Source organism: Streptomyces sp. NPDC051214 (assembly GCF_040682375.1).
GTDB lineage: Bacteria > Actinomycetota > Actinomycetes > Streptomycetales > Streptomycetaceae > Streptomyces.
In genome coordinates, this window is sequence record NZ_JBFBAT010000002.1 from 333,975 (window position 1) to 564,660 (window position 230,686).

Sequence of the window (230,686 nt, forward strand, 5' to 3'; positions counted from 1 at the left end):
GGGCGGCGACGTCCGTCGGCGCGTCGGATTCATTAGCGTTGCTTCATCCCATCATGCAGAGATCCGCGCTGGTCCTACATGGTCGGAGCGGGTGATCCTCGACGCATGCGTCCCGCCCATGTCCTCCTCGCCGTCCTCGTCGCCGCCGTCTGGGGCGTCAACTTCGTCGTCATCGAGGTGGGCCTCGACCACTTCCCGCCGCTGCTGTTCTCCGCCCTGCGGTTCCTGGTGGCGGCGCTGCCCGCGGTGTTCTTCGTGGGGCCGCCGAAGGTCGCGTGGAAGTGGATCGTGGGGGTCGGACTCGTCCTGGGGGTCGCCAAGTTCGGACTGCTGTTCATCGGCATGGACGCGGGGATGCCCGCCGGGATGTCCTCCCTCGTCCTGCAGATCCAGGCGGTGTTCACGGCCCTCTTCGCCTTCGTGGCCCTCGGCGAACGGCCCGGCCGCGTACGCGTCCTCGGCATGGTCATCGCGCTCGCGGGCATCGGCGTCGCCGCGGTCGACGAGGGGGAGGGCGGGCCGCTGACGGCCTTCGCGCTGCTGATCGGCGCCGCGGCCTGCTGGGGCGCGTCGAACGTCCTGACCCGCAAGGCGTCCCCGCCCGACTCCCTCAACTTCATGGTGTGGGTGAGCACGGTCCCGGTCCTGCCGCTGCTCGGGCTCTCGCTGCTGTTCGAGGGTCCGACCGCGGACCGGGACGCCCTGGCCGCACTGGACTGGCAGGGCGTCGGCATCATCGTCTACGTCGCCTGGATCACGACGGTCTTCGGCTTCGGCGCCTGGGGTTACCTGCTGCGCCGCCACCCCGCGTCGACCGTCGCGCCCTTCTCGCTCCTGGTCCCGGTGTCCGGGATGTCCGCCGCCGGACTCGTCCTCGGCGAGTCGGTGAGCGCCCTCGGGTGGTGCGCGGCGGCGCTCCTGGTCGGCGGGGTGGGCCTGGCGTCCCTTGCGGGGGCCGGGCGTGGCGGTGCGGCAGGTTCCAAGGCGGGCCTCAGGGCTGGCGGTTCAGGAGCCGTGACAGGAAGTCCCGGCCCTGGCCGAGAAGTTCGGGAAGCGGCTTCGCCTCCTCGTACCACCGCTTCTCGTACTCCCAGCACAGCCAGCCGTCCCGGTGCTCCCCGCTGAGCAGCACGTCCACGCACTCGGCGAGCGGCAGGACACCCTCGCCGAGGCCCAGCGGCGTCGTGTCGTCGGCCGACGCGATGTCCTTCACCTGGACGTAGCCGAGGTACGGGGAGAGCGCCGCGTGACTCTCGGCGGGGGTCTCGCCGCCGAGCCAGGTGTGCATCACGTCCCACAGGGCGCCCGCGTTCCGGTGGCCGACCGCGCCGAGCACGCGGGTCGCCGCGGCGCCGGTGCGGTGCGAGTCGTGGGTCTCCAGAAGGATGCGTACGCCGAAGTCCGCGGCGGACTCGGCTGCCGTGCCGAGCCGCCGTGCGGCTGTCGCGTCGGCCTCGTCCGCGCTCTGCTCGGTGCCGCCGCCGGGGAAGACGCGGATGAAGGGGGCGCCCAGGTCGCGGGCGAGGGTGAGCAGGGAACGTATCTCTTCGAGCACGGGCCCGTCGTCGCCCGGCTCGGCCACGCGCGCGTACCCGGAGATGCCGAGGATCTCGATGCCCGCGGCCTTGAACCGCGCGGCCACATCGGCCCGTTCGGCGAGGTCGAGCCCCGGGTGGACCGGCTCCTCGGGGTGCGCGCGCAGCTCGATCCCGTGATAGCCGTGGGTGGTGGCCAGGTGCAGCACGTCGGCGAGGGGGAAGCCGGGCACGCCGAGGGTGGAGAAGGCGAGTTTCATGTAGCAGACCCTAGGTGCAGTTGCCAGTCCTGCCCCACGAGGTCGACGCCGAAGGAGCGGTGCGGCTTCTCGTCGACGAGGACGAAACCGTGCCTCTGGTAGAGGGAGCGGGCGGCGCCGAGGATGTCGTTGGTCCACAGGACCATCTCCCGATAGCCCACGCCGCGCGCGAACTCGACGCAGGCGCCGACCAGTTGATCTCCGATGCCGTGGCCCCGCGCGTCGGGCTCGACGAGCAGGAGCCGCAGCCGGGCGGTCCCCGGCGCGTCGTCGCGCACGCACATCACGCAGCCCACGGGCCGCCCGTCGAGCTCGGCGATCCACGTCCGCTCCAGATGCGGGTCGTGATCCTCGGCGTAGTCGGCGATGATCCGGGCGACCAGGCCCTCGTAGTCGGTGTTGAAGCCGTACTCCGCCGCGTACAGGGCGGCGTTGCGCTGCACGATCCACCCGAGGTCACCGGCCCCGGGCTCGCGCAAGAAAGGGCGCGGAGGCTCCTTTCCCTCACGGTCGGCCAGGATCTCCCGGACGGTGCGCAGGGCGTCCGCGAGGCGGGGCCGCTCGCGGGCCGGGACGGTGGACAGCAGGTTCCCCATGGCCTCGTTGGACCGCTCGTCCAGCAGCCCCGCGGTCTCGCGCCCCCGCTGGGTGAGCGTGATGCGCTGGCGCCGCGGATCGCGCTCGGAGGGGGAGCGCTCGATGAGCCCCGCCTTCTCGAATTTGCCGAGGAGACGGCTCAAGTACCCGGCGTCCAGCGTGAGTTCGGCGCGCAGGTCGGCGGCGTCGGGACGGGACGAGTGGGCGATCTCGTAGAGGACCCGGGACTCGGTGAGGGTGTACGGGACGTACAGCTGGCGGCTGTAGTCGAGGGCGCCGATGAGGTTCGTGTAGAAGCGGTTGAAGGCGCGGATCTCATGGATCGGCGTCTCGGAGGAGTGTGACATGACCGTTCCCTCCCCGGGCGGCCAAGCGAGCCACCCTTGACTGAGTCAACGGTACGCCGCCCCGCCCATGACCGCCATGCCCTGGGCCTCACCGACGCGGCGGCGCCGTGGACCCCCGCACCATCAGCTCCGCCCCGATCGTCGCCACGCCCCCGGGCGGTGCCTCCTCCGCGCCCGTGGCCAGGCGGCCCGCGCGGGCGCCCGCCTCGTGCAGCGGCAGGCGTACGGTCGTCAGGGCGGGGACGGCGTCGATCGAGAAGGGCAGGTCGTCGAAGCCGGCCACCGAGATGTCCGCGGGGATGCGCAGGCCCTGGTCGCGCAGGGCGGCCGAGGCGCCCAGGGCGACCGTGTCGTTGGCGGCCACGACGGCCGTCAGGTCCGGGTCGCGGCGCAAAAGTTCGAGCGTCGCCTCGTAGCCGGACCGGCGGGTGTAGGGGCCGTGGACCGTGAGCGCGTCCGGGTCGCCCTTGTCCGCGCCCGACGCCGCGAGCGCGTCCCGGTGGCCTTCGAGGCGGTGCCGGGTGGTCGTGCGCTCCATCGGGCCCGCCACGTACCCGATCCTGCGGTGGCCAAGGGTCAGCAGATGCTCCGTGAGCCGCCGCCCGCCGCTGCGGTTGTCGAAGGTGAGCGTGGCCGCCACCGCGTCCGAGTCCTCGAGGGGCGGCCTGCCGCACAGCACGATCCGGGTGCCCGCGTCCGCGAGGCGCGCCAGCTTCGCGGACATCGCGGCGGCGTGCGCGGGGTCCTCCAGGGCGCCGCCGGTCAGGATGACCGCGGCCGCGCGCTGACGCTGCAGCAGGGTCAGATAGGTCAGCTCGCGCTCCGGTGAGCCGCCGGTGTTGCAGACCACGGCCATCCGCTCGCCGCCGGCGCGCCCGCCGGGGCCGCCGATCTCGGACTGGACGGCGCCCGCCATGATCCCGAAGAAGGGGTCGGCGATGTCGTTCACCAGGATGCCGACGAGGTCGGACGTGGCGGCGGCGAGGGAGCTCGCGGGCCCGTTGAGGACGTAGTCGAGGTCGTTCACGGCCCGCAGGACGCGCTCCCGGGTGGCCGCGGCCACGGGGTAGTTGCCGTTCAGCACGCGGGAGACGGTCGCGGGGGAGACCTGGGCGCGGGCCGCCACATCGGCCAGGGTCACGGTCATCTCGTCGTCCTCCGGTCACGGCTCTGGTCCGAAGCCCTTGTCCGAACCTTGTGCGGCAGGCTAGCTTCTTCTCGTATAGAAAGCGCTTGCTATACGCTTACCTGCGTACGGAGGGACCCCTGTGACTCGCAAGACGGTGCGCATCGCCATGAACGGTGTGACGGGACGGATGGGCTACCGCCAGCACCTCGTCCGCTCGCTGCTCGCCCTGCGCGAGCAGGGCGGACTCGCCCTCGGCGACGCCGACAACACGGTGCTGTGGCCCGAGCCGGTCCTGGTGGGCCGCAGGGAACACGCCCTGCGGGAGATCGCCGAGCGCCACGGACTTGACGCCGAGAAGGCCGTCTCGACCGACCTGGACGCGGTCCTCGCCGACCCCACCATCGACATCTACTTCGACGCGCAGGTCACCTCCGCGCGCGAGGAGGCCATCAAGCGGGCCATCGCCGCGGGCAAGCACGTCTACACCGAGAAGCCGTCCGCGACGGGCCTGGCCGGAGCCCTCGAACTGGCCCGCCTCGCCCAGTCCGCCGGCATCAAGCACGGCGTGGTCCAGGACAAGCTCTTTCTGCCGGGACTGCTCAAGCTCAAGCGCCTCATCGACGGCGGCTTCTTCGGCAAGATCCTGTCCGTCCGCGGCGAGTTCGGCTACTGGGTCTTCGAGGGCGACTGGCAGAGCGCCCAGCGCCCCTCCTGGAACTACCGCGCGGAGGACGGCGGCGGCATCGTCGTCGACATGTTCCCGCACTGGGAGTACGTCCTGCACGAGCTGTTCGGCCGCGTACGCAGCGTCCAGGCGCTCGCCGCGACGCACGTGCCGCAGCGCTGGGACGAGCGGGACAAGCCCTACGACGCGACGGCGGACGACGCCGCGTACGGCATCTTCGAGCTCGACGGCGGCGTGATCGCCCAGATCAACTCCTCCTGGGCGGTCCGCGTCAACCGCGACGAACTCGTCGAGTTCCAGGTGGACGGCACGGAGGGCTCGGCGGTCGCTGGCCTGCGCAACTGCCGCGTACAGCACCGGAGCAACACCCCCAAGCCGGTCTGGAACCCGGACCTGCCCGTCACCCACTCGTTCCGCGAACAGTGGCAGGAGGTCCCCGACAACCAGGAGTTCGACAACGGCTTCAAGGCGCAGTGGGAGCTGTTCCTGCGGCACGTGTACGCGGACGCGCCCTACCACTGGGACCTGCACGCGGGCGCGCGCGGCGTACAGCTCGCCGAACTGGGCCTGAAGTCTTCGGCCGAGGGCCGCCGCATCGAGGTGCCGGAGATCGCCCAGTGACGCTTCAGCTGCCGCGGCCGGACGGCACGACGTACGCGTACGAGCCGTGCCGCACCCCCCTGTCCGCCGACGCCGGAACCTCCCCCCTCACCTCCCGCACGGTCTTCTCGGCGGCCCACGTGGTCGCGGACCCCTTCGCCGACGTGTCCCCGGACTCCCCGGCGGCCGTCGACTGGGACGCGACCCTCGCCTTCCGCCGCCACCTGTGGGCGCAGGGCCTGGGCGTGGCCGAGGCGATGGACACGGCACAGCGGGGGATGGGCCTGGACTTCAAGGGCGCGGCGGAACTGATCACGCGTTCCGCGGCGGAGGCGAAGTCGGTGGGCGGCGCGATCGCCTGCGGCGCGGGCACGGACCAACTGACCGGCCCCGCGGACCTCCTGACGGTCCGCGGGGCCTACGAGGAGCAGCTGGCCCTGGTCGAGTCGAGCGGCGCCCAGGTGATCCTGATGGCGTCCCGGGCGCTCGCGGCGGCGGCGAAGTCGCCGGACGACTACCTGGAGACGTACGGCCACCTCCTGCGTCAGGCGAGCGAGCCGGTGATCCTGCACTGGCTCGGCCCGATGTTCGACCCGGCGCTGACCGGCTACTGGGGCAGCGAGAACCTGGACGCGGCGACCGACACCTTCCTGGAGGTCATCGCCGCGCACCCGGACAAGGTCGACGGCATCAAGATCTCCCTGCTCGACCCGGGGCGTGAGATCGCCCTGCGCCGCCGCCTCCCGGACGGCGTGCGCTGCTACACGGGCGACGACTTCAACTACCCCGAACTGATCGCGGGCGACGACCGGGGCTTCAGCCACGCCCTGCTCGGCATCTTCGACCCGCTGGCGCCGCTGGCCGCGCGGGCGGTGCGCCTGCTGGACACCGGTGACACGAAGGGGTTCCGCGCCTGTCTCGACCCTACGGTCGAACTGTCCCGCCACCTCTTCCAGGCCCCCACCCGCTTCTACAAGACGGGTGTGGTCTTCCTGGCGTGGCTGGCGGGCCACCAGAGCCACTTCACGATGGTGGGCGGCCTGCAGTCGGCACGTTCGCTGCCGCACCTGACCCGCGCCTACGAACTGGCGGACGGGCTCGGCCTGTTCCCGGACCCGGCCCTGGCCGAATCCCGTATGAAGTCCCTGCTCACCACGTACGGAGTCCAGCAATGAGCGTGTTCGGGAGCGGGGACCTGGCGCGGTTCTCCATCAACCAGATGACCGTCAAGCAACTGTCCCTGCCGGAACTGGCGCAATCCTGCACGGACTTGGGCGTCTCGGGGGTCGGCCTCTGGCGTGAGCCGGTCCAGGCCCACGGCCTCGAGGCGACCGCCAAGCTGATGCGTGACGCGGGCCTGACGGTGACCACGCTCTGCCGCGGCGGTTTCCTGACGGCCGTCGAGGCGCACGCGCGCGTGGCGGCCGTCGACGACAACAAGGCGGCGATCGACGAGGCCGCCGCCCTCGGCACGGACACGCTGGTCCTGGTCTCCGGCGGTCTGCCCGCCGGCAGCAAGGACCTGCACGGGGCGCGCTCACGGATCGCCGATGCGCTGGCGGAGCTCGCCCCGTACGCGGCTTCGCGGGGCGTCCGTCTGGCGATCGAGCCCCTGCACCCCATGTTCGCCTCGGACCGCTGCGTGGTTTCCACGCTGGCCCAGGCCCTGGACCTGGCGGAGCGGTTCCCGGCCTCGCAGGTCGGGGTCTGCGTCGACACCTACCACGTGTGGTGGGACGACACGGCTCCCGCACAGATCGACCGCGCGGGACGGGGCGGACGCCTGCACGCGTTCCAACTGGCGGACTGGGTCACCCCGTTGCCGGAGGGCGTCCTGAACGGGCGTGGCCAACTGGGGGAGGGGTCGGTCGACCTGCGGGCGTGGCGCGCCCTGGTGGAGAGGGCGGGATACGAGGGCCCCATCGAGGTGGAGCTCTTCAACGACACCCTGTGGGCACGTCCGGGCAAGGAACTCCTGGCCGAGACGGCCACGGCCTACACCGAGCACGCCTGCTGACCTCCCGCCCGCTGCCGGGCGTCCCGGCAGTGGCAGGGCTACCGCTTCTTGCCGCCCAGGATCTGGTTCAGGAGGTCGCCGATGCCGCCGCCCCCGGGGGAAGCCGTGGCGCCCGGCTTCGACGACGTCCGGGCCCGCTTCGTCAGGACCGTCAGAAGCACCGGGATCAGGAGTTCGATCACCCGGGTCACGGAGGCCGCGGGCAACCCCGTCTTCTTCGCCACCGCGGCCGCCACCGGCCTGCTCATCTTCGCAAGGACACCGGACAGCATCCCGCCCGCCGCGAGACCGCCGAACCCCCCGAACCCGGCGACCCCCTGCAAAGGAGGCTCGGCGGGCGCGGTCTCGGCGAGCGCCTGCTCGACCTCCGCCGCCTCCGCGGGGTCCTCCGCCTTCTCCTGAAGGTTCCCCGAGAGCGCGGTCACCGTGGTGCCCACCACGTCCTGGGCCCCCGCGGCGTCCGTGCCGAGGAGCCCCGCGATCTCCTCGAGCCTGTCGTCGCCGAGTTCGTCGAGGACGTCCTTCTCCAGCGAGGTCTCGGGCGTGGGGTTTTCGGGAAATTCTTCGCTCATGCGTTAAAAGTTACGTCTGCCCGAGTTCGTCGGCACCCCGAAAATTCTTCGCCTTGCCCGTGCAACCCTTCCCGCCCGACGCGGGTCGTACTGTGCGTCGGGACTTCCGTGGGGGGAGATCTGGGGGGATCAGCGGAGCTCCGGCAGGGGAGGGGAGACCCGAGGGGGCCCGGTCGAAAGACCGGGCCCCCTCGAAGTTGTCCACAGGCTTCCCGCGTTGTCGGCGCCGGGCGATAGCGTCGGCCCATGTCGAGTCCAGCCAGAGCAGCGGCCGCTTCGGCGGTGGTCGAGGGGGTCCTGGAGCGGATCACCTACGCGAACGAGGAGAACGGGTACACGGTCGCCCGCGTGGACACCGGACGCGGCGGCGGCGACCTCCTCACCGTCGTGGGCGCACTGCTCGGCGCCCAGGTCGGAGAGTCCCTGCGCATGGAGGGCCGCTGGGGCTCCCATGCCCAGTACGGCAAGCAGTTCACGGTGGAGAACTACACCACCATCCTCCCCGCCACCATCCAGGGCATCCGCCGCTATCTCGGCTCGGGCCTCATCAAGGGGATCGGCCCCGTCATGGCCGACCGCATCACCACCCACTTCGGCGTGGACACCCTCGACATCATCGAGCAGGAGCCGAAGCGCCTCGTCGAGGTCCCCGGTCTCGGCCCCAAACGGACCAAGATGATCGCGGCGGCCTGGGAGGAACAGAAGGCCATCAAGGAAGTCATGGTCTTCCTGCAGGGCGTGGGCGTCTCCACCTCCATCGCCGTCCGCATCTACAAGAAGTACGCGGACGCCTCCATCTCGATAGTGCGGAACGAGCCCTACCGCCTGGCCGCCGACGTCTGGGGCATCGGCTTCCTCACCGCGGACCGCATCGCCCAGTCCGTCGGCATCCCGCACGACAGCCCGGAACGCGTCAAGGCGGGCCTGCAGTACGCCCTCTCCCAGTCCACCGACCAGGGCAACTGCTTCCTCCCGGAGGACCGCCTCATCGCCGACGCGGTGAAGCTGCTCCAGGTGGACACGGGCCTGGTCATCGACTGCCTGGCGGAGCTGGCGAAGGAAGAGGAGGGCGTCGTACGCGAAAAGGTCCCCGGCCCCGACGGAGAGGAGGACGTCACAGCGGTCTATCTGGTCCCCTTCCACCGCGCGGAACTCTCCCTCTCCGCCCAGCTCCTGCGCCTCCTGAGGGCCCCGGAGGACCGCATGCCGGCCTTCCGGGACGTGGCCTGGGACAAGGCCCTGTCCTGGCTGGCCACCCGTACGGGCGCCGACCTCGCCCCGGAGCAGGAGGAAGCGGTCAGGCTCGCGCTGACGCAGAAGGTCGCAGTCCTCACCGGAGGCCCCGGCTGCGGCAAGTCCTTCACGGTCCGCTCCATCGTGGAGCTGGCCCGCGCCAAGAAGGCCAAGGTCGTCCTCGCCGCCCCCACGGGCCGCGCCGCCAAACGCCTCGCCGAGCTCACCGGAGCCAAGGCCTCCACGGTCCACCGCCTCCTGGAGCTGAAGCCGGGAGGAGACGCCGCCTACGACAAGGACCGCCCGCTCGACGCCGACCTCGTCGTGGTCGACGAGGCGTCCATGCTGGACCTGCTCCTGGCCAACAAGCTGGTGAAGGCCGTCGCCCCCGGCGCCCACCTCCTGTTCGTCGGAGACGTGGACCAGCTGCCGAGCGTCGGCGCCGGCGAGGTGCTGCGGGACATGCTCAGCGAGCAGAGCCCCGTCCCCGCGGTCCGGCTCACCCACATCTTCCGCCAGGCCCAGCAGTCCGGCGTCGTCACCAACGCCCACCGCATCAACTCCGGGGTGCCGCCCATCACCCAGGGGCTCTCGGACTTCTTCCTCTTCGTGGAGGACGAGACCGAGGACGCGGGCCGGGTCACGGTGGACGTGGCCGCGCGCCGCATCCCGGCGAAGTTCGGCCTCGACCCGCGCCGCGACGTCCAGGTGCTCGCGCCCATGCACCGCGGCCCCGCGGGCGCGGGCAACCTGAACGGCCTGCTCCAGCAGGCCATCACCCCCAGCAGACCCGACGTACCGGAGAAGCGTTTCGGCGGCCGGGTGTTCCGCGTCGGCGACAAGGTCACCCAGATCCGCAACAACTACGAGAAGGGGCAGAACGGCGTCTTCAATGGCACCGTCGGAGTAGTCACCTCGCTCGACTCCGACGAGCAGCGGCTCACGGTCCTTACGGACGAGGACGAGGAGATTGCGTACGACTTCGACGAACTGGACGAACTGGCGCACGCGTACGCGGTCACGATCCACCGCTCCCAGGGCAGCGAGTACCCGGCGGTGGTGATCCCCGTGACCACGGGCGCGTGGATGATGCTCCAGCGGAATCTGCTCTACACCGCGGTCACCCGCGCCAAGAAGCTGGTCGTCCTGGTCGGTTCGCGCAAGGCTCTGGGGCAAGCGGTGCGCACGGTCTCCGCGGGCAGACGCTGTACGGCCCTGGATTTCCGGCTCGCCGGAGGCCGTGGAAAGTTTTGATCGATCAAACGAGTAGGAAAGGTCACAGAGCACTTCCGCAACCGGGGCACAGGGGGCAGGATGAGTAGGTTGGCGGCACTCAGTGCCGCCAATAGGCCCAATGGTCGACCCCGAGTGCACTCTCCAGGGCCAAATGGGGGATGGTAGAGACAGTCAGGGCACCTCGAAGAAGAGGCACAACGTCGGTGAGGGATGACGTGAGCGACAACTCTGTAGTACTGCGGTACGGCGATGGCGACGAGTACACCTACCCGGTGATCGACTCAACTGTCGGCGACAAGGGCTTCGACATCGGGAAGCTCCGCGCCCAGACCGGTCTGGTGACCCTGGACAGCGGCTATGGCAACACCGCCGCCTATAAATCCGCCATCACCTACCTCGACGGCGAGCAGGGCATCCTCCGGTACCGCGGGTACCCGATCGAGCAGCTGGCCGAGCGCTCCACCTTCACCGAGGTGGCGTACCTGCTGATCAACGGCGAACTGCCGAAGGTCGACGAGCTCGCCAGCTTCAAGAACGACATCACGCAGCACACGCTGCTGCACGAGGACGTCAAGCGGTTCTACGACGGCTTCCCGCGTGACGCCCACCCGATGGCGATGCTGTCGTCCGTGGTCAGCGCGCTGTCGACGTTCTACCAGGACAGCCACAACCCGTTCGACGAGGAACAGCGCGACCTCTCGACGATCCGCCTGCTCGCCAAGCTTCCGACGATCGCGGCGTACGCCTACAAGAAGTCCGTGGGCCACCCGGTCGTCTACCCGCGCAACGACCTCGGCTACGTCGAGAACTTCCTGCGCATGACCTTCTCGGTGCCGGCCGCCGAGTACGACCTGGACCCGGTCGTCGTCTCCGCGCTGGACAAGCTCCTGATCCTGCACGCGGACCACGAGCAGAACTGTTCGACCTCCACCGTGCGTCTGGTGGGCTCGTCGCAGGCGAACATGTTCGCCTCGATCTCCGCCGGCATCTCGGCCCTGTGGGGCCCGCTGCACGGTGGCGCCAACCAGTCCGTCCTGGAGATGCTCGAGGGCATCAAGCAGGACGGCGGCGACGTCGACAACTTCATCCGCAAGGTGAAGAACAAGGAAGACGGCGTGAAGCTCATGGGCTTCGGGCACCGCGTCTACAAGAACTTCGACCCCCGGGCGAAGATCATCAAGGCGGCGGCGCACGACGTCCTCTCGGCTCTCGGCAAGGACGACGAGCTGCTGGACATCGCGCTCAAGCTCGAGGAGCACGCGCTGGCCGACGACTACTTCGTCGAGCGCAAGCTCTACCCGAACGTGGACTTCTACACGGGTCTCATCTACCGCGCGATGGGCTTCCCGACCGAGATGTTCACGGTCCTCTTCGCGCTGGGCCGCCTGCCGGGCTGGATCGCCCAGTGGCACGAGATGATCAAGGAGCCCGGATCCCGCATCGGGCGCCCGCGCCAGATCTACACCGGCGAGGTTCTCCGGGACTTCGTCCCGGTCGAGGGCCGCTGACCTTCGAGGCCGCCGGGCCAAGCGAAAAGCGCCCCGCCGTCGATCCCCCCACGGGTCGACGGTCGGGGCGCTTTCCTGTTTCCCGGTGCGGATTCCCCCCACGGGATCCGGCCGGGCGTCTGTGGTGGCAGCGCGCCAGTCGTACTGCGATCTGCCGGGACCCGTACGTACCGGGAGGGCCGCTCAAAGCTCCCCGGTGCACGTGTCCCGGCCAACGCATTCCTAGGAACATCCCCCAAGATGTCCCCGATGTCTAGAGACGTCCCCCAAGACGTCCCTGGCATCGTCCTCTTAGACTCGCGAGCCCCCCGAATGGTTACGTTGGGATCGCTGTGATCTGCGTCTCCTGCATATGTCCTGTACATGCGCAAGAGGCCCGATATGCCGATCGAGACTCAGGCGTGAGAATGCTGCGACCAAGATGTGAAGAGCTTATGTGAAGTTCCTGAGACGGAGGCTATTGGTGACAACAAAGACCGAGGAAAATGCCATCGCGGCTCCGGCGATCATCGGATTCAGGAGCCCGGCGGCGGCGAGCGGCAGCGCGGCGACGTTGTAACCGAAGGCCCAGAAGAGATTGCCCTTGATCGTGGCGAGGGTCTTCCGGGAGAGCCTGATCGCGTCGGCGGCTCCGCGCAAGTCCCCGCGCACCAGCGTCAGATCGCTCGCCTCGATGGCCGCGTCCGTGCCGGTGCCCATCGCGAGGCCCAGATCGGCGGTGGCCAGCGCGGCGGCGTCGTTGACCCCGTCCCCGACCATCGCGACGACCTTGCCCTCGTCCCGCAGCCGCCGCACGACGTCGACCTTGTCCTCGGGGAGCACCTCGGCGTACACGGCGTCCGCCCCGATGCCCACGGACTTTGCCACCGCTCGGGCCACGGCGCGGTTGTCGCCGGTGAGCAGCACCGGCGTCAGCCCCAGGGCACGCAGCTCGCGCACCGCGTCGGCGCTGGTGTCCTTGACGGTGTCGGCGACGGTCAGGACACCGCGGGCCACGCCGTCCCAGGCCACCAGGACGGCCGTACGGCCCGCCTCCTCGGCCCGCGCCCTGAGTGAGGCCACCGAGGCGAGTCCCTCGACTCCCGCGTCCGCCAGGAGCCGTTCACGGCCCGCGAGCACCAAGTGCCCTTCCACCGTGCCGCGCACGCCCGACCCCGCGATGTTCTCGAAGCCCCGCACGGCGGGCAGCGCGCCCACCGAGAGCCCCGACTGCGCGGCGGCGCCCGCGGCGACCGCTCGTGCCACGGGATGCTCGGAGGCGTGCTCCAGGGCCCCCGCGAGCCGCAGCAACTCCTTCTCCTCGGTCTCCCCGACGGCGTACACCTCCCGCAGGGTCATCCGCCCCGTCGTCACCGTCCCGGTCTTGTCCAGGACGATCGTGTCCACCCGCCGCGTGGACTCCAGGACTTCGGGGCCCTTGATGAGGATGCCGAGCTGCGCGCCCCGCCCCGTGCCGACCATCAGGGCGGTCGGGGTCGCGAGGCCGAGGGCGCACGGGCAGGCGATGATCAGGACCGCGACGGCCGCGGTGAAGGCGGCGGTCACGTCGCCGGTGGCGCCGAGCCAGCCGCCGAGCGTCGCGGTGGCGATCATCAGGACCACCGGCACGAAGACCCCGGCTATCCGGTCGGCCAGGCGCTGCACCTGGGCCTTGCCGGTCTGCGCGTCCTCGACGAGCCTGGCCATCCTGGCCAGTTGGGTGTCGGAGCCGACGCGCGTCGCCTCGACGACGAGCCGCCCCGATACGTTCGTGGTCGCCCCGGTCACCGCGTCGCCCGCGGCCACGTCCTGCGGGACGGACTCGCCGGTCAGCATCGAGACGTCGACCGCGGACGCGCCGTCGACGACGGTGCCGTCGGTCGCGACGGTCTCCCCGGGGCGTACGACGAACCGGTCGCCGACCACGAGCCGTGCGACCGGTGTGCGGACCTCCGTGCCGTCGCGCAGCACGGCCGCGTCCTTGGCGCCCAGTTCGAGCAGCGTGCGCAGGGCCGCGCCCGCCTTCCGCTTCGAGCGGGCCTCCAGCCAGCGGCCGAGCAGGATGAACGTGATGACGCCCGCGGCGACTTCCAGGTAGAGGGTCGAGGCGGCGTCGGCGCGCGAGACGGTGAACTCGAAGCCGTGCCGCATCCCCGGCATCCCCGCGTCGCCGAGGAAGAGCGCCCACAGCGACCAGCCGAACGCGGCGAGCGTGCCCACCGACACCAGCGTGTCCATGGTCGCGGCGCCGTGCCGCAGGTTCGTGAACGCCGCACGGTGGAAGGGGTGTCCGCCCCAGACGACGACCGGCGCGGCCAGCGTCAGCGAGAGCCACTGCCAGTTGTCGAACTGCAGGGACGGGACCATCGCGAGCAGGACGACCGGCAGCGAGAGCAGCGCCGAGCCGATGAGCCGCTGCCGCAGGGTGTCCGGCTCGGTGATGTCGGCGGTGGTCGCGGGGGCCTGTGGCTCGGGGGGTGCCGGGACGATCTCCGCCGCGCTGTAGCCCAGCTTCTCGACCGTCGCGATCAGCTGCGCGACCTCGACCCCTTGCGCGTACGAGACCTTCGCCTTCTCCGTGGCGAGATTGACCGACGCGGTCACGCCCTCCACGCGGTTCAGCTTCTTCTCGATGCGGGCGGAGCAGGAGGCGCAGGTCATTCCGCCGACGGCGAGTTCGACTTCGTTCATGGCTCTTTCATGCGGCTGGGGTGAAGCGGCTGCGGGCCCTGTGACGGTGTCACAGGGCCCGGGGTACCCGGCAGGGGGTGGGTCAGGCCTTGCTGACACCGGCGAGCTCGTAGCCCGCCTCGTCGACCGCGGCGCGGACCGCGGCCTCGTCGAGCGGGGCCTCGGAGACCACGGTCACCAGGCCGGTGGCGGCCACCGCCTTGACGGAGCTGACGCCGGCGATCTCCGAGATCTCCTCGCTGACGGCACCCTCGCAGTGACCACAGGTCATGCCGGTCACCTCGTACACGGTCGTCACGGCGCCCTGCGGCGTCCCGGCGGCGCCGTCGGAGTGGCAGGAACCGCTGGGGGAGCAGCAGGAGCCGGTGGTCTCGGCCTGCGGGAGCTCGGTCTGGGCGCTCATGTCGTTCTCCTCGATGAGGGTGCGGCGTGTGTGCGTGCCTGTATATGCGTCGTAATGTGCAGGAGTGGTCCCGGTGTTCCCGGAGACCTCCTGACACTCACCACTGTATACCCCTAGGGGGTACTCCTCAAGGTCAGTCTCTGCGCCCGCGGTTGCGGGGCCTCGCGGCGACCCAGGCCCGGATGGTGTCCGCGTACCAGTAGGGCTTCCCGGACTCCACGTGGTCGGGGTCGGGGAGCAGGCCGTGCTTGCGGTAGGAGCGCACGGTGTCGGGCTGCACCCGGATGTGTGCGGCGATGTCCTTGTAGGACCAGAGCTTGCGGTCGGTCATCAGTGGCACCTCCCTGCGATCGCCGCAGGGGCGGCTCGGGAAGAGCCGTCGGGGGAGCTGCGGCGTGACGCTGGCGATCAACTCAGCCTGTTCCCGGAGAACGACGCGGAGTGACCACCGGAGGGCGGCTGTCGACCGGCTGTGACGAGGAGCCCGCGTATACGGGACATGTGTGACAGAAAGAGGTTCTTTGTGACGCGTGTGATGCGAAAGCGGGCCGGAGGAGGCGAACCGGAGGAAGCGGGAACTAGGCGCCGCAGGAACGCAGATAGGAGCGGGTGCGCCGGGCGATGGGCAGCGGCTTGTCCGGCGGGCACGGGTACATGTCCTGCTCGACGATGGCGAACAGGTCGACGCCCAGCTTCTGGGCCGCTGCGAGGACCGGCTCGATCGCGGGTACCCCGGTCGGCGGCTCGCACATCACGCCACGGGCCACGGCGGGCCCGAACGGCATCTCCTGCGCGCGCACTTCGGCCAGGACGGCCGGGTCGACCTGCTTGAGGTGCAGATAGCCGATGCGCTCGCCGTACGTCTCGATCAGCTTGACGTTGTCGCCGCCGCAGTAGGCGTAGTGGCCCGTGTCCAGGCAGAGCGAGACGAGGTCGGGGTCGGTCGCGTCGAGGAAGCGGGTGACGTTGGCCTCGTCGTCGATGTGCGTGTCGGCGTGCGGATGGACGACCACGCGCAGGCCGTACCGCTCGCGCACCTCGTGCGCCAACCGCTCGGTCTGGCGCGTGAGCTGACGCCACTGCTCCGGGGTGAGCGTGCGGTCCTCCAGGACCTCGCCGGTCTTGTCGTCGCGCCAGAAGGAAGGGATGACGACGAGATGCTCGGCGCCCATCGCCTGGGTGAGCGCGGCGTTCTCGGCCACATGCGCCCACGTCTTGTCCCAGACGGCGGGGCCGTGGTGCAGGCCCGTGAAGACCGTCCCGGCCGACACCTTCAGGCCACGTTTGTGGGTCTCGGCCGTCAGCACGGCCGGATCGCTCGGCAGATAGCCGTACGGCCCGAGCTCGATCCACTCGTACCCGGAGTCCGCCACCTCGTCGAGGAAGCGGCTCCAGGGGACCTGGCCCGGGTCCTCGGGGAACCACACCCCCCACGAGTCGGGTGCCGAACCGATCCGGATGCGTGACAGCGTCGTCATGTCTTCAAGCTTTCAGGCCGCCGCGGAACGGTGTCAAGGAGTGGTCCGAATGTAAGGACAATGTGTTGACAGGGGTGATGGGGCGGAATAGACCTAGGGGTGGCCTCAAGGGGGCGATGTCGAGAGGGAGTGCAGGGTGACCGATCCGTACGACGTCAGCGATCCGCGCGGCGTCAGCGATCCGTACGACGTGATCACGATGGGCCGGATCGGGGTGGATCTGTATCCCCTGCAGGCCGGGGTGGCCCTCGCCGACGTCAGCACGTTCGGCAAGTTTCTGGGCGGCTCCGCGACCAACGTCGCCGTCGCCGCGTCCCGGCTCGGCCGCCGCGTCGCGCTGGTCACCCGCACCGGCGCCGACCCCTTCGGGGACTATCTGCACCGGGAGCTGCGGGAGTTCGGTGTCGACGACCGGTGGGTGAGCCCGGTCGCCGGACTGCCGACCCCGGTGACCTTCTGCGAGGTCTTCCCGCCGGACGACTTCCCGCTCTACTTCTACCGGCAGCCCAAGGCGCCCGACCTGGAGATGTACGACAAGGAGCTCGACCTGGACGCGATCGCGTCCGCCCGGGTGTTCTGGATGACGGGCACGGGGCTCTGCGCGGAGCCCAGCAGGTCGACGACGCTGGCCGCGCTGCGCCACCGGGCGAAGGCGGGACTCACCGTCTTCGACCTCGACTGGCGGCCGATGTTCTGGGAGCGGGCCGAGGAGGCGCGGGGCTTCTACGCCCAGGCGCTCGCGCAGGCCACCGTCGCGGTCGGCAACCTGGACGAGGTCGAGGTCGCCACGGGCGTGCGGGAACCGGAAGCCGCCGCCCACGCGTTGCTGGACTCCGGCGTCGAACTCGCCGTCGTCAAGCAAGGCCCCGCGGGGGTCCTGGCGATGAACCGCGCGGGCGAGCGCGCGCAGGTGCCGCCGCTGCCCGTGACGGTGCTCAACGGCCTCGGCGCCGGGGACGCCTTCGGCGGGGCGCTGTGCCACGGGCTGCTCGCGGGCTGGGAGTTGGAGCGGATCATGCGGTACGCGAACGCGGCGGGGGCGATCGTCGCCTCCCGGCTCGAGTGCTCCTCCGCGATGCCGTTCCCTGACGAGGTCGAGGCGGCCCTCGCGGCGGGAGCCGTGGCGCATGATTGACCTCGCCGAACTCATCCGCGTCAGGGCGGCGCACCCCGAGGCCATAGCCGAGGCCGCCGCCCGGCGCGTCCGGCGTCCGCTGCTCGGCGACAGCGGGCGGCTCATGATCATCGCCGCTGACCATCCCGCCCGGGGCGCCCTCTCCGTGGGCGGGGACCGGCTGGCCATGGCGCACCGCGGGGACCTGCTCGAACGGCTCTGTCTCGCGCTCTCGCGGCCCCGCGTGGACGGCGTGCTCGCCACCGCCGACATCCTCGAGGACCTCCTGCTGCTCGGCGTCCTCGACGGCAAGGTCGTCATGGGGTCGATGAACCGGGGCGGGCTCGCGGGAGCCTCGTTCGAGCTGGACGACCGGTTCACGGGCTACCGGGCCGAGGACATCGACCGGCTCGGGTTCGACGCCGGCAAGCTCCTGCTGCGGGTCGACTACGAGGACTCCGGGTCGCTCGACACGCTGCACTCCAGCGCCCGCGCCGTCGACGCCATGGCCGCCCGCAAGCTGCCCGTCTTCGTCGAGCCGTTCCTCTGCCGCCGCGCCCCCGAGGGCGGGCCGCCGCGCAACGACCTGAGCGCCGAGGCCGTCACCACGTCCATCGCCATTGCCTCGGGGCTCGCCGGGACATCGGCGTACACCTGGCTGAAGGTCCCGGTGACCGAGAATCCGGACGACATGGCGCGCGTCATGGAGACCTCGACCCTGCCCGCCGTCCTCCTGGGAGGTGACCTCGGTGACGACAGCGACGCCGCGTACGAGAAGTGGCGCGGGGCGCTGCAACTGCCCACCGTGCACGGCCTCGTCGCGGGGCGCACGCTGCTGTACCCGGCGGACGGCGACGTGGCGGGCGCCGTCGACACCGCTGTCGGACTGCTGTAGGAGGGCCACATGACGTACGTACCGAAGGGCAGTGCGGCCGATGGGCCGTACGCCGTCGAACTCGACCCGAAGCGGTCCGGTCTGGTCTATTCCGCGCTGCGCGTGGTCGACATCGAACCCGGCGCCACCCACTCCTTCGCCACCGGGGAGAGTGAATGGATCGTGCTCCCGCTGACCGGCGGCTGTACGGTGCACGCAGAAGGCGAGATCATTGAACTGCTGGGCCGTCGGAGTGTGTTCAGCGGGGTGAGCGACTTCGCCTACGTGCCTCGTGACGCCCAGATCCAGATCGCCTCCGGCGCGGGAGGCCGCTTCGCCCTGGCAGGAGCGAAGTGCGAGCGTCGACTCCCCGCCCGCTACGGCTCCGCGCCGGAGGTTTCCGTCGAGCACCGCGGCAGCGGCACCTGCGCCCGCGAGGTCCGCAACTTCGCGTCCGCCGACGCCTTCGACTGCGACCGCCTCATCGCCGTCGAGGTGATCACGCCCGGCGGCAACTGGTCCTCGTACCCGCCGCACAAGCACGACGAGCACCGTCCCGGTGTCGAGGCCGAGCTCGAAGAGATCTACTACTTCGAGATCGAGCCCGGGGAAGAGGGACAGGAAGGCTTCGGCTACCAGCGGGTCTTCCCCTCCCGCCCCGGCGGCACCGACGTCCTGGCCGAGGTCCGGACGGGGGACGCCGTGCTCGTCCCCGACGGCTGGCACGGCCCGTCGATCGCCCAGCCGGGGCACAGCATGTACTACCTGAACGTGATGGCCGGTCCCGGCGAGGAGCGGGAGTGGCGGATCTGCTTCCACCCCGACCACACGGAGGGATACCGATGACAGTGGAGGCCAAGCGATGACCACGAACAGGCTGACCACCGCGCAGGCCCTGGTCCGCTTCCTGTCCCGGCAGTTCACCGAGCGCGACGGCGAGCGGCAGCGGCTGATCGGCGCCACCTGGGGCATCTTCGGGCACGGCAACGTGGCGGGCATCGGCCAGGCGCTCGTCGAGTACGCCGACGACATGCCCTTCCACCAGGGGCGCAACGAACAGGCCATGGTGCACGCCGCCGTCGGGTACGCCCGCCAGTCCGGCCGTCTGTCCACGCACGCCGTCACCACCTCCATCGGGCCCGGCGCCACCAACCTGGTGACCGGCGCCGCGCTCGCGACCATCAACCACCTGCCCGTCCTCCTCCTGCCGGGCGACATCTTCGCGACCCGCCCCGCCGACCCGGTGCTCCAGCAGCTCGAAGTGCCGTACGCGGGCGACGTGTCGGTGAACGACTGCCTGCGCCCGGTGTCGAAGTACTTCGACCGCGTGACCCGCCCCGAGGCCCTGATCCCGGCCGCGCTCGCCGCGATGCGCGTCCTGACGGACCCGGCGGACACCGGCGCGGTCACGCTCGCGCTTCCGCAGGACGTGCAGGCGGAGGCGTACGACTGGCCGCAGGAGTTCTTCGCGGAGCGGGTGTGGGGCGTACGCCGTCAGGCACCCGATCCGCGCGAGCTGGACGCCGCCGCACGGGCCGTGCGCGCGGCGCGGCGCCCGCTGATCGTCGCGGGGGGCGGAGTCCACCACAGCGCGGCCGAGGAGGCGCTGCGGGGCCTCGCGGACGCGACCGGCATCCCCGTCGCCTCCACCCAGGCCGGGAAGGGCTCCCTGCGGTTCGACCACCCCGCGGACGTCGGCGGCATCGGGCACACGGGCACGCCCACGGCCGACGAACTCGCCCGCACCGCCGACCTGGTGATCGGCGTCGGCACCCGCTACAGCGACTTCACCACCGCGTCCCACACCCTCTTCACCGAGCCCGCCGTGCGCTTCCTGAACCTCAACATCACCGCGTACGACGGCCACAAGATGGCGGGCACGCCCCTGATCGCCGACGCGCGCGCCGGCCTGCAGGCGCTGACCGGAGCCCTGGAGGGGTGGCGCGTGCCGCCCGCCTACGTCGCCGAGTACACCGAGGACAAGGCCCGCTGGGAGCATCGCGTCGACGCGGCGTACGCGGCCGACGAACCCGACGTACGGCCCACGCAGCTCCAAGTGCTCGGCCTCCTTGACGAGTTGGTCACGGACGAGGACGTGCTCATCAACGCGGCGGGCTCGCTCCCCGGAGATCTCCACAAGCTGTGGAGGACGCGCTCGCCCCGGCAGTACCACGTCGAGTACGGCTACTCCTGCATGGGATACGAGATCCCCGCCTCGATCGGCGTCGCGCTCGCGGCGCCGGGCCGCCCGGTCTGGGCGCTGGTGGGCGACGGGACGTATCTGATGATGCCCACCGAAATCGTCACGGCCGTCCAGGAGAACATTCCGGTCAAGGTCGTGATCCTGCAGAACCACGGGTACGCGTCCATCGGCGGGCTCTCCGAGTCCGTGGGCGCCGAGCGGTTCGGCACGGCCTACCGCTACCGGGAGGCGGACGGCACGTACACCGGCGCCCCCCTGCCGGTGGATCTCGCGGCCAACGCGGCCTCGCTCGGGATGCGGGTGATCCGCGCCAGAACAGTGGCTGACCTGCGGGATGCCCTCGCGGACGCGCGGGCGGCCGACGGCCCCACATGTGTCTACGTGGAGACGGAAACGGCAGACACAGTGTCGCCCCCGCCCCCGGCGCAGGCGTGGTGGGATGTGCCCGTGGCTGAGACCGCGGACCGACCGTCGGCGGTCAAGGCCAGGAAAGAGTACGACCGGCACGTCTCAGCCCGACGCCGCCACCTGTGAGATGTGAGAGTAGGGATGCTTGTCATGACGAAGACCGTCAACCACTGGATCGGTGGCAAGACTGTCGAGGGCGCGTCGGGTACGTACGGTCAGGTGACCGACCCGGCGACCGGCGCCGTCACCACGCAGGTCGCCTTCGCCGACGTGGACGAGGTGGACGCCGCCGTCGCCTCCGCGCGCGAGGCCTACGCCACGTGGGGCAAGTCGTCGCTCGCCAAGCGCACCTCGGTCCTCTTCGCCTTCCGCGCGCTCCTGGACGCCAACCGTGACGCGATCGCCGAGCTGATCACCGCCGAGCACGGCAAGGTGCACTCGGACGCGCTCGGCGAGGTCGCCCGTGGCCTGGAGATCGTGGACCTCGCCTGCGGGATCACGGTCCAGCTCAAGGGCGAGCTGTCGACGGAGGTTGCCTCGCGCGTGGACGTGTCGTCCATCCGCCAGCCGCTCGGTGTCGTCGCGGGCATCACGCCGTTCAACTTCCCGGCCATGGTGCCGATGTGGATGTTCCCGCTGGCCATCGCGTGCGGCAACACCTTCGTGCTGAAGCCCTCGGAGAAGGACCCCTCGGCCGCGCTGAAGATCGCGGAGCTGCTGAGCGAGGCCGGCCTGCCGGACGGCGTCTTCAACGTCGTGCACGGCGACAAGGTGGCCGTCGACCGCCTCCTGGAGCACCCGGACGTGGCGGCCGTCTCCTTCGTCGGCTCCACGCCGATCGCCCGCCACATCCACACCACCGCGACCGCCAACGGCAAGCGCGTCCAGGCGCTCGGCGGCGCCAAGAACCACATGCTGGTCCTGCCGGACGCGGACCTCGACGCGGCGGCCGACGCGGCCGTCTCGGCGGCGTACGGCTCGGCGGGCGAGCGCTGCATGGCCATCTCGGCCGTCGTGGCGGTCGGCTCCATCGGTGACGAGCTGGTCGCGAAGATCAAGGAGCGGGCCGAGAAGATCAAGATCGGCCCCGGCAACGACCCGACGTCGGAGATGGGCCCGCTGATCACCGCCGCCCACCGCGACAAGGTCGCCTCGTACGTCACCGGGGCCGCGGCCGAGGGCTGCGAGGTCGTCCTCGACGGCACGGGCCACACGGTCGAGGGCTTCGAGGACGGCCACTGGATCGGCCTCTCGCTCCTGGACCGCGTGCCGGTGACGGCCGCCGCGTACAAGGACGAGATCTTCGGCCCCGTCCTGTGCGTCCTGCGCGTCGACACGTACGAGGAGGGTGTGGCGCTGATGAACGCCTCGCCCTTCGGCAACGGCACCGCGATCTTCACGCGGGACGGCGGCGCCGCGCGGCGCTTCCAGCTGGAGATCGAGGCGGGCATGGTCGGCGTGAACGTCCCGATCCCGGTGCCGGTCGGCTACCACTCCTTCGGTGGCTGGAAGGACTCCCTGTTCGGAGATCACCACATCTACGGAAATGACGGGACGCACTTCTACACCCGCGGCAAGGTCGTCACGACCCGCTGGCCGGACCCGTCGGACGCGCCGGAGGGCGTGGACCTGGGGTTCCCGCGGAACCACTGAGGGCGGGGCGGCCGGCCATGGGGGTCCCCCCTGCTCCTTGAGAGCTTGGGGGAGTTTGAGGACATCCGTGCGGGGCACGAGGGCCTGCCGTACCGCATCCGTGGTACGGCTCGCTCGTGTCCTACTCCTCAGGTAGGCAAGCGGGTTCAGACCACCGGCTGCCTCGTATGTCAGCCCTCGCCCGTACGGTTGACACATGGATCTACGACTGCCCAGGCGCAGACTGCTTGCCGCCGCGGCCGCCCTCGCCATCCTGGCGGGGGCCGGCACGTGGACGGCGGCGGCCTCGGACGACGGGCCCGCCGTGCACCGTGAGGACCGCCTCATGGAGATGCCCGGCGTGGACAAAACGGGCGGCGCGAAGATCGACACCTCGTACTTCACCGCGGGCGACCCGGACACGAGGCGCCCCGCCGTCCTCATCGGCCACGGCTTCGGCGGCAGCAAGAACGACCTGCGCGCCCAGGCCGAGGACCTGGCCGAAAAGGGATACGCGGTCCTGACCTGGTCGGCCCGCGGCTTCGGCAAGTCCACCGGCAAGATCGGCCTGAACGACCCGAAGGGCGAGGTCGCCGACGCCCGCCGCCTGATCGACTGGCTGGCGAAGCGCCCCGAGGTGCAGCTGGACAAGAAGGGCGACCCCCGCGTCGGCATGACCGGCGCCTCGTACGGCGGCGCGGTCTCCCTCCTGGCCGCCGGGTACGACGACCGGGTGGACGCCATCGCCCCCCAGATCACGTACTGGAATCTGAGCGACGCGCTCTTCCCGAACGGCGTCTTCAAGAAGCTGTGGGCCGGGCTCTTCATCAACACCGGCGGCGGCTGCGAGCGCTTCGAGAAGCAGCTGTGTGAGATGTACAACCGCGTCGCGGAGGCCGGGAAGCCGGACGCCGCCGCGCAGAAGCTCCTCACCGCCCGCAGCCCCGAGGCCGTCGGCGACCGCATCGACGTGCCCGCCCTGCTCTTCCAGGGGCAGACCGACTCCCTCTTCCCGCTCGGCCAGGCCGACCGCATCTCCCGGGCCATCCGCGGCAACCACGCGCCCGTGTCCGTCGACTGGATCTCGGGCGGCCACGACGGCGGCGACCGCGAGACGGGCCGGGTGGAGGCCCGCATCGGCTCCTGGTTCGACCGCTACCTGAAGGACGACAAGGGCGCCGACACCGGCCCCGCCTTCCGCGTGACCCGCACCGGAGGCATCGACTCCACCGACGGCGCCGCGCAACTGCGCGGCGCGAGCGGCGACCGGTACCCCGGCCTGGAGAGCGGGCAGCGGAAGATCGCGCTCAGCGGGCGCGACCCGCAGCGCGTCGAGAACCCCGCGGGCGCCGCGCCGCCCGCCATCTCCGCGCTCCCCGGCGCGGGCGGCGGCGGCCTCAACCAGCTCTCCTCGCTCGGCGTCGGCGTCTCCCTCGACTTCCCCGGCCAGCACGCCGCGTTCCAGTCGGCGCCCTTCAAGGACGACCTGCGGATCACCGGATCACCGAAGGTGCGGGTGCACGTCAAGTCCGACAGCGAGGACGCCGTGCTCTTCGGCAAGGTGTACGACGTCGGGCCCGGCGGCGGCCAGAAGGTGCTGCCCTCGCAACTGGTCTCGCCGATTCGCGTGGAGGGCGCGAAGGCGGGCAAGGACGTCACCCTCACCCTGCCCGCCGTCGACCACGACGTGCAGAAGGGCCACCGCCTGCGCCTCGTCCTCGCCTCGACGGACCTGGGCTACGCCTCCCCGGCGAAGCCCGCCACGTACACGGTGTCCGTGAAGAGCGACCTGGCGGTCCCGACGGCGCCCGGCGTGAAGACGGCGGCGGCCCCGCTGCCCGCCTGGGTGTGGTGGCTCCCCGCGGCCGCAGCGGTCATCGCGGTACTGCTCCTGGTCACCGCCAGGCGCCGCACGTCGGCACCGGCACCGGACCCGCAGCTCGCCGAAGTCCCCCTGGTCATCACGGACTTGAGCAAGCGCTACGCCAAGTCGACCGACCGTTACGCGGTCCGTGACCTCTCCTTCGGCGTCGAGAAGGGCCAGGTGCTCGGCCTCCTCGGCCCGAACGGCGCGGGCAAGACGACCACCCTGCGCATGCTCATGGGCCTGATCCGGCCCGACGCGGGCGAGATCCGCGTCTTCGGCCAGGCGATCAGGCCCGGTGCCCCGGTCCTCTCCCGGGTCGGCGCGTTCGTCGAGGGCGCGGGCTTCCTGCCGCACCTCTCAGGCCGCGAGAACCTGGAGCTGTACTGGAAGGCCACCGGGCGCCCCGCCGAAGACGCCCGCATGGACGAGGCGCTGGAGATCGCCGGGCTCGGCGACGCGCTCGCCCGCGCGGTGCGCACGTACTCGCAGGGTATGCGGCAGCGGCTCGCCATCGCCCAGGCGATGCTCGGCATGCCGGACCTGCTGATCCTCGACGAACCGACCAACGGCCTCGACCCGCCACAGATCCGCGAGATGCGCGAGGTGATGATCCGGTACGCGCGAGGCGGCCGCACGGTCATCGTCTCCAGCCATCTCCTCGCCGAGGTCGAGCAGTCCTGCACCCACCTGGTGGTCATGGACCGCGGCCGGCTGATCCAGGCCGGCCCGGTCGCCGAGATCGTCGGCTCCGGGGACACGCTCCTGGTGGGCCTCGCGGACGCCGTCTCCGACCCCATGGTCGACAAGGTGGCCGCCCTGCCCGGCGTCGCGTCGGCGGTCCGCGCGGACGGCGGCCTCCTCGTACGCCTGGACGGCACGGAGGCAGGCAGCGCGGCACGGCTGCTGCCCGAACTGGTGCGCCTGGAGCTGCCGGTGGAGTCCATGGGCCCGCACCGGCGCCTCGAGGACGCGTTCCTGACCCTGATCGACGGAGGCACCGCATGAGCGCCACAGCCACGGGGCCCGGCACGGAGCCGGGCATGCATCCGGGCACGCAGCGCGCCACGGCTCCCGGCTACCGCCCCGGCCGCACGCTGCCGCTGCGGGTCGAGGCGGTGCGCCAACTGAAGCGGCGCAGGACCTTGGTCATGGCGGGGGTAATGACCCTGCTGCCTTTCGTGCTCGTCGCGGCGTTCGCCATCGCCGGTTCGCCGGAGTCCCGGAGCGGCCGGGTGACGCTGATGGACACGGCCACGGCCTCCGGCGGGAACTTCGCGGCGACGTGCCTGTTCGTCTCCGCCGGTTTCCTCCTGGTCATCCCCGTCGCGCTGTTCTGCGGGGACACGGTGGCCTCGGAGGCAAGCTGGTCGTCCCTGCGCTACCTGCTGGCGGCTCCCGTCCCACGGGCCCGCCTCCTGTGGTCGAAGCTGGCCGTAGCGCTCGGCCTCAGCGCGGCGGCGATGATCCTGCTCCCACTGGTCGCCCTCGCGGTCGGGACGGTGGCCTACGGCTGGGGCCCACTGGAGATCCCGACCGGCGGCACCCTGCCCGCCGGTACGGCAGCGCAGCGCCTGGTGATCGTCGTGGCGTACATCTTCGTCTCCCAACTGGTCACGGCCGCCCTCGCGTTCTGGCTCTCGACGAAGACGGACGCGCCCCTGGGCGCGGTGGGCGGCGCGGTCGGCCTGACCATCGTCGGCAACGTCCTGGACGCGGTGACGGCACTGGGCGCCTGGCGCGACTTCCTCCCCGCGCACTGGCAGTTCGCCTGGGCGGACGCGATCCAGCCGAAGATGGAGTGGAACGGAATGATCCAGGGCTCCGCAGTCTCGGTGGCGTACGCACTGGTCCTGTTCGCGTTGGCGTTCCGCGGGTTCGCGCGGAAGGACGTGGTGTCGTGAGGGAGCTCTGACGGCCCCTCACCCTCCGGCCGCGTGGCGAACTACAGCCAGACCGGAGGTCTTTCAGCCCGTCCGGCGTTTGAGGACGAACTCGGCGGAGCCGGTGACCGAGGCGGCCAAGGCCCAGGGGCCCGTTCCCGCATTGAGACTCTTCCGCAATCCTCCCGAGCGAGCGTTCACCCCACCCCCCGCGTCACAGTCATGTGAACCGACGACGCGAGGGGGCCGGGATGCGGGTGCGGATGCGGATGCGGACCTGGAAAGTACGGCGGGGGCTGCTCGCCGCAGCCGTGGCGGGCGGGATCCTGCTCACCGGCTGCAGCTCCGGCGCCGAGAACACGGACGGGGCCGCCGACAAGAGCGGAAGGGAGCGGCGAGGCACGGCTCCGCTGCCCGCGCCGGGCCCCGCCTCGCCCGGCACCGGCGACGCGGCCACCCCCGGAGAGCAACAGGACGAAAAGGGGCGCGGTTTCACCCCGCGCCCCGACTACCTCTCCACGTTCGCCCTGGACGTGGACACCGCCTCCTACGGCTACGCCCGCCGCACCCTCGCCGAAGGCCGCCTCCCGGACCCGGCGACCGTACGCCCCGAGGAGTTCGTCAACAGCTTCCGCCAGGACTATCCGCGCCCCGACGGCGACGGTTTCTCGGTGAACGTGGACGGCGCCCGTACCGAGGACGACGACTGGTCCCTGATGCGGGTGGGCCTCGCCACCCGCGGCGACACGTCGGACGGTGAACGCCCGCCCGCCGCCCTCACCTTCGTGATCGACGTCTCCGGTTCGATGGCGGAGCCCGGCCGGCTCGACCTGGTCAAGGAATCGCTCGCGATCATGACCGACGAGCTCCGCGCCGACGACTCCGTCGCGCTCGTCACCTTCAGCGACAGCGCGGAGACCATGCTGCCCATGACCCGCCTCGGCGACCACCGCGGCAAGGTGCACTCGGCCATCAGCGCCATGGAACCCACCCAGTCCACCAACCTGGAGGCGGGCGTCCGCACGGGGTACGACACCGCGGTGGGCGGAAGGCGCGACGGCGCGACCAACCGCGTGGTGCTCCTCTCCGACGCCCTCGCCAACACCGGAGAGACCAGCGCCGACGCCATCCTGGAGCGCATCTCCGACGCCCGCCGCGAACACGGCATCACCCTCTTCGGGGTCGGCGTCGGCAGCGACTACGGCGACGCCCTGATGGAACGCCTCGCCGACAAGGGCGACGGCCACACCACGTACGTGTCCGACTCCGAGGAGGCCCGCAAGGTCTTCTGCGAGCAGCTCCCCGCCCACATCGAGCTGCGGGCCCGCGACGCGAAGGCGCAGGTCGCCTTCGACCCGCGGACCGTCAAGCAGTTCCGGCTCATCGGCTACGACAACCGCGCGGTCGCCGACGACGACTTCCGCGACGACAGCGTGGACGGCGGCGAGGTCGGTCCCGGACATACGGTGACCGCGCTGTATGCCGTACGGATGAGGCCGGGCGAGTCCGGGCATGTGGCGACGGCCAGCGTCCGCTGGCTCGACCCCGACAGCCGTGTCCCGCACGAGGAGTCGAACGAGATCGAGTCCGGGGACATGGAAGGCGGCCTGTGGGACGCCGACCGCGGCCTGCGCACCGCGGCGGTCGCCGCCTACTTCGCGGACGGGCTGCGGCACGGCACCGGCACGACGGGCGACGCCCCCGAGCCGCTGTCCACCTCCACCGGTTCACCCTCCCGGGAGCCCCTGCCGGGCGCGCGCTCCCTGGCCGAACTGGCAGGCAAAGCAGATGAGTTGTCATCGGACACCGACGGCGACAAGTCCCTGCGTGACCTCGCGACCGCCGTCCGCCAGGCGGACCGCCTGACCGGCGGCTCCGGCCACGGCGGCGGAGAAGAGGACGACGGCGAGATCACCGGCGGCCTCTAGGGTCAGCGGGACCCTAGCGCCGACCGCAGAGCTGACGCTCGGCCCGCACTGGGTCGTTGGGGAAGCGGAACGAGGTGCGCTCCCAGACGCCGGTGACGTTGCGCAGGAACCTGCCGGGCGTCATCGGGTCCCGCGTCGCCGCCCGCAGCTCGGCCAGCGGACCGCAGTCGAGCGCACGCCGGGCGGCGGCCACACCCGCCGGGTCGAGGCCCTCGGGGAAGGGGCCACGGCCACGGTCGGCGAAGATCCACGTGTCCGGCAGCCGCTTGTCGTGGCCCACCCGGCCGTCGATGCGCTCGGAGTGCGCGGCCAGCGGATAGGCGAGCCCGATCGGGTCGAGGGCGGCGCCGTCCAGGGGCACCACGGTCCCGCTGAAGCCGAGGGTGCTGTAGACGCCGGTGATCGTGGGGGAGTTGGCGCCGGCGGGGGTCCTGGCGAGGAACAGGGCGGGCGTGCCCGCACGGTCGGCCTCGCGGACGAGACGGGCGTACGCGACGTTGCTCGGGTAGCCCGCGAAGTCGTGGTGGAGGGGGTGGGCCGCCGCGTTCTGCTGGACGTACACACCGCGCTCGTCCGCGACGCCGCCGGGCCCGATCCGCCCCTCGTACGGAATCCGCAGCCAGCTCGCGCAGGCCACGGCCCAGATCCCGACGCCCACCGTGGCGATGGTCCACGCGCGCGTGCAGGGCACCAGGAAGACCGGCAGGAGCATGAGGAGCAGCCCCGGCAGGAACATCCGGCCGTGCATGAAGTCGCCGCCCACCTTGATGACGTAGGCCCAGCAGAGGAGCCCCGCGACGACGGGCGCGAGCGCGGGGACGAGGGAGGCGGCGTCCCGCCGGACGGCCGTGGCGGGTAGCAGCGCGGCGAGCAGGAACAGCGCGGGCACCCAGAGGAGATACGGCCCGGCGAAGTCCGCGAGATAGTCGAACCCGCGCCCCCACAGGCTCTGCGAGGCCTCCTTGGTCACCCCGGGCAGCGGCATCAGCTGCCCGTAGTACCCGATCCGGAAGATCTCGTACGCGACCGGCAGCGCGAGGGCCGCTCCCAGACCGCCGAAGGCGGCCCGCCGCGAGGGCCGCGCCATCAGCCACTGCGCACCGAGGAAGACGGCGGACACGAGCGCCAGGTCGGGCCGCACGAGAGGGCCGAGACCCAGGACCACGCACGTGCCGAGCGACCGGGCCCGGGTCACCAGGAGGAGCCAGGCGCCCGCGATCCAGCAGGTGGCGAGCCCCGTCTCCAGGCCCGATGTGGCGAAGTCCCAGACGGGCGGCAGCGCGAGCAGGACGAGGCAGCCGAGGGGAAGGACCGCCTGGGTCGTGTTGGTCGTGCCGTTCGCGTGGCGTGCGTACAACCGCAGCGCCCCGAGCGAGGCGAGCGCGAACCCGGCCGCGGTCAGCAGCAGCCCGCCGTACATCGCGGCCCTGGCGATGTCGAGGCCCGGCAGCCCCGCGAGCACGAGCAGCCACTGCCAGAGGGTGCCGGTGGAGGACTCGGCGCGTTCGCCCGCGTTGAAGACGGGGCCGTTGCCGGCCAGGATCTGCCGGACCGTGCGGACGTAGATGTGCCCGTCGTCGGACATCCAGCGCCGCTGGAACCCGGCGAACGCGACGACACAGGCCGGCAGCAGACAGAGGACGCCGCGCCAGAGCCTGCGCCCGGCGTCGCTTCGGCTGTTGATCAGCCCGAGGACGGCGTCGGGCTCACGGAGGGAGAGGTGCGTCGACGTCATGATCTTTTCATCGGCGCAGCTCAGGTGAGGCTTGAGGGATTTTCAGCCTGTCCGGCGTTTGAGGACGAACTCGGCGGAGCCGGTGATCCGTGGGGCGCGAGGCTTCGGGCCCGCGGCTTGCTCACCGCACGCCGCGTCAGCGAATCCGCCGCCCCCCCTCAGCGGATCTGCCGCCCCGAGATGGCCCGTGCGATCACCAGACGCTGGATCTCGCTCGTCCCCTCGAAGATCGTGTAGATCTTCGCGTCCCGGTACATCCGCTCCACCGGATGCTCCCTGCTGTACCCCGCGCCCCCCAGCACCTGCACCGCCTTCTCGGTCGCCGAAACGGCCAGCTCACCGGCCCGCAGCTTGGACATCGAGCCCTGCCCCGCGTCGAACGCCTTGTCGTTGCGCGCCATCCACGACGCCTGCCAGATCAGCAGCCGCACGGCCTCGATCTCGGTCCGCAGGTCGGCGAGCGCGAAGGCGATGGACTGGTTCTCGATGATGGGGCGGCCGAAGGCGACCCGGGAGCCCGCGTAGTCGAGTGCGTACTCGTACGCGGCCCGCGCGATGCCCAGCGCCTGCGCCCCCACCGTCGGGCGGCTCACCTCGAAGGTCGCCATGGCGGCCTGCGCGCGGCCTCCGGAACCGGATGTGGTCCCCTCACGGGCCCGCGCGAGCCGGGCGTCGAGGCGCTCCTTGCCGCCGAGCAGACAGTGCCCGGGAACGCGTACGTCGTCCAGGAAGACATCCGCGGTGTGCGAGGCCCTGAGCCCCAACTTCTTGATCTTCTTGGCACCTTCGAGACCGCGTGTGCCGGGCGGCACGATGAAGGCCGCCTGCCCCCGCGAGCCCAGCGAGGGGTCGACGGAGGCGACCACCACATGGACGTTCGCGATGCCGCCGTTCGTGATCCACGCCTTCTGGCCCGACAGGGTCCACTCGTCGCGTGCCTCGTCGTACGTCGCGCGCGTCCGCATCGCCGACACGTCCGAGCCCGCGTCGGGCTCGGAGACGCAGAACGCCGCGACCTTGGGGTCGTCCTCGTCGCCGAAGCACTGCGGCACCCACTCGGCGAGCTGATCGGGCGTGCCCGCCGAGAAGATCCCGGCGACCGCGAGCGACGTGCCGAACAGAGCCATCCCGATGCCCGCGTCGCCCCAGAACAGCTCCTCGTTGGCGATCTGCAGCGAGAGCCCGCTGGGGTCGCCGAACAGGTCGGCCAGGGACTCGAATCCGTACAGGCCGATCTTCGCGGCCTCCTGGATGACGGGCCAGGGCGTCTCCTCGCGCTCGTCCCACTCGGCGGCCGCCGGCCGCACCACGTCGGCGGCGAAGCCGTGCACCCAGCCGCGCAGATCCCGCTGTTCCTCGGTCAGTTCGAGCGAGAAGGCCATGCTGTGCTCCCTTCAGGGGGTCGGTCCAGACGTACGGGGTCAGGCCTTCGGGATGTCGAAGTAGCGGGTCAGACCGGCGGCGAACGCCACATCGCCCACGATCTTGAGCTTGCGCATCATGAACATCGTCACGGGGCTCGCGTTGCCGGAGACCAGCTTGAGGAACTCGGCGTCGGCCATCACGAGCGTGACGCGCGGCTCGGCGTCCGAACGGCCCTCGCGGACGGCGCAGGTGCCCCGGGAGATCTCCGTCTCGTAGACGGCCTCGTCGACCCCGGTGATCTTCCAGCGGATGAGCGCCTCGACGGTGCCCGCGGCCTCCGGCTTGAACTGCCGGCCCATCCGCCCGAACACCTCCTCCAGGACGCGGGCGCGCAGTTCGGCGTCCTGGGCGATCGCGGTGATCTCCTTGCCGGAGAGCCCCTTCACGATCTTCGCGAACTCCTCGGGGGTGACGCTCGCGAAGTCCAGTCCGGCCAGGCCCTCGGGGCCGCCGATGCCGTCCGCCATGGCGATCTCCTTACTCAAGAGTAAACTTACTAAAGGGTAAGGTAGCTCCGAGTCTGGGAGGCTGCAAGGGTGACGGTCAACGGGAGAACTGAGGGACGACGAAAGCGCGTTCCGCGCCAGGAGCGCGAGCAGCAGATCATCGATGTGGCGGTGACGGTCTTCGCCAAGCGCGGCTACCACGCCGCGTCCGTGGACGAGATCGCCGAACTGGCCGGGATCTCCAAGCCGATGGTCTATCTCTATCTCGACTCCAAGGAGGGGCTTTTCCTCGCCTGCCTGCGGCGCGAGGCCGACCGCCTGGTCGCCGCGTTCCAGGATGCGGCACGGGCCGGCGGCGAAGCGCCCGAACTGCGCCTGCACGCGGGTCTTTCGGCGTTCTTCGCCTTCGTCGCCGAGCATCGCGACAGCTGGGTCGTGCTGCACCGCCAGGCGTCGGAGCTGAGCGAGGCGATCGCGTCCGCCGTCGCCGACGCCCGGCGTGCGGTGATGGCGGAGGTCGCGGGCCTGGTCTGGGACGGCATCGCGCAGAATCCGGGCGGGTCCCAACTGGACGACGAGGACGCCGACTTCGTGGCGCACGCGCTGGTCGGCGCGGCGGACTCGCTCACCGACTGGATGGGCGGCCATCCCGGGCAGTCGCCGGAGGGGGTCACCCTGCGGCTGATGAACATGGTGTGGGTGGGGATGGGGCGGGTCCTCGAGGGGGAGGTGTGGGTGCCGGGGGGCGGCTCCTCCTCGGGGTGAGCGCTCCCCTCTCCCCGGTTCTTGTCATCCGGGTGCGGGTGGCTCGCTGATTTCTCTGCCGCCCAACCCATTGAACTTTCCCTACGCGTGGGTAAGTTGACCTCCCAGTAAGTACGCACCGCATCACCTCTGCACGTCAGTCGCCAGGCACGTCAGTTGCTAGGCACGTCAGTCGGTAGCCGGGAGCCGGGAGTCGTCATGGGCGTACGCAAGGATCTGAAACGGGCGCAACGCCACCGTGGCCTCGCGGAGCGCGCCACGGTGGCGATCGTCCGGGACGAGCACGGCACCGTGCGCGAGGCACGCACCGCCCCGCTCGCGGCCAGGCCCACCGCGGGCAGCACCGCCGACATCCCCTTCACCAACGCCGCCGAGGCGCCCGGCGCCATCGTCCTGCGCCGCAAGCAGGGCGACCAGTGGCGTCCGGTCACCGCGGCGGCCTTCGCGCAGGAAGTCACCGCCACGGCGAAGGGGCTGATCGCGGCCGGGCTCCAGCCGGGCGGCCGGGTCGCGCTGATGTCCCGTACGCGCTACGAGTGGGCCGTACTGGACTTCGCGATCTGGGCGGCGGGCGGGCAGACCGTGCCCGTGTACGCCACATCGGCGGCGGAACAGATCGAGTGGATCGTGCGGGACTCCGGCGCGACGCTGCTGATCGCGGAGACAGCGGAGAACGTCGCGACGGCCCAGGCGGCGGCCGCGGATCTCCCCGACCCGCCGCGCCTTCTCTGCGTCGACGACGGCGCCCTGCGCGAACTGGCGGACATGGGCGCGGAGTTGTCCGACGAGGAAGTGACCAAGCGCAGGTCCGCCCTCACCCCGGACTCGATCGCCACCCTCTGCTACACGTCCGGCACGACCGGCAAGCCCAAGGGCTGCGTCCTGACCCACGCCAACCTGCACGCCGAGGCCGCGAACACCGTCGACCTGCTGCATCCCATCTTCAAGGAGATCACGGGACAGGTCGCCTCCACGCTCCTCTTCCTGCCGCTCGCCCACATCCTGGGCCGCACCATCCAGATCGCGTGCATGCTCGCCCGCATCGAACTTGGCCACTGCCCGAGCATCAAGCCGGACGAACTGCGGCCCGAACTGCGTTCGTTCAGGCCGACGTTCGTCGTCGGCGTCCCGTACCTCTTCGAGAAGATCCACGACACGGGGCGCGCGACCGCGGAGAAGATCGGGCGCGGCGCGTCCTTCGACCGGGCCGAGGGGATCGCGGTGCGGTTCGGGGAGGCGTACCTGAACAAGTTCCTCGACGCGGGGGCGGGCGAGGGGCAGGGGGAGGGCGAGGCACAGGGGAAGGGCGAGGAGCAGGTAAAGGCGAAGGGGAAAGGCACGCGTGCCCCCGGCCCTTCCCTCGGGCTCTACCTCGGCTGGGCGCTGTACGAACTGCTGGTCTACCGCCGCATCCGCAAGGAGGTCGGCGGCAGGCTGCGCTACGCCATCAGCGGCGGCTCGCCCCTCGACCGGCGCCTGAACCTCTTCTTCTACGCCGCCGGAATCATCATCTACGAGGGGTACGGCCTGACGGAGACCACGGCCGCCGCGACCATCACGCCACCGCTCAAGCCACGGCCCGGGACGGTGGGCCTTCCGGTGCCGGGCACCGCCATCCGCATCGCGGACGACGGGGAGGTGCTCATCAAGGGCGGCATCGTCTTCGGCTCGTACTGGAACAACCCGGCCGCGACGGACGCCGTGCTGCGGGACGAGTGGTTCGCCACCGGTGACCTGGGTGCGCTCGACGGCGACGGCTACCTGACGATCACCGGCCGCAAGAAGGACATCATCGTCACGTCCGGGGGCAAGAACGTCTCCCCGGCGATCCTGGAGGACCGGCTGCGCAGCAGGGCGCCGGTCGGACAGTGCATCGTCGTCGGCGACAACCGTTCGTACGTCGCCGCGCTCATCACCCTGGACCCGGAGGCCGTCGAGCACTGGCTCGCCGTGCGCAAGCGCCCGAAGGACACCCCGCTCGCCGAACTGTGCCGGGACCCGAAGATGATCGCGGAGATCCAGAAGGCCGTGGACTACGCGAACGAGGCGGTGTCGCGGGCCGAGTCGATCCGCAAGTTCTCCCTCGTCGAGGGCGAGTTCACGGAGGACAACGGCCTGCTCACCCCCTCCCTGAAGATCAAACGGCACGCGGTGGCGGCGGCGTACAAGGACGAGATCGAGGCGCTCTACGGCGAGTCCGCACGGTGAGCGGCGAGCCTGACGGGGGTGAGGGCGCCTTCGACTTCGACGTACTGGTGGTCGGTTCGGGCTTCGGCGGTTCGGTGGCCGCCCTGCGCCTGACCGAGAAGGGCTACCGGGTCGGCGTCCTGGAGGCGGGGCGCCGCTTCACCCGCGACTCGCTGCCCCGGCACTCCTGGGACCTGCGGAACTACCTCTGGGCTCCGGCCCTCGGTCTCTACGGCCTCCAGCGCATCCACCTCCTGCGCAACGTCATGGTCCTCGCGGGCGCCGGGGTGGGCGGCGGCTCGCTGAACTACGCGAACACCCTCTACGTACAGCCGCCCGCCTTCTTCCGGGACAAACAGTGGGCGGGCATCACCGACTGGCAGGCGGAACTCGCCCCGTACTACGACCAGGCCCGGCGCATGCTCGGCGTACGCCAGAACCCGACCATGACCGAGGCGGACGAGCACCTGCGGGCCGCGGCGGACCGGATGGGCGTGGCGGACACCTTCCGGCTGACGCCTGTGGGCGTGTTCTTCGGCGACGGGGCGGACGCGGGCGGCTGTGGGGCGGCCGGGGCGGCTGGGGTCAGTGGCGGTACCGGCGGCGCCACCGGCTCCAGTCCTTCAACGGCCGGGGCGCGCACGGAAGTTCCCGATCCGTACTTCGGCGGGGCCGGACCCTCGAGGGCGGCCTGCACCGAGTGCGGATCGTGCATGACGGGCTGCAAGGTAGGCGCCAAGAACACGCTCACCGAGAACTACCTGTACCTGGCAGAGCGAGCGGGCGCGGAGATCCGCGCGATGACGACGGTGGTCTCGGTGCGGGAGGTGGCGGGGGGCCACGAGGTGGTGACGGTCCCCACGAACAGGCGCCGCAGAGGTGGCCGCACCGTGCTGCGGGCCCGCCACGTCGTCCTCGCGGCGGGCACGTACGGCACCCAGACCCTCCTGCACCGCATGAAGGACGAGGGGCTGCTGCCGGGCCTCTCCGACCGCCTCGGCAGACTCACCCGCACCAACTCCGAGGCGCTGGTGGGCGCGGTCACCTTCCCGCGCCGCTACCGCAAGAAACACGGCGCCGGCCGCCCCCTGGACTTCACGCGAGGCGTCGCCATCACCTCGTCGATCCACCCGAACCCCACCACCCACATCGAGAACGTCCGCTACGGCAAGGGCTCCAACCTGATGGCGCTGATCTGCGTCCCGCAGTACAGCCGGAACCTCCCCAAGCCGCTGGCCGCCGTCCTCGCCTTCCTCACCCACCCCGTGCTCGTGGCGCGCGTGGCGTCGACGCACCGCTGGTCGGAGCGCACGATCATCGGCCTCGTCATGCAGACCCACGACAACTCCCTCACCACCCGCCTGGGACGCCGCCGCCTGCTGACGGCCGAACAGGGGCACGGCGCGCCCAACCCCGTGCACATCGCGGAGGGCTGGGAGGCGGCGGGCCTGGTGGCGGAACGCATCAACGGCTTCGCGGGAACGAACCTGGGCGAGCTCCTCGACAAACCCCTGACGGCACACTTCCTGGGCGGCTGCCCGATCGGCGCATCACCGGACGAAGGCGTCATCGACCCGTACCACCGCCTCTACGGCCACCCGGGGATCTCCGTGGTCGACGGCTCGGCGATCTCCGCGAACCTGGGAGTGAACCCCTCCCTGACGATCACAGCCCAGGCAGAACGAGCCATGGCCCACTGGCCCAACAAGGACACCCCGGACACCCGCCCACCCCCAGGCACGCGGTACGCGCGCGTGCGGGCCGTAACCCCACAAAGCCCCACGGTCCCAAAGGGGGCTTTCGGGGAGCTGCGACTACCGGAGTGAGCCCCCCGGGTCAGGCGGGGCGCCGGTTGCCGTCGGAGTCGCAGGGCAGGTCGGCGGCGTCGTGGCGGGCCAGGAAGTCGCGGGTGGCCTGCCGTTCGACCTCGGCGATCGCGGTGGGTTTGACGTCGATGATGCCGCCGAAGGGCCGGTCGACGTCACGGATGATGCACAGCGTGGCCGTCAGGAGCGCGGTGATCACGGTGAGCACGACGATCTGGCCCCGCTTGTTCCTGCGGGGCAGACAGACGGCGAGTGCCACGACGGTGATGGTGAGGGTGGCGAGCAGGAACCAGAAGATGGCACTGGGGATGCTGGCCGTGGCCTGGGTGAGGCGTTCCTCGCGTTCGTCGGACCGCTTGTTGTCGGCGGCGACCAGCATGCCGAAGACGGGCTTGCCCTCCAGGGTGCGGAAGGAGCGGCGGACATCGGTGGACCATGTGCTGGGCGCGGCGGACCCCTTGCCGTCGGCCATGGCGGGCCACTCCTGCTTGCGGACGGCGCGGGCATAGCAGACGGCGTCCGCCTGGATGCGCTGCAGTTCGCCGGCGGGCGCGTACTCGGCGATCTCGGTGAGCTGGTCGAGCGCACGGGCCTCGCCGCGGGCGGCGACCTCGGCCTTCCCGTAGGAGCCGGAAGCGGTGACCAGCACGAAGGCCAGCAGGAGGACGGTCAGCGTCAGCAACGGCCCGACAAGATCCTTGACGGCCATCCCGGCATCGTCATCACCCATCAACCGAGGCCGCAACCACCGATTGGCAGCCAGCCCCGCGAGCAGGGCCAGCACGGCGACGGTGATGACGAGAAGCACGGCAACCTCCAGATCAAAAGCGAGGCCCCCAGCTCCGAGAAACCCCGCATGATCATGAACCGCCCACACACCCCACAAAGCCGCGAAACGCCCCCACCCGCCGCCACGCCTCCGAACGAGCGAACAACTTCCCCCGACCAGCAAAAAGGCCCTCCCAAGGGGAGGGCCGAACAGGACTCACATGAAGCGCCCCCGGCAGGACTCGAACCTGCGGCCAAGCGCTTAGAAGGCGCCTGCTCTATCCACTGAGCTACGGGGGCCGGATGGTGGCCGGTGGCCTGGAGCCCGGGTGAAGGGACGAGCCGTGACCTTGCCGGGGACAAGGATAGGGCTCCCGGGTCCTTGTCCCTGGTGCTTCGCCTCCGCGGCACTATGTGGAGGTTCAGTGAAGCGGTCCTGATAATCGCAGGCAGGTGCGAATCTCGCACCGCTTTTGGCGTCTCACGCCCCGGGTGTTGTGCACTCGTTATGCCTGCGCCCCAGTCGCCCCTTCCATCCCATGTGTCCGATCGGCGCGCAGGGGTGCCCATATGCTTCAGAAAGCCGCCAAAATTGGGCATTCTTCGCATGTGGTGACCTTGGACGTACGGCCTCAACTGCTCGACGCACTCTCCGCCCTGCGCGAGCGTGTCGCCGCCGCACGCTTTCCGCTCCCCTTGGCGGGGGCGCCACGCGCGCGTGCCAACCGGGTCGAGCTCCTTGCCCAGCTCGACGACTATCTGGTGCCCCGCCTGCGGGCCCCCGAAGCGCCCCTGCTCGCCGTGATCGGGGGTTCCACCGGGGCGGGCAAGTCCACCCTGGTGAACTCCCTCGTCGGGCGGCAGGTCAGCGAGGCGGGGGTGCTGCGGCCGACGACCCGCACCCCGGTACTCGTATGCCATCCGGAGGATCAGCACTGGTTCGCCGGCATGCGCGTACTGCCCGACCTCACGCGCGTGTGGGTGCCGCGTCCGGAGCCTTCGGCCGGCCGGGACGAGGACGACGACGGCAACGACGACCTGCTGCCGCTCGCGCCCGACGGCGAGCGCGCGCTGCGCATCGAGACCGCGGAGACCCTGCCCCAGGGGCTCGCGCTCCTGGACGCCCCCGACGTGGACTCCCTCATCTCCGACAACCGGATCCTCGCCGCCGAACTGATCTCCGCGGCCGACGTCTGGGTCATGGTGACCACCGCGTCCCGGTACGCGGACGCCGTGCCCTGGCACCTGCTGCGTACCGCCAAGGAGCACGACGCGACCCTCGTCACCGTCCTCGACCGGGTCCCGCACCAGCTGGTGGCAGAGGTGTCGCGGCAGTACGGGGCGCTGCTGCTCAAGGCGGGCCTCGGCGACGTACCGCGCTTCACCGTTCCCGAGCTGCCCGAGTCCACGGGCGGCGGCGGGCTGCTCCCCGCCACCGCCGTCGCGCCGCTACGGGCCTGGCTCACCCACCGCTCCCAGGAACCCACGGCCCGCGCGGAGGCCATCGCGCGCACGGCCCACGGCGTCATCCAGTCCCTCAACGTGCGGGTCCCGGAGCTCGCGGGCGCCGTCGCCACCCAGTACGCGGCCGCACTACGGCTCACCTCAGCCGTCGACGAGGCCTACGGACACGAGCACGCGCGCGTGCGGGAGCGTTTGCAGGCGGGCGCCGTCCTCGCGGGCGACGCCCTGAAGCGGTGGCGCAGCTATCCGCTGGACTGCGGCGCGGGCGAACTCCTCGACGCCGTCGCCGAGAGCCTGGAGGCGCTGCTGCTCTGCGCCGTGACCGCCGCCGACGAGCGGATCGACGAGGCGTGGCGGCGTGAGCCGGGCGCCGCGGCACCCGAGCTCGGCGGCCGCGACCGGTCCGTCCAGAACGGCGAGAGCGCCGAGAGCGCCGAGCACCGCATCGGGATGGCCGTACGACGCTGGCGACGCATCCTGGAGGAGTACGCGGAGGACGAGGTCCGCCAGCTCGACCGGATCGAGAAGAACCTCATGCCCGACCCCGAGATGGTGGCCGCCCTGCTCGCCACGGCCCTGCTCGGCGGGGACCGCGGACGCTCGGCGGGAGAGACGCTCGCCGAGCGGATCGGCGCCCAAGGAGCGCTCCGGCTGCGGGACCGCGGCGGACGCCTGCTCACCACCTACCTGGACAACGTCCTGGACGCGGAGCGCGAACGGCGCCTCGCCCCCCTCGACAGCCTCGACGTGAACCCCGAACCCCAGGCCGACCTGATCGCCGCGCTGTCCGTACTGCAGAAGGAGAGGTGACCGCGGTGACTGCCGTCACTGATCACACCGAGCACGAGCGCGACGAGCCCCCCGAGGAGCCGACGCCGACGGACCACGGAGGCGCCGCCGGGGAGGCCCGCGGTGACTCCGAAGTCGTCTGGGACGACGGGCTGATCGCGCGGCGCGGCGGAGCCACGCGCAAGGGCTCCGCGCAGGGGGCGGCGGGCGGCGCCGACGCGTACGCCTCCGCGGAAACCAGGTCCGCGGCATCCTCCGGCGCGCCTTCCCTTCCGCCTTCCGTTGCGCCATCCGGTGCTCATTCCGGTACGTCGTCCGAAACTTCCGCCGGAACGTCGACCAGTACGGCATCCGGTACGTCGTCCAGTACGTCGTCCGGCGTTTCGACCGCCTACGAAGGGCCCCTGCGCGCCCGGCTCGACGCCCTGCGGGAACTCGTGGGGCTCTCCCGCACCCGGCTGGACAGCGCCACGCTCGCCGAGGCGGGCAGGGTCCTGGACGAGGCCGCGGCCCGGCGCAGGCTCTCCGGCCGGCACACCGTCGTCGCCATCGCGGGCGCCACGGGGAGCGGCAAATCGACGCTCTTCAACGCCCTGGCCGGCGTGACGATCTCGGACACGGGCGTCCGCAGGCCCACCACGGCGGCCCCCATCGGGTGCAGCTGGACGGATGGCGCGGCCGGGCTCCTCGACCGGCTCGGCATCCCGGGGCGGCTGCGCAGGCGCCCGCTCCAGGGACCGGACCTGAACACCCTGGAGGGGCTCGTACTGATCGACCTGCCCGACCACGACTCGGCGGTCGGGGAGCACCGCGCGCACGTGGACCGCATCCTCACGCTCGTCGACGCGGTCATCTGGGTCGTCGACCCCGAGAAGTACGCCGACGCGATGCTCCATGAGCGCTACCTGCGGCCCATGGCCGGGCACGCCGAGGTCATGTTCGTGGTGCTCAACCAGGTGGACCGCCTTCCGGGCGACGCCGCCGACCAGGTGCTCGACGACCTGCGACGGCTGCTCGACGAGGACGGCGTCGCACTCGGCGAACACGGCGAACCCGGCGCCACCGTGCTCGCCCTGTCCGCGCTGACCGGCGACGGGGTCGACGAACTCCGGGAGACCCTCGGCCAGTTCACCAAGGAGCGAGGCGCCGCCGCCCGGCGGATCGCGGCCGACCTGGACGCCACCGCCGACCAGCTCTGGCCCGTGTACGCGGCCGGGGCCGGAGCCACGTCGCACGGCGGCCGGGGTCGCACGTGGATCGGGCTCAGCGAGGAGGCGCGCGAGGAGTTCGCCGACCGGCTCGCGGACGCGGTGGGCGCGGCCGCGGCCGGGCAGGCCGCGGAACGGGCCTGGCGGCGCAACGCGGGCAAGGCGTGCGGGACGCCGTGGCTGCGGCTGTGGCGCTGGTACGAGGCCCAGCGCTCGCCGCGTGGCATCGGCTGGCCCGTGGCGCAGGCGCCCGCGGACGAGGAGGCCACAGCCCGCCAGCGCGTCGAGCAGGCGGTGCGCACGGTGGCCGACGAGGCCGCCTGGGGGCTGCCGCAGCCCTGGGGGCAGGCGGTGCGGGAGGCCGCGGTGCGTGGCTCGGACGGGCTGCCCGAGGCACTCGACGAGCTGACGGCATCGGCCGGGGTGCCGGAGGGGAAGCCGCCGCGGCCCGGATGGTGGCCGGTCGCGGTCTTCGCCCAAGCGGCGATGACGCTGCTCCAAGTCGTGGGCGGGCTCTGGCTGGTGGCGCAGATCATCGGGATCGCCGTGCCGAACCTGGGCGTGCCGGTGCTGCTGATGCTGGTCGGCATCGTGGGTGGCCCCTGCGTGGAGTGGGCGAGCCGGATGGCGGCACGGGGGCCTGCGCGGCGCTATGGCCTGGACGCGGAACGGCGGTTGCGGGAGGCGGCCGCCGGGTGCGGGCGCGCGAGGGTCCTGGATCCGGTGGCGGCGGAGCTGCTGCGGTATCTGGAGGTACGGGAGCAGTACGTGCGGGTGACGGGGGCGGCGGTCGGCTGAGTCCTGTCCCAACGCCCTCTCTCGCCGACCCGCTCCTCGCCGCCCCCCCGGCCGACCCCCTCGTACGGGTGAGGGGGTTTTCCACAACTGCCCGGTAGACCACAGGGCTCAGCGGGGCCGGCCCGATCGGTCCACTCTGAGATCGAAGCCGCGGGAGCGATCACCGCGGCGGCGGAAGCGGAGTGGGACGAGTGGACGAGGGAGGGGTTCGACATGAACGAGACCTTGGTGACGGTGGTGGGGAACGTGGCGACGACGCCGGTGTTCCGGGAGCTGCCCTCCGGGCCGGTGGCGCGGTTCCGGCTCGCGGTGACGGCGCGGTACTACGACGCGGGGCGCAACGTCTGGGCGGACGGCCACACCAACTTCTTCACGGTGTGGGCGAGGCGAGCGCTCGGCGCGAACGTGCAGGGGTCGCTGACGATCGGCGAACCCGTCATCGTGCAGGGCAAGTTGAGGGTGCGCGACGAGGAGCGGGGAGGTCAGCACTGGACGTCGGCGGACATCGACGCGACGACCGTCGGCCACGATCTCTCGCGCGGGACGGCGGCTTTCCGGCGTGTGATGAAGGCCAATGCGGCGCTGACGGATCCGGCGACGGCGCGAGAGCGGGTGCCCGGTCATGAGCCGGAGCCCAGCCCTGACCCCGAGCCGGTGCCTGAGCCGGAGCCGGTCGGGTGATGAACCGTCAGAGGGAGGGCGACCGATGTGCGGCTTATCGGCGAATGGGTGCCGGTGATTTGTCGATAAGCCCAGTTCTGAAAGGTTGTTGGCGATAACGATTCCGAGTCGGATCGGTTATCGAACGGTAGGACGGGGGACCGTGGTGTGCCGCGTCCCTAGGATGCCGAAGGTAGCTCACGGGGCAGTTGGTAGTGGATGCCACGCAGGTGGCAGGTGATTCTGCCCCTTCAATCTGCTGGCGGGACCACCCCCCTCGACGTGAACGGGTCCCGTCCGGAGGGGAATTCTGTGTCTTTTGCACGTTCAGTGGTTTCCGCGTTCTCGGCGTTCCCGGCGTCCTCGGTGTTCTCGGTGCTCTCTGCCCCGTCCCGGGGGAGACGGGGCGCCGCGCGCCTCGCCGCGGTGACGCTGGCGTCCGGGGCCCTCGCGGCCGGCGCGATAGCCACCGCGGGTTCCGCCGCCGCGGAAGAGGTTCCGCAGCACCAGGGCGGAGCCGTCGCGACGCTGGGCGGGCTCCAGACGTACGGCCAGGCCGTCATCCGTGAGAACGGGACGGACCAGCAGGTGCCCGCCGGGCTCTTCGAGATGTCCGTCGACGGCGGCGGCACCCTGCAGACGTACTGCGTCGACATCCAGAACCCCACGCAGAAGGACGCGAAGTACCAGGAGACCCCCTGGAGCGGCACTTCGCTGAACAGCAACGAGGACGCGGGCAGGATCCGCTGGATCCTGCAGCACTCCTACCCGCAGGTGAACGACCTCGCGGCGCTGGCCCAGAAGGCGGGCGCGCGGACGCTCACCGAACAGGAGGCGGCCGCCGGCACCCAGGTGGCGATCTGGCGCTACTCGGACGGCGCCGAGGTGGACGCGGTCGACCCGGAGGCCGAGAAGCTCGCGGACTACCTCTACAAGAGCGCCCGCCGTGCGGCCGAGCCCAGGGCCTCGCTGACCCTCGACCCGCCCGCGGTCTCCGGACGCGCGGGGGAGCGAATCGGTCCGGTCACCGTGCGGACGGACGCGGACGCCGTGTCCGTGACCCCGCCCGCCGACGCGGCGACGAGCGGGGTGAAGATCGTCGGCAGGAACGGCAAGCCGGTCACCTCCGCGGCCAACGGCAGCCGGCTGTTCTTCGACATCCCCGAGGACGCCCCCGACGGCTCGGCGGCACTCGCCGTGCAGGCGTCGACCACGATCCCGGTCGGCCGGGCCTTCGCCTCCGAGAGCCGGAGCCAGACGCAGATCCTCGCGGGCTCCAGCGAATCCACGGTCTCCGCCACGGCGAGCGCGACCTGGGCCAAGAAGGGCGCGATACCGGCGCTGTCCGCCGAGAAGAACTGCGCCAAGAGCGGCGTGGACATCACGGCGAGCAACAAGGGCGACCAGCCGTTCACCTTCCGCCTCATGGGCCTCAAGCACACCATCGAGGCCGGCACCTCGCGGACGGTGACGATCCCGCTGCAGGAGGACCAGGCCTACGACTTCACGATCAAGGGCCCGAACGGCTACGAGAAGCGCTTCAAGGGCGTACTCGACTGCCGTACGGAGGCCAGCGCGATCGGCAACAAGACGGAACCGATGTCCGTCCCGAGCCCCGCGTCGGCAGGCGGCACCAGCACGGGCGGCGGCGACCTCGCGGAAACAGGCGGCTCAAGCGCGACCCCGATGATCGCCGGAATAGCGGTCCTGATGGTCGTACTGGGCGCGGCAGCAATGTTCCTCCTCCGCAAAAAGCCAACCCCCACCACCACGGACACGGAGCAGTCGCCCGAGGACTGAGCAGGAACACGGACTGTCGCTAGGCTCCGCACGTGAGTGAAGACTCCCTGCGCATGGCGAACTTCCGTGTCCACGTCGTGCCTGCGGTGCTGGCTCTGGCCAATCCGCCATGGCAGCGGGACGTGTGGCTCGACCCGTCGAAGTTCGAAAATCTGGACCACGTCTTTCACGCGCTCTTCGACGACTTCTGCGATGCCGACGAACCCGAGCGGTACCTCGGCACCAGCCTCAGGACTCAGGAAGAGGTCACTCTCATGAGAGAGCTCGGCGCCGCGCTGAACGCCGCCACGGCCGAGGCACCGAACGACACCGATGAGGAGTACCTCGGGGCATCCGTCTGGCCGGAGGTCGTGGCAGCGGCCGGCCGCCTCGCCCAGGTCATGGTCGCGAACGACCTCGCAGAACTCGTCGCCTCACAGCAAGCCGCCGATCGGGCCCAGTGGCCCTAACGCAGGGAGGCCAGGTCGGCTCGCATGCCGTTGCTGAGTGCCTTTCGCGCTTCGTTGAAAGCGTCCTCGACCGGCTGTAGCTCGGCGTCGCCGCCGTTTGCCCTGTCGATGACGGCGTCTCTGTAGGCGGTCAGTCGTCTGATGGCCTGGTATGACAGCTCGCCTATCTCCGGTGGTCCCACCAGGGAGACCTGATGCCGGACCGGGTGGACCTGGAAGTCCCGGAGGGAGTCCCGCGCCAAAGCGACGCGCTCGTCTCTGGGCAGCTCGTGCCACCGGCTCGCATGCCATATCTGCTCGCGCGCGGAGAGGAGAGCGGCGAGGTAGTCGGCGTAAAGGGCCGTGCGGCGGTCTCTCTCATGCCGTTGCTCGTCTCGCTTCCAGCGGCTTCGCTCCACGGTCCAGCCGGAAGCGACGGCGATGCCTCCACCGATCAGCGCGCTCACGGGAGCAGCCCAGTCCACCCGGCGACCGTATCTGTCGCAGCCACGCTTGTAGAGGGGCCCGCTGGGCCGGCCCTGGTCCGTGCGACGTTGCCCAGCAGCGACCGGCGATGACGGTCAGTGGCAGGTCAACTACCCAAGCAGCCGGAGAACGTCCAGGTCATGGCCCTCCAGCCATACTGGTTTCCCCCGGTAGGTGGCTGTCAGGCAAGATGGGGTGTATCTGCCCACTCACTGATTGCCGGACGGTTTCTCTTGGCTGAGTACATCTACACCATGCGCAAGACGCGCAAGGCGCACGGCGACAAGGTGATTCTCGATGACGTCACCTTGAGCTTCCTCCCTGGCGCGAAGATCGGTGTCGTGGGCCCCAACGGCGCCGGTAAGTCCACGGTGCTGAAGATCATGGCCGGGCTTGAGCAGCCGTCCAACGGTGACGCCTTCCTCTCGCCCGGTTACAGCGTCGGCATCCTCATGCAGGAGCCGCAGCTCGACGAGAGCAAGACCGTCCTGGAGAACGTCCAGGACGGCGCCGCCGAGATCATGGGCAAGCTCAAGCGCTTCAACGAGGTCGCCGAGCTCATGGCGACCGACTACTCCGACGCGCTCATGGAAGAGATGGGCAAGCTCCAGGAGGACCTGGACCACGCCAACGCGTGGGACCTCGACGCCCAGCTCGAGCAGGCGATGGACGCGCTCGGCTGCCCGCCCGGCGACTGGCCCGTCACCACCCTCTCCGGTGGTGAGAAGCGCCGCGTCGCGCTCTGCAAGCTCCTCATCGAGGCGCCCGACCTGCTGCTCCTCGACGAGCCCACCAACCACCTCGACGCCGAGTCGGTGAACTGGCTGGAGCAGCACCTGTCGAAGTACGCGGGCGCCGTCGTCGCCGTCACTCACGACCGGTACTTCCTCGACAACGTCGCCGAGTGGATCCTCGAGCTCGACCGTGGCCGCGCCCACCCCTACGAGGGCAACTACTCCACCTACCTGGAGAAGAAGCAGACCCGTCTCAAGGTCGAGGGCCGCAAGGACGAGAAGCGCGCCAAGCGCCTCAAGGAAGAGCTCGAGTGGGTGCGGTCCAACGCCAAGGGGCGTCAGGCCAAGTCCAAGGCGCGTCTGGCGCGCTACGAGGAGATGGCCGCCGAGGCGGACAAGATGCGGAAGCTGGACTTCGAGGAGATCCAGATCCCGCCGGGCCCGCGACTCGGGTCGATCGTCGTCGAGGTCGAGCATCTGTCCAAGGCCTTTGGCGACAAGGTGCTTGTCGATGACCTGAGCTTCTCGCTGCCGCGCAACGGCATCGTCGGCATCATCGGTCCCAACGGCGCGGGCAAGACCACGCTGTTCAAGATGATCCAGGGCCTCGAGGAGCCGGACTCCGGCACCATCAAGATCGGTGACACGGTCAAGGTCAGCTACGTCGACCAGGGCCGCGCCAACATCGACCCGAAGAAGACCCTCTGGGCCGTCGTCAGCGATGAGCTCGACTACATCAATGTCGGGCAGGTGGAGATGCCTTCGCGCGCGTATGTTTCCGCCTTCGGCTTCAAGGGTCCGGACCAGCAGAAGCCGGCCGGAGTGCTCTCCGGTGGTGAGCGCAACCGCCTCAACCTGGCGCTGACCCTCAAGGAGGGCGGCAACCTGCTCCTCCTCGACGAGCCGACGAACGACCTCGACGTCGAGACCCTGTCGTCGCTCGAGAACGCGCTGCTCGAGTTCCCCGGTGCGGCCGTGGTCATCTCCCACGACCGGTGGTTCCTCGACCGAGTCGCCACCCACATCCTCGCCTACGAGGGTGACTCCAAGTGGTACTGGTTCGAGGGCAACTTCGAGTCGTACGAGAAGAACAAGGTCGAGCGCCTCGGCGCGGACGCGACCCGTCCGCACCGTGCCACCTACAAGAAGCTCACCCGAGGCTGAGCACCATGAGTCGGCATATCTACAGCTGCCCCCTCCGGTGGTCGGACATGGACGCCTTCGGGCACGTCAACAACGTCGTCTTCCTGCGGTACTTGGAAGAGGCGCGGATCGACTTCATGTTCCGGCTCGCACCGGGGGACGGCAGCCCGTCGTTCTCGGGCGGGTCCGTCGTGGCCCGCCATGAGATCGACTACGTACGGCCGTTGGTCCACCGGCATGCGCCGGTGACCATCGAGTCGTGGGTGACGAAGATAGGCGCGGCATCGCTCTCCATCTCGTACGAGGTCAAGGACCCCGATCAGGTGTACGTGCGGGCCTCGACGATCGTCGTCCCGTTCAACCTGGAGCAGCAGCGGCCGCGGCGGATCACCGCCGAGGAGAAGGCCGTTCTGCTGACCTACATGGATGACGACGGCGATGTCGCCGGAGGCTCGGAGGCGCTCGTCGCATGACGGCGCAGCTGCACGTGGCCGACGCCGGGGAGGCGGGGGATCTCGCCGCCTTCCTGGCCCGGCTCATCCACTACGACAAGGCCGCCGCGGTCCGTCTCCAGGCGGCCGGCGACACGCTCGCCGTGTTCGGCCGCCCGCCGTCGTTCGAGGTGCTCGCCATCCGTACGGCGCGCCTCGCCAAGCCGTACGAGCACGGGCTGGACTCCTCCCTCGACGTCACCGTCTCCGCCGGTGAACTCCTGGAATCCGTGGGGGAGTCGGCGGATTCCGTCGATTCGGCCGGAGTGGTCGGCGTTCCGCAGGCCGTGACCGGGCCGCCGTGGGCCGGAGTTCTGCCGCCGCGCGGCGGCTGGCAGCCCGAGCGCGGCCTTCCGCAAGCGGACGCGGTGCGGGGCCTCGTGGCGGCCGCGGTCGCCGAATTCAAGGCGCGGGTCGAGGAGTTGCCGCAGGAGCGGCGGGTCCGGGCCGAGCTCGATCAGCTGGGACGGGAGATCTGGTCCCGGACCATCGGGGACACGGGACTGCCCGTGCGGGCCGCGCATGCCGCGCAGGCCCTGGGGTTCCTGCGGGGGGACACGCTCGACCTGCTGTCCTCCGGACCGTGGCTGCGCCTGCGCACGAACTACGGGTCGATCGCCGTGCGCCGGTCCGGTGTCGGCGGCCTCTCGGTGACGCCGGCCTAGGGTCCGTCACCGGGTCACCGAAAGGCGAGCCGAGAGCCGTCAGCCCTCGGAGTTCACCATGGACGCCGCCGCGTACGTCAGGTAGTTCCACAGCGTCCGCTCATGCTCCTCGGAGAGCTTCAGCTCCTCGACGGCGGCACGCATGTGCTTCAGCCAGGCGTCGTGCGCGGCCCTGTCGACGGTGAACGGGGCGTGGCGCATCCGCAGCCGGGGGTGGCCGCGGTTGTCGCTGTACGTGCGGGGGCCGCCCCAGTACTGCATCAGGAACAGCGCGAGGCGCTCCTCGGCAGGGCCCAGGTCCTCCTCGGGGTACATCGGTCGCAGCAGCGGGTCCTCCGCGACCCCCTGGTAGAAGAAGTGCACCAGGCGCCGGAAGGTCTCCTCGCCGCCGACCTGTTCATAGAAGGTCTGCTCCTGAAGCGTGCCGCGCGGGATCTCTATCACACCGTCCATGGTCTCAGACGGGACGACCGAGGACGGAAGACTTAGGACCGCCGGCCACCAGAGCGCGATCATCGGCCTCCGGACCGGGACCGCCGGCCTCCGGATCGGTACGTCCCGCCGCTCGCATCGCCGCCCATCCCGCAGCACAGTGGCTGTATGGGACCCACAGTCGACCCGCTCATCGCCGCCGAGGCCAAAGCCGCCCTGGTGCGCGAGATCGAAGCCGGCGGCGCCTGGGCGCGGGACCCCGGACTGCGCGCGGCCTTCGAACAGGTCCCGCGGCACCTTTTCGTGCCGTACTACTACGTCACGTCGTCGGGCGGCGGACACGAACGGCTCTGGGGCGAGGACCCCGACCCCGCACGCCGGGCACGCTGGCTGCGCGGCGCCTACGCGGACGTCCCGCTCGCCACCCGCGTACGCGACGGAGAGCTCCTCTCGTCCAGCAGCCAGCCCTCCCTGATGGCGAAGATGCTGGACGAGCTGGATCTGCGGGACGGGGACTGCGACGTCCTGGAGATCGGAGCGGGCACCGGCTACAACGCGGCCCTGCTCGCCCACCGGGTCGGCCAGGAGCACGTCACCACCGTCGACCTGGACCCGGAGATCACCGAGTCCGCGCGGCGGCATCTGACGGCCGCCGGGTACCACCCGGCCGTGGTCACCGGAGACGGGACCGCGGGGTGCCCCGAGCGGGCTCCGTACGACCGGATCATCGCGACCTGCACCCTGGCCTCGCTGCCGAGGCCCTGGCTGGCCCAGTGCCGCCCCGGCGCCCGCATCCTGGCCCCGCTGGCCACCGGCCTGATCGCCCTCACGGTGCGGGACGCCGAGCACGCGGAGGGGCGCTTCCTGCACACCCCCGCCTACTTCGTGCCGCTGCGGGGCGGCGGCAGAAGGGCCCCGCACGAGCAGCACCTCGGGGGGCTGCCGCGCAGGGCCCTGCAGAACGAGCTCTTCCGCTTCTTGCTGGAACTGACCGCGGGCAGCCTCGACCCGTACGAGGCCCTCGCCCTGTGGCAGCGCGAGGACCGGCCGGTGCGCGAGCGGTTCGGGGTCACCGTCAGCGGGCCGCACGAGTGGGCCTGGCTTGACGACCCCGAAGGGCCGTACGCCTGGCCCCTCGCGTGAGAAGGCCCTGAACGGACGCTCCTAGCTGTGCCGGATCGTGATCGTGGTCCAGGCGCCCACGTGCACCCGGTCACCGTCCTGGAGCGGTACCGGGACGAACGGCTGGATGGGCTCCTCGCCGTTGTTGACCGTGGTGCCGTTGGTCGAGTTCTGGTCGACGACCGCCCAGCTGCCGTCCGGCTGCTGGACCAGGACCGCGTGCTGGTGCGAGACGCCCGGGTCCTCCGGCGGCACCGACAGGTCGATGTCCGGGGTGTCGCCGGTGGAGTGCCGGCGGCGGCCGATGGTGATCTGGTTGCCGGCCAGCGGGCGCTGCTGCTCGGGCGAGTACGCGGGCAGGTTCAGGCCCGACGCCTCGGGGCCGCTGCGGTGCATCATCGCCATGAAGTACTCGCGGTCCGGGCCGATCGTCGCCGACCAGGAGACCGTGCCGGTGCTGGGCCCTGGCACCGCCTGATAGCCGGGAGGGCCCTGCGGCGCCTGCGTCTGCTGAGGCTGCTGCCCCTGCTGCTGATGGCCCCACTCGCCCTGCTCGGGAGCCTGCGGAGCGCCCTGTCCCGGAGCGCCCGGACCCGGAGCGGACGACGACGGCGGCGGGAGCACCCAGTCGTCGTTGCCGCCGCCGAAGGACGGGCCGCCGGGACCCGGGCCGGGAGGCGGCGGAGTCCCCGTCTCCTGCGGGAAGGCGGGCGGAGCCGGCGGACCCTGCTGCTGGAACGACTGCGGGGGCCGGCCCGACGGGTCGCCGCCGTAGGGCGGCGGAGGCGCCTGACCGGACGGGTTGCCGTTGCCGAACGGCGGGATCGGCTCGGCGGGCCGGTTCATCTGCGAGGGCCGCGAGCCCTGGTAGCCGAACGGGTCCTGACCGGGCTGGGTGCCGTGGGGCTGGCGGCCGGGCGGCTGCTGGAACTGCTGGGCCGGGTTCGGCGTCGGCGGATGCGGGGCGGCCGGGGTGTACGAGGTGGCCGTGTTCGTCAGGAAGTTCCAGCGGCACTCCTCGCAGAACGGCGCGTTCGCCTCGCGGGGCGTGCGGCACTGCGGGCAGAGCTCGGGCTCGGCGGCCTGGTCCGGCACGGCCGACAGGTGCGGCTGGCCCGGGGCCTGCTGGGGGTATCCGTATCCGCCGTCCTGGCCTTGCCCCGGCGGCGGGTAGCCGTAACCGGGAGCGGCCGGGGGCGGCGGGGGCGGGGGCACGGCACCGGCCATGCGGTGACCGCAGACCTCGCACCAGTCGTCGGAACCCGACTGGTGTCCGTTCGGGCAGGTCGGCATGTCGGCGCTTCCCCCTCTCCTTCTCCGGCCCAGCGGGCCGTACGTGCTGCTGTGGGGCTGATCATGGGTACGGGTGCTGCTACTTCTTCACGCGAACAGTCTTCGTCGACCGTGTCTCGAGAGTCATCTCATCGGCCTCGGCGACCCTCGCCTTCAATCGAACAGTACCTGCCACGGCATCGACCACGTCGACCACCTTCGAAAGCAGCTTCGCGGTGTCCTCGTTGCCCGAGGCGCTGGCGAGCTGCACGGCACGGCCCAGTTTGGCCGTGGCTCCGTCCATATCTCCCGACTTGCGCGCATCGAGGCCCTGCTGGATCACCTGGGCCAGTTCCGCCTGGCCGGTGTAGTGCGCCACCTGCGGGTTGATGGACGTCGATGCGGCCATGTCGTCCGTCCACACGGCCCGCACCAGGCCCTGCGAGAGCGTCTGGGCGCTGCCGTCCGGCTGCGGCACGATCAGCGAGACGCGGGCCGCGAGCATCTCCTGGCCGAGCTCGGCGTTCGGCACCTCCACGCAGACGTGGTAATCGCGGGACTCGTCGCCCCAGGACCCGGTGGGATAGTCGCCGGCGCGCGGCCCCGCCTCCGTGCGGCGGTCGGTCAACTCCTCGACCGTGGGCGCCACTTGCTTGACGAACTTGATCTCCGCGCCCAGCGGCGTCCACACCCGCAGGCTGACGTCGGCGACCTCCTTGCCCATCGCCGCCTCCATCATCTGCGTGAAGTCGGCGGCCAGGCCCGAGGGGTCGGCGACGATGTCGGCGGTGCCGAGGAGGGCGGACGCGATGCCCGTGACCTCTTTCACCTCCCAGTCGGTGCCGACACCGCGGGCGTCGCAGGTGAAGCGGCCCGCGCAGGCGTCGAGAGAGGCCCGCAGGTCCTCGGGTGACTCGTGTTCGTTGCGGCCGTCCGTCAGCACGATCCCGTGCCGTATCGAGACGTCGGCCGAGGCGAGCAGCCGGTCGGCCAGGCGCAGCCAGGTGCCGATCGCCGTGCCGCCGCCCGCGCTGAGCTTGCGCAGCGCCTGCTTGGCCTGCTCCCGGGTGGTGGCGTCAGCGACCGCGAGGCGGCCGTTGCCCGGATAGACCTCCTTGGCGACATGGGTGCCGCCGATCACCGCGAAGTGGACTCCGTCACGTACGGCGTCGATGGCGGCGGCCGTGGCGTCGCGGGCGCCGCGCATCTTCGTCGGCGGGTAGTCCATCGAGCCCGAACAGTCGACCATGATCGCCACGGCCGCGTCCGGGGTCTGCCCCGCCGAGTAGAGGTGCGGGGCGCTCACCGCGGCCCCCACCGTGCCCCCGCCCGTCGAGGTGACCGTGGCGATCGCGTTGACCTCGCGGCCGCCCTCCGGGAGGTACTCGTTCTGATAGACGTCGACCGAGAACTGCGGCACGTTCGACTTCGAGAAATTGGCCATGGATCTCTGCTCCCCCTAGACGTTCCCACCGGCTTCCCCAAGCCGGTGGGTGACAAGTGCGCGTGGCCGGCGCCCCGTTGCCGGGGGCCTTCACTAGGCGGATCCTGCCCCTTGCGGCACGACACGGAACGGCAGAATCGCCACTGTTACGTTGTCGTGGCCCCCGCCGTCCAGTGCGTGGCCGACCAGGACCTGGGCGCTGTGCAGCGGGCGCTGGGCGGAGTCGACGGGCACGGCCCGCGCCATGTCCTCCACCGCTTCCGCGTAGTTCCAGAGCCCGTCGGTGCATACGACCACTACACCCGCACGGTCCGGCTTGAAGGAAGCGGTGTGCGGCTCCAGTTCGTACGCGTCGGCGCCGAGCCACCCCGTGATGGCGTGCGCGCGCTCGTCCGCGTACGCCTCCGCCTCGTTCATCAGACCCGCCGCCACCATCTGCGCGGCCCACGAGTCGTCCTCGGTGAGGCGGGCCGTCGGGCCGGTGCGGTCGTCGGGCACCCAGTAGGCACGGCTGTCACCGACCCAGCCGACGACCAGCAGACCACCGGCGACGATCGAGCCGACGAGGGTGCACGCGGGGGCGTTCTGGTGCGGGGAGTGCTCCCTGGCCTGAGTGGGCTCGGCGGCAAGGGCGTTGACGGCGTCGGACGCCGCGAGGATCGCGTCGTGCATGGCCTGCTGCGGGTGCGTGCCGAGCGGCAGCGCGGCGAGCAGCGATTCGTTCGCCGCGCGGGAGGCGGCGAGCGAGGCCTCGTCGGGGCGGGTCGCGGACGAGACACCGTCGCAGACGATCGCGACGACGGCGGGGGATCCGTCCGGCAGCGCGGTCGAGGAGATGGCGAACGCGTCCTCGTTGCGGTGGTGGCGAAGACCCCGGTCGCTGACCGCGGCGACCGCGTCGAGTTCCTGCTCCATGTGGTCGCGCTCGCGCGGCTGTGCGTGCCCGCAGTTCTCGCAGTAGCCGTCCGGGTCCACGCGGCCCGAACGGCACGCCACGCAGAGCTTGGTGCCCGCGGGCGGCGTGGGGTCGGGCAGGGCCGTGCGGGGGTCGGCGGGCTCGGGCTCCGGCTGGGCGCCGGGGGCCGGCAGGGGGTACTCGTCCGGCTCGGCGGGGCGGGCCGCGGGGGCGTCCGTCCGTACCTCCCCCGCGTTCGGGGAGAGTTCGCCGCCCGACGACTCGGTGACCGGCAGGTCGGTGGGCAGGTGCGCGGGCACCGGCATGTCGGAGCTGTCCACGTCCGGGGCGACGGGCCACTGCGACGACGCGCCGGGGGACGGCGCCGGCGACGCGCCGTTCATCGCCACGGTGGGGCGGTCGTCGGACCCGGCCGGCTGCGCCGACAGGTCGTAACCGCACGCGCCGCAGAACAGGTCACCCGCTTCCAGCGGTTCTTCGCAGCCGGGGCACGTGGAACCTGCCCCGGCAGTCTGCTGGTGCATCTGCGACATCTTCACACCCACGTCCGAGGGCGGAAACGGTTGGCCCGCTCCACCAGTTCGATCCTTTCCTCGCCACCCTGTGCGAGCCGGGCAAGCGTGCGGTACGAGCGCTCCAGGCCGAACCGGAGGCCGCGCTCGTCCAGGTCGCTGCCGAGCAGCACGGTCCGCGAGCCGCCTGCCGGTGCAGCGGGTGCTGCCGGCGGGGCGGAAGCGTGACCAGGGTGCCTACCGGAGAGTACCCAGTCCAGCGCGGTGCCGAGGACCTCGGTGGAGAGCCGCTCGCGGCGCACCGCGTCGAGGCCGAAGCCCGCGAGGGCCTCCACCTGGCCCGCCGCGGCCGTCAGGTCGTCGAGGAAAAGCGCGCCGGGTGACGGCGCGGTGTCCAACGTCATACGGTGCCGCAGCCTCGCCCGCACGGCCGCGACGCGGGCCGCGGTGTAGTGGATCGAGGCTTCGGGCACCGACTCCAGGGTGTGCACGGCACCGCGCCGGTCGCCCGCGGCCAGCTGCACCCGGGCCAGGCCGAACGCCGCGCTGACATAGCTCGGGTCGGTGGCCCACACGAGGCGGTAGTACTCGGCGGCGTTGTCCAGTTGCTCCAGGACCTCCGCGCAGACGCCGAGGGCCAGCTTGGGGGCGGGCTCGCCGGGGAACGCGTCGTACACCGCGTCGAAGGACAGGGCCGCGCTCTCGTGGTCGCCGGTGGCCAGCGAGGCGACGCCTCGGTACCAGACCACCCGCCAGTCGTCCGGGTGCTGTATCTCCAGCTCCGTCAACGCCTGTGCGGCGGGCTCCGGTTCTCCCATGGCGAGGCGGGCGCGCAGCCCGCGCAGCCGCAGCTCCACCGAGTCGGTGGGCGCGGCCCGCAGCGCGGTGATCAGCTCGGCGGGCGCGGAGGCCATGAGCCCGGCGAGGAACCCTGCGTTCGGGTCGTCCGGGTCGACGCGCGGCACCGGCAGGGCGAGCGCCGTCGCGGGGGCGTCGAGGGACCGCACGATCCGGGCCGGCGGTGCGGCGGGCGGCACGGGCGGCGCGGTGATCGCCGGGGTGCCGTTGGCCGTGCCCTGGCCGTTGCCCGCCGTCAGCTCCGCGCGCCCCTTGCGCCGCCCCAGGGGCAGCACACGCGCGCCGAAGTGCGAGACGTCGCCGCTCAGTTCGGCGAACAGTTCCGTGTCCGTGACCTTCACCTCGGGCCCGAACAGCGTGGAGAGCGCGGGGCGCGGCCGCCCCGTCTGGATCGCCACGACCTCCCTGAGGACGCCGGTGAGCTGCTCCGCCATCTCCTGCGCCGAGGCGAACCTGCGGGCCGGGTCCGGGTCGGTGGCGCGCACGAGGAGACGGTAGAACGACTCGTACGTACGGAAGACCTCGATGTTGTCGGGGTCCGGCAGGGAGTCCACGAAGACGTTCGTGTAGCCCTGGAAGTCGAAGGTGAGTACGGCCAGGGTGCGCGCCACGGTGTAGAGGTCGGAGGCCACCGACGGGCCGAGATCGGCGACTTCGGGGCCCTGATAGCCGACCGTGCCGTAGATCGCCGACTCTTCGTCGTCCATGCGGCGGACCGCGCCCATGTCGATCAGCTTGAGCTGGTCCTCGGTCTGGATGGCGTTGTCGACCTTGAAGTCGCAGTACAGGAGATTGCGGCTGTGCAGATGGCCGAGGGCCTCGAGGGCCTCGATGCCGAACGCGCACGCCTGCTCCACGGGCAGCGGGTCGCGCTTGCCCTGCGCCGTACGGCGTTCGTTGGCGATCTCCTTGAGGGACTTGCCGCCGACGTACTCCATGACGATGTAGCCGTCCATGGAGCCCGTGCGCTGGTCGAGGTGCTCGACGAAGTTGTAGATGCGGACGATGTTGCTGTGCTCGATCTCGGCGAGGAAGCGGCGCTCGGAGATCGCGGCGGCCATCGCGTCCTGGTCACCCGTGTCGAGCAGGCCCTTGAGGACCACCCAGCGGTCGGAGACCGCGCGGTCGACGGCGAGATAGACCCAACCGAGGCCGCCGTGCGCCAGACACCCCACGACCTCGTACTGACCGTGCACGATGTCGCCGGGGTTCAGCTTCGGCACGAACGAGTACGGGTGGCCGCACTTGGTGCAGAACCCCTCGGTGCGCCCTGGCCGGTCACCGCGCGCGCGGCCCACCGGCGCCCCGCAGTCGGAACGCGAGCAGAAGCGCTTGCGCTCGGGAACCTCGGGGTTCTTCTGCACCGCCTGGCGCGGGTCGGGGCGCGGCACCTCGGGCACGAGGACCAGGCCCACGCCGAGCCTGCTGCGGGCGGACGTGCCGGCGGAGGGCCCTGAGCTGCGTACGGAGACCGAGCGGGACGTGGTGCTGCCGGAGAGGGAGCGCGAGAGCCGCCCCGACACCGATCTGCGCGAGGACTGGGAGCGCGACGAGCGGGACGAGGCACGCGAACTCGACCGGGAGCTGCTGCTGCCCGACCCCTTCCCGCCGCCGGTGATGCCGGTCGGGGGAGAGGACACCAGGCCGGTCGGGGAGACGACCGGGGCCAGGCCGCAGGTGTCGCAGTACAGCTCGCCGCCGCCCACGTCCTCGTACGACCCCGTGCATCCGGGTCGCTGGCACTTCTGCTGCTCACTCATGCTTCCCCCCTCCGGTCGGTGGGACCGCCCTGTTGCGGGACCCTCGATGCAAGGACTTCGGCCGCCGCCTGCTGATAACGAAGCACCGCCTGTTCGGCGACGCGCAGATCGCAGGGCGCGCTCCACAGCATCCGGCGCGCCGCGTCGTACCGTTCGACCAGAAGCGGGTCCTCCGCGTGGCCCAGGCGGGAGACCTTGGCCTTGTAGGCGTCCAGGCGGCCGCGCAGCTCCGCGCGGACCGCGAGGGGCTGGGTGACGGCCGTCAACGACTCACGGGCGCGCATGAGTTCGTCCTCGGCCTTCTCCTCGAGTGACTCCAGGAGCGGGGAGAGCCGGTGCCACTGGGCGTGCCTGCGGTAGTCGGACGCCATCGCGAGCTGCTCCTGCAGCGCGGTCGAAGGGCCGCTGACGGCGGGCACCTCGGACGCGGCGATCTTCGCGAGGACCTCGCCGCGCGCCGAGCGTGCCTCGGCCAGGGTGCGGTCCGCGCGCGAGAGCACGTCACGCAGCCTGCCGAGCCGCAGCTCGGCGTCCTGCCGGACGGTGAGCACCGCGTCGATCTCGCGGCGTACGTCCTCCAGGGCGCGGGCCTCGCGGTCGTACCGCTCGGTGTGCGGACGGCCGCCGCCGGGAGCCGAACTGCCCTTCGCGGGCTGCCAGAAGGCCAGCGGGTCGGACACCACCTGCTCGCGCAGGAGCGTCAGCTCCGACGTGATCCGCTCCAGGTCGTCGCCCGCCGGGTGCTCACCCGGGCGTACTCCCACGGAGTGGGCGAGCCGGCGGGTGCGGTGCAGCTCGGCGGCCAGGAGGTCGATCCGGGCGGGCAGCGCGGACCAGACCGCGTCGGCGGCGACGACCATGTCGAGCGAGTGCGCGTACAGGTCGTTCATCCGGGAGACGAGGTCGATGAGCGTGAAGCGCTCGGTGAGCTTGGCCGGTCCGGTGATCGAGGCCGACGGCGCGGGGGCGGCGCCGCCGGCGACGGTGACGCTCTCACCGCGCAGCAGCTCGGTCAGCTCCACCAGATCGTCCCGGTTGGGCCAGCGTCTGCGGGCCCGCACCTCGTGCGCGGCGCGCAGGGCGGCGGCGTACGCGTCGAAGTACGCCCAGAGCAGGGTGATCTGTTGTTCGGTGGACTGCCAGCGCTCCTGTGTGGTGCCGGTGAGAGCGGCGCCTTCGAGGAGGCGGCGGCCCGCGTGATCCTGGAGGGCGAGCAGCGAGGTCTCGATCGCCTCGTGCTCTGCGTCGAGGCGCGCCAGCGCACGGTCCACCTCGTCCCGGTCCATCACCGGACCGGGGGGTCCCGCGACGCTCATCGATCACCTCTCCGCTCTGCGTTGCCGTACATGTCGGGATCAGTCGCTGTACTTCGGTGCGGGCGGGCCCGCCGATTCGCCGAGGCCCGCCTTCAGCCACTTGTCGTACGACTTCTGCCAGCCGTTCTTGTCGTCGTCGCGGTAGTCCTCGAGGACTTGGTTGACCCGTCGCACCAGGTCGTCCCCGCCGTTCTCCGGCTTCTTCATCGCCACGCCGTAGTACTCGGTGTTGAGCGGTGCGTCGCCCTTGAGTTCGACCGTGGGGTCCTGCGCGGCCTGGCTCGCGGCGAGCGCGCTGTCGGTGACGACCGCGTCCACCTCACCCAGCTGAAGCCTTACCAGGCAGTCGAGTTGGTTCGGCACCGTCGTACCGATGTCGGCATCCAGGCCCTTCTTCTTGAGCTCCTCCAGCTGGGTGAGTGCCGTGGAACCCTTCGCGGAGCAGACCTTCTTGCCGTCGAGGGAGTCGTCGAACCCGGTGATGTCCGAGGACTTGGGGGCGAGGACCTGCTGCCCCGTCTTGAAGTAGGCGGTGGAGAACGTGACGTCCTCCTCCCGCTCGCAGGTGATGGTCATGGTCCGTACGACCATGTCGACCTGGCCGCTCTGTATGGCCTTCACGCGCTGGTTGGTGGGGATGGCGCGGAAGAGGACGGCGTCGCGGTCACCGAGGATCTCCTCGGCGATCTTGTGCGCGAGGTCGATGTCGAAGCCTTCGAGCGTGCCCGACTTCTTGTTCGGGTCGCGATAGCCCCAGCGGTAGCTGTTCTGGTCGACGCCGACGATGAGCTTCTTCACGTCGCGTTTGCGGATGGCCTCGATCGTCGGGCCGTCCTTGTCGTCCGGCGAGAGGCTCTCCTCCGGGGTCTTGCACTCCTCGGCGCGCGCGGGTGCGGCCGCCGACGAGCCGTGGGCGGCCCGGCTCTCGTCCTTGCCCGAACCGGCCGAACCGCCGGCCTCCGGCAGCACGAGCACGAGGGAGCCCGTGAGCGCGCAGGCCACCGCCATGGCGGCAGCTCCGCCCCAGCCGCGCATCCTCGCCAGTCCTCGCGTACGCATCGTCCGCTCGCCCCCTCTCACCTGTACTCCGACAGCCTGCGCCCGACGCCGAGCACGGCGCCCGCCGCGGCGAGGACGGCGAGCACGGCGGCGCCCACCGGGAGCCCGCTCATCGCTCCCTTGCCGTCCTTCGCGGCCTGCTGGAACTCGGCCCGCTCGTGCGTCAGCGCCGCTTCGAGTGCCTCGTCGACGTTGTCGAAGCACTCACCGGTGGGCTCGTCCTTCTTGTCGCCGACGACCTTGGCGAGCGCGCCCTTGTAGTCACCCGCGTCGTCGCTGTCCCGCGCGGTCTTGTGCCGGTCCTTCCAGACCGAGACGTTCTTCGCGGCTTCCTTGACGGGGTTCTCGCCCGCGGCGTTGTCGGCGACGGCCACGGCCTTGCCGAGCAGACCGCTGTCGGCGCTGCCGAGCTGCTTCATCTGCGCCTGGTAGGCGACGTCGAACTTGTCCTTGATCTCCTTCTCCGCGCCCACCTCGACGGTCTCCGCGCCCCGGCTGACCAGCGTGAGGTTCTCGTTGCTGCGGGCCTTGAGGGAGCTGATCCGGGCGTCGTTCAGGACGTTCAGGGACTGCACGCCGTGGTCGTACGAGTCGTTGAGGCCCGAGCGCGCGAAGGTGTGACCGGCGACGAGCCAGAGGAGGACCACCGTGGCCGCGGCGGTCGCGGCGACCAGGCCGTGGTTGAACACGCGGTTCGTGCGGTGGTAGTTGCGTCGCTGGGCCCAGACAAGGGCGCCGAGCGCGAGCAGGCCGAGCGCGATGGCGAACCAGGGGTACGGCTTCGCGTCGTCGTAGTCCTTGCTCAGCCGCTGCTTCTCCGCGGTGTAGAGCTGCTCGGCGGCCGGGAGCATCTCGGTCTGCATCTTGTCGTTCGCGTACCGCAGATAGGCGCCGCCGAGCGGCAGGCCCTGGCGGTTGCTCGCGCGGGCACGCTCGATCAGCCCGGTGTACTCGGGGAGCAGCTTGTTCAGCTTGCTGACCGAGGCGGCGGACGACGAGCCCGAGCCCGCGTTCGACGCGGCGTTCGCCAGCTTCTCGGAGGCCCGCTCGATGTCGGCCTTGTACCGGTCGCGCACCTCAGCCGGCTCCTGACCGCCCGCCAGGAAGCCGCTGGAGGCGGCCGTGTTGGCGTCGGCGAGGGAGCGGTAGATGGCGGCGGCGTCGTCGCTCAGCGGCTGGCTGCGGTTCAGGACGCTGTCCGCGGCGGCCGACCGGTCGGACATCTGCCAGGTGGTGATCGCGCCGAACGCCACGACGAGCAGGGCGAGGAGGGCGCCGATGATCCGCAGCTTGCCCGGTTCCGTCGTCGCCGCCGCGCGCAGCCGGTCCCGGCCCTCGACCCACGCGGGCCTGCGGGGCGCGGCGCCCGGCACGGCCTGTGCGGACGGCGCGGGGTCCGGCCCTGCCTGCGGCGGGACGACGGGCATCGTCGGCGCGGCCTGTCCCGGCGGCGCGGCGCTGCCGTTCGGCGGGTATGTCACCTCGACCTCGACCTCCCCCTTGGTCATCGGACGTCCACTTCCGCCCGGAGTGCGCGGTGCGGGAAGAAGTGCACGGCGGCAAGTATCGCCGCAGGGACCGACATCCGCACAGGTCTTGACTGGATCTTGTTCTGATCACCGCGTCGGTAGACCTGTCCGGATCATGCGAACCCTGTCCGGATCAAGCGAAGATCGCACACCACCCCTGCCCTTGAATACGCGATTCGGTGCGGATCGGTTCCCTGCGGGGCCGACGAACTCCGGGCGGCGGGGGACAGAGGGGCCCGGACGGCCCCTCAGGAAGCCCCCGTCTCGTAGTGCTCCCGCACGCGCGCGTGCACCTCCGTGGGTGCCCCCACCTGGTCGAGGCCGAGCAGTGCCGCGCCGAGCACGGGGCGGGCGACGACCACCCTGGCCACCGCCTTGGGCGCCCGGTCGGCCAGCAACGCCCGGACACGGTCGTCCAGTTGCGGGTGGCGTGCGGCGAGGACGCTGCCGCCGAGGAGCACCGGGGTCTCCTCGCCGAGCAGGTCGAGGCGTTCCAGGGCCACCGTCGACATGGCGACGACCTCGTCGGCCATCCGGTCCACCAGGGCGCGCGCCACCGGGTCGCCGGCCGCCGCGGTCGCGAAGAGCACCGGCGTCAGCTCGTGCCGCCGTACGGGGGCGATGGAGCCCAGGTGGAGGGCCTCGATCAGCGCGTACATGGAGGGCAGGCCGAAGTGCGCGGGCAGCGTCTCGCGCAGCGCGGTCGGCTCGCCGCGGCCGTCCTCGGCCCGCGCCGCGTGCCAGAGCGCCTCCTCGGCCAGGCCGCCACCGCCGCCCCAGTCGCCGGAGATCCGGCCGATGGCGGGGAAGCGTGCCGTGCGGCCGTCGGGCAGCATGCCCACGCAGTTGATGCCGGCCCCGCACACCACGGCGACGCCGCGCGGCTCGGCGTCCTCCAGGAGGCCGGCCCGCAGGATGGCGAAGGTGTCGTTGCGCACGTCGACGGAAGGGCCCCACGCGCGGCGGCGCAGGGCCGCCGCCAACTCCCGCTCCTCCACGGGGAGGTCGGCGTTGGCCAGGCAGGCGGACACATGTCCCACGGAGGCTGTGCCCGCCTCGGCCAGGGCCCGCGTCACCGCCTCCTCCAGGATGTCCACCGCGGCCTCGACGCCGACCTGGGGTGGCTGGAACCCGCCGCCGCGGGCCGCGCCGACGACGGTGCCGTCGGCCGCGACCACCGCGACGTCGGTCTTGCTGTTGCCCGCGTCGATCGCGAGCACGCTCATGCCTACGCCCACGCCAGGTGCTCCCGGTTGTGCGCGATGAGGCGGTCGGTGAGCTGCTCCGCGTACGCGTACTGGCCGACCAGCGGGTGGGCGAGCAGAGCCTTGAACACGCGGTCGCGGCCGCCGTGCAGCGCGGCCTGCAGCGCCAGGTCCTCGTAGCCGGTGACGTGGGCGATGAGCCCCGCGTACAGCGGGTCGAGCCTCGGCACCGCAAGGGGCTTGGCGCCCGCGCCGTCGACGGTGGCCTGCACCTCGATCACGGCGTCGTCCGGCAGGAACGGCAGCGTGCCGTTGTTGACGGTGTTCACCACCTGGTACGGGCTGCCGCCGTTGCCCAGCAGCGACGCCGCCAGGTCCACGGCCGCCTCCGAGTAGAAGGCGCCGCCGCGCTTGGCGAGCAGCTCCGGCTTCTCGTCGAGCGTCGGGTCGCCGTACATCTTCAGCAGCTCCCGCTCCATCTCGGCCACTTCGGCGGCGCGCGACGGCTTGGTCCTCAGCTCCTCCACCACGGCGTCGTGCTGGTAGAAGTAGCGCAGGTAGTACGAGGGCACGACGCCGAGCCGGTCGACGATCTCGCGCGGCATGCGCAGGTCGGCGGCGACCGCGTCACCGTGTTCGGCGAGCAGCTTGGGCAGGATGTCCGCGCCGCCGGGGCCTCCGAGACGTACGCCGGTCTCCCACGTCAGGTGGTTGAGGCCCACGTGATCGAGGTGCACCTCGCTCGGGGCGACGTCGAGCAGCTTCGCGAACTTGCGCTGGAAGCCGATCGCCACGTTGCACAGGCCGACCGCCTTGTGCCCGGCCTGGAGCAGCGCCCGCGTCACGATGCCGACGGGGTTGGTGAAGTCGATGATCCAGGCGTCCGGGTTGGTGCGGCGTACGCGCTCGGCGATGTCGAGGACGACCGGGACCGTGCGCAGGGCCTTCGCCAGACCGCCCGCTCCGGTGGTCTCCTGGCCGACGCAGCCGCACTCCAGGGGCCATGTCTCGTCCTGGTTGCGGGCGGCCTGTCCGCCGACGCGCAGCTGGAGCAGGACCGCGTCGGCGTCCGCGACGCCCGCGTCCACGTCGGACGTGGTGACGATGCGGCCGGGGTGCCCCTGCTTGGCGAAGATGCGCCGTGCCAGGCCCCCGACGAGTTCGAGGCGGTCCGCCGCGGGGTCGACGAGGACGAGCTCCTCGATCGGCAGGGTGTCCCTCAACCGTGCGAATCCGTCGATGAGTTCGGGTGTGTAGGTCGACCCTCCGCCGACCACTGCGAGCTTCATATCGGTTCTCAGCCCTTTACTCCGGTGAGGGTGACGCCTTCGACGAAGGCCTTCTGTGCGAAGAAGAAGATGATGATGACCGGCGCCATGACGAGCAGGGTCGCTGCCATGGTCATGTTCCAGTTGACGCTGTGGGCGCTCTTGAAGGATTCCAGGCCGTAACTGAGCGTCCAGGCGCCGGGGTTCTGGGCCGCGTAGATCTGCGGCCCGAAGTAGTCGTTCCAGCAGTAGAAGAACTGGAAGAGCGCGATGGCGGCGATGCCGGGCTTGGCCATCGGGACGACGATCTTGACCATCGTGCGGAACTCGCCGCACCCGTCGACCTTGGCCGACTCGATGTACTCCTTGGGGATGGTGAGGAGGAACTGCCTGAGCAGGAAGATCGAGTACGCGTCGCCGAACGCCATCGGGATGATCAGCGGCCACAGCGTGCCCGACAGGTGGAACTGCTGGGCCCACACCAGATACATCGGGATCACGATGACCTGCGGCGGCAGCATCATCGTGGAGATGACGAGCAGCATCGCGGTGCGCCGGCCGCGGAAGCGGAACTTCGCGAGCGCGTACGCCACGGGGATCGCCGAGCAGACCGTGAAGAGGGTGCCGAGGCCCGCGTACATGAGCGAGTTGCGCCACCAGTCGAGGAAGCCGGGGGTCTCGAAGACGGCCCTGTAGTTGGACCAGTGCCAGGAGTCGGGCCACAGGTCGCCGCTCATGGCCTGCGAGTCGCTCATCACGGACGTCAGGAAGACGAAGACGAACGGCAGGACGAACAGCAGCGCCACGGCGATGGCCACGCTGTGCACGGCGATCCAGTGCAGGGCCCGCTTGCGGCGGGCGCGGGCCGCGGCCGGGCCGCGTTGCTTCTGGGCGGCGGGGGCGGGCACGGTGGGTGCGGTGAGAGTCGTGGTCGTCATGAGTCCTCAGTCCTCCGCCGAGAGCAGCCCGGAGCGCTTGCGCATCAGGAGCAGCGTGACGGCCATGGCGATGGCGAAGAGCACGAGCGAGAGCACGCACGCGGCGCCGGTGTTGAAGTTCTGGAAGCCCATCTGGTAGACGAGCTGGGGGACCGTGAGGGTCGAGTGGTCCGGGTAGCCGGGCTGGATCACCGACCCGGGGCCGATGTTGACGCCGGAGGCGACCTTCCCCGCGACCAGGGCCTGCGTGTAGTACTGCATGGTCTGCACGACGCCCGTGACCACCGCGAACATCACGATGGGCGTGATCGCGGGCCAGGTGACGTAGCGGAACTTGGCGAACGCCCCGGCGCCGTCCAGATCCGCGGCCTCGTACTGCTCCTTCGGGACGTCGAGCAGCGCTGCCATGAAGATGACCATGAGGTCGCCGATGCCCCACAGGGAGAGCAGCACCAGCGAGGGTTTGGCGGTGTCCGGGTCGTTGAACCAGTTGGGTCCGGAGATCCCGACCGCGCCGAGAATCTCGTTCACCGGGCCCGTGCCCGGGTTGAGCAGGAAGACGAAGGCCACCGTGGCGGCCACCGGCGGCGCCAGATACGGGAGGTAGAAGGCGGTGCGGAAGAGCCCGGGGCCCGTCTTGATCTTCGTGATCAGCAGCCCGAGCGAGAGCCCGAAGACCACCCGCAGGGCCACCATGATCACGACCAGCCACAGCGTGTTCCACAGGGCGGGACCGAACAGCGGCATCTGCTCGAACACGTACTTCCAGTTGCGGAGGCCCACGAACGAGGGCTCCTTGATCTGGTTGTAGTGCATGAACGAGAAGTAGACGGTGGCGATCAGCGGGTACGCGAAGAAGACGCTGAAGCCGACGAGCCAGGGGGAGAGGAAACCGAGCGTGCGCAGCCTGCGGCGCGCGGGATTGGAGAGGGTCATTGCCATGGCGGGGTCCTCAGCTCAGCTCTTCGACTGGAGGGTGTCGGCGTCGATCTGCTCGTCGAGCTTCTTCAGGCCCTCGCGTAGGTCGCCCACGCGCCCGGCCTCCACGGAGTACGCGAAGTCCTGCAGCGAGACGACGTACGCGCCACCGTTCACGGAGGGCGGCAGGGCCTTGCTGTGCTTGTTCTCCAGGATGTCGAAGAAGGTCCGGAAGGTCGGATCGGCGTCCAGGTCGGGGGACTTGAGGGCCGCGAACGTGGAGGGCACGTTGTGGATGGCGTTCGCGAAGTCCACGACCTGCTCGGTGTCCGCGGTCAGGAACCGCACCAGTTCCCACGCGGCGTTCTGGTGCTTGCTGCTGTGCGCGATGCCGGCGACGGTGCCGGTGATGAAGCCGCGCCCGTAGGTGTCGGCCTGGTCGTCGGGGACGGGCAGCGGGGCCACGCCCCAGTCGAACTTCGCCTTGGCCTCGTCCAGCATCAGGCCGCGCCACTCGCCGTCCAGGTGCATGGCGACCTTGCCGGTCAGGAAGGCGTTCTGGCTGGACATCTCGTCGCCGAAGGTCAGCCGGAACCGCTCCAGGTCATCGAACCCGCCTTGTGCGTCGGCCAGTCGCCGGGCGGTCTTGAAGAAGTCGTACGTGGAGGGGTCCTCCGCGAGCCGCGCGTCGCCCTTGGCGTCGAAGTACTTCGGCCCCCACTGGGCGAAGAGGCGGTCCGGACTGTTCTGGTAGAAGCGGAAGTTGGGCATATACCCGACCTGCTTGTACGAGTTCTTGCCGCTGCGCACGGTCAGCTTCTTGGAGACCTTCTCGAACTCGGACATCGTGCGCGGAGGCCGCTCGATGCCTGCCTTCTTGTAGGCGTCCTTGTTGTAGTACATGCCGAAGGCGTCCGCGAGGAGCGGCAGGGCGCACTGGTTGCCCCGGTAGCTGGTGTAGTCGAGGAGCGTCTTGGGGAAGACCTTCTCCTTGTCCAGGCCCGTCTTCCTCATGAACGGATCGAGGTCCGCCCACATCCCGGAGTCGCAGTACTGGCCCACGTTGTTGGTGGTGAAGGAGGACACCACGTCCGGGGCCTTGTCGCCGCCCGCCCGCAGCGCCTGGTTGACGGTCTCGTCGGAGACGTTGCCGGTGGCCTGCACGTCGATGTTCGGGTGCAGCTTCTCGAAGCGGGCGATGCTGTCGTTGACGGCCTTGACCTCGTGGGGCGTCGACCAGCCGTGCCAGAACTTCAGGGTGACCGGTCGGGTCGGGTCGTCGTTCGCGCTGCCGACGCTCGGGTTGGCGCAGCCGGAGAGCAGGAGACCGGCTGCGGCGAGCGCCGCGGACGCGCAGGTGGGCATGCGCCATCGCGGCATGGCGGACTTCCTTTACGGGGAGGGGAGTTGAGGTGAGGGCAGGGCGAGTTACAAGGCTCGCTCAGGCCGTGTCGAAGACCTGGTCGCGGGCCTGGGTGAGGGCCGAGCGCAGGGCGCCGGTGAGGATCGGATCGCCGTCGAGTTCGCTGATGCGGATCTGCGGGCGGGGCAGCGCGAGCCCGGTCAGCTCCTCCTCGACCCGGGCGCGCAGCTTGTCGCCGCCCGCCTGGGCCACCGAGCCGGAGAGCACGACCAGTTCGGGGTCGACGACGGCGACGACTGCCGCGATGCCGGTGGCGATACGCCGCGCGACCTCGGCGAGCGCGGCGTCGTCGGCCATGACCTGCGTCAACGTCGCTCCGCCGCCGGTGAGTTCACGCACGACGTACGCGGACACGAGGCTCTCGAAGCCGCCACCGCCCCCGCCCCGCGTGTCCCCGCGCAGCAGCGGAGCACCCGGCAGCGGCATGTAGCCGATCTCGCCCGCACCGCCGGTCGCGCCGCGCAGCAGGGTGCCGCCGAGCACGATGGCGGCGCCGACGCCTTCGTCGAGCCAGGTCAGCACGTAGTTGTCGTGGTCCTGGGCGGCGCCCTCGTACTGCTCGGCGACGGCGGCCAGGTTCACGTCGTTCTCGATGTCGACGGGGGTGCCGAGGACGGCGGCGAGATCGTCGCGCAGCGTCCGTGAGTGCCAGCCCGGCAGGTGCGGGGCGTACCGCAGGGCGCCGGTGTGCGGGTCGATGGCGCCGGGGGTGCCGATGACGGCGGCCCGCAGGTCCTCGTGTCCGAGCCCCGCCTGGCGCAGGGCGCCGTCGACGGCCTCCGCGACGAGCTGGGCGGTGCGGTGGCGCACGTCCTCGGCGACGGCTTCGGCCTCCACGCGCTCCTTGCCGAGGACGGTGCCGGTGATGTCGGCGACGAGCGCGGTGATCCCGGTGGGGTCGGCGGACAGCGCGGCGACGTGGCCGGCGCCCGGGTCGATCTCGTACAGCAGGGCGTTGGGCCCCGGCCGTCCGCTCAGGCTGCCGGTGGTGTGCACGAGCCCCGCCGCTTCCAGGCGCCCGAGGAGCTGGGAGGTGGTGGGCTTGGAAAGGCCGGTCAGCTCGCCGATGCGGGTGCGGGTGAGGGGACCGTGCACGACGAGGAGATCAAGGACGGCCCGGTCGTTCATGGCACGCAGGACGCTCGGGGTGCCCGGAGTGCTGCCCGCTGCTGCCATGACGTCACCTTACTTTTGGTCGGCCGCTAACTGTTAGGAAACTTTCCAATTCGTGAGGACCGTACGACCGGCCTGAACAGGCCGTCAATAGCGGACGCCCCGGCGGCAACCAACTCGTTACCTGGCGGGGGCCGGTGTTGCACGGAGTGCTCCAGCGGCGGTCGGGACACGGGAGTTGTCCGACTGGATTTCTATTCATTCCAACGGGTGGCACGAATTCAGATTGTCGGCGGCGAGCCAGGACAATGACGGGCCTTACGGCTGATGGAGGTCCGGTGTCCCGCTCCACCTCGTCCCCACCGAACATGACCACCCTGGGGTGTGCCCTTTTCGCGACCCGTTGGCTCCAAGCACCCCTGTACTTCGGCCTGGTGGCCGCTCAGGGCGTGTACGTCTACAAGTTCTTCAACGAGCTGTGGCACCTCGTCCACCACGTCGTCAGCGGGCAGGCGGACGAGACGCACGTGATGCTCGCCGTCCTGAAGCTCGTCGATGTGGTGATGATCGCCAATCTGCTGATCATGGTGATCGTCGGCGGATACGAGACCTTCGTCTCGCGGATCGGCCTGCAGGGCCACCGGGACCAGCCCGAGTGGCTGTCCCACGTGAACTCCAACGTGCTGAAGGTCAAGCTGGCCACGGCCATCGTGGGCATCTCGTCGGTGCATCTGCTCCAGATGTTCGTGGACGTGCACCACACGCCCCGGCACGACCTGCTCTGGGGCACCGTCATCCACATGGCGTTCATCGCCTCGGCGGCGATCCTCGCGTACATGTCCGGGCCCATGGCGGCGCAGGAGGCGCGGATGCGCGGCGCGCACGGGGAGCACGGGGAAGGGGACACGCGGACCGCGGTCATCCCGGTCCAGCGGGGCGGCGGGCAGAAGGCGGAGCCGCACGCGGGCACGGGAGCGGGGGCGGGGCCGGGCGCGGAGGAGCGGATCGAGGCCGCGGGGTTCCCTGCCGGGAAGGTCCTGGAGCTGTTCGACGAGGGGCGGCTGCGGGCACCCGAGCCGCATGTGATCACCCGCCTCGGCAAGGCCGACTTCGTCGCCCGCAAGGCCAACGTGGTGCTGCTCGGCGGCCCCGGCACGGGCAAGACGCACCTGGCGGCCGCCCTGGGCGTACGGGCCTGCCAGGCCGGACACCAGGTGCTGTTCGCTACCGCCGCCGAGTGGGGCGCCCGGCTCGCGGACGCCAAGGCCGCGGGCCGCCTCGGCAAGGAACTCTCCCGCCTCGACGCGTATCCGCTGCTCGTCGTGGACGAGGTCGGCTACGTGCCCTTCGACGCCGACATCGCCCGCCTCCTCTTCCAGCTCGTCTCGCACCGCTACGAGCGGGCGTCGCTGATCGTCACCAGCAACCTGGCCCTCGACCGGTGGGACGAGGTGTTCGGCGACGGTGCCACGGCTTGTGCGACGGTGGACCGCCTGGCCCACCACGCGGAGGTCGTCGCCCTGGACGCCGACAGCTACCGGACGCGGCGCCCGGGACACCTGGCAGCCTCCGGGCGCTCCCTCTGACCTGGCCGCGTACCGCTACTTCGACAGATTCGGCGGCGGTGTGATCGGGGAGGCCGCGAGGGACTGCGGGGAGGTCGCGGACGCGTAGGCCGACGGGGCAGCCACGGCGGCCGACGGGTCCGCCGCCGCCTCCTCCACGGCCTGCAGCGGGAGGCCGCCCACGATGCGGATGCCCGCCTCGTCGAAGGCCCGCTTGATGCGCCAGCGCAGCTCGCGCTCCACACCGAGGGCGTTGCCGGGCATGGTCTTCGCAGAGACCCGTACGACCATCGAGTCGAGCAGGACGCTGTCCAGGCCGAGGACCTCCACCGGGCCCCACAGGCGCTCGTTCCACGGCTCGTCCTTGGCCATGGTCTCGCCGACCTCGACCAGCTTCGCCTTGACCTTCTCCAGGTCCTCGTCCGGACGGACGGTGACGTCGACGCCCGCCGTGGACCAGCCCTGGCTGAGGTTGCCGATGCGCTTGACCTCGCCGTTGCGGACGTACCAGATCTCGCCGTTGTCGCCGCGCAGCTTGGTCACGCGCAGGCCGACCTCGATGACCTCGCCCGACGCCACGCCCGCGTCGATGGAGTCGCCCACGCCGTACTGGTCCTCCAGGATCATGAAGACGCCGGAGAGGAAGTCCGTGACCAGGTTGCGGGCGCCGAAACCGATCGCCACGCCCGCCACACCCGCCGAGGCGAGCAGCGGGGCGAGGTTGATCTGGAACGTGCCGAGGATCATGAGCGCGGCGGTGCCGAGGATCAGGAACGACGCCACCGAGCGCAGCACCGAACCGATGGCCTGCGAGCGCTGACGGCGGCGCTCCACGTTCACGAGAAGACCACCGAGCGCGGTGCCGTTCACGGACTGGGCCGTGCGGTTCATGCGTTCTATGAGCTTGGTGATCGAGCGCCGGATGACCACGCGCAGGACGATGGCCACGGCGACGATCAGCAGGATGCGGAGCCCGATGCCCAGCCATGCCGACCAGTTCTGCTCCACCCAGCTCGCGGCGTTCGTCGCGTGCTCCTGGGCGTCTTCCAGGGTCGGGGGCTTCGGCGTCGACTTGTCGTCCGGGTCCGTTCCGGCTGCTGACAGGACGGACAGGAACACGGCAGGTACCTCCAGGCATAGCGGCCTGCCCAGGAGATGCACCGGGCAGAGACACCACACTAACGGGGCATTGTGTGTGGATCGTTGTGATGTTCGAGGGAGAGACGGTGCTCACCTGGGGAAGAAGAGGGTGTTGTACATGTGTGGTCGAAAACACTCCGAGCCCGTTACGAGCACATGGTGGCGCTTGGACCAGGCATGAGGGGAGACTGGCTACAGATCGTCCCGGCGCGAGCCACGCGCCGCCGGCGTAATAGGAGGCATCCGTGCCGCACGTCCTGGTCCTCAATGCGTCGTACGAGCCTCTGGGCGTCGTACCGCTCCGCCGCGCGCTCGTCCTCGTCCTGGAGAACAAGGCTCTCTGCCTCGAGGAATCCGGCGCCTTCATGCACAGCGCAACGCGCACTGTCCCCGCACCCAGCGTGGTCCGCCTCAAGCGGTTCGTCCGGGTCCCCTACCGGGGGCCCGTTCCTCTGACTAGGCGGGCGCTCTTCGCCCGCGACGGCGGTCGGTGCATGTATTGCGGTGGCGTCGCAACCAGCGTCGACCACGTCATTCCGAAGAGCCGCGGCGGTCAGCACGCCTGGGAGAACGTGGTGGCGTCCTGCCGCCGCTGCAACCACACCAAGGCGGACCGTCATCTCCTGGAGCTGGGGTGGCGCCTGCGTCACAAGCCCGCGCCGCCCTCGGGGCTCGCGTGGCGCATCATCGGGACCGGGCATCGGGATCCGCGCTGGCTGCCGTACTTGCAGCCGTTCGGCGCGGACGACGCGATGGCCCGGATCGACGGCATTTCTGCCTAGGAATCGATCCGGGCCTTGTTGTACGCGGCCGCCCGCACGGGGCCCGCGCGTGGCCGTCGGCCGCCGTCAGTGTTCGGCGGCCGCGGCCACGGCGTACGCCTCGACCGACCACAGCGAGTAGCCGAAGCGGGTGGCCCGCTTGTCGCCCTGGACGCGGATGAAGCGGGTGTCGCGGGCATCCATGCGGACACTCTCGCGGCCCCCCTTGCCGTCCTTGACGGTGGCCGCCGTGCGCCAGGTCCTGCCGTCGGCGGACGTCTGCACGCGGTAGCCCGCCGCGTACGCGTCCTGCCAGCGCAGGACGACCTGGCCGAGCCGCACCGGTTCTTCGAGCTCCATCTGCCACCAGGCGCCGTCCTCGACCGGCGAGGACCAGCGGGTCTTCGGGTCGCCGTCGTTGGCGCCCGACGCGGGGAAGTCCTTCGTCTCGTCGCCCGACGACGACGCCTTCGCACCACGCGCCAGATCGGGGCCGTCCGTGCGGGGGTAGGCGCGGACCGAGACCGTGCGGGTCTGTCCGTCGAAGGTGACCGGGATCTCGTACGTCCCCGCGCGCGTGCCCGCCGGGACGGTGACGTCGACCGGGACGTCCACACGCGTGCCGCGCGGCAGCGTCGACTTCGCCGGGGTGCGCACCTGGACGCCCTTGGGCGCCTTCGCCGTGACCTTGCCCTGCACGTCGCCGGGGCGCAGTGACGTCAGCTCCGCGGTGATCCGCTGCGGGCCGCCGCCGATCTCCACGTCGGCCTCGGTGCGGGCCAGGGAGAAGCGGGCGGCGGGGGAGTCGGCGTACCAGGGGACGACGTGGCGGACGGTGCCCTCGGTGACCGTGACGCGGACGGCGTCGGCCCGCAGGGCGGTGTCCTTGGGCGCCGACGGCTTGGCCTCGGTGAAACCCGTGCCGGACAGGGCGCCGACGCGGCGCCAGCCCTCGCCGGGGACGTGCGCCTCGATGCTGCCCTTGGTGCCGGGGTCGGTCAGCGCCGTCACCGCCGTGAGAGGGCGGGCGCGGGGGGAACGGACCGTCGCCCGGTCCGACGCCTGCTCGCCGTCGAGCCCCGCCCACGACCCGTACGCCTTCTGGGCCCGCGTCAGGAAGGGGGCCAGGACGCCCTTGCCGACGGTCACCCGGGAGGCCCTCAGGTCCTTCTGCAGCTTCGACAGGGTGCGCGAGGCGCGCCAGGCGGCGGCGCCGTCGCCGGTGGACTGCGCGCGCAGCATGTCGACCGCCGTCTCGCCGGCCTCCCCATAGCGCGCCAACTGCTCCACCCAGGGCCCCACCTCGGTGTCGAGGTCGCTGCCTGCGAGGCGCCGCGGCGCCTCCTTCATCACGGTGAAGGCGTCCCGCAGGGCCTGGCCGGTCTTCTCGACGCGGGCGGTGTCCGTCGTCGTGCGCGCCCGCCAGAAGTCGTCCATGAGCGGACGCAGATACGCCGACTCGTCGGCGCCGAGTACGGACGAGGCGTCGTTGCCCGCGAGGGCCCGCAGGGCGCCCCGGGCCTTCGCGTCACCGCCCGACAGGTCGTCGATCGCGGCGAGCCACGACTCGTGCGGGCGGTAGGCGCGCGGGTTCCACGCGTAGTCGGCGGCGGTGAACAGCGGGATGCGCGAGGCGGACGGCTGCTCCATGGCGTTGCCGAGCAGCGCCGCCGAGCCGGTGGCCACGGCAGGTTCACGGCCCGTGTAGGGGCCCAGGAAGATACGGTCCTGCGCGAAGTCGTTGACGGGGTAGTTGTCCATCGTCACCAGCGCATGCGAGCCGAACGCCCTGCGGGCACCCGCCAGTTCACGCCCGGTGATGGTCTTGGGGACCACGCCGACGCCGGTCCACGCCACCTCGACGCCCTCGTCGAGGCGGGCGGCGATGGCGTCGCGGTACTCCGTGGAGCCGTTCTGGTAGTACTCCGTGGGCATCAGCGAGAGCGGCCTCGCGCCGGGGTGACGCTCGGCCAGATGCGCGGAGACCGCGTTGGCCACGCGTGCCTGCGCCTTCGCGGCGGCATCGGGCCCCGAACCGAAGGCATCGGCGTCGGCACCGCAGTGCCACTCGCTGTAGCTGACGTCCTGGAACTGCAGCTGGAAGGCGCGTACGCCGAGCGCCCACATCGCGTCGATCTTGCGGTTCAGGGCCTTGATGTCCTTGTCGGACGACATGCACATGGCCTGGCCGGGGGCGACGGCCCAGGCGAGCGTCACGTGATTGCGCTTGGCCCGCTCCGCGAGGGCACGGAAGTCCGCGCGCTGGTCGGCGGGGTACGGCTCGCGCCAGCGCGCCTGGCGGTAGAGGTCGTCGCCGGGGGCGTAGAGGTAGCGGTTCTGCTTCGTGCGCCCCATGAAGTCCAGCTGGGCCAGGCGCTGCTCGCGGGTCCACGGGGTGCCGTAGAAACCCTCCGTCATGCCGCGGACCGCGGTGCCGGGCCAGTCGCGGATCTGGACCCCGGGGACGGTGGTGCCACCGGTGCTCTTGGTGAGCAGCTGGCGCAGGGTCTGCACGCCGTGGAAGAGGCCGTCACTGCCCGCGCCCGCGAGGGCGATGGTGTCCTGGCCGCCGATCCGGCCCACCGCGAGGCGGTAGCCGCCGGAGGGGAGGTCGCCGCGGGGGCGGGCGCCGAGGGTACGGAGCGCCTGGTCGGCGGCGGCGCCCTCGACGCGGATGACGAGCTTGCCGCCGCCCGCGGGGAGTTGCCCGCCGTCCCTGACCTCGGTGGTCTCGCGGACGCCCGCGTCACGGAGCAGGGCGCGCAGGGCGTCCATGGCGTACGGGTCGGGGTCCTTGCCGGTGACCAGCACGACCTCGTCGGTGACGGTGACCGGGGTCCCGGCCGTGGTCATCGCCTGGGGGCGGGGCCAGACCGGGGGGAGGGCGCCGTCGCTCTCCCGGTCGTCGTCCGGGGAGGTGGCGGGGGCGCCGGGCTTTCCGGGGAGGCCGGGAGCGGCGACGGCGCCGGGAGCGCCGGAGAGGGCGCCCGCGATGACGGCGACGGCGATGGCCGCCGCGCCTTTCCTGCGCCGCAGTTGCACGGCCCTCTCCTCGTGTCCTTCGTACCGGTGATCACGTGTGGTGCGTCTGTTGTCTCAGGGTGTCACTGAGCCCACCACTCGCGTGGTGGGGGTGTCAACGGGCGTGGGTGTTGTGGGGGTTTTCTTCCCTGTGACATACGCGGGTTCGCGGTGCGGGGCCGGAATGTATCGCCCGTACGCGGGCAGGGACGGGGGGTACCGAAGGTGAGGGGAAGGAAGATCTTGCGTTCGACCCCCCACTCAGGGAAACGAATGTGAGTGCGCGCACGTTCATACAACGGATATGTCTGCGATCCCGTGCACTGGGTAGGGCTGCCGAAGACCTGCCCCTGACACCTGCCCCCTGACAATGGAGCATTTCGTGCCCGCTTCCGCGAATCTTCTTCTCTCCGCTCTCTCCAAACAGGTCTCCGGACCGGACTCCGGTCTGGACGGATCCTGCTCCTGCGGCTGCCTCGAGCCGCCCCTGACCAGCGAGCCCCCGCTGGCCGACGCAGCACCCCTGACCAGCGAGCCTCCGCTCGCCGACGCCGCCCCGCTGACCAGCGAGCCCACCTCTTCCGGCACCGCGTCGGGTCTGGCCTACATGGGGGTCTAGATGGCCCCATCCGGAGCGACCGGGCCCACCGATCCCACCGGACTTTCCCGCCTTGCCGCTCTGCACGGCGTGGCGACTTCTTACTTCCCGTCCCCGGACCGCACGGTTCCGGCCACCGACGCCGCGGTGATCGCGGCCCTGGCCGCCCTGGACGTGGACGCGAGCACCCCCGAGGCGCTGCGGCGCGCCCTCACGGCCCGCGAGGCCGAGCTGAGCGCCCGCCTGCTGCCTCCGACGGTGGTGGTGTGGCAGGGCGGCGATCCTGCGGCGGCCCCACCCTGGGCCGTGCTGCCGCCGGGCACGCGGGTGTGCGTGGAGACGGAGGAGGGGGAGCGGCTGGAGTGGGATGTGCCGTTGTCCGACGCGGACCCTTCCGTGTCCGATGCGGACCCTTCCGGCTTCGCTGACGCGCCGCGGGGCCGACGGGTGGACGGGCGGGAGACATCGCCGCGAAGCGGCGAAAGGACAGAGCCACGGGTGGCGCCCGCCCTGCCACTGGGCGTACACCGGCTCCGGGTCGAGACCCCGGACAACCGAACGGCCACCGCCCACCTCATCGCCGCCCCGCACCGCCTACCGCCCCCGGGCGAGAAGACGTACGGGATTCTCGTCCAGCTCTACTCCCTCCTCTCGCGCCGCTCCTGGGGCATGGGTGACCTCGGTGATCTGGCCGAGCTCGCGGCCTGGTCCGGGCGGGCCCTGGGGGCCGGGTTCGTGCAGGTCAACCCCTTGCACGCGGCGGTTCCGAAGCCTTCGGACGGGCCGTCCGACCCTTCCCCGTACCGCCCCTCCTCGCGCCGCTTCCCCGACCCCGTGCACCTGCGCATCGAGGACATTCCCGAGTACGCGTATCTGGACGGCGAGGCCCGTGACCTGGCCGCCGATCTCACGCGGCGGGCCGCCACGCTCCGCGAATCCGTGCTCCAGCAAGGCCAGTTGATCGACCGTGACGCGGTCTGGGAGCTCAAGGTCCGGGCCCTCGAACTGATCCGCGAGGTCCCGCTCGGCCCCGGCCGGCGCGCCGCCTACAACGACTTCCTGGCCGAGCACGGCGACGACCTCGAGAACCACGCCACGTGGTGCGCCCTCGCCGAGCGGTACGGCCCCGACTGGCATGCCTGGCCCGAACCCCTGCGCGATCCCGCGTCCCCCGAAGCCGCCCGAGCGCGCCGCGAGTTGATGGACCGCGTGGACTTCCACTGTCGCCTCGCCTGGCTCACCGACGCCCAGCTCGCCGCCGCGCAGCGCTCCGCGCGGGACGCGGGCATGGCCATCGGCCTCGTGCACGACCTCGCGGTCGGCGTGCACCCGGCCGGAGCCGACGCGTGGGCGCAGCGGCGGCACTTCGCCGCGGGCATGTCGACCGGCGCGCCGCCGGACGCGTTCAACGCGCGCGGCCAGGACTGGGGCCTGCCGCCCTGGCGCCCCGACCGCCTCGCCGAGTCCGGCTACGCCCCGTACCGCGCCCTCCTGCGCGCCCTGCTCCGCCGCGCGGGCGCGATCCGCATCGACCACGTCATGGGGCTCTTCAGGCTCTGGTGGGTCCCGGAGGGCCGCGCGCCCACCGAGGGGACGTACGTCCAGTACGACGCGGAGGCGATGCTCGCCGTCCTCACCCTGGAGGCGCACCGCGCGGGCGCCCTCGTCATCGGCGAGGATCTCGGCACCGTGGAGCCCGGCGTCCGCGAGACGCTGCAGCGGCGCGGCGTGCTCGGCACCTCCGTGCTCTGGTTCGAGCGGGACTGGGCCGGCACGGGACGGCCACTGCCACCCGAGCGATGGCGCGCGGACTGCCTGGCCACCGCCACCACCCACGACCTGCCCTCCACCGCGGCCCGCATCACCGGCGAGCACGTGCAACTCCGCGACAGGCTCGGCCTGCTCACCCGCCCCGCGGCCGTCGAGCGGGCCGAGGCGGCGGCCGATGTCTCGGAGTGGCTCGCGCTGCTCTCCCGGCTCGGGATGCTGCCCGGCGGCGGCGGACACGAGCAGGAGGAGATCCGCGCCGTCCACCGCTTCCTGCTCGCCACCCCGGCCCGCATGATCGGCGTCTGGCTGCCGGACGCGGTGGGCGACCGCCGGCCGCAGAATCTCCCCGGCACCTGGGACCAGTATCCGAACTGGCGGCTGCCGGTCGCCGACGCCGCGGGCCGCCCCGTCACCCTGGAGGAACTCGCCGCGTCACCACGTGTCCACGCGTTCATGGAGGTGTTCCGTTCACGCGAAGGGACCCGTACGGCACCCCCGGGCGCGCGGCCCGTTTAGCAGTTCGCTACGTTGGCACCGTGGACAAGAAGAATGCCCTGCGCGCCGGCGCCCTGGCTTCCGGTACGACGCTGATGATGCTGCTCATGTCGTCCCCCGCGCTCGCGCTCACGCGCGACGACGGCGACGACCCGGGTCCCGGCCTGAGCGTGATCGACACGCTCGGCCTCTATGTCGTGGCGCCGATCGTGCTGTTCCTGGTGATCGCGGGTCTCGTCATGGTCGGTGACAAGTCCCGCAAGCAGGAGAAGAAGGGCTGACGCCACTTCACTTCCGAGCTTCAAGAGCTTTACGAGCTCTCCGTAGGGGGCTCTTTGCCGACGTACGCAACGCATGCGTAGCGCGTACGTCGGCAAAGAGCCCCCTACGTGTGTGGAGAACCCTTTTCGTGTGTCACGGCCGCTCGGCCGTGAGATACCGCTGCACCGTCGGCCCGACCCAGTCCGCCATCTCCTCGGCGGACAGCGCGAGCGCGGGCGGGAAGCGCAGCACATAGCGGGTCAGCGCCATGCCGAGGATCTGTGAGGCGCAGAGCCCGGCCCGCGTCGGGGCCTCGGCCGGGTCGGGGCAGACGCGGCGCGCGACCGGCAGCAGTTGATCCCTGAAGATGCCCTGCATCCGCTCGGCGCCCGCCGTGTTCGTGATGCCGACGCGCAGCATCGCCGTCAGCACGCCGTCCTGCTCCCAGACGTCCAGGAAGTGCGTCACCAGGGCGCGCCCCACGGCCTCGCGCGGCACCGAGGTGAGATCGGGCAGGCGCAGGTCGATGGCGCAGGCCGCGGCGAACAGGCCCTCCTTGTTGCCGTAATAGCGCATCACCATCGACGGATCGATCCGCGCGTCCCTGGCGATGGCGCGGATGGTGGCCCGCTCATAGCCGTCGGCGGCGAACCGCTCACGGGCGGCGGTCAGGATCGCGCCGCGGGTCGCGTCGGAGCGGCGTGGCGGCGCCGGGGGGCCCTCGACGGCCGTCCTGCTCCGGGTCGCTGAATCGGGTGCACTTTCGGTCATGCCAACAAGCGTAGGCCAACATGTGTTGACAGTCCATGACGGCGGTCCTACGTTGGCCAACAAGCGTTGACCAACAGCTGTTGGCACAAGGAGGCCGTCATGAACGGAACACAGGACACGACCGGCACCGCGAGCCCCGCTGTGATCGTCGTCGGCTCCGGCCCCACCGGGCTCCTGCTCGCCGGGGATCTGGCCGCCGCGGGCGTCCCCGTCACCCTGCTCGAAAAGCGGCCGCACGAGATCAGCAACCTCTCGCGCGCCCTGGTGCTGCACGCCCGCACCCTCGAACAGCTCGACGCGCGCGGTCTCGCCGACGAACTGGAGGCCAAGGGCCGGACGCTCGACCGCCTGCGCCTCTTCGCCCACCTCGACGTGGGCCTCGACAAGCTGCACTCGCGCTACAACCACCTCCTGGTCCTGCCGCAGTACGAGGTGGAGCGGGTCCTCGAGCGGCGGGCGATCGCGGCCGGCGTCGACTTCCGCTTCGAGCGCGAGGTCACCGGACTCACCCAGGACGCGGACGGCGTGAGTCTCGAAGTCCGGGGTCCCGACGGCGAGTCGAGCACGTGCAGGGCCGCGTACGTCGTCGGCGCCGACGGTCTGCACAGCCCGGTCCGCAAGGCCGTCGGCCTGCCCTTCCCCGGCAAGTCCGCCATCCGCTCGCTCGTGCTCGCCGACGTGAAGCTCGCCGAGAAGCCCGCGTCGGTCCTCACGGTGAACGCGGCCGGGGACGCCTTCGCCTTCATCGCGCCCTTCGCCGACGGCTACTACCGCGTCATCGGCTGGAACCGCGCGCACAACGTCCCCGACAGCGAGCCCCTCGACCTCGACGAGGTCAAGGAGATCACCCGGCTCGCGCTCGGCCACGACTACGGCATGCACGACGCCCGCTGGATGTCCCGCTTCCACAGCGACGAGCGCCAGGCGCCGGCGTATCGGGTCGGCCGGGTCTTCCTCGCCGGGGACGCCGCGCACGTCCACACTCCGGCGGGCGCGCAGGGCATGAACACCGGGCTGCAGGACGCCGTGAACCTGAGCTGGAAGCTGGTGGCGGCGGTCCAGGGACGTGCCGCGGACGGCCTGTTGGACACCTACCAGGCCGAGCGGCACCCCATCGGCAAGGCGGTCCTGCGCAGCAGCGGCGGGATCGTGCGGCTCGCGATGGCCAAGCGCCCGTGGTCGCGGGCGGGCCGCGCCGTGCTCGCGTCCTTCATCGGCGCCGTGCCGCTGGTCCGCGACAAGGCGATCGGCCAGATCACCGGCATCGGCTACAGCTACCCGGCCCCGAAGGGCGCCCACCCCATGACGGGTCACCGCGCGCCGGACATCGCGCTCAGTGAGGGCCGGCTCTACGAGGCCCTGCGCGAGGGCAGGTTCGTGCTGATCGCTCCGGAGGGCGTGGAGTACAAGGAGGGCGACGGGATGGGGCGCGCGGTGGTGGCGCACTGGGCGAGTGGCCGGCGTACGACCGTGCTGGTCCGGCCCGACGGGTATGTGGCGTGGGCGGCGGATGAGGCGGGGGCGGGGGATGTGCGGGTGGCGTTGGGGGTGTGGGGGGTGGAGGCTGCGGTGTGAGGGCCTAGGGGCGGGTGTGGTGGGGGTCGGGAGACTTTTCGTTCAGTTCAACTTAAAAGAGGTCTCGAAAAGATTCGATGGACCTGATGGGTGTGGGGGTGTGAAGGTAGTCCCGCAACCAACCAAGTGATCCCCGCCGGGTGGTGTGTGACCCCGGCGGGGATCGTGCGTTCCCGGGACTCCCGGGAGAGAGGCACGGGATATCAGTGACTGTCCTGGACCGGACGACCCCCCTCCCCACCACGTCGAGGCCGACGGCGGCGAGCAAGGCGCAGCGGGCCGCGGGCCCCATCGGCCTCGGTCTCGCCCTCGCGGCGCTCGCCACCGTCGTCTGGTCGGGCAGCTTCGTCACCTCGCGCGCCCTCGCCGACAGCGTGCCGCCCGTCCAGCACGCCTTCTGGCGGTGGATCATCGCGATCGTGGCGGTGGCGCCCTTCGCGGCGCGTCAGGCGTGGCGGCAGCGGGCCGTGCTCCGCGAGCACCTCCGCTTCCTGTTCCTCGCCGCGCTCCTCGGCGTCACCGTCTACAACACCCTGGTCAACCAGGCGGGCGTCACCACCACCGCGGGCAACATGGGCATGATCATGGCGGCTTCGCCGGTCCTGATGGCGGTGTACGAACGCCTCGGCGGCGCGCGGCTCGGGGCGCGCCGGGTGACGGGCATGCTGATCGCCTGCGCGGGCGTCCTGGTCCTGGTGTCCGGCGGCTCGCTCTCCATGGACTTCGCGGTGGGTGACCTGTGGGTGATCGCGGGGGCGCTGGCCTTCGGCTCGTACAGCGCGCTGCTCAAGCGGAAGCCCGCGGAGATCGGTGGACTGCCGTTCCTCTTCGCGACGTTCGTGCTGGGCGCGCTGATGCTGTTCCCGGTGTTCGTGGCGAGCTTTGTGCTCCAGGGTGGCTTCACGCCGACCGTCGGGACGGTTTCGCCGCTCCTCTACGTCGGTGTCGTCTCGTCCGCCATCGCCTTCTTCGCCTGGAACAAGGCGATCTCGATCATCGGCGCCGCCCGCGCCGGGGTCATCTACTACCTCCAGCCGGTGTGCGTCGCCCTGCTCTCCTTCGCGGTGCTCGGCGAGGCGATGGGGTGGCTGCAGGTGCTGTGCATGGGGCTGATCCTGGGCGGGGTCGTGCTGGGTTCGGCGCGGGGTTCGGCGCGGGGCTCGGCGCGCGCGAAGTAGCGGGTGCGGTCGGTGGGATCACCGCTCTCGACCAGTCGGTACGTTGACTCCATGAGCGAGTGGGACATCAAGAAGCTGCAGATCCTGCGTACGTTGAGCGAGCGGGGCACGGTCACCGCGACGGCGCGGACGCTGCAGATGACGCCGTCGGCGGTGTCGCAGCAGCTGTCCAACCTCGCCAAGCAGCTGGGGGTGCCGCTCCTTGAGGCGCACGGGCGGCGGGTACGGCTGACCGACGCGGCGCATCTCGTGCTGCGGCACGCGGAGGCGGTCTTCGCGCAACTGGAGCGTGCGGACGCGGAGTTGGCGGCGTACGCGCAGGGTGAGGCGGGGGAGGTGCGGGTCGGGGCCTTCTCGACGGCGGTGCCCGCGCTCGTCGTGCCGGCGGTGCGGGAGCTGCGGGCGGCGGCGCCGGGGATCTCGGTGCGGGTCCGTGAGGTGGAGGCGGCGGAGGCGTACGAGTTGCTTGCCGCGGGGGAGGTGGACGTGGCCCTCTCGCTGGCGGTGACGGCGCCGGCCGCGGCGGACGCGGACACGCGCTTCACGCGGGAATCGCTGCTCGCCGATCCGCTGGACGTGGCGCTTCCCGGGGAGCATCCGCTGGCGGCGGTGGAGGGGCTCCGGCTCGCTGATCTGGCCGGTGAGCCGTGGATCTTCGGGGGCAGCGGGCCCTGGTCGGAGATCACGCGGGCGGCGTGCGAGGGGGCGGGGTTCACTCCTGAGCAGGCGCATTCCGCCGCCGGCTGGACGGCGATCCTCGCGATGGTGGAGGCGGGGATGGGGGTCGCCCTCGTCCCCCGCATGGCGGCGGCCCGCCGTGACGGCGTGGTGATGCGGGAGCTGTCCGCGGATCGGCCGCGGCGGCATGTTGTGGCGGCGGTGCGGAAGGGGGCGGCGGGTGGGGCGGGGGTCGGCAGGGTCTTGTCTGCGCTGCGCGCGGCGGTTCCCCTGCGGGGGGCTGGGGGGGAGTAGAGGCACCCCCCTCCGGCCGGGGAGGGCCAGGGCCGGGGGCGCCCTACCCCCGGCCCCGCCCCCGCCCCCGCCCCCGCCCCGCAAGCCCTACACGTCCGCCGCCTGTGCCCGCAGCGCTCGTTCCACTCCCGCTCGTGACTCCGTGATCAAGCGGTGCAGGGCCGCTGACGGGGACGCCGAGGTCAGCCACGCGTCCGTGGTGTCCAGGGTGGACTGGGAGATCTGGAGCGACGGGTACAGGCCCACCGCGATCTGCTGGGCCATCTCGTGCGAACGGGAGTCCCACGCCCCCTTGACCGCCGCGAAGAACTTCTCCGTGTACGGAGCGAGGAGTTCACGCTGGTCCGTCTGGACGAAGCCGCCGATCACGGACTCCTGGATCGCGTTCGGCAGCTTGTCGGACTCGACGACGGAGGCCCACGCCTCCGCCTTCGCCTCCGGCGTGGGCCGCGCCGCCCGCGCCGCGGCAGCGTGCCGCTCGCCCGCGGCCGTCTTGTCCCGGTCGAGCTCCGCCGCGATCCCGGCCTCGTCGAGCCGCCCCGTCGCCGCGAGCCGGTGCACGAACGCCCAGCGCAGCTCCGTGTCCACCGCCAGGCCGTCGATGGCCTGCTTGCCCGAGACGAGGTCCTCGAGCAGCGTCAGCTGCTCCTCCGTACGCGCCGCCGACGCGAACGCCCGCGCCCACGCCAGCTGGTGGTCGCTGCCCGGCTCCGCCGAGCGGAGGTGCGCGAGCGTCGCCTCGGTCCAGCGGGCGAGCGCCTCCTCCCGCCGCGCCGGAGCCGCGTACAGCTCGAGGGCCAGCTTCACCTGACGGTGCAGGGACTGGACGACCCCGATATCCGACTCCTTGGCGATGCCGGAGAGGACGAGGGAGAGGTACTCCCGGGTGGGGAGTTCCGCGTCCCGCGTCATGTCCCATGCCGACGCCCATGACAGGGCCCGCGGCAGCGACGCCTCGAAGTCGCCGATGTGCTCCGTGACGAACGCGAGCGACTCCGCGTCCATGCGGACCTTCGCGTACGAGAGGTCGTCGTCGTTCAGGAGGATCACCGCGGGCCGCTTGCGGCCCACCAGCTCGTCCACCGCCGTCAGTTCGCCGTCCACGTCCAGCTCCACGCGGTCCGTGCGGAGCAGCTTGCCGGACTCGTCGTCCAGGTCGTACAGGCCGATCGCGATCCGGTGCGGGCGGAGAGTCGGCTCACCCTTCGCACCCGCGGGGAGCGCCGGGGCCTCCTGCTTGACCGCGAACGACGTGATCCTGCCGGATGTGTCGACGTCCACCACCGGACGCAGGACATTGATGCCCGCCGTCTCCAGCCACTTCTTCGACCAGGTCTTCAGGTCACGCCCGCTGGTCTCCTCGAGGGCGCCGAGCAGATCGGACAGGCGCGTGTTGCCGAACGCGTGCGCCTTGAAGTACGCCTGCACGCCCCGGAAGAACTCGTCCATGCCGACGTACGCCACGAGCTGCTTCAGGACGCTCGCGCCCTTCGCGTACGTGATGCCGTCGAAGTTGACGAGCACGTCGTCGAGGTCGCGGATGTCCGCCATGATCGGGTGCGTCGAGGGAAGCTGGTCCTGGCGGTACGCCCACGTCTTCATGGAGTTGGCGAACGTCGTCCAGGAGTGCGGCCAGCGCGAGTTCTCCGCGTACGCCTGGCAGGCGATGGACGTGTACGTGGCGAACGACTCGTTCAGCCACAGGTCGTTCCACCACTCCATCGTCACCAGGTCGCCGAACCACATGTGGGCCAGCTCGTGGAGGATGGTCTCCGCGCGCGTCTCGTACGCCGCGTCCGTCACCTTCGAACGGAACACGTACTGGTCGCGGATGGTCACCGCGCCCGCGTTCTCCATCGCGCCCGCGTTGAACTCCGGCACGAAGAGCTGGTCGTACTTGGCGAAGGGGTACGCGTAGTCGAACTTCTCCTGGAACCAGTCGAAGCCCTGTCGCGTGACCTCGAAGATCGCGTCCGAGTCGAGGAACTCGGCCAGCGAGGGGCGGCAGTAGATGCCGAGGGGAACCGACTGGCCCTCAGGACCCTCGTATGAGCTGTGGACCGAGTGATACGGACCGACGATGAGCGCCGTGATGTACGTCGACATCCGCGGCGTGGGCTCGAAGACCCAGACGTCACCGCTGGGCTCGGGGGTCGGCGAATTCGAGATGACCGTCCAGCCGGACGGCGCCTTCACGGTGAACTGGAACGTCGCCTTCAGGTCGGGCTGCTCGAACGACGCGAAGACACGGCGCGCGTCGGGCACCTCGAACTGCGTGTAGAGGTAGGCCTGTTCGTCGACCGGGTCGACGAAACGGTGCAGCCCCTCGCCGGTGTTGGTGTAGTCGCAGTCGGCGACCACCTTCAGCTCGTTGGGCCCCGCCTCCAGGTGCTTCAGCGCGATCCGCGAGTCACGGAAGACGGCGGCGACATCCAGCGAGCGGCCGTTCAGGACGACCTCGTGGACGGCGGGGGCCACCAGGTCGATGAACGTCTCGGCGCCCGCCTCCGTGGAGTCGAAGCGCACCGTGGTCACCGACCGGTAGGTGCCGCCCGCTTGCGCGCCGGAGAGGTCGAGGTCGATCTCGTACGAGTCAACGGTGAGCAGCTTCGCCCGCTGCTGCGCCTCTTCGCGGGTCAGATTGGTGCCGGGCACGCGGTCATCTCCTCAGGAACGTCAGGTACGACTTGTGGCGTTTCCGGCCATCCTTCCACGTGGGTCCGCGGACGTGACCGGGCATGGTCCATGGACCGCCACGCGGCATTGTTCGCGGGCCGGGGTGCCGCTAGCATCCGCGCGTCGACACACGCCCCGGGGGGAGCGTCCATGGGAAACCGACGGTCACCGCGATCTGCGCGATTACCCGGTGCGGGGTGCGCCGCATGATCGACGTTCTGGTGGCGGGAGCGGGTATCGGCGGGCTCACCACCGCGCTCAGCCTGCACGCGGCGGGCATCGGGGTACGGGTCATCGACGCGGTGGACGCGCTGCGGCCCGTCGGCGTCGGCATCAACCTCCTGCCGCACGCGGTGCGGGAGTTGACGGAGCTCGGCCTCGGCGCCGAGCTGGCGGCCACCGCCGTGCCGACCGCCGAGACGATCCACTTCGACCGGCACGGCAACTACATCTGGGGCGAGCCGCTCGGCCTCGCGCGCGGCCACCACTGGCCGCAGTACTCCCTGCACCGCGGGGCCCTGCAGCTGATCCTCCTCGACGCGGTGCGCGACCGCCTCGGCGACAACGCCGTCCAGACCGGTATCGCCTTCGTGCGGTACGCGGAGCCGGAGGGGTCGGGGGCGCTGCGGGTGACCCTGCGGGACGTGCGGCGCGGGCGGGAGTTCGCGGTGCCCGTACGGGCCCTGGTCGGCGCCGACGGCCTGTACTCGGCGGTACGGGCCCGGCTGCACCCCGGGGAGGGGCCGCCGCTGTGGAACGGCATCCGGATGTGGCGGGGCGTCACCGAGTGGGACCCGGTGCTCGGCGGCCGGGCGATGGCGTTCGCGGGCAGCAACGCGACCGCGAAGCTCGTCGTGTACCCGATCTCGCGGGAGGCGGAGACGCGGGGGCGTGCGCTGCTCAACTGGGTGGCCGAGGTGCGTTTTCCGGTCCATCACCACGGGTCGCCAGGACCGGTGGACTGGAACCGCTCGGGACGCCTCTCCGACGTCCTGCCGCACTTCTCCGGATGGCGGATCGGGGACCTGGACGTGCCCGCGCTCCTCGCGGCGACCGGGTCGACGGCGCGGATCCTCGAGTACCCGATGGTGGACCGCGACCCGCTGCCCTGGTGGGGGCGCGGGTCCGTGACCCTGCTGGGCGACGCGGCCCATCCGATGTACCCGGTGGGGTCGAGCGGGGGCTCGGAGGCGGTGCTTGACGCGCGGGCGCTTGCGCGGTGCGTGGCCCTTGCCGGGGGGGACCGGGTGGCGGGCCTCCGCGCCTACGAGGCGGAGAGGTGGGCCCCCGCCAACGCGGTGGCGCTCGCCAATCGGGCGATGCCGGTGGACGAGGTCCTCCGGGCGGTGGCTGAGCGGGCTCCGGAGGGGTTCGCTCGGGTGGAGGACGTGTTGACGGGGGAGGAGTTGGCGGGGTTGGGGGAGGGGTATCGGCGTATGCGGGGGGCTTGGTAGCGGTTTTTCCCTTCCCCAACCCCGCCCCTTCCCACAAACCCGCTCGGCGCGGGGGCCTTGCTTGCCGTCATCACCGGCTTCGCCGAGTTCGTCCTCAATCGCCGGACGGGCTGAGATTTCCCCGGCCGGGGAAATCTTTCAGCCGTCCGGCGATTGAGGACGCCCCCGCGCAGCGGGTTTTTGGGAAGGGGTGGGGTTGGGGAAACATAACGTCTGAAATCCGCCAGCCCCCACCCACCCCCACGCGCGACCCTCAACCCATGACCGCAACGACCTACGCCCCCCTCCCGATCGCCCCCACCGCCCTCAAAGAACTCCGTACCACCGACGACGCCGGGCGCCCCTGCCTCCCGTACGTGGACGAGGAGGGAGGCGACCCCCTCCGCTGCTGTCTCCGCCCCGTCGCCCCCGGCGAGAACATCGCCCTCGTCTCGTACGCACCCCTGCGCCGCTGGGCAGCGGAGACCGGCGTCAACCCCGGTGCCTACGACGAGCAGGGCCCCGTCTTCATCCACGCGCAGGAGTGCGAGGGCCCGGCGGCGGACAGTGCCGCGTACCCCTTCGCCCGCCCCGGAGCCCTCCGCACCCTCCGCCGCTACAACGCCGACGGCCGCATCGTCGGTGGCCGCCTGATGGAGATACCGGACCCGGCGACGCACGGCTTCGACGCCGCCTTCGCGGAGGCCTTCGCCGACCCGGAGGTCGCCCTCGTGCACGTCAGAGCCGTGGAGTACGGCTGCTTCCACTTCGAGGTCCGCCGGCCCTAGGGGCGAAGAGTCCTCAGGAGATCTCCCCCAACGCCCGCGCGAACGCCCGCACCCGCTCCGTCTCCGCGTCCCCGCGCCACACCATCCCGAGGACGGAGTCGGGCACCCCCTCCACCGGCACGAACGTGACGTCACGCCGGCCGTGGTACTCCGCCGTGGGGCGGCACAGCAGCATCGCCCCGCGCTCGGCCGCCACCAGCGTCAGCCCCTCCTGGAGGGTGCGCACCTCCGGTGCCGAAACGGAGGACGGAGCCTGTGCCGCCCGCCAGTACGCGGGCGCCGGGGCCGCCGCCGAGATCAGCGGGGTCCCGGTCAGCTCGGCGGCCCGCAGCGACGCGCGGCCCGCGAAGGGATGGCGTACCGACACCGCGACCGTCTGCTGCTGGCGGGAGAAGAGCGGGCCGAGCACCAGGTCGGGCTCCTCGACGGGCAGCAGCACGATCGCCGTGTCCACGTCCCCGTGCCGCACCGCCCCGAAGGGGTCGGAGAACGGGATCTCCACGATCTCCGTCACGCAGCCGGGATGCCGCTCCTGGAAGTCGGCGATCGCCCGCATCAGCCGGGCGTCCGCCGTCCCCTGGAAGCCGATCCGCAGCCGCCCGCTGACCCCGCGCGCCGACTCCCGCGCCGCGTCCACCGTGGCGCTCAACGCCTCGTACGCCGGGCGCAGTTCGGCGAGGAAGCGCTCACCCGCCGGAGTCAGCCGCACCCGCCGGCTCGACCGCTCCACGAGCCGGGTGCCGATCCGCCGCTCCAGATCCCGCAGGAGCTGGCTGACGCGGCTCTGCGAGACGTAGAGCCGCTCGCCCGCACGGCCGAAGTGCAGCTCGTCGGCGAGCGCGATGAAGCACTCCAGCTCCCGTGTCTCCAGCACCGGCACCCACACCCCCCTCATCGATGAGCCTCGCTCATTCAAGGATGAGATCTTCGCCGTTGTTCCCGGCAGGGCCCCGGGCGAAGGCTTGACCTCATGAAAGCCACCTCGACCACACGCCCCGAACCCGCCCGGCCGCAGGGTTCTTTGCCCCTCTCCGTCCTCACCGTCGCCGCCACCACCTTCTCCGTCGTCACCACGGAGATGCTGCCGGTCGGCCTCCTCACCTCGCTCTCCTCGGGGCTCGGCGTCTCCGACGGGACCGCGGGCCTGACCGTCACGCTGCCCGGCGTGGTCGCGGCGCTCGCCGCCCTGCTGCTGCCCGTCGCCGTGCGGCGCGCCGACCGGCGGACGGTGCTGTGCGTCCTGATGGTGCTGCTCGCCGCCGCCAACCTCCTCTCCGCGCTCGCGCCCGCCTTCGGCGTGCTGCTCGCCGCACGGGTCCTCGTGGGGGTCTGCATCGGAGGCGTGTGGGCGATCGCGGCCGGGCTCGGCGTACGGCTGGTACGCGAGGAGGCCGCGGGGCGGGCCACCACGGTGATCTTCAGCGGGATCGCCGTGGCGTCCGTGCTCGGTGTCCCCGCCGGTACGTTCCTCGGTGAACTCGCGGGCTGGCGCTGGGCGTTCGCGGTGATGGGCGCCTTCGCGCTCGCGGTCGCCGGGCTGCTCGCGGCGGTGCTGCCGCCGCTGCCCGCGTCGGCGGCGGTACGGCTGGGCACGTTCCCCGGGCTGCTGCGCGGCCCACGGCTGCGGGCGGGGCTCCTGGTGGTGCTGCTCCTGGTGACCGGGCACTTCGCCGCGTACACCTACGTACGTCCCGTCCTCGAACGGGTGCCCGACCTCGGCGCCGGGCTGGTCAGCGGGCTGCTCCTCGTCTACGGGATCGCGGGCATCGCCGGCAACTTCGCGGGCGGCGCGCTCGCCGCCCGCGACCCGCGTAGGGCGCTGCTGGCCATCTCCGCGGGACTCGCCGCCGTCATCCTGCTGCTCGGGCCCGCGGGCGGCTCGCTGCTCGCCTCGGTGGCGCTGCTCGTCGGGTGGGGCCTGGCCTACGGCGGGGTCTCCGTCTCCACACAGCAGTGGATCCTGGCCGCGGCGCCCCGCGCCCGCGAGGCGGCGTCGGCGCTCTTCGCCGGAGTGTTCAACGCGGCGATCGCCCTGGGCGCGCTGACCGGCGGCCTGGTCGCGGACGGCCTCGGGACGACGGACGTGCTGTGGCTCGGGGGCGGACTCGCGGCGCTCGCGCTGCTCGTCGTGGCGTCCGCGGGTCGTGGCACGCGCGAAGGGGCGGGCACCGACCAGAAGTCGGTGCCCGCCCCCGACGGCGTACGGGACGGGAAGGGCGTCAGCCCTTGAGCTCGGCCGCCACCAGCTCCGCGATCTGCACCGCGTTCAGCGCGGCGCCCTTGCGGAGGTTGTCGTCGGAGATGAAGAAGGCCAGGCCGTTCTCCACCGTCTCGTCATTGCGGATACGGCCCACGAAGGCGTCGTCCTTGCCCGCGGCGACCAGCGGGGTCGGGACGTCGGTGAGGACGACGCCCTCGGCCTTCGCGAGGATCTCGGTGGCGCGCTCGGGGCTCAGCGGACGCTCGAAGCGGGCGTTGACCTGCAGGGAGTGCCCGGTGAAGACCGGCACGCGGACGCAGGTGCCGGAGACCTTGAGGCCGGGGACCTCGAGGATCTTGCGGGATTCGTTGCGGAGCTTCTGCTCCTCGTCGGTCTCGTTCAGGCCGTCGTCGACGATGGAACCGGCCATCGGCAGGACGTTGTACGCGATCGGCGCGACGTACTTGTTCGGGGCGGGGAACTCCGTCGCCGAACCGTCGTGCGTGAGCTTGGGGCCGTCGTCGCCGACCTTCTTGACCTGGTCGAACAGCTCGTCGACACCGGCGAGACCCGAGCCGGAGACGGCCTGGTAGGTCGCCACGACGAGCGCGGTGAGCTTGGCCTCCAGGTGCAGCGGCTTCAGGACCGGCATCGCGGCCATCGTCGTGCAGTTCGGGTTGGCGATGATGCCCTTGGGGCGGTTCTTGATCGCGTGCGGGTTGACCTCGGAGACGACGAGGGGGACCTCGGGGTCCATCCGCCAGGCCGAGGAGTTGTCGATCACGACGGGGCCCTGCGAGGCGACCTTCTCGGCCAGCGCCTTGGAGGTCGCGCCGCCCGCCGAGAACAGGACGATGTCGAGGCCGCTGTAGTCGGCCGTGGAGGCGTCCTCGACCGTGACACCGTCGAGCTGCGAACCGGCCGAGCGGGCCGAGGCGAACAGACGCAGCTCGTCCACCGGGAAGTCCCGCTCGACGAGGATCTTGCGCATGACCGTGCCGACCTGACCGGTGGCTCCGACGATTCCGACCTTCACAGGGACTTCCTCCGTATGTGCATGGGCATAGGCATTGGCCTGTGCGTTCCATCATGCGTCTGTCCACGGCCGCCTTGTCCAATCCATTGTCCGAAGTTCGGGATGTCACATTCCCGCGGCCCCGCGCCGAACGTTTCGGCCGCTCCCGGCGTCCTAGGGGAAACGTGGGGACGGGAGGGTGTCTTGCTGCGCGGAAAAACGCGACGGGACCGGCGGGAGAGGGCCGATCCGCTCGACGCGGCCCAGGAGGACCGGGTGCGGGCGGTGCTCGCGCTCGGCGGTGTGCCGCACGCGGATCTGCCCGACGGCGTCCAGCAGGTCAGGCTCAAGCTCCTGGAGCGGGCGGCGGACGGGCGGGACGCGCCGCGCGACGTGTCGGCGTGGGCGGCGGTGGTCGCCTCCAACCTCGCCATGGACTGGCACCGGGCGCGCCGCAGGCAGGAGCGGCTCGGTGAGCGGCTCGCGGTGCTGTGGCGGGAGGCGACGGACGAGGACGGGGCGGAGTCACGGGCGCTCTCGATGGCCGTGACCCAGGGCCTCGACGCGCTGCCCGCCACCCAGCGGCAGGTCGTCGTGCTGCGTTTCTACGCCGATCTGCCGGTCCGGGCGATAGCGGACGAACTGGGCATTCCGGAGGGCACGGTCAAGAGCAGGCTGCACACGGCGGTACGGGTCCTGCGGACGCGGCTGCACGAGGGCGAGGTGGTGTGAGGGTGTCCAAGGACGCGTACGACGGTGAGTACGACGCGCTGATGCCGGCCCTTACGGACGAGCCCGTGCCCGGCGGCGCGGATGCCGACCCCGAGCGCGCGGCCGAGCGTGCCGCGGCTCTGGCGGACGTCGCACTGCTGCGGGAGCACATCGGCCTGGTCGGCCGCGCGCTCGCGGCTCCCGAAGCGGAGCCGGCGGCGAAACGGGAATCGGTGCCCGAACCGGACCGGCCGGCGGCGGTGCGCCCCGCGGGGCTCCGGCGGCGGCGCCTCACGATGGCGCTGGGCCTCGCCGCGGCCGCGGCGGCCGTCTCGCTGGTCGGCGGGGCCGCCTGGCTCGCGATCGAGAGCGGAAGCGGGATGAACAAGGGCGACGCCGACTCCGGAGCCGGTGCGGCGAAGGGGGCGGCGCCGGAGGCCGGGGACGAGGACAGGGCGGGGAGCGCGGACCAGAAGTCCGGGTACTACGTGCCCTGCGCCCGGCTCATCGTCGAGGGCACGGTGAAGCGGGTCGAGCCGGTCCCCGGCGGCGTCCAGGACCGGATCGTCCTGGACGTGACCCGCTACTACAAGCCGAGCCGGGGGGCCGGGCAGGTCACGTTCGTGATGGACGTGGACGTGGACCCGCGTCTGCGGCCCGGCGACCGGGCCCTGATCGGCATCCCGAAGGGGGAGGCGTCGCCGGACATCTGGTCCGACAAGAAGGCGGACATCGCCAGGGACCGGGCCTGGATCGAGCGCGAGCTGCGCCAGGAGAAGGGCCGGGACAAGGGCAAGGAGATGACGTGCTGAGCGGGGGCTGAAGACGCCGGACACGCACGTCGGCCGGGCCGGAGAGCTCCGGCCCGGCCGACGTTCTCGGCGAGAAGGGACCGCTACGGGGTGACCTTCTCGATGAGCACGCTGCCGGTACCCGCGACCGTGCCGCGCCCGTTCAGGAGAGACACCTCGCCGAACAGCTGACGCCCCTCGGCCGCGGGCGCGTCCGCCGCGACCTCGGCGGACACCTGCGCCGACGCGCCGTTCGCCAGCTTCACCGGCGCCGACTCGTCGACCTTCACCGAGCCGAGCGCGCCCGAGAAGAAGACGTCACGGTAGTCGTACGCGGTGGTGCCGGACGGGATCGAGTAACCGTCCACCTTGATCTCGTACGTGCCCGCCGCGGGCTTGTTGATGCTGACCGACTCCTCGGAGTCACCGTCCGCCGACGAACCGACGACCACGCCGCCCTTGGAGACCGACAGGTCGAGGTCGGCGGCGGTGTCCGCGGGCGAACCGATGGCGACGTCGAGCCGCTCCGCGCCCTCGGGCACGACCACGGTCGTCGTCTGCGTCTCACCCTGCTTGATCGACGGCTTCGCCGCCTTCGCGGAGCCGAGCGATCCGCCCTTCAACTTGCCGTCCACCGCGGCGAAGTCGTTGGTGACCTTCCAGGAGACGGGCGCCGGAGTACCGACCTTCGCCTCGGGCACGGTCTGCACGGCGGGGTCGAAGGCGACACCCAGCGCGGAGACGTCCAGCTTGTAGGGGTTGTCCAGGAGCGGGGACGTCCTGCGCGACTCGACCTCGATCTCCCACACGCCCGGCTGCGGCTCGGGGTACGAACGCAGGTCGGGGCGGCAGGTGTTGGCCGGGTTGTCGTAGTTGGCGTAGCAGGTCAGCGACGACGTCGAGTCGACCGGGACACCGTAGGGGTGCACCGCGATGAACCGCGTCTGGCTCTTGCCCTGCAGACCGCCGAGCGCCACCTCGAGGGACTTGGCGCCCTTGGGGACCGTCACGAAGTACGACTCGGTGCTGTTGCGCTGCACGGAGTCGGACGCCGAGAAGGTGAAGGCGGGCTTGGCGAGCGGCTTCGAGACGACGACCGTCGACATGATCTGCTGGTCGATGCCCTCGGAGCGCTCGTCGTCGACGGTCAGGATCGCGCTGTGCAGACCGGCGGACTTGGCCTTCGCCTGCACCTTGACGGTGACCGGCTTGTTCAGGGGCAGCGTCACCGCGCCCTTGCCGAGCAGCTCGAAGGTGCGCTCGTGGTTGTTGACCAGGTCCAGCTCGTGGCGGATGCCGCGGTCCGGGCCCGAGGTGCGGGTGATCGTGACGTCGTACGTCCGCTTCTGGCCGGTCTTCAGGCCGCCCTCACGGTCGTAGATGCCGGTGCCGGGCTTCTTCAGCTCCTGCTCCAGGGCGGTGTCGACCGGGGCGCTCACCGTGTACGTGTGCGCCTTCGCGTCGTCCTCGATGGCGTTCCAGGCGTCGACCACGTTGATCAGGCCGGTGCCCTGCGCGTACGCCTGCTCGCCGCTGATGCGGTCCGCGGTCGAGGTCAGCGCCGTGCGCAGCTTCGCCGGGGTCAGGTCGACGTCCTCGCGCTTGGCGGCGGAGAGCAGCAGCGCCGAGGCGCCGGCGGCCTGCGGGGACGCCATCGACGTACCCTGCAACATCGAGTAACCGGCGGGCAGTTGGTAGCCGGCCTCGGCGACCGGGGAGCCCGGCAGCCAGGTCTGCGTGGTGTTGATGGCCGAGCCGGGCGCCGAGATGATCGGCGCGAAGCCGCCGTCCTCACGCGGGCCGCGCGAGGAGAAGGGCATCATCGCGTACTTCTTCTCCACGGCGGAGCCGTAGTTGGCGGCCCAGGTCTCCTTGGAGATGGCGGCGCCGACGGAGATGACCTTGTCCGCGAGGCTGGGGTCGCCGATGGTGTTCGCGCCGGGGCCCGAGTTGCCCGCGGAGATCACCAGCTGCACGCCGTAGGTGTCGATGAGGCGCGTGTAGAGCGCGGCGCGCGCGTTGTTGCCGTCGTTCAGAGCCGGGAGGCCGCCGATCGACATGTTCACGATGTCGACGCCGCGCTTCGTGACGAGGTCGATCATGCCCTCGGTGAGCGCGACGTTGGTGCAGCCGCCGGTCCAGGTGCAGGCGCGCGAGGAGACCAGCTTGGCGCCGGGGGCGGCGCCGTTCATCTTGCCGCCGAACAGGCCGTTGGCCGCGGTGATGCCCGCGACGTGCGTGCCGTGCTCGGACTCGATGACGCCGATGTTGACGAAGTCGGCCTTCTTGCCGACCCAGTCGCCGCCGTACGGGTCGGTCGGGACGTCCTTGCGGATCTCGACGACGAAGGGGACGCGCTCGACGACGTCGGTCGCCGGGTCGTCCTTGCCGAAGTAGGCGACCTGGTGGCCGTCCTTGTACGGCTTCATCGTCTCGTCGTCGGTGAAGTCGTTGTTGTCGTTCAGGTCGACCCGCACGGTGCCGGCCGCCGGGTCGTACAGGACGCCCCAGCTGTCGGTGGTGTCGCCGTCACGGTTGATGTCGCCCTTGGCGTCGCCGCCGGTGGTGGCCGACTCGCGGAAGCGGTTGACCTGGAAGGTGCCCGCGGGGGCCTTCCACGTCTCGCTGTCCCAGGTGAAGACGGGGCCCGTGACGGGGTTGGTCATCCGCCGCCAGGTGCCGTCGGCGTCCACGATCGGGTCGGTCGCGGTCACCCAGTCGGTGATCTTGCGCTCGCCCGTGGTGGTCTTCTGGAGCGCCGGGTGACCCAGGTCGACGCCGGAGTCCAGGATGCCGATGGTGGTGCCGCGGCCGTCCGCCTTCGGGTGCTTCTTCACGAAGTCGACGGCGCCCGTCTCGAAGGACGGGTTGTACGGGTTCTTCGCCGGGGTGTTCTTGCCGGGTCCGGCGTACGTGTCCGCGGCGCCCTCGGCGGCCTTCTTCGCACCCTTGGCGCGGTCCGCGGCGGGCGTCGGGTCGTCCAGTTCGATCTCGTGCCGCAGGTCGATGCCCTGCACGGAGGACAGCTTGCCCGCCGCCTCGATCGCGGCCTCGGCCTTGCCGGTGGGCACGGTGGCGCGTACATAGCCGAGCTTGTCGTACGTCCGGCCGACGGAACCGCCCTTGACGGCGTCGAGCTGGTCGGCGACCTGCTCGGTGGCGCCGGGGGCGGTGGCGACCATCATCGTGACGGTCTTCTCGCCGTCCGCCTGCGCCTCGGCGAGGAGGTCGGCGTCGGCCGAACCCAGCTTCTTCGCGGCGGACTTGGGGGTGGTCTGGCCCCCGGGGTCGCCGGGGCCCCCGTCGGCCGCGAGGGCCATGGGTATGGGCCCGGCGGCGGAGAGCGCGGCGGTGAGGCCGACGGCTATCGCGAGACGGGTCGTGCGTCTAGCACTGGATCTGTGCATCAGCATCCCTGTACGTAAAGGTCGAAAAGGTCCGGAATCCGGAACCGGATGACCGCTCAGCTTTACGTAAGTGACAGCTGTTTGGGGAGAGTTGTCGGGCCACGATCGTCGCGTGACGCAATCCCGCCATGCGCCATCGGCGACATAGCGGGTGATTTCCTCGTGCTCAGGGGGTCACGGGGGTCAGGTCTAGGCCTCGCGACCGCGCGCGTAGTGACGCGAGGCCTTCGCCCGGTTTCCGCAGGCGGCCATGGAGCACCACCGGCGCGTGCCGTTCCGTGACGTGTCGAAGAAGTGCAGGATGCACGCCTCGTGGGCGCAGGGCCTGATCCGGTCCGGCGCGGCGGCGAGCAGCGTCAGATAGTCCCGCGCCGCCAGCCAGGCGGCGCCCCATGCGGGGTCCTTGAACTCGGGCTCCTCGCCCGGCCCGGCGGCGGACAGGGTCGCCCGGATCCGCCCGTGCCCGAGGACCTTGTTGACGCGGGCGATCCCATCGGCGGCGTCCGGGCCGTCCACGACGGCGGAGATCGCTTCGCGCGCCCGCACCACGTTCTGCAACGTGGCCTCGTCCGCGGCGAACCGGTCGTCGAGTCCGTTGGTGGCGAGCCAGACGGTGAGGCCCCCGGTGTCGGCCAGCAGGTCCTGGCGCACGCCGTCCGCCATCCACCGGGTGTTGAGCAGGTCGAGGGAGAGCGGCTCGCCGACGAGCGGGCGGGGGTCGCGGGGCGTGGCGGTCATGGTGACTCCCTTCGAGGCTAACCAGCAAAGAGTACGTGACCGGTTGACGCGTTCGTGCCTAACCACTAACGTCACATTCAACGGTTAGCCCGCGTGGGGCGGGCCACCGTCGACCAGGGGAGAGTCATGACCGCGACCAGCACACTCCGTACCGGCCACGTCGGTCTCAACGTCACGGACATCGAGCGCGCGCTCGCCTTCTACCGCGACGTCATCGGCTACGACGTGCTCGGCGAGGGCAAGGAGGAGGGCCGCAGGTTCGCCTTCCTGGGACAGGACGGAACCCTCGCGCTCACGCTCTGGCAGCAGGCGGACGCGCCGTACGCGTCGGGGAACGCGGGGCTGCACCACCTGGCGATCGAGGTCGGGACGGTCGAGCAGGTCCGCGCGTACGAGAGTGCCCTGCGTGCGTACGGCGTGGAGTTCGCCTACGAAGGGGTCGTGCCGCACGGCGAGGGCGCTTCGTCCGGCGGCATCTTCTTTCACGATCCGGACGGCACTCGCCTGGAAATTTTTTCTGGCGTGGGCGCCTCGGGGGTGGCTCCGGTGGCGGCTGCGCCTACCTGCGGGTTCTTCTAGCCCCTTCTGGACCGGCCGCTTCGCGGCGGAGTGTGGTCGTCTGCGGGCTGTCTCCGACCGGTCGCGCAGTTCCCCGCGCCCCTTCGGGGCGCTCACCCGGCGGAATGCCGGTTTCCGGCCGCGGGTTGTCCGTGGCTGGTCGCGCAGTTCCCCGCGCCCCTTCGGGCGCCGTTCCCCGCGCCCCTTCGGGGCGCTCTCCCGGCAGGAGTGACATGACCCCGAATGCCCCCTACCACCAGGGCTCCCGTGCCGTTCAGGATCTTGTCGGGGTGCGGGAGCTGGCCGACCATGTGGGCCGGTCCATCGGGGACGGCATCCGTCCCGTCGCCGCCGCCTTCCTCGAAATCCAGCCCATGCTGGTGATCGGCGGGGCGGACCCGGCGGGCGCCGTCCGGGCCTCGCTGCTCACCGGCGACCCCGGGTTCGTGCGGGCCACGGGGCCGCGCCAGGTGTCGGTCACGGGCGGCCCGCGCCGCGCCGACCCCCTCGCGGAGGCCCTCGCCCAGGAGGGCACCCCCGTGGGCACGATCGCCCTGGACCCCCGCACCCGGCGCCGCATGCGGCTGAACGGCCGGGCGCGGCCGACCCCCAGGGGCCTGGCGATCGAGGCCGACCAGGTCTTCTCCAACTGCCCGAAGTACATCCAGAAGCGGCAGCTGCTGCCCGGCAGGCGAGAGACGGAACCCGGCGCCCCCACCCGGGGAGCCGCACTCACCCCGGACCAGCGCGCCTTCGTCGCCGCCGCCGACACCTTCTTCCTCGCCACCGTCCACGCGCACGGCGCCGACGCCAGCCACCGGGGCGGCAACCCCGGCTTCGTCCAGGTCCCTTCCCCGCATGAACTCCTCTGGCGGGACTACCCGGGCAACTCCATGTTCCTGTCCCTGGGCAATCTCACCGCCGACCCGCGCGCCGGCCTCCTCTTTCTCGACTGGACGACCGGCACCACGCTCCAGCTCACCGGCACGGCCCGCACCACCCACGCGGACGACGGGTCCCGCACGGTCCGCTTCACCCTCACCGAGGCGGTGGAGACCCCCGGCGCGAGCCCCTGGAGCTGGACCACTCCGGAGTACTCCCCTGCCAATCCCGGCCAAGGGGACTAGCGTCACTCTGTGCACAAAGAGCTCCGGGTGGCGGCCTACGCCGTATGCGTGCAGGACGGGCAGCTGCTCCTCGCTCGCTGGGTGGCGGGCGACGGCAGCAAGCGCTGGACGCTGCCCGGCGGCGGGATGGACCACGGAGAGGACCCGTACGACACGGTGATCCGTGAGGCCGACGAGGAGACGGGGTACGTCATCGAGCCCCGCGCGCTGCTCGGCGTCGACTCGCTGCGCCGCCGCTACCCGCGCAAGCTCGGCGCCGTCGCCGACTTCCACGGCCTGCGGATCGTCTACGAGGCGCGGATCACCGGCGGCGAGCTGCGGCACGAGCAGGACGGCTCCACGGATCTCGCGGCCTGGCACACGCTCGACGCCGTCGCCGGACTCGACCGGGTCGGCCTCGTGGACATCGGGCTCGACCTGTGGCGGACCCGGCCCGCCGACGGCCACCTGGCGGCGCCCTCCTGAGGCTCGCAGTGCCTCCCCTTCCCCGAAAGGTGAACATGGAGTGACCGCCTCCTCTCGCCCCGGAGAGGGGTGGGTGACCGCGGAGGGTTCCGGCTGATCCACGTACGGTGATCGGCGTTGCCCGTTGCGGTCTCGTTAACGTGCAGGTCACCCCGGATGCCAACGATCCAGTACGAGCGGGAAATTCGCCTGGTGCGCAGCTCCCGCGACCACTGCCGACGCGTTCGCAACCGGGGAGACCGCGCCATGCCGCGCATACGCTCTGTCGCCACCGCCGCCCAGTCCACCGCCCACACCGCCCTGTCCGCCGTGGACCGCCGGGCCTTCCTCGCGACCACCGGAGCCGTCTCCCTCTCCGCGGGCATCGGCTACGCCCTGCGGCCCGGCACCAGCCATGCCGCCCCGAGCAGACCCGCGCCCGTCGCACTCTCCCGGCAGGCGCCCGCCGCGCCCCTGATGCCCTACCGGGGCGGCACCACGCTGGCCGCCGTCGCCGCCCCGCGCGGCACCTCCGGCTACCGGCGGCTCGGCGACGGGCCCGCCTGGGGCCGGGTGGTCCGCGGTGACCTGGCCGCCGCCAAGAACGGCCGCGAGGGGCGGCGCACCCCGCTCGCCGCGTTCGTCCAGTTCACCGACCTGCACCTGGTCGACGTGCAGCATCCGCTGCGGTACGAGTATCTGCGCGCCCAGACGGCGAGCGCCTGGCGCCCGCAGGAGGCCCTCTCCGTGGCCGGCGCGGTCGCGCTCGTCGAACGGGTCAACGCGCTGCGCGGCGCGCCCGCCACCGGATCGCCCCTGCACTGCGTGGTCACGACGGGCGACAACACGGACAACAACTCCCGCTCCGAGCTCGACTGGTTCCTCACGGCCATGAGCGGCGGCCGCATCAACCCCAACACCGGTGACCCGCGCCGCTACGAAGGCGTCCAGGACAGCGGCCTGAAGCTGTACTGGCACCCGGACGACGACCTGCGCGACTCCGACAAGGCCCTCGGCTTCCCGCGGGTCGACGGCTTCCTCGACGCCGCGCTCCGCGAGGTCAACAGCCCCGGCCTCGGCCTCCCTTGGTACTCAACCGTCGGCAACCACGACGCGCTGCCCGGTGGCTGCTGGGGGCCCGGCGACTCGTACTTCTCCGAATTCGCCGTCGGGGGCCGCAAGTTGATGTCCCTGGACGAGTCGCGTGGCGCCGCCCTGTGGAAAGCCGTCAAGAAGGGCCGCGATCCCAAGGGCGCGCAGTTCAAGGAGCTCCTGAAGAGCGAGGCGCGCCGGATGCGCTCGGTCACCCCGGACGAGAGCCGCGCGCCCTTCACCCCCGCCGAGTACGTCCAGGCCCACCTCGATCCGGCGTACAAGGGACACGGGCCCGCCGGCCACGGGTACACGCAGGAGAACCTCGACGCGGGCACGCAGTACTACTCCTTCCGCATCAGCGACGACGTACTCGGCATCAGCCTGGACTCGACGGACCCCGGCGGCCACTACGAGGGCTCGCTCGGCACGTCTCAGATGGAGTGGCTCGAGCGGGAGTTGAAGGCGAACGAGGAGAAGGACGGCGGCGGGTCGTACGTCATCGTCTTCAGCCACCACACCAGCCGCACCATGCGCAATCTGCGCCAGGACCCGGCCCGCCCGCGCGAGGGCAGGCACGGCGGAGACGAGATCATCGCCGTGCTCGCCCGCCACCGTTCGGTCCTTGCCTGGGTCAACGGACACAGCCACAAGAACGACATCACCGCGCGCGAGACCCCGGACGGCTCCTTCTGGGAGATCTCCACGGCCTCGCACATCGATTTCCCGCAGCTGGCCCGCGTCGTGGAGCTGAGCGACAACCACGACGGCACGATCTCCCTCTTCACCACCCTCATCGAGTCCTCGGCCCCGCACCGCACGGATTACGCCGATCTCTCCCAGACCGGACTCGCCGCGCTCTACCGCGAGCTGTCCTTCAACGCCCCTGGTGCCAAGCCCGCGCTCGGCGGTGAGCCGGGCGACCGGAACACGGAACTCATCCTCAAGAAGGGCTGAAACCAGCTCAACCCGCGTGTGTCGGTCAACCTCCTCACCCGGCCCACGAGTCCCTCCGGCCGTCCGAACGGCGTGAACAGAGCCGTGAACAGATGGGGGAGACATGTCAGCAGCACGCAGGAGAGGGCTCACGGGCGTGGCGGCGGGGGTGGCCATGGCCGTCGCGGCGGGCGCGTTCGCGGCGCCCGCTCTCGCCGGGGCGTCCGGCGGCGGGCACGGCGGTGGCCACGGCGACCGGCACCGGGCGACGCAGAAGGCGATGGAGGCGGCGGTCGACGCGAATGCCCCCGGCGTGACCGCGCAGGTCAGGGACAAGCACGGGACTTGGAACTCGGCCGCGGGCATCGGCGACCTGCGACGGCAGAGCCCGCGCGGTGCCCACGACCGCTACCGCGTCGGCAGCATCACCAAGACGTTCGTCTCGACGGTGATGCTCCAGCTGGTGGCCGAGGGAGAGCTGAGCCTGGACGACAAGGTGGGCCGGTGGCTGCCGGGCGTGGTCGAGGGCAACGGACACGACGGCGACGCCATCACGGTGCGCCAACTCCTCAACCACACGAGCGGCATCTACGACGTACTGACCGACCCCGGCTACCAGGAGAAGATGTTCACCGAGAAGTTCCTCGAACACCGCTACGACACCTGGACCCCGGAGCAGCAGGTCGCCATCGCCATGCGCCACGAGCCGGACTTCGACCCGGGCAAGGGCTGGAACTACTCCAACACCAACTACATCCTCGCCGGCATGATCATCAAGAAGGTCACCGGGACGTCGTACGCGCACGAGATCAGGCGCCGCATCATCGAGCCGCTCGGCCTGGACGCCACCAGCGTGCCGAAGACGGACCCCTCGCTGCCGCAACCGAGTTCGCGGGCGTACATGAAGCTGAAGGCCCCGGACGCCAGGCTCCACGACGTGACGGAGCTCAATCCGACCATGGCGGGCTCGTCGGGCGGGATGATCTCCGACGCGGACGACCTGAACCGCTTCTACACGGCCCTGCTGCGCGGCAGGCTGCTGCCGAAGAAGCAGCTCGCCGAGATGAAGACGACCGTCCCGCAGGACCCGGACAAGCCCGAAGGCGACGGGTACGGGCTCGGCCTGGTGAGCCGCGAGACTCCCTGCGGCACCGTGCTCTGGGGCAACGGCGGCGATGTCCAGGGCTCGACGTCGATGACGCTGGTGACCGAGCGCGGCGGCCACGCGCTCTCGGCGAACTTCAACAGCCTAGACGGGGACCTGTTCGCCGTCCGGGACGCGGAGTTCTGCGGCAGGTGACGTGGTCGGCGGGGCCCGGCACGCGGGTCCCGCCCCCCTCGCTGCGGCGGTTATCGCGGCAGCACGACCACATACGCCGCCGGGTCGCGATCACCCGAAGCCATCAACGCCGTCCGAACGACGGTCGCCTGCTGTTCGAGGGACTCGCGCAGCTTCTTCGGCGTCAGATGCACCACGGTGATGCCGAGCCGCTCCAGGTGCTCCCGCTTACGGGCGTATTCGGACCACAGGGCGTCGTCGTCCTGCCGGAACCCCTGCCGGGGCGCCCGCGTGTCCAGCTCCACGGCGACGGCCAGATCCGGCCAGTAGGCGTCGACGCCCCCGAGGTGCGGCCCGCCCGGCAATCGCAGGTCGACGTTCCACAGCGGATCGGGCAGGCCGTGCTCGGTGACCATCCGGTACAGCCGGTCCTCGGCGATGGCCCGGCCCTCGGCGAGCAGCGAGTCCACCGCGTCCATGACATGCGGGCGGGTGAGCAGCTTCGCCTGGTTCAACTCCCGTACGACGGCAGCCGGTTCGCAGTGCCCGCCGCGCACCGCCTCGGTGAGCAGTCTGCGCACGGCGGCCGCCTCGGTGAGCCCCGCCACGGCGTCGGCGAGCGCGCGCGGCACCGGGGCCACCGGAACTCCGCCGATCTGTACGGCGGTCGGCAGGGCCGGGGTCCGCACGAGGCGGGTGAAGCCGGTGGAGCGCAGCCGCCGGGTGCGCGGGACCAGGACGTCGATGCGGTCCAGGGAGAGCAGCGGGGGAGCCGACGAGAAGCGGTGCAGGGCGAGCGCCGCGAGCCCGGTGATCAGGGCGTCGGCGTACGGGGCGTGGGCCTCGCCGGCGCCGGGCTGGGCGGGCACCGTCTTGGCGGCCTTGGCGGGCGGCCGTCCGGCGTACAACAGGGCGCCGTGCAGGCGCTCTTCACTGGTCGGCGGCCCCGGGTGCAGCAGGCAGACCCCCGGGAGCAGCTGCTGCCAGGGGCCCTCCGGGCGGCAGTGGGCGGCGACGTCGGCGGCGGAGATGCCGTGGGCGCGGAGCTGGGCGGTGCTCATCACGCGGCGCTGGACGTCGGCGAGGTGACGGAGGGGGCGGGGGGAGAGCGGGGTGTTGTGGTTCATGACCGGGCCATTCCCGCTGCTGATCCGCCCCCTAACCGCTGTTACACGGCCGTCGACATAACCGGACAACCCTGCACTAAAGTGCAGACGTTCGACTGCCGAAAAGGTCCGTTTGTGTTTGGTACGTTCCGGTGCGCCGCCCGCCCCGCGGCGGGCGGCGCACCGGGCCGGCCTAGGAAGCGGCCGCCGCGTCGCAGCCCTGGGCCCGCAGCGACCTCGCCAGGTCGTCCCTGGCCTCGAGGACGAGCCGCCGCAGGGCGGGCGCCGCGTCCTCGTGCGCCGCGAGCCACCGGTCCGTCGCGTCCAGCGTCCCCTGATCGTCCTGGTGGTGCGGGAAGAGACCCCGCACCACGTCCATCCCGATCTGGATGGACCGCTCGGCCCACACCCGCTCGATGGCCTCGAAGTACCGGGAGGTGTACGGAGCGGTCAGCTCCCGCTGGGAGGACTGCGCGAAGCCCGAGATCGTCGCCCCCGCCAGCGCGTTCGACAGGGAGTCGGACTCCACCACGGAGGCCCACGCCTGCGCCTTCACCGCCTCGGAGGGCCGCGCCGCCAGGCACCGCACCTGATGCCGCTTGCCCGAAGCCGTGTCGTCCCGGACCAGCTCGGCGGCCAGCACCCGCTCGTCGGCGACGCCGTGCGCGGCCAGCGGACCGAGGAAGGACCAGCGCAGCTCCTGGTCGACGTCCAGGCCGTCGATCTTCGCCGTGCCCTCGAGGAGACCCTGCAGCAGCTGGAGATCGGCCGCGGACGAGGCCACCGCGGCGAAGAACCGCGCCCACGTCAGCTGGTTCTGGCTGCCGGGCTCCGCGATCCGCAGCTCCCGCAGCGCGCCCTCGGCGAGCGCGCGCCCGCCCTCCTCGCGCCACTCGGGGGCCGCGTAGAAGGTGAGGGCCGAGTCCGCCCACGTGTGCAGCATCTGCAGCACCCCGATGTCGCTCTCGCGTCCCGCGAAGCGGAGCACGAGACCGATGAAGTCCCGCGCGGGCATCAGCGCGTCCCGCGTGAGGTTCCACAGCGCGGACCAGCACAGCGCGCGGGCGAGCGGGTCGGTGATGTCACCGAGGTGCGCCCGCAGCGTGTCCAGGGAGTTCTCGTCGAAGCGGATCTTGCAGTACGTCAGGTCGTCGTCGTTGACCAGGACGAGGTCGGGGGCCTGCTCGCCGGCCAGCTCCGACACCACCGTGCGCGGCCCCTCGACGTCCAGCTCCGCGCGTGCGTACCGCGTCAGCTCGCCCTCGGGCGTACGGCGGTACAGGCCCACCGCCACGCGGTGCGGCCGCAGTTCGGGGTGCGACTCGGCGGCCTCCTGGAGCACGGAGAGCTCGGTGATCCTGCCCTCCGCGTTCAGGATGACCTGCGGCGTGAGGGAGTTGACCCCCGCCGTCTGCAGCCAGGACTGCGACCAGGACGCCATGTCGCGCCCGGAGGTCTCCTCCAGGACCGAGAGCAGGTCACCGAGCCGGGTGTTCCCGTACGCGTGCCGCTTGAAGTAGCGCCGGGCGCCTTCGAGGAACGCGTCACGTCCGGCGTAGGCGACGAGCTGCTTCAGGACGCTTGCGCCCTTGGCGTACGTGATCCCGTCGAAGTTCAGCTTGGCGTCCTCCAGGTCGCGGATGTCGGCCGTGACCGGGTGCGTGGAGGGCAGCTGGTCCGCGCGGTAGGCCCACGCCTTGCGGTTGTTGGCGAAGGTGATCCAGCCGTTGGTGAAGCGGGTCGCCTCCACCATCGAGAAGGCGCCCATGAAGTCGGCGAAGGACTCCTTGAGCCACAGGTCGTCCCACCAGCGCATGGTGACGAGGTCGCCGAACCACATGTGCGCCATCTCGTGCAGGATGACGTTGGCCCGGCGCTCGTACGACGCCTGGGTCACCTTGCCGCGGAAGATGAACTCCTCGCGGAAGGTCACGAGGCCGGGGTTCTCCATCGCGCCCAGGTTGTACTCCGGGACGAACGCCTGGTCGTACTTCCCGAAGGGGTAGGGGTAGTCGAAGTTGTCGTGGAAGAAGTCGAGGCCCTGCTTGGTGACCAGGAAGACGTCGTCCGCGTCGAAGTGCTTCGCCAGGCCCTTCCGGCACATCGCGCCGAGCGGGATGTCCAGCGTCGTGCCGTCGTCGAAGGTGCGGCTGTAGGAGTCCGTCACGTAGTGATAGGGGCCCGCCACGACCGCCGTGATGTACGTCGAGATCGGCTTCGTCTCGGCGAACTTCCATACGCCGTCGGCGAGTTCACCCGTGCCGTTCGACCAGACGGTCCATCCCTCGGGTGCCTGCACCTCGAAGCGGAAGGGTGCCTTCAGGTCGGGCTGCTCGAAGTTGGCGAAGACGCGGCGCGAGTCGGCGGGCTCGTACTGCGTGTAGAGGTAGACCTCGCCGTCCTCCGGGTCGACGAAGCGGTGCATGCCCTCGCCGGTGCGGCTGTAGGCGCACTGGGCGTCCACCACCAGCTCGTTCTCCGCGGCCAGGTCCTCGAGGGTGATCCGGGTGCCGTCGAAGACCTCGGACGGGTCCAGGTCCCTGCCGTTGAGGGACAGTGCCGTGACGCTCGGGGCGATCAGGTCGGCGAAGCTCGTGGCGCCGGGGTCGGCGCAGCGGAAACGCAGGGTGGTGACGGAGCGGAACGTGCGCGGCTCCTGGTCGCTCTCGCCGATCGCGGAGCGCAGGTCGAGAAAGACCTCGTACCCGTCGACGGACAACAGCGCGGCCCTCTCCTGGGCCTCGTCGCGGGAAAGATTCTCACCGGGCACGGGCGGTACTCCCTTGTACTCGCAGGTGGAAGTCGTGGATCGCACGACCTGTACGAATGTCTACGATCCTCGCATGTGCCCTCAGCGGGCGGTATCGGGGAATGCCCGGGTAGATCACTGACGTTCCCCTGGCCAAGCGCGCACGCATTCCTTAGGGAGAGACATGTCCGAGAACGGCAAGCCCGGCACGACCAAGACCCCCGTCGACTTCTGGTTCGACCCGCTGTGCCCGTGGGCCTGGATGACCTCGCGCTGGATGCTCGAGGTGGAGAAGGTCCGCGACGTCGAGGTCCGCTGGCATGTCATGAGCCTCGCCGTGCTGAACGAGGACCGCCTCGACGAGCTGCCCGAGGAGTACCGCGACATGCTGGAGACCAAGGCCTGGGGCCCGGTCCGCGTGGTCATCGCCGCCCAGCAGAAGCACGGCGACGAGTACACCGGCAAGCTCTACACCGCCCTTGGCACCCGCTTCCACAACCAGGGCGAGGGCCCGACCCGCGAGGCGGTCGCCGCCGCGCTGAAGGACGTCGGCCTGCCCGAGGACCTCGCGGCCTACGCGGACTCCGACGAGTTCGACGCCGAGCTGCGCGCCTCCCACCAGGAGGGCATCGACAAGGTCGGCCAGGACGTGGGCACGCCCGTCATCGCCGTCCCCGGCGCGGACGGCGAGCAGGTCGCCTTCTTCGGCCCCGTCGTGACGCCCGCACCCAAGGGCGAGGCCGCCGCCAGGCTCTGGGACGGCACGCTCCTGGTCGCGTCCACGCCGGGCTTCTACGAGATCAAGCGGACGCGTACGCAGGGACCGATCTTCGACTGAGTCAGAGGAAGGACTTGGGGAGCTCCCGGCCCTTGCCCTGGTTGAGGTGCGGCTGCACCCAGAGGCAACCGGGGCTAGGACAGCGCCAGTGGCCCTGGGCCTCGGCCCGCGTCATCAGGGTGGCCAGATGGTCCTCCTCCGCCTGAGTGACCGGCCTGAAGCCCTGCGGCTTGCCGCCGCAGGTGGGGCAGTGCCTGAAAGCTGTCGCCATGGACGACACCGTCCCCCGGAACCCCGCATACCGAAAGGCCCCCGTGAGTCATGTCCTCACGGGGGCCTTTCGTCCATCCGCCTGCTTCGGTGAAGGTTGAGAAGACGATCACGAGGCAGGACGTTCTCAGGGGGCAGATCGCCTCACGGGGCGAGCAGCAGGCTGTTCACGCGCTGCTTGGCGGCCTCGTAACGCTTGCTGACGTCCTGCCAGTTGACGACGGCCCACATGGCGTCGATGAAGTCGACCTTCTGGTTCTTGTACTGCAGGTAGAAGGCGTGCTCCCAGGCGTCGAAGACCAGGATCGGCGTCGAGCCCTGGCCGACGTTGCCCTGGTGGTCGTAGACCTGCTCGACGATGAGGCGGTTGCTGAGCGGCTCGTAGGCGAGCACGCCCCAGCCCGAACCCTGCGTGGTCGCCGCGGCCTTGGTCAGCTGGGCCTTGAACTTGGCGAAGGAGCCGAAGGACTCGGTGATCGCGTCGGCGAGGTCACCGACACCGTCGGCGGCCAGCGGCTCGCCGCCGCCACCGTCCTTCGGGCTGTTCATGTTGTGCCAGTAAATGCTGTGCAGGATGTGGCCGGAGAGGTGGAAGGCCAGATTCTTCTCCAGCCCGTTGATGGCGCCCCACGTCTCCTTGTCGCGCGCCTCCTCCAGCTGCTCAAGGGTGTCGTTCGCGCCCTTCACGTACGCCGCGTGGTGCTTGTCGTGGTGCAGCTCGACGATCTGGGGATTGATGACCGGCTCGAGCGCCGCGTAGTCGTACGGAAGTTCAGGAAGCGTGTAAATGGCCATGTCCGAGCCCTCCGACTGCTGCTCTGCTGTGATGCAACGCTTATTGCAACCTATATGCAAGTGCAGGCTAGCAGCAGAAGGGGCTCGGAGTTGATCAGCCCTTCGTCCTAGGACCGGGGGTAGGCGGGGGTACGCCGAAGGGGCCCGGGGTCGTCGTCGACCCCGGGCCCCTTCGTGTACGGCGATGTCCTACTCGGCGGGCGCCGTCACCGAACGTTCCGCCGCCTTCTGCCGCACGAAGCCGATCACCGCGAGCACCAGCGTCAGCGTTCCCGTGGCCAGGAGCTGCTTGCGGGTGTCGGGCTGTTCCGTCATCAGGTAGAAGATGTACGCCATCGCGGCCAGCGCGATCCACGTCAGGAACGGGTAGGCCCACATCTTCACGACCAGCTTCTGCGGCTCCTCGCGCTCCGTCCGGCGGCGCAGGATCAGCTGCGAGACGGCGATGAAGATCCAGACGACCAGGATCATCGCGCCGATCATGTTCAGGAGCCACGGGAAGACGTCGTCCGGGCGCCAGTAGCTGAGCAGCACGCAGACGAAGCCGAAGACCGAGGAGGCGAGCACCGCGAGGCGCGGGACGCCGCTGTGGACGCGGCCGAGCACCTTGGGGCCCTGGCCGCGGGCGATCAGCGAGTACGACATGCGCGAGGCGCCGTAGATGTTGGCGTTCATCGCGGAGAGCAGGGCGATCAGGACGATGACGTTCATGATCTGGCCGGCGCCGGGGATGCCCAGGTGGTCGAGGGTGGCGACGTACGGGCCCTTCGCCACGACCTCCTTGTTGTCCCAGGGGAGCAGCGTGACGACGACGAGCATCGAGCCGACGTAGAAGAGGGCGATGCGCCACATCGCCGTGCGCACGGCCTTGGCGACGCTCTCGACCGGCTTCTCGGACTCCGCGGCCGCGATCGTGACGGTCTCCAGACCGCCGTACGCGAAGACGGACGCGAGGAGGCCGATGATCAGGCCGTCCGTGCCGTTCGGCATGAACCCGCCCTCACCGGTGAGGTTGGCCGTGCCGGGGGCGGAGACGTCCGAGCCGGGCAGGATGCCGAGGATCGCGAGGACGCCGATGCCGAGGAAGAGCGCGATCGCGCCGACCTTGAGCGCGGCGAACCAGAACTCGAACTCGCCGAAGTTCTTCACGGCCGTCAGGTTGGCCCCGCAGAACACCAGCATGAAGAGGGCGACCCAGGCCCACTCGGGGCTGTCGGGGAACCAGCCCACCATGATCTTCGCCGCGCCGATGCCCTCGAGGCCGACGGCGACGCAGAGCAGGAACCAGAAGCCCCAGCCCGCGGTGAAGCCCGCCCACGGGCCGATCGCCCGCTCGGCGTGGACCGAGAAGGAGCCGGACGCCGGGTTCGCCGCGGACATCTCGCCGAGCATGCGCATCACGAGCATGACGAGCGCGCCGGATATCGCGTAGGCGAGGACGATCGAAGGTCCGGCCGCGGCGATGCCCGCTCCGGAGCCCACGAAGAGGCCCGCTCCGATGACGCCGCCGAGGGCGATCATGGAGAGGTGCCGCTGCTTGAGGCCGTGGACGAGCGGTGAATCGACCTTGGGGGCCTCGTCGGGTGATGCGCCGGGCGATGCGTCCTGGGGGGTGGACGTCCGAGACATGGGCGTGCCCTGTTCAGTAGCTGAGACGGGGGAGCGAGCGGCCCACAGTCTGAAGTCCGGTACCGCTGACAGGGAACACCTGACCGCTATACGGACACGACGCTCACACTTTGTGAAGGTACGTGCACGGGATGTTCACGCCCGGTTCCCGCGCACCTCGCGCCACTCCCGTAGCCCCGCGACCGCGAGGACGAGACCCGTCGCACCCGCCGACCACAGGAGCTGCGGCCGCGCCGTGTCGTCGGTCAGCATCAGGCCCAGCACCGCCGCCATCGCGGCGAGCGCCGCCCAGGTCAGATACGGGAACGCCCACATCCGCAGGACGAGCCGCTCCGGCGCCTCGCGCTCGATGCGGCGGCGCAGGCGCAGCTGCGAGACCGCGATCAGCGCCCACACGAACAGGAGCACCGCGCCGACCGAGTTGAGCATGTAGAGGAAGACCGAGTCGGGCCACTTCAGATTGAGCACGACGGAGACGAAGCCGAAGGCCACCGAGGCGAGCACCGCCCGGCGCGGCACCCCGCCGCCCGACACCTTCAGCAGGGCCTTCGGCGCCTCGCCGCGCTCGGCGAGCGAGAAGACCATGCGGGACGAGCCGTAGAGGTTGGCGTTCAGCGCCGAGAGCAGCGCCACGAACACCACGATGTTCATGATCGTGCCCGCGGACGGCACCCCGATCGAGTCGAGGACCGTCACATACGGACTGACGCCGGCCTTCTGGGCCGTCCAGGGCAGCACCGTCACGATGACGAGCATCGAGCCGACGTAGAAGAAGAGGATGCGGTAGACGGCGCTGCGCACGGCGCGGGCGACCGAGCGCACCGGGTCGTCGGACTCGGCGGCCGCGATCGTCACGACCTCCAGGCCGCCGAAGGCGAAGACGACGGCGAGCACGCCGGACGTCACGCCCTCCCAGCCGCTGGGCAGGAAACCGCCCTGCCCGGTGAGGTTGGTGAGACCCACGGGCTCCCCTGAGGAAGAGGACGCGGCGGGCAGGATCCCGAAGACCGCGAGCAGGCCGAGCACCAGGAACGCGACGATCGCGAAGACCTTCAGCGCGGCGAACCAGAACTCGAACTCGCCGAAGTTCTTCACCGCGGCGAGGTTCGCCGCCGTGAACACCAGCATGAAGATCAGCACCCAGGCCCACTGCGGCACGCCCGGCGCCCAGCCATGGGCGATCTGCGCGGCGCCGGTCGCCTCCACGGCGAGCACGACCACCAGCAGGAACCAGTAGAGCCAGCCGACGCTGAACCCCGCCCAGCGGCCGAGCGCACGCTCGGCGTGCACGGAGAAGGACCCGGACGCGGGCATCGCGGCCGACATCTCGCCGAGCATCCGCATCACGCACATCGCCAACGCTCCGGCGATGAGATACGAGACGACGATCCCGGGCCCGGCCACGGCGATCCCGGCCCCCGAGCCGACGAAGAGCCCGGCCCCGATGACGCCGCCGAGCCCGAGCATCGTCAGATGCCGCTGCTTGAGACCACCGCCGAGAGGCTCGGGTTCCGTTGCCGTTGTGGGCGGGGACGCGTCGTGCATGGTGCTCAGGCTGCTCTCGGGCTCACAAAGACTTTGGCGGGAACCTACAGTCTCCCCGGGCAGGAGCCCCGCGCGCAAAACGGCCCCCCGCGGCCCCCACCTCAGTGACGCGCATCACGCCCCCCGCAGGGGTACGCCCCGCGCTTTGTGCAGAGCCCACCACTGGGGCACCCGGCACCTTGTCACCCACCACCGGTGCCGGGCGCCCCCGCCTGAGATAGCGTCGCGGGGTCCCACCTGCCCGTCCCAGAACCCGCGGAGTCCCGATGAGCATCGCCGCCGTCTCTTCCCGTCCCGGCCAGGTCCTCGCGGACCTGCTGCCCGCGTCCCGCGCGAAGGACGCGGCCTTCGTCCTCGGCGGCGCCGCCCTGACCGGCATCGCGGCCCAGATCGCCGTGCCCGTGCCGGGCTCTCCCGTGCCGGTGACTGGGCAGACGTTCGCCGCCCTCCTCGTCGGCACTGCCCTCGGCGCCCGCCGCGGCTTCCTCTCCCTCGCCGTGTACGCCCTCGTGGGCATGGCGGGCATGCCGTGGTTCGCCGAGGCGGGCTCGGGCGTCGCCGCGCCGTCCCTCGGCTACGTCCTCGGCATGCTGCTCGCCGCCACCGTGGCCGGCGCCCTCGCCCGCCGCGGCGGCGACCGTTCCGTCCTGCGCACCGCGGGCACGATGGTGCTCGGCTCGGCGATCATCTACGCGGTCGGCGTCCCGTACCTCGCCGCCGCGACCGGCATGTCGATGACCCAGGCCGTCGCCGCCGGACTCACGCCCTTCCTGATCGGCGACGCCCTCAAGGCCGCGCTCGCGATGGGCGTGCTGCCCACGGCGTGGAAGTTCCTCGACCGCTGAGCGGTCAACTGACGTTGTAGTTCCGCCTGAAGAGGTTCGCCGGGTCGTATGTGCCCTTCAACTCGGCGAGCCTCTTCCGCGTCTTGGCGTCGTACAGGCCGTCCGCCCGGTCCCCGGAGGCGAAGGCGAAGTTGAGCAGCCGCCCCTCGGCCGCGAAGAGACCGAACGCTCGCGCCTGCACGGCCCGCACCGCGTCCAGGTCCGTGCCCTCCAGCGGCGAGAGCACCCGCACCAGCCACCCCGCGTCCCGGTAAGGCACCGCGTTCCCCGCGGGCTTCGCGAGGGCCCCGCCCAACTGGTTGATCTGCACGACGTGCATCTTCTCGGCGGCCGGACCGGTCAGCGCGAACAGTTCTTCCGCCGCCGCCAGGTCGAGCTCCCGCACGACGACGCTGTCCCCGTAGTAGGCGTGCGGGAAGTCGGGGTCGCTGTGGATGGTGTGGCTCTCGGCGTACGGCATCTCGCGCAGCGAGTCCGACACCGTGGGCCCGATCTCCCGCAGCGGCGCCACGAGCCGCTCGCCCGCCGCCTCGGAGCCCGTGTACGCGACGCGCACCGTCACCAGGTAGCGGCCCCGCAGATGGGGCGGCAACTGCGGGATGTCCGGATAGACGAGCGCCGCCACCGACGAGGTCAGCTCGTCCGGCACCGTCCGCGTCCACGCCTCGTACGCCCGCAGCACATGGCCCGGGTCCACCGCACGGCCGTCGAACTCGACCGCTCCGCCGTACAGTCGCGCCACCGGCACGAGCCCGACCTCCAGGGCCGTCACCACCCCGAGGTTCGCGCCCCCGCCGAGCAGCCCCCAGAAGAGGTCGGGCTCGGCATCCGCCGTGACGTGCCGGGCGGTGCCGTCCGCCGTGACGACGTCGAGCCACCGGACGTGATCGGCCGCGTACCCGAACTCCCGCGCCAGGATGCCGAGTCCGCCGCCCAGCGTGTACGAGACGGCGCCCACGCCCGGCGCCGAACCGTTCAGCGGCGCGAGGCCGTGCGCCGCCGCGGCCTCGACGACCTGGCCCCACCGGACCCCCGCACCGAGGGTGGCCGTGCGCGCGCCGGCATCGATCCGGACGGAGTCCATCCGCCGGGTGCTGATCAGTACGCCGCCCTCCGACGCCCCCGGAAGCCCGTGCCCGGTGGCCTGGACCCCGACGGGCAGACCCGCCCGCGCGGCGTACGACACGGCGGCGACGACGTCATCGGAGCTCCGGGCCCCGAACACGATCGCGGGCCGCTGCGCGAACCCGGTCTGGAACCCGGCGATCTCCGCGTCGTACCCGTCGTCGCCGGGCCGGAACACGAGTCGCTGATCGGTGAAGTCCACGGTGATCCTCCAAGAAGAGCTGCTGACGCGTCAGAGCCTCCCCGGAAAACCTGACATCCGCCGTCAAGTTTTCTGGTGACCTTTCCTGGCCGTTCCTGGCCTTCGGAAATCCGTGCGAAATGTGCTGTCATAAAGGGGGACTTGGGGGTGGACACCCATGCCGGAGCTACGCGTGGTGGCGGGCCGCTATCGCCTGCTCGACGTCATCGGCCAGGGCGGCATGGGCCGCGTGTGGCGGGCGGCCGACGAGCTCCTCGACCGCCGGGTGGCGGTGAAGGAGATGCGCGTCGACGAGACCTTCGAGGGCCCGGAGTCGGAGGACGCCCGGGTCCGCAGGGAACGCGCGCTGCGCGAGGCGCGGGCCATCGCGCGGATCGACCACCCCGGTGTCGTACGCGTCTACGACGTCGCGGAGGAGGACGGCCGCCTCTGGATCGTCATGGAACTGGTCGACGCGCGCTCGCTCGCACGGTACGTCGACGAGGAGGGGCCCCTGGACGAGCACACGGCGGCGCGCGTGGGCCTGGCCCTGGTGGCGGCGCTGCGGCAGGTGCACGCGGCGGGTGTCGTGCACCGCGACATCAAGCCGGAGAACGTCCTGCTCGGCCCCGGGGGACCCGCCGACCGGGTCGTCCTCACCGATTTCGGCATCGCGGCGCTCCAGGACACGGGCCACCTCACGCAGACGGGCTTCCTGGTGGGCTCGCCCGAGTACATGGCGCCCGAGCGGGTCTCCGGCGCCGAGCAGGGGCCGCCGTCGGACCTCTGGTCGCTGGGGGCGACGCTCTGCACGGCGCTGCGCGGCAGCTCGCCGTTCGCCCGCGCCTCGGCCCTGAACACCCTGGTCGCGGTCCTGCACGAGCCGCCCGAACTGCCGCCGGAATCCAGCGGGTTACGTCCGCTCCTGGCGGCGCTGCTCGCCAAGGAGCCGGAGCGGCGGCCGGGCCTCGACGAGACGGAGGCGGCCCTGCGGGCGGCGCTCACGGCACCCGTGCCGCCCCCACCTCGGGCGGGCGACCGCCCCAGGAGGGACTGGCGGCCGCATGTGCTGACCGCCGTGGTGCTGCTTGTCGCGGCCGCCGTGGCGGCCGTCATGTTCCTCACCGCGCGCGATCCGGGCGGCGGCGGGTCGCCGGGCCCGAGCACGCCCGTGCCGACGGTGGCGGGTACGTCGACCGCGCCACCGTCGGACGGCACCGGCTAGGCGTCGACGCCGGCCTTGTCGGCGGCGTCGGTCTCGGCCTCGGCGCGGGGCCGCACCTTCTCCCGGATCAGGGAGAACGCGACCACGAACGCCGCGGCGAGCAGCGAGAGCAGCACCTGCTTGCGCCCGGTCTCGTCGGTCAGCATGTAGACGAGCACGAACGAGATCATCGCGATCGTGACCCAGGTCAGGTACGGGAAGAGCCACATCTTCACGACGAGCTTCTCCGGCTGCTCGCGCAGGATGATCCCGCGCATCCGCAGCTGCGTGAACGCGATCATCAGCCAGACGAACAGGGCCACCGCGCCCGAGGAGTTCAGCAGGAAGTCGAAGACGGTGTCCTTCCACTGGTAGTTGAACCAGACGGCGACGAAGCCGAACACGACGGACCCGAGGATCGCGGCCTGCGGCACACCGCGCTTGTTGGTGCGCGCGAAGGCCTTGGGCGCGTCACCGCGCTGCCCGAGCGAGAACGCCATGCGGGAAGCGGTGTAGAGCCCGGAGTTGAGGCAGGAGAGCACGGCCGTCAGGACGATGACGTTCATGACCTGACCGGCGTGCGGGATGCCGATCGAGTTCAGCGCGGCGACGTACGAGCCGTCCTCGACGATCGACTTGTCGTTCCACGGAAGGAGCGTGATGACGACGAAGATCGAGCCCAGGTAGAAGACACCGATACGCCAGATGACGCTGTTGGTGGCCTTGGTGACGGCGCGCTGCGGGTCCTCGGACTCACCGGCCGCCAGCGTGACGATCTCGGAACCCATGAACGAGAAGACGACCATGAGCACACCGGTGAGGATGGCGCCCGCGCCCTGCGGCATGAAGCCGCCCGCGTCGGTGAGGTGCGCGAATCCGGCGCCGGGGTTGTCGGAGCCGGGCAGCACGCCGAAGACGGCGAGCAGACCGATGATCACGAAGCCGCCGATGGCGACGACCTTGATCCCGGCGAACCAGAACTCGAACTCACCGTAGGAGCCGACCGAGACGAGGTTCGTCGCGGTGAGCACCACCATCACGATGAGCGCCCAGCCCCACTGCGGGACGGCCGGTATCCACCCGTTGAGGATGACGGCACCGGCGGTGGCCTCCACGGCGAGCACCACGACCCAGAAGAACCAGTACAGCCAGCCGATGGAGAAACCGGCCCAGCGGCCGAGCGCCTGGTCCGCATAGGTGGAGAAGGAGCCGGAGGTGGGCCGTGCGGCGGCCATCTCACCGAGCATCCGCATCACGAGGACGACCATCGTGCCGACGAGGGCGTACGAGACGAGGATGGCCGGCCCCGCGGCGGCGATGCCGGAGCTGGAGCCGACGAAGAGTCCGGCTCCGATGACGCCACCGATGGCGATCATGGAGAGGTGGCGGTTCTTCAGCCCGGCCTGCAGGCCGTCACCGGTGTCTCCAGACTGCGAATCCCCGGGTTCGGTGGGGTTGCGGTCTGCCTTCGCAAGGGAGGGTTGCGAGGTCATGGACGAATCCTTAAGTTCTCGGGTCACGAGCCCCCGCATTCAAACTCAGGGGTGAACGTGACGGAAGTCCCGACTCCGGATCGTTGTATTCCGGCCCGATGGCTCAGACCTTGTGCACCGAAGGCCCAGACCAAGGGGGCCGTGGTCCGGCCCCCGGACGCCGCTACCCGCCTCGCGACGTGCCACACTCAGACGCATGCGCGTGTACCTCGGCTCGGATCATGCCGGCTACGAACTGAAGAACCACCTGGTGGAGTGGCTCAAGAGCCACGGCCACGAGCCCGTCGACTGCGGGCCCCACATCTATGACGCCCAGGACGACTACCCCCCCTTCTGCCTCCGCGCCGCGGAGAAGACGGCGGCGGACCCCCAGTCGCTCGGCATCGTGATCGGGGGCTCCGGCAACGGAGAGCAGATCGCCGCGAACAAGGTGAAGGGGGTGCGGGCCGCCCTCGCCTGGAGCGAGCAGACGGCCGCGCTCGGCCGCGAGCACAACGACGCGAACGTGGTGTCGATCGGCGGCCGGATGCACACGCAGGAGGAGGCGACGAAGTTCGTCGAGATCTTCCTGTCGACGCCGTACTCGGGTGAAGAGCGTCACACCCGCCGCATCGAGATGCTGGCGGCTTACGAGAACACGGGCGAGCTGCCCGCGATCCCGGCACATCACCCGCAGCAGTAGCGAATCAAACGCCGGACGGGCTGTATTTTCAGCCCGTCCGGCGTTTGAGGACGAGCCCTCAAGGCGATTTGCCCGCACCCACCCCCGGAGGGACCCGTGCCGGAGGGGCACACGATTCACCGCCTCGCGGACGACCACCGCGCCCGCTTCGAAGGGCAAGGCCCTCTCCGCGTCACCAGCCCCCAGGGCAAGTTCTCCGACAGCGCAGCCCTCCTGAACGGTCAGGAGATGGACACCGCCGAGGCCCACGGCAAGCACCTCTTCCTGGGCTTCGCGGACACCGGCTGGGTCCACATCCACCTCGGCCTCTTCGGCAAGGTGAACTTCGGCACCGCGGCCGCCGCGAACCCGCCCACGGACACCGTCCGCCTCCGCATCGCCGCCGAGGACGCGTACGTGGACCTGCGCGGCCCCACCACCTGCGCGCTCATCACGGACGAGGAGAAGCAGGCGATACACGCCCGCCTCGGCCCCGACCCCCTCCGCGCAGCGGACGACCCGGGCGAGGCCTACGCCCGCATCGCCCGCAGCCGCACCACCATCGCCGCGCTCCTCATGGACCAGAAGGTCATCGCGGGCGTCGGCAACGTCTACCGCGCCGAGGTCCTCTTCCGGCACGGCATCGACCCGTACACCCCGGGCAAGGACATCCGGCCCGCCCAGTGGACGGCGATGTGGGAGGACCTGGTCGCCCTGATGCGCGAGGGCGTACGCCTCAACCGCATCGACACCGTCAGGCCCGAGCACACGCCGGAGGCGATGGGCCGCGCGCCGCGCGTGGACGATCACGGCGGCGAGGTGTACGTGTACCGCAGGGCCACCATGCCCTGCCACATCTGTGGCGGCGAGATCCGCACCGCCGATCTCGCCGCCCGCAATCTGTTCTGGTGCCCGAAGTGCCAGCGCCCCAAGCGCCGTCGCTAGAAGCCGTGCGGCAGCCACGGGGCGACGTCCGAGCCGAAGGCCGTCGTGGCCTCCGCCAGGGCGCCGGGGCGCAGTTGCCGTACGCGGCCCGCTGCCGCCAGTGACGTGAGGGACACGCCGCCGAGGTAGGCGGAGCCCAAGTCCCGTACGGACAGGGCGAGATCGGCGTCGTCGTCCGTGCGCTCGCAGGTCGCGCCCTTCAGATCACCGGTGAGCCGCCAACGGCCCGCGTTCCAGGGGCAGAAGGCGTCCTCCACGTCGAGGACCAGGTTGACCGGCGTCCGGTAGGTGCGTGCCGCGAGGGCGGCGCCGACCTCCACCAGACGTACGTGGAGCGAGTCCTTCACCTGCATCCGGCAGCGCCGCACGTCCGAGACGAGCTGGAACACCGCGTCGTCCGTCGGCCGGTTGTGCACGTCGATCGTCGACGTCAGGTCGATGCCGAAGAGGAACTGCCACAGCGCCGCGTACGCGGCGGGGTCCTCGGCCTCCAGGTCGCGCAGCCGGACCGTGCCGTTGGGGCCTGCCGCGTCCCACTCGGGCTTCACGTGGAAACGCGCGTACCCGACGAGCTCCCCGTCGCGCTCGGCGACCACACACTGCAGCGGCGACGCACCGTTCCGCTCGCTCTCCGGGTCGAGCAGCCCGAGCCGGTCCCAGCCGGGCTGCCTGGCCAGCATTCCCGGCCGCTCGCTCACCCGTCGCGCGTACAGCGCCTCGCACGCCTCGTGGACGTCGGCGGGCTTGGCGTACCGCAGGACTACGTCATCCGTACCGGCCGGCACGGTCAGGCGTACGCGTGCGGTGTCGATGTCGGCCTTGGTCGCGAAGGTCGCCGCGCCGTACCCGAACCGTCCGTAGATGACGGGCTCGGAGGCCGTGAGCACCGCAAGGCACTCGCCCTTCGCGCGCACGTCGTCGAGCTGGCGCCGCATCATCGACGTCAGGATGCCCCGCCGCCGGTGCGTGGCCGCGACGCTGACCATCGTCACTCCGGCCGTGTCCACCAGGGAGCCGCCCGGCACGGAGAGCCGGAAGCTGAACGATCCGGTCGTGCCGACGCAGCTCTCGCCCTCCCAGGTGCCGAAGAAGCGGTCGAACTCGGTCAGGGCGTTCCAGAGCTCCTGCTCCTCCCTGGCCTCGGCGACGCCGCCGAAGGCGAGCTCCAGCGTGCCGTAGTACTCGTCCCAGTCTTCCTGGCGCAACTCCCGCATTTCCGTCGTCATATGCCATGCCTACCAGGCAGAAGCGGGCGGAGCGACAGGATTTACGCGGGCCGGAAGCATGCCCCTGACGGGGGACAACCGGTACCTCCCGTGCGAAGTGCCAGGCCCGGTGGATAGGGTCCGGGAGCAATGGACGGTAGTCGAGCGGAAGCCGAGACGTTTACAGCCCGGATGAAGAAGCGGATCCACCGGGCGCGCATAGGGCTGCGCAAATCCGGGGTCGACTACTTCCGGGGCGACGGCTCGGACTGGATCGCGCTCGCGGGCCTGCTCGTCACCATCCCGGTGATCACCTTCTGCACCGTTGTCAACCCCGTCTGGTGCGCGCCCGCCGCGCTCGTCCTGCCCATCGTGGCCGGCGGCCTGCTCCTGCGGCCCTCCAGCCTGCTCGGCCTGTACGCGACGGCCGCCGCCGCGCTCATCGTGGAGTCCGTCCAGCTCGGCCCGTACACGGAAGGGGGCTCGCGGGTCACGCCCGGAGTGGTCCTCGTCGTGGCGGCCTGCGGCTTCTTCGGACTGATCATCGCGCAGTTCCGCAGCAGGGTCGGCGTGCCGTGGCGCGGCGGCGGCACGATGCTCTTCGACCTGCGCGAACGTATCCGCGTGCAGAGCAAGTTGCCGAAGCTGCCCCGCGGCTGGCACCGCGAGATGGCCCTGCGCCCCGCGGGCGGCCAGTCCTTCTCCGGGGACTTCGTGGTCGCGGCCCGCACGAACGGCGGCCGCACCCTGGAGGTCGTCCTCACCGACGTCTCCGGCAAGGGCATGGACGCGGGCTCTCGCGCCCTGCTTCTGTCGGGCGCCTTCGGCGGCCTGCTCGGCTCGCTCCCGCCGCACGCGTTCCTGACCGCCGCCAACGGCTACCTCCTGCGCCAGGACTGGGACGAGGGATTCGCGACCTCCATCCACCTGGTCCTCGACCTGGAGAGCGGCGACTACGAACTCTTCACCGCGGGCCACCCGCCGGGCCTCCAGCTCAGCGCGGGCAGTGGCCGCTGGGAGCAGATGGCCGCCGAGGGACCGCTCCTGGGGGTGTACGACGGGGCGCAGTTCGACCCGGTGAAGGGCTCCCTGCGCCCCGGCGACGTCCTGATGCTGTTCACGGACGGCCTCGTCGAGACCTCCGACCGGGACATCAGCGAGGGCATCGACCGCCTCACCGGGGAAGCCGACCGCTATGTGGCGGGCGGCTTCCACGGCGCTGCGTGGCATCTGATCGAGGCGGTCGCCAAGGACGTCAACGACGACCGGGCGCTGCTGCTCATCTGCCGGGAGCCGTCAGCGGGCGCCTGACAGCTCGGGTTCCGGTTCGCGTACGGGGTCGCGCCCGCCCGGCAGGATCCGGGCCAGCCACTTCGAGCGTCCCGCGGCCAGCGGTCCGAGCACCGCGAGCAGCAGCACGTACCCCGCGATGAACGGGGAGAGCCGCTCGTCGAGGCCCGCGGTGGCCGCCATGGTCGCCAGGATCAGGGCGAACTCGCCGCGCGCGAGCAGGGTGGTGGAGATGTTCGCCGCGGGCCCTGCCCCGAAGCCGTAGATGCGCGCCGCGCCGAGTCCCGCGAGGACGTTCATCAGCAGCGTCACGGCCACGGCGGCGAGCACCGGCCAGAGCACCGTGGGCAGGTCGCCCGGGTCGATGGAGAGGCCGAAGCCGAAGAAGAAGATCGCCCCGAACGCGTCCCGCAGCGGGTGCACCAGCTTGCGGACGCGCTCGCCGGACGCCGTGCTGCCCACCATCAGGCCGACCATGAACGCGCCGATCGCGTCCGCGACCCCGAACCACTCCGAGACTCCGGCGACGAAGACCGCGGCGCCGAGGAAGGAGATGACGAGCAGCTCGTCGTCCCGGGTGTCCATGAGCCGCCCGACGACCTTCGTGCCGAAGCGCGCCACGAGGGCGAGAAGGAGCAGGAAGCCGAACGCCTTGCCGCCGTCCATGACGGCCGCCGCGAGGCTGTCGGCGCCGGACAGGACGGGCTGAAGGGCCGCCAGGTAGAGCGCCAGGAAGATGTCCTCGACGACGATGATGCCGAGGATCGGCTTGGTCTCCGGATTGCCGAGGCGTCCGGTGTCGACGAGCACCTTGGTGACGATCGCGGACGACGAGATGCCGAGCACCCCGGCGAGGACCAGAGCCTCGGAGGTGCCCCAGCCGAGGGCGAATCCGAAGCCGAGGCCCGCGCCGACGTTCAGCGCGAGGTACGTCCCTCCGGCGAGGGCCATCTTGCGGCCGCCCGACTTGAGGTCGTCCATGTGGAACTCGAGGCCCAGGTAGAAGAGCAGGAGCACCAGGCCGAGTGCCGAGAGCATCTCCAGGTCGTGGGGGTCGGAGAGCAGGACCACGCCGGGAGTATGAGGGCCGAGGAGGATCCCGGCCAGGATGAAGAGCGGAATGGTGGGGAGTCCGATGCGGCCGCCCACGCGGGCGAGCACCGCGGCGGCGAGAAAGGCGCCGCCCATGGCTATCAGGGTGTCTGCGTGTCCGATGGGCCCGTTCCTCCTGGTAGTCGGCGACGCACCCCCCGCACACGGATGGCAAAGAGGGCGTCAAGAAAGCGTCAATAGTTAGCTTACCAAACGACTTGTGGAACGGGCTTCGGCGCCCGGAGGTGGGGTTCTCCCCACCCCCGGTCCGCCGGGGACCCTCATGGTCCACAGCACCCCGGATCCGTACGTTCGAGGTATCGATCAGGACGTACGGACGGAAGGTGGACCAGGCCATGGGGCTGCGGCGCAAAAGGCGATCCGACGAGGGCAGTGCGGCGGTACCCCCCATGCCCGGCGAGGCCCCTCGCGGCACCGACTGGGCCGTGGAACTGCACGGCGTACGACGCAGGTACGGCAGGGGATCCGGCGCCGTGCACGCCCTCAGCGGCATCGACCTCGCCCTGGAACGCGGCAGCTTCACCGCCGTCATGGGCCCCTCGGGCTCCGGCAAGTCCACGTTCCTGCAGTGCGCGGCCGGACTCGACCGGCCCAGCGAGGGCATGGTCCGCCTGGGCGGCACGGAGATCACCTCCATGAGCGAGAACAAGCTGACCGCGCTGCGCCGCACCCGCCTCGGCTTCGTCTTCCAGGCCTTCAACCTGCTGCCCTCGCTCACCGTCGAGCAGAACGTCGTGCTGCCGATGCGCCTCGCGGGCCACCGCCCCGACCGGCGCAGGGCCGCCGACCTGCTCCATCGCGTGGGCCTCGGCGGCGACAAGCACAAGCGCCGCCCCGGCGAGCTCTCCGGCGGCCAGCAGCAGCGCGTCGCGATCGCCCGCGCCCTGGTCACGGACCCGGACGTGATCTTCGCGGACGAGCCGACCGGCGCCCTGGACACCACCACCGCCGCCGAGATCCTCACCCTGCTCCGCTCGGCCGTCGACGGCATGGGCGCCACGGTCGTCATGGTCACCCACGATCCCGCTGCCGCGGCCTATGCGGACCGGGTGCTGTTCCTTGCCGACGGCGTGATCGTGGACCGCCTGGAGCGGGCCTCCGCGGCACAGATCGCGGCGCGCATGACGGCGCTCACGGCCCCGGCGTACGCGACAGCGGCTGCCTAGCCCCGCGCCCCCGCCCCTTTCACGACTCCGGAGAACCCCCATGCCCAACGGCCTCGCCCGCGCCGCCGTCCGCTTCAAACCCGCCGCCTTCGTGGGCACGTTCGTCGCGCTGATGATGGCCGCGCTGATCGTGTCCGCCTGCGGCATCCTTCTGGAGACCGGAGTACGCGCGTCTGTGCCGCCCACCCGGTACGCGGGCGCCCCCGTGGTGGTGGCCGCCGACCAGCGGGCCCACTTCGTCACGGGCAGCGGTGACAGCCGCTCCGAGTCGAACACGCCCCTGCCCGACCGGGCCCGGATCGACGACTCCCTGGTGCGGAAGGCGGGTTCGGTGCCCGGGGCGCGCACCGCCGTCCCGGACGTCACCTTCCCGGTGCAGTCCGGCGGCAAGGGGGTCACCGCGCACGGCTGGGGCTCCACGGCCTTCACCGGCGAGAAGCTGAGCGCGGGCCGCGCCCCGCACCCCGGCGAGGTCGTCCTCGCCGCGCCCGGCGCGGCCGTCGGCGAGCACACCACGCTCACCACGGCCGACGGGCCGCGCGACTTCCGGATCTCCGGCACCGTACGAGGCCAGCAGGGCGCACCCACGGCCTGGTTCGCCGACTCCGACGCCGTACGCCTCTCCGGCCACCCGGGCCGCATCGACGCCATCGCCGTCCTGCCCAAGGACGGCGTCACGCACGCCGCGCTCAAGTCCCGGGTGGCGCACGCCATCGGTGACAGGGCCGACGTCCACACCGGCGACGACCGCAGCGAGGCCGAGGGCTCCGAACTCGCCTACGCCAAGGAGATGCTCACCGGCCTCGGCGGCTCCTTCGGCGGCATCGCGGCGATGGTCGCCATGTTCACCGCGGCAGGCACCGTGGCGCTCTCCGTCGGCCAGCGCGCCCGCGAGTACGCGCTGCTGCGGGCCATCGGCACGACACCCCGGCAGATCCGCCGCACCATCGCCACCGAGGCCCTGCTCGTGGCGCCCCTCGCGGGAGCGGTCGGCGTACTGCCCGGAATCGCCCTGGCAAGCTGGTGGTTCGGCCAGCTCAAGGACAAGGGCGCGATCCCCGAGGCCCTCGACCTCTCCCTCTCCTTCATCCCGCTCGTCACGGCGGTCGGCGTCGCCGTGCTCACCGCACTGGTCTCCGGCTACCTGGCGGCCCGCCGCCCTTCCCGCATCAGGCCAGGCCAGGCCCTGAGCGAGTCCTCCGTGGAACGCCTGCGCTTCGGCTGGATCCGTACGCCGCTGGGGATCGCGGCGGCCGTCGGCGGCTGCGTCCTCGCCGGGATCGCCTCCTCCCTGACGGGGGACGACGCGGCCAACGTGGCGCTCGGCATCGTCATGCTGTTCATGCTCGCCGTGGCCCTGCTCGGCCCGCTGGTCGCCCGCGCCTGCGCGGCCCTGTTCGGACTCCCGCTGCGCGGCGCGGGCGCGTCCGCCTCGCTCGCCGCGGCCAACTCCCGTACGAACGCGCGCCGGCTGGCCTCGGCGATCACTCCGATCGTCCTGGCGATGGCGTTCTCGTCCACTCTCGTCTTCATGCACACCAGCGAGGACCGGGTGGCGGCCGACCAGCAGCGCGAGGGCATCACGGCGGACCACATCGTGACGGCGTCGGGGGCGGGCGTGACCCCGGCCGGGGTCACGAAGGCCGCGAAGGCTCCGGGAGTCACCTCGGCCGTGGGCCTCCTCAAGACCTCCGTCCTGGTGCCGGTCGGCTCGGGCGGTGACCGCTGGCTGGAGTCGGCGTCGACGCAGGGCGTCACGGGCTCACCCCGCGACCTGGCCGAGGTCCAGGACCTGGGCGTCAGGACGGGCACGATGAACTCGCTCGGCAAGGGCGAGATCGCCGTCGACGCGAAGCTTGCGGACTCCGCGCACGTGAAGACGGGCGAGCGGCTCGCCCTGCGCATGCCCGACGGCACGAAGGTGACACGGAAGGTGGTCGCCACGTACGACCGAGGCCTCGGCCTCTCTCAAGTCACCTTCCCGGCATCGGACTTGAAGACCCACCTGACCTCGTCCTTCTCCTCGGAGATCTGGACCAAGGGCGAGGCCCCGCAGGCCCTCACCGCCCTCGGCACCCTCCAGGACCGCGACGACTACGCCACCGCACAGTCCACCGACCGCGCGGTCAACGCCTGGGCGAACACCGTGATGGCCGCGGTACTGGGCGGCTTCGCGGCCATCGCCGCGGTCAACACCCTGGTGATGACGGTCCTCGACCGCCGCCGCGAACTCGGCACGCTGCGCCTGATCGGCTCCACGCGGCGCCAGGTGATGCTGATGGTGCGGTGGGAGGCGCTCCTGGTCGCCGGCGCGGGCATCGTGATCGGCTCAGCGATCGCGCTGGCCACGCTGATCCCCATGATGAACGGCCTGACGGGGGAGCCCCCGTACATTCCCCCGCTGGTGTACGGCTCCTTCGTGGCAGCAACCCTGGCCTTGGGCCTGACGGCTACGGCCTTGCCGGCGAGGGCGGCGTTGAGGACGAAGTCCTGACTCGCTGCGCGAGAGCCTCCTCAATCGCCGGAGGGGCTGAAAGATTCAGCCCCTCCGGCGATTGAGGAGCGGGGTCTGGGGCGGAGCCCCAGGTAGGCCCGGGGCGCAGGCACGGTTTTCGGGAAGGGGCGGGGTTGGGGAAGATCTCCCCATGCCCCCCAGCCCCCTCCTGTCCCTCCCCGAAGTGGAAGCCCTCGCCCGCCGAGCCCACGCCACCCAAAAAGACAAAGCGGGCCGCCCCTACACAGAGCACCTGCAAGCCGTGGCGGACGGAGTCCGCGCCCGAGGCGGCTCACCAGAACAAATCGCCGCGGCCTGGCTCCACGACGCCATCGAGGACAACGCCCTCACCGAGGAGTGGCTCAAGGACGCCCCCCTCACACCCCGTACGAAGGACATCGTGCGAGCCCTCACCAAGAGGGCGGACGAACCCCCCGCCACCTACGCCACCCGCATCCTCGAAACCCCCGGCGCCCGCCTGGTCAAGGAAGCGGACCTGGCCCACAACGCAGATCCGGCCCGCCTAGCAGAGCTAGACGGGCCGACACGCACCCGCCTCACGGCCAAGTACGCCAATATGCGCGCCCTACTGGGCATTCGGCAGGCGCAGAGTTAGGAGGAAGCCTTGGCCCGCTCCCGGGCCAACGCGGCAGCGTCCCGCTTGAACGCCCACTCCATCTTCGGCTCCATGGCGAAGCGGAACATCCGCTGCACCGGAGGCGTACAGAGAAGCGTCACCACCGCCGCGGCCACCAGCGACACGATCACCTGTCCGACCGGCGTGTGCATCCAGTCGTAGTTCTCGAACCAGCCCCAGAAACGCGAGCCCTTGGCGAGGAAGCCGTGCAGCAGGTAGCCGTACAGCGTGCCGGCGCCGAGCACCGTGAACCACATCTTCCGGCGCGGAACCCACGCGAAGAAGCACGCGGTCAGGATGGCGGAGCAGCCGAAGAGCGCCAGCGTCATCACGACACCGGCCCACCACGGAGCGCCCAACTCCTGCGCGCTGTCCCGGCGGTAGAACCAGGCCGACGTCATCCGCGGACCGGCCCAGTACGCGAGGAGCAGCGCGCTCGCGAAGATCGGGATGGAGAGGAGCCGCACCTCGCGGCGCCGCACCAGCTGGAAGTACTCGGGCTTCATGAACAGGCCGAGCACGAAGAAGGGCAGGAACTGCAGCACGCGCTGCAGGTCCAGGTCGTCGCCGATGTCCGGGGAGATCGTGGCGAGAACCGCGATGGCGAGCGCGAGCGGCAGCGGCCAACGGACCAGCTTCCACAGCGGGGTCGTCAGACGCCAGACGAAGAGCGCGACCAGGAACCAGGTGAGGTACCAGGGGTCGAGCAGGCTGATCGGCTGCGTCGGGTCGTCGTCCGCGTAGCGCTTGAAGAAGGTGTACGCGACCTCGAAGAGGACGTACGGCACGGCGACGCCGGTCACCAGGCGCTTGAGCCGGTCGGGCCGCATGTCGAAGCTGCGTGAGAAATAACCGGAGATGAGGATGAACGCCGGCATGTGGAAGGTGTAGACGGTCATGTACAGCGCCTCAGCGGCGCGGCTGCCGTCCGTCAGCGGCTCCCAGGCGTGCGCCATCGCGACCAGGACGATCGCCAGGTACTTGGCGTTGTCGAAGAACGCGTCGCGCTGCTTGGCGGGTTGACCCGTGGGGGAGGGTCTGCCCGTGGAACCGGGGTGGCCCGTGGAGCCGGAGAGGCCCGGGGAACCGGGTCGAGCGGTGGTGCCGGCCGGGGCGTGGGAAACGGTCGCGGCCATCGTGGACTGGGGGGCGCGGGGGCCGGGTACTCCGTCCGCGGGCACATGTGCCGGGGGGAGCGGCGCCCGGTGGCGGCCGTGCGGTTGAACCGAGTTCGTCACAGGCCCTCCCACCATGAGCTCGGTGGGACGAACCTGGACCGCACTGCGCCTGCGGGGATGGTGGCAGCGTGGAACATCTGAGGCACCCTAGCGTCGCTTGTGTGTATTCGTAAAACCCCCAACTCGGCTGTCTTCTCAGTCACAGACGGATCAGGGGTATTGGGGTCCGGGTACCCAGAAATCATCGGAGTTGACATGGAGATTCACCTCCTGTCATCCCTAGTTACATCGGGTCGTATGCCCAGTACGTCACCACTCATCCCCCTTAAACGCCGCATAACGCCCGCAGGCGACTCTGGTGAAATGTCCGATTGATTGGGCCTTTGTGGAGTCGGTGGTGTGGGTCCGGCAACAATTCGAATTTCTGGCGAACGAGTTGTGTGGCGATGGAAACGATCAAGCCGAATTAGTGGCCGTGCGCGGCCTTCGAATTGCCGTGCGGAGGTGCGGTGTTCATGCGCCCCAAGGGCATCCCCGTGTGCCGGACCCGCGCCGGACGTGTGTGGCCCTGGCCGACGATGTGTCACCGGCCGCATACGGATGGCCTGTTGGTGGCACGATGGTCCTGGCGGGGGTGTGCGGGGTCGTACCCCCCGGGCCGGGGAGAGACCGACCTAGGGTGTGATCAGTGTGGCCATTTCGCTGTCAGTGGTGTTGCTGTTGGCGATCATCCTCATCGTGCTGATCCGCGGTGGATCGATCAAAGCGGGGCCCGCGATCGTCGCGGTGCTCTTCGGGTTCTTCCTCGCCTCAACCGGAATGGCCCCCTCCATAAATCGCTTCCTCAATGAGGTGGCCGAGACCATCAACTCGATCAGCTTCTGAGGGCGGCCCGGGACGGGCGGCGCTCCGCGCTGCCCGTGAGCGCCGTGTGAGCGCTGTGCAGGTGCACAAAAAAGCCTCAGGCCCGGTTCCGGGGAACCGGGCCTGAGGCCACAGAGCGGGTGACGGGAATCGAACCCGCGTAGCTAGTTTGGAAGACTAGGGCTCTACCATTGAGCTACACCCGCACAGCTCGCGCCGCCCGTCGAGGACACTGCTGGTCAGCGACCGCGGCACGGCAAGCATCGTAGCGGGTCGGACGCCCTCCCCGCACACCCCGTACGTACTCGCGATTAAGCGGGCGCCGCACTGCCTGGGTGCATGTACCCTACGTGTCGCACCGACGGGGTGTGGCGCAGCTTGGTAGCGCGTCCGCTTTGGGAGCGGAAGGCCGTGGGTTCAAATCCCGCCACCCCGACCAGCAGGATCTCTTCCAGGATCTCCCTCGCAAGATCGCATTGTGGGTCGGCTCCCGCTTGCCGTTACTATGCAAGCTGTGTGCCCGTGTGTCTCTGAGCCGGGCTCAATCCCAAGAAGTCAGCCCCAAGGAGACCGAACCGTGAAGAGCGCCGTGGAGACCCTGAACCCGACCCGGGTTCGGCTCACTGTTGAGGTGCCCTTCGAGGAGCTCAAGGACAGCCTCGACGCGGCCTACAAGAAGATCAACCAGCAGGTCACGGTGAAGGGCTTCCGTAAGGGCAAGATCCCGGCCCGAGTCATCGACCAGCGGTTCGGGCGCGGCGCAGTCCTCGAAGAGGCCGTCAACGACGCGCTCCCGAAGTTCTACACCGAGGCCGTGAACGAGGCCGAGCTCAACGTCCTGGGCCAGCCCGAGGTGGACATCACCGAGCTGAAGGACAACGAGACCCTCAACTTCACCGCTGAGGTCGACATCCGTCCCGCGATCGAGATCCCGGACTACTCCGGCATCGAGGTCGAGGTCGACGCGGTCGAGGTCAGCGACGAGGACGTCGAGAAGGCCGTCGAGGAGCTCCGTGAGCGCTTCGCGTCCACCTCGCCGGTCGAGCGTGCCGCCGAGGACGGCGACGTCGTGACGATCGACCTGGAGGCCAAGGTCGACGGTGAGGTCCTGGAGGACGGCGTCGCGTCCGGCGTCTCCTACACGATCGGCTCCGGCGAGCTCCTCGAGGGCATCGACGACGCCGTGAAGGGCCTGGAGGCCGGTGGCGAGGCCACCTTCACCTCCGAGCTCAAGGGCGGCTCCGCCGCGGGCAAGGAGTCCGAGGTGACCGTCAAGGTCACCCAGGTCGCCGCCCGTGAGCTGCCCGAGCTCGACGACGACTTCGCGCAGCTCGCGTCGGAGTTCGACACCCTCGACGAGGTCAAGGCGGACAGCCGCAAGCGCCTCGAGAACATGAAGCAGTACGACCAGGCGACGCAGGCCCAGGAGCGCGTCCTGGAGAAGCTGCTCGAGCTGGTCGAGGTCCCCGTCCCCGAGAAGCTCCTCGCGGACGAGATCGAGACCCGCAAGCACAACCTGGTGAACCACCAGCTCGGCCAGATGGGCCTCGACCTCGCGAAGTACCTGGAGATCCAGGGCAAGACCGAGGAAGAGTTCGACGCCGAGACCAAGGAGCAGGCCGAGAAGGGCATCAAGACGCAGTTCGTCCTCGACGAGCTCGTCAACAAGGAGAAGCTGAACGTGAACCAGGAGGAGCTCACCGAGCACCTCATGCGTCGCGCGCAGTCCTCCGGCATGTCCCCCGACCAGTTCGCCCAGGCCGTCGTCGAAGGCGGCCAGGTCCCGATGCTGGTCGGCGAGGTCGCCCGCGGCAAGGCCCTCGCGGTCGTCGTGGAGGCCGCGACGGTCAAGGACACGAACGGCGAGGTCGTGGACCTCGACGACGAGGACGAGACCGCCGAGACGGTCGAAGCCACGGAGTCGGCTGACGCCGCCGAGGAGAAGGCCGAAGCCTGAGCTTCGCTCTGACGCACGTACGCAGGGCCCCAGGGACGCGAGTCCCTGGGGCCCTGCGCCTTTAGGGGCGCGGGGAACTGCGCGAGCAACCACCCCGCGCCCCCGACGGGGCGCCCCTCACCCGGCGGTGTGCTACCTGCGCTCACAGCGAACAGTGGCCTCTGCGGGATTCCCCGGACGGGGCTGAGCGTTAGGGTCCATGAATACGAGGGCAGGGGAGTCCCCGAAGCCGCCCCGGAGCGGCGAGCACGCGGGGTCCCTAGCCTCAGAAGAAGACGTGAGACGGCCCGGCGCCGTCGTAAGACGAGCAGGTGGATACGTGACGAATCTGATGCCCTCCGCCGCCGGCGACCCCTCCATCGGTGGTGGCCTCGGCGACCAGGTCTACAACCGGCTGCTCGGCGAGCGGATCATCTTCCTCGGCCAGGCCGTGGACGACGACATCGCCAACAAGATCACAGCGCAGTTGCTGCTCCTTGCCGCAGAGCCGGACAAGGACATCTTCCTTTACATCAACAGCCCCGGTGGATCCATCACGGCCGGCATGGCGATCTACGACACCATGCAGTACATCCAGAACGACGTGGTGACGATCGCGATGGGCATGGCGGCCTCGATGGGCCAGTTCCTGCTCAGCGCCGGCACCCCCGGCAAGCGCTTCGCGCTGCCGAACGCCGAGATCCTGATCCACCAGCCCTCCGCCGGTCTCGCGGGCTCCGCGTCGGACATCAAGATCCACGCCGAGCGGCTGCTTCTCACCAAGAAGAAGATGGCGGACCTCACCGCGTTCCACACGGGTCAGACCGTCGAGCAGGTCACCCGCGACTCGGACCGCGACCGCTGGTTCGACCCGCAGGAGGCCAAGGAGTACGGCCTCATCGACGACATCATGCCCAACGCGGCCAGCATGCCGGGCGGCGGCGGCACCGGAGCCTGAGCCTCACCGCTCAGCCCTTCCGAAGCCGACCGAGCCCACGCTCCTCAGGAGACCTACAGAGATGAAGAACTTCCCCGGCAGCGGCCTCTACGAGGGCGCCCAGGCCGAGTACACCGGCCCGAGCGCCGAGTCCCGCTACGTCATCCCGCGCTTCGTCGAGCGCACCTCGCAGGGCGTGCGTGAGTACGACCCGTACGCGAAGCTCTTCGAGGAGCGCGTGATCTTCCTCGGCGTGCAGATCGACGACGCGTCCGCCAACGACGTCATGGCGCAGCTCCTGTGCCTGGAGTCGATGGACCCGGACCGTGACATCTCGATCTACATCAACAGCCCCGGCGGCTCCTTCACGGCGCTCACGGCCATCTACGACACGATGCAGTTCGTGAAGCCCGACGTGCAGACGGTCTGCATGGGCCAGGCCGCGTCCGCCGCCGCCGTGCTCCTCGCGGCCGGTACGCCGGGCAAGCGCATGGCGCTGCCGAACGCCCGCGTCCTGATCCACCAGCCCTACAGCGAGACGGGCCGCGGTCAGGTCTCCGACCTGGAGATCGCCGCGAACGAGATCCTCCGGATGCGCTCGCAGCTGGAGGAGATGCTGGCCAAGCACTCCACGACGCCGATCGAGAAGATCCGCGACGACATCGAGCGCGACAAGATCCTCACTGCCGAGGACGCGCTGGCGTACGGCCTGGTCGACCAGATCATCTCCACCCGGAAGATGAACAACTCCTCGGTCGTCTGACGCAGCGCTGTAGCATCTGCCGTTCCTCGGCACGGTCCACGTCAAAGTGAACCGTGCCGAGGGGGGCCCGAACGGGGGGCCGGGCAAGGTACCGTCAGATAGAGGCACCAGGAGTCGCTGAACGTGGCGTCTCCCAGGCGAAGGGGAAGCACCTCGTGGCACGCATCGGTGACGGCGGCGATCTGCTCAAGTGCTCGTTCTGCGGGAAGAGTCAGAAGCAGGTCAAGAAGCTCATCGCAGGTCCCGGTGTGTACATCTGCGATGAGTGCATCGACCTCTGCAACGAGATCATCGAGGAAGAGCTCGCGGAGACGAGCGAGGTGCGGTGGGAGGAACTCCCCAAGCCTCGCGAGATCTACGAATTCCTCGAGGGGTATGTCGTGGGCCAGGAGCCCGCGAAGAAAGCCCTCTCGGTGGCGGTCTACAACCACTACAAGCGGGTCCAGGCCGGTGAGACCGGCGGCGCGCAGGGCCGTGACGACGCGATCGAACTCGCCAAGTCCAACATCCTGCTGCTCGGCCCGACCGGCTCCGGCAAGACGCTGCTCGCGCAGACGCTCGCGCGCATGCTGAACGTCCCGTTCGCCATCGCTGACGCGACGGCGCTCACGGAGGCGGGCTATGTCGGCGAGGACGTCGAGAACATCCTCCTGAAGCTCATCCAGGCCGCTGACTACGACGTCAAGAAGGCCGAGACGGGCATCATCTACATCGACGAGATCGACAAGGTCGCCCGCAAGAGCGAGAACCCCTCGATCACGCGCGATGTCTCGGGAGAAGGCGTCCAGCAGGCCCTGCTGAAGATCCTGGAGGGCACCACGGCCTCCGTCCCGCCGCAGGGCGGCCGCAAGCACCCGCACCAGGAGTTCATCCAGATCGACACGACGAACGTGCTCTTCATCGTGGGCGGCGCTTTCGCCGGCCTCGAGAAGATCATCGAGTCGCGGGCGGGCGCGAAGGGCATCGGCTTCGGCGCCACGATCCACTCCAAGCGCGAGCTCCAGGAGAAGGACCGGTTCGAGGACATCATGCCGGAGGACCTGGTGAAGTTCGGGATGATCCCGGAGTTCATCGGCCGCCTCCCCGTGATCACCTCGGTCCACAACCTGGACCGCGAGGCCCTGCTCCAGATCCTGGTGGAGCCGCGCAACGCGCTCGTCAAGCAGTACCAGCGCCTCTTCGAACTCGACGGCGTGGAGCTGGACTTCGAGCGTGAGGCTCTCGAGGCCATCGCCGACCAGGCGATCCTGCGCCAGACCGGCGCGCGTGGCCTGCGCGCCATCATGGAGGAAGTCCTCCAGTCGGTGATGTACGAGGTCCCGTCCCGCAAGGACGTGGCCCGCGTGGTCATCACGGCGGACGTCGTCCACTCGAACGTGAACCCGACCCTGGTGCCGCGTGACGCGCGGGGCCCGGGCACGGGCGAGCAGAAGTCCGCGTAGCTTTCGGGCTCGCACGAGAGGGGCGCCCGGCGATTCGATCGCCGGGCGCCCCTTTTCGCTCGGCCTGCCGCCTACTTGACCTCGACGCGCACGTCGTCGCGGAGATTGGTCACCAGGCTGGCGACGTTCTCCAGCTTGATGTCCGCGCCGCCGGCGGTCGCCGCGACATCGGAGTAGGCCGCGTACGCCACCGTGCTGTGGTCGCCCCAGACGCACATCGGCGTCTTGAAGCTGTTCGGGACGCCCTCGTCGCCGGCGCCGGTCTCACCCATCTTGAACTCGGCCTGCTGGCACTTCATGACGCCGTTCTCGAAGCCGTCCGGGGTGAACTCCTCGGGGCTGCCGATGAGCTGGATGCTCCCGGGCTCCTCGGTGGACTTCTTCTCCATCTCGGCGAACATGGCGTCGACGACCTTCTCCGGGTCGTCGATCTCGCCGTACACGCCGGAGTAGTTGAGGGACTTCATGGCCGAGCCCTCGCCGTAGTTGTACGCGGCGAAGACGTCCTTGGGGTCGCTGACGCCCTGCTGCTCCAGCTCCTTGAGGTCGCTGGAGGACATGCCGCCACCGCCGCCGGAGTCGGCCTTCTTGTACTCGCCGCCGAGGACGGACGCGGGCGTCGTCAGCTTGTACGTCTTGCCGTCGTCGGCGACGGAACCGCCGTCCTTGCCCGCGGTGAACCACCAGACACCGGCACCGACCGCGGCGACCGCCACGACCGCGGCGACGATGATCCCGGCCTTCTTGCCACCACCGCCCTGCGGCGGAGGCGGCGGAACCTGCCCGTAAGGAGCCTGCGGCTGCTGCGGATAGCCGTATCCGGGCTGCTGCGGGTAGCCGTACCCGGGCTGCGGCGCGGGCGGCTGCTGGCCATAGGGGCCGGGCTGCTGCGGCGGCTGCGCGCCGTACGGGCCCGGCTGGTTGTAACTCATGTGTGTGGATCCCCCTCCGGCGTCAGAGCTTGACGCGAACTTCCTTGCGCAGCTTGGCCGACGTCTCCGCGGCCTCGTCAAGGTCGGCGCTCTTGCCGCCCATCGCGTTCGCCACGTCCGTGGTGATCACGATGCCGAGGGTGCTGTGGTCGCCCCAGATGCAGGTGGCCATCGACATCTCGCTCGGGCCCTGGCTGGCGCCCGCCGTGGAGGAGGAGCCGAAGTCGAGCTTCATCTCCTGGCACTTCAGGACCGCTCCGTCCAGCCCGGCGGGGCTGTACGACTTGGGGCTGCCGACCAGCGTCATCTTCTGGCCACCGGTGCCGCTGCTGCCCTCCTGGGCGTTCTTCTCCGCCTCGCCGAACATCGCGTCGACGACGTCCTCCGGTTCGGCTATGTCGCCGTAGACGCCGTTGAACTGGAGGATCTTCTGCGACAGCGGGTTGTCCTCGGTCCCCGACTGGTACTGGCCCGCGACGTCCTTGGCGTTCTTCACGCCGTGCTTCTCGGCCTCCTTGACGTCGGAGGAGGTCATGCCGCTCTCGCTGCCGGCGTCCTTCTCCAGCTTGTACTCGGTGAGCACCGTGGCCGGCGTGATCAGCTTGTGCGGCCCGTCGTCCTTGATGCCGCCGTCGGCCGCGCCGCCGCCCGCCACCGACGAGGAACCGCCCTTCTTGCCGCCGTCCTTGTCGTCACCGCCCGCGAGAACGAAGTAGCCACCCACGGCGACCGCCACGACCGCGACCACGGCGGCGATGATGATGCCGGTCTTCTTGCCGCCGCCCTGGGGCGGAGGCGGCGGGACCTGCCCGTAGGGAGCCTGCGGCTGCTGCCCGTAGGGGGCCTGCGGCTGGCCGTACGGTCCCGGCTGCTGTCCGGGCACGCCCTGCGGGGCCTGCGGGGGGTAGCCGTAGCCGGGCTGGGGTGCCTGCGGCTGCTGGCCGTAGGGACCGGGCTGCTGGGGCGGCTGGCCGCCGTACGGGCCTGGCTGGTTGTAGCTCATGACGTGGGTTCCCCCGTGAGTGTGCTGATGTGATGCCGACATCCTGACGGAAGCAGCCCCGGCCGAAGTGACCGGGGCTGCTGTGCGCGAAGAGGCGCCGTCAGGGCGTCACGACTTGACGCGTACTTCCTTGCGGAGCTTGGACGTGGTGTCCGCGGCGTCCTCGAGCGAGGCGCTCTTGCCGGTCATGGCGGACGCCATGTCGACCGGGATCACGACGCCGAGCGTGCTGTTGTCGCCCCAGATGCAGACCGGCATGCGGATCGACTTGGGGCCGGAGCCGCCGCCCTTGATCTCCGTCTCCTGGCACTTGAGGACCGCGCCGTCGCCGTTGAAGCTCTTGGGGCTGCCGATCAGTTTGCCCGTGTCGGTGGCCTCGTTCACCGACTCCTTCTTCATCTTGGCGAACATCCCGTCGACCACCTTGGACGGGTTGTCGATCTCTCCGTAGACGCCCATGAACTTGATCATCTTCTGCGCCAGCGGGTTGCTCTTGTCGCCCGACTGGTACTCCGCGTCCACGGGCGTACCGTTCTTGACGCCGTCCTTCTCGGCTTCCTTCATGTCCTCGTCGTCGAAGCCGTCGCTGGGCCCGGCCTTCTTCTTGTACTCGGAGAGCACCGTCTCGGGCGTGACCAGCTTGTGCGCGCCGTCGTCCGCGACCGCGGAGTTCCCCGCCGACGAGCTGTCGTCCTTGCCCGCCGTGAACCACCACACGCCGCCGCCGATGGCGACGAGCGCGACGACCGCGCCGATGATGATCCCGGTCTTCTTGCCGTTGCCGCCACCCGCGGGCGGAGGCGGCGGGACCTGCCCGTACGGGCCGCCCGGCTGGTTCTGGTCGTACGGCCCCGGCTGCTGGGGCTGGCTGTAGCCGCCCTGCTGCGGGGGGACGCCCTGGGGCGGCTGCTGGGGGTAGCCGTAGCCGGGCTGGGGAGCCTGCGGCTGCTGGCCGTAGGGCCCAGGCTGGCCCGGCTGCTGCCCGTAAGGACCGGGCTGCTGGGGCTGCTGCCCGCCGTACGGGCCAGGCTGGTTGTAGCTCATCGCGTGGGTTCCCCTCCGAACGCTTATGTGATGCCGACATCCTGACCGAAGGCGAAGCCCCATGGGGCGCACGGCCGCAACCGTTACTCAAGAATCCGGTTTCGGGACGGGTCTGTGACACCTCTAAACTGACCCGGTGACCGAGAACACTCAGCAGCAGAATTCAGCGCCCACCTCCGAACTGCCGACCCAGTACGCGCCGGCCGAGGTAGAGGGGACGCTGTACGAGCGCTGGGTAGAACGCGGCTACTTCTCCGCCGATGCGAGCAGTGAGAAGCCCCCGTACACCGTCGTCATCCCGCCACCGAACGTCACCGGCTCCCTGCACCTCGGGCACGCCTTCGAGCACACGCTCATCGACGCCCTCACGCGCCGCAAGCGCATGCAGGGCTTCGAGACGCTGTGGCAGCCGGGCATGGACCACGCCGGCATCGCCACGCAGAACGTCGTGGAGCGCGAGCTCGCCAAGGAGGGCAAGTCCCGCCACGACCTGGGGCGCGAGGAGTTCATCGAGCGCGTCTGGAAGTGGAAGGGCGAGTCCGGCGGCCAGATCTCCGGGCAGATGCGCCGCCTCGGCGACGGCGTCGACTGGGACCGCGAGCGGTTCACGATGGACGAGGGCCTCTCCCAGTCCGTCCAGACCATCTTCAAGAAGCTCTACGACGACGAGCTGATCTACCGCGCCGAGCGCATCATCAACTGGTGCCCGCGCTGTCTGACGGCGATCTCCGACATCGAGGTCGAGTACCAGGACGACGACGGCGAGCTGGTGTCGATGAAGTACGGGGAGGGTGACGAGACCATCGTCGTCGCCACCACCCGTGCCGAGACGATGCTCGGTGACACCGCCGTCGCGGTCCACCCCGAGGACGAGCGGTACAAGCACCTGGTCGGCAAGCAGATCAAGCTGCCGCTGACCGACCGCACGATCCCCGTCGTCGCCGACGAGCACGTCGACCCCGAGTTCGGCACCGGCGCCGTCAAGGTGACCCCGGCGCACGACCCGAACGACTTCGAGATCGGTCAGCGCCACGACCTGCCGAACATCGCGGTCATGGACGAGCACGCCGTCATCACCGTCCCCGGGCCCTTCCAGGGCCTGGACCGGCTCGAGGCCCGCTCCGCCATCGTCGGCGCCCTGCGCGCCGAGGGCCGCATCGTCGCCGAGAAGCGCCCGTACACCCACTCGGTCGGCCACTGCTCGCGCTGCAAGACCACCATCGAGCCGCGTCTGTCGATGCAGTGGTGGGTCAAGGTCGGCCCGCTCGCCAAGGCCGCCGGTGACGCGGTCCGCGACGGCAAGGTCAAGATCCACCCGCAGGAGATGGAGAAGCGCTACTTCGACTGGGTCGACAACCTCCACGACTGGTGCATCTCGCGCCAGCTGTGGTGGGGCCACCGCATCCCGGTCTGGTACGGCCCGGAGGGCGAGGTTCTCTGCGTCGGGCCCGACGACGAGGTGCCCACGGGCGAGGGCTGGACCCAGGACTCCGACGTCCTCGACACGTGGTTCTCGTCCGGCCTGTGGCCGTTCTCCACGCTCGGCTGGCCCGAGGAGACCGACAGCCTCGCGAAGTTCTACCCGAACTCCGTCCTGGTCACCGGCTACGACATCCTCTTCTTCTGGGTCGCCCGGATGATGATGTTCGGTCTGTACGCGATGGACGGCACCCCGCCGTTCCACACGATCGTGCTGCACGGCATGGTCCGCGACCAGTTCGGCAAGAAGATGTCGAAGTCCTTCGGCAACGCGGTCAACCCGCTCGACTGGATGGACAAGTACGGCTCGGACGCCGTCCGCTTCACGCTGGCCCGCGGCGCCAACCCCGGCGTCGACGTGCCGATCGGCGAGGACTGGGTCCAGGGCTCGCGCAACTTTGCCAACAAGATCTGGAACGCCACGCGCTTCGCGCTGATGAACGGCGCCACGATCGAGGGCGAACTGCCGCCCGTGGAGCAGCTCTCGGCGACGGACCGCTGGATCCTGTCCCGGCTGAACGCGACGGTCGCCGAGGTCGACGCGTTCTACGACGACTACCAGTTCGCCAAGCTGTCGGACGCCCTCTTCCACTTCGCGTGGGACGAGGTCTTCGACTGGTACGTCGAGCTGTCCAAGACGACCTTCATGGGCGGCGGCGACGCGGCGAAGGTGTCCGGACGCGTCCTGGGCGAGGTCCTCGACGTGACGCTTCGCCTGCTTCACCCGATCGTCCCGTTCGTCACGGAGACGCTCTGGACGACCCTCACCGGCCGCGAGTCCCTCGTGATCGCCGAGTGGCCCAAGGACAGTGGCTTCCGTGACGCCGGTGCCGAGCAGGAGATCGAGACGCTCCAGCAGGTCATCACCGAGGTCCGCCGCTTCCGCGCCGACCAGGGGCTGCAGCCGGGCCAGAAGGTCCCGGCCCGCCTCTCCCTGGACGGCACGGCGCTCGCCCCGCACGAGGCGGCCATCCGTCAGCTCCTGCGGCTCCAGCCGGAGGGCGAGGGCTTCGCGGCCACCGCCACGCTGCCGGTCTCGGGCGCCACGGTCGCGCTCGACCTGTCCGGCACGATCGACGTCGCGGCGGAGCGCAAGCGCCTCGCCAAGGACCTCGCCGCCGCCGAGAAGGAGAAGGCGCAGGCCACGGCGAAGCTGGGCAACGAGGCGTTCCTGGCGAAGGCGCCGGACAACGTGGTCGACAAGATCCGTGGCCGCCTCACCAAGGCGGACGCCGACATCGCCCGCCTGCAGGCCCAGCTGGACGGGCTGCCGCAGGGCTAGTCACGCGATCGTCACGCGATCAGTCGCGTGACGTCTCACGCGGTGGAGACAGGGCTCATGGGACCGTACGGTTCCGTGAGCCCTGTCCCGTTGCCGGAGATGTCCTCGCAGATGTTCTCGGGGATGTGCAGCCCGAGGCGCACCAGCTCCGCCTCGGCGAGCGCGTCGATGACGCCGGGATCGCCGCCGCGCCAGCCCTCGGCGAGGCTGCCCGCGGTGGCGTCGGGGAGTTCGTTCGCGGTCCGCGCGACCTCGTCGAGGGGACGCAGCAGGGCGCGCAGGGCGAGCAGTTCACGGCCGTCGTCGCTCGCGGCGAGCTCGTGCGCGGCCGCGGCCTGCCGGATCCAGCGCAGGCGGCGCGGGAGCCAGCTGTTCAGCACCAGACCCACGGGCACCAGGAAGACGACGACGGCGCCCACGATCACCGCCGCGCGTACGGTCACCGGGTCCCCGGCTCCGGCGACGTCCGCGGCGATGCGCAGCGCGGAGTCGACGCGATCACCGACCAGGGGCAGGCGCGAGGGGTCGCCGATGGGCGGGGCCGGAGTCTGAGGCGCGGGGCGGGTGAGCAGACAGGCCAGCCGGTAGGCGACGACGGCGGCGGCGGTCCACAGCGCGGTCCAGAGCAGGACCGCGCCGTCGCCGAGCAGTTGGCGGGTCCGTCGGCCGGGATTCTGGGCATACCACATGGTCTGATTTGACCCCCGGTGGCGGGGTTTCCGGGACCGCCACGCCGAGTGATGCCGACGTGTCACACTTCACGAAATAAAGGTCATAAGTCTGATGATTCGGGCAGAAAGACCTTGGATGATGGAGGGCATGCACGACCAGCCCGTCGCCCAGGCGATCCGCGGGGCGACGGCCACGGGCCGCCGTCTGGCCGGGCGCTGGACGCGTGCGCCCCGGGTCCTCGACGCGCTCACCGCGGGCAGCTGCCTGGCCCTGATGAGCCTGGACATCCCCGGCCTGGCCGAGGCGGACAACGCCCTCAACGGCCCCCTCGCGGCCCTGGTCCTCACCTGCGGCGCCGCGTCCCTGCTGGTGCGCCGCGGTGCGCCCTGGGTGACGTACGCGGTGGCTCTCGTGCTCATCGGCTGGCTGCACGAACTGACCCTCGCGCAGTTCGCGCTGTACTCCCTGGGCCGGTACCGCGGGCGGCTCGCCGGCACGTTCGGCGTGATCGGGTACGTGGCTTTCGCGTACGTGATGTTCACCCTCCCCGGCTGGCCGGTGCACCGCGGGGACACCCTGGGCTCCTTCCTCGGCCTGGTCGTGCCGATCGGCGTGCTCGCCGCGGGGGTCGGCGTCGCGGCCAACCGCCAGGACCTGGTGCGCGCGCTCCAGGCGCAGCGGGCCGAGACGGCCGCGCTGCACGCGGTCCAGCAGGAGCGCTCCCGTATCGCGCGGGACGTCCACGACTTCGTGGGCCGCGAGCTGACGCTGCTGAGCGTGCGCTCGCAGGTGCTCGCGCGGCGGGCGGCCACGGGCGGTGACTTCGAGGACGGGTTCGAGGAGTTGTCGGAGACGGCGCGCTCGGCCCACCGCATGCTGAACGAGATCATCGTGCGGCGCGGTGTGGACGGTGCGCCCACCCCGGGGCTCGACGCGCTTCCCGGGCTCGCCGAGCGCAGTGAGCGGGCGGGGACGCCGGTCGATCTCCTGATCGACGGGGCCGCGTACCGGCTTTCGCCCATCCGGCAGGCCGCCGTGCACCGGGTGGTGCAGGAGTGCCTGACGAACGCGGCGAAGCATGCGCCGGGGGAGCGGGTGGATGTGCGGGTACGGGTTGCCGGCGGGTGCCTGCGGGTCAGCGTGCGCAATGCGTTGCCCGGAGCCGGGCCTTCCTCCTCGCCCGTCTCCGCCGGGACCGGTACCGCCGGGATGGCCGAGCGGGTCCACACGATGGGTGGCACCTTCTCGGCGGGCCCCTGCGGGGGGCTCTACGCGGTCCTCGCGACGCTGCCCGCGGGGGACTTGGCCTGAGGCGGGTCGTGGCCCCGGGGCCCTCTGAACGAACAAGCTTTCCCGCCCACCCACCCGATCACCCCGCATCCGACCCTGCGTGAACAGGCCTTCCCGCCCGCGCCCTACGCCGCCGTCATCACCCGCTCCAGCCCGTCGAAGTCCTCCACGCACTTCCCGCAGCCCAGTGCCACGCTGTCCAGCGGGTCGTCCGCCACGAAGACCGGGATGCCCGTCGCCGACGCCATGCGCAGGTCGAGGCCCGGCAGGAGCGCGCCGCCGCCGGTCAGGATGATGCCGTGTTCCATCACGTCGCCGGACAGCTCCGGCGGGCACTCCTCCAGGGTCGCCCGCACCGCGGCGATCACCGCCTCCACCGGCTCGTCGAGCGCCGCCCGCACCTCACGCACCGTCAGGTCCACCGTCTTCGGCAGGCCCCGCACCTTCTCCCGGCCCCGCACGGTGAACGTACGGGACTCCAGCGCGTCGTCCCCCGGAACCGGCCACGCCGAGCCGACCGCGACCTTGATGTCCTCGGCGGTCCGCTCGCCGATGAGCAGCCCGTGCTCCTTGCGGACGAAGTTCGTGATCGCCTCGTCGAAGCGGTCCCCGCCCACCCGCAGCGACTGCGCCGTGACGATCCCGCCGAGCGAGATCACCGCGACCTCGGTCGTGCCGCCCCCGATGTCGACCACCATCGAGCCCCGCGCCTCCGCCACCGGAAGCCCCGCCCCGATCGCCGCGGCCATCGGCTCCTCCACCAGATGCACGGCGCGCGCCCCGGCCCGCTGCGCGGCGTGCACGATGGCCCGGCGCTCGACCTGCGTGACACCGCTCGGCACGCAGATCACCATCCGCGTACGGGGACGGCGCCCCGGCACGGCCTTGCGCACGAAGTGCCGGATCATCTCCTCGGCGGCTTCGTAGTCGCTGATCACGCCGCCCCGCAGGGGACGGATCGCGGTGATGGAGCCCGGAGTTCGGCCGATCGTCTGCTTGGCCTCCGTACCGACGGCGAGGGCGGTGCGCGCGCCCTCCTTGACGGCGACCACGGACGGCTCGTTGAGCACGATGCCCTGGCCGCGTACGTAGAGAAGGGTGTTCGCTGTGCCGAGGTCGATACCTATGTCCATGATCGCCAAGTTTGCCCGGCCATCGACCGGATCGGAGGGACCAAGGTCCCGAATCGGACGGGACCAAAGTCCCGAGCGGGCCGGAGCAGGTCCCGACGGCGGCTGTCACACCCCGTCCGTAGACTGGCGTACGTGAGTGACCTCCCCCCGCCTGACAGCGACCACCCCGACCACGACGACCGTGATGCCGGCGACGACCGTTTCGACGAGATCGTCGGCGCCGAAACCGACCGCGACCCCGACCTCGCCGTGATCGAGGCGGGCAGCCGCACCCTGCGCACGCAGGCGGGCCCGCCCCAGGGCGACATCCCGTCGCGCCCCACCGACCCGGAGGTGGACAAGGCGCTGCGCGAGGTCGAGACAGAGCTCGCGGGCCGCTGGGGAGAGACGAAGCTGGAGCCCTCCGTCGACCGGATCTCCGCGCTGATGGACGTCCTGGGCGAGCCCCAGCGCGCGTACCCCTCGATCCACATCACCGGGACGAACGGCAAGACGTCCACGGCCCGCATGATCGAGGCCCTGTTCAGCGCCTTCGAGCTGCGCACCGGGCGTTACACCTCACCGCACGTCCAGTCGATCACCGAGCGGATCAGCCTGGACGGCGCCCCCATCGAGGCCGAGCGCTTCGTGGAGACGTACCACGACATCAAGCCGTACGTGGAGATGGTCGACGCCCAACAGGACTACCGGCTCTCCTTCTTCGAGGTGCTCACCGGCATGGCGTACGCGGCCTTCGCGGACGCCCCCGTGGACGTCGCCGTCGTCGAGGTCGGCATGGGCGGCAGCTGGGACGCGACGAACGTCATCGACGGCTCCGTCGCCGTCGTCACCCCCATCGACCTGGACCACACCGACCGCCTGGGCAACACGCCGGGCGAGATCGCCGCGGAGAAGGCCGGCATCATCAAGCAGGACGCCACGGTGATCCTCGCCCAGCAGCCGGTGGACGCGGCGCAGGTGCTCCTGAAGAAGGCCGTGGAGGTCGACGCGACGGTGGCCCGCGAGGGCCTGGAGTTCGGCATCGTCTCCCGCACGGTCGCGGTCGGCGGCCAGCTCCTGACCCTGCGCGGCCTCGGCGGGGAGTACGAAGAGGTGTTCCTGCCCCTGCACGGCGCCTATCAGGCGCACAACGCCGCGGTCGCGCTCGCCGCGGTGGAGGCGTTCTTCGGCATCGGGTCGCAGCACTCGCGCGCGCTCGACATCGACACCATCCGCAAGGCCTTCGCCTCGGTCTCGTCGCCGGGCCGCCTCGAGGTCGTGCGCACCTCGCCGACCGTCGTCCTGGACGCCGCGCACAATCCGGCGGGCGCCCGCGCCACCGCCGAGGCGGTCAGCGAGGTCTTCGACTTCAGCCGCCTGATCGGCGTGGTCGCGGCGAGCGACGGCAAGGACATGAAGGGGCTGCTCGAAGCCTTCGAGCCGATCTTCGCCGAGGTCGTCATCACGCAGAACTCCAGCCATCGGGCGATGGACGCGGACACGCTGGCCGGGATCGCCGTCGAGGTCTTCGGCGACGACCGCGTCCAGGTCGAGCCGCGCCTGCCGGACGCGCTGGAAGCAGCGATCACCCTCGCCGAGGAAGAGGGCGAGTACGCGGGCGGTGGCGTCCTGGTCACCGGCTCCGTCATCACGGTCGGCGAGGCCCGACTGCTCCTGGGGAGGGGCTGACTCCTGTGCGTACGCTCTGTGCTTCGACGCTGATCGGCGAGTTCTTCGTGATCGGTTTCGCCGGTCTGGTCGCCATGAAGGACCCGGACCTGACGATGGGCACGGTCTGGACGGTGTGCGGCATCGCGATGCTGGTCAGCGTCCTGCTGTGCGGAATGATCACCCGGCCGGGCGGGGTGCAGCTCGGCTGGGCGCTGCAGATCGCGCTCATCGCGAGCGGTTTCATCGTGCCGATCATGTTCTTCATGGGGGCGGTGTTCGCCGCGCTGTGGTGGGCCTCGATCCACTTCGGCCAGAAGATCGACGAGGCGAAGGCCAGGTTCGCGGCGCAGGCGGAGGCCGAGGCCTGACCCCGGGTGGCCCGGCTTCCGGGGCCGGAGGTAACGCGGTGTAGTGGGTGCCGGTATTCTGCCGGGCAACCCACACGCACGTAGAAAAAATGCTTGGAGCCGCACATGACCCAGCGCACTCTCGTCCTGCTCAAGCCCGACACCGTCCGTCGTGGCCTGATCGGCGAGATCATCGGCCGCATCGAGCGCAAGGCGGGCTGGACGATCTCCGCCCTCGAACTGCGCTCGCTCGACCAGGAGACGCTGGAGCAGCACTACGGCGAGCACAAGGGCAAGCCCTTCTACGAGCCGCTGGTCGACTTCATGTCCTCCGGTCCGGTCGTCGCGCTCGTCGTCGAGGGTGAGCGTGTCATCGAGGGCGTGCGCGCCCTCGCGGGTCCGACCGACCCGATCGCCGCCGCGCCCGGCTCCATCCGGGGGGACTTCGGCACCATCGTCCGGGAGAACCTGATCCACGCCTCGGACTCCGAGGAGTCCGCCGAGCGCGAGCTGAAGATCTTCTTCCCGGGCGTCTGACGTCCGTATGCAGAGACGCGCGTAAAGAGTTCCGTAAAGACTTCTGACGCCCAGTCAGCAGGGCACCGCTCTGACCAGGGGTGGCCGAGAAAACCGGCCGCCCCTTGGCATATGCGCCCCAATTGGGGGAACCCGTGCCTCCGATGGCACGTCTCCAAGAGCGAGGCGGCGCATCATCTGCTGACAATGGCGAAGACCCTAGCGCCGTGTTCGTGCAGGCGAGACTACGATGGAAGCCTCCACGCCACACAGCACCCACCTCGCCTACCTAAAAAGCCATCAGAAGCTCCAGGGAAGGCCAGACGCATCCTCATGGGGAACAACATGTCGTTCATCGGCCGTGACATGGCTGTCGACCTCGGGACCGCCAACACGCTGGTGTACGTCAGGGGTCGCGGGATCGTTCTCAACGAACCGTCCGTGGTCGCGATCAACACCAACACCGGTGGCATCCTCGCTGTCGGCGCCGAAGCCAAGAAGATGATCGGCCGCACGCCGGGCAACATCGTTGCCGTGCGGCCGCTGAAGGACGGCGTCATCGCCGACTTCGAGATCACCGAGCGGATGCTCCGCTACTTCATCCTGAAGATCCACAAGCGGCGGTACCTCGCCCGCCCGCGTGTCGTCGTCTGTGTGCCCTCCGGCATCACCGGAGTCGAGCGCCGCGCCGTCATCGAGGCCTCCTCGCAGGCCGGCGCCCGCCAGGTGCACATCATCGAGGAGCCCATGGCCGCGGCCATCGGTTCCGGCCTGCCGGTCCACGAGGCCACGGGCAACATGGTGGTCGACATCGGCGGCGGCACCACCGAGGTCGCCGTCATCTCGCTCGGCGGAATCGTCACGGCACAGTCGATCCGTGTCGCGGGCGACGAGCTGGACAACGCGATCATCCAGCACATCAAGAAGGAGTACTCCCTCCTCCTCGGTGAGCGCACGGCCGAGCAGATCAAGATCACCATCGGCTCGGCGTACGACATGGACGCCGACGAGCACACCGAGATCCGCGGCAGGGACCTGGTCTCCGGGCTGCCCAAGACCGTCGTGATCTCCGCCGCCGAGGTCCGCAAGGCCATCGAGGAGCCCGTCAACGCGATCGTGGACGCGGTCAAGACGACCCTCGACAAGTGCCCGCCGGAGCTCTCCGGTGACGTGATGGACCGCGGCATCGTTCTCACCGGAGGCGGCGCCCTGCTGCGCGGCCTCGACGAGCGTCTGCGCCGCGAGACGGGCATGCCGATCCACATCGCCGAGGACCCGCTGGACAGCGTGGCGCTCGGCTCCGGCAAGTGCGTCGAGGAGTTCGAGGCGCTTCAGCAGGTCCTCGACGCATCGCCGCGCCGCTGAGGGTGGCGCGAACCCGCTGAAAGGGTGTCCGCCGTACGAGTGCCTGTCACCTCGTGCGGCGGATCGTTGATATAGAGGGCTCAGCAGACAACGCACGACAAAGGCACGGCACAACAATTCCGCGGCGCCCGCAGACGCCGCGGATTCCAGATTTCCAACTGAGGAAGGCACGGCCGCCGCACGTGAGGGACACACGAGAGAGCCGGCTGCTCCTGGTGCTGCTGATCGCCATCGCGTTCGCTTTGATCACGGTGGACATCCGTGGTGGCGAGGACTCGCCGGTCGACGGTGCCCGCCAGGCCGCCGCCAGGGTCTTCGGCCCGGTCGAGAACGGCGTGTCGTCCGCCGTCGACCCGATCGGCAACGCCATCGGCGCGGTCAGGGACTCCGGTGACCGGCATGACCGGATCGCCGAACTCGAGCGTCAGAACGCCGCGTTGAAGGCGAAGCTCGGCAGCGACGACCGCAATCGCAGTCGGGTCAGACAGCTGGACAGCATGCTCAAGAGCGCCGGTGCCGGTCAGTACGGCATCAAGGGCGCCGAAGTCATCGGCATAGGAGCGGCCCAGGGCTTCTCCTGGACCGTCACCATCGACGCGGGCGCCAACGACGGACTCAAGCGGGACATGACCGTCCTGAACGGCGACGGCCTGGTCGGCCGCGTCACCACGGTCGGCCCCAGCACCGCGACCGTCCTGCTCGCCAACGACCCCGACTTCACCGTCGGCACCCGCATGGAGAAGACCGACGAGCTCGGCTTCGCCACCGGACAGGGCGACCGCCCGCTGTCGGTGCAGATGCTCAACGGCAAGGCAAAGATCAAGAAGGGCGACCGTCTGGTCACCTTCGGATCGCAGAAGGACAAGCCGTTCGTGCCCGGCGTCCCGGTCGGCGAGGTCGTCCGCGTCGACCCGTCGGGCGGTGACCTGACGCGCAACATCTACATCAAGCCGTACGTCGGCTTCACCAAGCTGGACATCGTCGGAGTCGTCGTCGAAGCGCCCCGCGAGGACCCGCGCGACACGGTTCTGCCGAAGAAGCCCGCCAAGCCGAAGCCGACCCCGACGGTGACCGTGACGGCCACCCCGTCAGGACAGGCCCCGGCCGACGGCGTCGACAACGGCAACGAGCAGTAGGAGCACCGGAACCATGCGCTTCAACCGAATCCTGCTCTCCACCACCCTGGTCGTCGTCGCCCTGGTCATCCAGGTCAGCGTCCTGGCCCGGCTGCAGCTGCCGGGCGCGGTCCCGGACCTGGTGCTGCTCACGGTGCTCGGCCTCGCCCTGGTCTACGGCCATGTGGGCGGCGCACTCGTCGGCTTCGGCGCCGGACTCCTCGCGGACCTGGCGCCGCCGGCCGACCACGCCGCCGGGCGGTACGCCCTGGTCCTGTGCGTCGTCGGCTACCTCGCGGGGCTGGCCAAGCCGGAGACCGGGCGGCTCAGGTCGGCCACCGGCCCGCTCGTCGTGGTCGTCAGCGCCGCCATCGGCTCGACTCTGCTGTACGCGGGCGTGGGCGCCCTCGTGGGGGACACCGCCGCCCGCCACGTGGGCCTGGGCGGGCTCCTCTTCACGGCAGCCCTGTACGACCTGCTGCTCGCGCCGTTCACGGTGCCGCTGATCATCGCGCTGGCCCGCAGAGCCGAGAACGACCCGCTGGGGGAGACCTCGCCCGCCAACAAGGCGGCCACGGACGTCGCGTCCGGCTGGCTGTCCTCCGGCACGGGCCTGCGCATCGGCAACCAGCGCGGCGGCCTGCGGATGAAGGCGGCCAAGGCCCGCGTCGCGCGCGCCGGACGCATCAAGGGGGTCAAGCGCCTGTGACCGCAGCGCCGTTGGCTTCGTGCACGACCGGCCGGACACACAGGCCGGTCGTGTACACGTACTACCCGTACACACACTGAGAGGGGGAGGAAACAGCAGTGACCAACATCCCCGAGACCGGACGGACCCCAAGAGTCCAGATCCGTCTCATCGTCATCCAGATCCTCGTGCTCTCCCTCCTCCTCACCCTCGGCGGCCGCCTCTGGTACCTCCAGATCCGCAACGGTGAGGAGTACGCCGAGGAAGCCTCCGGCAACCACGTCCAGCAGGTCGTCGACCCGGCCGTACGCGGCTCGATCCTCGACGCCCGCGGCGTGCCGATCGCCGACAACGAGACCCGCCTGGTCGTCTCCGCGTCCCGCACGGACCTGATGAAGATGAAGGACGACGGCAAGGCGGCCCTCGCCAAGCTCGCCGACGTCCTCGGCATGACCACCAAGGAAGTCTCCGACAAGGTCCGCCTCTGCGACTCCAAGACCCCGCAGCCCTGCTGGAACGGCTCGCCCTACCAGCCGATCCCGATCACGGACGAGGCCTCGCCCAAGCAGGCCCTCCAGATCCGTGAGCGCGCCGAGGACTTCCCCGGCATCACCGCCGAGCCCACCGCCGTCCGCCGCTACGCCGCGCCCGGCAAGTCCAACACCGCCCAGGTGCTCGGCTACCTCTCGCCCGTCACCGATGAGGAGATCACCAAGGCGGAGCACACCGACTCGCCGTTCCTGCGCTCCGACCAGGTCGGCCGCTCGGGTCTCGAGCGGACCTACGACGCGCAGCTGCGCGGCAAGGCCGGCGTCACCCGCTACGAGGTCGACAACCTCGGCCGCGTCATCGGCAAGGCCAAGGACGACCCGGCCCAGCCCGGCGCGAACGTCGTCACCAGCATCGACGCGCGCGTACAGGCGCTGTCCGAGTACTGGCTGAACGACGCGATGAAGAAGGCCCGCCAGGAGTTCGACAAGAACACCAACGAGAACTACAAGGCCGACGCGGGCGCCGTCGTCGTCATGGAGAACAAGACGGGACGCGTCGTCTCCATGGCGTCCAACCCGACCTACGACCCGAACGCCTGGGTCGGCGGCATCTCCGGCAAGGACTACACCCAGCTCACCGGCAAGAAGTCCAACTACCCGCTCCTGAACCGCGCCATCCAGGGCCAGGCGGCCCCCGGCTCGATCTTCAAGGTCATCCCGACCACGGCGGCGGTCAACGCGGGCTACGACTTCAACGGGCGCTACCCCTGCCCCAGCTCGTACTCCATCGGCGGCCAGACCTTCAAGAACTTCGAGTCCCAGGGCCACGGCAGCATCACCCTCGGCCAGGCCCTCGAGGTCTCCTGCGACACCGTCTTCTACAAGCTCTCGCACGACCAGTGGGCCAAGGACGGCGGCAACAAGCCGAAGAAGGACGCCAAGGACTGGTTCTACAAGACGGCCCACCAGTTCGGCCTCGGCAAGGAGACCGGCATCGACCTGCCGAACGAGGTCACCGGCCGCGTCCCCGACCGCCAGTGGAAGAAGGACTACTGGAAGGCCAACAAGGACGGCTGGTGCAAGCAGGGCAAGAAGGGCGGCGACTACGTCGAGCAGATCGCGTACGAGAACTGCCTCGAAGGCATGAAGATGCGCGCCGGTGACTCCGTCAACTACTCCATCGGACAGGGCGACACCCTCGTCACGCCGATACAGATGGCGACGATCTACTCCGCCATCGCCAACGGCGGCACCCTTTACAACCCGACCGTCGGCAAGGCGATCATCAGCGCCGACGGCAAGCAGGTCCAGGAGATCAAGCCCAAGTCGCACGGCAAGCTGCCCATGGACGAGAAGACGCGCAAGGACATAGACGGTGCCCTCGCCGACGTCGCCACCAAGGGAACGGCCGCCTGGCGCTTCGGCGGCTGGCCGCAGGACAAGATCCCGATGCACGCCAAGACGGGTACGGCGGAGGTCCACGGCAAGCAGACCACCTCGTGGTTCGCGACGTACACCAAGGACTACTCGATCGTGATGACGATCTCCCAGGGTGGTACGGGTTCCGGGGCGTCGGGCCCCGCCGTCCGCAAGATCTACGACGGCATCTACGGCCTGGACGACAGCGGCAAGCAGGACCTCAAGAAGGCCCTGCTGCCCCAGCCGCAGAAGGACCTGCCGAAGATCGAGACCGACGGTTCGATCGACTCCCCGAAGATCAAGCCGTACAAGCCCGAGGCTCCCAAGCCGTCCGAGCAGCCGCAGGAACTGGCGGGCGCGCCCGCGAACGGGAGGCGCGACTAGTGGCCGGCAACAATGGCTTCTCCGTCTCCGGCTACGGGCCCGAGCGCTCCTCGCTCTCGGCCCGCCTGTTCGCCCGCGACTCGCTGGTGCGCAGGATGGACTGGCCGATACTGCTCTCGGCGATCGCGCTCTCCGCGATCGGCTCCGCGCTGGTCTACTCCGCGACGCGCAACCGCACCGAGCTGGTCGGCGACGACCCGTACTCCTTCCTGCTCAAGCACCTCCTGAACACCGGCATCGGCATCGCCCTGATGGCGGGCACGGTGTGGCTCGGCCACCGGACGCTGCGGACGGCCGTGCCGATCCTCTACGGCATCTCCGTCTTCCTCGTCCTGCTCGTCCTCACCCCGCTCGGCGCGACGATCAACGGCGCGCACGCCTGGATCGTGCTCGGCGGCGGCTTCTCGCTGCAGCCCTCCGAGTTCGTGAAGATCACGATCATCCTGGGCATGGCGATGCTGCTCGCGGCACGGGTGGACGCGGGCGACCGCGTCCACCCCGACCACCGCACGGTGCTCCAGGCCCTCGGCCTGGCCGCCGTACCGATACTGATCGTGCTCCTCATGCCCGACCTCGGGTCGGTCATGGTGATGGCGATGATCGTGCTCGGCGTGCTGCTCGCGTCGGGCGCCTCCAACCGCTGGGTCTTCGGGCTCCTCGGCACGGGCGCGGCCGGCGCGATCGCCGTCTGGCAGCTCGGCGTCCTGGACGACTACCAGATCGCCCGCTTCGCGGCCTTCGCCAACCCCGCGCTCGACCCGGCGGGCGTCGGCTACAACACCAACCAGGCGCGCATCGCCATCGGTTCCGGCGGCCTGTCGGGCACCGGCCTCTTCAAGGGCTCGCAGACCACGGGTCAGTTCGTGCCCGAGCAGCAGACGGACTTCGTGTTCACCGTCGCGGGCGAGGAGCTCGGCTTCGCGGGCGCGGGACTCATCCTCGTCCTGCTCGGCATCCTGCTCTGGCGTGCCTGCCGCATCGCGCGCGAGACGACCGAGCTGTACGGCACGATCGTCGCCGCCGGGATCATCGCCTGGTTCGCCTTCCAGTCCTTCGAGAACATCGGCATGACGCTCGGCATCATGCCGGTGGCGGGTCTGCCGCTGCCCTTCGTCTCGTACGGAGGGTCATCGATGTTCGCGGTCTGGGTGGCCGTCGGCCTGCTCCAGTCCATCAAGGTGCAGCGCCCGATGTCGGCCTGACGCCCTTGTGACGGGTCTCCGGGGCGACAGGGGGTCTGCCCAGCGCCCCGGATCCCGTCTAGATTCGCTTCATGGGGCAGACGAAGCGGGAGATCGAGCGGAAGTACGACGTCGCGGCGGCCGGAGAGCTGCCTGACCTGACCGGAGTCGCCGGGGTCGCGCATGTCGTCCACAAAGGCGTCGTGGAACTGGACGCCACCTACTGGGACACCCCGGACCAACGCCTGGCCGCCTCCTCCGTCACCTTGCGGCACCGCACCGGCGGCGACGACGCGGGCTGGCACCTGAAGCTGCCGGTCGCGCTCGCGGACGGGGTACGGGACGAGATCCACGCGCCGCTCTCGCCGGAGGTGCCGCGCGCGCTGCTCGGCCTGGTGCGTTCACGCGTGCGCGGGGCCGAACTGGTGCCTGTCGTCCGCCTGTTGTCCGCCCGGGAGCTGAGCCACCTCGTCGACGCGCAGGGCGCTCTCCTCGCCGAGGTCAGCATCGACGGCGTACGGGCCGAGCGGCTCACCGGGGGCGTGGCCACCGCCGAGTGGTCCGAGGTCGAGGTGGAGCTGGCGGACGACGTGGACCCCGCGCTCCTGGACAAGGTCGAGAAGAAGCTGAAGAAGGCGGGCGTGAAGCGGGCCGCCGCGGCCTCGAAGCTGGAGAGAGCGCTGGCGGAGACCGCGCCCCGGGAAAGCCTGCCGCAGGAACTGCCCACCAAGAGCACGAAGAGCACGAAGAGCGACAAGAAGGCCGGCAAGCGCGAGGCGGTGGCCGAGGCCGTGAAGGAGGCCGTCGGCGACGGCACCGGGACCGCGGGCGACCACGTCCTGGCCTACCTCCGCGCCCAGCGCGACGCCCTCGTGGCCCTCGACCCGGACGTCCGCCGCGACCTGCCGGACTCCGTGCACCAGATGCGCGTCGCCACGCGCCGGATGCGCAGCGCCTTCAAGTCGTTCGGCAAGGTCCTCGACCGCACCGCCACCGACCCGGTGGGCGACGAGCTGAAGTGGCTCGCGGGCGAGCTGGGCGTCGACCGCGACCAGGAGGTCCTGACCGAGCGCCTCACGTCCCGCATCGCCGAGGTGCCGCGCACCCTGCTCCTGGGCCCCGTCCGCGGCCGCCTGCGCATCTGGACCGTGGCCCGCCGCAGCGGCTCCCGGCGCCGGACCGTGACGGTGCTCGACAGTAAGCGGTACCTGGCGCTCCTGGAGTCCGTCGACGCCCTGCTGGCCGCCCCGCCGCTGCGCCCGGCCGCCGCCGCGCCCGTGACCAAGGCGCTCCCCAAGGCCCTGCTCAAGGACTACCGGCGCCTCGCGGCCCGCGTGGAGCACGCCATCGAGCTGCCGCCGGGGGAGCAGCGGGACGTGGCCATGCACGAGGCCCGCAAGGCGGCCAAGCGCGCCCGGTACGCGGGGGAGGCGGCGACGCCCGCCCTGGGCAAGCCCGCCGGGAAGTTCGCCAAGCGCATGAAGGCCGTCCAGAGCGTGCTCGGCGACCACCAGGACAGCGTCGTCGCCCGCGACGCCCTGCGCACCCTCGCGATCCAGGCCCACCTCGCGGGCGAGACGGCCTTCACCTGGGGGCTTCTGTACGGCCAGGAGGAGGCGGCGGCGACGGACCGCGAGCGGGAGCTGCCGGGGGTGTGGGCCAAGGCGTCCAAGGCGAAACTGAGGTCGTCATTGGGCGGGTGAGGACCGAGGTAGGCTGGATGGTCACCCCTGCCAGCTCATGAGAGACGCCGAGATGCCTGTCGAGTCCGTCTTCCCACGCCTGGAAGCGCTTCTCCCGCACGTCCAGAAGCCCATCCAGTACGTCGGCGGAGAGCTCAACTCCACCGTCAAGGACTGGGACGAATGTGACGTCCGCTGGGCGCTCATGTACCCGGACGCCTACGAGGTGGGGCTGCCCAACCAGGGCGTCATGATCCTCTACGAGGTCCTGAACGAGCGCGAGGGCGTCCTCGCCGAGCGCACGTACAGCGTCTGGCCGGACCTCGAAGAACTGATGCGGGAGCACAAGGTCCCGCAGTTCACCGTGGACAGCCACCGCCCCGTCGGCGCCTTCGACGTGTTCGGGCTCAGCTTCTCCACGGAGCTCGGCTACACGAACATGCTCACGGCCCTGGACCTCGCGGGCATCCCGCTGGAGTCCAAGGACCGCGGCATCGACGACCCGATCGTCCTGGCCGGCGGCCACGCGGCCTTCAACCCCGAGCCGATCGCTCAGTTCATCGACTGCGCGGTCATCGGCGACGGCGAGCAGGCCGTGCTCGACATGACCGCGATCATCCGCGACTGGAAGGCCGAGGGCCGCCCCGGCGGCCGCGAGGAAGTCCTCTTCCGGCTCGCGCGCACCGGTTCGGTCTACGTCCCCGGGTTCTACGACGTCGAGTACCTCCCGGACGGGCGCATCGGCCGCGTCGTGCCGAACAAGTCCGGTGTCCCGTGGCGCGTGTCCAAGCACACCGTCATGGACCTGGACGAGTGGCCCTACCCCAAGCAGCCCCTCGTGCCGCTCGCGGAGACCGTCCACGAGCGCATGTCCGTGGAGATCTTCCGCGGCTGCACCCGCGGCTGCCGCTTCTGCCAGGCCGGCATGATCACGCGCCCCGTGCGGGAGCGAAGCATCACCGGCATCGGCGACATGGTGGAGAAGGGCCTCAAGGCCACCGGCTTCGAAGAGGTCGGTCTGCTCTCCCTGTCCTCCGCGGACCACACGGAGATCGCGGACGTCGCCAAGGGCCTCGCGGACCGGTACGAGGAAGACAAGATCGGCCTCTCCCTGCCCTCGACCCGCGTCGACGCCTTCAACATCGACCTGGCGAACGAGCTGACGAGGAACGGCCGCCGCTCGGGCCTCACGTTCGCCCCCGAGGGTGGCAGCGAGCGGATGCGGAAGGTCATCAACAAGATGGTCTCCGAAGAGGACCTGATCCGCACCGTCGCGACCGCGTACGGCAATGGCTGGCGCCAGGTCAAGCTGTACTTCATGCTCGGCCTGCCCACCGAGACCGACGAGGACGTCCTGCAGATCGCGGACATGGCGGCCAACGTCATCGCCAAGGGCCGTGAGGTCGCGGGCAACGACATCCGCTGCACGGTCTCCATCGGCGGCTTCGTGCCCAAGCCGCACACGCCCTTCCAGTGGGCCCCGCAGCTGTCGGCCGAGGAGACGGACGCCCGTCTCACGAAGCTCCGCGACAAGATCCGCGGCGACAAGAAGTACGGCCGCTCGATCGGCTTCCGCTACCACGACGGCAAGCCCGGCATCGTCGAGGGCCTGCTCTCGCGCGGTGACCGCCGCATCGGCTCCGTCATCCGCGCGGTGTACGAGGACGGCGGCCGCTTCGACGGCTGGCGCGAGCACTTCAGCTACGACCGCTGGATGGCCTGCGCCGAGAAGACGCTGCCCGCCTTCGGCGTGGACGTCGACTGGTACACGACGCGTGAGCGCACGTACGAGGAGGTCCTGCCCTGGGACCACCTGGACTCCGGTCTCGACAAGGACTGGCTCTGGGACGACTGGCAGGACTCGCTCGACGAGACCGAGGTCGAGGACTGCCGCTGGACCCCGTGCTTCGACTGCGGCGTGTGCCCGCAGATGCAGACCGAGATCCAGATCGGCCCGACCGGCAAGAAGCTCCTTCCGCTGTCGGTCGTGAAGTAGATGGCGCGGCCGGGGCCGGTGGCCGGAGCGGGTCCTCGACTCGTCCCGCCCACCGGCCTCGTGCATCTCTCCTTCGTCGCCGCGATGGAGGAGTTCCGCGCCGAGGGCCGCGGCGGCGAGGACGACGACACGACGCTCGGCCAGACCCTGCGTGACTACGGCGACAAGTGGCACGACCCCGCGGTCTTCGAGCGGTACGTCGCCGAGGTCAGCGCCGCCGTGCATCCCGCCGAGCCGTTCTCCGTCCCCGTGACGACCCTCTGGTACGCGGACGGCGCCGACTACTTCGGCCGGCTCGCCATCCGGCACAACGTCAACACGCGCTTCCTGCGCGAGTACGGCGGCCACATCGGCTACGACGTACGCCCCACCGCCCGCCGCCGCGGCCACGCCACGGCCATGCTGATCGGCGCCCTGCCGTACGCACGCGCGCTGGACATTCCCTCGGTCCTGGTCACCTGCGACACCGACAACACCGGTTCGCGCAAGGTGATCGAGGGCGCGGGCGGCACCTTCGAGGACGAACGCGGCGGAAAGCTGCGTTACTGGATCCCGACCGGCGCCTGACCGAACCACATCCCGCCCTTGACGCGTCTAGGACGGCATGGACCTGGAAAAGCGGCCCCCGCTGCCCGCACCGCAAGCCCCACCGCAGGCCCCGCAGCAGGCCGAGGGCTGTCTGGCCGTGGCGATCCGCATCCCGGTGCGGATCGTCGTCCTCGTGCTCGTCGTCCCGGTGCGCCTGGTGTGGGACGCCCTGGCCGTCTGCGGCCGCTTCGTGTACCTCAGGGGCCTGCGGCCCGTGGGGCGCGCGCTGGCGTGGCTGGGGCGGACGCTGATCGTGACGCCGCTGAGCTGGCTGATGGAGTACGTCATCACGCCGGTCGCGCTTGGCATCACCACCGTCGCGACGTGGCTGCTCAAGGCCGTGTTCGTGTGGCCGTGGGTGGGGCTGTGGCGGTACGTGGTCGTGCCGGTCGGCAAGGGCCTCGCGTGGCTGGGGCGAGTGCTGGTCGTGATCCCCGCCGTGTGGCTCTACGCCGCCGTCCTCACTCCCATCGGGCACGCGATCGCCTGGCTCGCGCGGGGCATCGCCGCGGTGGCGGCGGTGGCCGGGCGTGGCATCGGCGCCGGTGCGATGTGGCTGCTCAAGGCCGTGTTCGTGTGGCCGTGGGTGGGGCTGTGGCGGTACGTGGTCGTGCCGGTCGGAAAGGGGCTCGCGTGGCTCGGCCGGGTGCTTGTCGTGATCCCCGCCGTGTGGCTCTACACCACCGTCCTCACCCCCGTCGGGCACGCAATCGCCTGGCTGGCCAAGGGTGTTGGGGCGGGCATCGCCTGGACGGTCCGCGGGATCGGGGCCGTGCTCGGCGCCCTGGGGCGCTGGATCTTCGTCGTGCCTGCCGTCGCCCTGTGGCGCTGGGTGCTCGCACCCATTGGCCGGGGCATCGCGGTCGTCGCGCGCGAGGTCGGCGCCGCGTTCGGACACGCCTGGCGTATCGCCGGGTACGTCTCGCTCGCCGTGGGCCGCTTCCTCGGCAGGCTCCTGCGGTGGCTCTTCGTCGACCCGGTGCGCTGGGCGTACCGGGTGATCCTCACTCCGGTGGGGCACGCGGTGCGTGACGGCGTCTGGCGGCCCGCGGCCAAGGCCGTGAAGGACGCGGGCCGCGCCACCCGGCAGGCCCTGGCAGCCGCCCGCCAGAGCGTGCGGGACGCCCGTGCCGACGTACGCCGCATGCTGTTCGGGGCGCCGAAGGGACAGGTGCCGGTGGGGGCGGTCCCGAGGGAACCCGCACCGGTCCCGGTGGCCCGGCGGGAACCGGACACGGCCATGGCACGTACTCTAGGTAGCAGTACGACCGCACTCACGAAGGACTAGAACACTGGGCAAGCGACAGCCCGAAGGCCCGCCGCCCGCTCCCGCGGTGCAGCGCATCCGACTGCGTTACACCAAGCGCGGCCGCCTCCGGTTCACCAGCCACCGTGACTTCCAGCGCGCCTTCGAGCGGGCGCTGCGCCGCGCCGAGGTGCCCATGGCGTACTCGGCGGGGTTCACACCGCACCCGAAGGTGTCGTACGCCAATGCCGCACCCACCGGCACGGGCAGTGAGGCCGAGTACCTGGAGATCGCGCTCACCGAGCCGCGTGACCCCGACAAGCTGCGCGAGCTGCTCGACGAGTCGATGCCCACCGGCCTCGACATCATCGACGCCGTCGTGTCCCGCACCTCGGGACTCGCCGACCGGCTCACCGCTTCCATCTGGGAGCTGCGCCTGAACGGCGTCGAGCCCGCGGACGCGCAGCGTGCCGCCGAGGCCTTCCGGGCCGCGGAGACCGTCGAGGTCCAGCGCCGCACGAAGAACGGCATGCGGACCTTCGACGCCCGCGAGGCCGTCGTGAGCCTTGAGGCCCTGGCCTCTGACGAGGCACTCAGCCACGACGCTGATAGGCCGACCGGCCAGCCCTGTGCGATACTGCGGCTGGTTGTTCGGCACGTGACACCTGCCGTACGACCCGACGACGTCCTGTCCGGTCTCCGAGCTGTGGCCGACCTGGCGCCGCCGGTCCCCGCAGCGGTGACCAGGCTGGCGCAGGGGCTTCTTGACGACGAGACCGGCACGGTGACCGACCCGCTCGCGCCCGACCGCGAGGCAGCCACGACCCCATCTGAGAACCACGGGGCCGCCGCAGCCACCGCGAAGGCGCCGGCGCAGGAAGGTCCCGCGTAGGGACGAGCGTCGAAGCGCCGCCCTGGTACTCGGGAGCCACCTGGGTCGGGCAGCGCACTGACCGAGACTTTCGCCAGGCCGTCCGCATTTGGGCGTACGGAACCGGCGAGACAGACACATAGAGCTCCCGTGCGGCGCCCACGCCCCCGGATGGCGGCCCCGCGTAGGTGAGCGAGGGCCGCGGACATCACCGGACCAGGCGCGGCGCCCGGGAGCGTGACGGGAGAACCGCCCGCATGCATGAGCCGAACGAACCCACTGAGGGCTCGGACAACAACACGCCCAGCGACACCCTGCCGCCGCGCCGCAGGCGCCGTGCGGCGTCGCGGCCCGCGGGTCCGCCCGTGGGCGCCACCGAAGCCGCGGCTCCGGCCATACCGGCCACCCCCGCCGCCGAAGAGCCCGCCAAGGCCGTGACTCCGGAGCCCGCAGCGGCCGAGGAAGCCGCTCCCGCGCCGCGCCGCCGCCGCGCTACCCGCCGCGCCTCGGCCCCGGCCGGTGCGCCGCAGGGTGCCGAGGCCACCGCCGAGACGCCCGCCGAGACTCCGGCCGCCGAGCCCGCCGCCGCCGTGGCCGAGGCCGAGGAGGCCGCTCCCGCGCCGCGTCGCCGCCGCGCCACCCGCCGCGCCTCCGCTCCGGCCGGTGCGCCGCAGGGTGCCGAGGCCGCCCCCGAGACGCCCGTGGCCGCCGAGCCCGCCGCCGAGGAGCCTGCCGCCGAGGCTGCGCCCGAGGCGCAGCCGGAGTCCGGCGACGCCGCCCCGCGCCGTGCCCGCCGCCGCGCGACCCGTGGCTCGTCCGCGCCCGCCGCCGAGACGCAGGCCGCCGAGCAGGCCCCCGCCGCCGAGCCGAAGGCCGACGCCGCGCCCGCCGAGGTCAAGCAGGCCCCCGAGCCGGAGGCCGCCGAAGAGGACGCGCCCAGCGGCCGCCGTCCCCGCCGTGCCACCCGCAAGGCCGCCGCCGGATTCTCGGCGCCCGCCCCTGCCCGTGCCCGCAAGGCGCGTGCCGGTGACAGCGAGGAGGGTTCCGGGAGGAAGCCGCGCCCCGCCGTCGCCGTCTTCCAGGCGCCGGTGTTCGCCGCGCCGATGTTCCAGACCCCCGAGAGCGCCGCTGCCGCTGCCGCCGCCGAAGCGGCCGACGAGCCCGCCGAAGAGGTCGAGGCCGAGCCCGTGGCCGCCGCCCCCGTGGCGGAGGAGGAGACGGGTCCGCGCCGTCGCCGTCGCCGTGGCCGGGCCTCCGAGGAGCAGCCCGCCGCCGAGCGCGAGCCCGCAAAGGCCGCCCCGCAGCCCGCCGAGGCAGAGGTCCCCGAGGCCGAAGAGGCCGAGGACGTCGCCGAGGACAGCGACAACGACAACGACGAGTCCGACGACTCCGGTGAGCGCCACGGCCGCCGTCGCCGTCGTGGTGGCCGTCGCCGCCGCCGCGGTGAGTCCGCCGACGACTCCGGCGACCAGCAGGACGCGGACGCCGAGGCGGACTCCGACACGGACGCCGCCGAGCAGGACGCCGAGCCGGCCGCGGAGGACTCCGACGAGGACGCCGACGACAACGGCTCGGGCTCCGGCTCCAGCAGCAGCCGTCGCCGTCGTCGCCGCCGTCGCCGCGCCGGTGACTCCGGTGAGGCCGAGAGCACGTCGGACGGCGACCCGGAGCGTACGGTCGTCAAGGTCCGCGAGCCGCGCAAGAAGGAAGAGCGCGAGCTCGGCACGGGCGTCGACGAGGTCACGTCCATCAAGGGCTCGACCCGCCTCGAGGCCAAGAAGCAGCGCCGCCGCGAGGGCCGCGAGCAGGGCCGCCGCCGCGTCCCGATCATCACCGAGGCCGAGTTCCTGGCGCGCCGCGAGGCCGTCGAGCGGGTGATGGTCGTCCGCCAGAACGGCGAGCGCACCCAGATCGGCGTCCTCGAGGACAACGTGCTCGTCGAGCACTACGTCAACAAGGAGCAGGCCACCTCGTACGTCGGCAACGTCTACCTGGGCAAGGTCCAGAACGTGCTGCCGTCCATGGAGGCCGCCTTCATCGACATCGGCAAGGGCCGCAACGCGGTCCTGTACGCCGGTGAGGTCAACTTCGAGGCGCTCGGGATGGCCAACGGCCCCCGTCGCATCGAGTCCGCCCTGAAGTCGGGCCAGTCGGTCCTCGTGCAGGTCACGAAGGACCCGATCGGTCACAAGGGCGCCCGCCTGACCAGCCAGGTCTCGCTGCCCGGCCGCTACCTGGTCTACGTGCCCGAGGGCTCGATGACCGGCATCAGCCGCAAGCTGCCCGACACCGAGCGCGCGCGTCTGAAGACCATCCTCAAGAAGATCGTCCCCGAGGACGCGGGCGTCATCGTGCGCACCGCCGCCGAGGGCGCGAGCGAGGACGAGCTGCGCCGTGACGTCGAGCGTCTGCAGCAGCAGTGGGAAGACATCCAGAAGAAGTCGAAGGCGGCCTCGACGAGCGCGCCTGGCCTGCTGTACGGCGAGCCGGACATGACCGTCCGTGTCGTCCGCGACATCTTCAACGAGGACTTCTCGAAGGTCATCGTCAGCGGCGACGACGCCTGGGAGACCATCCACGGATACGTCTCCCATGTCGCCCCCGACCTGGCCGACCGCCTGCAGCGCTGGACCTCCGAGGTCGACGTCTTCGCGACGTACCGCATCGACGAGCAGCTGATGAAGGCGCTCGACCGCAAGGTCTGGCTGCCCAGCGGCGGTTCGCTGGTGATCGACAAGACCGAGGCGATGATCGTCGTCGACGTCAACACCGGGAAGTTCACCGGTCAGGGCGGCAACCTCGAAGAGACCGTCACGAGGAACAACCTCGAGGCGGCCGAGGAGATCGTGCGCCAGCTGCGGCTGCGCGACCTCGGCGGCATCGTCGTCATCGACTTCATCGACATGGTCCTGGAGTCCAACCGCGACCTGGTCCTGCGCCGGCTGCTCGAATGCCTGGGCCGTGACCGCACGAAGCACCAGGTGGCCGAGGTCACCTCGCTGGGCCTCGTGCAGATGACCCGTAAGCGGGTCGGCCAGGGCCTCCTGGAGTCCTTCTCCGAGACCTGCGTCCACTGCAACGGCCGCGGCGTGATCGTGCACATGGAGCAGCCGACCTCCGCCGGTGGCGGCGGCAAGCGCAAGAAGCGCGGCCGCGGTGGCTCCGAGCAGGGTCAGGAGCACACGCACGAGCACGACCACGAGGTCACGGACGAGACCGACACCGAGACCGAGGCAGAGGTCGCCGCGGAGGCCGCCGCTCCCGTGGCGCTTCCCGAGCCGGAGTTCGTGCCGGACGAGGAGCTCTACAGCAGCGCGTCCGAGGCGGAGGCCGCGGCGTCCCGCGGTGGCCGTTCGCGCCGTAGGGCGACCCGTCGGGCCTCGGCTCCGGCCGGCGCCCCGAAGACGGAGACCGCGCCGAAGGCGGAGAAGCGGTCCAGGTCCCGCAAGGCCGCCACGGCCGAGGACGAGGCACCGGTGGTCGAGGCCCCCGTGGTCGAGACCCCGGCCGCCGCGGAGGACCCGGTCGTCGAGGTGGCCCCCGAGGCACCCGCGGACGACGCGGCCCCCAAGGGGCGCACGCGCCGTCGTGCGACCCGTAAGGCGACGTCGCCCGCCGGTTCGCCGAAGAGCGCGGAGAGCGCCGAGCCGCAGGCCGCCGAGGTGATCGTCGCCGAGGCGCCCAAGGCGGAGCCCGTCGCCGAGCCCGTGGCCGCCGAGCCGGTGGCCTCCGACACGGCTCCGGCCGACGCCGCTCCGGCCCGTCCGCGCCGCCGTGCGGTCCGCAAGGCCACCGCGCCGACCGCGTCCGAGGATGCGGCCGTCCTGGTCGTCCCGTCGGCCGAGAAGGCCGCACAGGCCCCGGAGAAGGCCACCGAGCAGGCAGCGGAGCAGCCCGAGGCCGGGGAAGCCGCTCCGGCCAAGAAGACGGCGCGTAAGACCGCCGCCAAGAAGGCGCCCGCGAAGAAGGCGGCCGCCAAGAAGACCGCGGCCAAGAAGACGACGGCCAAGAAGACGACGGCCAAGAAGGCGTCGAAGACCACGAAGAAGACCGCCGCGGCGGAGCAGGCGCCGTCCGGCGTCAAGGCCTCCGCGGCCGACGAGGGCTGACCCCCTCCTTCGTAGTCCGTACATATGACCGGGTGCCCCCGGCATGGTGATCTGGCCATGCCGGGGGCACCTCTCTGTTGGAACACCGAGATGTATTTGTAAAACTCATGCGGTTGGTGAAAGAGCACACGCGCGTGGCGTTCGGGAGACGCCGCGTGCGTGTAAGGGAGGGGTCGCACGATGGCGCACGGTCGCCTGAGGGGCACGGGACGTCACCGTGCCGTGAAACAGATCAAGGGCGGACGCCAGGCGGTCGCCCTGGCCACGGTCCTGTCGGCGGCGGGGATCCAGACCGTCACGGCGATGGGGACGGCGACGGCCGACGGGGAGCCGCCGCTGGTCGAGGCGCCGCTCTTCAACGACCCGCTGGGCACCCCCGAGCAGCAGCACGCGATCAGGACCCGGCTGATCGAGCTGACGAACGCCGCGGTGCCAGGATCGACCATCAAGGTCGCCGTCTACCACGTGTGGGAGGCCTCGGTCGTCGACGCGCTCGTGGCGGCCAAGAACCGCGGTGTGCGCGTACAGATGGTCCTGGACGAGACCAGCAGGAGCGACCGCCCCGCGAACACCTCGTACGGCAGGCTCGCCGCCGCGCTCGGCACCGACAAGAACAAGCCGTCCTTCGTGACGCTCTGCCCGACCGGCAAGTCCTGCCTCGGTGATCCCCGGTACGGCAAGTCGATCATGCACAACAAGTTCTGGCTGTTCTCGCAGGTCGAGGGGGCCAGGGACGTCGTCGTGCAGACCACGTCGAACTCGACGCCCTCCGCCCACACGAAGTTCTACAACGACGCGCTGCAGCTCCCGAACAACCCGACGATGTACGACGCGTACGCCGACTACTTCGCCGACATGATCCGCAAGGACTGGCGGAACTGGGACTACCGCACGGTGAGCGACGGCCTCTACAAGGCGTACTTCTTCCCGCGCTCCGGCACGGTCAACGAGACCGACACCATGTACTCGGTCCTGAACAACGTGCAGTGCAACTACAAGGACGCGGCGGGGGTGGCCCGGCACACCAACATCCGCGCCTCGATCTTCAAGATCACCCGCAAGCAGATCGCCGACAAGCTCGTCTCGCTCAAGAAGGCGGGCTGCACCGTCAGCATCGTCTACGCCGAGACCGACAGCGCCAAGAGCCAGGGCGGCACCCCGGGCACCTGGGAGGCCCTGCACAAGTCGGGCGGGCCCACCGTGCGCTGCTTCAACGACGACCGGGACCCGCTGCACCCCGGGACCAAGCTCGTGACGCCCTACATCATCCACTCGAAGTACCTGCTCATCGACGGCAAGTACGACGGCAAGCAGAACAAGCTCTCCTTCACCGGCTCGCAGAACTACACGGCGCCCGCGCTGCGCGAGAACGACGAGGCGATCGTGAAGGTCGACGACGACTCCGTGCACGACGCGTACCGCGGCCACTTCGACCGGGTGCGGACGATCGCCTGGCCGGGCAAGGCCGACAGCACCGACCTGTGCAAGGGCGTCAAGCCGCTGCCGCCGGACGGCGAGAAGCCGGTTTGACCCTTGTGGCCCAGCCCCGTAATCTTGACCGTCGGCGTGTCACTGGACATGTCCTACCCCTGTAAACCTGATTTCCTTCCGGCGCCCCCGGCGCTCGGAAGAGGCCGACCGTGCATCTGGACGGACGGCTGGACTGCGGGGGTCCCGTTCCGAGCGAGAGAGAGATCCGCGTGTACGCCATCGTGCGCAGCGGTGGTCGCCAGCACAAGGTTGCTGTCGACGACATCGTTGAGGTTGACAAGATTTCCACTGCCAAGGTTGGCGACACGGTCGAGCTCTCGACCCTGCTCGTTGTCGACGGTGACGCCGTGACGAGCGACCCGTGGGTGCTTGCCGGCATCAAGGTCACGGCCGAGGTCGTGGACCACCACAAGGGCGCGAAGATCGACATCCTTCGCTACAAGAACAAGACCGGCTACCGCCGTCGCCAGGGTCACCGCCAGCAGTACACGGCGATCAAGGTCACCGGTATCCCCACGGCTGCGAAGTAAGGGACTGAGACAAGATGGCACACAAGAAGGGCGCATCGTCCACTCGGAACGGGCGCGATTCCAATGCTCAGCGGCTCGGCGTGAAGCGCTTCGGCGGTCAGACCGTCAACGCCGGTGAGATCCTGGTCCGCCAGCGTGGCACCCACTTCCACCCCGGCGCGAGCGTCGGCCGTGGCAAGGACGACACGCTGTTCGCGCTGGCCGCCGGTGCGGTCGAGTTCGGCACGCACCGTGGCCGCAAGGTCGTGAACATCGTTCCGGTCGCCTGAATCAGGCTTCCGTAGAACAGGTTCTTCGCGAGGGCGGACCTCACTTCCCTGTCGGGAAGCGGGTCCGCCCTTCGCGTGTTACACCTAGGGGCATTTCGCCCCTGACATTTCGTAAAGTTTCTGGAGGCACATCCCATGACCACCTTCGTGGACCGCGTCGAGCTGCATGTCGCCGCGGGTAGCGGGGGCCACGGCTGTGCCTCCGTCCACCGTGAGAAGTTCAAGCCGCTCGGCGGCCCGGACGGCGGCAACGGCGGCCGTGGCGGTGACGTGATCCTGGTCGTCGACCAGTCGGTCACGACACTCCTCGACTACCACCACTCCCCGCACCGCAAGGCCACCAACGGCGCTCCCGGCGCCGGTGACAACCGCTCCGGCAAGGACGGCCAGGACCTGGTCCTGCCCGTCCCGGACGGCACCGTCATCCTCGACAAGCAGGGCAACGTCCTGGCCGACCTGGTCGGCGAGGGCACCACGTACGTCGCCTCGCAGGGTGGCCGCGGCGGCCTCGGCAACGCGGCGCTGGCCTCGGCCCGCCGCAAGGCCCCTGGCTTCGCGCTGCTCGGTGAGCCGGGCGACGCGGGCGATGTCGTCCTGGAGCTGAAGACCGTCGCCGACGTCGCCCTCGTGGGCTACCCGAGCGCCGGCAAGTCCTCGCTGATCTCGGTCCTGAGCGCCGCCAAGCCGAAGATCGCGGACTACCCCTTCACGACGCTGGTCCCCAACCTCGGTGTGGTGACGGCCGGTTCGACCGTCTACACCATCGCCGACGTACCGGGCCTGATCCCGGGCGCCAGCCAGGGCAAGGGCCTCGGCCTGGAGTTCCTGCGCCACGTCGAGCGGTGCAGCGTCCTGGTGCACGTCCTGGACACGGCGACCCTCGAGTCCGACCGTGACCCCGTCTCCGACCTCGACATCATCGAGGCCGAGCTGCGTGAGTACGGCGCAGGCCTGGAGAACCGCCCGCGCGTCGTCGTCCTCAACAAGATCGACGTACCGGACGGCCAGGACCTGGCCGACCTGGTCCGCCCCGACCTGGAGGCCCGCGGCTACCGCGTCTTCGAGGTGTCGGCCGTGGCGCACAAGGGGCTCAAGGAGCTCTCCTTCGCGCTCGCCGAGGTCGTGGCCGCGGCGCGTGCCGCGAAGCCCAAGGAGGAGGCGACCCGTATCGTCATCCGGCCCAAGGCCGTGGACGACGCGGGCTTCACCGTCAAGCTCGGCGACGACGGCATCTACCGCGTGCGCGGCGAGAAGCCCGAGCGCTGGGTGCGCCAGACCGACTTCAACAACGACGAGGCCGTCGGCTACCTCGCGGACCGCCTCAACCGCCTCGGCGTCGAGGAAGAGCTGATGAAGGCGGGCGCCCGCACGGGCGACGGCGTCGCCATCGGCCCCGAGGACAACGCGGTCGTCTTCGACTGGGAGCCCACGGTCATGGCCGGCGCGGAGATGCTGGGCCGGCGTGGCGAGGACCACCGCCTCGAGGCGCCCCGCCCCGCGGCGCAGCGCCGCAGGGACCGGGACTCGGAGCGGGACGAGGCGGAGAAGGCGTACGACGACTTCGAACCGTTCTAGGCGGGGGCGCCCTGGACAGCAAGAGAAGGGCCCCGGAGCTTCGGCTCCGGGGCCCTTCTCTTGTTCGTGCACACCGTGCGGGTGCTTCGTGGCTGGGCGCGCAGTTCCCCGCGCCCCTTACGGGGCTACGCCGTGACCGAGTCCTCCGCGCCGTTCGCCTCCGACGGGTCGGACTCGACTTCCTCCGCCGCGTCCTGCGCCGCCCGCTGACCGGGGATCTCCGCGTCGATGCGCGTGGCCATGCGGACACGGCGCTCGTCGGCCTTGGCCGAGAGGGCGAGGACCGCCTCGTTGAAGCGGACCAGGGAGGGCGGGTCCGAGGGGCCCAGGAGGTGCTCCTTGAGCGCCGCGCGGGCCTCGGCGTGGGTGTCCTTCTCCGGGGAGCGGACGGCCTCCAGAAGGGCCGGGACGCCCTCGGCGGTCGGGGAGAGGATCGCCGCCGCGCTCACCGTCGGGAAGCCCGTGCGGAAGTCCGCCTCGGACATGCCGGACGTGTTGGCGACCGCGTACGGCTTCTCGCTCGACAGCCAGTCGGAGACGACCGAGGAGACATCGCTGATCAGCAGATCCGCCTGGTTGAAGCAGGAGAAGATCGCCGGGCGCGCGGTGGTGATGATCTGGTGCTCCCACTCGGGGAACGAGGCCCAGTACGCCGCCTCCCACGCGGCCGTCGCCTCGGCGACCGCCGTCTGCTGGTCGCCGTCGGGCGTGCCCTGGAGCATCATCCGCTCCATCTCGTCCACGCTCTTGCGGAACGCGGTCGAGGTCAGCCGGTCCAACTCGGCGGTGCGGCGCGCCAGTTCGGCGGTCGCCTCCGGGCCGGGACGCTCGCCCGAACGCTTGGCGGCGGCCTCGCGGATCATCGCCTTGATGCGCAGGTCGGCGGCGCCGGCGCGGGGGTCCTGCGAGCCGGTCATCGGGTGCGGCTTGTAGATGAGCCGGACGCCGGGGTCGGCGAGGAGGTGCCGGACGATGTTCTCGCCCGCGAGGGTCACCGACGTGTTGCCGGGGTTGCCGTCCCAGCCCTCCCAGGTGGGGGCGTACAGCACGGTCGTGAACGGGCCCGTGGGGGCGCCCGTGGACGGCAGGATCGGGGACAGCTGGGGGCGGCCGACCTCGACCACGTCCTTGTCCTCGACGCCGACGTCGGCGGCCTGGTAGCGGTCGCGCGCGGCGGGGCCCGCCACCCACACCTCGTCGTACGCCTTCGCGTACGGGTTGCAGGAGGACAGCTTGTCGCTCTCGCCGTGGTTGATGAAGGCGTGCTTGATCGTGGGGATGCGCAGGACCTGCGAGGTCTTCGCGGCGTTCGCCGGGTGCAGCATCATCTTCAGCGTCGAGGTCTCCAGGGAGAACATCGTCGCGACCTTCGGGAAGCAGATGATCGGGACGTCCGTCGCGTCGATCTTCTGCACCATGAAGCGCTCACGCAGCACGATCAGCGGATTGCCGTCGAGCCTGGAGAGCGTGGAGAGCCACATGTTCGCCTGGTACGCGGAGGTGGCGCCGCCCGAGAAGTACATGGCGACGGACGGCTGGTAGTCGGCCAGCCAGTTGTCCAGCCACTCCATGACCTTCTCGTCGTTCTTCGCGCGCTTCTTGGGAAGCAGCCACGTGGCGAGGTAGATCGCGCCGAGGCCCATCAGGGCGATGGAGATCCCGAGGCCGATGCCGCCCCAGTACGCCTCGGTCGTGGCGGCGGTGACGAGCAGGCCCGCCGTGCCGGGGATCGAGAACGTCAGCAGGCGGTGGGCCTGGCGGCGCGAGAGGATCCGCGGCGGGGCGGCCGTCAGGTGAAGCGCGGACGCGTCGATGTTGCGCGTGACGATCGGCAGCTGGCGGCTGCGGCGCACCAGTATGGCGGTGGCCTGGCAGCCGAAGTGCAGGAAGTAGAAGGCGAGCAGCGAGATCGTCAGCGGCGACTGCTCGGCCAGCGGCTCGATGCCGTCGATGCGCAGCAGGCCGACCAGGATCAGCATGTCGCGCAGGAGCTGCCTGACGGTGACATCGAACCGGATCTTGCCAAGGAGGGAGAGGAGCCCCGGCTGCTTGTACTGCAGATACACGTCGAGCGCGAGGTTCGCCGCGGACGCGGCGACGAACACCGGTACATACGGGACCAGCGCGCTGACGAGCTGGGCCGTGAAGAGCGCGAACATCGCGAACAGCGCGGTGAGCTGCACGATGCGGCGGGGGGCGAGTCCGGCAGAGGGCACGGGCTTGGGCTCCTGGCGGGGGATCGGGGGGATCGGACGGGGGGAAGTCAAGGAAAGCGACCACTGACCGTATGACGTGCGGTGGCCCCGTAGCAATCTTCCGTGACGACAATCACCGGATAAAGGGGCAAAGGTACTGAACCCAGAGGCCCGGATTCACCTCCGGGGAGTATTCGGTCCGTCCCTCGAAATGGATGGGCACTCCCCACGCTCACTCGCGTAGATTGCTGGTCCGGCAGGGAACGGGACCTTCGGGATCATTGGGGAAGTACGTTGGCTGGGGCAAGGCAGGGCATCGCAGAGGCCCACAGGGTGGTCGTCAAGGTCGGGTCCTCGTCCCTGACCACCGCGGCGGGGGGCCTGGACGCCGACCGCGTCGACGCCCTCGTCGACGTGCTCGCCAAGAGCCGCAGCGGCGGCGAGCGCGAGATCGTCCTCGTTTCCTCCGGCTCCATCGCCGCGGGGCTCTCGCCGCTGGGGCTGCGCAGGCGGCCCAAGGACCTGGCGAGGCAGCAGGCGGCCGCCAGCGTCGGCCAAGGCCTTCTCATGGCCCGCTACACCGCTTCCTTCGCGCGTTACGGCGTACGCGTCGGGCAGGTGCTCCTCACCTCCGACGACATGGCCCGCCGCGCGCACCACCGCAACGCGTCCCGCACCTTCGACCAGCTCCTGGCGATGGGCGCGCTGCCGGTCGTGAACGAGAACGACACCGTGGCGACGGACGAGATCCGCTTCGGCGACAACGACCGGCTCGCCGCCCTCGTCGCCCACCTCGTCCACGCCGACCTCCTCGTCCTGCTCTCCGACGTGGACGGCCTCTACGACGGCGACCCGGCCAAGCCCGGCACCTCCCGGATCTCCGAGGTCACAGGACCCGCCGACATAGCGCACGTCCAGATCGGCAGCGCGGGCAAGGCGGGCGTCGGCACCGGCGGCATGGTCACCAAGGTCGAGGCCGCACGGATCGCCGCCGGCGCCGGGATCCCGGTGGTCCTGACCTCCGCGAGCCAGGCCGCCGACGCCCTCGCGGGCCGCGATACCGGCACGTACTTCCACCCCACGGGCCGCCGCTCCGGCGACCGGCTCCTGTGGCTCCAGCACGCCTCCGAGCCGCAGGGCGCACTGACGCTCGACGACGGGGCGGTGCGTGCGGTCGTCGAGGGGCGCAAATCGCTGCTGCCCGCCGGGATCGCCGGGGTCGAGGGCGACTTCGCCGCGGGCGACCCGGTCGAGCTGCGGGACACCGCGGGGCGGGCCGTGGCGCGCGGACTGGTGAACTTCGACGCCAAGGAGCTCCCGCAGCTCCTCGGCCGTTCCACCAGGGATCTCGCGCGCGAGCTCGGACCGGCGTACGAGCGGGAGGTCGTGCACCGCGACGACCTCGCCCTGCTGCACGACTGAGCTCGTCCCGGGCCCCGCTCGCGCCCCCGGCCACGGCCGAAAACAGGCGCGAACGCCGTGCGCCGCCCGGCCCGTGCGAGGTGAAACTCCCCAAAACCGCCCCGCGGGGGCGCTTGGCCTGCTCAACTTTGTCCAGACACTTCCGCACGACCATTGCGTATCCGCACCACCATTGCGTAGAGGAGGCCGTCGTGAGACGAGTGCGCCCGGGAGCGTCGTCCCGCGCGCCGGCTGAGCGGTCCCTGACCAGCGTCGCCGCGGGGGCGACGTACACCGGTGACACGCGAGCGGCGGGGGAGACGGACGAGAGTCAGGAGGGCGAGACGGTGGACGCGCCCCGTCTGTGGCACGTCACCCTGAGCGTCTCGGGGGGCGAAGCCCCGCTCAAGGAGGTCAGGCGCGGCCTCGAACAGCTCGCCCACGACCACCCCTTCCTGCTGACCAGCAGGTACGCGCCCGACCACGCGGAGATCCGGTACTGGGAAGAGGCCCGCGACCTGCACGACGCCGCCGCGGTCGCGCTCCGGCTCTGGGGAGAGCACCGGCAGAGCGCGCAGCTCCCGCCGTGGGAGATCGTCGGCCTCGAGGTCATCGACCGCGACACCTACCACCAGCGCATCGCGGAGGGGTACGGCCCGCTGCCGGCGACCCCGGTGGGCGTGCACCCTTTTTGAGCCGACGTGTGTTTCGAGCCGACGTGAGCACCGTGGTCTCGGCTGCTGAAACAGCGGGTGGACCGTGGCCGCTCCCTATTACGCTGCGTTCATGACGTCCCTCACGCCGGTCTCTCCGTACGACAACCTCTCGCCGGTCGCCCAGGCCGCCTACCGCGCCCGTGGCGCCGCCGCGACGCTCGCGCCGCTGCCGCGTGCCGCCAAGGACGACGCGCTCCTGGCGATCGCCGACGCCCTCGAGGTCCGTACGGCAGAGATCATCGAGGCCAACGGCAAGGACACCGCCCGCGCCCGTGAGGCCGGGACCAGCGAGTCCGTCGTCGACCGTCTGACGCTCACCCCGGAGCGGGTCCGCGCCATCGCCGCCGACGTGCGCGACGTGGCCGCCCTGCCCGACCCCGTCGGCGAGGTCGTCCGCGGCTCGACCCTGCCGAACGGCATCGACCTGCGCCAGGTCCGCGTCCCGCTCGGCGTCGTCGGCATCATCTACGAGGCCCGCCCGAACGTCACCGTGGACGCCGCCGCCCTCTGCCTGAAGTCCGGCAACGCGGTGCTCCTGCGGGGCTCGTCATCGGCGTACGAATCGAACACCGCGCTCGTCCGTGTCCTGCGCGACGCCGTCCACGGAGCGGGCCTGCCCGCCGACGCCGTCCAGCTCGTGCCGGGCGAGAACCGTGACTCCGTGCGCGAGCTGATGCGCGCCCGCGGCCTCGTCGACGTCCTCATCCCGCGCGGCGGCGCCTCGCTGATCAAGACCGTCGTCGAGGAGTCCACCGTCCCGGTCATCGAGACCGGCACCGGCAACTGCCACGTCTACGTGGACGCCCACGCCGACCTGGACATGGCCGTCGACATCCTCGTCAACTCCAAGGCCCAGCGCCCCAGCGTCTGCAACGCCGCCGAGACGCTCCTGGTGCACGCGGACATCGCCGACGCCTTCCTGCCGCGCGCCCTGGACGCCCTGGCCGAGGCCGGGGTCACGGTGCACGCCGACGAGCGCGTGCTCACGTACGCCGACGCGTCCAAGGCCACCGTCGTGCCCGCGACCACGGAGGACTGGGAGACCGAGTACCTCTCGTACGACATCGCGGCGGGCATCGTCGACTCCCTCGAGCAGGCCGTCGAGCACATCCGCCTGTGGACCTCCGGGCACACCGAGGCGATCGTCACCACCTCGCAGCAGGCCGCGCGCCGCTTCACCCAGCTGGTGGACTCCACGACGGTCGCCGTGAACGCCTCCACGCGCTTCACGGACGGCGGCCAGTTCGGCTTCGGCGCCGAGATCGGCATCTCCACGCAGAAGCTGCACGCCCGGGGCCCGATGGGGCTTCCCGAGCTGACGTCGACGAAGTACATCGTCACCGGCGACGGCCACACCCGCTGAATTCCCGCACGGGCTGAATTCCCGTACCGTCTGCCCAGATTGCCCCTTCCGGTCTACGCTGGAAGGGTGCCGGAGGACGTGGGGGGCACGCCGTCGTTTCCTGACGGCGGGGAGCCCGACGACGACCGCGACCGCGGGGGTGCGGACGAAGAGTTCGCCTCCGTGGTCTTCGACGAGGCCTTCGTCAAGGCCGCCGAGATACATGAACCCACCGCGGTGGAGCGGCTGTTGGCCGCCGCCCAGGCGCGCGCGGAGGCCTCCGAGGCCGAGAGCCGCCGGGCCCGCACCCGTGGCTCGGGCCGCGAATCGCCCGAGGATGATCTCTACGACGAGGGCTTCGGCCCCGACGACGGCGGCGAGTTCGGCCATGACGCGGACCTCGACGACGTGTACGACCGTGAGTTCACCGAGCACGGGTACGGCAGGCAGGGCTATGGCGGCCGCAACCGCTGGCACCGCCCCGTCGCCTGGATGCTCGCCCTCCTGATGGGCATCGGCATGGTCGCGCTCGCCTTCACCGCGGTCTACCGCGGCGCGTCGACGGGCCGCCAGGACCCGGCTCCGCCCCCGGTGTCCACGGAGCCGTCGGCCTCCGCGGAGTACGGCAGGCCACCGGTCTCCGCAACGCCCCGCGTCCCGTGAGAAGTTGTCAGAACTTGTCGTGTGGCAGGGCGTTTACCTGACCGTGCTGAGACCTACCCTGAAGGTATGGGCGGGCCAGGAGAACCACCCGAGGGGACATCCGAGGGCGCTCCCGCCGGTGGTGAGGACGAGTACCGATCCGTCGTCTTCGACGAGTCGTTCGTCCGCGCCGCACGGCTCCAGGAGTACTCCGCGCAGGAGCGCATGAGTGACCACACGCACGCGGTGCGCCGCACTCCCGCGCACCACAAACACCTCTCCAAGCAGGCCGTGATCCTCGTCCTGCTGATCGCCGTCGCCTTCGGCACCGCGATCTACATGGGAGTGCGTCACCCGTACCAGAACCCCGTCGCCCAACGCCCCGAGCCGCTGCGGATGACGGTCATACCGCTCGCCCCGCAGGGGCCCGTGCCCGGCGCCGAGAAGCCCGCCGACCTGTTCGCGCACAGCCCGGCCGCGCAGTTCCGGGCCGGCGCCTCCGGCATCAACCTCCCCGCGGCGCACCGGACGTCGCACTTCTCGGACGGTCAGGTGATGACCGCTCTGACCACCGCCAAGGACTATCTCGTCGAGTCCTCGCTCGACCCGGACGTCCTCACCGGCGGCGCCGTGCGCTCCGCGCGCATCCTGCTCGACCCGCGGCAGCTCGACCAGTTCGACAGGAGCTTCGCGCACCCGGCGGCGGACGGACGGCACGCGCCCACCGGCTGGCTCGTGCGCTTCGACCCGACGAAGGCGTCCCTGGCCTCGCCCGGCATCCGCGTCCACGGCACGCTGCACGCCACCGAGACGGACAAGAACACCCTCGAGGTGACCTCGGACCACACCTTCGTCTACGCGCTGCGGCCGGCCGGCAAGGGCGAGCACGTCAAGGCCTCGCTCTTCACCGTCCGGCGTGAGCTGCAGTTCCGCTTCGACCGCGACGACCTGCGGATGCGCCAGGCCGAGCTGCTCGTGTCGTACATGCAGGCGGGGCCGCTCACCTGCTCCGCCGACGCCACCAGCAAGCTGCGGCCGCTGCTCGCCGGGCAGAAGGCGAAGGCGGGCGGCCCCGCGGGCACCGACCCGTACGCGACGGGTGATGCCCCGGCGCTGTGCGGCTCGCTCTCGGCGGCCGCACAGCCCTCGCTCTGAGGGTCAGCCGTGCGGGTTACGGCGCCTCGTCTGCCGGGGGCGTGTCGGCCGGCGGCGTGTCGTTGCGGCCGTCGTTGCGGCTCTGGCCGGTGAACCTGCCGCGCAGCTTGCCGCCCAGGTCGCCCGCGCCGCCCGCGAGGTCGTTGACCAGCTTCATCAGCGGGTCCTTGCTGTTGCGTACGTCATCGGCGTAGCTGGAGGCCGACTGGCGGAAGGAGTCGGACACCGAGGTGTCCCCGTCCTCGTCGCGGCGCGGGTAGTGGCCGTCCATGATCCGCTGGTAGTCGCGGGTCTCGGCCCACTTCTTCAGCTCGGCCGCGCGCACGGTGGTGAAGGGGTGCGTGCGCGGCATCACGTTCAGGATCTTCAGGACCGAGTCACGCAGGTCGCCCCCGGCCTCGTACTCCTCGGCCTGCTCCAGGAACGCGTCCACGTTCATCTCGTGCAGGTGGTTGCCGCCCGCGATCTTCATCAGGCCGCGCATCGACGCCTTGAGGTCCTGGCCCACCAGGAGCCCCGCGCGGTCCGCCGAGAGCTCGGACTTGCGGAACCACTCGCGCAGGGCGGTCACGATGGCCATGATCGCCATGTTGCCGAGCGGGATCCAGGCGACCTTGAGCGCGAGGTTGGTCAGGAAGAGCAGGATCGTGCGGTACACCGAGTGGCCGGAGAGCGCGTGGCCCACCTCGTGCCCGACGACCGCGCGCATCTCCTCCTCGTCGAGGAGCTCGACGAGGCCCGTGGTCACCACGATGATCGGCTCGTCGAGGCCGATGCACATCGCGTTCGGGTTCGGGTCCATGTTCACGTACATCGGCGGGACCTTCTCCAGGTCCAGGATGTAACAGGCGTCCCGCAGCATGGTGTTGAGGTGCGCGAACTGCGCGTCGGAGACCCGTACGGAGTCCGAGAGGAACAGCAGGCGCAGGCTCCGCTCGGGGAGCAGCCCGCTGAGTGCCTTGAAGACGGTGTCGAACCCGCTGAGCTTGCGCAGGGCCACCAGGGCCGAGCGGTCGGCCGGGTGTTCGTACGCCCGTGACGAGATGCCGGGGAAGCGCCTGCGCTGCCTGCTCGGCACGTGCTCGTGCCCACCGCCTCGCAGGCCGTGGTCGTTGTCGTCGGTCATGCCCCATCCCCCATGCTCGTCCAGTCATGCCCCCGAGGTGGGTCCCAGCCTAGGCGGAGATACCGTGACAGGGCAGCACAGCGAATGGAGTCGCCCGTCATGGCCGTCATGGAGCACAGCGCCGCAGCCCACCACTGGGTCACGGAGGCGGCCGCCCTGGCCGCGAAGGAGCAGGGGGCGGGCAATCTGCTCCGCGTCGTGCTGATCGTCATGGTCGTCGGGTGTGTGCTCGTGGCGTGGTTCCTGCTGCGCGGCTACCGCCAGGGGGCCGACACGGAGCGTCGTGACGCGGACGCGAGTCCGGGCGCGGGCAAGGACGCGGACGCGGATACCGGGCGGCCGGGCGGCGGCGACGAGGACGACCGCGCGGACCACAACGGCTGAGTCGGCGTGAGCTCTGCCGGTGCCCCCGCATACGATGGCCTGGAAGTCCTTGTTCCCGCCCACCTCCGGATAGGTCCTGCCGACGATGAGCCTCCACAGCACCGCCTCCCAGCTGGTCACTCTCGCCTCCGAGGGCAAGCACGTCGACGAGCACGCAAGCCTCAGCCCCTACCTCACCGGCGGTGGCGCGTTCGTCGTGCTCATGCTGCTCCTGTGGATCACCACGCGCTTCAACCGGGACCGCTGAGCAGTCCACCGAACGGACGCTGAAACAGAGCCCGTCCACCGGGCCGGTAGGGTCTGCACGCATGGGAGAGCAGGACATGCCTACCGGTCCCGGTACCGGCCCGGCCAGCAAGGGCAAGCGCCGCCTGGGCGTCATGGGCGGAACGTTTGACCCGATCCACCACGGACACCTGGTGGCGGCCCAGGAGGTCGCCGCGCAGTTCCACCTCGACGAGGTGGTGTTCGTGCCGACCGGCCAGCCGTGGCAGAAGAGCGACAAGGCGGTGTCCCCGGCCGAGGACCGTTATCTGATGACGGTCATCGCGACGGCCGAGAACCCGCAGTTCTCGGTGAGCCGCATCGACATCGACCGCGGCGGTCCGACCTACACGACGGACACGCTGCGCGATCTGCGCACGCTCAATCCCGACACGGACCTCTTCTTCATCACGGGCGCCGACGCCCTCGGCCAGATCCTCACCTGGCGCTACACCGAAGAGCTCTTCTCCCTGGCGCACTTCATCGGGGTCACCCGGCCGGGCCATACGCTGGCCGACCCCGGACTTCCCGAGGGCGGAGTCTCGCTCGTGGAGGTCCCGGCCCTCGCCATCTCGTCCACGGACTGCCGTGCGCGGGTCGCCAAGGGTGACCCGGTCTGGTACCTGGTGCCGGACGGCGTGGTGCGTTATATCGACAAGCGCGAGCTGTACCGCGGCGATTGAGCCGAGAGGGGCACCGGTGAACGACCGACAGTACGACCCGTATGCGGGCGGCGACCCGTACGCGGGCGAGTACGCGGCTGATCAGTACCAGATCGTCGGGTACGACGAGTACGGGCAGCCGGTGTATCAGCAGGTCCCGCAGCAGGCCCAGCAGGCACAGCAGCCCCAGCCGTCGGCCTCGTACGACCAGTACGGGTCCCAGGCCCAGGCCCAGCAGCAGTACCAGCAGCCGCCGCAGGGCTACGGCTACGACCCGTACGCGACGGGGCAGCAGGCGCCGGTGCCGCCTGCCCCGCCTTATGACTCCGGTTCGTACGACTCCGGTTCGTACGCCTCGGGTTCGTACGGCACCTATGACCAGCCTCAGCAGGCCCAGCCGCAGGCCGCCCAGCAGACGCAGACTGGCTGGATCCCGCAGCAGTCGCGGCAGCCGGAGCCGGACCCGGAGCCGCAGCCGCAGCCGGACTTCGAGGCCGAGCCGCAGCGTGAGGCCCAGCGCCGCGATCCCGCGTACGAGACGCAGCAATTCTCCTTCATCGAGGAGCCGGACGAAGAGTCCGAGGACGTCATCGACTGGCTGAAGTTCACCGAGAGCCGCACCGAGCGGCGCGAGGAGGCCAAGCGGCGCGGGCGTTCGAGGGTCGTCGCCCTCGTCGTGGTACTCGCGCTCGTGATCGCGGGCGGCGTCGGCTACCTCTGGTACGCGGGCAAGCTGCCCGGCCTGTCGGACGACGCGGCCGGCGGCGGCGACGCGGCGGCCGGACCGCAGAACCGCGACGTGATCGTCGTCCACCTGCACAACACCAAGAAGGGCGGCACCTCCACCGCGCTCCTGGTGAACAACACCACCACCAAGCGCGGCACCACCGTCCTGCTGCCCAACTCCCTCTCCGTGACGAACGACGAGGGCGCGGGGACGACGCTCGGCAAATCGGTCGACGACGACGGTTCCACCGGCACCCGCGAGTCGATCGACAGCCTCCTCGGCACCCAGGTCGAGGGCACCTGGCGCCTGGACACCCCGTACCTGAACAACCTCGTCGAGCTGGTCGGCAACATCGACATCGACACCGACGCCGACGTGCCCGACCCCAAGGCCAAGAAGGGTCAGGCGCCCCTCGTGAAGAAGGGCGAGCAGCAGACCCTGAGCGGCGAGATGGCCGTCGCGTACGCCACCTACCGCGCGACCGGCGAGTCCGAGACCGCGCAGCTCGACCGCTTCGGACAGGTCATGCAGGGCGTCCTGCGCAAGCTCTCGTCCGACCCGCAGGCCGCGACGACCACCGTCCAGTCGCTGGCCCAGATCCTTGACCCGTCCCTCGAGGAGAAGGACCTCGGCGCCTTCCTCGCCAAGCTCGCCGACCGTGCGAAGGGCGGCGACTACTCCACGCAGCTGCTCCCGGTGCGGCAGGACGGGACGCTCTCGGAGAAGGCCGGCGCGAGCGTGGTCAAGAGCATCCTGGGCGGCGCGGTCAAGAACCCGGACAAGGACGCGGCCCTCCGGGTCGGCGTCAAGAACGCGTCCGGCAGCAAGGGCGCGGGGCAGGACGCGCGGATCTCGCTGGTCAACGGCGGCTACACCTTCGTGGACAGCGGCGCGGGCTCGACGGCGCAGACGACATCGCAGGTCACCTACGCCGACGCGGACAAGAAGGCGCAGGCCACCGAGGTCGCCAAGACCCTCGGTCTGCCCGCCGGCGCGGTCCGCAAGGGCAAGACCGCACCCAACGCGGATGTGTCGGTCGTCCTCGGCCAGGACTACGACGCGGGATGACGCCGGCGGCCCCGGCCGGGGGTTCTCCCGGCCGGGGTGACGCAGCAGACAGGGCCGTCGCGTAATCGACGGGAGGTCCTTCGGCGGTCCGTGAGACCCTTGGGGTGTCTTGACCCCCTGAAGGAAAGCGCAATAGTGACCGCCACGGACCGCTCCATCGAGCTCATCAAGGTCGCCGCTCAGTCGGCCGCCGACAAGCTCGCGCACGACATCATCGCGTACGACGTCAGCGACGTGCTGTCGATCACGGACGCCTTCCTGCTCGCCTCCGCGCCCAACGACCGCCAGGTCAAGTCGATCGTCGACGAGATCGAGGAGCGGCTCAGCAAGGAGCTCGGCGTCAAGCCGGTGCGCCGCGAGGGCGACCGCGAAGCCCGCTGGGTCCTCCTGGACTACGTGGACATCGTGGTGCACGTCCAGCACAGCGAGGAGCGTGTCTTCTACGCCCTCGAGCGCCTGTGGAAGGACTGCCCCGAGATCGAGCTCCCCGCGGACGCCGTCGCGACCCGCGGCAAGGCCGCCGAGCACGCCGAGCAGCGCGCCGCGGAGGAGGCAGCCGACCTGGACGGTGAGCTTCGGTGACCAGCCGCGGCTGCCGGATCATCCTGTGGCGGCACGGCCAGACGTCCTGGAATCTGGAGCGCCGCTTCCAGGGCTCCACGGACATCGAGCTGACCGACACCGGAGTCGCTCAGGCCAGGCGCGCGGCCCGGCTGCTCGCCTCGCTGAAGCCGGACGCCATCGTGGCGTCCGACCTGAAGCGGGCGGCGGCCACGGCGAACGAGCTCGCGGCCCTCACTGGCCTGCCCGTCACACACGAGCAGGGTCTCCAGGAGACGTACGCCGGTGAGTGGCAGGGCCTGACGCACGACGAGATCATCGCGCGCTTCGGCGACCAGTACGCCGCGTGGAAGCGCGGCGAATCGGTGCGCCGGGGCGGCGGTGAGCTGGAGACCGAGGTCGCCGACCGTGCCGCGCCGATCGTGCTGCGCCATGCCGAGAAGCTGCCGGAGAACGGCACGCTCGTGGTGGTCAGTCACGGCGGTACGATCCGCACCACCATCGGCCGTCTCCTCGGCCTGGAGTCCCACCACTGGGAGGGTCTCGGCGGGCTCTCCAACTGCTGCTGGTCCGTGCTCGGCCAGGGCGCGCGGGGCTGGCGCCTCCTCGAGCACAACGCCGGCACGCTGCCGGAGCCGGTGCTCGGCGACGACGATTAGCCCCGCGCCGGGGCGGCTGCGGGAGAGGGTGCCAGAGCCGCTGGTCACAGGGCCCGGGAGGGCCTGTCACCCGGATTTCACATTCCGGCCCGGCGCAGGCTAAAGTTCTTCTTGTTCGCCCGCCGAGCGGGAAGAACACGAAGAACACACGGGGCTATAGCTCAGTTGGTAGAGCGCCTGCATGGCATGCAGGAGGTCAGGAGTTCAATTCTCCTTAGCTCCACAATCAGGATCCCGTCCTCATCAGAGGGCGGGATTCTTCCGTTTCCGGCAGCGCATCCGCTTCCGGAGGCCTGAGCTCGCGAAGCTCGGCCGCCCGACGGCGGCTCTCCTCGTCGTCCGGGGTGTACGCGACGATCCGGCACTCCGGCATGCCGTTGATGGACAGCGAGACCGACGTCATCCGCAGCTCTCCGACCGCCTCGTGCCGGAACGTCTTCACGCGGGGCCCCGGTGGCGCCACGTCGCCCCGCTCCCACAGCTCGGCGAAGTGCGCGCTCGCTGCGGACAGCCGGACTATGAAGTCCTCCCAGGCGGGCTCGCCCACATGCCGTCCGTACGAACTGCGCAGCGTCGCCACCATCACCGGCAGCTCCTCGTCGCGGAAGACCAGCGGGCAGACGGGATCGGGCGCGATGAACAGCGTCCACAGCACGTTCGGTGCGCCCAAGGACGCCAGTTGCGGGACGAAGAAGAGATCGCGGTAGGCGGGGTTGGTGGCGAGGATGTCGTACCGCGCGTTGTAGACCACCGCCGGGTGGGGGTCGAGCGCGTCGATGATGCCCTGGATCTCCGGGCCGACCGCCGCGGGGGACGAAGTCCTGCGGACCGGCTCGAACGGCACCTCCGCCAGGTGGTACAGGTGCTCGCGCTCCGCCTTGTCGAGGCGGAGCGTGCGCGCCACGGCGTCCAGGACCTGCGCCGACGCGTTGATGGGGCGGCCCTGCTCCAGCCACGTGTACCAGGTGACGCCGACTCCGGAGAGCTGGGCGACCTCCTCGCGGCGCAGCCCCGGCGTACGGCGGCGCAGGCCCGGCGGCATGCCCACGTCGGCCGGTGTCACCCTGGCCCTGCGGCCGCGCAGGAAGGCGGCGAGCTCCGGCCTCCGTCGCTGAGTCGTCCCCATCGTCGTCACATCCCCCATGGTCGGTCCTCGCCCCGGGCCTTGCCAGGTGCTGCCAGTACCAGCATCAGCGGGCTCTCGTTACCCGTACCAACTCGCCGCCACGCTCGGTGCCATGACAACCACATCCCCGCCCACCGCGGCGGATCCCACTGGTTCGAGCCTCACGACCAGTAAAGCCCCCGGCACTGACAATCGTCCGGGCCGGCTGCTCGCCGTCGTCATCGCCGCGCAGTTCATGGCGCTGCTCGACGTCTTCATCGTCAACGTCGCCGCGCCCACCATCCGCACCGAACTCGGCGCGTCGGGCGCGGGCCTGCAGATGGTGGTCGCCGGGTACACCATCACGTACGCCGTGCTCCTGATCACGGGTGCGCGGCTCGGTGACCTGCTCGGACACCGTCGCGTCTATCTCATCGGCCTCGCCGTCTTCACCGTCGCCTCGCTCGCCTGTGGACTCAGCCGCGGGACGGGCGAGTTGATCGCCTTCCGGCTGTTGCAGGGCGCGGGCTCGGCGCTGCTCATTCCGCAGGTGCTCAGCCTGATCCAGCGCAACTTCACCGGGGAGGCGCGCACGAAGGCACTCGGCGCGTACGCGGCCACGCTCGCCGTCGGGGCCGCCGCCGGGCAGGTGCTCGGCGGTGTCCTGGTCAGCGCCGACCTGTTCGGCACGGGATGGCGCCCGGTGTTCCTGGTGAACGTGCCGGTGGGTGTGGTCCTGCTGATCATGGCGGGGCGCGTGCTGCCGCGGGACGCCGCCCGGGGAGCGGGGGAGGGGCGGGCGCGTGTGCTCGATCTGCCGGGGCTCGTGCTGCTCGGCGCCGCCGTCTCGCTGCTCACCGTGCCGCTGGTGCTCGGCCAGCAGGAGGGCTGGCCGCTGTGGTCCTGGCTCTCGCTGGGGTCCGCGCTGCCGCTCTTCGCCCTCTTCTGCGCGTACGAGTCCCGGCTCGCCCGCAACGGAGGCGCCCCGCTGATCTCACCCCGGGTCCTGCGCATCCCCGGCGTGGGCCTCGCCGTCTTCCGGATCGCCGCGGTGATGGGGGTCAACGCGGGCTTCCTGTTCGTGCTCACGCTGCACATCCAGGGCGGCCTCGGCTACAGCGCGTTGCGCGCCGGTCTGACGTTCGCGCCGACCGCGGTGGTCTTCGGCGCGGTCGGCCTGACGTGGCGCCGCTGGCCCGCGGTGCTCCAACGGGCACTGATCCCCGGCGGGTTCGCGCTCACCGCGCTCGCGTCGGCCGCCGTGGGGCTGCTGCTCCGGGACGGCGGTGAGGGCGGACCATGGCTGTATGTGGCCTTCGTGGCCATCGGTGCGGGTCTCTCCCTGGGGTTCAGCCCGACGCTGACCCGGGCACTCTCCACGGTGCGGCCCAAGGACGCCGCGGACGCCAGCGGCCTCCTGTCGACGGTCGCTCAGCTCGGCCAGTTGACCGGCGTCGCGTGTTATGGCGCACTTTTCCTCAACCGGCTTGAGTCACAAGGGGCTCCGGGGGCGTATTCATCCGCGGACGCCCTCCTGGTGTGCACATACGCCCTGGCCGGGGCGGCCGCACTGGGCGCCGTGTCCGGACTGGTACGAGTGCGTCGCTGACCGGGTCGCTCAGGCCGTGGCAGAATCGGACAGCCGGAAGGGGACCGCACCAGACCACCGACTGTGACCTGACGGGAGGGAGAGCGATGCCTGCGAGCATCCTCGATGGGGCCGACGGCCCCGTCGCAGTGGCCGCGCCACGACGCGCTGCCTCTCCCTTCGCGGCGACCCCTCTCCTCACCTGTCCGTCCTGCGGTTCGTCCCATGTCGCCCAAGTTCTCGGCGACAACGGCGGTGTCTCGTACGTGTGCACGGCCTGCGGCCGCAGCTGGAGCTGATTGATGGGTGCACACAGGCGGAAGTGCGACTGGTGTGGCAGTGGCACGCCGATCGTCCGCGACATGGAACCGGTCAACCAGGACTACCAGTACTGGTGCGAGGAGTGCGCGCGGGCGCTGATCATAAAGGGCGACCCCATCGAGACGTACCGCGAACTCGAAGGGGAGCCGATCTATGGCCGGCTGCTCGACGAACACTGCACGCTCAAGCGCTTCTACTCCTTCGCCACGGCCTGACCTCGCCTGATCCCAGGCAGGCCCGACGTCCGGCTCCCTGCAGCAGGAACGCGAAAGCGGTCCCTACGTAGAGGGCGGACAGCGTCATCTCGCCATAATTCTGGTCGAGTTCGAGCCGCCCCACGCCGTGCGGGACCCACCACAGGGCGTACGAACAGAAGACGAGGGCCAGCGCGCCGGTGCCCGCCCATCGGGCCCGGCCGCCCCGGCGCACCGCCTCCGTCCACACGAGCAGGGCCATCGGCACGCACCACACCCAGTGGTGCGACCACGACACCGGGCTGACCAGGAGCGCCGTCGCCGCGCAGCTCACCGCCGCTCGGGCGCGCTCCCCGCGGAGCGCCGCGCGCACCGCGACCGTCAGCCCGAGCACGCCGGCCGCCGCCGCGGCCACGACCCACCAGATGCCGGGCTCCTCGGTGTGCAGGAGCCGTGCGAGCACCCCGCGCAGAGACTGGTTCGCGGTGTCCTCGGGGAGCCCGACCCGGCCCGCCTCGAAGACCATCCGGGTCCAGAAGCGCCGCGAGTCGTACGGCAGGACGGCGGCCGCGAGCAGCGTCGCGGCGACGAAGGAGACGGCCGCCACGCACGCGTGCCGTACGGGTACGCGCCACTGCCCGCGCCTGGCCGCCTCCGCGGCGCCGGTGAGCAGCAGGAACACCGCGAACAGCGCGGGCGTGAGCTTGATCGCGGCGGCGATGCCGATGCCCAGGCCCGCCCAGCGGTGGCCGGGTCGGCGGGAGAGATCCCACAGGACCAGGACGGCGAGCAGCAGATTGATCTGGCCGTACCGCAGGGTCGTCCACACCGGCTCGGCCCAGACCGCGAGCGCGGCCACCCACAGAGCGCTCTCCACGCGCGCGTGCCCGATGTCCGTGGCCGGCCCGACGAGACGCAGGGCGAGGTGGGCGAAGGCCACCAGGAGGAGCAGGTTCCCCAGGGTCGCCAGCGTGCGCATGTCCGCCGTGTCCAGGAGCGTCAGCGGCGTGAACAGCAGGGCGGCGAACGGCGGGTAGGTGGTGGGCAGATGGGCCTCGGTGGTCCGCAGCGCGTAGAGATCGCCGCCCGCGCGCACGGTCTCGCCCTCGGCGCGGTAGACCATCAAGTCGATCATCGAGACGTCCGCGGCGCGCTGCGCGAGCCAGAAAGCCGTGAAGGAGAGCAGGCAGGCCCCGGCGGCGAGGGGCACGCGGCGACGGGCGCCGACAAGCGCGATCACGGTCACGAAGGCAGACAGTACCGCCCGTATCCGTACAGACCGGAAACGATTTGGTGGAGCACGGGGAGGACCGTGTAATGTTTACGAGGTCGCCGGGGAAACCGGGCGGACAAGCAAGGGGCTATAGCTCAGTTGGTAGAGCGCCTGCATGGCATGCAGGAGGTCAGGAGTTCAATTCTCCTTAGCTCCACAGCAGATGAGAGCGGGCCACCCGGATCGGGTGGCCCGCTTTCGTGTGTCCGACCGGGCCTCTAGGGGCGGGTCACTGCCGTCCGCTGCCGAGCGCCCTGCGGCCACGGCCGCGGCCCGGCGGCAGGGCGAGCGGCAGTGCCGTGCGCGGCGAGGGCCTGGACGGGTCCTCCTCGATGCGCAGCGCGAGCGCCGGGCAGCGGCGTACGGCACGTTCGGCGCGCGCTTCGGAGTAGCGCGGTACGGACGCCTCCGCCACACCGGGGAAGCCGTCGGGGCCCAGCTGGATCAGCTCGGGGACGATGTCCGCGCACAGCCCGTGGCCCTGGCACAGCGTCCAGTCGACGGCGAGCCTGCGGCCACTGGGGGCCTCGGCCTGCGACACCTCCTCCTGGAGCGGCAGGACGCCCTCCACGGGGCGGCCGCAGCCACCGCCCAGGACGTGCGCGGCGAGGTCGTCCGTGAACGCGGAGATCGTGGACTCGATGAACGCCGCCGTTCCGTCCGGGTGCTTGCAGGCGCCGCGTCGCTTCACGGCCCGTGTCACCTCGCGCAGCGCCTCCAGGGCGGTGGGACCGCCGCCGTCCAGGACGTCCGCGAGGCCGCGCGCCGCCGCCGGAAGGCCCAGATAGCACGGGCCGCACTGTCCCGCGCTCTCGGAGGCCAGCCAGTTCGCCACGTGCAGCGCCTCCCCGAGCGGACAGGTGCCGGCGCCGATCGGCAGGATCGCGCCCGCGCCGAGCGCGCCCCCGCAGGCCTCCAGGGAGGCGCGTGAGACGACCGCGTCATGAGCGGTGACCGCGTCGAGCCACTTGCCGTGATAGCCGCCCGTCAGGACGCCCTGGGGGAGCGGCGGGGCGCCGGCGAGCTGCAGGACGTATCGCAGCGGCACCCCCGTGGGGACCTCGACCACCATGGGCCTCGCGACGGCTCCGGAGACGGTGAGCAGCACCGTGCCGGGCTCGTCCCGCAGGCCGGTGCGGCAGTAGCGGTCGGGGCCGATCCGCGCGGCGACCGCGAGCTGGGCGAAGGTCTCCGCGTTGGACAGGAGCGTGGGCGCGCCGCCCACCCCGGAGTCGGAGGTGCGCACCTTGCGCCCCGGCGGCATGGGCGGGCCGCCGTCCGCCGAACGCACCAGGGCCGACGATTCGCCGGTCACCATGCGCACCGGATTGCGCTGCACGCGCGCGCGGATGCTCGATCCGCGCCGGTTGGTCAGGCCGCGCTCGGCCAGCGCCGCCAGCATCGAGGACTCCGTGGAGTCCCGCGTGACGCCCACGACGAGCGTGCGGGCGCCCAGCGCCTCGGCGGCAAGGAGGGCGCCGTCGAGGATGAGGTGCGGGGCCCGGTTGATCAGGACGGTGTCCTTGCGGCAGGCCGGTTCGTCCTCACTGCCGTTGATGACGACCACGGGGCGCACCCCGCGCCGTATCGCCGCGTCGGCGACCGAGCGCAGCTTCTTGGCGAAGGGGAAGCCCGCGCCGCCCCGGCCGCGCAGTGAGATGGCCTCGGAGAGGGAGGCGAGGGACTCGCCCGCCATGGGTTCGAGCGGGCCGTGCACCTTCAGGTGCATCGCCAGATCGAGGCGCTCGACCAGGTCGAAGCCCGAGGTCAGGAGCGGAAGCCCGACGACGCGGACTTCGGGGACGTCGGGCAGCGACGCGTTCACTTGGGGCCTCCGGTGGCGGCGTTCCAGGGCTCGCCCGAACTCGGTGCCTGGAAGGTCTGGGGCAGCGGTTCAGTGGCGGGGCCGTTGTCGTACGGGGTTGGGTACGGGGCTTGATAGGGGGCTTCGTACGGAGGGTCGGTGGCCGCGCCGTACGGCGGGTCGTACGCGGTGTCGTGGGAGCGGTAGCCGGGGTCCTCCGAGCCGTACGCCGTGGAGTGGGTGTCGTACGCGTACGCGGTGTCGTCGTACGGGATGTGAGGGGCCTCGGCCGGGGGTGGCGGGGACGGGGAAGGCCAGCGGGGTGCCGGGGGTTCGATGTGCGGCAGCACCTCCGTGACCTCTGTTGGCTGGTTGGTGGAGGCGAGGACGCGGTAGGCCGCCGCGATGCCGACCACCGGGGCGGTGTCCGGGCCGGGTTCGGGGGCACGGCCGGGAGCGGCGGCCGTGCCGGGGAGCGGGGACTCGGTGGTGTCCCGGCGTGCGGCGTCCCTGCCGCCCACCCTGCGCTCCGGTTCGAGGACGGCCAGGATCCGGGCGGCCACCTTCCGCTTGATCGGGAGGGGGGACGCGCGTAGCGCGACCGCGCCCGCGACGGCGACCAGGCAGAGGCTGTAGAGGACGGTCACCCAGGGCGCGGGGGCGCGTCCCGCGTACAGGCCGTGGACCAGCGCCGAACACCAGGCCGGGTAGGCGAGCATGTGCAGCGCGCGCCAGCGCGACGCGACCTGGGCCGGGGAGGCGAAGGCGCTGCGCAGGGCCCCGGTGACGCCGGTGACCACCATGAGGAGCCCGGCGAGCGAGCCGAGGCCGATGAGCCCGTCGCTTCCGGAGAAGCCCATCCCGAAGGGAATGAGGGCGCCGACCGGGGACACGTGGTCGAGCGTGAGCTTGACGGTGACGTGGAGCAGGAGGAAACCGATGGAGGCGACCGCGGTGGCCCGGTGCACGGCCTGGGCGAGCAGTCGCTGACGGGAGTGCAGGAAGAGCCGGTCGGAGGCGACCAGGCCCCAGCCGACGGCGGCGGTCAGGGAGACCAGGGACAGGACGCCGGTGGTGAAGTCGAGTGCGGCGCGGAAGGCGTCGCTCCCGATGATCACGAGCAGGGGTATGAGAAGCAGCGCGGCGGTCATCAGGACTCCGCGCGTGGTTCTGCTCGGTTCGGGGAAGGCTGCGAACGAACGGCTCTTGCGGGCGGTGCGGTTGGAGCGGTTGGAGCGGCTCTTGCGGGGAGGATTCAGAGGGTTCATGGGGGCGACTCCGAAATGGCTCGATCGCCGCATGCTAAGTGTCCTCATACCGGCGAGTACGCGGTTTGAGTTATTGCGTCGTTATCTAAAAGCGATGCGATCTTGGTGTTGCCCCGATAGCGGTCGGTACGCGGGGTAACCCTTGGCCAAAGGTCGGCTTCCCGTCGGCCGGTCAACCGCGCGGCGGCGTCGAGCGGCCCGGCGGAACCTCGTCGCGGGCCGCGCGAGCGCTGCGGTACCCTGACGCCATGCGTGCCGTACGCCTTCTGCTTAGCGGGCCGCGCTGATCAGTCCCGACCGCCGGAACATCGCGGTCGGCATCGGCGCGGCGTCCCCTCCTGTGTGAGGGGCTTTTTCATTTGGCCGGGACGGCCATTTCCGCAGGCAGAGACGATCGATGGAGCTTTGAGGATCATGAGCGAGACGAATTCTGCTGCCCCCTCCGAGGTGGCCGCACCGCACCGCTACACGGCCGCCCTGGCCGCCGAGATCGAGGCACGCTGGCAGGACTTCTGGGACGCCGAGGGCACGTACGAGGCGCCCAACCCGAGCGGTGACCTGGGGCCCAAGGGAGAGGCGCAGGCCGCGCTGGTCGCCAAGCCCAAGAAGTTCATCATGGACATGTTCCCCTACCCCTCCGGGGCGGGCCTGCACGTCGGCCACCCGCTGGGGTACATCGCCACGGACGTCTTCGCGCGCTTCCAGCGGATGAACGGCCACAACGTCCTGCACACCCTGGGCTTCGACGCGTTCGGCCTGCCCGCCGAGCAGTACGCCGTGCAGACGGGCACCCACCCGCGGGCCTCCACCGAGGCCAACATGGAGAACATGAAGGCGCAGCTGCGCGGTCTGGGCCTGGGCCACGACAAGCGCCGCTCCTTCGCGACGATCGACCCGGACTACTACAAGTGGACCCAGTGGATCTTCGTACAGATCTTCAACTCCTGGTACGACACCGACGCCCAGAAGGCCCGCCCGATCGCCGACCTGGTCGCGCAGTTCGACAGCGGTGAGCGTGCGATTCCCGGCACCACGCGCGCGTGGAGCGAGCTGGACGCCGCGGAGCGCGCGGAGGTCCTGGGCGAGTACCGCCTGGCGTACGCGTCGGACGCGCCCGTCAACTGGTGCCCCGGCCTGGGCACCGTCCTGGCCAACGAGGAGGTCACCGCCGACGGACGCTCCGAGCGCGGCAACTTCCCCGTCTTCAAGGCCAAGCTGCGCCAGTGGAACATGCGCATCACCGCGTACGCGGACCGCCTGCTCGACGACCTGAACGCGCTGGACTGGCCCGAGGCCATCAAGCTGCAGCAGCGCAACTGGATCGGCCGCTCCGAAGGCGCCCGCGTCGCCTTCCCCGTCGGCACCGAGGACGGCGACGCGATCACCGTCTTCACCACCCGCCAGGACACCCTGTTCGGCGCCACCTACATGGTCCTGGCGCCCGAGCACGAGCTGGTCGACAAGGTCATCCCCGACGCCTGGCCCGAGGGCACCCACGAGACGTGGACCGGCGGACACGCCACGCCGGCCGAGGCCGTCGCCAAGTACCGCGCGTTCGCCGCGTCCAAGTCCGACGTGGAGCGCCAGGCCGACGCCAAGGAGAAGACCGGTGTCTTCACCGGCGTCTACGCCACCAACCCGGTCAGCGGCGAGCAGGTCCCGGTCTTCATCGCCGACTACGTGCTGATGGGCTACGGCACCGGCGCGATCATGGCCGTGCCGGCGCACGACAGCCGCGACTTCGCCTTCGCGCGCGCCTTCAACCTGCCGATGCGCTGTGTGGTCGAGCCGGCGGACGACCGCGGCACCGACCCCGCGACGTGGGACGACGCCTTCTCCTCGTACGAGGCGAAGCTGATCAACTCCACGAACCCCGAGATCTCCCTGGACGGCCTGGACGTCGCCACCGCCAAGGCGCGCATCACCGGCTGGCTGGCCACCCGCGGCATCGGCGAGGGCACCGTCAACTTCCGTCTGCGCGACTGGCTGTTCAGCCGCCAGCGCTACTGGGGCGAGCCCTTCCCGATCGTCTACGACGAGGACGGCGTCGCCCACTCGCTGCCCGAGTCGATGCTGCCCCTGGAGCTGCCGGAGGTCGAGGACTACTCCCCGCGCACCTTCGACCCCCAGGACGCGAACACCTCTCCGGAGACGCCGCTGTCCCGCAACGAGGACTGGGTCAACGTGGAGCTGGACCTGGGCGACGGCGTGAAGCGCTACCGCCGCGAGACCAACACCATGCCCAACTGGGCGGGTTCGTGCTGGTACGAGCTGCGCTACCTGGACCCGCACAACGACCAGAAGCTGGTCGACCCGGAGGTCGAGCAGTACTGGATGGGCCCGCGCGAGGGACAGCCGACGGGCGGCGTCGACCTGTACGTGGGCGGCGCCGAGCACGCGGTGCTGCACCTGCTGTACGCCCGCTTCTGGTCGAAGATCCTGTTCGACCTGGGCCACATCTCGTCCGCCGAGCCGTTCCACAAGCTGTTCAACCAGGGCATGATCCAGGCCTACGTGTACCGCGACAGCCGCGGCTTCCCGGTCCAGGCGACCGAGGTCGAGGAGCGCGACGGCCAGTACTTCTTCGAGGGCGAGCCGGTCAGGCGCGAGCTGGGCAAGATGGGCAAGTCCCTGAAGAACGCCGTCACTCCCGACGAGATCTGCGAGGAGTACGGCGCCGACACCCTGCGCCTGTACGAGATGGCGATGGGCCCGCTGGACGTCTCGCGCCCGTGGGACACGCGCGCGGTGGTGGGCCAGTACCGCCTGCTGCAGCGCATGTGGCGTCTGATCGTCGACGAGTCGACCGGTGAGGTCACCGTCGCCGACGTCGCCGAGTCCGACATCGCCGAGGGGACGCTGCGCGCCCTGCACAAGGCGATCGACGGCGTGCGCCAGGACCTGGACGGCATGCGGTTCAACACCGCCATCGCCAAGATCACCGAGCTGAACAACTACCTGACCAAGGAGGGCGGCACGCTGCCGCGCTCGGTCGCCGAGCGCCTGGTGCTGCTGATCGCCCCGCTGGCCCCGCACGTCGGCGAGGAGCTGTGGCGCAAGCTGGGCCACACCGACACGGTCGTCCACCAGGACTTCCCGGTCGCCGACCCGGCGTACGTCGTGGACGAGAGCGTGACCTGCGTCGTGCAGATCAAGGGCAAGGTCAGGGCGCGCCTGGAGGTCTCCCCGTCGATCTCGGACGAGGAGCTGGAGAAGGTGGCCCTGGGCGACGAGCGGGTGCTGGCGGCGCTGGACGGCGCCGGGATCCGCAAGATCATCGTTCGGGCGCCGAAGCTGGTGAACATCGTTCCGGCGTAATGCGGGGCGGTGAGATCGTTTCTGCGTGCCGCCGGGCGGTGAACGCGGGCGAGGGGGCATGAGGGTAGTCCCCTACGGGCAGGTTGGGGGTTCCGCTGGAACCCTCGGCCTGCTCTTTGCGTTTACCGTTGAGGAGTCGGTGCGGAACTCGCCGCAGGACCTGAGAGGAGCGTCATGGAAGCCGTGGGCGTGATCGTGGCACTGCTCGTCCTGCTGTTTGTCGTGTTCGGTGCGTACATGACGGTGAAGGCGGTCGGAGCCGCCAAGCGCGGAGTGGACCGCACGATCTCGCAGGCACGCCGCTCGGTGGAGGACACGACACTGCGCGCCAAGAGCTTCGCGCAGGTGGGCACGGCCGGCGAACTGGCCCAGCTGCGCCTCTCGTTGCGTACGTCGATGCGGGCCACGCAGGACGCCCTGCAGGCGGGCGTGGTCGAGGACGCCTCACTGAAGGAGTCCCTGGGCCTCTTCGAGCGGCTCAGCGCTCACGGGCACGAGCTGGACGACGAGCTCCGGCGCCTCGAGCGGGACCCCGACAAGACGTCCCTGGCATCGCGGCTCCCCGCGCTGCGGGAGCGTACGGCGCAGATCACCAAGTCGGCGGATTCGCTGCGGTGGGTGGTGCGCGACCGTGCCCACCGGTTCGCCGACGACGACCTGGACTCGCTGAGTTCGCAGATCGACCTGGAGACGGGCGCCCTGCGGCACTGGACGAAGGAGCCCGCGCCCACGCAGGCACCCGCCGCGTGGCCCGAGCCCGAGCCGGCGGCGGACGCGGGCAAGGGGGCCGAGCAGACGTGGACCGAGCCGTCGCAGCAGGCGGAGCCCCAGTCGGAGTCGGCGCGGCCCGCCATCACGCCGCCCACGCCGCGGCCCACCTATCCCTGGGAGAAGCAGACCAGGCCCGAGAGCACGACGTGACCGCACGGGCGACCTGGCCCGGCCGTGAGCGCGGCCGGCAGGCTGACGCCCGAGGGGTCCGGCAGGGGTTCGGCCGAGGGGCCGGGCTGCCGTCGTCGGGCCCAGGCAGGTAATCTCCACCGCATGTCCCGTCATGTCGCGATCGTCACGGATTCAACGGCCTATCTGCCGCAGCGGACGATGGAGCGGCACGGCATCACGTCGGTACCTCTGACCGTGGTCCTCGGCGACCAGGCCTATGAAGAGGGCACGGAGATCTCCGCCCGTTCCCTGGCCCTGGCGCTGCAGAAACGGCGCTCCGTGACCACCTCGCGGCCGAGCCCGGAAGTCTTCGCGCAGACCTATCGCGAGGTCGCCGAGTCAGGTGCGTCGGCCATCGTCTCGTTGCATCTGTCCGCCGAGTTCTCGGGTACGTACGACGCCGCGGTCCTCGCCGCGAAGGACGCGCCGGTGCCGGTGCGGGTAGTGGACACCGGGATGGTCGCGATGGCCCTCGGCTTCTGCGCGCTCGCGGCGGCGGAGGCCGCCGAGTCGGGCGGCTCGGTGGACGAGGCGGTGACCGCGGCGGAGAAGAGAGCCGCGAACACGTCCGCGTACTTCTACGTCGACACCCTGGACTACTTGCGCCGAGGCGGCCGGATCGGCGCGGCACAAGCCCTGTTGGGCTCGGCCCTCGCCGTGAAGCCGCTGCTCCAGCTGGACGGTGGGCGCATCGAGATGCTGGAGAAGGTGCGGACGGCGTCCAAGGCCATCGCCCGCCTCGAGGAGATCGTGGTGGAGCGGGCCGGTTCGGACCGCGTGGACATCGCGGTGCATCACTTGGCGGCCCCGGACCGCGCGACGACCTTGGCGGACCGCCTCAGGGACCGGGTGCCCGGCCTCGCGGAGCTGCATGTGAGCGAGGTGGGCGCGGTGATCGGGGCGCATACGGGGCCGGGGTTGTTGGGGGCTGTGGTTTCGCCCTGGTGAGGTGGGGGTGGGGGTGGGGGTGAGGGGCAGCGGGGCTTCGGGGGTCGGTGTGGGTGACGGAGTTATCCACAACCCCTGGGTAATCCACGGGAATTGACCAAGATCATCGTGATGTCGGCGCGGTGCCTAGCGTCGTCTGCATGGCACTTCGATCACTTTCACGGACATCTTCCGCGACGAGCGGGCCGGGGCGAGGCCCCGCGTCGGACGGTCGCGTCTCCACCAGCCGCGCCCAGGGCGGCCTCACTCCAGCCGACCGCGCGCGATACCGCCATGCTCGCGGGCGGGCGATCCGGCGCAGACACGCTGTGGCGGAAGCGCGGGCGCGGGCGTTGCGGCAGCGGGTGGAGGTGCTTTTTCCGGCCGGGGTCGAAGGGAGTGAAGGGGGCGAAGGAGGCGCAGACGGCGGGGAGTTGAGGTCGGGGGCGCCGCCGGGATCGGGGGCCGGTGGGCGGGCGTTGCCCCAGACTTACGTCGCGCCGCAGGCGCGGGTGCAGGCGCCGGCTCAGGCGCGGGTGCGGGCCGTGCGGTGGCGGCAGCCGGAGTTGGAGGCTGTGGAGGGCGAGGGGTCGGAGGCGGAGCCGGCGTCGGCGTCGGCGGCGGCGCAGAGGGTGCGGGGGCGGGCGGCTCGGGTGGTGTCGCGGCGGGCGGAGGCGGTGACGCTGCCGCCGCAGGCTCAGGCGCGGGCTCAGTTGTCGGAGCCCGGTGAGGCTCAGCGGGTGGCGGCTCCCGGGGGCGATGGTGAGCCGGTACGGCAACCGTCGGTAGCGCCGTCGGTAGCGCCGTCGGTAGGGCCGCTGCCGGGGCGGGTGGGGCTTGCGGTGCGGGAGCGGTTGCCGTTGTGGTTGCAGCTGCGGTGCGGTCTTGAGCGGCGGAGTCTGGTCGCGCTCCTGGTGGTCCTCGCCGTCGCGGCGGTCTTCGCCGCCCAGCACTTCTGGGCGGGGCGGACGCAGCCGGTGCGGGCACCGGACGTGGTGGGGGCGGCGCCCGATCGGGGCGCGGAGCCGTCGCCGTCACCAGGGGTCCCGCCTCCCACGTCGGGGGGCGGAGGACGACCGGTGGCCGGCCCCGGTGGGGGTCGGATCGTCGTGGACGTCAGCGGAAAGGTCCGCACCCCCGGGGTCTTGCGGATGCCCGCGGGTTCCAGGGTCGCCGACGCGCTCAAGGCCGCAGGCGGCGTGCGTCCCGGCGCCGACACGGAGGGCCTCAACCGTGCCCGCCTCCTCGTCGACGGCGAACAGGTGGTGGTCGGCGCTCCGGCAACGGCACCGGCAGCTCCGGCGCCACCTGGCGCGGGGGCGGTTGCAGGGGCGGCGGGAGCGAGCCCCGCAGCGCAGATCAGCCTGAACACGGCTACCGCCGAGCAGCTCGACGAACTGCCGGGCGTCGGCCCCGTGCTGGCGCAGCACATCATCGACTACCGCACGGAACACGGGGGTTTCCGTGCGGTGGACGAGCTGCGGGAGGTCAATGGAATCGGGGACAAGCGTTATGCCGACCTGCAGAATCTCGTGCGGCCATGAGGGGGCCGAGCCGGGCGGCCGGCGCACCGGAAGCGCCAAGGGGCCCAGAGCCACTGGCCGTTCACGCCCCGGACGGCGATCGGCGCGCGGGATCCCGGCCACGCCCGGAGGGCCCGCTGGACCTACGCCTCGTACCGCCCGCCCTCGCGGCATGGGGCACGGCGGCCCTGACGCTGGATGCCCCGCCTCGGTGGGTGATCGCAGCTGTGGTGGTCTGTGTGGCGGTGGCCGGTGTCCTGCTGGTGACGTGGACGGTGAGGGGGCGGCGGGACCCGCGGGCGGCGACAGAGCCGGCCGATGGCAGGCGGCAGCCCTGGCGGCGGGTATCGGTGGCCGCGGTCCTCCTCTGCGCCGCGGCGGGTGCCACCTCGGCGGCACTGCATGGGGCCGACCTGTACCGGGGCCCAGTCCCTGCTCTGGCGCGTGAATACGCAGAAGCAGAGGTCGAGTTGGAGGTCACCTCGGACCCCCGACTGACCCGCCCCCGCATCACGGGAGCACACGCGATGCCACCCTCCGTCATGCTGAACGCGGAGATCACCCGACTGACATCACCGACCGGCAACACGTCGGTGACCCGCACCCCGGTCCTGGTCTTCGCCGAGGGAGGGGGCGGGGGCGGGGACAAGAAGGCGGGGTGGGGCGGGCCCAGAAGCAGTGAAACTGCCGGTCCCTGGCGGGCAGGCGGTGGGGGTTCTGGCGGGTCCTGGCCGGGAGGGGTTGGCGGGCCCCAGGGGGAGAGGGGCGTCGCTTCCATGACCCCTTGGACCAAAGCGCGTTGGCTTGGGCTTTTGCCGTCGACTCGGGTGCGTGTTCAGGGGAGGCTTTCGGTTCCCTTGTTGCGGGGGGATCGTGTTGCGGCTGTTTTGCGGGTGGGTGGGGAGGCCGTGCCGCGGGTGGTTGAGGGGCCGTCGGGGGCGCAGCGGGTGGCGGGGCGGTTGCGGGGTGGGTTGCGGGAGGCCACGGAGGGGCTGTCGCCCGATGCGCGGGCGTTGTTGCCGGGGCTGGTGGTGGGGGACACCTCGCGCGTGCCGCCCGAGCTGGAAGAGGCGTTCAGGGCGACCGACCTGACGCACCTCCTGGCGGTCAGCGGGGCCAACCTCACGATCGTCCTCGCCCTGCTCATCGGTCCGCCCGGCCTTGCGCAGCGTGCTGAGCGCCGGGGGATCGCGCCGCGGCTGGGGATTCCGCTGCGGGCGACCGCGTTGCTGGGCGGCGTCCTCACCCTCGGCTTCGTCATCGTCTGCCGACCGGATCCCAGTGTGCTGCGGGCCGCCGTCTGCGGGCTGATCGCGCTGCTCGCCATCGGCACAGGGCGGCGCCGTTCGCTGATCCCGGCCCTGGCCGCCGCCGTATTGCTGCTCGTCCTGTACGACCCGTGGCTGGCCCGGAGCCCCGGTTTCCTGCTCTCCGTCCTGGCCACCGGGGCGTTGCTCACCCTCGCCCCGAGGTGGAGTGCTGCCCTGCGTCGACGCCGGGTTCCTCCGCGGTGTGCGGAGGCGTTGGCCGCAGCGGCCGCGGCGCAGGCGGTGTGCGCGCCCGTCGTGGTCGTCATGGCGGCACGGGTGAGCCTGGTGGCGGTGCCCTGCAATCTCCTCGCGGAGGTGGCGGTGGCGCCCGCCACGGTCCTCGGCTTCGCCACGCTCGCGGTCGCGCCGTTCGCGATGCCGGTGGCCAAGGCTCTGGCGTGGTGCGCGAGTTGGCCGACCGGGTGGATCGCGGACATCGCCCGCACGGGTGCCGCCCTGCCCGGCAGCGGGGTCGACTGGCCCGGCGGCTGGCGCGGCGGTCTGCTGCTGGCCCTCGCCACGGTCGGCGTGGTGATGGTCGGACGCAGGCTCGTCAGGCACCCGTGGCTCAGCGCGGCCTGCGCCCTGCTGCTACTCCTCGCGGTCGTGCAGCCTGCGCCCCTCACCCGGGTGATCGCGGGCTGGCCTCCACCGGGGTGGCGGTTCGCGATGTGTGACGTGGGCCAGGGGGACGCGACGGTGCTCGCCGCCGGGGACGGGGCGGGAGTGGTCGTCGACGCGGGCCCCGACCCGGTGCTCGTGGACCGCTGCCTGCGGTCGCTGGGCGTGACCCGCGTACCGCTCGTGGTGTTGACGCACTTTCACGCCGATCACGTGGCGGGACTGCCGGGGGTGCTGCGGGGGCGTTCGGTCGGGGCGATCCAGACGACGGGGTATCAAGAGCCGCCCGAGCAGGCGCGGTTCGTACGGGCGCAGGCGGCCGCCCATCGGGTCCCGGTGAGCCACGCCGTGGCGGGGGAGCGGCGCCACGCCGGGGCGGGAGCGCTCGACTGGCAGGTGCTCTGGCCCACGGCGGGCGGCCCGGGGGCGGGGCCGGGGGCGGGACCGGTCCCTGAGGGTGCGAACGACGCCAGCGTCACCCTGCTCGTCCGGGCCATGGGGGTAAGCCTGCTCCTGCTCGGTGATCTCGAACCGCCCGCCCAGCGAGCCCTGACGCGTACTCCGGCCGTGGCGGCGCTGCCACCCGTGGACGTGCTCAAGGTCGCCCACCACGGCTCGGCCTACCAGGACCCCGAACTCCTTCGCAGGGCCGCGCCACGCCTCGCCCTCATCTCCTGCGGGCGGGACAACTCGTACGGACACCCGGCACCCCGGACGGTCGCGGCGCTGCGGGCCGGGGGAGCGGAGGTGCTGCGAACGGACACGAGCGGCTCGATCGCGGTGTCCGGACCGACCGGTAGGTCGGCGGCCGAGCCGAGGAAGGGGGCCCCAGCCCTGAAGGTGACAACGCGCCCTCCATGACGGGCCGCTGGGCACCGTCCGCTAACGCGGGATTTCAGCGCAGTGGGTTCATGTTGCATCGAATGCCGCAACGGTGATCGAATGCCTCTTCGTGACCAGAGTTGTCAAGGTGCGCGGGGGTGTGTCGCAAATGTTCGGCCGTTGGCTGGGAGACCGTACGAACCGAGTCGGCGGTGTGGGCAGTGTCGGCCAGGCCGGGCGAGCGGGGCGGGGAGGCGGGCCTCTCTCCGCGGTGGCGGTGCCGCCCCGTGCGGGCGTGCTCAGCTGCCGGGTGCTCGACCCCGTCAATGAGCCCGTGCGGCACGCGGAGTTCGCGGTCAGCGATGCCATGGGGCGCAAGGTCGTCGGCGGGGGACTTGATCCGTACGGTTCGTTCGTCGCGACCGTTCCCGCCGGGGATTACCGCCTGGCGGTCTCGGCTGAGGGGTTCACCCCGTACCGGGCGAACACCACGGTCGGGGAGAGCGCGCACGCCTCGCTCGGTGACGTCATGCTCCAGATCGCCCCGCCCCCGGCGCTGCCCGAGCCCGGTGACTGGGAGATCGACCCCCTGCACTCCTCGGTCGCCTTCACCGCGCGGCACATCGGCCTGGCCCGTATCCACGGCCGGTTCAACAGCTTCGCGGGGGCCATACGGCTGGGGGAGCGCATGGAGGAGTCCGCGATGCACGTCGTCATCGACGCCGCCTCCATCGACACCGCGGTGCGGATGCGCGACGACCACCTGCGGTCCAAGGACTTCCTCGACGTGGAGCGCTTCCCCACGATGGAGTTCTACAGCGACCGCTTCGTGCACAAGGGCGGCACCCGCTGGGCGATCACGGGCGGCCTCACGCTGCACGGCGTGACGCGCACGGTGACGCTGGAGACGGAGTACCTCGGGGTGGGCCAGGGCCTGCAGGGCGAGACCCGGGTGGCCTGCCGTGCCTCCACCGAGCTGCATCGCGACGACTTCACGATCAACTGGCAGACGATGCTGGCCCGTGGCATCGCGGCGGTAGGGCCCAGCATCTCGATCGATCTGGACATCCAGGTCCTGCCCAAGAGCTGACGCCGGGCTCCCGCGCGCGAAGGGCCGTCACGGGGCTTCGAGCCAGCCCTCATGTTCCGCAGCCAGCTCGTCCAGGGCCGCGGGGTCCAGGCGCCGCTCCGGGTCCTCGACCACGACCAGCCACTGGGCGTCCTCGGCGTCGTCCTCGCCGGCCAGGGCGTCACGGACGAGCTGGGGCTGCTCGCGCACGCCGAAACGGTCGGGGAGTTCTTCGGCCACTTCCTCCGCGGCGTCGCGGTCGGGCAGCACCAGGACATGTCGTACGTCGGTCACCCGTTCATTCTCCGGTACGGGGGGGAGGCGGTCGGGAACCGGCTGGCGGGGCAGGCTGTCAGTGCCGCGTGGGATGCTTTACCGCGATGGCCAGGAAGACAGAAACCGCCGACCCGCTCGCTCCTCTCACGCTCGCCGTGGGCCAGGAGGACCTCCTCCTCGACCGCGCCGTGCAGCAGGTGGTCGCGGCCGCGCGCGCCGCGGACGCCGACACGGACGTACGCGACCTCACCTCCGACCAGCTGCAGCCCGGCACGCTCGCCGAGCTGACCAGTCCCTCGCTCTTCGCCGAGCGCAAGGTCGTCGTCGTACGCAACGCGCAGGATCTGTCGGCCGACACGGTCAAGGACGTGAAGGCGTATCTCGCGTCGCCCGCCGAGGAGATCACCCTCGTGCTGCTGCATGCCGGCGGCGCCAAGGGCAAGGCGCTGCTCGACGCGGCGCGCAAGGCCGGGGCCCGCGAGGTCGCCTGTCCCAAGATGACGAAGGCCGCGGACCGGCTGTCGTTCGTACGGAGCGAGTTCCGCGCGCTGGGGCGTTCGGCCACGCCCGAGGCGTGCCAGGCCCTGGTCGACTCGATCGGCAGCGATCTGCGGGAGCTCGCTTCGGCGGTGTCCCAGCTGGTGGCCGACGTCGAGGGCACGATCGACGAGGCCGTCGTCGGCCGCTACTACACGGGGCGGGCCGAGGCCTCCAGTTTCACCGTGGCCGACCGGGCGGTGGAGGGGCGGGCCGCGGAGGCGCTCGAGGCGTTGCGGTGGTCCCTGTCCACCGGGGTCGCTCCCGTGCTGATCACCAGTGCGTTGGCGCAGGCGGTGCGGGCGATCGGGAAGCTGTCCTCTGCGAGGGGCGGGCGGCCGGCGGATCTTGCTCGTGAGCTGGGGATGCCGCCGTGGAAGATTGATCGGGTGCGGCAGCAGATGCGGGGGTGGTCTCCCGACGGGGTGGCGGTGGCTTTGCGGGCCTGTGCGGAGGCTGATGCGGGGGTGAAGGGTGGGGGGGATGATCCCGAGTACGCCCTTGAGAAGGCCGTTGTCGCGATTGCTCGTGCGGCTAGGTCTCGGCGGGGGTAGTCCCGTGCGGGGCGGCTTTGGTTTTTCGCGCAGTTCCCCGCGCCCCTGAAGTAGCGTCCCGCCGTTTTGCAGCCGCGCGTGCGTCGTGGCTGGTCGCGCAGTTCCCCGCGCCCCTAACTGCCGCCTCCGCCGTCTGTCGTCCGCAGGTCGCCTGTGGTTGCTCGCGCAGTTCCCCGCGCCCCTGACGGGGCGCGTTCCCGCCCCCGGACACAGCAATGCCCCCGGAGTGGGCCGGGGGCATCGTCGCAGCGTGGCGTACTGCGTGGTCTGTCCGCGAATCGAGGTAGAGGGCTCGAATTACCCTCGCGGGAGGATTGATCAGCGCCCCGGCGGACCGGGGCAAAGGGTTCAGCCCTGGAGGGTCGCAACCTTCGAAGCAAGCGCCGACTTCTTGTTGGCGGCCTGGTTCTTGTGGATGACACCCTTCGAGACAGCCTTGTCGAGCTGACGCGAAGCCTCACGCGTCGCCTCGACGGCCTTCTGGGTGTCGCCGGCGGCAACGGCCTCGCGGGCCTTGCGGATCGCGGTCTTCAGCGAAGACTTGACCGCCTTGTTGCGCTGACGCGCCTTCTCGTTGGTCTTGATCCGCTTGATCTGGGACTTGATGTTCGCCACGAAAGAGCCTTTTCAGGTTCAGGTACTGCAGAGGTACTGCAGATGAGTTTCTTTGACACGTGCCTCAAAGCTGAGAGGGCCAGGAGACACAGCTGCCCAGATTACCAGCCGCTCCCCGACCGACCCAATCCGGGCCCCGCTCCCCATCTCAACCGGCCCGATCCGGGCCCTGGCCCCCACCTCGACGGGCCATATTCCGGGCCCCGCTCCCGCCCCGACCGGCCCACACCGGGTCCAGTGCCTCACCCATGGGACCATGGAACCTACGTATAGATCCGACCCGAGGCGACAGGCGCCTCAAGAGACAGGACCCTGCGTGCCCGCGACCCCTAAAAATGTGCCCGAGCCGAGCCGTACCGACCCGGCTCTGATCCGTAATTTCTGCATCATCGCGCACATCGACCACGGCAAGTCCACGCTCGCCGACCGGATGCTCCAGCTGACCGGCGTGGTCGACCAGCGCCAGATGCGCGCTCAGTACCTCGACCGCATGGACATCGAGCGCGAGCGCGGCATCACGATCAAGTCCCAGGCGGTGCGTCTGCCCTGGGCCCCCACGGAGGGGCCCGAGAAGGGCAGTACGCACGTTCTCAACATGATCGACACCCCGGGGCACGTGGACTTCACGTACGAGGTGTCGCGCTCGCTGGCGGCCTGTGAGGGCACGATCCTCCTGGTCGACGCGGCGCAGGGCATCGAGGCTCAGACTCTCGCCAACCTCTACCTGGCGATGGAGAACGACCTCAAGATCGTCCCGGTGCTCAACAAGATCGACCTGCCGGCCGCCCAGCCGGAGAAGTTCTCCGAGGAGCTCGCCAACCTCATCGGTTGTGACCCGGAGGACGTGCTGAAGGTCTCCGCGAAGACCGGCATGGGCGTCGAGGCGCTCCTGGACAAGGTCGTCGCCGAGGTCCCGCCGCCGGTCGGTGTCGCCGACGCCCCCGCGCGCGCGATGATCTTCGACTCGGTGTACGACTCGTACCGCGGCGTCGTGACGTACGTCCGTGTGGTCGACGGCCAGCTCAACAAGCGTGAGCGCATCCGGATGATGTCCACCGGAGCCACGCACGAGTTGCTCGAGATCGGTGTGTCGTCCCCCGAGATGACCCCGGCCGACGGCATCGGCGTCGGCGAGGTGGGCTACATCATCACCGGCGTGAAGGACGTCCGTCAGTCCAAGGTCGGTGACACGATCACCTCCCTGCACAAGGGCGCCACCGAGGCCCTCGGCGGTTACAAGGACCCGAAGCCGATGGTCTTCTCGGGTCTGTATCCGCTGGACGGCTCGGAGTACCCGGACCTGCGCGAGGCCCTGGACAAGCTGCAGCTCAACGACGCCGCGCTGGTCTATGAGCCCGAGACGTCCGCCGCCCTCGGCTTCGGCTTCCGCGTCGGTTTCCTGGGACTCCTCCACCTCGACGTGATCCGTGAGCGGCTCGAGCGCGAGTTCGGACTCGACCTCATCGCCACCGCTCCGAACGTGGTCTACCGCGTGATCATGGAGGACGGCACCGAGCACACCGTCACCAACCCGAGCGAATTCCCCGAGGGCAAGATCGACGAGGTGTACGAGCCCGTCGTACGCGCCACGATCCTCGCCCCGAGCGAGTTCATCGGCTCGATCATGGAGCTGTGCCAGAACCGGCGCGGTGTCCTGCTCGGCATGGACTACCTCTCCGAGGACCGCGTGGAGATCCGCTACACGCTGCCGCTCGCCGAGATCGTCTTCGACTTCTTCGACCAGCTGAAGTCCAAGACGCGGGGTTACGCCTCGCTGGACTACGAGCCCACGGGCGAGCAGTCCGCGCAGCTCGTCAAGGTCGACATCCTGCTGCACGGCGACAAGGTCGACGCGTTCTCCGCCGTCACCCACAAGGACGCCGCGTACGCGTACGGCGTGCGCCTGGTGGCCAAGCTGCGCGAGCTCATCCCGCGCCAGGCCTTCGAGGTGCCCGTCCAGGCCGCGATCGGCTCCCGGGTCATCGCCCGCGAGACCATCCGCGCCATCCGCAAGGACGTCCTCGCCAAGTGTTACGGCGGTGACATCTCCCGTAAGCGCAAGCTCCTGGAGAAGCAGAAGGAGGGCAAGAAGCGCATGAAGATGGTCGGCTCCGTCGAGGTGCCGCAGGAAGCCTTCATCGCGGTGCTCTCCAGTGACGACAGCGGTCCCGGCAAGGCGAAGAAGTAGTCGCACGCCTCGGCCGCCGTCCCGTCCGGCACGGGCGTCACACAGGCATCTCAGCGGGTCCGTCGCGCTCTTGCGCGGCGGACCCGTTCTTGTAGGAAGTGACAGGCAGAAGCCCCTTACGCACCGGGCTTCGGCGCTCTACTCTGATCACTGCTCGTAGGTTACTCGCAAGTTAAACAAGACCAGCAGCCGCCAGCCAGTCGCCGCATAGTCGCGGGTCCGGAGGATGTCGTGAGCGACACACAGACCTTGATCGAGAACCGTCCGCCGTCCGTGGCCCAACTCTTCCTGGAGCGCGTGGCGGCCACGCCCGACGCGGAGGCCTACCGCTACCCGGTGCCCGCCGCGTCCGGCGAGGGCCCCGACGACTGGAAGTCGCTGAGCTGGGGACAGGCCGCCGAGCGCGTCTACGCCATCGCGGCCGGTCTGATCGAGCTCGGCCTCGCGCCCGAGGACCGGGTGGCGCTCGCCTCGTCCACGCGGGTCGAGTGGATCCTCGCCGACCTCGGCATCCTCTGCGCGGGCGCGGCCACCACCACGGTGTATCCGCAGACCAACGCCGAGGAGTCCACCTACATCCTGGCCGACTCCGACAGCCGGGTCCTGATCGCGGAGAACGCCGAGCAGCTCGCCAAGGCGCGCGAGAAGCGGGCCGAGCTGCCCGATCTGCGGCACGTCGTGGTGATCGACGCCGAGGACGCGGGGCCCGCCGAAGGCGACCCCGAGGGCTGGGTGCTCACCCTCGCCGACCTGGAGGCGCGCGGCGCCGCCCATATGGAGAAGAACCCGGAGGCGGTCAAGGAGCGGATCGCCGCCATCACCAAGGACCAGCTCGCCACGATCATCTACACCTCCGGCACCACCGGTAAGCCCAAGGGCGTGCGCCTGCCGCAGGACAACTGGTCGTACATGGCCAAGGCCATCGCGGCGACCGGGCTGCTCGGCCCGGACGACGTGCAGTACCTGTGGCTGCCGCTCGCACACGTCTTCGGCAAGGTGCTGACCTCCGGCCAGATCGAGCTCGGGCACGTCACCGCGGTCGACGGCCGCGTCGACAAGATCATCGAGAACCTGCCGGTGGTGCAGCCCACGTACATGGCCGCCGTGCCGCGCATCTTCGAGAAGGTCTACAACGGGGTCGCGGCCAAGGCACGGGCCGGCGGCGGCGCCAAGTACAAGATCTTCCTGTGGGCCGCCGAGGTCTCCCGCGAGTACGCGAAGGTCAGCCAGGACAACTTCCGCAGGACCGGCAACGCCTCCGTGCCCTTCGGCCTCGGCGCCAAGCACAAGGTCGCCGACGCGCTCGTCTACTCCAAGCTGCGCGACGCCTTCGGCGGACGCCTGCGCGCCGCCGTCTCCGGGTCGGCCGCGCTCGCCCCCGAGATCGGCTACTTCTTCGCCGGCGCGGGCATCCACATCCTGGAGGGCTACGGCCTGACGGAGTCCTCGGCGGCCTCCTTCGTCAACCCCGGCGAGGCCTACCGCACCGGCACCGTCGGCAAGCCCCTGCCCGGCACCGAGGTCCGGATCGCCGACGACGGCGAGATCCTGCTGCGCGGCCCCGGCATCATGGAGGGCTATCACGGCCTCCCCGAGAAGACGGCCGAGGTCCTGGAGTCCGACGGCTGGTTCCACACCGGCGACATCGGCGAGCTGTCCGCCGACGGCTATCTGAAGATCACCGACCGCAAGAAGGACCTGATCAAGACCTCCGGCGGCAAGTACATCGCGCCCGCCGAGGTCGAGGGCCAGTTCAAGGCCGTCTGCCCGTACGTCTCCAACATCCTGGTGCACGGCGCCGACAAGAACTTCTGCACCGCTCTGATCGCGCTCGACGAGCCGTCCATCCTGGCCTGGGCCAAGGACAACGGCCTGGACGGCAAGAGCTACGCCGACGTGGTCGCGGCCCCGGCGACGGTCGCCCTGGTCGAGGGCTATGTGAAGGAGCTCAACGAAGGCCTCCAGCGCTGGCAGACCGTCAAGAAGTTCAAGCTGCTGCCCCGCGACCTGGACATCGAGCACGGCGAACTGACGCCCAGCCTCAAGCTGAAGCGCCCCGTCGTCGAGCGCGAGTACCAGCACCTGATCGACGAGATGTACGCGGGTTCACGCGAGGCCTGAGCCCCGGTTCCCGTACGCGGGCGGGGTGGTGCGCGACTCTCGGGTCAGCCGCCGCCCCGCCCGCGCCGCATCTCCTTCACCAGCTCCTCCATGTGCGTCACGTGGTGGCGCAGCTCGAGGATGTCCCCCAGGCTGCTGGCCGCCATGTGCGTCTCGATGGCCGAGAGGCGGGCCGCGAGCTCGTCGAACTGCTGCTGCTCGCGGGCCAGGATCTTCTCCAACTGCTGGTTCTTGCGGTGCAGTTCGAGGAAGACGGTGACCTTGGCCCGCAGCACCCAGGGGTCGAACGGCTTGGTGAGGTAGTCCGCGGCACCCGTCGCGTAACCCCTGAAGGCGTAGCCCGCGTCGTTGTCGGTGCCCGTCAGGAAGATGATGGGCACGTCCTTGGTCTGGTCGAGCCGTTTGATGTTCGACGCGGTCTCGAAGCCGTCCATCCCCGGCATGCGGACGTCGAGGAGGATCACGGCGAAACGTTGGCGCAGTAGGGCCTTCATCGCTTCCTCGCCCGAACGGGCGCGTACCAGTGGTTCGTTCAGTGAACCCAGGACGGCTTCGAGCGCCATCAGGTTGTCCTCCATGTCGTCGACCAGGAGGATGCTCGCGCGGTTGTCGGTCAGGACCTCTGTGCTCATGGTGACAGTGCCTCACTCGATCGTCGGCGGAACAGCGGCCTCCCCATGAGCGCCTGCCGGTTCCGGTGCGACGGTCGTTTCTGTGGTGGTGGGGGTGTCCGGCCCGGTGCTGTCCGCGCTCTCGGGTGCCAGGAGCGCGCAGGCGACGGTGAGCAACTGGTCCACATCCACGGGTTTGGGTACGTAGTCGTTGGCGCCCTGCTCGATGGCCTTCTCGCGGTCGCCGGGCATCGCCTTGGCGGTCAGCGCGATGATCGGAAGGCCGGTCCAGCGTGGGGTGCGGCGGATCGCGGCGATGGTCTCGTAGCCGTCCATCTCCGGCATCATGATGTCCATCAGGATGAGGTCGGTGTCGGGGTTGCGCTCCAGGGTCTCGATTCCTTCGCGGCCGTTCTCCGCGTAGAGGACCGGCATGCCGACGCGGCTCAGCACATGGGTGAGCGCGAAGACGTTGCGGATGTCGTCGTCCACGATCAGGACGCGGCGACCACGCAGTATGCGGCCCGCGGGTCCCTCGCGGTACTCCTCCAGCTTCGTCGGCGTCGGCCAGCTGTCGTTCTGTTCGTGGAAGGTGTGCGGGGACATGGTGACCCGCTCCTCCTGCGGCTCCGGCGTGGTCAGCGACCTGGTCGCCGCGTACGCCGCCGCCGCCGGGCCGTGGCCGGGATGCACCACGGGGACGTAGAGCGAGAACGTGGAGCCCTGCCCCGGGCTGCTCTCCGCGGTGATGCGGCCGCCGAGGAGGCCGGCGATCTCGCGGCTGATGGAGAGACCGAGGCCGGTGCCGCCGTACTTGCGGTTGGTGGTGCCGTCGGCCTGCTGGAACGCCTCGAAGATGGCCGGGAGCTGATCGGCGGGGATGCCGATGCCGGTGTCCGTGACGGCGAAGCAGAGGCGGTCGCCGCCGTCGTGGAGCCGCCGGTCCCCGGTGTTCTTGACGCGGCTGACGCGCAGCTCGACCCGGCCGCTCGCGGTGAACTTGACCGCGTTCGACAGGAGGTTGCGCAGGATCTGCTGGAGCCGCTGCTCGTCGGAGAACATCTCGCGCGGCACGTCCTCGCCGACCGACACCTCGAAGGCGAGACCGCGGTCCAGGGTGAGGGGGCGGAACGTCGCGTGGACGTAGTCGAGGACCTTGATGAGGGGGAGCTTCTTGGGCCGTACGTCCATCCGGCCCGCCTCGATCTTCGACAGGTCCAGGATGTCGTTGATGAGCTGCAGGAGGTCGGAGCCCGAGCGGTGGATCGTGGTCGCGAACTGCACTTCCTGGTCGGAGAGATGACTGTCCGGGTTGTCGGAGAGCAGCCGGGCCAGGATGAGCAGGGAGTTCAGCGGGGTGCGCAGCTCGTGCGACATGTTCGCGAGGAACTCCGACTTGTACTGCGACGACGTGGCGAGGAGCGCCGCCTTCTCCTCCAGTTCCGCGTTCGAGCGCTGCAACTCCGCCTGTTGGAGCTGGAGTTCGTCCGAGCGGTCCTGGAGCTGCGTGGCGAGCCGCTGGGACTCGCTGAGCAGTGATTCCGTACGGGAGTTGGCGATGATGGTGTTGATCGCGACGCCGATGGTGCTCACGAACTGGTCGAAGAACGCCAGGTGCACGTCCGAGAAGCGGGAGAACGTGGCCAGCTCGATGACGCCGAGCAGCTTGTCCTCGAAGAGGATCGGGATGATCACCAGGCTGGCCGGGGCGGCGTCCCCGAGCCCCGAGGTGATCTTGATGTAGTCGGGCGGCACCTCGTCCACGAGGATCCGCTTCTTCTCCAGGGCCGCCTGCCGCACCAGGCCGTGCGCGGGCATCGCGCCCGTGTCGACGACCGAGCCCTGCGCGGAGCCGTACCCGGCGATGAAGGCGAGCCCCTTGACCGGGGGAGTCTGCAGCGTCGTGGCGTCCCCGGCCTCCGGGTCGGCCAGGAAGAAGGCGCCGTACTGCGCGTTCACCAGCGGGGTCAGCTCGCGCAGGATCAGGTCCGCGACCTCCATCAGGTCACGGTGGCCCTGCATCAGACCCGCCAGACGGGCCAGGTTCGACTCCAGCCAGTCCTTGGCGCGGGTGGTCTCGCGGAGGTTGGAGACCATGACGTTGATGTTGTTCTTGAGCTCGGAGACCTCGCCGCGGGTCTCGACGGTGATGGACCGCGTCATGTCACCCTGCGCCACGGCCGACGCCACCTCGGCGATCGCGCGGACCTGGGTGGTGAGGTTCAGGGCGAGTTCGTTCACGTTCGTCGTCAGGCGCTTCCATGTGCCGTAGACGCCCTCGACCCGTGCCTGGCCGCCCAGTTGGCCCTCGGAGCCGACCTCGCGGGCCACGCGGGTGACCTCGGAGGAGAAGGAGGACAGCGTGTCCACCATGGTGTTGATGGTGGTCTTCAGCTCCAGGATCTCGCCGCGGGCGTCCACGTCGATCTTCTTGGAGAGGTCGCCCTGGGCCACCGCCGTCGCGACCTGCGCGATGTTGCGGACCTGACCTGTGAGGTTGTCGGCCATGTAGTTGACGTTGTCGGTGAGGTCCTTCCACACGCCCGACACGCCGAGCACCTGGGCGCGCCCGCCGAGCCGGCCGTCCGTGCCGACCTCGCGGGCCACGCGGGTCACCTCGTCCGCGAAGGCACGCAGCTGCTCCACCATCGTGTTGACGGTGTCCTTCAGCTCCAGGATCTCGCCGCGCGCCGTCACCGTGATCATCTTGGACAGGTCGCCGTTGGCGACGGCCGTGGTGACCTGGGCGATGTTGCGCACCTGAGAGGTGAGGTTCAGCGCCATGAAGTTGACGTTGTCCGTGAGGTCCTTCCAGACCCCGGACACGCCGCGCACCTGGGCCTGGCCGCCCAGGTTGCCCTCGGTGCCGACCTCGCGGGCCACACGCGTGACCTCGTCGGCGAACGCGGAGAGCTGGTCCACCATCGTGTTGATGGTCGACTTCAGTTCGAGGATCTCGCCCTTCGCCTCGACCGTGATCTTCTTGCCGAGGTCTCCCTGGGCGACGGCCGTCGACACCAGAGCGATGTTGCGCACCTGAGAGGTGAGGTTGTCGGCCATGAAGTTGACGTTGTCCGTGAGGTCCTTCCAGACCCCGGACACGCCGCGCACCTGAGCGCGACCGCCCAGGTTGCCCTCCGTGCCGACCTCGCGGGCCACACGCGTGACCTCGTCGGCGAACGCGGAGAGCTGATCGACCATCGTGTTGACCGTCGACTTCAGCTCCAGGATCTCGCCCCGGGCGTCGACGGTGATCTTCTGGCTCAGGTCGCCGTTGGCGACGGCCGTGGTGACCTGGGCGATGTTGCGCACCTGAGAGGTGAGGTTGGACGCCATGAAGTTGACGTTGTCCGTGAGGTCCTTCCAGACCCCCGAGACGCCACGGGCCTGCGCCCGGCCGCCCAACTGACCCTCGGTGCCGACCTCGCGGGCCACTCGGGTCACCTCGGCCGCGAACGCGGAGAGCTGCTCCACCATCGTGTTGACGGTGAGCTTCAGTTCGAGCAGCTCACCCGTCGCCTCGACCGTGACCGTCCGCGTCAGGTCGCCCTGCGCCACCGCCGTCGTCACCAGGGCGATGTCGCGCACCTGGGCGGTGAGCCGGGAGGCCATCGTGTTGACGGCCTCCGTCACGTCACGCCAACTGCCCGAGAGGCCACGCACCTTGGCGCGCCCGCCGAGCCGCCCCTCCGTGCCGACCTCACGCGCGACCCGGGTGACCTCGCCCGTGAAGAGCGACAGCTGGTCGACCATCGTGTTCACCGCGCGGCCCAGACGCCGCAGGTCTCCCCGCAGCTCACGGGAGCCGTCGTGCAGATCCACGCGCTGGGTGAGGTCACCGCCCGCGACCGCGTTCAGCACGCGCGTCGCGTTGGCCGCCGGGGCGACCAGGGAGTCGAGCAGGGAGTTGGCGTCCGCCACGCGCGTGGCCCAGCTGCCCTGCCCCGGACTCGCGGTGAACCGCTCGTCGAGATGGCCGTGCCGGATGATCTCCCGGCGTACGCGCGTGAGCTCGCTGTCGAAGTGCAGGGAGCGGTCGAGCATCTCGTTGAACACCGTGTGCAGCTCGGCGACCACGCCGTGGCCACCCACCGTGACCTTGGTGAAGTCCCCGTCACGCGCCGACCGCATGGCGGCCAGGAGGTTGCGCAGATCGGACGCCGCTTCCGGGGCGGTCTCCGAAAGGTTTTCTACTGCTGCGTCCGGATCGTTCCCGGTGCGCGACTGAGGTGTCGAAGCTGGTTTCGGCGCCGGAATCCGACCGTAACCGAGCGCGGGCATAGCACTGTTATCACTCATAGCGGCCCACTTCAGTAACTCGGTGCTTATGGGCGTGGCCAGTCTGTCACTCTGTCCGTGTCGCCTGAGGCGTATTCGACCGAACTGCTCAGGAGCCGAAACGTGGGGTCCATTCCGATGCAACGGGAGACCACTTTCCGTGCGCCCGCCCAGCCGGGGCACCAGCCCGGTCCGCCGGCGGTGGTGTGCACATCGCTGCCCGGAAACCCGATGGCGCCCGCCGCCGCACGAAGGTTTGTGCGGGCCGCGCTCGCCGACTGGGTCGAACTCGCCGTGCCCGCCGCCGCGGGCGTCACCGACCGCCTCGCGGACGACGCCGTACTACTGGTCAGCGAGCTCGTCACGAACGCCGTCGTGCACGCCGGCACGACGGTCGAGCTGGTGTGCAGGCTCGACGAGGCAGGCCTGGGGGAGAACTGCGACACCCTGGTCATCGAGGTCTCCGACCACCACCCCGCCCGCGCGGTCCGCAGCGAGCCCGCGCCCCAGCAGCCCGGCATGCCCGAGTACGGCCGCGGCCTCCAGCTCGTCGCCACCCTCTCCGACTCCTGGGGCATCACCTACCGCACCGGCACCAAGGCCGTCTGGGCCCGCCTCCCCGTCGGCGACGTACAGGCCGGACAGGCGGGACAGGAGATCGAGTCGTACGCGAGTGAACAGGCCGCGCAGCGGGGTCTGCGCACCGCCGAGATCCTCGCGCCGCTGCCCAGACGGATCACGCACGACACAGAGTGGGTCAACCGGGGCGCGCTCACCTTCCTCGCCGAGGCCTCCGACCTGCTCGCCGGGCAGTTCGACGAGGACCTGGTGGCCGCGCTCGCCGGGCAGCTGCTCGTGCCGCGGCTCGCGGACTGGTGCGCGGTCTGGCTCGACGACGAGGCGGAGGTCGCGCCGCGCGGCTCCGCGAGCGGGGGCACGGGCTCCCGGCTCGCCCGCGTCTGGCACACCAGCGAACAGCGGATAGAGGAACTGCGCCGCAGCCTGGAGAAGGACCCGCCCCAGCTGCTCGACGAGGTGGGCTCCGGCGCCGTCCCCGTGCCCTGGCCCGGCGAGACGTCGGCGGGAGACGCGAACGGCACGGCCCTGGCGTACCGCCTCACGGCGGGCGGCCGTGTGCTGGGCACGCTCATCATCGGGCGGGCCGGGATGCTGCGCTTCGCGGACGAAGTCACCGGCCTCATCGAGGACTTCAGCCGCCGCGTCGCCCTGGCCATCAGCGCGGCGCGGCGTTATCAGCGCCAGGCCACCATCAGCCAGGTCCTGCAGCGCGGGCTCCTGCCGAGCTCCGTCGCGGACATCCCCGGCGTGAGCAGCGGCGTCGTGTACGAGCCGCGGGACAAGGGCGGACCGGGCGGCGACTTCTACGACGTGTTCCAGGCGGGCAAGGGCCGCTGGTGCTTCGCGCTCGGCGACGTCCAGGGCAAGGGCGTCGAGGCCGCCGTCGTGATCGGCCTCGCCCGGCCCTGGCTGCGGCTGCTCGCCCGCGAGGGGTACGAGGTCGCGGAGGTGCTCGACCGTCTCAACCAGCTCCTCCTCGACGACGCCACGGAGGCGGCGGACGCGGCCGCGGCGGTGGTCGCGGTGGCGGGCGGCCAGGGCGTGCCGCCCGACGGGGCCACCTCCCGCTTCCTCTCCCTCCTCTACGGCGAGCTGGTGCCCATGGACGACGGCGGCGTCCGCTGCACGGTGGCCAGCGCGGGGCACCCCCTGCCGCTCCTCCTCTCCCCGGACGGGACGGTCCGCTCGGCGGCCACGCCCCAGCTGCTGCTCGGGGTCGTCGACGACGCGACGTACAAGAGCGAGACCTTCGAGCTCCGCACGGGCGACACGCTGCTCTGCGTCACGGACGGGGTGACGGAGCGACGCACGGGCCAACGAATGTTCGACGACAGCGACGGCCTCGCCGAGGCCCTCGCCGGCTGCGCGGGCCTCGACGCGGGCTTGGTGGCGGAACGGATCAAGCGCTTGGTGCACGAATTCTCGGAGCGGCCGCCGGATGACGATTTGGCGGTGCTTGTGTTGCAGGCGCGGTGAGGGGGGGGTGGGGGTGCTTGTGTTGCGGGTGCGGTGATCTGTAGGTGAGGGGCGGTGGCGGCGTTCGTTCTCTTCGGGGTGCGGGACAATCGGGGTATGCCTTCCGCACTGCCCGATGGTGAGCCCATGCCCGAGGACGGGGCCCTGCCCGCGTCCGCCCTCGCGGGTGCGGGGTCGCGTCCGCTCGGCTTCTACCTGCACGTCCCGTACTGCGCCACGCGCTGCGGGTACTGCGACTTCAACACCTACACCGCGACCGAGCTGCGCGGCTCCGGCGGTGTGCTCGCCTCGCGCGACAACTACGCGGACACCCTGATCGACGAGGTGCGGCTCGCACGGAAGGTGCTGGGGGACGACCCGCGCCCCGTCCAGACCGTCTTCGTCGGGGGCGGTACGCCGACGCTGCTCGCCGCGGCCGACCTCGTCCGCATGCTGGGGGCGGTGCGGGACGAGTTCGGGCTCGCGGACGACGCGGAGATCACCACCGAGGCGAATCCGGACTCCGTCGACCCGGCCTACCTCAGCGAGCTGCGGGCCGGGGGCTTCAACCGCGTCTCCTTCGGAATGCAGAGCGCCAAGCAGCACGTACTGAAGGTGCTCGACCGTACGCACACCCCCGGCCGGCCCGAGGCCTGCGTCGGGGAGGCGCGGGCGGCGGGCTTCGAACACGTCAACCTGGACCTCATCTACGGCACCCCTGGCGAGACCGACGACGACTGGCGGGCCACCCTCGACGCGGCCATCGGCGCCGGGCCCGACCACGTCAGCGCGTACGCCCTCATCGTCGAGGAGGGCACGCAGCTTGCCCGGCGGATCCGGCGCGGCGAGGTGCCGATGACGGACGACGACGTGCACGCGGACCGGTACCTCATCGCCGACGAGGTCCTCGGGGGCGCCGGATTCTCCTGGTACGAGGTGTCCAACTGGGCCACGTCCGATGCCGGGCGGTGCCTGCACAACGAGTTGTACTGGCGTGGGGCCGACTGGTGGGGGGCCGGGCCGGGGGCCCACAGCCATGTGGGGGGCGTGCGGTGGTGGAACGTCAAGCATCCCGGGGCTTACGCGGGTGCGCTGAGCGCTGGGCGCTCGCCGGGGGCCGGGCGGGAGGTTCTTGCCGAGGAGGATCGGCGGGTGGAGCGGATTCTGCTGGAGCTGCGGCTGCTTGAGGGGTGTCCGTTGTCTCTCCTTCGCCCCGCCGGCCTTGGGGCCGCGGGGCGGGCCCTCGCGGATGGGCTCCTCGAGGCGGGGCCCTACGAGGAGGGGCGGGCCGTGCTTACCCTGCGGGGGCGGTTGTTGGCGGATGCGGTGGTGCGGGACCTGGTGGACTGATCGGCTGGGGTTCGGGCGGTCCCTGCGGGGCTTTCCCCAATCCCGCCCCTTCCCGAAACTGGGGCTCCGCCCCAGACCCCGGTCCTCAAACGCCGGACGGGCTGAAAACACCTGACCCGGGTGGGTGGGTGCCGATGGCTGCGCCGGGGGCCGGGCGGGCAACCGCGGGGCAATCGGGCGGGTGGGCGGGGAAGATCCGCCGCGGAGCGGCGGGCCCGTTCGGACCTGTAGTCGGCTGCGGCGGGGCCCCGGGGGCTGGGTGGGCAGCTGCGGGGTGAACGGGTGGGTGGGTGGGAGACATCCGCCGCGGAGCGGCGGGCCCGTTCGGACCTGTAGTCGGCTGCGGTGGGGTCCCGGGGGCTGGGTGGGCGGCTGCGGGGTGATCGGGTGGGTGGGTGGGGAAGTTCCGTCGCGGAGCGGCGGGCTTGTTCGGGCCTGTAGGTGGCTGCGGTGGGGTCCCGGGGGCTGGGTGGGCGGCTGCGGGGTGATCGGGTGGGTGGGTGGGAGAGATCCGTCGCGGAGCGGCGGGCCTGTTCGGCGGGCCTAGGCCCAGGGGCCCGAAGCTCGCCGCAGGCCCCCGTACGCTACTCCGCCGTGACGAAGTCGATCAGTTCCTCCACGCGTCCCAGCAGCGCAGGCTCAAGATCGCGGTAGCTGCGCACCGAGCCCAGGATCCGCTGCCACGCGGCGCCCGTGTTGGGGGGCCAGCCCAGCGCTTCGCAGACGCCCGTCTTCCAGTCCTGGCCGCGCGGGACGCGGGGCCACGCCGCGATCCCCACCGACGACGGCTTCACCGCCTCCCACACGTCGATGTAGGGGTGCCCCACCACGAGGGCCGAAGGAGAACTCACCTGCGCCGCGATCCGTGATTCCTTCGAGCCGGGCACCAAGTGGTCCACCAGGACGCCCAGGCGCGCGTCGGGCCCGGGGGAGAACTCCTCGACGATCCCCGGGAGATCGTCGATGCCCTCCAGGTATTCGACGACCACGCCCTCGATCCGCAGGTCGTCGCCCCACACCCGCTCGACGAGCTCCGCGTCGTGCCGTCCCTCGACGTAGATCCGCCCGGCGCGGGCGACCCGGGCCCGCGCCCCCGGCACGGCCACCGAACCCGACGCGGTACGCGTGGCACGTACCGGAGTGGAGGCAGCGGACGGGCGGACCAGCGTCACCGTCCGGCCCTCCAGAGCGAAGGCACCCGGCGTCATCGGAAAGACGCGGTGCTTGCCGAAGCGGTCCTCCAGGGTCACCGTCGGACCCTCCGCCGTCTTCTCGCAGCGGATCACCGCCCCGCAGAAACCGGTGCTCAGCTCCTCCACCACGAGGTCCGCCTCCGCGGCGACCTCCGGCACGGGCTTCGGCTTCTTCCACGGCGGGGTCAAGTCTGCGGAGTACTGGCGCATTCGCATGACGATAAGAGAAGCGGCGTACGAGCGGCTACGACACGCCGAAGCGAGCCGCCAGTGTGGCGCGTTGCGCGCGGACAAAAGCCGCATCGACCACCGCGCCGTGCCCCGGCACGTACAGCGCGTTCTCGCCGCCCAGGTCCAGAAGCCGGTCGAGCGCGGCCGGCCACCGCGCCGGGACCGCGTCGGGGCCGGCCTGCGGTTCGCCCGACTCCTCGACCAGGTCGCCGCAGAAGACGATCTCGGGAGTGTCACCCGTGCCGGGGATCAGGACGGCAAGGTCGTGGCCCGTATGACCCGGGCCGACGTTCGCGAGCAGGACCTGCACCCCGCCCCCCAGGTCCAGCGTCCACTCCCCGCACACCGCGTGGCGCGGGCGGACGAGCAGGTCGGCCGCCTCCGCCGCCGCGTCCGGGGCGACCCCCTGCCGCACGGCGTCGTCACGCAGCTCGTCGCGCCCCCTCGTGAGCAGCGCGTCGAGCCCGACCGCGCCGTACACCTCCACCCCCGCGAACGCCGCGGCGCCCAGCACGTGGTCGAAGTGCGGATGCGTCAGGGCGAGATGGGTGACCCGGCGGCCCCCGCCGAGGATGCCGCGCGCCTGATTGCGCAGCTCCGCGCCCTCGCGCAGGGTCGCGCCCGCCTCGATCATCAGCGCCGATTCGCCGCCGACGACCAGGCCCGCCGTACAGTCCCAGACCGGCAGGCGCCTGCGTCCCACGTGCGGCGCGAGCCGCTCCCAACCCGCCTCGTCCCAAGCCAGTGCCACGTCCATGAAGCCGACGCTAGCCCCGCGCGGGCCGCTTGGCAGCCGTCACCCCGGCCGTCGGACCGACATGGGGTCCGGCCCTTGCCGGGCCCGTACCTCGCGGCCGTACACTGGGCGCGGTGCAGGCTGGCACTCACCTGCGGGGAGTGCCAGGCAAGGCCGCGGGGCAGACGGGCCCCAGGGCGAAAAGGTGGAGGTGTTGCGCGGATGCTCAGTGAACGCAGGCTCGAGGTGCTGCGTGCCATCGTCCATGACTACGTCGGCACCGAGGAGCCCGTCGGCTCCAAGGCGCTCACCGAGCGGCACAGCCTCGGGGTCTCGCCGGCCACCGTCCGCAACGACATGGCGGCGCTGGAGGAGGAAGGGTTCATCGCCCAGCCTCACACCAGCGCGGGCCGTATCCCGACCGACAAGGGGTACCGCCTCTTCGTCGACCGGCTCGCGGGCGTCAAGCCGATGGCGGCGCCGGAGCGCAGGGCCATCCAGAACTTCCTCGACGGCGCCGTCGACCTCGACGACGTCGTGGCGCGCACGGTGCGGCTGCTCGCGCAGCTGACCCGGCAGGTCGCGGTCGTGCAGTATCCGTCCCTCACGCGGTCGACGGTGCGGCACGTGGAGCTGCTCTCGCTGGCTCCCGCCCGTCTGATGCTCGTACTGATCACGGACACGGGCCGGGTCGAGCAGCGCATGATCGACTGTCCCGCCCCGTTCGGCGAGACCTCGCTCGCGGACCTGCGGGCGCGGCTCAACAGCAGGGTCGCGGGCCGTCGCTTCGCGGACGTGCCGCAGCTGGTGCAGGACATGACGGAGTCCTTCGACGCGGAGGACCGCGGCACGGTCGCGACGGTGCTCTCGACACTCCTCGAAACTCTTGTCGAGGAGACCGAGGAGCGGCTGATGATCGGCGGAACGGCCAATCTCACCCGCTTCGGACATGACTTTCCCCTCACCATCAGGCCCGTCCTGGAGGCTCTTGAGGAGCAGGTCGTCCTGCTCAAGTTGCTTGGCGAGGCCACGGATTCGGGCATGACCGTACGGATCGGTCACGAGAACGCCCATGAGGGACTCAGCTCTACGTCCGTGGTCTCCGTCGGCTACGGTTCGGGCAGCGAGGCAGTAGCCAAACTCGGCGTGGTCGGCCCGACCCGCATGGACTATCCGGGAACGATGGGAGCAGTACGCGCAGTGGCACGTTACGTCGGACAGATCCTGGCGGAGTCGTAAGTGGCCACGGACTACTACGCCGTACTAGGCGTGCGCCGCGACGCTTCCCAGGACGAGATCAAGAAGGCCTTCCGGAGGCTTGCGCGAGAGCTTCACCCGGACGTCAATCCGGATCCGAAGACTCAGGAGCGCTTCAAGGAGATCAACGCCGCGTACGAGGTGTTGTCGGACCCGCAGAAGAAGCAGGTCTACGACCTCGGCGGTGACCCGCTGTCCCAGGCGGGCGGCGGCGGTGCGGGCGGTTTCGGGGCCGGTGGCTTCGGCAACTTCTCGGACATCATGGACGCGTTCTTCGGCACGGCGTCGCAGCGTGGCCCCCGGTCGCGCACGCGCCGTGGCCAGGACGCCATGATCCGGCTCGAGATCGACCTGGACGAGGCGGCCTTCGGGACCACCAAGGACATACAGGTCGACACGGCGGTCGTCTGTACGACCTGCAGCGGTGAAGGTGCCGCGCCGGGGACGTCCGCGCAGACGTGTGACATGTGCCGCGGTCGCGGCGAGGTGTCGCAGGTCACGCGGTCCTTCCTCGGCCAGGTCATGACGTCGCGGCCGTGCCCGCAGTGTCAGGGCTTCGGCACGGTCGTGCCCACCCCCTGCCCCGAGTGCGCCGGCGACGGCCGCATCCGGTCGCGGCGGACGCTCACCGTGAAGATCCCCGCCGGTGTCGACAACGGCACGCGGATCCAGCTCGCGGGCGAGGGCGAGGTCGGCCCCGGCGGTGGCCCCGCCGGCGACCTGTACGTGGAGATCCACGAGCTGCCGCACGCCGTGTTCCAGCGGCGCGGGGACGATCTGCACTGCACGGTCACCATCCCCATGACGGCCGCGGCTCTGGGCACGAAGGTGCCCCTGGAGACGCTGGACGGCCTGGAGGAGGTCGACATCCGGCCGGGCACCCAGTCCGGCCAGTCGGTGCCGCTGCACGGCAGGGGCATCACGCACCTGCGGGGCGGCGGTCGCGGTGACCTCATCGTGCACGTCGAGGTCCTCACACCGAGCAAGCTGGACGCGGAGCAGGAGCGGGTCCTGCGGGAGCTCGCGCAGCTGCGCGGCGAGGAGAGGCCCACGGGGCAGTTCCAGCCGGGTCAGCAGGGCCTGTTCTCCCGCCTCAAGGACGCGTTCAACGGCCGCTGAGGTTCTGGTGCTCCGGTGCCGGAGGGTTCGCTCTCCGGCACCGGAGCACTGCTGTTTCATGCGGGGTATCGGGCGGGTGGGCGGGAAAGTCTGTAGCCCGCCGCAGGCGCCCCCGGGCCCGGTGCAAGGGGCGATTCGGCCGCCCGCCCAGGGCATGGCACGATGCGTTCATGCCCACCGCACTGACCGATCTCTGCCGCCTTCCGATCGTGCAGGCCCCCATGGCGGGCGGCGCCTCGTGCCCCCAGCTCGCCGCGGCCGTCTCCGATGCCGGGGGGCTCGGATTTCTCGCCGCCGGATACAAAACCGCCGACGGGATGTACCAGGAGATCAAACAGCTGCGGGGGCTCACGAGCCGCCCGTTCGGCGTGAACCTGTTCATGCCGCAGCCCGAGTACGCCGATGCCGCCGCCGTCGACGTCTACCGCAACCAGCTCGCCGGTGAGGCCGCCTGGTACGAGACGCAGCTCGGCGACCCGGACAGCGGGCGCGACGACGGCTACGACGCCAAGCTGGCGATCCTCGTCGAGGACCCGGTGCCGCTGGTGTCGTTCACCTTCGGCTGCCCCACCCGTGACGTCTTCGACGCCTTCGCGCGCGTGGGCACCCTCACCGTCGTCACCGTCACCTCGCCCGAAGAGGCGCAGACCGCCCAGTGGTCGGGTGCCGACGCCGTGTGCGTACAGGGCATCGAGGCGGGTGGCCACCAGGGCACGCATCGCGACAACCCCGAGACGGACGGCGCCGGGCTCGGCCTCCTCTCGCTCATCGCGCAGGTGCGCGACACCGTGCAGATCCCGGTCGTCGCGGCCGGCGGCCTGATGCGCGGCTCGCAGATCGCCGCGGTGCTCGCGGCCGGCGCGGACGCCGCGCAGCTCGGTACGGCCTTCCTGGTCTGCCCGGAGTCGGGCGCCAACGCCCTGCACAAGCAGGCCATGACCAACCCGCTGTTCACCCGTACCGAACTCACCCGGGCCTTCTCGGGACGCCCCGCGCGCGGCCTGGTCAACCGCTTCATGCGGGAGCACGGGCCCTACGCCCCGGCCGCCTATCCCCAGGTCCACCACCTCACCAGCGGCCTGCGCAAGGCCGCGGCCAAGGCCGGTGACGCGCAGGGCATGGCGCTGTGGGCGGGGCAGGGTCACCGCATGGCGCGGGAGCTTCCGGCCGCGGAGCTGGTCGAGGTCCTGGCGGCCGAGCTGGCCGAAGCCTCCGGGGGCAAGGCGTGACCGCGCCCGTCTTCGTCGTCGAGACCTTCGAAACCCTCCAGAACACTCCCGTGGGGGGCGACGGGCGCTACGTGCTCGATGGCCCCGAAGGGCGCCACGCCGTCTCCGTGAAGCGGCTGCACGCCGGTGAGGACGTCGTCCTGACCGACGGGGCCGGGCGCTGGGCCGACTGTGTGGTCGAGGACACCGAGGGCAAGGACCGCCTGATCCTGCGGATGGGCTCCGTACGGGAAGAGGCGCCGCAGGAGCCCCGCATCACCGTCGTACAGGCCCTGCCCAAGGGTGACCGCGGTGAGCTCGCCGTCGAGACCATGACGGAGACCGGCGTCGACGCGATCGTGCCCTGGTCCGCGTCGCGCTGCATCACACAGTGGAAGGGCGAGCGCGGGCTCAAGGCGCTCGGCAAGTGGCGTGCCACGGCGCGCGAGGCGGGCAAGCAGTCGCGCCGGGTGCGCTTTCCCGAGGTGGCGGACGCCATGTCGACCAAGCAGGTGGCGGCGCTGCTCGCCGCCGCCGACCTCGCCGCGGTCCTGCACGAGGAGGGCAGCGAGCCGCTGGCCACGGCCGAACTCCCGGCGGCCGGGCACATCGTCCTGGTGGTGGGCCCCGAGGGCGGCGTGTCACCGGACGAGCTCGCGGCCTTCGCGGACGCGGGGGCGAAGCCGTACCGCCTGGGGCGTAGCGTGTTGCGTACGTCGACCGCGGGGACGGCGGCGGCCGCACTGCTCCTGGGACGCACCGGCCGCTGGTCCTGAACTCCCGCGCCGGGTGAGGGAGATGCCGTGGAACTGGCCCAAGTACGGCTGCTCGTATCGGACTTCAGTGCCTGCTACCGCTTCTACGCCGACATCCTCGGCCTCAAACCGCAGTCGGGGGCGGTGGACGGGCCGTACGAGAAGTTCAGTCCGGCGGTCGGTTCCGCGGGGATCGCGCTCCAGGACCGCTCGATGATGGCCCGGCTCCTCGACGAGCTGGAGGAGTCGGCGACCGGCCACCGTTCCCTGGTGGTGCTGCGGGTCGACGACCTCGACGCGTACTGCGGCCGGATCGCCGAGCGTGGCGGCATCATCGCCCAGGGCCCCGCCCCCCTGACCGACCGCATGCGGGTCGCCCATCTCAAGGACCCGGAAGGGAACTTGGTGGAACTCCAGGAGTGGCTGTTGCTGCGCGGCTGAAGCCACCGCACCGCTCCCGGCCCGCCGCAGTTTTTTTGGACGGAAAGGGGGCTGTCGTCAGGCGGCCCGTGATGGCACTCTGCCGCCTATGGGGGCATTGAGGCGCTTACGTGATCGTGCGGTGGTCGTGCGCGGACGGCGTCGGCGGGTGTGGGGCGCCGTCGGGTTCGCGGGGGCGGCGGTGATCGGGGTCGCCGCGTGTGATCCGGTCGACGGCGGCATGAACACCGCGGCCATCGCGATCACCACGGACGAGATGGCGACCAAAGAGCTGGAGCGGCAGCATCTCGACGTGCTGTGGATCAGCTGCACCGCCCGCTACAAGTCCAGGGTCACACCGTCCAGCGGCTCCCCCGACCGGGACGCCGTCGCCACCGTCGACTGCCAGGGCCAGGCCAAGACCGGCAAGGGCTCCGACGACACCAGCGACATCACCGTCAAGGGCTCCGTGTGGTCCGTCGTCGACGGGCACTGTGTACGCGGCAACCTCACCGCCAAGGTCGACGGCAAGGAGTGGTTCCGGGTGGACGTGCTCGGCGACTGCGCCGGAGGCGACGAACCGGAGCAGCCGGAGGAACCGGACCAGCCGGACCAGCCGGATGACCCCGGCCAGCCGCCCGCCGCGACCGTCACGGTGACCGTCACGCCCCATCCGAGCTGCTCGTGCATCAGGGGCAAGTGATCCAAAACCCTGTCCGGCTCCGCCCCGGCTGCCTAGGCTGGCTGAGTGACACTGACTGGGCACTCTGCGTACCTCCGGTTTCCCCATCTGCGCGGCGAGTTGGTCGCCTTCACCGCCGAGGACGACGTCTGGGTCGCGCCTCTCGACGGCGGCCGGGCGTGGCGCGTCAGCGCCGACAACACGCCGGTGAACCATCCCCGCGTCTCCCCGGACGGGACGACCGTCGCCTGGACGTCCACGCGTGACGGCGCCCCCGAGGTGCATGTCGCCCCGGTCGACGGCGGCCCCTCCAAGCGCCTGACGCACTGGGGCAGTTCACGCACCTCGGTGCGCGGCTGGACCCCGGACGGGCGGGTCCTCGCCGTCAGCACGGCCGGTCAGGCCTCGCTGCGCCGCAGTTGGGCGCGGGCCGTCCCGCTGGACGGCGGGCCCGCGGACACGCTGCCGTACGGCATCGTGGGGGACGTCGCGTACGGCACCCGGGACGGCCAAGTCCTGCTGCTCTCCGCGCCGATGGGACGCGAGGCCGCCTGGTGGAAGCGCTACCGCGGCGGCACCGCGGGCAAGCTCTGGATCCGGGGCGGGGGCGCGGGGGACGAGGACCGCTTCGTACGCGTCCATGAAGAGCTCGACGGGAACATCGAGTACCCGCTGTGGGTGGGCGAGCGCGTCGCCTTCCTCTCCGACCACGAGGGCGTCGGTGCCGTCTACTCCTCGCTGCCCGACGGCTCCGACCTGCGCCGGCACACTCCTGTCGACGGTTTCTACGCCCGGCACGCGGCGACCGACGGCACCCGCGTCGTGTACGCGTGCGCGGGTGAACTCTGGCTGCTCGACGACCTGGTGGACGCCGTACCCCGCCGCCTCGACGTCCGTCTCGGCGGCCAGCGCACCGACCTCCAGCCGCATCCCGTCAGCGCGTCACGCTGGTTCGGCGCCGCCGCTCCCGACCACACCGGACGGGGCAGTGCCGTCTCCGTGCGCGGCGGCGTGCACTGGGTGACGCACCGCGAGGGGCCCGCCCGCGCGCTCGCCGCCGAGCACGGGGTGCGCGCACGGCTGCCGCGCACGTTCCGTGTCGACGGCGAGGAACACGTCGTCTGGGTGACGGACGCGGAGGGCGACGACGCGCTCCAGTTCGCGCCGGCCACCGGCCTCGCGCCCGGTGCGACACCGCGCAGGATCGCCGCCGGGCAGCTGGGCCGGGTGCTCGCGCTGGCCGTGGCGCCCGACGGCAGCAGGGCCGCCGTCGCCTCGCACGACGGCCGGGTGCTCCTTGTCGAGCGGGAGAGCGGTGAGGTGCGTGAGGTCGACCGCGGGGAGCACGGGGACGCCACCGGGCTCGTCTTCTCGCCGGACTCGGCCTGGCTCGCCTGGTCGCACCCGGGGCCGAGTCCGCTGCGGCAGCTGAAGCTGGCGAACACGGCCGACCTCTCGGTGTCCGAGGCGACGCCGCTGCGGTTCCGCGACTACGCGCCCGCGTTCACCCTGGACGGGAAGCATCTGGCGTTCCTGTCCGCGCGGGCCTTCGACCCCGTCTACGACGAGCACGTCTTCGACCTCGCCTTCGTCGGCGGATCGCGGCCCCACCTCATCACGCTGGCCGCCACCACGCCCTCGCCCTTCGGGCCGCAGCGGCACGGGCGGCCCTTCGAGGCGCCCGACAAGGACGAGACCCCGGACAGCGAGGGCTCGCCCGTCACCCGTATCGACCTCGACGGTCTCGCCGACCGCATCGTGCCGTTCCCGGTCGAGGCCGCCCGGTACTCGACGCTGCGGGCCGCCAAGGACGGCGTCCTGTGGCTGCGGCACCCCGTGCGCGGCGTCCTCGGCGCGTCCCGGGCCACCCCGGCCGCCCCCGACCCGCAGACCGAGCTCGAACGCTACGACCTCGTACAGCAGCGCATCGAGGAACTGGCGTCGGACGCCGACCACTTCGCCGTCAGCGGGGACGGCAAGCGGGTGCTGCTGTGGGCCGACAGGAAGCTGAAGGTCGTGCCGAGCGACCGGCGTGCCTCCGGCGACGAGTCCTCCGACTCGAACATCACCGTCGACCTCACCCGGGTCCGGCAGACCGTCGATCCGGCCGCGGAGTGGCGCCAGATGTACGACGAGGCCGGGCGGCTGATGCGGGACAACTTCTGGCGGCCCGACCTGGGCGGGACCGACTGGGACGGCGTGCTCGACCGGTACCGTCCGGTGCTCGACCGGGTGGCCACGCACGACGACCTCGTCGACCTGCTGTGGGAGGTCGCGGGGGAGCTCGGCACCTCGCACGCGTACGTCATGGGGGGCGGGGCCCGGGGGAGTGCGGCGGTACGTCAGGGGCTGCTCGGCGCGGATGTCTCGCGGGGCGCGGACGGGGTGTGGCGCATCGACCGCGTCCTGCCCTCCGAGACCTCCGACCCCTCCGCCCGCTCGCCGCTCGCCGCGCCCGGGGTCGCGGTGCGTGCCGGGGACGCCCTCCTTGCCGTCGCGGGGCGGCCGGTCGATCCGGTGGTGGGTCCCGGGCCGCTCCTCGTGGGCACGGCGGGGAAGCCGGTGGAGCTGACGGTGTCGCCCGCGGGCGGGGGTGACCCGCGGCACGCGGTGGTGATCCCCGTGGACGACGAGGAGCCGCTGCGGTACCACGCCTGGGTCGTGGACCGGCGTGCGTACGTCCACGAGCGCTCGGGCGGCCGGCTCGGGTATCTCCATGTGCCGGACATGCAGGCTCCCGGCTGGGCGCAGATCCACCGGGACCTGCGGGTGGAGGTGGCCCGGGACGGTCTCGTGGTGGACGTACGGGAGAACCGTGGCGGGCACACGTCGCAGCTGGTGGTGGAGAAGCTGGCCCGCAAGATCGTGGGCTGGGACCTGCCGCGGGGCATGCAGCCCTACAGCTATCCGGCGGACGCGCCGCGGGGGCCCGTCGTCGCCGTCGCCAACGAATTCTCCGGCTCCGACGGGGACATCGTGAACGCGGCGATCAAGGCGCTGGGGATCGGGCCCGTGGTGGGGACGCGGACGTGGGGCGGCGTCATCGGCATCGACAGCCGGTACCGCCTGGTGGACGGCACGCTGGTGACCCAGCCGAAGTACGCGTTCTGGCTGGAGGGTTACGGCTGGGGCGTCGAGAACTACGGCGTCGACCCGGACGTGGAGGTGGTGACGACCCCGGAGGACTACGCATCGGGCCGGGACCCACAACTGGACGAGGCGATCCGCCTGGCCCTGGCTTCCCTGGAGACGACACCCCCCAGGACGGCACCGGAGCTGCCGGGGTCCTGAGGTCGCCGGATAGCATGCGGGAGGACCAATGAAGAGCGAGGACCGGAGGCTCCGTATGGCGGGCGAACCGCAGGCTGACTGCCTGTTCTGCAAGATCGTCGCGGGGGACGTGCCCGCGACCCTCGTCAGGGAGACGGAGACGACGGTCGCCTTCCGGGACATCAACCCGCAGGCCCCCACCCACGTACTGATCATCCCCAAGGTGCACTACGCGGACGCCGCCGCTCTCGCCGCCGCCGAACCCACCATCGCCGCCGACGTCCTGCGCGAGGCCGCGGAGGTCGCCGCCGAGGAGAAGGCGGAGAGCTACCGCATCGTCTTCAACACCGGCAGCGGCGCGGGCCAGACCGTCTTCCACACGCACGCCCACGTCCTCGGCGGACGCGGCCTGCAGTGGCCCCCGGGATAACGGAACAACGAGACAGCGGGATAACTGGCCTTGTCCGTACGTGAACTGGTGATCCTCGGCACCGCGAGCCAGGTCCCCACCCGGCACCGCAACCACAACGGGTACGTGCTGCTCTGGGACGGGCAGGGCATCCTCTTCGACCCCGGCGAGGGCACGCAGCGCCAGATGCTGCGTGCCGGGGTCGCCGCGCACGACCTGCACCGGATCTGCGTCACGCACTTCCACGGCGATCACTCGCTGGGCCTGCCGGGGGTCATCCAGCGCATCAACCTGGACCGCGTCCCGCACGACGTGACGGTGCACTTCCCGCGCTCCGGACAGCACTTCTTCGACCGGCTCCGGTACGCCACCGCCTACCGCGAGACCGTCTCCCTCGTCCAGGAGCCCGTGGCGGACGACGGGCCCCTGGCCGTCACCCCCTCCTTCGCGCTCGACGCCGTCAAGCTCTCGCACCCCGTCGAGTCCTTCGGCTACCGCATCACCGAGCCCGACGGCCGCCGGATACTCCCGGAGCTGCTCGCCGCGCGCGGCATCGCGGGACCCGACGTGGGCCGCCTGCAGCGGGAAGGCTCGCTGCGGGGCGTCACGCTCGACGAGGTGAGCGCGGTACGGCGGGGGCAGAAGTTCGCCTTCGTCATGGACACCCGCCTCTGCGACGGCGTCCACGCGCTCGCCGCCGGCTGCGACATGCTCGTCATCGAGTCCACCTTCCTGGACGAGGACGAACAACTCGCCCGCGATCACGGCCACTTGACCGTGGGGCAAGCCGCCCGGGTCGCCGTGGAGGGCGGCGTCCGGCATCTCGTGCTGACCCATTTCAGTCAGCGCTACCCCGACCCCGGCGTCTTCGAGCAGCAGGCCCGGGACGCCGGATTCGACGGTGAACTCACCGTCGCCAAAGACCTGCTGCGTGTACCTCTGCCCAAACGAACCACCTGAGTGAGCCGCCGCCATGCCCCTTCCCAAAGCCGAACTCCACCTCCACATCGAGGGGACGCTCGAACCCGAGCTCGCTTTCTCCCTCGCCGCCCGCAACGGCGTCACGCTCCCGTACGCGGACACCGAAGAGCTCCGCAAGGCCTACCTCTTCGATGACCTGCAGTCCTTTCTCGACCTGTACTACGGGCTGATGGCCGTCCTGCGGACCGAGGCCGACTTCGAGGAGCTCGCCGACGCCTATCTGGCGCGAGCGGCCCGGCAGGGCGTGCGGCACGCGGAGATCTTCTTCGACCCGCAGGCCCACATGACGCGCGGCGTCGCCATCGGCACCGTGATCGAAGGGCTCGGGCGCGCCCTCGACCGCAGCGTCGAGCGGCACGGGATCTCGACCAAGCTCATCATGTGCTTCCTGCGCGACGAGTCCGCCGAATCCGCCCTGCAGACGCTGGAAGCCGCCAAGCCCCACCTGCACCGCATCATCGGCGTCGGCCTCGACTCCGCCGAGGTCGGGCACCCACCCGCCAAGTTCCGCGAGGTGTACGAGGCGGCGGCCGCGCTCGGCCTGCGCCGGGTCGCGCACGCGGGCGAGGAGGGCCCGCCCGCGTACATCACGGAGGCCCTGGACGTCCTGGGCGTCGAGCGCGTCGACCACGGGCTGCGCTGCATGGAGGACCCGCAGCTGGTCGAACGCCTCGTGCGCGAGCGGGTGCCGCTCACCCTGTGCCCGCTGTCCAACGTCCGGCTGCGCGCCATCGACGTACTCGAGGAGCACCCCCTGGCGCGGATGATGGACGCCGGGCTGCTGTGCACGGTCAACTCCGACGACCCCGCGTACTTCGGCGGCTACGTCGACGACACCTTCCACGCCGTACGCGAAGCCCTGGCGCTCGACCAGGAACGGCTGCGGGAGCTCGCGCGCAACTCCTTCGAGGCGTCCTTCCTCGACGGCAGCGCGGAAGACGAGGCGCTGCGGGCGCGGTACCTCGCCGAGGTCGCGGACTATTCCTTCGACTGATCACGGAGGGCGGCGGAGCTCGGCGTTCGGCCCCCGGTGGCCTGAATCCGTTACGTTGCCTGCATGGTCGTACCCCTCAAACCCAGCATCGACCCGCTCAAGGGAGCCCGCAGAGCAGGCGATCCGCCCTGCGACGTCTTCCTCACCGGCACGGTCTTCCTCGACATCATCTTCACCGGCCTCGACTCCGCACCCGTGCGCGGCACCGAGTCCTGGGCCCGCGGCATGGGGTCGAGCCCCGGCGGCGTCGCCAACATGGCGACCGCGCTCGCCCGGCTCGGCCTGCGCACGTCACTGGCGGCGGCCTTCGGGGACGACCACTACGGGGAGTACTGCTGGGACGCGCTCGAACAGGGCGAGGGGATCGACCTCGCCACGTCACGCACCGTGCCGGGCTGGCACTCGCCGGTGACGGTCTCCATGGCGTACGAGGGTGAGCGGACCATGGTCAGCCACGGCCACGAGCCGCCGCCCGACGCCGGATCCGCGGACGGCGGCGCCCCCGCCTGCCCGCCCCGCGCGCGTGCCGCGGTCGCCTCCCTGACGCCCGGCACGCGCGCGCCGTGGATCGCCGAGGCCGCACGCACCGGCACGCGGATCTTCGCCGACGTCGGGTGGGACGACACCGGGCGCTGGGACCTGGCGGGGCTCCCGGACCTGCGGCACTGCGAGGCGTTCCTGCCGAACGCGGAGGAGGCCATGCGGTACACCCGCACCCAGTGCCCCCGGGCCGCCGCCCGTGCGCTGACCGAACACGTGCCGCTCGCCGTGGTGACGCTGGGTGCCGAAGGGGCGTACGCGGTGGACGGGCGGACCGGCGAGACCGCGGAGGTTCCGGCCATCGCGGTCGAGGCGCTCGATCCCACCGGGGCCGGTGATGTCTTCGTGGCGGGCTTCGTGACCGGCACCCTCGCCGGATGGCCCCTCGCGGACCGGCTCGCCTTCGCGGGGCTCACGGCGGCGCTCTCCGTGCAGGAGTTCGGCGGGTCCCTATCGGCGCCGGGCTGGGCGGAGGTCGCCACATGGTGGCGGACCGTGCGGGAGGTCGACGACCAGGACCCCGTGGCGCTGCGCAGGTACGGCTTCCTGGAGGGCCTGCTTCCGGAGGCCACGCGTCCGTGGCCGCTGCGGCGCGCGGTGCCCACGATCGGGTTCAGGTCGGCGTAGCCGCCGCCCAAAATCGCACAGCCGTGCGTGACCGGAGTGGAAAAGCCCTACGGCGGTGACAGTGGTGCGTCGTACTCTTGGCAGTGCAAGGCTGTCGAGCGGCCACCAAGCCCCGCATGAGGAGGATGAGCAGGCCTAAGTGCCGGCCCATGACTCAGACACCCACAGCTCGTACCCCTGCCCAGGGCCAGTCACGAGCACACTTCACCGTCCCGGCCAACCACCCGATGGTGACGGTGCTCGGTTCCGGAGACGCCCTGTTGCGCGTGATCGAGAAGGCCTTCCCGGCGGCCGACATCCATGTCCGGGGCAATGAGATCAGCGCTGTCGGTGACGCCCATGAAGTCACCCTCATCCAGCGCCTTTTCGACGAGATGATGCTGGTGCTCCGCACCGGTCAGCCGATGACGGAGGACGCAGTGGAACGCTCGATCGCCATGCTCAGGGCGGACGAGGCCGGAGAGGGCGACGGCCAGGAGACCCCGGCCGAGGTCCTCACGCAGAACATCCTCTCGTCCCGCGGCCGCACGATCCGCCCCAAGACGCTCAACCAGAAGCGTTACGTCGACGCCATCGACAAGAACACCATCGTCTTCGGCATCGGCCCCGCGGGCACCGGCAAGACCTACCTCGCCATGGCCAAGGCCGTGCAGGCCCTCCAGGCCAAGCAGGTCAACCGCATCATCCTGACCCGCCCCGCCGTCGAGGCCGGCGAGCGGCTCGGCTTCCTGCCGGGCACGCTCTACGAGAAGATCGACCCGTATCTGCGGCCGTTGTACGACGCGCTGCACGACATGCTCGACCCCGACTCGATCCCGCGCCTGATGGCGGCGGGCACCATCGAGGTGGCGCCCCTCGCGTACATGCGAGGCCGCACCCTGAACGACGCCTTCATCATTCTCGACGAGGCCCAGAACACCAGCGTCGAGCAGATGAAGATGTTCCTCACCCGCCTCGGCTTCGAGTCGAAGATCGTGATCACGGGCGACGTCACCCAGGTCGACCTGCCGAACGGCACGAAGTCGGGTCTGCGCCAGGTCCAGGACATCCTGGAGGGCATCGACGACGTGCACTTCTCGCGGCTCACGTCCCACGATGTCGTCCGGCACAAGCTCGTCGGCCGTATCGTCGACGCGTACGAGAAGTACGACGACAGCCAGCAGAGTCAGCAGAACAAGAAACACGGGAAGTAGCGGAAGCCGCACCATGTCGATCGACGTCAACAACGAATCCGGAACCGAGGTCGACGAGCAGGCGATCCTCGACATCGCCCGCTACGCCCTCGCACGGATGCGCATCCACCCGCTCTCCGAGCTCTCGGTGATCGTCGTGGACGAGGACGCCATGGAGCAGCTCCACATCCAGTGGATGGACCTGCCGGGACCGACGGACGTCATGTCCTTCCCCATGGACGAACTGCGCCCGCCGGCCAAGGACGAGGAGGAGCCCCCGCAGGGCCTCCTCGGCGACATCGTGCTCTGCCCCGAGGTCGCCACCAAGCAGGGCAAGGAAGCGCCCACGGAGCACTCCATGGACGAGGAGCTGCAGCTGCTCACGGTCCATGGAGTGCTGCACCTCCTTGGGTACGACCACGAGGAGCCCGACGAGAAGGCCGAGATGTTCGGCCTCCAGGCGGCCATCGTCGACGGCTGGCGCGGGGAGAACGGCCTGACCGGCCCCTCTCCGGCGCCCACGGTCTCGTAGGCCCATGAGTTTCCAGCTGATCGCGGGCGCCGTCGCCCTGGTCGTCGTCGCCTGGCTCGCCGCCTGTGCCGAGGCGGGCATCGCCCGCACCTCCAGCTTCCGGGCGGAGGAGGCGGTCCGCTCCGGGCGGCGCGGCAGCGCCAAGCTCGCGCAGGTCGCCGCCGACCCCACCCGCTATCTGAACGTGGCGCTGCTCGTGCGCGTGGCGTGCGAGATGGCGGCCGCCTCCCTGGTGACGTACGCCTGCCTGAACGAATTCGCCAAGACATGGCAGGCGCTGGCCGTCGCCATCGCGGTGATGGTCCTCGTGTCGTACGTGGCGGTGGGCGTCTCGCCGCGCACCATCGGCCGCCAGCACCCGCTCAACACGGCCACCGCCGCCGCGTACGTCCTGCTGCCGCTGGCCCGCGTCATGGGCCCGATCCCGCCGCTCCTGATCCTCATCGGCAACGCGCTCACGCCCGGCAAGGGCTTCAGGCGCGGCCCGTTCGCCTCCGAGGCCGAGCTGCGCGCGATGGTCGACCTCGCGGAGAAGGAATCCCTCATCGAGGACGACGAGCGCCGCATGGTGCACTCCGTCTTCGAGCTCGGCGACACCCTCGTGCGCGAAGTCATGGTGCCCCGGACGGACTTGGTCGCCATCGAGCGCTTCAAGACCATCCGGCAGGCGCTCACGCTCGCCCTGCGCTCGGGCTTCTCCCGCATCCCCGTGACCGGGGAGAGCGAGGACGACGTCGTCGGCATGGTCTACCTCAAGGACCTGGCCCGCAAGACGCACATCAACCGCGACAGCGAGTCGGACCTGGTGTCGACGGCCATGCGCCCGGCGACGTTCGTGCCCGACACGAAGAACGCGGGCGACCTCCTGCGCGAGATGCAGCAGGAGCGCAACCACGTCGCCGTCGTCATCGACGAGTACGGCGGCACGGCCGGCATCGTCACCATCGAGGACATCCTCGAGGAGATCGTCGGCGAGATCACCGACGAGTACGACCGCGAGCTGCCGCCCGTCGAGGAACTCGACGACGGCTGTTACCGCGTCACCGCACGCCTCGACATCGGCGACCTCGGCGAGCTCTTCGGACTCGACGAGTTCGACGACGAGGACGTCGAGACGGTCGGCGGTCTGCTCGCCAAGGCGCTCGGCCGGGTGCCGATCGCAGACGCCTCCGCGCTCGTGCCGCTGCCGGACGGCCGTGAGCTGCGGCTCACCGCGGAATCCGCGGCCGGGCGGCGGAACAAGATCGTGACGGTACTCGTGGAGCCGCTCGCCCCTGCGGGCGCGGAGAAGGAGACCTCGGGGTGACACCGCAGGAGCTGCGCACGTTCTGCCTGTCGTTCAACGACGCGGTGGAGGAGTTCCCGTTCAGCCCCGAGATCTCGGTGTTCAAGGTCGCGGGCAAGATGTTCGCGCTGAGTTTCCTGGACGCCCAGCCGCTGACCGTGAACCTGAAGTGCGAGCCCGACATGGCGGTCCAACTGCGGGAAACCCACCCGGAGATCGTGCCCGGGTGGCACATGAACAAGCGGCACTGGAACACCGTGACCGTCGACGCGAAGCTCCCGGACCAGCAGGTCCGGGAGCTCATCGAGGACTCGTACGACCTGGTCGTCGCCGGACTCCCGAAGGCGCAGCGCCTGCGGCTCGACCGGCCCTAGGCGGTACGCCGCACCCGTAGGCCCGTGGCCACCAGGGCCGCCGTCACCAGCAGGACCGCCGCGTCGATCAGAAGCACCGTCCGCGTCCCCGCCAGGAGATCCGTGTTCGTGGTCGCCAGGACGCCCAGAAGCGGGATGCCGACCGTGATGCCCACCTGCTGGGTGGACGTCACCAGGCCCGTGGCCAGGCCCTGCTCCTCGTCCGGGACACCCGAGGTGACGGTCACGCCGTACGAGATGATCGCGCCCAGGTGGAACATGCTCGCCACCGAGACACCCGCCGTGGCGAGCCACACCGACCAGGTGCCCTCGTCGATGCCGAGCAGCGTCGCGATGAACAGGCCCTGGCCGAGCAGCGAGACGACGAGCGTGCGGCGCGCCCCGAAGCGGCTGATGACCTTGGGCGCGTAGATCCCGGCGACCACCGAGAGCACCCCCTGCACGCCGAAGACGAGACCTGTCCGGAAGGCGGAGAGCTCCAGCACCTCCTGCAGATACAGGGTGAGGGTGAAGACGACCGCCGACATCATCGAGAAGGTGACGAGGCCGCCCAGGTTGCCCCACGCCACCGTCCTGCGCCCCAGCATCGGCAGCGAGACGAGCGGGGACGCGGCACGCGACTCGACGTAACCGAAAGCGGCGAGCAGCAGCACACCCGCGACGAGCGCGACGATGACGTCCGTGCCGCCGAAGCCGCGCTCGGCGGCCGTGGAGAGCGCGTAGATCAGGGCGAGCAGGCCACCGGTGACGGTGACCGCGCCGGGGATGTCGAGGCGCGGGCGGTCCGGGGTGCGGGACTCGGGCAGGAGGCCCGGCGCAAGCGGCAGCACGATCAGCACGAAGAGGGTCAGCAGGCCCATCGTGGAGCGCCAGCCGAGCGTGTCGGTGAGTACGCCGCCCAGGACCATGCCGATCGTGAAGCCGAGCGAGAGCAGTGTGCCGGATATCCCCAGGGCCCGGTCACGCTGCGGGCCTTCGGGGAACGTGGTCGTCAGCAGCGACATGCCGGTCGGCACGATGGCCGCCGCGCCCACGCCCTGCAGTGCCCGCCCGGCGAGGAAGGACGCCGGGCCCCAGGCGAAGGTGGCCAGGAGCGAGGCGAGGCCGAAGAGCGCGAGGCCGCCGACGAACAGCTTGCGGCGGCCGAACAGGTCACCGGTGCGGCCGAAGAGGAGCAGGAAGCCGCCGGAGGGAAGGGCGAACGCGGTCACCGCCCACTGCAGCGCGGACTGGCTCATGCCCAGGTCGGCGCCGAGCACGGGCAGCGCCACGTTCAGCACGGAGAAGTCGAGCGCGACCATGAACTGGGCGGCGCAGAGCACGAAGAGGACGAGTCTGTCGCGGGAGGAGAGCCTGGGGGCTGGAGGGGCGGGGACCGTGGTGGACGGGGGAGCGGTGGTGGTGTCGATCGCCATGGCAATGAGCTTCGGGCGTCCGGAGTACCCGTGGGGAGCGGGAACTTATGCTGGTGGTCGCAACACCAGGCAGGGGGGAGCCGCGGATGGCGGGGACGAACGAGGTGGCCGCGGTGCGGCCCCAGGACGAGGCCAAGGCACGGCGGCTCGGCGAGCTGCGCGAGTTCTTGAGGAGCCGCCGCGCCCGGGTCAGCCCCGCGGAGGCCGGCCTCCCGGACGGCGGCGCTCGGCGGCGTACGCCGGGTCTGCGCCGCGAGGAGGTCGCCGTGCTCGCCGGGGTCGGCGCGTCCTGGTACCAGTGGCTCGAGCAGGGGCGCGACATCTCCGTGTCGCCGCAGGTCCTGGACTCCGTGGGACGCGTCCTGAAGCTGTCGAGCACCGAGCGGCGGCATCTTTACGTGCTGGCCGGGCTGAATCCGCCCGCGCCCGAGGTCGAGCAGGCCGACCGGGGCATGTGTGAGGGGCTGCAGCGGCTCATCGACACATGGATGCCGTACCCGGCGCACATCATGGACCGCTACTACAACTGCGTCCTCTACAACGACGCCGCCGGGATGGTCTTCGGGATGCGGCCCGAGATCACCCAGAACTGCCTCGTGGACTTCTTCACCGACCCCATCTACCGCTCCCGCAGCGTGAGTTGGCGGACGAACGCGGAGAACGTCGTCGCGCAGTTCCGTGCCTCCTGCTCGGAGTCCCCGGACGACGAGGGGTTCCAGGCGGTCCTCGCCGAGCTGCGGGAGACGGCGGGCGAGGAGTTCACCGAGCTGTGGGAGCGGCGGGACGTGCGGCCTGCGGGGCAGGTGCACAAGGAGCTCACGCATCCGGTGGTGGGGGCGTTGCACGTCGAGTCGACGGCCCTGCGGGTGCCGGCGCGGCCCGATCTCACGATCGTGCTGCACACTCCGTTGGGGGAGGCGGAGACTGCGGCGAAGCTGGAGTGGCTGGCTTCGCCGGAGGGGCGGCGGGGGTCGATGTACCCGGTGGCCGGGTAGGGCCCTGTTTCTTTGTCCTCCGTACGCCTCCGTATGCTCGGATCATGACCGAGAGTGCTGCGCTTGACGCTGAGGACCGGAAGATCGTTACGCTGGCTCGTTCGGCGCGGGCGCGGAATGGGGTGGCCGAGGGGGCCGCTGTGCGGGACGAGACGGGGCGGACGTATGTCGCCGGGACGGTTTCGCTTCCCTCGCTGTCGCTTTCCGCCTTGCGTACCGCTGTGGCGATGGCTGTCGCCTCCGGGGCGGAGTCCCTTGAGGCGGCGGCGGTCGTCTCCTCCTCGGAGGAGCTTTCCGCCGATGACCTTTCCGCTGTGGCGGACCTTGGCGGGGCCGGGACGCCGGTTTTCCTGGCGGGGCCTGATGGGGAGGTCCGGGTGCGGGCTCAGGCGAACTGAGTCTTTCCCCAACCCCGCCCCTTCCCGAAAACCCGCTCTGGCGCGGGGGCCTTGGTTGCCGTCATCACCGGCTCCGCCGAGTTCGTCCTCAAACGCCGGACGGGCTGGATCTTTCAGCCGTCCGGCGTTTGAGGACCGGGGGTCTGGGGGCGGAGCCCCCTGCGCGGCGGAGCCGCCAATGGATACAGCGGGAAGGGGCGGGGTTGGGGAAATTACACCGCGTCCGGGCCCCGTTCCCCCGTGCGGACCCGTACCACCGTTTCCACCGGTACCGCCCACACCTTCCCGTCGCCGATCTTGCCCGTGGCCGCCGCGCGGACGATGCCGTCGATCACGGCCTCCGCGTCCGCGTCGTCGACCACGATCTCCACCCGTACCTTCGGGACCAGGTCCACCTGGTACTCCGCGCCCCGGTACACCTCCGTGTGGCCCCGCTGGCGGCCGTAGCCGCTTGCTTCTGTGACGGTGAGGCCCTGGATGCCCAGTTCCTGAAGCGCGGTCTTCACCTCGTCCAGGCGGAACGGCTTGATGACCGCGGTGATGAGCTTCATCGGACGGTGCTCCCCTTCATCGGGCTGACCAGGACGCCGTGATCGTAGGCCGTCTCCGCGTGGTGCGTCTGGTCCAGGCCCGTCTGCTCGTCCTCCGCCGACGCCCTGAAGCCCATGAGCTTGTCGATCGCCCTGCCGATGCCGTACGTCACCGAGAACGTGTACGCCGCCACCGCGAGCACCGCCACCGTCTGCTTGCCCAACTGGGCGAGCCCGCCCCCGTAGAAGAGGCCCTCCGCTCCCTCCGTCATCGTGGCCGTCGCGAACAGGCCGATCAGGAGCGTGCCGACCACGCCGCCGACCAGGTGGACGCCCACCACGTCGAGCGAGTCGTCGTAGTCGAGGCGGAACTTCCACGCCACGGCGTACGAGCAGACCACCCCGGCCGCGAGACCGACCACCGCGGCACCGAGCACCCCGACGCCCCCGCACGCGGGGGTGATGGCGACCAGGCCCGCCACCGCGCCCGACGCCGCGCCGAAGGTGGTGGGGTGGCCGTCGCGTCGCTGCTCCACGAAGAGCCAGCCGAGCAGGCCCGTGCAGCCGGCCAGGAGGGTGTTCAGGAGGGAGGCCGCCGCGAGGCCGTTCGCGCCGAGCGCCGAGCCGCCGTTGAAGCCGAGCCAGCCGAACCAGAGCAGGCCCGCGCCCATCAGGACCATCGGCAGGTTGTGCGGACGCATCGCGTCCTTCTTGAAGCCGATGCGCGGGCCGATGACCAGGACGAGCGCCAGGCCGGAGGCGCCGGAGGCGATCTCGACGACCAGGCCGCCCGCGAAGTCCAGCGCGCCGAGGGACGAGGAGATCCAGCCGTCCGGTCCCCACACCCAGTGCGCCACGGGAACGTATACGAGCAGCGCCCACACCGGCACGAAGACCAGCCAGGCCGCGAACTTCGTGCGGTCCGCGATCGC

General features: G+C 70.9%; 185 protein-coding genes, 5 tRNA genes and 1 pseudogene (1 of these 191 running past the window's edge). 123 read left to right on the plus strand and 68 right to left on the minus strand.

Annotated features, from left to right (window positions below):
* Nucleotides 1-105 precede the first annotated feature (105 nt).
* Nucleotides 106-1,125, plus strand: coding sequence for an EamA family transporter (locus AB0M70_RS05950; protein WP_365816794.1), 1,020 nt, complete (start codon nucleotides 106-108; stop codon nucleotides 1,123-1,125).
* On the opposite strand, the pseudogene AB0M70_RS05955 reads toward AB0M70_RS05950, so the two are convergent.
* From AB0M70_RS05955 to AB0M70_RS05965, 3 genes and pseudogenes are all read right to left on the minus strand, one after another.
* A pseudogene (locus tag AB0M70_RS05955) lies at nucleotides 1,073-1,795 on the minus strand (sugar phosphate isomerase/epimerase family protein); the annotation flags it as partial. The gene AB0M70_RS05950 and the pseudogene AB0M70_RS05955 sit on opposite strands and share 53 nt — an antisense overlap.
* Nucleotides 1,792-2,739 carry a bifunctional helix-turn-helix transcriptional regulator/GNAT family N-acetyltransferase gene (locus AB0M70_RS05960; RefSeq protein ID WP_365816796.1) on the minus strand — a complete coding sequence of 316 codons (948 nt, stop codon included), beginning with the start codon at nucleotides 2,737-2,739 and terminating at the stop codon, nucleotides 1,792-1,794. The gene AB0M70_RS05960 and the pseudogene AB0M70_RS05955, both read right to left, overlap by 4 nt.
* An 88-nt stretch (nucleotides 2,740-2,827) precedes the next feature.
* Nucleotides 2,828-3,886 carry a LacI family DNA-binding transcriptional regulator gene (locus AB0M70_RS05965; protein WP_365816798.1) on the minus strand — a complete coding sequence of 353 codons (1,059 nt, stop codon included), beginning with the start codon at nucleotides 3,884-3,886 and terminating at the stop codon, nucleotides 2,828-2,830.
* A gap of 121 nt (nucleotides 3,887-4,007) precedes the next feature.
* Between AB0M70_RS05965 and AB0M70_RS05970 the strand changes: the two genes are divergently transcribed.
* From AB0M70_RS05970 to AB0M70_RS05980, 3 genes are read left to right on the plus strand one after another with little or no spacing between them, the layout of a single operon-like run.
* A complete protein-coding gene (locus AB0M70_RS05970) occupies nucleotides 4,008-5,174 on the plus strand; it encodes a Gfo/Idh/MocA family oxidoreductase (protein ID WP_365816800.1) in 1,167 nt (388 codons plus the stop codon).
* Nucleotides 5,171-6,328, plus strand: coding sequence for a dihydrodipicolinate synthase family protein (locus AB0M70_RS05975; protein ID WP_365816802.1), 1,158 nt, complete (start codon nucleotides 5,171-5,173; stop codon nucleotides 6,326-6,328). Before AB0M70_RS05970 ends, AB0M70_RS05975 begins: the two co-directional genes overlap by 4 nt.
* Nucleotides 6,325-7,170 carry a sugar phosphate isomerase/epimerase family protein gene (locus AB0M70_RS05980; protein WP_365816804.1) on the plus strand — a complete coding sequence of 282 codons (846 nt, stop codon included), beginning with the start codon at nucleotides 6,325-6,327 and terminating at the stop codon, nucleotides 7,168-7,170. Before AB0M70_RS05975 ends, AB0M70_RS05980 begins: the two co-directional genes overlap by 4 nt.
* Before the next feature lie 38 nt (nucleotides 7,171-7,208).
* On the opposite strand, the gene AB0M70_RS05985 is transcribed toward AB0M70_RS05980, so the two are convergent.
* Nucleotides 7,209-7,742 (minus strand): DUF937 domain-containing protein, encoded by a 534-nt coding sequence (locus tag AB0M70_RS05985; protein ID WP_365816806.1) that lies wholly within the window; start codon nucleotides 7,740-7,742, stop codon nucleotides 7,209-7,211.
* A gap of 246 nt (nucleotides 7,743-7,988) precedes the next feature.
* Between AB0M70_RS05985 and AB0M70_RS05990 the strand changes: the two genes are divergently transcribed.
* On the plus strand, nucleotides 7,989-10,229 hold the full coding sequence (locus tag AB0M70_RS05990; RefSeq protein WP_365816808.1) for an ATP-dependent RecD-like DNA helicase: 2,241 nt from the start codon (nucleotides 7,989-7,991) through the stop codon (nucleotides 10,227-10,229).
* A 197-nt stretch (nucleotides 10,230-10,426) separates the two neighbouring features.
* Nucleotides 10,427-11,719 (plus strand): citrate synthase, encoded by a 1,293-nt coding sequence (locus AB0M70_RS05995; protein ID WP_363211302.1) that lies wholly within the window; start codon nucleotides 10,427-10,429, stop codon nucleotides 11,717-11,719.
* A gap of 432 nt (nucleotides 11,720-12,151) precedes the next feature.
* On the opposite strand, the gene AB0M70_RS06000 is transcribed toward AB0M70_RS05995, so the two are convergent.
* From AB0M70_RS06000 to AB0M70_RS06015, 4 genes are all read right to left on the minus strand, one after another.
* Nucleotides 12,152-14,389, minus strand: coding sequence for a heavy metal translocating P-type ATPase (locus tag AB0M70_RS06000; RefSeq protein WP_365816810.1), 2,238 nt, complete (start codon nucleotides 14,387-14,389; stop codon nucleotides 12,152-12,154).
* A gap of 82 nt (nucleotides 14,390-14,471) precedes the next feature.
* Nucleotides 14,472-14,792, minus strand: coding sequence for a heavy-metal-associated domain-containing protein (locus tag AB0M70_RS06005; RefSeq protein ID WP_365816812.1), 321 nt, complete (start codon nucleotides 14,790-14,792; stop codon nucleotides 14,472-14,474).
* A gap of 133 nt (nucleotides 14,793-14,925) precedes the next feature.
* Entirely contained in the window at nucleotides 14,926-15,123 is a 198-nt protein-coding gene (locus AB0M70_RS06010) for a MarR family transcriptional regulator (protein ID WP_365816814.1), read from the minus strand.
* Between the two features lie 247 nt (nucleotides 15,124-15,370).
* Nucleotides 15,371-16,270 (minus strand): sugar phosphate isomerase/epimerase, encoded by a 900-nt coding sequence (locus AB0M70_RS06015; protein ID WP_365816816.1) that lies wholly within the window; start codon nucleotides 16,268-16,270, stop codon nucleotides 15,371-15,373.
* A gap of 199 nt (nucleotides 16,271-16,469) precedes the next feature.
* Between AB0M70_RS06015 and iolC the strand changes: the two genes are divergently transcribed.
* The 8 genes from iolC to AB0M70_RS06055 all read left to right on the plus strand — a co-directional run bounded on the left by iolC (nucleotide 16,470) and on the right by AB0M70_RS06055 (nucleotide 28,176).
* On the plus strand, nucleotides 16,470-17,405 hold the full coding sequence (gene iolC, locus AB0M70_RS06020; protein WP_365817574.1) for a 5-dehydro-2-deoxygluconokinase: 936 nt from the start codon (nucleotides 16,470-16,472) through the stop codon (nucleotides 17,403-17,405).
* The gene (locus AB0M70_RS06025) at nucleotides 17,398-18,279 is read left to right on the plus strand and encodes a deoxyribose-phosphate aldolase (RefSeq protein WP_365816819.1); all 882 of its coding nucleotides are present in this window, start codon (nucleotides 17,398-17,400) and stop codon (nucleotides 18,277-18,279) included. The genes iolC and AB0M70_RS06025 overlap by 8 nt, the downstream gene beginning before the upstream one ends.
* A 9-nt stretch (nucleotides 18,280-18,288) precedes the next feature.
* On the plus strand, nucleotides 18,289-19,104 hold the full coding sequence (gene iolB / locus AB0M70_RS06030; protein WP_365816821.1) for a 5-deoxy-glucuronate isomerase: 816 nt from the start codon (nucleotides 18,289-18,291) through the stop codon (nucleotides 19,102-19,104).
* Between the two features lie 16 nt (nucleotides 19,105-19,120).
* A complete protein-coding gene (gene iolD / locus AB0M70_RS06035) occupies nucleotides 19,121-20,995 on the plus strand; it encodes a 3D-(3,5/4)-trihydroxycyclohexane-1,2-dione acylhydrolase (decyclizing) (protein WP_365816823.1) in 1,875 nt (624 codons plus the stop codon).
* Between the two features lie 24 nt (nucleotides 20,996-21,019).
* Complete coding sequence (gene mmsA, locus AB0M70_RS06040) at nucleotides 21,020-22,522, plus strand: CoA-acylating methylmalonate-semialdehyde dehydrogenase (RefSeq protein ID WP_365816825.1); 1,503 nt, start codon at nucleotides 21,020-21,022, stop codon at nucleotides 22,520-22,522.
* Nucleotides 22,523-22,718: 196 nt separating this feature from the next.
* Entirely contained in the window at nucleotides 22,719-25,373 is a 2,655-nt protein-coding gene (locus AB0M70_RS06045; RefSeq protein WP_365816827.1) for an alpha/beta fold hydrolase, read from the plus strand.
* Between the two features lie 35 nt (nucleotides 25,374-25,408).
* Nucleotides 25,409-26,269, plus strand: coding sequence for an ABC transporter permease (locus AB0M70_RS06050; protein ID WP_365817576.1), 861 nt, complete (start codon nucleotides 25,409-25,411; stop codon nucleotides 26,267-26,269).
* Between the two features lie 230 nt (nucleotides 26,270-26,499).
* A complete protein-coding gene (locus AB0M70_RS06055; protein ID WP_365817578.1) occupies nucleotides 26,500-28,176 on the plus strand; it encodes a von Willebrand factor type A domain-containing protein in 1,677 nt (558 codons plus the stop codon).
* 13 nt (nucleotides 28,177-28,189) lie between these two features.
* Here AB0M70_RS06055 and AB0M70_RS06060 read toward each other — a convergent pair whose 3' ends face one another.
* The 3 genes from AB0M70_RS06060 to AB0M70_RS06070 form a co-directional block, all read right to left on the minus strand.
* The gene (locus AB0M70_RS06060; protein ID WP_365816829.1) at nucleotides 28,190-29,911 is read right to left on the minus strand and encodes a hypothetical protein; all 1,722 of its coding nucleotides are present in this window, start codon (nucleotides 29,909-29,911) and stop codon (nucleotides 28,190-28,192) included.
* 158 nt (nucleotides 29,912-30,069) lie between these two features.
* On the minus strand, nucleotides 30,070-31,293 hold the full coding sequence (locus AB0M70_RS06065) for an acyl-CoA dehydrogenase family protein (RefSeq protein WP_365816831.1): 1,224 nt from the start codon (nucleotides 31,291-31,293) through the stop codon (nucleotides 30,070-30,072).
* Between the two features lie 39 nt (nucleotides 31,294-31,332).
* Nucleotides 31,333-31,803 (minus strand): SCP2 sterol-binding domain-containing protein, encoded by a 471-nt coding sequence (locus AB0M70_RS06070; RefSeq protein WP_365816833.1) that lies wholly within the window; start codon nucleotides 31,801-31,803, stop codon nucleotides 31,333-31,335.
* A 69-nt stretch (nucleotides 31,804-31,872) separates the two neighbouring features.
* On the opposite strand from AB0M70_RS06070, the gene AB0M70_RS06075 reads away from it, so the two are divergent.
* The 3 genes from AB0M70_RS06075 (at nucleotide 31,873) to AB0M70_RS06085 (ending at nucleotide 36,560) form a co-directional block, all read left to right on the plus strand.
* Nucleotides 31,873-32,547, plus strand: a complete 675-nt coding sequence (locus tag AB0M70_RS06075; protein ID WP_365816835.1) for a TetR/AcrR family transcriptional regulator — start codon at nucleotides 31,873-31,875, stop codon at nucleotides 32,545-32,547.
* Nucleotides 32,548-32,745: 198 nt separating this feature from the next.
* Nucleotides 32,746-34,755 carry an AMP-dependent synthetase/ligase gene (locus AB0M70_RS06080; protein ID WP_365816837.1) on the plus strand — a complete coding sequence of 670 codons (2,010 nt, stop codon included), beginning with the start codon at nucleotides 32,746-32,748 and terminating at the stop codon, nucleotides 34,753-34,755.
* Nucleotides 34,752-36,560 carry a GMC family oxidoreductase gene (locus tag AB0M70_RS06085; RefSeq protein ID WP_365816839.1) on the plus strand — a complete coding sequence of 603 codons (1,809 nt, stop codon included), beginning with the start codon at nucleotides 34,752-34,754 and terminating at the stop codon, nucleotides 36,558-36,560. Before AB0M70_RS06080 ends, AB0M70_RS06085 begins: the two co-directional genes overlap by 4 nt.
* A gap of 10 nt (nucleotides 36,561-36,570) precedes the next feature.
* Here AB0M70_RS06085 and AB0M70_RS06090 read toward each other — a convergent pair whose 3' ends face one another.
* Nucleotides 36,571-37,368: a hypothetical protein gene (locus tag AB0M70_RS06090; RefSeq protein ID WP_365816841.1), complete on the minus strand. Its 798-nt coding sequence runs from the start codon at nucleotides 37,366-37,368 to the stop codon at nucleotides 36,571-36,573.
* Nucleotides 37,369-37,555: 187 nt separating this feature from the next.
* Nucleotides 37,556-37,628: transfer RNA gene (locus AB0M70_RS06095), tRNA-Arg, on the minus strand.
* A gap of 309 nt (nucleotides 37,629-37,937) precedes the next feature.
* On the opposite strand from AB0M70_RS06095, the gene AB0M70_RS06100 reads away from it, so the two are divergent.
* The 5 genes from AB0M70_RS06100 (at nucleotide 37,938) to AB0M70_RS06120 (ending at nucleotide 44,496) form a co-directional block, all read left to right on the plus strand.
* A complete protein-coding gene (locus AB0M70_RS06100; RefSeq protein WP_365816843.1) occupies nucleotides 37,938-39,602 on the plus strand; it encodes a dynamin family protein in 1,665 nt (554 codons plus the stop codon).
* Between the two features lie 5 nt (nucleotides 39,603-39,607).
* Complete coding sequence (locus tag AB0M70_RS06105; protein WP_365816845.1) at nucleotides 39,608-41,587, plus strand: GTPase; 1,980 nt, start codon at nucleotides 39,608-39,610, stop codon at nucleotides 41,585-41,587.
* Nucleotides 41,588-41,800: 213 nt separating this feature from the next.
* Nucleotides 41,801-42,268 carry a single-stranded DNA-binding protein gene (locus AB0M70_RS06110; RefSeq protein WP_365816847.1) on the plus strand — a complete coding sequence of 156 codons (468 nt, stop codon included), beginning with the start codon at nucleotides 41,801-41,803 and terminating at the stop codon, nucleotides 42,266-42,268.
* A 405-nt stretch (nucleotides 42,269-42,673) separates the two neighbouring features.
* Nucleotides 42,674-44,047 carry a Cys-Gln thioester bond-forming surface protein gene (locus AB0M70_RS06115; protein ID WP_365816849.1) on the plus strand — a complete coding sequence of 458 codons (1,374 nt, stop codon included), beginning with the start codon at nucleotides 42,674-42,676 and terminating at the stop codon, nucleotides 44,045-44,047.
* Between the two features lie 32 nt (nucleotides 44,048-44,079).
* Nucleotides 44,080-44,496 carry a hypothetical protein gene (locus tag AB0M70_RS06120; protein WP_365816851.1) on the plus strand — a complete coding sequence of 139 codons (417 nt, stop codon included), beginning with the start codon at nucleotides 44,080-44,082 and terminating at the stop codon, nucleotides 44,494-44,496.
* Here the strand turns inward: AB0M70_RS06120 and AB0M70_RS06125 are convergent.
* Entirely contained in the window at nucleotides 44,493-44,942 is a 450-nt protein-coding gene (locus tag AB0M70_RS06125) for a hypothetical protein (protein ID WP_365816853.1), read from the minus strand. The genes AB0M70_RS06120 and AB0M70_RS06125 overlap by 4 nt on opposite strands.
* A gap of 252 nt (nucleotides 44,943-45,194) precedes the next feature.
* Here AB0M70_RS06125 and ettA point away from each other — a divergent pair, with 252 nt between their 5' ends.
* From ettA to AB0M70_RS06140, 3 genes are read left to right on the plus strand one after another with little or no spacing between them, the layout of a single operon-like run.
* A complete protein-coding gene (ettA, locus tag AB0M70_RS06130) occupies nucleotides 45,195-46,859 on the plus strand; it encodes an energy-dependent translational throttle protein EttA (RefSeq protein WP_365816855.1) in 1,665 nt (554 codons plus the stop codon).
* A gap of 5 nt (nucleotides 46,860-46,864) precedes the next feature.
* On the plus strand, nucleotides 46,865-47,311 hold the full coding sequence (locus AB0M70_RS06135; protein WP_365816857.1) for a thioesterase family protein: 447 nt from the start codon (nucleotides 46,865-46,867) through the stop codon (nucleotides 47,309-47,311).
* Complete coding sequence (locus AB0M70_RS06140) at nucleotides 47,308-47,994, plus strand: hypothetical protein (protein WP_365816859.1); 687 nt, start codon at nucleotides 47,308-47,310, stop codon at nucleotides 47,992-47,994. Before AB0M70_RS06135 ends, AB0M70_RS06140 begins: the two co-directional genes overlap by 4 nt.
* A 39-nt stretch (nucleotides 47,995-48,033) precedes the next feature.
* Here the strand turns inward: AB0M70_RS06140 and AB0M70_RS06145 are convergent, their stop codons facing one another.
* On the minus strand, nucleotides 48,034-48,447 hold the full coding sequence (locus AB0M70_RS06145) for a globin (protein ID WP_361835995.1): 414 nt from the start codon (nucleotides 48,445-48,447) through the stop codon (nucleotides 48,034-48,036).
* 147 nt (nucleotides 48,448-48,594) lie between these two features.
* Here AB0M70_RS06145 and AB0M70_RS06150 point away from each other — a divergent pair, with 147 nt between their 5' ends.
* Complete coding sequence (locus AB0M70_RS06150; protein WP_365816861.1) at nucleotides 48,595-49,569, plus strand: methyltransferase domain-containing protein; 975 nt, start codon at nucleotides 48,595-48,597, stop codon at nucleotides 49,567-49,569.
* 21 nt (nucleotides 49,570-49,590) lie between these two features.
* On the opposite strand, the gene AB0M70_RS06155 is transcribed toward AB0M70_RS06150, so the two are convergent.
* The 13 genes from AB0M70_RS06155 to AB0M70_RS06215 all read right to left on the minus strand — a co-directional run bounded on the left by AB0M70_RS06155 (nucleotide 49,591) and on the right by AB0M70_RS06215 (nucleotide 67,142).
* Nucleotides 49,591-50,841 carry an FHA domain-containing protein gene (locus tag AB0M70_RS06155; protein WP_365816863.1) on the minus strand — a complete coding sequence of 417 codons (1,251 nt, stop codon included), beginning with the start codon at nucleotides 50,839-50,841 and terminating at the stop codon, nucleotides 49,591-49,593.
* A gap of 79 nt (nucleotides 50,842-50,920) precedes the next feature.
* On the minus strand, nucleotides 50,921-52,264 hold the full coding sequence (locus tag AB0M70_RS06160) for a VWA domain-containing protein (protein WP_365816865.1): 1,344 nt from the start codon (nucleotides 52,262-52,264) through the stop codon (nucleotides 50,921-50,923).
* Nucleotides 52,265-52,357: 93 nt separating this feature from the next.
* Nucleotides 52,358-53,713 (minus strand): protein phosphatase 2C domain-containing protein, encoded by a 1,356-nt coding sequence (locus tag AB0M70_RS06165; protein WP_365816867.1) that lies wholly within the window; start codon nucleotides 53,711-53,713, stop codon nucleotides 52,358-52,360.
* Between the two features lie 2 nt (nucleotides 53,714-53,715).
* Nucleotides 53,716-56,310: a tetratricopeptide repeat protein gene (locus AB0M70_RS06170; protein WP_365816869.1), complete on the minus strand. Its 2,595-nt coding sequence runs from the start codon at nucleotides 56,308-56,310 to the stop codon at nucleotides 53,716-53,718.
* On the minus strand, nucleotides 56,307-57,626 hold the full coding sequence (locus AB0M70_RS06175; RefSeq protein ID WP_365816871.1) for a hypothetical protein: 1,320 nt from the start codon (nucleotides 57,624-57,626) through the stop codon (nucleotides 56,307-56,309). Before AB0M70_RS06175 ends, AB0M70_RS06170 begins: the two co-directional genes overlap by 4 nt.
* Before the next feature lie 39 nt (nucleotides 57,627-57,665).
* Complete coding sequence (locus AB0M70_RS06180) at nucleotides 57,666-58,685, minus strand: glutamate ABC transporter substrate-binding protein (protein ID WP_365816873.1); 1,020 nt, start codon at nucleotides 58,683-58,685, stop codon at nucleotides 57,666-57,668.
* A 17-nt stretch (nucleotides 58,686-58,702) separates the two neighbouring features.
* Complete coding sequence (locus AB0M70_RS06185) at nucleotides 58,703-60,193, minus strand: hypothetical protein (RefSeq protein WP_365816875.1); 1,491 nt, start codon at nucleotides 60,191-60,193, stop codon at nucleotides 58,703-58,705.
* Nucleotides 60,194-60,462: 269 nt separating this feature from the next.
* On the minus strand, nucleotides 60,463-61,452 hold the full coding sequence (locus AB0M70_RS06190; protein ID WP_365816877.1) for a BadF/BadG/BcrA/BcrD ATPase family protein: 990 nt from the start codon (nucleotides 61,450-61,452) through the stop codon (nucleotides 60,463-60,465).
* Nucleotides 61,443-62,708: a 6-phospho-beta-glucosidase gene (locus tag AB0M70_RS06195; protein ID WP_365816879.1), complete on the minus strand. Its 1,266-nt coding sequence runs from the start codon at nucleotides 62,706-62,708 to the stop codon at nucleotides 61,443-61,445. Before AB0M70_RS06195 ends, AB0M70_RS06190 begins: the two co-directional genes overlap by 10 nt.
* A gap of 8 nt (nucleotides 62,709-62,716) precedes the next feature.
* Nucleotides 62,717-63,625 (minus strand): carbohydrate ABC transporter permease, encoded by a 909-nt coding sequence (locus AB0M70_RS06200; RefSeq protein WP_365816881.1) that lies wholly within the window; start codon nucleotides 63,623-63,625, stop codon nucleotides 62,717-62,719.
* Nucleotides 63,626-63,631: 6 nt separating this feature from the next.
* Nucleotides 63,632-64,567 carry a sugar ABC transporter permease gene (locus tag AB0M70_RS06205; protein WP_365816883.1) on the minus strand — a complete coding sequence of 312 codons (936 nt, stop codon included), beginning with the start codon at nucleotides 64,565-64,567 and terminating at the stop codon, nucleotides 63,632-63,634.
* A 15-nt stretch (nucleotides 64,568-64,582) separates the two neighbouring features.
* Entirely contained in the window at nucleotides 64,583-65,923 is a 1,341-nt protein-coding gene (locus tag AB0M70_RS06210; protein WP_365816885.1) for an ABC transporter substrate-binding protein, read from the minus strand.
* A gap of 61 nt (nucleotides 65,924-65,984) precedes the next feature.
* Complete coding sequence (locus AB0M70_RS06215; RefSeq protein WP_365816887.1) at nucleotides 65,985-67,142, minus strand: ROK family transcriptional regulator; 1,158 nt, start codon at nucleotides 67,140-67,142, stop codon at nucleotides 65,985-65,987.
* Between the two features lie 275 nt (nucleotides 67,143-67,417).
* Here AB0M70_RS06215 and istB point away from each other — a divergent pair, with 275 nt between their 5' ends.
* A complete protein-coding gene (gene istB, locus AB0M70_RS06220) occupies nucleotides 67,418-68,665 on the plus strand; it encodes an IS21-like element helper ATPase IstB (RefSeq protein ID WP_365816889.1) in 1,248 nt (415 codons plus the stop codon).
* 15 nt (nucleotides 68,666-68,680) lie between these two features.
* Here the strand turns inward: istB and AB0M70_RS06225 are convergent, their stop codons facing one another.
* Complete coding sequence (locus AB0M70_RS06225) at nucleotides 68,681-69,763, minus strand: mechanosensitive ion channel family protein (RefSeq protein WP_365816891.1); 1,083 nt, start codon at nucleotides 69,761-69,763, stop codon at nucleotides 68,681-68,683.
* A gap of 266 nt (nucleotides 69,764-70,029) precedes the next feature.
* Between AB0M70_RS06225 and AB0M70_RS06230 the strand changes: the two genes are divergently transcribed.
* Nucleotides 70,030-70,566 (plus strand): HNH endonuclease, encoded by a 537-nt coding sequence (locus AB0M70_RS06230; protein WP_190080400.1) that lies wholly within the window; start codon nucleotides 70,030-70,032, stop codon nucleotides 70,564-70,566.
* A gap of 66 nt (nucleotides 70,567-70,632) precedes the next feature.
* Here the strand turns inward: AB0M70_RS06230 and AB0M70_RS06235 are convergent, their stop codons facing one another.
* Nucleotides 70,633-73,587 carry a beta-N-acetylglucosaminidase domain-containing protein gene (locus tag AB0M70_RS06235; RefSeq protein ID WP_365816893.1) on the minus strand — a complete coding sequence of 985 codons (2,955 nt, stop codon included), beginning with the start codon at nucleotides 73,585-73,587 and terminating at the stop codon, nucleotides 70,633-70,635.
* Nucleotides 73,588-73,948: 361 nt separating this feature from the next.
* On the opposite strand from AB0M70_RS06235, the gene AB0M70_RS06240 reads away from it, so the two are divergent.
* The 3 genes from AB0M70_RS06240 to AB0M70_RS06250 are packed head-to-tail and all read left to right on the plus strand — an operon-like array spanning nucleotide 73,949 to nucleotide 76,710.
* Nucleotides 73,949-74,185, plus strand: coding sequence for a hypothetical protein (locus AB0M70_RS06240; RefSeq protein ID WP_363211240.1), 237 nt, complete (start codon nucleotides 73,949-73,951; stop codon nucleotides 74,183-74,185).
* The gene (malQ, locus tag AB0M70_RS06245) at nucleotides 74,186-76,450 is read left to right on the plus strand and encodes a 4-alpha-glucanotransferase (RefSeq protein ID WP_365816895.1); all 2,265 of its coding nucleotides are present in this window, start codon (nucleotides 74,186-74,188) and stop codon (nucleotides 76,448-76,450) included.
* A 20-nt stretch (nucleotides 76,451-76,470) separates the two neighbouring features.
* Entirely contained in the window at nucleotides 76,471-76,710 is a 240-nt protein-coding gene (locus AB0M70_RS06250) for a hypothetical protein (RefSeq protein WP_365816897.1), read from the plus strand.
* A 133-nt stretch (nucleotides 76,711-76,843) separates the two neighbouring features.
* Here the strand turns inward: AB0M70_RS06250 and AB0M70_RS06255 are convergent, their stop codons facing one another.
* The gene (locus AB0M70_RS06255; RefSeq protein WP_365816899.1) at nucleotides 76,844-77,461 is read right to left on the minus strand and encodes a TetR family transcriptional regulator; all 618 of its coding nucleotides are present in this window, start codon (nucleotides 77,459-77,461) and stop codon (nucleotides 76,844-76,846) included.
* Nucleotides 77,462-77,560: 99 nt separating this feature from the next.
* On the opposite strand from AB0M70_RS06255, the gene AB0M70_RS06260 reads away from it, so the two are divergent.
* From AB0M70_RS06260 to AB0M70_RS06270, 3 genes are all read left to right on the plus strand, one after another.
* Nucleotides 77,561-79,036, plus strand: a complete 1,476-nt coding sequence (locus AB0M70_RS06260) for an FAD-dependent monooxygenase (RefSeq protein ID WP_365816901.1) — start codon at nucleotides 77,561-77,563, stop codon at nucleotides 79,034-79,036.
* Between the two features lie 290 nt (nucleotides 79,037-79,326).
* Complete coding sequence (locus AB0M70_RS06265) at nucleotides 79,327-80,214, plus strand: DMT family transporter (RefSeq protein WP_365817580.1); 888 nt, start codon at nucleotides 79,327-79,329, stop codon at nucleotides 80,212-80,214.
* 51 nt (nucleotides 80,215-80,265) lie between these two features.
* Nucleotides 80,266-81,186, plus strand: a complete 921-nt coding sequence (locus tag AB0M70_RS06270; protein ID WP_365816903.1) for a LysR family transcriptional regulator — start codon at nucleotides 80,266-80,268, stop codon at nucleotides 81,184-81,186.
* 87 nt (nucleotides 81,187-81,273) lie between these two features.
* Here AB0M70_RS06270 and pepN (AB0M70_RS06275) read toward each other — a convergent pair whose 3' ends face one another.
* A complete protein-coding gene (pepN, locus tag AB0M70_RS06275; protein ID WP_365816905.1) occupies nucleotides 81,274-83,841 on the minus strand; it encodes an aminopeptidase N in 2,568 nt (855 codons plus the stop codon).
* Nucleotides 83,842-84,068: 227 nt separating this feature from the next.
* On the opposite strand from pepN (AB0M70_RS06275), the gene AB0M70_RS06280 reads away from it, so the two are divergent.
* Both AB0M70_RS06280 and AB0M70_RS06285 read left to right on the plus strand, forming a co-directional pair.
* On the plus strand, nucleotides 84,069-85,316 hold the full coding sequence (locus AB0M70_RS06280; protein WP_365816907.1) for a flavin-dependent oxidoreductase: 1,248 nt from the start codon (nucleotides 84,069-84,071) through the stop codon (nucleotides 85,314-85,316).
* 260 nt (nucleotides 85,317-85,576) lie between these two features.
* Nucleotides 85,577-86,083 (plus strand): DUF1203 domain-containing protein, encoded by a 507-nt coding sequence (locus tag AB0M70_RS06285; protein WP_365816909.1) that lies wholly within the window; start codon nucleotides 85,577-85,579, stop codon nucleotides 86,081-86,083.
* Nucleotides 86,084-86,096: 13 nt separating this feature from the next.
* Here AB0M70_RS06285 and AB0M70_RS06290 read toward each other — a convergent pair whose 3' ends face one another.
* A complete protein-coding gene (locus tag AB0M70_RS06290; protein WP_365816911.1) occupies nucleotides 86,097-86,963 on the minus strand; it encodes a LysR family transcriptional regulator in 867 nt (288 codons plus the stop codon).
* 90 nt (nucleotides 86,964-87,053) lie between these two features.
* Between AB0M70_RS06290 and AB0M70_RS06295 the strand changes: the two genes are divergently transcribed.
* Complete coding sequence (locus tag AB0M70_RS06295; RefSeq protein ID WP_365816913.1) at nucleotides 87,054-88,313, plus strand: MFS transporter; 1,260 nt, start codon at nucleotides 87,054-87,056, stop codon at nucleotides 88,311-88,313.
* On the opposite strand, the gene AB0M70_RS06300 is transcribed toward AB0M70_RS06295, so the two are convergent.
* A complete protein-coding gene (locus tag AB0M70_RS06300; protein WP_365816915.1) occupies nucleotides 88,303-89,319 on the minus strand; it encodes an aspartate-semialdehyde dehydrogenase in 1,017 nt (338 codons plus the stop codon). The two genes, AB0M70_RS06295 and AB0M70_RS06300, sit on opposite strands and share 11 nt — an antisense overlap.
* 183 nt (nucleotides 89,320-89,502) lie before the next feature.
* Between AB0M70_RS06300 and AB0M70_RS06305 the strand changes: the two genes are divergently transcribed.
* Nucleotides 89,503-90,030 carry a sigma-70 family RNA polymerase sigma factor gene (locus AB0M70_RS06305; protein WP_344519987.1) on the plus strand — a complete coding sequence of 176 codons (528 nt, stop codon included), beginning with the start codon at nucleotides 89,503-89,505 and terminating at the stop codon, nucleotides 90,028-90,030.
* A 2-nt stretch (nucleotides 90,031-90,032) separates the two neighbouring features.
* On the plus strand, nucleotides 90,033-90,821 hold the full coding sequence (locus AB0M70_RS06310) for a hypothetical protein (RefSeq protein ID WP_365816917.1): 789 nt from the start codon (nucleotides 90,033-90,035) through the stop codon (nucleotides 90,819-90,821).
* A gap of 83 nt (nucleotides 90,822-90,904) precedes the next feature.
* Here AB0M70_RS06310 and AB0M70_RS06315 read toward each other — a convergent pair whose 3' ends face one another.
* Together AB0M70_RS06315 and AB0M70_RS06320 are read right to left on the minus strand one after the other, a co-directional pair.
* A complete protein-coding gene (locus AB0M70_RS06315) occupies nucleotides 90,905-94,213 on the minus strand; it encodes a S8 family serine peptidase (RefSeq protein ID WP_365816919.1) in 3,309 nt (1,102 codons plus the stop codon).
* A gap of 183 nt (nucleotides 94,214-94,396) precedes the next feature.
* The gene (locus AB0M70_RS06320) at nucleotides 94,397-94,945 is read right to left on the minus strand and encodes a CGNR zinc finger domain-containing protein (protein WP_365816921.1); all 549 of its coding nucleotides are present in this window, start codon (nucleotides 94,943-94,945) and stop codon (nucleotides 94,397-94,399) included.
* Between the two features lie 126 nt (nucleotides 94,946-95,071).
* Here AB0M70_RS06320 and AB0M70_RS06325 point away from each other — a divergent pair, with 126 nt between their 5' ends.
* The 5 genes from AB0M70_RS06325 to AB0M70_RS06345 all read left to right on the plus strand — a co-directional run bounded on the left by AB0M70_RS06325 (nucleotide 95,072) and on the right by AB0M70_RS06345 (nucleotide 100,402).
* Nucleotides 95,072-95,524, plus strand: coding sequence for a VOC family protein (locus AB0M70_RS06325; protein WP_365816924.1), 453 nt, complete (start codon nucleotides 95,072-95,074; stop codon nucleotides 95,522-95,524).
* Between the two features lie 212 nt (nucleotides 95,525-95,736).
* The gene (locus AB0M70_RS06330; RefSeq protein ID WP_365816926.1) at nucleotides 95,737-96,630 is read left to right on the plus strand and encodes a pyridoxamine 5'-phosphate oxidase family protein; all 894 of its coding nucleotides are present in this window, start codon (nucleotides 95,737-95,739) and stop codon (nucleotides 96,628-96,630) included.
* Between the two features lie 9 nt (nucleotides 96,631-96,639).
* A complete protein-coding gene (locus AB0M70_RS06335; protein ID WP_365816928.1) occupies nucleotides 96,640-97,095 on the plus strand; it encodes an NUDIX hydrolase in 456 nt (151 codons plus the stop codon).
* Nucleotides 97,096-97,341: 246 nt separating this feature from the next.
* Nucleotides 97,342-99,123 carry a TIGR03767 family metallophosphoesterase gene (locus tag AB0M70_RS06340; protein WP_365816930.1) on the plus strand — a complete coding sequence of 594 codons (1,782 nt, stop codon included), beginning with the start codon at nucleotides 97,342-97,344 and terminating at the stop codon, nucleotides 99,121-99,123.
* A gap of 103 nt (nucleotides 99,124-99,226) precedes the next feature.
* Nucleotides 99,227-100,402 carry a serine hydrolase domain-containing protein gene (locus tag AB0M70_RS06345; protein ID WP_365816932.1) on the plus strand — a complete coding sequence of 392 codons (1,176 nt, stop codon included), beginning with the start codon at nucleotides 99,227-99,229 and terminating at the stop codon, nucleotides 100,400-100,402.
* 50 nt (nucleotides 100,403-100,452) lie between these two features.
* Here AB0M70_RS06345 and AB0M70_RS06350 read toward each other — a convergent pair whose 3' ends face one another.
* Complete coding sequence (locus tag AB0M70_RS06350) at nucleotides 100,453-101,508, minus strand: hypothetical protein (RefSeq protein WP_365816934.1); 1,056 nt, start codon at nucleotides 101,506-101,508, stop codon at nucleotides 100,453-100,455.
* A gap of 172 nt (nucleotides 101,509-101,680) precedes the next feature.
* Nucleotides 101,681-104,257 (minus strand): aminopeptidase N, encoded by a 2,577-nt coding sequence (gene pepN / locus AB0M70_RS06355; RefSeq protein WP_365816936.1) that lies wholly within the window; start codon nucleotides 104,255-104,257, stop codon nucleotides 101,681-101,683.
* A 163-nt stretch (nucleotides 104,258-104,420) separates the two neighbouring features.
* Here pepN (AB0M70_RS06355) and AB0M70_RS06360 point away from each other — a divergent pair, with 163 nt between their 5' ends.
* Entirely contained in the window at nucleotides 104,421-105,074 is a 654-nt protein-coding gene (locus tag AB0M70_RS06360; RefSeq protein WP_365816938.1) for a DsbA family protein, read from the plus strand.
* A 1-nt stretch (nucleotide 105,075) separates the two neighbouring features.
* On the opposite strand, the gene AB0M70_RS06365 is transcribed toward AB0M70_RS06360, so the two are convergent.
* The 4 genes from AB0M70_RS06365 to AB0M70_RS06380 all read right to left on the minus strand — a co-directional run bounded on the left by AB0M70_RS06365 (nucleotide 105,076) and on the right by AB0M70_RS06380 (nucleotide 109,253).
* On the minus strand, nucleotides 105,076-105,285 hold the full coding sequence (locus AB0M70_RS06365; RefSeq protein WP_365816940.1) for a hypothetical protein: 210 nt from the start codon (nucleotides 105,283-105,285) through the stop codon (nucleotides 105,076-105,078).
* A gap of 143 nt (nucleotides 105,286-105,428) precedes the next feature.
* A complete protein-coding gene (locus tag AB0M70_RS06370) occupies nucleotides 105,429-106,079 on the minus strand; it encodes a superoxide dismutase (RefSeq protein ID WP_365816942.1) in 651 nt (216 codons plus the stop codon).
* 189 nt (nucleotides 106,080-106,268) lie between these two features.
* Complete coding sequence (locus AB0M70_RS06375; protein WP_365816944.1) at nucleotides 106,269-107,708, minus strand: amino acid permease; 1,440 nt, start codon at nucleotides 107,706-107,708, stop codon at nucleotides 106,269-106,271.
* Nucleotides 107,709-107,843: 135 nt separating this feature from the next.
* Nucleotides 107,844-109,253 (minus strand): amino acid permease, encoded by a 1,410-nt coding sequence (locus AB0M70_RS06380; protein ID WP_365816946.1) that lies wholly within the window; start codon nucleotides 109,251-109,253, stop codon nucleotides 107,844-107,846.
* A 266-nt stretch (nucleotides 109,254-109,519) separates the two neighbouring features.
* Between AB0M70_RS06380 and AB0M70_RS06385 the strand changes: the two genes are divergently transcribed.
* Nucleotides 109,520-110,098 carry a biotin transporter BioY gene (locus tag AB0M70_RS06385; protein WP_365816948.1) on the plus strand — a complete coding sequence of 193 codons (579 nt, stop codon included), beginning with the start codon at nucleotides 109,520-109,522 and terminating at the stop codon, nucleotides 110,096-110,098.
* A 4-nt stretch (nucleotides 110,099-110,102) separates the two neighbouring features.
* On the opposite strand, the gene AB0M70_RS06390 is transcribed toward AB0M70_RS06385, so the two are convergent.
* Nucleotides 110,103-111,425 (minus strand): FAD-binding oxidoreductase, encoded by a 1,323-nt coding sequence (locus AB0M70_RS06390; protein ID WP_365816950.1) that lies wholly within the window; start codon nucleotides 111,423-111,425, stop codon nucleotides 110,103-110,105.
* Between the two features lie 157 nt (nucleotides 111,426-111,582).
* Here AB0M70_RS06390 and AB0M70_RS06395 point away from each other — a divergent pair, with 157 nt between their 5' ends.
* The gene (locus tag AB0M70_RS06395; protein ID WP_365816952.1) at nucleotides 111,583-112,629 is read left to right on the plus strand and encodes a serine/threonine-protein kinase; all 1,047 of its coding nucleotides are present in this window, start codon (nucleotides 111,583-111,585) and stop codon (nucleotides 112,627-112,629) included.
* Here the strand turns inward: AB0M70_RS06395 and AB0M70_RS06400 are convergent.
* Nucleotides 112,626-114,101: an amino acid permease gene (locus tag AB0M70_RS06400; RefSeq protein ID WP_365816954.1), complete on the minus strand. Its 1,476-nt coding sequence runs from the start codon at nucleotides 114,099-114,101 to the stop codon at nucleotides 112,626-112,628. The genes AB0M70_RS06395 and AB0M70_RS06400 overlap by 4 nt on opposite strands.
* A 196-nt stretch (nucleotides 114,102-114,297) precedes the next feature.
* On the opposite strand from AB0M70_RS06400, the gene AB0M70_RS06405 reads away from it, so the two are divergent.
* Entirely contained in the window at nucleotides 114,298-114,783 is a 486-nt protein-coding gene (locus AB0M70_RS06405) for a ribose-5-phosphate isomerase (protein WP_365816956.1), read from the plus strand.
* A 96-nt stretch (nucleotides 114,784-114,879) separates the two neighbouring features.
* Complete coding sequence (locus tag AB0M70_RS06410) at nucleotides 114,880-115,707, plus strand: DNA-formamidopyrimidine glycosylase family protein (protein WP_365816958.1); 828 nt, start codon at nucleotides 114,880-114,882, stop codon at nucleotides 115,705-115,707.
* On the opposite strand, the gene AB0M70_RS06415 is transcribed toward AB0M70_RS06410, so the two are convergent.
* Nucleotides 115,704-116,933, minus strand: a complete 1,230-nt coding sequence (locus AB0M70_RS06415) for a GNAT family N-acetyltransferase (RefSeq protein ID WP_365816960.1) — start codon at nucleotides 116,931-116,933, stop codon at nucleotides 115,704-115,706. The two genes, AB0M70_RS06410 and AB0M70_RS06415, sit on opposite strands and share 4 nt — an antisense overlap.
* Nucleotides 116,934-117,062: 129 nt before the next feature.
* Here AB0M70_RS06415 and AB0M70_RS06420 point away from each other — a divergent pair, with 129 nt between their 5' ends.
* On the plus strand, nucleotides 117,063-118,223 hold the full coding sequence (locus AB0M70_RS06420) for a PP2C family protein-serine/threonine phosphatase (RefSeq protein WP_365816962.1): 1,161 nt from the start codon (nucleotides 117,063-117,065) through the stop codon (nucleotides 118,221-118,223).
* Here the strand turns inward: AB0M70_RS06420 and AB0M70_RS06425 are convergent.
* Nucleotides 118,209-119,390: a cation:proton antiporter gene (locus tag AB0M70_RS06425; RefSeq protein WP_363211204.1), complete on the minus strand. Its 1,182-nt coding sequence runs from the start codon at nucleotides 119,388-119,390 to the stop codon at nucleotides 118,209-118,211. The two genes, AB0M70_RS06420 and AB0M70_RS06425, sit on opposite strands and share 15 nt — an antisense overlap.
* A gap of 314 nt (nucleotides 119,391-119,704) precedes the next feature.
* Here AB0M70_RS06425 and AB0M70_RS06430 point away from each other — a divergent pair, with 314 nt between their 5' ends.
* The 3 genes from AB0M70_RS06430 to AB0M70_RS06440 all read left to right on the plus strand — a co-directional run bounded on the left by AB0M70_RS06430 (nucleotide 119,705) and on the right by AB0M70_RS06440 (nucleotide 123,591).
* Nucleotides 119,705-120,481 (plus strand): ABC transporter ATP-binding protein, encoded by a 777-nt coding sequence (locus tag AB0M70_RS06430; protein WP_365817582.1) that lies wholly within the window; start codon nucleotides 119,705-119,707, stop codon nucleotides 120,479-120,481.
* 40 nt (nucleotides 120,482-120,521) lie between these two features.
* Nucleotides 120,522-122,975 (plus strand): FtsX-like permease family protein, encoded by a 2,454-nt coding sequence (locus AB0M70_RS06435; RefSeq protein WP_365816964.1) that lies wholly within the window; start codon nucleotides 120,522-120,524, stop codon nucleotides 122,973-122,975.
* A 151-nt stretch (nucleotides 122,976-123,126) separates the two neighbouring features.
* Nucleotides 123,127-123,591 carry an HD domain-containing protein gene (locus AB0M70_RS06440; protein WP_365816966.1) on the plus strand — a complete coding sequence of 155 codons (465 nt, stop codon included), beginning with the start codon at nucleotides 123,127-123,129 and terminating at the stop codon, nucleotides 123,589-123,591.
* Here AB0M70_RS06440 and AB0M70_RS06445 read toward each other — a convergent pair.
* Nucleotides 123,588-124,850, minus strand: coding sequence for an acyltransferase family protein (locus tag AB0M70_RS06445; protein WP_365816968.1), 1,263 nt, complete (start codon nucleotides 124,848-124,850; stop codon nucleotides 123,588-123,590). The two genes, AB0M70_RS06440 and AB0M70_RS06445, sit on opposite strands and share 4 nt — an antisense overlap.
* A 630-nt stretch (nucleotides 124,851-125,480) precedes the next feature.
* Here AB0M70_RS06445 and AB0M70_RS06450 point away from each other — a divergent pair.
* Complete coding sequence (locus tag AB0M70_RS06450; RefSeq protein ID WP_160505028.1) at nucleotides 125,481-125,675, plus strand: hypothetical protein; 195 nt, start codon at nucleotides 125,481-125,483, stop codon at nucleotides 125,673-125,675.
* 114 nt (nucleotides 125,676-125,789) lie between these two features.
* Here AB0M70_RS06450 and AB0M70_RS06455 read toward each other — a convergent pair.
* Nucleotides 125,790-125,860, minus strand: a tRNA-Gly gene (locus AB0M70_RS06455).
* Between the two features lie 156 nt (nucleotides 125,861-126,016).
* On the opposite strand from AB0M70_RS06455, the gene AB0M70_RS06460 reads away from it, so the two are divergent.
* The 5 genes from AB0M70_RS06460 (at nucleotide 126,017) to clpX (ending at nucleotide 130,732) form a co-directional block, all read left to right on the plus strand.
* Nucleotides 126,017-126,093 (plus strand) — tRNA-Pro (locus AB0M70_RS06460).
* Between the two features lie 138 nt (nucleotides 126,094-126,231).
* Nucleotides 126,232-127,611 carry a trigger factor gene (gene tig, locus AB0M70_RS06465; RefSeq protein ID WP_365816970.1) on the plus strand — a complete coding sequence of 460 codons (1,380 nt, stop codon included), beginning with the start codon at nucleotides 126,232-126,234 and terminating at the stop codon, nucleotides 127,609-127,611.
* A gap of 331 nt (nucleotides 127,612-127,942) precedes the next feature.
* Nucleotides 127,943-128,548: an ATP-dependent Clp protease proteolytic subunit gene (locus tag AB0M70_RS06470; protein WP_202122057.1), complete on the plus strand. Its 606-nt coding sequence runs from the start codon at nucleotides 127,943-127,945 to the stop codon at nucleotides 128,546-128,548.
* Between the two features lie 61 nt (nucleotides 128,549-128,609).
* Nucleotides 128,610-129,290, plus strand: a complete 681-nt coding sequence (locus AB0M70_RS06475) for an ATP-dependent Clp protease proteolytic subunit (protein WP_363211198.1) — start codon at nucleotides 128,610-128,612, stop codon at nucleotides 129,288-129,290.
* Nucleotides 129,291-129,445: 155 nt separating this feature from the next.
* Nucleotides 129,446-130,732, plus strand: coding sequence for an ATP-dependent Clp protease ATP-binding subunit ClpX (gene clpX, locus AB0M70_RS06480; protein WP_365816972.1), 1,287 nt, complete (start codon nucleotides 129,446-129,448; stop codon nucleotides 130,730-130,732).
* A gap of 71 nt (nucleotides 130,733-130,803) precedes the next feature.
* On the opposite strand, the gene AB0M70_RS06485 is transcribed toward clpX, so the two are convergent.
* From AB0M70_RS06485 to AB0M70_RS06495, 3 genes are all read right to left on the minus strand, one after another.
* A complete protein-coding gene (locus AB0M70_RS06485) occupies nucleotides 130,804-131,664 on the minus strand; it encodes a hypothetical protein (RefSeq protein ID WP_365816974.1) in 861 nt (286 codons plus the stop codon).
* Nucleotides 131,665-131,686: 22 nt separating this feature from the next.
* On the minus strand, nucleotides 131,687-132,667 hold the full coding sequence (locus AB0M70_RS06490; RefSeq protein ID WP_365816976.1) for a hypothetical protein: 981 nt from the start codon (nucleotides 132,665-132,667) through the stop codon (nucleotides 131,687-131,689).
* A 108-nt stretch (nucleotides 132,668-132,775) separates the two neighbouring features.
* Nucleotides 132,776-133,711, minus strand: coding sequence for a hypothetical protein (locus tag AB0M70_RS06495; protein WP_365816978.1), 936 nt, complete (start codon nucleotides 133,709-133,711; stop codon nucleotides 132,776-132,778).
* Between the two features lie 136 nt (nucleotides 133,712-133,847).
* On the opposite strand from AB0M70_RS06495, the gene AB0M70_RS06500 reads away from it, so the two are divergent.
* Nucleotides 133,848-136,472 (plus strand): valine--tRNA ligase, encoded by a 2,625-nt coding sequence (locus AB0M70_RS06500; RefSeq protein ID WP_365816980.1) that lies wholly within the window; start codon nucleotides 133,848-133,850, stop codon nucleotides 136,470-136,472.
* A 35-nt stretch (nucleotides 136,473-136,507) separates the two neighbouring features.
* Here AB0M70_RS06500 and AB0M70_RS06505 read toward each other — a convergent pair whose 3' ends face one another.
* Complete coding sequence (locus tag AB0M70_RS06505; protein WP_365816982.1) at nucleotides 136,508-137,161, minus strand: hypothetical protein; 654 nt, start codon at nucleotides 137,159-137,161, stop codon at nucleotides 136,508-136,510.
* A 130-nt stretch (nucleotides 137,162-137,291) separates the two neighbouring features.
* Here AB0M70_RS06505 and AB0M70_RS06510 point away from each other — a divergent pair, with 130 nt between their 5' ends.
* A complete protein-coding gene (locus AB0M70_RS06510; protein WP_365816984.1) occupies nucleotides 137,292-138,455 on the plus strand; it encodes a histidine kinase in 1,164 nt (387 codons plus the stop codon).
* A gap of 104 nt (nucleotides 138,456-138,559) precedes the next feature.
* Here the strand turns inward: AB0M70_RS06510 and AB0M70_RS06515 are convergent, their stop codons facing one another.
* Entirely contained in the window at nucleotides 138,560-139,567 is a 1,008-nt protein-coding gene (locus AB0M70_RS06515) for a rod shape-determining protein (protein WP_365816986.1), read from the minus strand.
* 132 nt (nucleotides 139,568-139,699) lie between these two features.
* Between AB0M70_RS06515 and AB0M70_RS06520 the strand changes: the two genes are divergently transcribed.
* The 18 genes from AB0M70_RS06520 (at nucleotide 139,700) to obgE (ending at nucleotide 163,080) form a co-directional block, all read left to right on the plus strand.
* Complete coding sequence (locus tag AB0M70_RS06520) at nucleotides 139,700-141,235, plus strand: folylpolyglutamate synthase/dihydrofolate synthase family protein (RefSeq protein ID WP_365816988.1); 1,536 nt, start codon at nucleotides 139,700-139,702, stop codon at nucleotides 141,233-141,235.
* Nucleotides 141,236-141,240: 5 nt separating this feature from the next.
* Nucleotides 141,241-141,585: a DUF4233 domain-containing protein gene (locus tag AB0M70_RS06525; RefSeq protein ID WP_365816991.1), complete on the plus strand. Its 345-nt coding sequence runs from the start codon at nucleotides 141,241-141,243 to the stop codon at nucleotides 141,583-141,585.
* 105 nt (nucleotides 141,586-141,690) lie between these two features.
* Nucleotides 141,691-142,101: a nucleoside-diphosphate kinase gene (gene ndk, locus AB0M70_RS06530; RefSeq protein ID WP_365816993.1), complete on the plus strand. Its 411-nt coding sequence runs from the start codon at nucleotides 141,691-141,693 to the stop codon at nucleotides 142,099-142,101.
* Nucleotides 142,102-142,425: 324 nt separating this feature from the next.
* Nucleotides 142,426-143,445 carry a rod shape-determining protein gene (locus AB0M70_RS06535; protein WP_160505014.1) on the plus strand — a complete coding sequence of 340 codons (1,020 nt, stop codon included), beginning with the start codon at nucleotides 142,426-142,428 and terminating at the stop codon, nucleotides 143,443-143,445.
* A gap of 182 nt (nucleotides 143,446-143,627) precedes the next feature.
* Nucleotides 143,628-144,581 (plus strand): rod shape-determining protein MreC, encoded by a 954-nt coding sequence (mreC, locus tag AB0M70_RS06540; protein WP_365816995.1) that lies wholly within the window; start codon nucleotides 143,628-143,630, stop codon nucleotides 144,579-144,581.
* 13 nt (nucleotides 144,582-144,594) lie between these two features.
* Nucleotides 144,595-145,269, plus strand: a complete 675-nt coding sequence (gene mreD, locus AB0M70_RS06545; RefSeq protein ID WP_363211187.1) for a rod shape-determining protein MreD — start codon at nucleotides 144,595-144,597, stop codon at nucleotides 145,267-145,269.
* 98 nt (nucleotides 145,270-145,367) lie between these two features.
* Complete coding sequence (mrdA, locus tag AB0M70_RS06550; protein WP_365816997.1) at nucleotides 145,368-147,542, plus strand: penicillin-binding protein 2; 2,175 nt, start codon at nucleotides 145,368-145,370, stop codon at nucleotides 147,540-147,542.
* The gene (gene rodA / locus AB0M70_RS06555) at nucleotides 147,542-148,744 is read left to right on the plus strand and encodes a rod shape-determining protein RodA (protein ID WP_365816999.1); all 1,203 of its coding nucleotides are present in this window, start codon (nucleotides 147,542-147,544) and stop codon (nucleotides 148,742-148,744) included. Before mrdA ends, rodA begins: the two co-directional genes overlap by 1 nt.
* Nucleotides 148,745-148,815: 71 nt before the next feature.
* Nucleotides 148,816-150,426 (plus strand): CYTH and CHAD domain-containing protein, encoded by a 1,611-nt coding sequence (locus tag AB0M70_RS06560; protein ID WP_365817001.1) that lies wholly within the window; start codon nucleotides 148,816-148,818, stop codon nucleotides 150,424-150,426.
* Nucleotides 150,427-150,478: 52 nt separating this feature from the next.
* Entirely contained in the window at nucleotides 150,479-152,401 is a 1,923-nt protein-coding gene (locus AB0M70_RS06565; protein WP_365817003.1) for a TIGR03960 family B12-binding radical SAM protein, read from the plus strand.
* An 84-nt stretch (nucleotides 152,402-152,485) separates the two neighbouring features.
* The gene (locus AB0M70_RS06570; protein ID WP_365817584.1) at nucleotides 152,486-152,968 is read left to right on the plus strand and encodes a GNAT family N-acetyltransferase; all 483 of its coding nucleotides are present in this window, start codon (nucleotides 152,486-152,488) and stop codon (nucleotides 152,966-152,968) included.
* A 37-nt stretch (nucleotides 152,969-153,005) separates the two neighbouring features.
* On the plus strand, nucleotides 153,006-154,277 hold the full coding sequence (locus AB0M70_RS06575; RefSeq protein ID WP_365817006.1) for a hypothetical protein: 1,272 nt from the start codon (nucleotides 153,006-153,008) through the stop codon (nucleotides 154,275-154,277).
* A 46-nt stretch (nucleotides 154,278-154,323) separates the two neighbouring features.
* Entirely contained in the window at nucleotides 154,324-155,127 is an 804-nt protein-coding gene (locus AB0M70_RS06580; RefSeq protein ID WP_365817008.1) for a TIGR03936 family radical SAM-associated protein, read from the plus strand.
* 236 nt (nucleotides 155,128-155,363) lie between these two features.
* Complete coding sequence (locus tag AB0M70_RS06585) at nucleotides 155,364-159,215, plus strand: Rne/Rng family ribonuclease (RefSeq protein ID WP_365817010.1); 3,852 nt, start codon at nucleotides 155,364-155,366, stop codon at nucleotides 159,213-159,215.
* Nucleotides 159,216-159,437: 222 nt separating this feature from the next.
* Nucleotides 159,438-160,745 carry a phospholipase D-like domain-containing protein gene (locus tag AB0M70_RS06590; RefSeq protein WP_365817012.1) on the plus strand — a complete coding sequence of 436 codons (1,308 nt, stop codon included), beginning with the start codon at nucleotides 159,438-159,440 and terminating at the stop codon, nucleotides 160,743-160,745.
* A 170-nt stretch (nucleotides 160,746-160,915) separates the two neighbouring features.
* On the plus strand, nucleotides 160,916-161,236 hold the full coding sequence (gene rplU / locus AB0M70_RS06595; RefSeq protein WP_363211177.1) for a 50S ribosomal protein L21: 321 nt from the start codon (nucleotides 160,916-160,918) through the stop codon (nucleotides 161,234-161,236).
* 14 nt (nucleotides 161,237-161,250) lie between these two features.
* On the plus strand, nucleotides 161,251-161,505 hold the full coding sequence (gene rpmA / locus AB0M70_RS06600) for a 50S ribosomal protein L27 (protein WP_148013939.1): 255 nt from the start codon (nucleotides 161,251-161,253) through the stop codon (nucleotides 161,503-161,505).
* Between the two features lie 135 nt (nucleotides 161,506-161,640).
* Nucleotides 161,641-163,080 (plus strand): GTPase ObgE, encoded by a 1,440-nt coding sequence (gene obgE, locus AB0M70_RS06605; RefSeq protein ID WP_365817015.1) that lies wholly within the window; start codon nucleotides 161,641-161,643, stop codon nucleotides 163,078-163,080.
* Nucleotides 163,081-163,205: 125 nt separating this feature from the next.
* Here obgE and AB0M70_RS06610 read toward each other — a convergent pair whose 3' ends face one another.
* A complete protein-coding gene (locus AB0M70_RS06610; RefSeq protein ID WP_365817017.1) occupies nucleotides 163,206-165,296 on the minus strand; it encodes a hypothetical protein in 2,091 nt (696 codons plus the stop codon).
* 273 nt (nucleotides 165,297-165,569) lie between these two features.
* On the opposite strand from AB0M70_RS06610, the gene proB reads away from it, so the two are divergent.
* The 5 genes from proB (at nucleotide 165,570) to AB0M70_RS06635 (ending at nucleotide 170,531) form a co-directional block, all read left to right on the plus strand.
* Nucleotides 165,570-166,697, plus strand: coding sequence for a glutamate 5-kinase (gene proB, locus AB0M70_RS06615; RefSeq protein ID WP_365817019.1), 1,128 nt, complete (start codon nucleotides 165,570-165,572; stop codon nucleotides 166,695-166,697).
* 191 nt (nucleotides 166,698-166,888) lie between these two features.
* A complete protein-coding gene (locus tag AB0M70_RS06620) occupies nucleotides 166,889-167,371 on the plus strand; it encodes a hypothetical protein (protein ID WP_365817021.1) in 483 nt (160 codons plus the stop codon).
* Nucleotides 167,372-167,462: 91 nt separating this feature from the next.
* Complete coding sequence (locus tag AB0M70_RS06625; RefSeq protein WP_365817023.1) at nucleotides 167,463-168,755, plus strand: glutamate-5-semialdehyde dehydrogenase; 1,293 nt, start codon at nucleotides 167,463-167,465, stop codon at nucleotides 168,753-168,755.
* Nucleotides 168,756-168,821: 66 nt separating this feature from the next.
* Nucleotides 168,822-169,397, plus strand: coding sequence for a hypothetical protein (locus AB0M70_RS06630; protein WP_365817025.1), 576 nt, complete (start codon nucleotides 168,822-168,824; stop codon nucleotides 169,395-169,397).
* Between the two features lie 66 nt (nucleotides 169,398-169,463).
* Nucleotides 169,464-170,531, plus strand: coding sequence for a hypothetical protein (locus AB0M70_RS06635; RefSeq protein ID WP_365817027.1), 1,068 nt, complete (start codon nucleotides 169,464-169,466; stop codon nucleotides 170,529-170,531).
* 16 nt (nucleotides 170,532-170,547) lie between these two features.
* Here AB0M70_RS06635 and AB0M70_RS06640 read toward each other — a convergent pair whose 3' ends face one another.
* Nucleotides 170,548-171,657, minus strand: coding sequence for a M48 family metallopeptidase (locus tag AB0M70_RS06640; RefSeq protein ID WP_365817029.1), 1,110 nt, complete (start codon nucleotides 171,655-171,657; stop codon nucleotides 170,548-170,550).
* 99 nt (nucleotides 171,658-171,756) lie between these two features.
* On the opposite strand from AB0M70_RS06640, the gene AB0M70_RS06645 reads away from it, so the two are divergent.
* The 7 genes from AB0M70_RS06645 to AB0M70_RS06675 all read left to right on the plus strand — a co-directional run bounded on the left by AB0M70_RS06645 (nucleotide 171,757) and on the right by AB0M70_RS06675 (nucleotide 176,205).
* Nucleotides 171,757-172,041: a hypothetical protein gene (locus AB0M70_RS06645; protein ID WP_365817622.1), complete on the plus strand. Its 285-nt coding sequence runs from the start codon at nucleotides 171,757-171,759 to the stop codon at nucleotides 172,039-172,041.
* 85 nt (nucleotides 172,042-172,126) lie between these two features.
* A complete protein-coding gene (locus AB0M70_RS06650; RefSeq protein WP_365817031.1) occupies nucleotides 172,127-172,288 on the plus strand; it encodes a hypothetical protein in 162 nt (53 codons plus the stop codon).
* Between the two features lie 61 nt (nucleotides 172,289-172,349).
* Nucleotides 172,350-172,988 carry a nicotinate-nucleotide adenylyltransferase gene (nadD, locus tag AB0M70_RS06655; protein ID WP_365817033.1) on the plus strand — a complete coding sequence of 213 codons (639 nt, stop codon included), beginning with the start codon at nucleotides 172,350-172,352 and terminating at the stop codon, nucleotides 172,986-172,988.
* 16 nt (nucleotides 172,989-173,004) lie between these two features.
* Nucleotides 173,005-174,762 carry an LCP family protein gene (locus AB0M70_RS06660; protein WP_365817035.1) on the plus strand — a complete coding sequence of 586 codons (1,758 nt, stop codon included), beginning with the start codon at nucleotides 173,005-173,007 and terminating at the stop codon, nucleotides 174,760-174,762.
* Between the two features lie 135 nt (nucleotides 174,763-174,897).
* Nucleotides 174,898-175,344 (plus strand): ribosome silencing factor, encoded by a 447-nt coding sequence (gene rsfS, locus AB0M70_RS06665; RefSeq protein ID WP_361828200.1) that lies wholly within the window; start codon nucleotides 174,898-174,900, stop codon nucleotides 175,342-175,344.
* Entirely contained in the window at nucleotides 175,341-175,982 is a 642-nt protein-coding gene (locus AB0M70_RS06670) for a histidine phosphatase family protein (protein ID WP_365817037.1), read from the plus strand. Before rsfS ends, AB0M70_RS06670 begins: the two co-directional genes overlap by 4 nt.
* Before the next feature lie 150 nt (nucleotides 175,983-176,132).
* A tRNA-Ala gene (locus tag AB0M70_RS06675) sits at nucleotides 176,133-176,205 on the plus strand.
* A 3-nt stretch (nucleotides 176,206-176,208) separates the two neighbouring features.
* On the opposite strand, the gene AB0M70_RS06680 is transcribed toward AB0M70_RS06675, so the two are convergent.
* Nucleotides 176,209-177,126, minus strand: coding sequence for a helix-turn-helix transcriptional regulator (locus tag AB0M70_RS06680; protein ID WP_365817039.1), 918 nt, complete (start codon nucleotides 177,124-177,126; stop codon nucleotides 176,209-176,211).
* 94 nt (nucleotides 177,127-177,220) lie between these two features.
* Between AB0M70_RS06680 and AB0M70_RS06685 the strand changes: the two genes are divergently transcribed.
* The 3 genes from AB0M70_RS06685 (at nucleotide 177,221) to AB0M70_RS06695 (ending at nucleotide 179,211) form a co-directional block, all read left to right on the plus strand.
* Entirely contained in the window at nucleotides 177,221-178,696 is a 1,476-nt protein-coding gene (locus AB0M70_RS06685) for an MFS transporter (RefSeq protein ID WP_365817041.1), read from the plus strand.
* An 86-nt stretch (nucleotides 178,697-178,782) separates the two neighbouring features.
* Nucleotides 178,783-178,974 carry a hypothetical protein gene (locus tag AB0M70_RS06690; protein ID WP_363208657.1) on the plus strand — a complete coding sequence of 64 codons (192 nt, stop codon included), beginning with the start codon at nucleotides 178,783-178,785 and terminating at the stop codon, nucleotides 178,972-178,974.
* A gap of 3 nt (nucleotides 178,975-178,977) precedes the next feature.
* A complete protein-coding gene (locus AB0M70_RS06695) occupies nucleotides 178,978-179,211 on the plus strand; it encodes a hypothetical protein (protein ID WP_006137425.1) in 234 nt (77 codons plus the stop codon).
* Here the strand turns inward: AB0M70_RS06695 and AB0M70_RS06700 are convergent.
* Nucleotides 179,180-180,436, minus strand: a complete 1,257-nt coding sequence (locus AB0M70_RS06700; protein ID WP_365817043.1) for a glycosyltransferase 87 family protein — start codon at nucleotides 180,434-180,436, stop codon at nucleotides 179,180-179,182. The two genes, AB0M70_RS06695 and AB0M70_RS06700, sit on opposite strands and share 32 nt — an antisense overlap.
* A 111-nt stretch (nucleotides 180,437-180,547) precedes the next feature.
* Between AB0M70_RS06700 and AB0M70_RS06705 the strand changes: the two genes are divergently transcribed.
* Nucleotides 180,548-180,620: transfer RNA gene (locus AB0M70_RS06705), tRNA-Ala, on the plus strand.
* A 72-nt stretch (nucleotides 180,621-180,692) separates the two neighbouring features.
* On the opposite strand, the gene AB0M70_RS06710 is transcribed toward AB0M70_RS06705, so the two are convergent.
* On the minus strand, nucleotides 180,693-182,288 hold the full coding sequence (locus tag AB0M70_RS06710; RefSeq protein ID WP_365817045.1) for an NADH-ubiquinone oxidoreductase-F iron-sulfur binding region domain-containing protein: 1,596 nt from the start codon (nucleotides 182,286-182,288) through the stop codon (nucleotides 180,693-180,695).
* The gene (locus tag AB0M70_RS06715) at nucleotides 182,285-183,535 is read right to left on the minus strand and encodes a hypothetical protein (protein WP_365817047.1); all 1,251 of its coding nucleotides are present in this window, start codon (nucleotides 183,533-183,535) and stop codon (nucleotides 182,285-182,287) included. The genes AB0M70_RS06710 and AB0M70_RS06715 overlap by 4 nt, the downstream gene beginning before the upstream one ends.
* Before the next feature lie 414 nt (nucleotides 183,536-183,949).
* Here AB0M70_RS06715 and leuS point away from each other — a divergent pair, with 414 nt between their 5' ends.
* From leuS to AB0M70_RS06745, 6 genes are all read left to right on the plus strand, one after another.
* Complete coding sequence (leuS, locus tag AB0M70_RS06720) at nucleotides 183,950-186,853, plus strand: leucine--tRNA ligase (protein WP_365817049.1); 2,904 nt, start codon at nucleotides 183,950-183,952, stop codon at nucleotides 186,851-186,853.
* Between the two features lie 174 nt (nucleotides 186,854-187,027).
* The gene (locus AB0M70_RS06725) at nucleotides 187,028-187,774 is read left to right on the plus strand and encodes a hypothetical protein (protein WP_365817052.1); all 747 of its coding nucleotides are present in this window, start codon (nucleotides 187,028-187,030) and stop codon (nucleotides 187,772-187,774) included.
* A 123-nt stretch (nucleotides 187,775-187,897) separates the two neighbouring features.
* Entirely contained in the window at nucleotides 187,898-188,743 is an 846-nt protein-coding gene (locus tag AB0M70_RS06730; protein WP_365817054.1) for a DegV family protein, read from the plus strand.
* 545 nt (nucleotides 188,744-189,288) lie between these two features.
* Nucleotides 189,289-190,266, plus strand: coding sequence for a ComEA family DNA-binding protein (locus AB0M70_RS06735; RefSeq protein WP_365817586.1), 978 nt, complete (start codon nucleotides 189,289-189,291; stop codon nucleotides 190,264-190,266).
* Nucleotides 190,267-190,319: 53 nt separating this feature from the next.
* Entirely contained in the window at nucleotides 190,320-193,037 is a 2,718-nt protein-coding gene (locus tag AB0M70_RS06740) for a ComEC/Rec2 family competence protein (RefSeq protein WP_365817588.1), read from the plus strand.
* 130 nt (nucleotides 193,038-193,167) lie between these two features.
* Complete coding sequence (locus AB0M70_RS06745) at nucleotides 193,168-194,088, plus strand: YceI family protein (RefSeq protein ID WP_365817056.1); 921 nt, start codon at nucleotides 193,168-193,170, stop codon at nucleotides 194,086-194,088.
* A gap of 27 nt (nucleotides 194,089-194,115) precedes the next feature.
* On the opposite strand, the gene AB0M70_RS06750 is transcribed toward AB0M70_RS06745, so the two are convergent.
* Entirely contained in the window at nucleotides 194,116-194,361 is a 246-nt protein-coding gene (locus AB0M70_RS06750) for a hypothetical protein (protein WP_365817058.1), read from the minus strand.
* 86 nt (nucleotides 194,362-194,447) lie between these two features.
* Between AB0M70_RS06750 and holA the strand changes: the two genes are divergently transcribed.
* Nucleotides 194,448-195,434: a DNA polymerase III subunit delta gene (gene holA / locus AB0M70_RS06755; RefSeq protein WP_365817060.1), complete on the plus strand. Its 987-nt coding sequence runs from the start codon at nucleotides 194,448-194,450 to the stop codon at nucleotides 195,432-195,434.
* A 348-nt stretch (nucleotides 195,435-195,782) separates the two neighbouring features.
* Here the strand turns inward: holA and rpsT are convergent, their stop codons facing one another.
* Nucleotides 195,783-196,049 carry a 30S ribosomal protein S20 gene (gene rpsT / locus AB0M70_RS06760; protein WP_135334171.1) on the minus strand — a complete coding sequence of 89 codons (267 nt, stop codon included), beginning with the start codon at nucleotides 196,047-196,049 and terminating at the stop codon, nucleotides 195,783-195,785.
* A gap of 316 nt (nucleotides 196,050-196,365) precedes the next feature.
* Here rpsT and lepA point away from each other — a divergent pair, with 316 nt between their 5' ends.
* Both lepA and AB0M70_RS06770 read left to right on the plus strand, forming a co-directional pair.
* Complete coding sequence (lepA, locus tag AB0M70_RS06765; RefSeq protein ID WP_365817063.1) at nucleotides 196,366-198,237, plus strand: translation elongation factor 4; 1,872 nt, start codon at nucleotides 196,366-196,368, stop codon at nucleotides 198,235-198,237.
* Between the two features lie 231 nt (nucleotides 198,238-198,468).
* Nucleotides 198,469-200,358, plus strand: a complete 1,890-nt coding sequence (locus AB0M70_RS06770; protein WP_365817065.1) for an AMP-dependent synthetase/ligase — start codon at nucleotides 198,469-198,471, stop codon at nucleotides 200,356-200,358.
* Between the two features lie 44 nt (nucleotides 200,359-200,402).
* Here AB0M70_RS06770 and AB0M70_RS06775 read toward each other — a convergent pair whose 3' ends face one another.
* Nucleotides 200,403-200,990, minus strand: a complete 588-nt coding sequence (locus AB0M70_RS06775) for a response regulator (RefSeq protein WP_365817067.1) — start codon at nucleotides 200,988-200,990, stop codon at nucleotides 200,403-200,405.
* 12 nt (nucleotides 200,991-201,002) lie between these two features.
* Nucleotides 201,003-205,100: a HAMP domain-containing protein gene (locus tag AB0M70_RS06780; RefSeq protein WP_365817069.1), complete on the minus strand. Its 4,098-nt coding sequence runs from the start codon at nucleotides 205,098-205,100 to the stop codon at nucleotides 201,003-201,005.
* Nucleotides 205,101-205,370: 270 nt separating this feature from the next.
* On the opposite strand from AB0M70_RS06780, the gene AB0M70_RS06785 reads away from it, so the two are divergent.
* Both AB0M70_RS06785 and hemW read left to right on the plus strand, forming a co-directional pair.
* Nucleotides 205,371-207,302, plus strand: a complete 1,932-nt coding sequence (locus AB0M70_RS06785) for an ATP-binding SpoIIE family protein phosphatase (RefSeq protein WP_365817071.1) — start codon at nucleotides 205,371-205,373, stop codon at nucleotides 207,300-207,302.
* 96 nt (nucleotides 207,303-207,398) lie between these two features.
* Nucleotides 207,399-208,631, plus strand: coding sequence for a radical SAM family heme chaperone HemW (hemW, locus tag AB0M70_RS06790; protein WP_365817073.1), 1,233 nt, complete (start codon nucleotides 207,399-207,401; stop codon nucleotides 208,629-208,631).
* A gap of 584 nt (nucleotides 208,632-209,215) precedes the next feature.
* Here the strand turns inward: hemW and AB0M70_RS06795 are convergent.
* On the minus strand, nucleotides 209,216-210,034 hold the full coding sequence (locus AB0M70_RS06795; RefSeq protein WP_365817075.1) for a DUF3097 domain-containing protein: 819 nt from the start codon (nucleotides 210,032-210,034) through the stop codon (nucleotides 209,216-209,218).
* 34 nt (nucleotides 210,035-210,068) lie between these two features.
* Nucleotides 210,069-210,812 (minus strand): MBL fold metallo-hydrolase, encoded by a 744-nt coding sequence (locus AB0M70_RS06800; protein ID WP_365817078.1) that lies wholly within the window; start codon nucleotides 210,810-210,812, stop codon nucleotides 210,069-210,071.
* 201 nt (nucleotides 210,813-211,013) lie between these two features.
* Here AB0M70_RS06800 and hrcA point away from each other — a divergent pair, with 201 nt between their 5' ends.
* The 15 genes from hrcA to AB0M70_RS06875 all read left to right on the plus strand — a co-directional run bounded on the left by hrcA (nucleotide 211,014) and on the right by AB0M70_RS06875 (nucleotide 226,416).
* Complete coding sequence (gene hrcA / locus AB0M70_RS06805) at nucleotides 211,014-212,030, plus strand: heat-inducible transcriptional repressor HrcA (protein ID WP_351160429.1); 1,017 nt, start codon at nucleotides 211,014-211,016, stop codon at nucleotides 212,028-212,030.
* The gene (dnaJ, locus tag AB0M70_RS06810; protein WP_249589974.1) at nucleotides 212,031-213,167 is read left to right on the plus strand and encodes a molecular chaperone DnaJ; all 1,137 of its coding nucleotides are present in this window, start codon (nucleotides 212,031-212,033) and stop codon (nucleotides 213,165-213,167) included. It begins immediately after the preceding gene.
* A 170-nt stretch (nucleotides 213,168-213,337) separates the two neighbouring features.
* Nucleotides 213,338-214,396 (plus strand): nitronate monooxygenase, encoded by a 1,059-nt coding sequence (locus AB0M70_RS06815; protein WP_365817082.1) that lies wholly within the window; start codon nucleotides 213,338-213,340, stop codon nucleotides 214,394-214,396.
* Nucleotides 214,393-215,151, plus strand: a complete 759-nt coding sequence (locus AB0M70_RS06820; RefSeq protein ID WP_365817085.1) for a 16S rRNA (uracil(1498)-N(3))-methyltransferase — start codon at nucleotides 214,393-214,395, stop codon at nucleotides 215,149-215,151. Before AB0M70_RS06815 ends, AB0M70_RS06820 begins: the two co-directional genes overlap by 4 nt.
* A 27-nt stretch (nucleotides 215,152-215,178) precedes the next feature.
* Complete coding sequence (locus AB0M70_RS06825) at nucleotides 215,179-215,571, plus strand: VOC family protein (protein WP_365817088.1); 393 nt, start codon at nucleotides 215,179-215,181, stop codon at nucleotides 215,569-215,571.
* A gap of 127 nt (nucleotides 215,572-215,698) precedes the next feature.
* Nucleotides 215,699-216,253 carry a hypothetical protein gene (locus AB0M70_RS06830; protein WP_365817091.1) on the plus strand — a complete coding sequence of 185 codons (555 nt, stop codon included), beginning with the start codon at nucleotides 215,699-215,701 and terminating at the stop codon, nucleotides 216,251-216,253.
* 51 nt (nucleotides 216,254-216,304) lie between these two features.
* The gene (locus tag AB0M70_RS06835) at nucleotides 216,305-219,523 is read left to right on the plus strand and encodes a S41 family peptidase (protein ID WP_365817590.1); all 3,219 of its coding nucleotides are present in this window, start codon (nucleotides 216,305-216,307) and stop codon (nucleotides 219,521-219,523) included.
* Nucleotides 219,524-219,578: 55 nt separating this feature from the next.
* Complete coding sequence (locus AB0M70_RS06840) at nucleotides 219,579-219,932, plus strand: HIT domain-containing protein (protein ID WP_365817592.1); 354 nt, start codon at nucleotides 219,579-219,581, stop codon at nucleotides 219,930-219,932.
* Between the two features lie 30 nt (nucleotides 219,933-219,962).
* On the plus strand, nucleotides 219,963-220,871 hold the full coding sequence (locus AB0M70_RS06845; RefSeq protein ID WP_365817093.1) for a ribonuclease Z: 909 nt from the start codon (nucleotides 219,963-219,965) through the stop codon (nucleotides 220,869-220,871).
* A gap of 13 nt (nucleotides 220,872-220,884) precedes the next feature.
* Nucleotides 220,885-221,886, plus strand: coding sequence for an adenosine deaminase (locus AB0M70_RS06850; RefSeq protein WP_365817096.1), 1,002 nt, complete (start codon nucleotides 220,885-220,887; stop codon nucleotides 221,884-221,886).
* A 63-nt stretch (nucleotides 221,887-221,949) separates the two neighbouring features.
* Entirely contained in the window at nucleotides 221,950-223,053 is a 1,104-nt protein-coding gene (locus AB0M70_RS06855; protein ID WP_365817098.1) for a PfkB family carbohydrate kinase, read from the plus strand.
* Between the two features lie 149 nt (nucleotides 223,054-223,202).
* Complete coding sequence (locus tag AB0M70_RS06860) at nucleotides 223,203-224,246, plus strand: PhoH family protein (RefSeq protein WP_365817100.1); 1,044 nt, start codon at nucleotides 223,203-223,205, stop codon at nucleotides 224,244-224,246.
* A gap of 13 nt (nucleotides 224,247-224,259) precedes the next feature.
* On the plus strand, nucleotides 224,260-224,757 hold the full coding sequence (gene ybeY, locus AB0M70_RS06865; RefSeq protein WP_365817103.1) for an rRNA maturation RNase YbeY: 498 nt from the start codon (nucleotides 224,260-224,262) through the stop codon (nucleotides 224,755-224,757).
* Nucleotides 224,758-224,761: 4 nt separating this feature from the next.
* Nucleotides 224,762-226,063 carry a hemolysin family protein gene (locus AB0M70_RS06870; protein ID WP_365817105.1) on the plus strand — a complete coding sequence of 434 codons (1,302 nt, stop codon included), beginning with the start codon at nucleotides 224,762-224,764 and terminating at the stop codon, nucleotides 226,061-226,063.
* On the plus strand, nucleotides 226,060-226,416 hold the full coding sequence (locus AB0M70_RS06875; protein WP_365817107.1) for an MmcQ/YjbR family DNA-binding protein: 357 nt from the start codon (nucleotides 226,060-226,062) through the stop codon (nucleotides 226,414-226,416). The genes AB0M70_RS06870 and AB0M70_RS06875 overlap by 4 nt, the downstream gene beginning before the upstream one ends.
* Here the strand turns inward: AB0M70_RS06875 and AB0M70_RS06880 are convergent.
* A complete protein-coding gene (locus AB0M70_RS06880) occupies nucleotides 226,413-227,831 on the minus strand; it encodes an MFS transporter (RefSeq protein ID WP_365817109.1) in 1,419 nt (472 codons plus the stop codon). The two genes, AB0M70_RS06875 and AB0M70_RS06880, sit on opposite strands and share 4 nt — an antisense overlap.
* An 86-nt stretch (nucleotides 227,832-227,917) precedes the next feature.
* Here AB0M70_RS06880 and AB0M70_RS06885 point away from each other — a divergent pair, with 86 nt between their 5' ends.
* Nucleotides 227,918-228,826 carry a helix-turn-helix transcriptional regulator gene (locus AB0M70_RS06885; RefSeq protein ID WP_365817111.1) on the plus strand — a complete coding sequence of 303 codons (909 nt, stop codon included), beginning with the start codon at nucleotides 227,918-227,920 and terminating at the stop codon, nucleotides 228,824-228,826.
* Nucleotides 228,827-228,870: 44 nt separating this feature from the next.
* Entirely contained in the window at nucleotides 228,871-229,224 is a 354-nt protein-coding gene (locus AB0M70_RS06890) for a cytidine deaminase (protein WP_365817113.1), read from the plus strand.
* Nucleotides 229,225-229,436: 212 nt separating this feature from the next.
* On the opposite strand, the gene AB0M70_RS06895 is transcribed toward AB0M70_RS06890, so the two are convergent.
* Together AB0M70_RS06895 and AB0M70_RS06900 are read right to left on the minus strand one after the other, a co-directional pair.
* Nucleotides 229,437-229,775, minus strand: a complete 339-nt coding sequence (locus AB0M70_RS06895; protein ID WP_365817115.1) for a P-II family nitrogen regulator — start codon at nucleotides 229,773-229,775, stop codon at nucleotides 229,437-229,439.
* Nucleotides 229,772-230,686, minus strand: the 3' portion of a protein-coding gene (locus AB0M70_RS06900) for an ammonium transporter (RefSeq protein ID WP_365817117.1). It continues 396 nt past the right edge of the window; 915 of the gene's 1,311 nt are visible here — the last part of the coding sequence; its start codon lies off the right edge, out of view — the gene reads right to left on this strand; it ends in the stop codon at nucleotides 229,772-229,774. Before AB0M70_RS06900 ends, AB0M70_RS06895 begins: the two co-directional genes overlap by 4 nt.

What these genes read in the sequence shown, in the direction of transcription:
- AB0M70_RS05950 (WP_365816794.1), top strand. Translation starts at nt 106, where the DNA reads ATGCGTCCCGCCCATGTCCTCCTCGCCGTCCTCGTCGCCGCCGTCTGG.
- AB0M70_RS05960 (WP_365816796.1), bottom strand. Translation starts at nt 2,739, where the DNA reads ATGTCACACTCCTCCGAGACGCCGATCCATGAGATCCGCGCCTTCAAC.
- AB0M70_RS05965 (WP_365816798.1), bottom strand. Translation starts at nt 3,886, where the DNA reads ATGACCGTGACCCTGGCCGATGTGGCGGCCCGCGCCCAGGTCTCCCCC.
- AB0M70_RS05980 (WP_365816804.1), top strand. Translation starts at nt 6,325, where the DNA reads ATGAGCGTGTTCGGGAGCGGGGACCTGGCGCGGTTCTCCATCAACCAG.
- AB0M70_RS05985 (WP_365816806.1), bottom strand. Translation starts at nt 7,742, where the DNA reads ATGAGCGAAGAATTTCCCGAAAACCCCACGCCCGAGACCTCGCTGGAG.
- AB0M70_RS05990 (WP_365816808.1), top strand. Translation starts at nt 7,989, where the DNA reads ATGTCGAGTCCAGCCAGAGCAGCGGCCGCTTCGGCGGTGGTCGAGGGG.
- AB0M70_RS06000 (WP_365816810.1), bottom strand. Translation starts at nt 14,389, where the DNA reads ATGAACGAAGTCGAACTCGCCGTCGGCGGAATGACCTGCGCCTCCTGC.
- AB0M70_RS06005 (WP_365816812.1), bottom strand. Translation starts at nt 14,792, where the DNA reads ATGAGCGCCCAGACCGAGCTCCCGCAGGCCGAGACCACCGGCTCCTGC.
- AB0M70_RS06010 (WP_365816814.1), bottom strand. Translation starts at nt 15,123, where the DNA reads ATGACCGACCGCAAGCTCTGGTCCTACAAGGACATCGCCGCACACATC.
- AB0M70_RS06015 (WP_365816816.1), bottom strand. Translation starts at nt 16,270, where the DNA reads ATGACGACGCTGTCACGCATCCGGATCGGTTCGGCACCCGACTCGTGG.
- iolC (WP_365817574.1), top strand. Translation starts at nt 16,470, where the DNA reads ATGGGCCGGATCGGGGTGGATCTGTATCCCCTGCAGGCCGGGGTGGCC.
- AB0M70_RS06025 (WP_365816819.1), top strand. Translation starts at nt 17,398, where the DNA reads ATGATTGACCTCGCCGAACTCATCCGCGTCAGGGCGGCGCACCCCGAG.
- iolB (WP_365816821.1), top strand. Translation starts at nt 18,289, where the DNA reads ATGACGTACGTACCGAAGGGCAGTGCGGCCGATGGGCCGTACGCCGTC.
- iolD (WP_365816823.1), top strand. Translation starts at nt 19,121, where the DNA reads ATGACCACGAACAGGCTGACCACCGCGCAGGCCCTGGTCCGCTTCCTG.
- mmsA (WP_365816825.1), top strand. Translation starts at nt 21,020, where the DNA reads ATGACGAAGACCGTCAACCACTGGATCGGTGGCAAGACTGTCGAGGGC.
- AB0M70_RS06045 (WP_365816827.1), top strand. Translation starts at nt 22,719, where the DNA reads ATGGATCTACGACTGCCCAGGCGCAGACTGCTTGCCGCCGCGGCCGCC.
- AB0M70_RS06050 (WP_365817576.1), top strand. Translation starts at nt 25,409, where the DNA reads ATGCATCCGGGCACGCAGCGCGCCACGGCTCCCGGCTACCGCCCCGGC.
- AB0M70_RS06055 (WP_365817578.1), top strand. Translation starts at nt 26,500, where the DNA reads ATGCGGGTGCGGATGCGGATGCGGACCTGGAAAGTACGGCGGGGGCTG.
- AB0M70_RS06060 (WP_365816829.1), bottom strand. Translation starts at nt 29,911, where the DNA reads ATGACGTCGACGCACCTCTCCCTCCGTGAGCCCGACGCCGTCCTCGGG.
- AB0M70_RS06065 (WP_365816831.1), bottom strand. Translation starts at nt 31,293, where the DNA reads ATGGCCTTCTCGCTCGAACTGACCGAGGAACAGCGGGATCTGCGCGGC.
- AB0M70_RS06070 (WP_365816833.1), bottom strand. Translation starts at nt 31,803, where the DNA reads ATGGCGGACGGCATCGGCGGCCCCGAGGGCCTGGCCGGACTGGACTTC.
- AB0M70_RS06080 (WP_365816837.1), top strand. Translation starts at nt 32,746, where the DNA reads ATGGGCGTACGCAAGGATCTGAAACGGGCGCAACGCCACCGTGGCCTC.
- AB0M70_RS06110 (WP_365816847.1), top strand. Translation starts at nt 41,801, where the DNA reads ATGAACGAGACCTTGGTGACGGTGGTGGGGAACGTGGCGACGACGCCG.
- AB0M70_RS06135 (WP_365816857.1), top strand. Translation starts at nt 46,865, where the DNA reads ATGAGTCGGCATATCTACAGCTGCCCCCTCCGGTGGTCGGACATGGAC.
- AB0M70_RS06140 (WP_365816859.1), top strand. Translation starts at nt 47,308, where the DNA reads ATGACGGCGCAGCTGCACGTGGCCGACGCCGGGGAGGCGGGGGATCTC.
- AB0M70_RS06145 (WP_361835995.1), bottom strand. Translation starts at nt 48,447, where the DNA reads ATGGACGGTGTGATAGAGATCCCGCGCGGCACGCTTCAGGAGCAGACC.
- AB0M70_RS06150 (WP_365816861.1), top strand. Translation starts at nt 48,595, where the DNA reads ATGGGACCCACAGTCGACCCGCTCATCGCCGCCGAGGCCAAAGCCGCC.
- AB0M70_RS06155 (WP_365816863.1), bottom strand. Translation starts at nt 50,841, where the DNA reads ATGCCGACCTGCCCGAACGGACACCAGTCGGGTTCCGACGACTGGTGC.
- AB0M70_RS06160 (WP_365816865.1), bottom strand. Translation starts at nt 52,264, where the DNA reads ATGGCCAATTTCTCGAAGTCGAACGTGCCGCAGTTCTCGGTCGACGTC.
- AB0M70_RS06165 (WP_365816867.1), bottom strand. Translation starts at nt 53,713, where the DNA reads ATGTCGCAGATGCACCAGCAGACTGCCGGGGCAGGTTCCACGTGCCCC.
- AB0M70_RS06170 (WP_365816869.1), bottom strand. Translation starts at nt 56,310, where the DNA reads ATGAGTGAGCAGCAGAAGTGCCAGCGACCCGGATGCACGGGGTCGTAC.
- AB0M70_RS06175 (WP_365816871.1), bottom strand. Translation starts at nt 57,626, where the DNA reads ATGAGCGTCGCGGGACCCCCCGGTCCGGTGATGGACCGGGACGAGGTG.
- AB0M70_RS06180 (WP_365816873.1), bottom strand. Translation starts at nt 58,685, where the DNA reads ATGCGTACGCGAGGACTGGCGAGGATGCGCGGCTGGGGCGGAGCTGCC.
- AB0M70_RS06185 (WP_365816875.1), bottom strand. Translation starts at nt 60,193, where the DNA reads ATGACCAAGGGGGAGGTCGAGGTCGAGGTGACATACCCGCCGAACGGC.
- AB0M70_RS06195 (WP_365816879.1), bottom strand. Translation starts at nt 62,708, where the DNA reads ATGAAGCTCGCAGTGGTCGGCGGAGGGTCGACCTACACACCCGAACTC.
- AB0M70_RS06200 (WP_365816881.1), bottom strand. Translation starts at nt 63,625, where the DNA reads ATGACGACCACGACTCTCACCGCACCCACCGTGCCCGCCCCCGCCGCC.
- AB0M70_RS06205 (WP_365816883.1), bottom strand. Translation starts at nt 64,567, where the DNA reads ATGGCAATGACCCTCTCCAATCCCGCGCGCCGCAGGCTGCGCACGCTC.
- AB0M70_RS06210 (WP_365816885.1), bottom strand. Translation starts at nt 65,923, where the DNA reads ATGCCGCGATGGCGCATGCCCACCTGCGCGTCCGCGGCGCTCGCCGCA.
- AB0M70_RS06215 (WP_365816887.1), bottom strand. Translation starts at nt 67,142, where the DNA reads ATGGCAGCAGCGGGCAGCACTCCGGGCACCCCGAGCGTCCTGCGTGCC.
- malQ (WP_365816895.1), top strand. Translation starts at nt 74,186, where the DNA reads ATGGCCCCATCCGGAGCGACCGGGCCCACCGATCCCACCGGACTTTCC.
- AB0M70_RS06255 (WP_365816899.1), bottom strand. Translation starts at nt 77,461, where the DNA reads ATGACCGAAAGTGCACCCGATTCAGCGACCCGGAGCAGGACGGCCGTC.
- AB0M70_RS06260 (WP_365816901.1), top strand. Translation starts at nt 77,561, where the DNA reads ATGAACGGAACACAGGACACGACCGGCACCGCGAGCCCCGCTGTGATC.
- AB0M70_RS06270 (WP_365816903.1), top strand. Translation starts at nt 80,266, where the DNA reads ATGAGCGAGTGGGACATCAAGAAGCTGCAGATCCTGCGTACGTTGAGC.
- AB0M70_RS06280 (WP_365816907.1), top strand. Translation starts at nt 84,069, where the DNA reads ATGATCGACGTTCTGGTGGCGGGAGCGGGTATCGGCGGGCTCACCACC.
- AB0M70_RS06285 (WP_365816909.1), top strand. Translation starts at nt 85,577, where the DNA reads ATGACCGCAACGACCTACGCCCCCCTCCCGATCGCCCCCACCGCCCTC.
- AB0M70_RS06295 (WP_365816913.1), top strand. Translation starts at nt 87,054, where the DNA reads ATGAAAGCCACCTCGACCACACGCCCCGAACCCGCCCGGCCGCAGGGT.
- AB0M70_RS06315 (WP_365816919.1), bottom strand. Translation starts at nt 94,213, where the DNA reads ATGCTGATGCACAGATCCAGTGCTAGACGCACGACCCGTCTCGCGATA.
- AB0M70_RS06320 (WP_365816921.1), bottom strand. Translation starts at nt 94,945, where the DNA reads ATGACCGCCACGCCCCGCGACCCCCGCCCGCTCGTCGGCGAGCCGCTC.
- AB0M70_RS06325 (WP_365816924.1), top strand. Translation starts at nt 95,072, where the DNA reads ATGACCGCGACCAGCACACTCCGTACCGGCCACGTCGGTCTCAACGTC.
- AB0M70_RS06330 (WP_365816926.1), top strand. Translation starts at nt 95,737, where the DNA reads ATGACCCCGAATGCCCCCTACCACCAGGGCTCCCGTGCCGTTCAGGAT.
- AB0M70_RS06340 (WP_365816930.1), top strand. Translation starts at nt 97,342, where the DNA reads ATGCCGCGCATACGCTCTGTCGCCACCGCCGCCCAGTCCACCGCCCAC.
- AB0M70_RS06345 (WP_365816932.1), top strand. Translation starts at nt 99,227, where the DNA reads ATGTCAGCAGCACGCAGGAGAGGGCTCACGGGCGTGGCGGCGGGGGTG.
- AB0M70_RS06350 (WP_365816934.1), bottom strand. Translation starts at nt 101,508, where the DNA reads ATGAACCACAACACCCCGCTCTCCCCCCGCCCCCTCCGTCACCTCGCC.
- AB0M70_RS06360 (WP_365816938.1), top strand. Translation starts at nt 104,421, where the DNA reads ATGTCCGAGAACGGCAAGCCCGGCACGACCAAGACCCCCGTCGACTTC.
- AB0M70_RS06365 (WP_365816940.1), bottom strand. Translation starts at nt 105,285, where the DNA reads ATGGCGACAGCTTTCAGGCACTGCCCCACCTGCGGCGGCAAGCCGCAG.
- AB0M70_RS06370 (WP_365816942.1), bottom strand. Translation starts at nt 106,079, where the DNA reads ATGGCCATTTACACGCTTCCTGAACTTCCGTACGACTACGCGGCGCTC.
- AB0M70_RS06375 (WP_365816944.1), bottom strand. Translation starts at nt 107,708, where the DNA reads ATGTCTCGGACGTCCACCCCCCAGGACGCATCGCCCGGCGCATCACCC.
- AB0M70_RS06380 (WP_365816946.1), bottom strand. Translation starts at nt 109,253, where the DNA reads ATGCACGACGCGTCCCCGCCCACAACGGCAACGGAACCCGAGCCTCTC.
- AB0M70_RS06385 (WP_365816948.1), top strand. Translation starts at nt 109,520, where the DNA reads ATGAGCATCGCCGCCGTCTCTTCCCGTCCCGGCCAGGTCCTCGCGGAC.
- AB0M70_RS06395 (WP_365816952.1), top strand. Translation starts at nt 111,583, where the DNA reads ATGCCGGAGCTACGCGTGGTGGCGGGCCGCTATCGCCTGCTCGACGTC.
- AB0M70_RS06400 (WP_365816954.1), bottom strand. Translation starts at nt 114,101, where the DNA reads ATGACCTCGCAACCCTCCCTTGCGAAGGCAGACCGCAACCCCACCGAA.
- AB0M70_RS06405 (WP_365816956.1), top strand. Translation starts at nt 114,298, where the DNA reads ATGCGCGTGTACCTCGGCTCGGATCATGCCGGCTACGAACTGAAGAAC.
- AB0M70_RS06415 (WP_365816960.1), bottom strand. Translation starts at nt 116,933, where the DNA reads ATGACGACGGAAATGCGGGAGTTGCGCCAGGAAGACTGGGACGAGTAC.
- AB0M70_RS06420 (WP_365816962.1), top strand. Translation starts at nt 117,063, where the DNA reads ATGGACGGTAGTCGAGCGGAAGCCGAGACGTTTACAGCCCGGATGAAG.
- AB0M70_RS06425 (WP_363211204.1), bottom strand. Translation starts at nt 119,390, where the DNA reads ATGGGCGGCGCCTTTCTCGCCGCCGCGGTGCTCGCCCGCGTGGGCGGC.
- AB0M70_RS06430 (WP_365817582.1), top strand. Translation starts at nt 119,705, where the DNA reads ATGCCCGGCGAGGCCCCTCGCGGCACCGACTGGGCCGTGGAACTGCAC.
- AB0M70_RS06435 (WP_365816964.1), top strand. Translation starts at nt 120,522, where the DNA reads ATGCCCAACGGCCTCGCCCGCGCCGCCGTCCGCTTCAAACCCGCCGCC.
- AB0M70_RS06440 (WP_365816966.1), top strand. Translation starts at nt 123,127, where the DNA reads ATGCCCCCCAGCCCCCTCCTGTCCCTCCCCGAAGTGGAAGCCCTCGCC.
- AB0M70_RS06470 (WP_202122057.1), top strand. Translation starts at nt 127,943, where the DNA reads ATGCCCTCCGCCGCCGGCGACCCCTCCATCGGTGGTGGCCTCGGCGAC.
- AB0M70_RS06475 (WP_363211198.1), top strand. Translation starts at nt 128,610, where the DNA reads ATGAAGAACTTCCCCGGCAGCGGCCTCTACGAGGGCGCCCAGGCCGAG.
- AB0M70_RS06485 (WP_365816974.1), bottom strand. Translation starts at nt 131,664, where the DNA reads ATGAGTTACAACCAGCCGGGCCCGTACGGCGCGCAGCCGCCGCAGCAG.
- AB0M70_RS06490 (WP_365816976.1), bottom strand. Translation starts at nt 132,667, where the DNA reads ATGAGCTACAACCAGCCAGGCCCGTACGGCGGCCAGCCGCCCCAGCAG.
- AB0M70_RS06495 (WP_365816978.1), bottom strand. Translation starts at nt 133,711, where the DNA reads ATGAGCTACAACCAGCCTGGCCCGTACGGCGGGCAGCAGCCCCAGCAG.
- AB0M70_RS06505 (WP_365816982.1), bottom strand. Translation starts at nt 137,161, where the DNA reads ATGTGGTATGCCCAGAATCCCGGCCGACGGACCCGCCAACTGCTCGGC.
- AB0M70_RS06510 (WP_365816984.1), top strand. Translation starts at nt 137,292, where the DNA reads ATGCACGACCAGCCCGTCGCCCAGGCGATCCGCGGGGCGACGGCCACG.
- AB0M70_RS06515 (WP_365816986.1), bottom strand. Translation starts at nt 139,567, where the DNA reads ATGGACATAGGTATCGACCTCGGCACAGCGAACACCCTTCTCTACGTA.
- ndk (WP_365816993.1), top strand. Translation starts at nt 141,691, where the DNA reads ATGACCCAGCGCACTCTCGTCCTGCTCAAGCCCGACACCGTCCGTCGT.
- AB0M70_RS06535 (WP_160505014.1), top strand. Translation starts at nt 142,426, where the DNA reads ATGTCGTTCATCGGCCGTGACATGGCTGTCGACCTCGGGACCGCCAAC.
- mreD (WP_363211187.1), top strand. Translation starts at nt 144,595, where the DNA reads ATGCGCTTCAACCGAATCCTGCTCTCCACCACCCTGGTCGTCGTCGCC.
- AB0M70_RS06560 (WP_365817001.1), top strand. Translation starts at nt 148,816, where the DNA reads ATGGGGCAGACGAAGCGGGAGATCGAGCGGAAGTACGACGTCGCGGCG.
- AB0M70_RS06565 (WP_365817003.1), top strand. Translation starts at nt 150,479, where the DNA reads ATGCCTGTCGAGTCCGTCTTCCCACGCCTGGAAGCGCTTCTCCCGCAC.
- AB0M70_RS06570 (WP_365817584.1), top strand. Translation starts at nt 152,486, where the DNA reads ATGGAGGAGTTCCGCGCCGAGGGCCGCGGCGGCGAGGACGACGACACG.
- AB0M70_RS06575 (WP_365817006.1), top strand. Translation starts at nt 153,006, where the DNA reads ATGGACCTGGAAAAGCGGCCCCCGCTGCCCGCACCGCAAGCCCCACCG.
- AB0M70_RS06585 (WP_365817010.1), top strand. Translation starts at nt 155,364, where the DNA reads ATGCATGAGCCGAACGAACCCACTGAGGGCTCGGACAACAACACGCCC.
- rpmA (WP_148013939.1), top strand. Translation starts at nt 161,251, where the DNA reads ATGGCACACAAGAAGGGCGCATCGTCCACTCGGAACGGGCGCGATTCC.
- obgE (WP_365817015.1), top strand. Translation starts at nt 161,641, where the DNA reads ATGACCACCTTCGTGGACCGCGTCGAGCTGCATGTCGCCGCGGGTAGC.
- AB0M70_RS06625 (WP_365817023.1), top strand. Translation starts at nt 167,463, where the DNA reads ATGACGTCCCTCACGCCGGTCTCTCCGTACGACAACCTCTCGCCGGTC.
- AB0M70_RS06635 (WP_365817027.1), top strand. Translation starts at nt 169,464, where the DNA reads ATGGGCGGGCCAGGAGAACCACCCGAGGGGACATCCGAGGGCGCTCCC.
- AB0M70_RS06640 (WP_365817029.1), bottom strand. Translation starts at nt 171,657, where the DNA reads ATGACCGACGACAACGACCACGGCCTGCGAGGCGGTGGGCACGAGCAC.
- AB0M70_RS06645 (WP_365817622.1), top strand. Translation starts at nt 171,757, where the DNA reads ATGGCCGTCATGGAGCACAGCGCCGCAGCCCACCACTGGGTCACGGAG.
- AB0M70_RS06650 (WP_365817031.1), top strand. Translation starts at nt 172,127, where the DNA reads ATGAGCCTCCACAGCACCGCCTCCCAGCTGGTCACTCTCGCCTCCGAG.
- nadD (WP_365817033.1), top strand. Translation starts at nt 172,350, where the DNA reads ATGGGAGAGCAGGACATGCCTACCGGTCCCGGTACCGGCCCGGCCAGC.
- AB0M70_RS06680 (WP_365817039.1), bottom strand. Translation starts at nt 177,126, where the DNA reads ATGGGGGATGTGACGACGATGGGGACGACTCAGCGACGGAGGCCGGAG.
- AB0M70_RS06685 (WP_365817041.1), top strand. Translation starts at nt 177,221, where the DNA reads ATGACAACCACATCCCCGCCCACCGCGGCGGATCCCACTGGTTCGAGC.
- AB0M70_RS06690 (WP_363208657.1), top strand. Translation starts at nt 178,783, where the DNA reads ATGCCTGCGAGCATCCTCGATGGGGCCGACGGCCCCGTCGCAGTGGCC.
- AB0M70_RS06695 (WP_006137425.1), top strand. Translation starts at nt 178,978, where the DNA reads ATGGGTGCACACAGGCGGAAGTGCGACTGGTGTGGCAGTGGCACGCCG.
- AB0M70_RS06715 (WP_365817047.1), bottom strand. Translation starts at nt 183,535, where the DNA reads ATGAACCCTCTGAATCCTCCCCGCAAGAGCCGCTCCAACCGCTCCAAC.
- leuS (WP_365817049.1), top strand. Translation starts at nt 183,950, where the DNA reads ATGAGCGAGACGAATTCTGCTGCCCCCTCCGAGGTGGCCGCACCGCAC.
- AB0M70_RS06725 (WP_365817052.1), top strand. Translation starts at nt 187,028, where the DNA reads ATGGAAGCCGTGGGCGTGATCGTGGCACTGCTCGTCCTGCTGTTTGTC.
- AB0M70_RS06730 (WP_365817054.1), top strand. Translation starts at nt 187,898, where the DNA reads ATGTCCCGTCATGTCGCGATCGTCACGGATTCAACGGCCTATCTGCCG.
- AB0M70_RS06745 (WP_365817056.1), top strand. Translation starts at nt 193,168, where the DNA reads ATGTTCGGCCGTTGGCTGGGAGACCGTACGAACCGAGTCGGCGGTGTG.
- holA (WP_365817060.1), top strand. Translation starts at nt 194,448, where the DNA reads ATGGCCAGGAAGACAGAAACCGCCGACCCGCTCGCTCCTCTCACGCTC.
- AB0M70_RS06775 (WP_365817067.1), bottom strand. Translation starts at nt 200,990, where the DNA reads ATGAGCACAGAGGTCCTGACCGACAACCGCGCGAGCATCCTCCTGGTC.
- AB0M70_RS06780 (WP_365817069.1), bottom strand. Translation starts at nt 205,100, where the DNA reads ATGCGGTCGGCGCGTGACGGGGACTTCACCAAGGTCACGGTGGGTGGC.
- hemW (WP_365817073.1), top strand. Translation starts at nt 207,399, where the DNA reads ATGCCTTCCGCACTGCCCGATGGTGAGCCCATGCCCGAGGACGGGGCC.
- AB0M70_RS06795 (WP_365817075.1), bottom strand. Translation starts at nt 210,034, where the DNA reads ATGCGCCAGTACTCCGCAGACTTGACCCCGCCGTGGAAGAAGCCGAAG.
- AB0M70_RS06800 (WP_365817078.1), bottom strand. Translation starts at nt 210,812, where the DNA reads ATGGACGTGGCACTGGCTTGGGACGAGGCGGGTTGGGAGCGGCTCGCG.
- hrcA (WP_351160429.1), top strand. Translation starts at nt 211,014, where the DNA reads ATGCTCAGTGAACGCAGGCTCGAGGTGCTGCGTGCCATCGTCCATGAC.
- AB0M70_RS06815 (WP_365817082.1), top strand. Translation starts at nt 213,338, where the DNA reads ATGCCCACCGCACTGACCGATCTCTGCCGCCTTCCGATCGTGCAGGCC.
- AB0M70_RS06840 (WP_365817592.1), top strand. Translation starts at nt 219,579, where the DNA reads ATGGCGGGCGAACCGCAGGCTGACTGCCTGTTCTGCAAGATCGTCGCG.
- AB0M70_RS06850 (WP_365817096.1), top strand. Translation starts at nt 220,885, where the DNA reads ATGCCCCTTCCCAAAGCCGAACTCCACCTCCACATCGAGGGGACGCTC.
- AB0M70_RS06855 (WP_365817098.1), top strand. Translation starts at nt 221,950, where the DNA reads ATGGTCGTACCCCTCAAACCCAGCATCGACCCGCTCAAGGGAGCCCGC.
- AB0M70_RS06860 (WP_365817100.1), top strand. Translation starts at nt 223,203, where the DNA reads ATGACTCAGACACCCACAGCTCGTACCCCTGCCCAGGGCCAGTCACGA.
- ybeY (WP_365817103.1), top strand. Translation starts at nt 224,260, where the DNA reads ATGTCGATCGACGTCAACAACGAATCCGGAACCGAGGTCGACGAGCAG.
- AB0M70_RS06870 (WP_365817105.1), top strand. Translation starts at nt 224,762, where the DNA reads ATGAGTTTCCAGCTGATCGCGGGCGCCGTCGCCCTGGTCGTCGTCGCC.
- AB0M70_RS06880 (WP_365817109.1), bottom strand. Translation starts at nt 227,831, where the DNA reads ATGGCGATCGACACCACCACCGCTCCCCCGTCCACCACGGTCCCCGCC.
- AB0M70_RS06885 (WP_365817111.1), top strand. Translation starts at nt 227,918, where the DNA reads ATGGCGGGGACGAACGAGGTGGCCGCGGTGCGGCCCCAGGACGAGGCC.
- AB0M70_RS06890 (WP_365817113.1), top strand. Translation starts at nt 228,871, where the DNA reads ATGACCGAGAGTGCTGCGCTTGACGCTGAGGACCGGAAGATCGTTACG.
- AB0M70_RS06895 (WP_365817115.1), bottom strand. Translation starts at nt 229,775, where the DNA reads ATGAAGCTCATCACCGCGGTCATCAAGCCGTTCCGCCTGGACGAGGTG.